General features: G+C 42.4%; 203 protein-coding genes, 2 tRNA genes and 6 pseudogenes (1 of these 211 cut by a window edge). 36 read left to right on the forward strand and 175 right to left on the reverse strand.

The window, feature by feature from the left end:
- Positions 1–121 precede the first annotated feature (121 nt).
- From DW904_RS00005 to DW904_RS00040, 8 genes are all read right to left on the reverse strand, one after another.
- Positions 122–1072 carry a GTP-binding protein gene (locus DW904_RS00005; protein ID WP_118577543.1) on the reverse strand — a complete coding sequence of 317 codons (951 nt, stop codon included), beginning with the start codon at positions 1070–1072 and terminating at the stop codon, positions 122–124.
- A gap of 115 nt (positions 1073–1187) precedes the next feature.
- Entirely contained in the window at positions 1188–2282 is a 1095-nt protein-coding gene (locus DW904_RS00010; protein WP_118577544.1) for a CobW family GTP-binding protein, read from the reverse strand.
- A 93-nt stretch (positions 2283–2375) separates the two neighbouring features.
- Positions 2376–2609 (reverse strand): polya polymerase, encoded by a 234-nt coding sequence (locus DW904_RS00015; RefSeq protein ID WP_118577545.1) that lies wholly within the window; start codon positions 2607–2609, stop codon positions 2376–2378.
- 232 nt (positions 2610–2841) lie between these two features.
- Positions 2842–4725: a 1,4-alpha-glucan branching protein GlgB gene (gene glgB, locus DW904_RS00020; RefSeq protein WP_118577546.1), complete on the reverse strand. Its 1884-nt coding sequence runs from the start codon at positions 4723–4725 to the stop codon at positions 2842–2844.
- A gap of 265 nt (positions 4726–4990) precedes the next feature.
- On the reverse strand, positions 4991–6307 hold the full coding sequence (locus tag DW904_RS00025) for a polysaccharide deacetylase family protein (protein ID WP_118577547.1): 1317 nt from the start codon (positions 6305–6307) through the stop codon (positions 4991–4993).
- Positions 6308–6367: 60 nt separating this feature from the next.
- Complete coding sequence (gene nagA, locus DW904_RS00030; RefSeq protein ID WP_118577548.1) at positions 6368–7471, reverse strand: N-acetylglucosamine-6-phosphate deacetylase; 1104 nt, start codon at positions 7469–7471, stop codon at positions 6368–6370.
- A 56-nt stretch (positions 7472–7527) separates the two neighbouring features.
- Complete coding sequence (tig, locus tag DW904_RS00035; RefSeq protein WP_118577549.1) at positions 7528–8883, reverse strand: trigger factor; 1356 nt, start codon at positions 8881–8883, stop codon at positions 7528–7530.
- Between the two features lie 212 nt (positions 8884–9095).
- Positions 9096–11015, reverse strand: a complete 1920-nt coding sequence (locus tag DW904_RS00040) for a polysaccharide deacetylase family protein (protein ID WP_347561962.1) — start codon at positions 11013–11015, stop codon at positions 9096–9098.
- 335 nt (positions 11016–11350) lie between these two features.
- Between DW904_RS00040 and DW904_RS00045 the strand changes: the two genes are divergently transcribed.
- Both DW904_RS00045 and DW904_RS00050 read left to right on the forward strand, forming a co-directional pair.
- Positions 11351–11755, forward strand: coding sequence for a hypothetical protein (locus DW904_RS00045; RefSeq protein WP_118577550.1), 405 nt, complete (start codon positions 11351–11353; stop codon positions 11753–11755).
- A gap of 125 nt (positions 11756–11880) precedes the next feature.
- On the forward strand, positions 11881–12384 hold the full coding sequence (locus DW904_RS00050; protein ID WP_118577551.1) for a hypothetical protein: 504 nt from the start codon (positions 11881–11883) through the stop codon (positions 12382–12384).
- Positions 12385–12541: 157 nt separating this feature from the next.
- Here the strand turns inward: DW904_RS00050 and DW904_RS00055 are convergent, their stop codons facing one another.
- The 8 genes from DW904_RS00055 to DW904_RS22660 all read right to left on the reverse strand — a co-directional run bounded on the left by DW904_RS00055 (position 12542) and on the right by DW904_RS22660 (position 19905).
- The gene (locus DW904_RS00055; protein WP_118577552.1) at positions 12542–14125 is read right to left on the reverse strand and encodes a family 78 glycoside hydrolase catalytic domain; all 1584 of its coding nucleotides are present in this window, start codon (positions 14123–14125) and stop codon (positions 12542–12544) included.
- 22 nt (positions 14126–14147) lie between these two features.
- Positions 14148–15476 (reverse strand): ATP-binding protein, encoded by a 1329-nt coding sequence (locus tag DW904_RS00060; protein ID WP_118577553.1) that lies wholly within the window; start codon positions 15474–15476, stop codon positions 14148–14150.
- Positions 15473–15670: a LytTR family DNA-binding domain-containing protein gene (locus tag DW904_RS24740; RefSeq protein WP_347561963.1), complete on the reverse strand. Its 198-nt coding sequence runs from the start codon at positions 15668–15670 to the stop codon at positions 15473–15475. The genes DW904_RS00060 and DW904_RS24740 overlap by 4 nt, the downstream gene beginning before the upstream one ends.
- Positions 15667–16182: a response regulator gene (locus DW904_RS00065; protein ID WP_347561964.1), complete on the reverse strand. Its 516-nt coding sequence runs from the start codon at positions 16180–16182 to the stop codon at positions 15667–15669. Before DW904_RS00065 ends, DW904_RS24740 begins: the two co-directional genes overlap by 4 nt.
- Before the next feature lie 190 nt (positions 16183–16372).
- Entirely contained in the window at positions 16373–17944 is a 1572-nt protein-coding gene (locus tag DW904_RS00070; RefSeq protein ID WP_243110219.1) for an MFS transporter, read from the reverse strand.
- A gap of 110 nt (positions 17945–18054) precedes the next feature.
- Entirely contained in the window at positions 18055–19506 is a 1452-nt protein-coding gene (locus tag DW904_RS00075; protein ID WP_118577554.1) for a family 43 glycosylhydrolase, read from the reverse strand.
- Positions 19507–19742: 236 nt separating this feature from the next.
- Positions 19743–19816 (reverse strand) — tRNA-Arg (locus DW904_RS00080).
- Positions 19817–19820: 4 nt separating this feature from the next.
- Positions 19821–19905, reverse strand: a tRNA-Tyr gene (locus DW904_RS22660).
- Between the two features lie 316 nt (positions 19906–20221).
- Here DW904_RS22660 and DW904_RS00085 point away from each other — a divergent pair.
- Complete coding sequence (locus DW904_RS00085) at positions 20222–20689, forward strand: DUF2798 domain-containing protein (RefSeq protein WP_118577555.1); 468 nt, start codon at positions 20222–20224, stop codon at positions 20687–20689.
- 177 nt (positions 20690–20866) lie between these two features.
- Here the strand turns inward: DW904_RS00085 and DW904_RS00090 are convergent, their stop codons facing one another.
- The 8 genes from DW904_RS00090 to DW904_RS00125 all read right to left on the reverse strand — a co-directional run bounded on the left by DW904_RS00090 (position 20867) and on the right by DW904_RS00125 (position 30658).
- On the reverse strand, positions 20867–21985 hold the full coding sequence (locus DW904_RS00090; protein WP_118577556.1) for a hypothetical protein: 1119 nt from the start codon (positions 21983–21985) through the stop codon (positions 20867–20869).
- Between the two features lie 398 nt (positions 21986–22383).
- The gene (locus DW904_RS00095) at positions 22384–23394 is read right to left on the reverse strand and encodes an alpha/beta fold hydrolase (RefSeq protein ID WP_118577557.1); all 1011 of its coding nucleotides are present in this window, start codon (positions 23392–23394) and stop codon (positions 22384–22386) included.
- Between the two features lie 25 nt (positions 23395–23419).
- Positions 23420–24409 carry a guanosine polyphosphate pyrophosphohydrolase gene (locus tag DW904_RS00100; protein ID WP_118577558.1) on the reverse strand — a complete coding sequence of 330 codons (990 nt, stop codon included), beginning with the start codon at positions 24407–24409 and terminating at the stop codon, positions 23420–23422.
- Between the two features lie 160 nt (positions 24410–24569).
- Positions 24570–25523, reverse strand: coding sequence for a carbohydrate kinase (locus tag DW904_RS00105; RefSeq protein ID WP_118577559.1), 954 nt, complete (start codon positions 25521–25523; stop codon positions 24570–24572).
- A gap of 59 nt (positions 25524–25582) precedes the next feature.
- Entirely contained in the window at positions 25583–27067 is a 1485-nt protein-coding gene (locus DW904_RS00110; RefSeq protein ID WP_118577560.1) for a glycoside hydrolase family 32 protein, read from the reverse strand.
- A gap of 45 nt (positions 27068–27112) precedes the next feature.
- Positions 27113–28792, reverse strand: a complete 1680-nt coding sequence (locus tag DW904_RS00115; RefSeq protein WP_118577561.1) for an ABC transporter substrate-binding protein — start codon at positions 28790–28792, stop codon at positions 27113–27115.
- Between the two features lie 21 nt (positions 28793–28813).
- Positions 28814–29707 carry a carbohydrate ABC transporter permease gene (locus tag DW904_RS00120; protein WP_118577562.1) on the reverse strand — a complete coding sequence of 298 codons (894 nt, stop codon included), beginning with the start codon at positions 29705–29707 and terminating at the stop codon, positions 28814–28816.
- A 12-nt stretch (positions 29708–29719) separates the two neighbouring features.
- Positions 29720–30658, reverse strand: coding sequence for an ABC transporter permease subunit (locus tag DW904_RS00125; protein WP_118577563.1), 939 nt, complete (start codon positions 30656–30658; stop codon positions 29720–29722).
- Positions 30659–30911: 253 nt separating this feature from the next.
- On the opposite strand from DW904_RS00125, the gene DW904_RS00130 reads away from it, so the two are divergent.
- Positions 30912–31937 carry a substrate-binding domain-containing protein gene (locus DW904_RS00130; RefSeq protein WP_118577564.1) on the forward strand — a complete coding sequence of 342 codons (1026 nt, stop codon included), beginning with the start codon at positions 30912–30914 and terminating at the stop codon, positions 31935–31937.
- Positions 31938–32151: 214 nt separating this feature from the next.
- Here DW904_RS00130 and DW904_RS00135 read toward each other — a convergent pair whose 3' ends face one another.
- The 6 genes from DW904_RS00135 to DW904_RS24745 all read right to left on the reverse strand — a co-directional run bounded on the left by DW904_RS00135 (position 32152) and on the right by DW904_RS24745 (position 40815).
- The gene (locus tag DW904_RS00135) at positions 32152–33432 is read right to left on the reverse strand and encodes an ATP-binding protein (RefSeq protein ID WP_118577565.1); all 1281 of its coding nucleotides are present in this window, start codon (positions 33430–33432) and stop codon (positions 32152–32154) included.
- 1 nt (position 33433) lies between these two features.
- Positions 33434–34144: a LytTR family DNA-binding domain-containing protein gene (locus DW904_RS00140; RefSeq protein WP_118577566.1), complete on the reverse strand. Its 711-nt coding sequence runs from the start codon at positions 34142–34144 to the stop codon at positions 33434–33436.
- 107 nt (positions 34145–34251) lie between these two features.
- Complete coding sequence (locus DW904_RS00145; protein WP_118577567.1) at positions 34252–34674, reverse strand: hypothetical protein; 423 nt, start codon at positions 34672–34674, stop codon at positions 34252–34254.
- A gap of 1 nt (position 34675) precedes the next feature.
- Positions 34676–37804 (reverse strand): glycoside hydrolase family 3 C-terminal domain-containing protein, encoded by a 3129-nt coding sequence (locus DW904_RS00150; protein ID WP_118577568.1) that lies wholly within the window; start codon positions 37802–37804, stop codon positions 34676–34678.
- A 182-nt stretch (positions 37805–37986) separates the two neighbouring features.
- The gene (locus DW904_RS00155; protein WP_207664901.1) at positions 37987–40482 is read right to left on the reverse strand and encodes a glycoside hydrolase family 2 TIM barrel-domain containing protein; all 2496 of its coding nucleotides are present in this window, start codon (positions 40480–40482) and stop codon (positions 37987–37989) included.
- Positions 40483–40575: 93 nt separating this feature from the next.
- The gene (locus DW904_RS24745) at positions 40576–40815 is read right to left on the reverse strand and encodes a DUF6783 domain-containing protein (RefSeq protein ID WP_334285683.1); all 240 of its coding nucleotides are present in this window, start codon (positions 40813–40815) and stop codon (positions 40576–40578) included.
- Between DW904_RS24745 and DW904_RS24750 the strand changes: the two genes are divergently transcribed.
- Positions 40747–40908, forward strand: a complete 162-nt coding sequence (locus DW904_RS24750; RefSeq protein WP_334285684.1) for a DUF6783 domain-containing protein — start codon at positions 40747–40749, stop codon at positions 40906–40908. The genes DW904_RS24745 and DW904_RS24750 overlap by 69 nt on opposite strands.
- Here DW904_RS24750 and DW904_RS00165 read toward each other — a convergent pair.
- The 6 genes from DW904_RS00165 to DW904_RS00190 form a co-directional block, all read right to left on the reverse strand.
- Entirely contained in the window at positions 40856–41563 is a 708-nt protein-coding gene (locus DW904_RS00165; RefSeq protein WP_202187640.1) for an alpha/beta hydrolase-fold protein, read from the reverse strand. The two genes, DW904_RS24750 and DW904_RS00165, sit on opposite strands and share 53 nt — an antisense overlap.
- Positions 41560–41787, reverse strand: coding sequence for a hypothetical protein (locus DW904_RS00170; RefSeq protein ID WP_118577571.1), 228 nt, complete (start codon positions 41785–41787; stop codon positions 41560–41562). Before DW904_RS00170 ends, DW904_RS00165 begins: the two co-directional genes overlap by 4 nt.
- 52 nt (positions 41788–41839) lie before the next feature.
- Positions 41840–42151, reverse strand: coding sequence for a hypothetical protein (locus DW904_RS00175; RefSeq protein WP_118577572.1), 312 nt, complete (start codon positions 42149–42151; stop codon positions 41840–41842).
- 285 nt (positions 42152–42436) lie between these two features.
- Positions 42437–43258, reverse strand: coding sequence for a carbohydrate ABC transporter permease (locus DW904_RS00180; RefSeq protein ID WP_118577573.1), 822 nt, complete (start codon positions 43256–43258; stop codon positions 42437–42439).
- The gene (locus tag DW904_RS00185) at positions 43255–44136 is read right to left on the reverse strand and encodes a sugar ABC transporter permease (protein WP_226854495.1); all 882 of its coding nucleotides are present in this window, start codon (positions 44134–44136) and stop codon (positions 43255–43257) included. The genes DW904_RS00180 and DW904_RS00185 overlap by 4 nt, the downstream gene beginning before the upstream one ends.
- A 120-nt stretch (positions 44137–44256) precedes the next feature.
- The gene (locus DW904_RS00190; RefSeq protein WP_118577574.1) at positions 44257–45573 is read right to left on the reverse strand and encodes an ABC transporter substrate-binding protein; all 1317 of its coding nucleotides are present in this window, start codon (positions 45571–45573) and stop codon (positions 44257–44259) included.
- A 260-nt stretch (positions 45574–45833) separates the two neighbouring features.
- Here DW904_RS00190 and DW904_RS00195 point away from each other — a divergent pair, with 260 nt between their 5' ends.
- From DW904_RS00195 to DW904_RS00210, 4 genes are read left to right on the forward strand one after another with little or no spacing between them, the layout of a single operon-like run.
- On the forward strand, positions 45834–46928 hold the full coding sequence (locus tag DW904_RS00195; RefSeq protein WP_118577575.1) for a cache domain-containing protein: 1095 nt from the start codon (positions 45834–45836) through the stop codon (positions 46926–46928).
- Positions 46928–47095, forward strand: coding sequence for a histidine kinase (locus tag DW904_RS24425; RefSeq protein WP_118577576.1), 168 nt, complete (start codon positions 46928–46930; stop codon positions 47093–47095). The genes DW904_RS00195 and DW904_RS24425 overlap by 1 nt, the downstream gene beginning before the upstream one ends.
- A gap of 2 nt (positions 47096–47097) precedes the next feature.
- A complete protein-coding gene (locus DW904_RS00205; protein WP_118577577.1) occupies positions 47098–47643 on the forward strand; it encodes a histidine kinase in 546 nt (181 codons plus the stop codon).
- Positions 47640–48383 carry a response regulator gene (locus DW904_RS00210; RefSeq protein ID WP_118577578.1) on the forward strand — a complete coding sequence of 248 codons (744 nt, stop codon included), beginning with the start codon at positions 47640–47642 and terminating at the stop codon, positions 48381–48383. Before DW904_RS00205 ends, DW904_RS00210 begins: the two co-directional genes overlap by 4 nt.
- A 354-nt stretch (positions 48384–48737) precedes the next feature.
- Here the strand turns inward: DW904_RS00210 and DW904_RS00220 are convergent, their stop codons facing one another.
- From DW904_RS00220 to DW904_RS00305, 19 genes and pseudogenes are all read right to left on the reverse strand, one after another.
- Complete coding sequence (locus DW904_RS00220) at positions 48738–50957, reverse strand: hypothetical protein (protein WP_118577580.1); 2220 nt, start codon at positions 50955–50957, stop codon at positions 48738–48740.
- A gap of 18 nt (positions 50958–50975) precedes the next feature.
- Entirely contained in the window at positions 50976–53342 is a 2367-nt protein-coding gene (locus tag DW904_RS00225) for a TIM-barrel domain-containing protein (RefSeq protein WP_118577581.1), read from the reverse strand.
- Between the two features lie 115 nt (positions 53343–53457).
- A complete protein-coding gene (locus DW904_RS00230; protein WP_118577582.1) occupies positions 53458–54327 on the reverse strand; it encodes an AraC family transcriptional regulator in 870 nt (289 codons plus the stop codon).
- A gap of 77 nt (positions 54328–54404) precedes the next feature.
- Positions 54405–54683 (reverse strand): hypothetical protein, encoded by a 279-nt coding sequence (locus tag DW904_RS00235; RefSeq protein WP_118577797.1) that lies wholly within the window; start codon positions 54681–54683, stop codon positions 54405–54407.
- Positions 54684–54736: 53 nt separating this feature from the next.
- Positions 54737–55903, reverse strand: coding sequence for an aminotransferase class V-fold PLP-dependent enzyme (locus DW904_RS00240; RefSeq protein WP_118577583.1), 1167 nt, complete (start codon positions 55901–55903; stop codon positions 54737–54739).
- 5 nt (positions 55904–55908) lie between these two features.
- A complete protein-coding gene (locus DW904_RS00245) occupies positions 55909–57276 on the reverse strand; it encodes a hypothetical protein (protein WP_118577584.1) in 1368 nt (455 codons plus the stop codon).
- A 319-nt stretch (positions 57277–57595) separates the two neighbouring features.
- Positions 57596–58837: a trimethylamine corrinoid protein 2 gene (locus DW904_RS00250; protein WP_243110220.1), complete on the reverse strand. Its 1242-nt coding sequence runs from the start codon at positions 58835–58837 to the stop codon at positions 57596–57598.
- Positions 58834–59481, reverse strand: coding sequence for a cobalamin-dependent protein (locus tag DW904_RS24755; RefSeq protein WP_347561966.1), 648 nt, complete (start codon positions 59479–59481; stop codon positions 58834–58836). The genes DW904_RS00250 and DW904_RS24755 overlap by 4 nt, the downstream gene beginning before the upstream one ends.
- Positions 59469–59687 carry a B12-binding domain-containing protein gene (locus tag DW904_RS24760; protein ID WP_347561983.1) on the reverse strand — a complete coding sequence of 73 codons (219 nt, stop codon included), beginning with the start codon at positions 59685–59687 and terminating at the stop codon, positions 59469–59471. The genes DW904_RS24755 and DW904_RS24760 overlap by 13 nt, the downstream gene beginning before the upstream one ends.
- A 54-nt stretch (positions 59688–59741) precedes the next feature.
- A pseudogene (locus tag DW904_RS00260) lies at positions 59742–60521 on the reverse strand (methyltetrahydrofolate cobalamin methyltransferase); the annotation flags it as partial.
- A 379-nt stretch (positions 60522–60900) separates the two neighbouring features.
- Complete coding sequence (locus tag DW904_RS00265) at positions 60901–61437, reverse strand: DUF2284 domain-containing protein (RefSeq protein ID WP_118577585.1); 537 nt, start codon at positions 61435–61437, stop codon at positions 60901–60903.
- A 163-nt stretch (positions 61438–61600) separates the two neighbouring features.
- On the reverse strand, positions 61601–63571 hold the full coding sequence (locus tag DW904_RS00270; RefSeq protein WP_118577586.1) for an ASKHA domain-containing protein: 1971 nt from the start codon (positions 63569–63571) through the stop codon (positions 61601–61603).
- Between the two features lie 49 nt (positions 63572–63620).
- On the reverse strand, positions 63621–64025 hold the full coding sequence (locus DW904_RS00275; RefSeq protein WP_118577587.1) for an HI0074 family nucleotidyltransferase substrate-binding subunit: 405 nt from the start codon (positions 64023–64025) through the stop codon (positions 63621–63623).
- Positions 63997–64305, reverse strand: coding sequence for a nucleotidyltransferase domain-containing protein (locus DW904_RS00280; protein WP_226814871.1), 309 nt, complete (start codon positions 64303–64305; stop codon positions 63997–63999). The genes DW904_RS00275 and DW904_RS00280 overlap by 29 nt, the downstream gene beginning before the upstream one ends.
- A 287-nt stretch (positions 64306–64592) precedes the next feature.
- Positions 64593–67970: an EAL domain-containing protein gene (locus DW904_RS00285; protein WP_118577589.1), complete on the reverse strand. Its 3378-nt coding sequence runs from the start codon at positions 67968–67970 to the stop codon at positions 64593–64595.
- Positions 67971–68297: 327 nt separating this feature from the next.
- A complete protein-coding gene (locus DW904_RS00290; RefSeq protein ID WP_118577590.1) occupies positions 68298–69338 on the reverse strand; it encodes an alpha/beta hydrolase in 1041 nt (346 codons plus the stop codon).
- 42 nt (positions 69339–69380) lie between these two features.
- Positions 69381–71708 carry a glycoside hydrolase family 2 TIM barrel-domain containing protein gene (locus tag DW904_RS00295; RefSeq protein ID WP_243110221.1) on the reverse strand — a complete coding sequence of 776 codons (2328 nt, stop codon included), beginning with the start codon at positions 71706–71708 and terminating at the stop codon, positions 69381–69383.
- Positions 71633–71890 (reverse strand): hypothetical protein, encoded by a 258-nt coding sequence (locus DW904_RS23345; protein WP_243110222.1) that lies wholly within the window; start codon positions 71888–71890, stop codon positions 71633–71635. The genes DW904_RS00295 and DW904_RS23345 overlap by 76 nt, the downstream gene beginning before the upstream one ends.
- 153 nt (positions 71891–72043) lie before the next feature.
- Complete coding sequence (locus tag DW904_RS00305; protein WP_118577591.1) at positions 72044–73984, reverse strand: amylo-alpha-1,6-glucosidase; 1941 nt, start codon at positions 73982–73984, stop codon at positions 72044–72046.
- Positions 73985–74274: 290 nt separating this feature from the next.
- On the opposite strand from DW904_RS00305, the gene DW904_RS00310 reads away from it, so the two are divergent.
- Complete coding sequence (locus tag DW904_RS00310) at positions 74275–75273, forward strand: Fic family protein (RefSeq protein ID WP_347561967.1); 999 nt, start codon at positions 74275–74277, stop codon at positions 75271–75273.
- Positions 75274–75685: 412 nt separating this feature from the next.
- Here DW904_RS00310 and DW904_RS00315 read toward each other — a convergent pair whose 3' ends face one another.
- From DW904_RS00315 to DW904_RS00355, 10 genes are all read right to left on the reverse strand, one after another.
- Positions 75686–76132, reverse strand: a complete 447-nt coding sequence (locus DW904_RS00315; protein ID WP_118577592.1) for a DUF1934 domain-containing protein — start codon at positions 76130–76132, stop codon at positions 75686–75688.
- A gap of 24 nt (positions 76133–76156) precedes the next feature.
- Positions 76157–76978 (reverse strand): glutamate racemase, encoded by an 822-nt coding sequence (murI, locus tag DW904_RS00320; RefSeq protein ID WP_118577593.1) that lies wholly within the window; start codon positions 76976–76978, stop codon positions 76157–76159.
- 87 nt (positions 76979–77065) lie between these two features.
- Positions 77066–77293: a hypothetical protein gene (locus DW904_RS00325; protein WP_118577594.1), complete on the reverse strand. Its 228-nt coding sequence runs from the start codon at positions 77291–77293 to the stop codon at positions 77066–77068.
- 162 nt (positions 77294–77455) lie between these two features.
- Positions 77456–79120 (reverse strand): GerAB/ArcD/ProY family transporter, encoded by a 1665-nt coding sequence (locus DW904_RS00330; protein ID WP_118577595.1) that lies wholly within the window; start codon positions 79118–79120, stop codon positions 77456–77458.
- A 9-nt stretch (positions 79121–79129) separates the two neighbouring features.
- Complete coding sequence (locus DW904_RS00335) at positions 79130–80395, reverse strand: spore germination protein (protein WP_347561968.1); 1266 nt, start codon at positions 80393–80395, stop codon at positions 79130–79132.
- On the reverse strand, positions 80362–80643 hold the full coding sequence (locus tag DW904_RS24765; RefSeq protein ID WP_347561969.1) for a hypothetical protein: 282 nt from the start codon (positions 80641–80643) through the stop codon (positions 80362–80364). The genes DW904_RS00335 and DW904_RS24765 overlap by 34 nt, the downstream gene beginning before the upstream one ends.
- Positions 80644–80800: 157 nt before the next feature.
- Positions 80801–81475, reverse strand: a complete 675-nt coding sequence (locus DW904_RS00340; protein ID WP_118577596.1) for a GntR family transcriptional regulator — start codon at positions 81473–81475, stop codon at positions 80801–80803.
- 15 nt (positions 81476–81490) lie between these two features.
- The gene (gene ispE / locus DW904_RS00345; RefSeq protein ID WP_118577597.1) at positions 81491–82345 is read right to left on the reverse strand and encodes a 4-(cytidine 5'-diphospho)-2-C-methyl-D-erythritol kinase; all 855 of its coding nucleotides are present in this window, start codon (positions 82343–82345) and stop codon (positions 81491–81493) included.
- A gap of 241 nt (positions 82346–82586) precedes the next feature.
- Positions 82587–84143, reverse strand: a complete 1557-nt coding sequence (locus tag DW904_RS00350) for an SPOCS domain-containing protein (protein WP_118577598.1) — start codon at positions 84141–84143, stop codon at positions 82587–82589.
- 29 nt (positions 84144–84172) lie between these two features.
- Positions 84173–84619, reverse strand: a complete 447-nt coding sequence (locus tag DW904_RS00355; RefSeq protein ID WP_118577599.1) for a protease complex subunit PrcB family protein — start codon at positions 84617–84619, stop codon at positions 84173–84175.
- A gap of 202 nt (positions 84620–84821) precedes the next feature.
- On the opposite strand from DW904_RS00355, the gene DW904_RS00360 reads away from it, so the two are divergent.
- Positions 84822–85562 (forward strand): lysophospholipid acyltransferase family protein, encoded by a 741-nt coding sequence (locus tag DW904_RS00360; RefSeq protein WP_118577600.1) that lies wholly within the window; start codon positions 84822–84824, stop codon positions 85560–85562.
- On the opposite strand, the gene DW904_RS24770 is transcribed toward DW904_RS00360, so the two are convergent.
- Positions 85526–85711, reverse strand: a complete 186-nt coding sequence (locus DW904_RS24770) for a DUF6783 domain-containing protein (protein WP_334298310.1) — start codon at positions 85709–85711, stop codon at positions 85526–85528. The two genes, DW904_RS00360 and DW904_RS24770, sit on opposite strands and share 37 nt — an antisense overlap.
- On the opposite strand from DW904_RS24770, the gene DW904_RS24775 reads away from it, so the two are divergent.
- Positions 85622–85855, forward strand: coding sequence for a DUF6783 domain-containing protein (locus DW904_RS24775; protein WP_308768458.1), 234 nt, complete (start codon positions 85622–85624; stop codon positions 85853–85855). The genes DW904_RS24770 and DW904_RS24775 overlap by 90 nt on opposite strands.
- Here the strand turns inward: DW904_RS24775 and DW904_RS00370 are convergent.
- Positions 85798–86736, reverse strand: a complete 939-nt coding sequence (locus DW904_RS00370) for an AraC family transcriptional regulator (protein WP_118577601.1) — start codon at positions 86734–86736, stop codon at positions 85798–85800. The genes DW904_RS24775 and DW904_RS00370 overlap by 58 nt on opposite strands.
- Before the next feature lie 296 nt (positions 86737–87032).
- Between DW904_RS00370 and DW904_RS00375 the strand changes: the two genes are divergently transcribed.
- On the forward strand, positions 87033–89444 hold the full coding sequence (locus DW904_RS00375; RefSeq protein WP_118577602.1) for a glycoside hydrolase family 3 protein: 2412 nt from the start codon (positions 87033–87035) through the stop codon (positions 89442–89444).
- 243 nt (positions 89445–89687) lie between these two features.
- Here DW904_RS00375 and DW904_RS00380 read toward each other — a convergent pair whose 3' ends face one another.
- The 13 genes from DW904_RS00380 to DW904_RS00435 form a co-directional block, all read right to left on the reverse strand.
- On the reverse strand, positions 89688–90839 hold the full coding sequence (locus DW904_RS00380; RefSeq protein WP_118577603.1) for a sugar ABC transporter ATP-binding protein: 1152 nt from the start codon (positions 90837–90839) through the stop codon (positions 89688–89690).
- Complete coding sequence (locus tag DW904_RS00385) at positions 90836–91171, reverse strand: ATP-binding cassette domain-containing protein (protein ID WP_118577604.1); 336 nt, start codon at positions 91169–91171, stop codon at positions 90836–90838. Before DW904_RS00385 ends, DW904_RS00380 begins: the two co-directional genes overlap by 4 nt.
- Positions 91168–91680, reverse strand: a complete 513-nt coding sequence (locus DW904_RS24780) for an ATP-binding protein (protein ID WP_347561970.1) — start codon at positions 91678–91680, stop codon at positions 91168–91170. Before DW904_RS24780 ends, DW904_RS00385 begins: the two co-directional genes overlap by 4 nt.
- The gene (locus tag DW904_RS24785) at positions 91566–92216 is read right to left on the reverse strand and encodes a histidine kinase (RefSeq protein ID WP_347561971.1); all 651 of its coding nucleotides are present in this window, start codon (positions 92214–92216) and stop codon (positions 91566–91568) included. The genes DW904_RS24780 and DW904_RS24785 overlap by 115 nt, the downstream gene beginning before the upstream one ends.
- A gap of 7 nt (positions 92217–92223) precedes the next feature.
- The gene (locus DW904_RS00395) at positions 92224–93870 is read right to left on the reverse strand and encodes a response regulator (protein WP_187565234.1); all 1647 of its coding nucleotides are present in this window, start codon (positions 93868–93870) and stop codon (positions 92224–92226) included.
- A 214-nt stretch (positions 93871–94084) separates the two neighbouring features.
- Positions 94085–95017 (reverse strand): ABC transporter substrate-binding protein, encoded by a 933-nt coding sequence (locus DW904_RS00400; protein ID WP_118577606.1) that lies wholly within the window; start codon positions 95015–95017, stop codon positions 94085–94087.
- 138 nt (positions 95018–95155) lie between these two features.
- Positions 95156–96172 (reverse strand): ABC transporter permease, encoded by a 1017-nt coding sequence (locus DW904_RS00405; RefSeq protein ID WP_118577607.1) that lies wholly within the window; start codon positions 96170–96172, stop codon positions 95156–95158.
- Positions 96165–97697, reverse strand: coding sequence for a sugar ABC transporter ATP-binding protein (locus tag DW904_RS00410; protein WP_118577608.1), 1533 nt, complete (start codon positions 97695–97697; stop codon positions 96165–96167). Before DW904_RS00410 ends, DW904_RS00405 begins: the two co-directional genes overlap by 8 nt.
- A 201-nt stretch (positions 97698–97898) precedes the next feature.
- Positions 97899–98537 (reverse strand): bifunctional 4-hydroxy-2-oxoglutarate aldolase/2-dehydro-3-deoxy-phosphogluconate aldolase, encoded by a 639-nt coding sequence (locus DW904_RS00415; RefSeq protein WP_118577609.1) that lies wholly within the window; start codon positions 98535–98537, stop codon positions 97899–97901.
- A 15-nt stretch (positions 98538–98552) separates the two neighbouring features.
- Positions 98553–99605 carry a sugar kinase gene (locus DW904_RS00420; RefSeq protein WP_118577610.1) on the reverse strand — a complete coding sequence of 351 codons (1053 nt, stop codon included), beginning with the start codon at positions 99603–99605 and terminating at the stop codon, positions 98553–98555.
- 2 nt (positions 99606–99607) lie between these two features.
- Positions 99608–101374 carry a dihydroxy-acid dehydratase gene (gene ilvD, locus DW904_RS00425; protein WP_118577611.1) on the reverse strand — a complete coding sequence of 589 codons (1767 nt, stop codon included), beginning with the start codon at positions 101372–101374 and terminating at the stop codon, positions 99608–99610.
- Complete coding sequence (locus tag DW904_RS00430) at positions 101371–101607, reverse strand: HPr family phosphocarrier protein (protein ID WP_118577612.1); 237 nt, start codon at positions 101605–101607, stop codon at positions 101371–101373. Before DW904_RS00430 ends, ilvD begins: the two co-directional genes overlap by 4 nt.
- A gap of 13 nt (positions 101608–101620) precedes the next feature.
- Positions 101621–102976: a gluconate:H+ symporter gene (locus tag DW904_RS00435; RefSeq protein ID WP_118577613.1), complete on the reverse strand. Its 1356-nt coding sequence runs from the start codon at positions 102974–102976 to the stop codon at positions 101621–101623.
- Positions 102977–103256: 280 nt separating this feature from the next.
- Here DW904_RS00435 and DW904_RS00440 point away from each other — a divergent pair, with 280 nt between their 5' ends.
- Positions 103257–103946: a FadR/GntR family transcriptional regulator gene (locus tag DW904_RS00440; RefSeq protein ID WP_118577614.1), complete on the forward strand. Its 690-nt coding sequence runs from the start codon at positions 103257–103259 to the stop codon at positions 103944–103946.
- Positions 103947–104065: 119 nt separating this feature from the next.
- Here DW904_RS00440 and DW904_RS00445 read toward each other — a convergent pair whose 3' ends face one another.
- The 10 genes and pseudogenes from DW904_RS00445 to DW904_RS00490 all read right to left on the reverse strand — a co-directional run bounded on the left by DW904_RS00445 (position 104066) and on the right by DW904_RS00490 (position 113067).
- The gene (locus DW904_RS00445; protein ID WP_118577615.1) at positions 104066–104197 is read right to left on the reverse strand and encodes an HAD hydrolase family protein; all 132 of its coding nucleotides are present in this window, start codon (positions 104195–104197) and stop codon (positions 104066–104068) included.
- Positions 104198–104208: 11 nt separating this feature from the next.
- Positions 104209–105019, reverse strand: a pseudogene (locus DW904_RS00450) (IS256 family transposase); the annotation flags it as partial.
- A 175-nt stretch (positions 105020–105194) separates the two neighbouring features.
- Positions 105195–106067: a YitT family protein gene (locus tag DW904_RS00455; RefSeq protein WP_118577616.1), complete on the reverse strand. Its 873-nt coding sequence runs from the start codon at positions 106065–106067 to the stop codon at positions 105195–105197.
- A 61-nt stretch (positions 106068–106128) separates the two neighbouring features.
- Entirely contained in the window at positions 106129–106881 is a 753-nt protein-coding gene (locus DW904_RS00460) for a GntR family transcriptional regulator (protein ID WP_173681746.1), read from the reverse strand.
- A 179-nt stretch (positions 106882–107060) separates the two neighbouring features.
- Positions 107061–108041 (reverse strand): SIS domain-containing protein, encoded by a 981-nt coding sequence (locus tag DW904_RS00465; protein ID WP_118577618.1) that lies wholly within the window; start codon positions 108039–108041, stop codon positions 107061–107063.
- A 38-nt stretch (positions 108042–108079) separates the two neighbouring features.
- Positions 108080–109072, reverse strand: coding sequence for an SIS domain-containing protein (locus tag DW904_RS00470; RefSeq protein ID WP_118577619.1), 993 nt, complete (start codon positions 109070–109072; stop codon positions 108080–108082).
- Positions 109073–109102: 30 nt separating this feature from the next.
- Entirely contained in the window at positions 109103–109942 is an 840-nt protein-coding gene (locus DW904_RS00475) for a PfkB family carbohydrate kinase (RefSeq protein WP_202187642.1), read from the reverse strand.
- Positions 109943–109976: 34 nt separating this feature from the next.
- Complete coding sequence (locus DW904_RS00480) at positions 109977–110624, reverse strand: carbohydrate ABC transporter permease (RefSeq protein WP_202187643.1); 648 nt, start codon at positions 110622–110624, stop codon at positions 109977–109979.
- A gap of 185 nt (positions 110625–110809) precedes the next feature.
- A complete protein-coding gene (locus DW904_RS00485) occupies positions 110810–111700 on the reverse strand; it encodes a sugar ABC transporter permease (RefSeq protein ID WP_118577622.1) in 891 nt (296 codons plus the stop codon).
- 59 nt (positions 111701–111759) lie between these two features.
- On the reverse strand, positions 111760–113067 hold the full coding sequence (locus DW904_RS00490; RefSeq protein WP_118577623.1) for an extracellular solute-binding protein: 1308 nt from the start codon (positions 113065–113067) through the stop codon (positions 111760–111762).
- 306 nt (positions 113068–113373) lie between these two features.
- Between DW904_RS00490 and DW904_RS00495 the strand changes: the two genes are divergently transcribed.
- Both DW904_RS00495 and DW904_RS22665 read left to right on the forward strand, forming a co-directional pair.
- Positions 113374–114531 carry an IS91 family transposase gene (locus DW904_RS00495; protein WP_029471594.1) on the forward strand — a complete coding sequence of 386 codons (1158 nt, stop codon included), beginning with the start codon at positions 113374–113376 and terminating at the stop codon, positions 114529–114531.
- A gap of 46 nt (positions 114532–114577) precedes the next feature.
- Complete coding sequence (locus DW904_RS22665; protein ID WP_003864616.1) at positions 114578–114751, forward strand: hypothetical protein; 174 nt, start codon at positions 114578–114580, stop codon at positions 114749–114751.
- Between the two features lie 162 nt (positions 114752–114913).
- On the opposite strand, the gene DW904_RS00500 is transcribed toward DW904_RS22665, so the two are convergent.
- The 11 genes from DW904_RS00500 to DW904_RS00550 all read right to left on the reverse strand — a co-directional run bounded on the left by DW904_RS00500 (position 114914) and on the right by DW904_RS00550 (position 126290).
- Positions 114914–116302, reverse strand: a complete 1389-nt coding sequence (locus DW904_RS00500; RefSeq protein WP_118577624.1) for a glycoside hydrolase family 32 protein — start codon at positions 116300–116302, stop codon at positions 114914–114916.
- Between the two features lie 67 nt (positions 116303–116369).
- On the reverse strand, positions 116370–117209 hold the full coding sequence (locus DW904_RS00505; protein WP_118577625.1) for a carbohydrate ABC transporter permease: 840 nt from the start codon (positions 117207–117209) through the stop codon (positions 116370–116372).
- Positions 117206–118090, reverse strand: coding sequence for a sugar ABC transporter permease (locus tag DW904_RS00510; RefSeq protein WP_118577626.1), 885 nt, complete (start codon positions 118088–118090; stop codon positions 117206–117208). Before DW904_RS00510 ends, DW904_RS00505 begins: the two co-directional genes overlap by 4 nt.
- A gap of 77 nt (positions 118091–118167) precedes the next feature.
- Positions 118168–119451: an ABC transporter substrate-binding protein gene (locus DW904_RS00515; protein ID WP_118577627.1), complete on the reverse strand. Its 1284-nt coding sequence runs from the start codon at positions 119449–119451 to the stop codon at positions 118168–118170.
- Positions 119452–119595: 144 nt separating this feature from the next.
- Positions 119596–121209, reverse strand: coding sequence for a response regulator (locus DW904_RS00520; RefSeq protein WP_118577628.1), 1614 nt, complete (start codon positions 121207–121209; stop codon positions 119596–119598).
- A complete protein-coding gene (locus tag DW904_RS00525; protein WP_118577629.1) occupies positions 121181–122986 on the reverse strand; it encodes a sensor histidine kinase in 1806 nt (601 codons plus the stop codon). Before DW904_RS00525 ends, DW904_RS00520 begins: the two co-directional genes overlap by 29 nt.
- Positions 122987–123057: 71 nt before the next feature.
- Complete coding sequence (locus DW904_RS00530) at positions 123058–123450, reverse strand: VOC family protein (protein ID WP_118577630.1); 393 nt, start codon at positions 123448–123450, stop codon at positions 123058–123060.
- A gap of 100 nt (positions 123451–123550) precedes the next feature.
- Complete coding sequence (locus tag DW904_RS00535) at positions 123551–124087, reverse strand: DUF3877 family protein (protein ID WP_118577631.1); 537 nt, start codon at positions 124085–124087, stop codon at positions 123551–123553.
- A gap of 195 nt (positions 124088–124282) precedes the next feature.
- Positions 124283–125077 (reverse strand): GNAT family N-acetyltransferase, encoded by a 795-nt coding sequence (locus DW904_RS00540; RefSeq protein ID WP_118577632.1) that lies wholly within the window; start codon positions 125075–125077, stop codon positions 124283–124285.
- A gap of 162 nt (positions 125078–125239) precedes the next feature.
- Positions 125240–125740, reverse strand: coding sequence for a hypothetical protein (locus tag DW904_RS00545; protein WP_226814881.1), 501 nt, complete (start codon positions 125738–125740; stop codon positions 125240–125242).
- A 64-nt stretch (positions 125741–125804) separates the two neighbouring features.
- Positions 125805–126290: a sigma-70 family RNA polymerase sigma factor gene (locus DW904_RS00550; RefSeq protein ID WP_118577634.1), complete on the reverse strand. Its 486-nt coding sequence runs from the start codon at positions 126288–126290 to the stop codon at positions 125805–125807.
- 177 nt (positions 126291–126467) lie between these two features.
- On the opposite strand from DW904_RS00550, the gene DW904_RS00555 reads away from it, so the two are divergent.
- Entirely contained in the window at positions 126468–127007 is a 540-nt protein-coding gene (locus DW904_RS00555; RefSeq protein ID WP_118577635.1) for a nitroreductase family protein, read from the forward strand.
- Positions 127008–127154: 147 nt separating this feature from the next.
- Positions 127155–128276 carry a DUF362 domain-containing protein gene (locus tag DW904_RS00560; protein WP_118577636.1) on the forward strand — a complete coding sequence of 374 codons (1122 nt, stop codon included), beginning with the start codon at positions 127155–127157 and terminating at the stop codon, positions 128274–128276.
- A gap of 58 nt (positions 128277–128334) precedes the next feature.
- On the opposite strand, the gene DW904_RS00565 is transcribed toward DW904_RS00560, so the two are convergent.
- Both DW904_RS00565 and DW904_RS23355 read right to left on the reverse strand, forming a co-directional pair.
- The gene (locus DW904_RS00565; RefSeq protein ID WP_243110225.1) at positions 128335–129351 is read right to left on the reverse strand and encodes a DUF4143 domain-containing protein; all 1017 of its coding nucleotides are present in this window, start codon (positions 129349–129351) and stop codon (positions 128335–128337) included.
- Positions 129338–129562, reverse strand: coding sequence for a hypothetical protein (locus tag DW904_RS23355; protein ID WP_243110226.1), 225 nt, complete (start codon positions 129560–129562; stop codon positions 129338–129340). Before DW904_RS23355 ends, DW904_RS00565 begins: the two co-directional genes overlap by 14 nt.
- A 413-nt stretch (positions 129563–129975) precedes the next feature.
- Here DW904_RS23355 and DW904_RS00570 point away from each other — a divergent pair, with 413 nt between their 5' ends.
- Positions 129976–130731, forward strand: coding sequence for a PIG-L family deacetylase (locus DW904_RS00570; RefSeq protein WP_118577637.1), 756 nt, complete (start codon positions 129976–129978; stop codon positions 130729–130731).
- Between the two features lie 104 nt (positions 130732–130835).
- Here DW904_RS00570 and DW904_RS00575 read toward each other — a convergent pair whose 3' ends face one another.
- Together DW904_RS00575 and ileS are read right to left on the reverse strand one after the other, a co-directional pair.
- Positions 130836–133310 (reverse strand): glycogen/starch/alpha-glucan phosphorylase, encoded by a 2475-nt coding sequence (locus DW904_RS00575; protein ID WP_347561984.1) that lies wholly within the window; start codon positions 133308–133310, stop codon positions 130836–130838.
- A 28-nt stretch (positions 133311–133338) separates the two neighbouring features.
- Positions 133339–136490: pseudogene (gene ileS, locus DW904_RS00580) on the reverse strand (isoleucine--tRNA ligase).
- Between the two features lie 617 nt (positions 136491–137107).
- Between ileS and DW904_RS00585 the strand changes: the two are divergent.
- A complete protein-coding gene (locus DW904_RS00585; protein ID WP_243110227.1) occupies positions 137108–138340 on the forward strand; it encodes a D-alanyl-D-alanine carboxypeptidase family protein in 1233 nt (410 codons plus the stop codon).
- Between the two features lie 131 nt (positions 138341–138471).
- Here the strand turns inward: DW904_RS00585 and DW904_RS00590 are convergent, their stop codons facing one another.
- The 4 genes from DW904_RS00590 to DW904_RS22670 all read right to left on the reverse strand — a co-directional run bounded on the left by DW904_RS00590 (position 138472) and on the right by DW904_RS22670 (position 142197).
- A complete protein-coding gene (locus DW904_RS00590) occupies positions 138472–139755 on the reverse strand; it encodes a hypothetical protein (RefSeq protein ID WP_118577639.1) in 1284 nt (427 codons plus the stop codon).
- A 123-nt stretch (positions 139756–139878) separates the two neighbouring features.
- Complete coding sequence (locus tag DW904_RS00595) at positions 139879–140829, reverse strand: 3'-5' exonuclease (RefSeq protein WP_118577640.1); 951 nt, start codon at positions 140827–140829, stop codon at positions 139879–139881.
- Between the two features lie 635 nt (positions 140830–141464).
- Positions 141465–141899 (reverse strand): Hsp20/alpha crystallin family protein, encoded by a 435-nt coding sequence (locus tag DW904_RS00600; protein WP_118577641.1) that lies wholly within the window; start codon positions 141897–141899, stop codon positions 141465–141467.
- A gap of 160 nt (positions 141900–142059) precedes the next feature.
- The gene (locus DW904_RS22670; RefSeq protein WP_202187644.1) at positions 142060–142197 is read right to left on the reverse strand and encodes a hypothetical protein; all 138 of its coding nucleotides are present in this window, start codon (positions 142195–142197) and stop codon (positions 142060–142062) included.
- Between DW904_RS22670 and DW904_RS00605 the strand changes: the two genes are divergently transcribed.
- Positions 142196–143293, forward strand: a complete 1098-nt coding sequence (locus DW904_RS00605) for a hypothetical protein (protein WP_147422275.1) — start codon at positions 142196–142198, stop codon at positions 143291–143293. The genes DW904_RS22670 and DW904_RS00605 overlap by 2 nt on opposite strands.
- Before the next feature lie 174 nt (positions 143294–143467).
- Here DW904_RS00605 and DW904_RS00610 read toward each other — a convergent pair whose 3' ends face one another.
- A complete protein-coding gene (locus DW904_RS00610) occupies positions 143468–144391 on the reverse strand; it encodes a SufD family Fe-S cluster assembly protein (protein ID WP_118577643.1) in 924 nt (307 codons plus the stop codon).
- Positions 144391–145122: an ATP-binding cassette domain-containing protein gene (locus DW904_RS00615; RefSeq protein WP_118577644.1), complete on the reverse strand. Its 732-nt coding sequence runs from the start codon at positions 145120–145122 to the stop codon at positions 144391–144393. Before DW904_RS00615 ends, DW904_RS00610 begins: the two co-directional genes overlap by 1 nt.
- A gap of 402 nt (positions 145123–145524) precedes the next feature.
- On the opposite strand from DW904_RS00615, the gene DW904_RS00620 reads away from it, so the two are divergent.
- From DW904_RS00620 to DW904_RS00630, 4 genes are all read left to right on the forward strand, one after another.
- Positions 145525–146367, forward strand: a complete 843-nt coding sequence (locus tag DW904_RS00620; RefSeq protein WP_118577645.1) for a NifB/NifX family molybdenum-iron cluster-binding protein — start codon at positions 145525–145527, stop codon at positions 146365–146367.
- A gap of 478 nt (positions 146368–146845) precedes the next feature.
- On the forward strand, positions 146846–147064 hold the full coding sequence (locus tag DW904_RS00625) for a FeoA family protein (protein WP_118577646.1): 219 nt from the start codon (positions 146846–146848) through the stop codon (positions 147062–147064).
- Between the two features lie 111 nt (positions 147065–147175).
- On the forward strand, positions 147176–147763 hold the full coding sequence (locus tag DW904_RS23360; protein ID WP_243110228.1) for a GGDEF domain-containing protein: 588 nt from the start codon (positions 147176–147178) through the stop codon (positions 147761–147763).
- Entirely contained in the window at positions 147676–149118 is a 1443-nt protein-coding gene (locus DW904_RS00630) for a GGDEF domain-containing phosphodiesterase (RefSeq protein ID WP_243110229.1), read from the forward strand. Before DW904_RS23360 ends, DW904_RS00630 begins: the two co-directional genes overlap by 88 nt.
- A 138-nt stretch (positions 149119–149256) precedes the next feature.
- Here DW904_RS00630 and DW904_RS00635 read toward each other — a convergent pair whose 3' ends face one another.
- From DW904_RS00635 to DW904_RS00670, 8 genes and pseudogenes are all read right to left on the reverse strand, one after another.
- A complete protein-coding gene (locus DW904_RS00635) occupies positions 149257–150627 on the reverse strand; it encodes an MATE family efflux transporter (protein ID WP_118577647.1) in 1371 nt (456 codons plus the stop codon).
- A gap of 150 nt (positions 150628–150777) precedes the next feature.
- Positions 150778–152280, reverse strand: a complete 1503-nt coding sequence (locus tag DW904_RS00640; protein ID WP_118577648.1) for a DUF5605 domain-containing protein — start codon at positions 152278–152280, stop codon at positions 150778–150780.
- A gap of 183 nt (positions 152281–152463) precedes the next feature.
- Complete coding sequence (locus tag DW904_RS00645) at positions 152464–153507, reverse strand: nucleoside hydrolase (RefSeq protein WP_118577649.1); 1044 nt, start codon at positions 153505–153507, stop codon at positions 152464–152466.
- A gap of 21 nt (positions 153508–153528) precedes the next feature.
- Positions 153529–155790, reverse strand: coding sequence for a glycoside hydrolase family 95 protein (locus DW904_RS00650; protein ID WP_118577650.1), 2262 nt, complete (start codon positions 155788–155790; stop codon positions 153529–153531).
- 92 nt (positions 155791–155882) lie between these two features.
- Positions 155883–157312, reverse strand: a pseudogene (locus tag DW904_RS00655) (family 43 glycosylhydrolase).
- A 19-nt stretch (positions 157313–157331) separates the two neighbouring features.
- The gene (locus tag DW904_RS00660; RefSeq protein WP_118577651.1) at positions 157332–158846 is read right to left on the reverse strand and encodes a sugar ABC transporter ATP-binding protein; all 1515 of its coding nucleotides are present in this window, start codon (positions 158844–158846) and stop codon (positions 157332–157334) included.
- A 13-nt stretch (positions 158847–158859) separates the two neighbouring features.
- Positions 158860–159828 carry an ABC transporter permease gene (locus DW904_RS00665; protein WP_118577652.1) on the reverse strand — a complete coding sequence of 323 codons (969 nt, stop codon included), beginning with the start codon at positions 159826–159828 and terminating at the stop codon, positions 158860–158862.
- 121 nt (positions 159829–159949) lie between these two features.
- Positions 159950–160924 (reverse strand): substrate-binding domain-containing protein, encoded by a 975-nt coding sequence (locus tag DW904_RS00670; protein WP_118577653.1) that lies wholly within the window; start codon positions 160922–160924, stop codon positions 159950–159952.
- Between the two features lie 462 nt (positions 160925–161386).
- Between DW904_RS00670 and DW904_RS00675 the strand changes: the two genes are divergently transcribed.
- From DW904_RS00675 to DW904_RS00690, 4 genes are all read left to right on the forward strand, one after another.
- Entirely contained in the window at positions 161387–162442 is a 1056-nt protein-coding gene (locus DW904_RS00675; protein WP_118577654.1) for a LacI family DNA-binding transcriptional regulator, read from the forward strand.
- An 11-nt stretch (positions 162443–162453) separates the two neighbouring features.
- Positions 162454–163098 (forward strand): DUF6198 family protein, encoded by a 645-nt coding sequence (locus DW904_RS00680; RefSeq protein ID WP_118577655.1) that lies wholly within the window; start codon positions 162454–162456, stop codon positions 163096–163098.
- Positions 163099–163165: 67 nt separating this feature from the next.
- Complete coding sequence (locus DW904_RS00685; protein ID WP_279254376.1) at positions 163166–163579, forward strand: hypothetical protein; 414 nt, start codon at positions 163166–163168, stop codon at positions 163577–163579.
- Between the two features lie 31 nt (positions 163580–163610).
- Complete coding sequence (locus DW904_RS00690; RefSeq protein WP_118577657.1) at positions 163611–163880, forward strand: alpha-L-rhamnosidase C-terminal domain-containing protein; 270 nt, start codon at positions 163611–163613, stop codon at positions 163878–163880.
- Positions 163881–163990: 110 nt separating this feature from the next.
- Here DW904_RS00690 and DW904_RS00695 read toward each other — a convergent pair whose 3' ends face one another.
- From DW904_RS00695 to DW904_RS00735, 9 genes are all read right to left on the reverse strand, one after another.
- Positions 163991–165703 carry a glycoside hydrolase family 43 protein gene (locus tag DW904_RS00695; protein ID WP_118577658.1) on the reverse strand — a complete coding sequence of 571 codons (1713 nt, stop codon included), beginning with the start codon at positions 165701–165703 and terminating at the stop codon, positions 163991–163993.
- A gap of 1009 nt (positions 165704–166712) precedes the next feature.
- On the reverse strand, positions 166713–167552 hold the full coding sequence (locus tag DW904_RS00700) for an EamA family transporter (RefSeq protein ID WP_202187645.1): 840 nt from the start codon (positions 167550–167552) through the stop codon (positions 166713–166715).
- Between the two features lie 5 nt (positions 167553–167557).
- Positions 167558–168532, reverse strand: a complete 975-nt coding sequence (locus DW904_RS00705) for a nucleoside hydrolase (protein WP_118577660.1) — start codon at positions 168530–168532, stop codon at positions 167558–167560.
- A 16-nt stretch (positions 168533–168548) separates the two neighbouring features.
- A complete protein-coding gene (locus DW904_RS00710; protein WP_279254374.1) occupies positions 168549–169421 on the reverse strand; it encodes a ribokinase in 873 nt (290 codons plus the stop codon).
- Entirely contained in the window at positions 169418–170335 is a 918-nt protein-coding gene (locus DW904_RS00715; protein WP_347561973.1) for an ABC transporter permease, read from the reverse strand. The genes DW904_RS00710 and DW904_RS00715 overlap by 4 nt, the downstream gene beginning before the upstream one ends.
- Positions 170332–171405 carry an ABC transporter permease gene (locus DW904_RS00720; protein ID WP_118577662.1) on the reverse strand — a complete coding sequence of 358 codons (1074 nt, stop codon included), beginning with the start codon at positions 171403–171405 and terminating at the stop codon, positions 170332–170334. The genes DW904_RS00715 and DW904_RS00720 overlap by 4 nt, the downstream gene beginning before the upstream one ends.
- Before the next feature lie 5 nt (positions 171406–171410).
- Entirely contained in the window at positions 171411–172949 is a 1539-nt protein-coding gene (locus DW904_RS00725) for an ABC transporter ATP-binding protein (RefSeq protein ID WP_118577663.1), read from the reverse strand.
- Positions 172950–173023: 74 nt separating this feature from the next.
- Entirely contained in the window at positions 173024–174070 is a 1047-nt protein-coding gene (locus DW904_RS00730; protein WP_118577664.1) for a BMP family ABC transporter substrate-binding protein, read from the reverse strand.
- 21 nt (positions 174071–174091) lie between these two features.
- Positions 174092–175051 (reverse strand): nucleoside hydrolase, encoded by a 960-nt coding sequence (locus DW904_RS00735; protein ID WP_118577665.1) that lies wholly within the window; start codon positions 175049–175051, stop codon positions 174092–174094.
- Positions 175052–175325: 274 nt separating this feature from the next.
- Here DW904_RS00735 and DW904_RS00740 point away from each other — a divergent pair, with 274 nt between their 5' ends.
- The gene (locus DW904_RS00740) at positions 175326–176342 is read left to right on the forward strand and encodes a LacI family DNA-binding transcriptional regulator (RefSeq protein WP_118577666.1); all 1017 of its coding nucleotides are present in this window, start codon (positions 175326–175328) and stop codon (positions 176340–176342) included.
- Positions 176343–176465: 123 nt separating this feature from the next.
- Here the strand turns inward: DW904_RS00740 and DW904_RS23365 are convergent, their stop codons facing one another.
- The 17 genes from DW904_RS23365 to DW904_RS00815 form a co-directional block, all read right to left on the reverse strand.
- Entirely contained in the window at positions 176466–177230 is a 765-nt protein-coding gene (locus tag DW904_RS23365) for a trehalase family glycosidase (protein ID WP_243110230.1), read from the reverse strand.
- The gene (locus DW904_RS23370; RefSeq protein WP_243110231.1) at positions 177227–177757 is read right to left on the reverse strand and encodes a hypothetical protein; all 531 of its coding nucleotides are present in this window, start codon (positions 177755–177757) and stop codon (positions 177227–177229) included. Before DW904_RS23370 ends, DW904_RS23365 begins: the two co-directional genes overlap by 4 nt.
- Before the next feature lie 4 nt (positions 177758–177761).
- A complete protein-coding gene (locus DW904_RS00750) occupies positions 177762–178589 on the reverse strand; it encodes a carbohydrate ABC transporter permease (RefSeq protein ID WP_118577667.1) in 828 nt (275 codons plus the stop codon).
- Positions 178590–178603: 14 nt separating this feature from the next.
- Positions 178604–179482, reverse strand: coding sequence for a sugar ABC transporter permease (locus DW904_RS00755; protein WP_118577668.1), 879 nt, complete (start codon positions 179480–179482; stop codon positions 178604–178606).
- Between the two features lie 122 nt (positions 179483–179604).
- Complete coding sequence (locus DW904_RS00760; RefSeq protein WP_118577669.1) at positions 179605–180909, reverse strand: extracellular solute-binding protein; 1305 nt, start codon at positions 180907–180909, stop codon at positions 179605–179607.
- Between the two features lie 298 nt (positions 180910–181207).
- Entirely contained in the window at positions 181208–182278 is a 1071-nt protein-coding gene (locus tag DW904_RS00765) for a response regulator (RefSeq protein WP_118577670.1), read from the reverse strand.
- Between the two features lie 34 nt (positions 182279–182312).
- Positions 182313–184046 carry a histidine kinase gene (locus tag DW904_RS00770; protein WP_173734801.1) on the reverse strand — a complete coding sequence of 578 codons (1734 nt, stop codon included), beginning with the start codon at positions 184044–184046 and terminating at the stop codon, positions 182313–182315.
- Between the two features lie 33 nt (positions 184047–184079).
- Positions 184080–186725: an alpha-L-rhamnosidase gene (locus DW904_RS00775; protein WP_243110232.1), complete on the reverse strand. Its 2646-nt coding sequence runs from the start codon at positions 186723–186725 to the stop codon at positions 184080–184082.
- 160 nt (positions 186726–186885) lie between these two features.
- Positions 186886–187686 carry a 3-keto-5-aminohexanoate cleavage protein gene (locus tag DW904_RS00780; RefSeq protein ID WP_118577673.1) on the reverse strand — a complete coding sequence of 267 codons (801 nt, stop codon included), beginning with the start codon at positions 187684–187686 and terminating at the stop codon, positions 186886–186888.
- Between the two features lie 172 nt (positions 187687–187858).
- Positions 187859–189334 (reverse strand): four-carbon acid sugar kinase family protein, encoded by a 1476-nt coding sequence (locus DW904_RS00785; protein ID WP_118577674.1) that lies wholly within the window; start codon positions 189332–189334, stop codon positions 187859–187861.
- Between the two features lie 310 nt (positions 189335–189644).
- A complete protein-coding gene (locus tag DW904_RS23375; protein ID WP_243110253.1) occupies positions 189645–190625 on the reverse strand; it encodes a beta-L-arabinofuranosidase domain-containing protein in 981 nt (326 codons plus the stop codon).
- Positions 190517–191605 (reverse strand): beta-L-arabinofuranosidase domain-containing protein, encoded by a 1089-nt coding sequence (locus tag DW904_RS23380; protein WP_243110233.1) that lies wholly within the window; start codon positions 191603–191605, stop codon positions 190517–190519. Before DW904_RS23380 ends, DW904_RS23375 begins: the two co-directional genes overlap by 109 nt.
- A gap of 110 nt (positions 191606–191715) precedes the next feature.
- Positions 191716–192381 (reverse strand): aspartate/glutamate racemase family protein, encoded by a 666-nt coding sequence (locus tag DW904_RS00795; protein WP_118577675.1) that lies wholly within the window; start codon positions 192379–192381, stop codon positions 191716–191718.
- A 308-nt stretch (positions 192382–192689) separates the two neighbouring features.
- Positions 192690–194165, reverse strand: coding sequence for a glycerol kinase (locus tag DW904_RS00800; protein WP_118577676.1), 1476 nt, complete (start codon positions 194163–194165; stop codon positions 192690–192692).
- A 147-nt stretch (positions 194166–194312) separates the two neighbouring features.
- On the reverse strand, positions 194313–195245 hold the full coding sequence (locus DW904_RS00805; protein ID WP_118577677.1) for a transketolase C-terminal domain-containing protein: 933 nt from the start codon (positions 195243–195245) through the stop codon (positions 194313–194315).
- On the reverse strand, positions 195238–196071 hold the full coding sequence (locus tag DW904_RS00810) for a transketolase (protein WP_118577678.1): 834 nt from the start codon (positions 196069–196071) through the stop codon (positions 195238–195240). The genes DW904_RS00805 and DW904_RS00810 overlap by 8 nt, the downstream gene beginning before the upstream one ends.
- Before the next feature lie 2 nt (positions 196072–196073).
- Complete coding sequence (locus DW904_RS00815) at positions 196074–197474, reverse strand: L-fucose/L-arabinose isomerase family protein (RefSeq protein ID WP_118577679.1); 1401 nt, start codon at positions 197472–197474, stop codon at positions 196074–196076.
- 336 nt (positions 197475–197810) lie between these two features.
- Here DW904_RS00815 and DW904_RS00820 point away from each other — a divergent pair, with 336 nt between their 5' ends.
- The 3 genes from DW904_RS00820 to DW904_RS00835 all read left to right on the forward strand — a co-directional run bounded on the left by DW904_RS00820 (position 197811) and on the right by DW904_RS00835 (position 200611).
- Complete coding sequence (locus tag DW904_RS00820; protein ID WP_118577680.1) at positions 197811–198818, forward strand: LacI family DNA-binding transcriptional regulator; 1008 nt, start codon at positions 197811–197813, stop codon at positions 198816–198818.
- 411 nt (positions 198819–199229) lie between these two features.
- A complete protein-coding gene (locus DW904_RS00830) occupies positions 199230–199931 on the forward strand; it encodes a hypothetical protein (protein ID WP_118577682.1) in 702 nt (233 codons plus the stop codon).
- Positions 199932–200032: 101 nt separating this feature from the next.
- Positions 200033–200611, forward strand: coding sequence for a TetR/AcrR family transcriptional regulator (locus DW904_RS00835; RefSeq protein WP_118577683.1), 579 nt, complete (start codon positions 200033–200035; stop codon positions 200609–200611).
- Positions 200612–200719: 108 nt separating this feature from the next.
- On the opposite strand, the gene DW904_RS00840 is transcribed toward DW904_RS00835, so the two are convergent.
- From DW904_RS00840 to DW904_RS00970, 27 genes and pseudogenes are all read right to left on the reverse strand, one after another.
- A complete protein-coding gene (locus DW904_RS00840; RefSeq protein WP_118577684.1) occupies positions 200720–202264 on the reverse strand; it encodes an AMP-binding protein in 1545 nt (514 codons plus the stop codon).
- Between the two features lie 45 nt (positions 202265–202309).
- Positions 202310–202540 (reverse strand): acyl carrier protein, encoded by a 231-nt coding sequence (locus tag DW904_RS00845; RefSeq protein WP_118577685.1) that lies wholly within the window; start codon positions 202538–202540, stop codon positions 202310–202312.
- Positions 202541–202788: 248 nt separating this feature from the next.
- Positions 202789–204177, reverse strand: a complete 1389-nt coding sequence (locus DW904_RS00850; protein ID WP_118577803.1) for a condensation domain-containing protein — start codon at positions 204175–204177, stop codon at positions 202789–202791.
- Between the two features lie 236 nt (positions 204178–204413).
- Positions 204414–205385, reverse strand: coding sequence for an alpha/beta fold hydrolase (locus DW904_RS00855; protein ID WP_118577686.1), 972 nt, complete (start codon positions 205383–205385; stop codon positions 204414–204416).
- A 144-nt stretch (positions 205386–205529) separates the two neighbouring features.
- Entirely contained in the window at positions 205530–206153 is a 624-nt protein-coding gene (locus DW904_RS00860) for a DUF2318 domain-containing protein (RefSeq protein WP_118577687.1), read from the reverse strand.
- A gap of 19 nt (positions 206154–206172) precedes the next feature.
- Complete coding sequence (locus DW904_RS00865) at positions 206173–207309, reverse strand: Fic family protein (protein WP_118577688.1); 1137 nt, start codon at positions 207307–207309, stop codon at positions 206173–206175.
- 490 nt (positions 207310–207799) lie between these two features.
- A complete protein-coding gene (locus DW904_RS00875; protein WP_226814914.1) occupies positions 207800–207973 on the reverse strand; it encodes a hypothetical protein in 174 nt (57 codons plus the stop codon).
- A complete protein-coding gene (locus tag DW904_RS00880) occupies positions 207960–208301 on the reverse strand; it encodes a nucleotidyltransferase domain-containing protein (RefSeq protein WP_173718652.1) in 342 nt (113 codons plus the stop codon). The genes DW904_RS00875 and DW904_RS00880 overlap by 14 nt, the downstream gene beginning before the upstream one ends.
- Positions 208302–208658: 357 nt before the next feature.
- Positions 208659–208853, reverse strand: coding sequence for a hypothetical protein (locus tag DW904_RS00885; protein ID WP_118577689.1), 195 nt, complete (start codon positions 208851–208853; stop codon positions 208659–208661).
- Positions 208854–208954: 101 nt separating this feature from the next.
- Positions 208955–209842, reverse strand: a complete 888-nt coding sequence (locus DW904_RS00890) for a site-specific integrase (protein WP_347561974.1) — start codon at positions 209840–209842, stop codon at positions 208955–208957.
- A gap of 198 nt (positions 209843–210040) precedes the next feature.
- Positions 210041–210235, reverse strand: a complete 195-nt coding sequence (locus DW904_RS00900; RefSeq protein ID WP_118577692.1) for a zinc-ribbon domain-containing protein — start codon at positions 210233–210235, stop codon at positions 210041–210043.
- A gap of 144 nt (positions 210236–210379) precedes the next feature.
- Positions 210380–210982: a Type 1 glutamine amidotransferase-like domain-containing protein gene (locus DW904_RS00905; protein WP_055271744.1), complete on the reverse strand. Its 603-nt coding sequence runs from the start codon at positions 210980–210982 to the stop codon at positions 210380–210382.
- A gap of 212 nt (positions 210983–211194) precedes the next feature.
- On the reverse strand, positions 211195–213228 hold the full coding sequence (gene lysS, locus DW904_RS00910) for a lysine--tRNA ligase (protein ID WP_118577693.1): 2034 nt from the start codon (positions 213226–213228) through the stop codon (positions 211195–211197).
- Between the two features lie 12 nt (positions 213229–213240).
- A pseudogene (gene greA / locus DW904_RS00915) lies at positions 213241–213722 on the reverse strand (transcription elongation factor GreA).
- A 395-nt stretch (positions 213723–214117) separates the two neighbouring features.
- On the reverse strand, positions 214118–214585 hold the full coding sequence (locus tag DW904_RS00920) for an Hsp20/alpha crystallin family protein (RefSeq protein ID WP_118577694.1): 468 nt from the start codon (positions 214583–214585) through the stop codon (positions 214118–214120).
- A 345-nt stretch (positions 214586–214930) separates the two neighbouring features.
- Entirely contained in the window at positions 214931–216136 is a 1206-nt protein-coding gene (locus DW904_RS00925; RefSeq protein ID WP_118577695.1) for an ATP-binding protein, read from the reverse strand.
- Positions 216137–216303: 167 nt separating this feature from the next.
- Positions 216304–217386 (reverse strand): ATP-binding protein, encoded by a 1083-nt coding sequence (locus DW904_RS23390; protein ID WP_243110234.1) that lies wholly within the window; start codon positions 217384–217386, stop codon positions 216304–216306.
- Positions 217383–219449 carry a GGDEF domain-containing protein gene (locus DW904_RS00930; protein WP_243110235.1) on the reverse strand — a complete coding sequence of 689 codons (2067 nt, stop codon included), beginning with the start codon at positions 219447–219449 and terminating at the stop codon, positions 217383–217385. The genes DW904_RS23390 and DW904_RS00930 overlap by 4 nt, the downstream gene beginning before the upstream one ends.
- 38 nt (positions 219450–219487) lie before the next feature.
- The gene (locus tag DW904_RS00935) at positions 219488–219640 is read right to left on the reverse strand and encodes a phosphatase PAP2 family protein (protein WP_347561975.1); all 153 of its coding nucleotides are present in this window, start codon (positions 219638–219640) and stop codon (positions 219488–219490) included.
- 88 nt (positions 219641–219728) lie between these two features.
- The gene (locus DW904_RS00940; protein ID WP_243110236.1) at positions 219729–219902 is read right to left on the reverse strand and encodes a hypothetical protein; all 174 of its coding nucleotides are present in this window, start codon (positions 219900–219902) and stop codon (positions 219729–219731) included.
- Positions 219903–220073: 171 nt separating this feature from the next.
- Positions 220074–220220: pseudogene (locus DW904_RS00945) on the reverse strand (TnpV protein); the annotation flags it as partial.
- A 418-nt stretch (positions 220221–220638) separates the two neighbouring features.
- Positions 220639–221442, reverse strand: coding sequence for a hypothetical protein (locus DW904_RS00950; RefSeq protein ID WP_118577696.1), 804 nt, complete (start codon positions 221440–221442; stop codon positions 220639–220641).
- Between the two features lie 71 nt (positions 221443–221513).
- The gene (locus DW904_RS24430; protein WP_279254375.1) at positions 221514–221639 is read right to left on the reverse strand and encodes a hypothetical protein; all 126 of its coding nucleotides are present in this window, start codon (positions 221637–221639) and stop codon (positions 221514–221516) included.
- 437 nt (positions 221640–222076) lie between these two features.
- Positions 222077–222922 (reverse strand): metal ABC transporter permease, encoded by an 846-nt coding sequence (locus DW904_RS00955; protein ID WP_173772969.1) that lies wholly within the window; start codon positions 222920–222922, stop codon positions 222077–222079.
- Positions 222919–223632, reverse strand: coding sequence for a metal ABC transporter ATP-binding protein (locus DW904_RS00960; RefSeq protein WP_118577697.1), 714 nt, complete (start codon positions 223630–223632; stop codon positions 222919–222921). The genes DW904_RS00955 and DW904_RS00960 overlap by 4 nt, the downstream gene beginning before the upstream one ends.
- A complete protein-coding gene (locus DW904_RS00965; protein WP_118577698.1) occupies positions 223629–224702 on the reverse strand; it encodes a metal ABC transporter substrate-binding protein in 1074 nt (357 codons plus the stop codon). Before DW904_RS00965 ends, DW904_RS00960 begins: the two co-directional genes overlap by 4 nt.
- A gap of 11 nt (positions 224703–224713) precedes the next feature.
- Positions 224714–225133, reverse strand: a complete 420-nt coding sequence (locus tag DW904_RS00970) for a transcriptional repressor (protein ID WP_118577699.1) — start codon at positions 225131–225133, stop codon at positions 224714–224716.
- Positions 225134–225361: 228 nt separating this feature from the next.
- On the opposite strand from DW904_RS00970, the gene DW904_RS00975 reads away from it, so the two are divergent.
- Positions 225362–226318, forward strand: a complete 957-nt coding sequence (locus DW904_RS00975) for an L-lactate dehydrogenase (RefSeq protein WP_118577700.1) — start codon at positions 225362–225364, stop codon at positions 226316–226318.
- A gap of 128 nt (positions 226319–226446) precedes the next feature.
- Here the strand turns inward: DW904_RS00975 and DW904_RS00980 are convergent, their stop codons facing one another.
- From DW904_RS00980 to DW904_RS00990, 3 genes are all read right to left on the reverse strand, one after another.
- Positions 226447–227289 (reverse strand): 4Fe-4S binding protein, encoded by an 843-nt coding sequence (locus DW904_RS00980; RefSeq protein WP_118577806.1) that lies wholly within the window; start codon positions 227287–227289, stop codon positions 226447–226449.
- A gap of 7 nt (positions 227290–227296) precedes the next feature.
- A complete protein-coding gene (locus DW904_RS00985; RefSeq protein ID WP_118577701.1) occupies positions 227297–227458 on the reverse strand; it encodes a CD1871A family CXXC motif-containing protein in 162 nt (53 codons plus the stop codon).
- 128 nt (positions 227459–227586) lie between these two features.
- Positions 227587–228747 carry a TlpA disulfide reductase family protein gene (locus DW904_RS00990; protein ID WP_243110237.1) on the reverse strand — a complete coding sequence of 387 codons (1161 nt, stop codon included), beginning with the start codon at positions 228745–228747 and terminating at the stop codon, positions 227587–227589.
- A gap of 174 nt (positions 228748–228921) precedes the next feature.
- Here DW904_RS00990 and DW904_RS00995 point away from each other — a divergent pair, with 174 nt between their 5' ends.
- Complete coding sequence (locus DW904_RS00995; RefSeq protein WP_118577702.1) at positions 228922–229596, forward strand: response regulator transcription factor; 675 nt, start codon at positions 228922–228924, stop codon at positions 229594–229596.
- Positions 229593–230686: the 5' portion of an ATP-binding protein gene (locus DW904_RS01000; RefSeq protein WP_243110238.1), read on the forward strand. 79 nt of this gene lie beyond the right edge of the window; the window shows 1094 of its 1173 coding nt (coding positions 1–1094); the start codon lies at positions 229593–229595; the stop codon falls past the right edge of the window. The genes DW904_RS00995 and DW904_RS01000 overlap by 4 nt, the downstream gene beginning before the upstream one ends.

The raw sequence follows: 230686 nt of genomic DNA on the forward strand, positions 1-230686 counted from the left end.
CGAAATCCGCTGATTTACTGCGTAAATCGCTACTTTCTCATATTTGGCGTGTCCCAAGTTCAAAAGCCTTATCGTGCAAGCACGAACAGCTTTTTGACCTTTTGACACTGGTATCATCAAATTAGTTGAAATAAACCATCTCATCAGCCAGAGGTTCGCACGGGGTCACATTCTCTGCATAAAGAACAATTCCCTCGCCCTGGTACTCAGAACGGTTTTCAAAGGCAACCTTGGCAGTCACCTCAACCCACTCGCCGGGCTTCAGCTTCGGTGCATATGCACTCTTACAGATATATCCCAGGAATGAAGTATCATCTGCACAGCAGGTCATGGCAGTACGTCCCGGAATGAAGAACTTGCTGCCCATACCTCTCGGACGTCTTGCACGAGCCTTAAATCGAAGAGTTTTTCCCACATAGCGATCCGGATGATCCATAGCATCTACAAACCAGATTCCGTAATCTTCAGGCGGAATATCTACAATCTCTGCATCCAGGTCAAATGGCATCTGATCTGCGAAAATATCCGTCATCTCGCCTTCTTCGTCCTCAAAAATAACCTCTGCACTTGGGTTTACAACCTTAATGCTTCTGCGGAAGTTTGCAAGAGGATATTCTTTCTTGCTGCGGTTAAACACAACCATATCCGCATTACGAACCATATCCATAAAAATGGATTTCATATTCTGCATATATACCTGGAATGTGCTTGCATCTACACAGGTAATGTGCTGTTCAATTCCCCAGCCTGCCGGGAGCTTCATCTCCTCAAATTTGCTTACCAGCCACATTCCATTATATTCCATAACCACACGCTCCGGCTGATGGATAATATCCAGTGCCTGAAGGCGCTCCGGTGTAAAATCTTCTTCTTTCTCAATAACCTCAACTACAACATTATCTTTTGCAAGAGCCTCTTCATCGTACTCTTCCTCTCCCTCTTCGCAGAGAATGAGAAGTGTCTTTCCCCCTGTACGGAAGTAATCCTGCTGGAGGGTAAAGCTAAGGAAAGAGGTCTTGCCGCTTTCCAGGAAGCCGGTTATGAGATAAATCGGTACTGTAATTTCATCCATTTACAGAAACCTCCCTGTATTTTTCTTAATTAAAAGCAGTACGTTCGCATATATCGCTTATAAACAGCAACAAACAAGCTTACAAAAAGCCTTTTATCCGTTTATATGTCAAGCATTAAGCTACGCCGAACAGCTTGGCCAGTTTCTCTTCATTTAACTTGGAACCAATTACGCAAAGACGTCCGGTGTACTCCGGTGAACCTTCACGGATCTCAGTTTCTTCCGGAACCATATCGAAGTAGATCCATGTTCCGTCCTCTGCCGGAAGCATTCCCTTAGCACGAAGGATCACGCCATACTCTTCAGAAGCGGAAAGGCTCTCCAGCATTTTCTCAAGCCCTTCTCTTGTAAACTTCTTAATAGTCTCACGTCCCCAGCTGGTAAATACTTCGTCTGCGTGATGATGGTGATGATCATGATGATGTCCGCAGCCACATTCGTCATCATGGTCGTGATGATGATGCTCATGATCGTGGTCATGTCCGCAGCCGCACTCATCATCATGGTCGTGATGATGATGCTCGTGATCATGGTCATGTCCGCAACCGCACTCATCATCATGGGCATGATGATGATGCTCATGCTCCTCTTTCAGCAGCTCATCCGCCAGAGATACCGGATGCTCCATAACCTCCAGGATTTTCTTTCCATCCAGCTTCTCAATCGGAGTGGTAATAATAGCTGCCTTCTCATTGATAGAACGAAGAAGCTCCATAGACTCCATTGCTTTCTTCTCGTCTACAATATCGGTACGGCTCATGATAATCGCGCCTGCATACTGAACCTGATTGTCAAAGAACTCGCCGAAGTTTCTCATATACATTTTGCATTTCTTGGCATCAACAACTGTAGTGTAGCTGTTCAGCTGAATATCAACATCCTCTTCCACACCCTGTACAGCCTTGATAACGTCGGAAAGCTTACCAACACCTGATGGCTCGATCAGGATACGATCCGGATGATACTTCTCTACAACTTCCTTCAGGGAAGCACCAAAATCTCCAACCAGGGAACAGCAGATACATCCGGAGTTCATCTCACGGATCTCGATTCCGGCATCTTTCAGGAATCCCCCGTCAATACCAATCTCACCGAACTCATTCTCGATCAAAACTACCTGCTCACCTTCAAATGCTTCTTTCAGCAGTTTCTTAATAAGAGTTGTCTTACCAGCTCCAAGGAAACCGGAGATAATGTCAATCTTTACCATTTTGTATTCCCCTTTCTATTATGTCAGAAAAAGGGGACATGACCAAGTCACATCCCCTAATATATTTATCCCAATTTCACAGTTTTATGCAAATCAGCCGTTGATCATGAAGTGCATAAGCTTATCAATGTCTTCTTTCTCATATGCAACAATCTCAAGCTCCGGAATCTCACCGTTAGAGAAGATGTTTGCAAGAGATACATACTGTGATAATTTAGATTTCAGGTTCAGTCTGTCACCTTCGCCAGTTACAAGCTCTACTTTACCAGCGCAACTGTCTACTACATCAAAAAATTTCTGAATGTCTTTAATATTAGATACCTTCATGTCAATATTCTCCTTTCAACATGTACAACTTTTTCCATTTCTTTTTGTTCGGGCTCATTATATCTCAACTTTTTCCAAATAGCAACAGGTTTTTCGCCTTCTGAAAAAAAATCCCCAACAGTCACAAACAAAACCCGAATTTGCCCCATTCTTTGGGTATTTTTTATACTAAATTATCACAACAATCTGAAACTTGTCTGTGAGAATTGTTCCTTGCGGAATTTGGAAGCTTTTAATACTGGAACACAGCAACTCCGTAAGCTGGCAGCGGATAAGCAAAGGAGAACGGACGATTGTCACAATCCTGCTTTTCTGCCTTAAATACCTTTTTCGCCGTCTGTCCGTTTTCATCCAGAACCAGTGTGTATTGTTTCTTCTTCGGCACACCAACACGGTAATCTGGACGTTCTACAGGAGTGAAATTGCATACTACCAGAAGGTTATTTCTTTTTGTAGGGGATTTCCTTACGAAGCTGTAAATACTTCTGTCCCCGTCATCTGCATTGATCCACTCAAAGCCAGACGGATCCGTATCCGTTCCATAGAGCGCAGGATATTTGCGATACATCTTCAGCAATGCCTGCACAAAATCCTTCAGATCCCGATGCTTCTCTTCCCCAAGAAGGAACCAGTCAAGTTCTCTCTCCTCGCTCCACTCCCGAAGCTGACCGAATTCCTGCCCCATAAACAAAAGCTTCTTGCCCGGATGGCAGAACATAAATGTATAAGCAGCCTTCAGATTCTTAAACTTATCATCTAGCTCACCTGGCATTTTCTCCAGCATAGACTTCTTCAGATGAACCACCTCATCATGGGAGATTACCAGCACATATTTCTCACTGTAAGCATATGTCATGGAGAAAGTCATCTTATTATGGTTAAACTTACGGAAATATGGGTCCAGCTTCATGTATTCCAGGAAGTCATTCATCCAGCCCATGTTCCATTTTAGGGAAAATCCAAGGCCGTCATCCTCTGCCTTACCTGTAACCTTCGGCCATGCGGTAGACTCCTCTGCGATCATTACAGTACCATGGTTTCTTCCAAGAACCACTGTATTCAGATGCTTAAAAAACTCAATTGCTTCCAGATTCTGATTTCCGCCATATTTATTGGCTACCCACTGACCATCATTCTTTCCATAATCCAGATACAGCATGGATGCAACGGCATCCACACGAAGACCGTCCACATGACACTCCTCGATCCAGAACAGGGCATTTGCGATCAGGAAGTTCTTTACCTCCGGTCTGCCATAATTGTAGATCTTAGTTCCCCAGTCCGGATGCTCTCCCTGTCTGGGATCTGCATGCTCATAAACTGCAGTTCCGTCGAAATTCGCCAGTCCATGGGCATCCTTGGGAAAATGTGCCGGCACCCAGTCCAGAATAACCCCGATTTTCTGTCTGTGAAGATAATCTACCAGATATTTGAAATCCTGGGGTGTTCCATAGCGGGAAGTAGGTGCATAATAACCGGTGACCTGATATCCCCAGGAACCGTCATAGGGATGCTCTGCAATTCCCATCAGTTCCACATGTGTATAGCCCATATCCTTCACATACTGGGCAAGCTTCACCGCCAGTTCCCTGTAATTGAAAAAGCCTTTCTCATTCTCCTCTGTAGCCGGATGCTTCATCCAGGAGCCAGGATGTACCTCATAGATCGCCATGGCATCCTTAGTCTCGTCAAATTTCTGACGATTCTTCATCCAGGTGGTATCTTTCCATTTGTAATCCCCGATATCCGTGATTCTGGATGCCGTTCCCGGTCTTAATTCTGCCTCATTTGCATAAGGGTCAGCTTTATAAATATGCTCCCCGTTCATTCCTACAATAAAAAACTTATACAGCTGTCCAATTTTCGCTCCAGGGACAAATGTCTCAAATACACCGATCGGACCTGCCTTTTTCATTGGAGCAGCCTGTTCATTCCAGTCATTAAACTCTCCAATTACAGAAACAGCCTGCGCATTAGGTGCCCATACAGCAAAATAAACACCTTCTTTTTTCCCTTGTTTCACAGGATGTGCGCCAAGCTTTCTGTAAACATCATAATGGGTTCCCTGACCAAACAGATACTGGTCAAGCTCTGTAAACTGTAATTTCTCTCCCATCAGAAAGTTACCTCCCTAAACTTTCAAATTCTTATGCACATTATAACATACTCTTTTCCTCCATGCCACCAAAAACTTGTCTATTATTCATAAAAAATCTACATCAAAATTCATTTTTACTGTAAAAAATACGCCTGTACTTTGACATTTTTCTCATAAGTACAAGCGTATACTATCATTCACACTATACAGCATCTGCAATTTCCGGAAGTCCCGAAGCTTAACACATATGCCAGACAGACTCTAGAACCTCTTATTTTCTCCGTTATTCGCCTGAGTCGCTGCTAAAATCCCCTTCGCTATCCTCACTGCCGTCTGTGTATCCGTCACTTTCACTGCCGTCGCTTCCATCACCGGAACCATCACTGAAGTCGCTCTCATCTCCATTACTGCTGTCATCTGAACTGCCATCAGAAGTTCCATCTGTGGAAGAGTCCTCAGAAGAGCCATTTCCATTATATCCAGGCACATAACCTGCATCAAGGGCGCTCTGCCAGAACTCTGCATATTTTGCCGTCTGAAGGGTAACATTCTTCGCCGCTGCCATCTCACTTACCGTTACCAGTTTATATCCCTGTGCAATAAGATCTGGAATCAGTCTGAGTGCCGCATCAACAGAAGGACCATGAATATCATGCATCAGAATAACGGCTCCGTCTCCCAGATTGCTGTCATTCATAATGCCATTGTAATCCAGATCTGCATCCAGATATTTCCAGTCCAGACTGTCAATAGACCACAAAATAAAAGGTTTCCCAACTGCCGAAATAATTTCGTCATTGCAGTCTCCATAAGGCGGACGAATCACCGTGGACTCCTGTCCACAGGCATCGATCAATGCCTGATCGGTATCGCCGAATTCCTTTATAACATCATCAATACTCAGATTCAGCATATCCTGATGATCCCAGGAATGGTTTCCGATCTCACAGCCAAGTTCCACCATTCTCTTCACTTCGTCCGGATACTGTCCAACCAGCTGTCCCAACATAAAGAAGGTAGCATGTGCATTGTTCTCCTCCAGACAGTCCAAAAGCTTGTCTGTATACTGTCCCGGACCATCATCAAAGGTAAGTGCGATCAAAGGGCGTTTCTTCTCAGCATTGTAAGAACCATCCTCATTAAAATAATAATCGTTTACCCCCTTGGTCACCCAGCCGGTCTCCATGTATCCATTGGAATCAAATGCATATTTCACTCCGTCAATCTCTGCAAAACCATTGGTATAATATGTACCATCTGCATTCTGATACCAGCGTCCGCTGGAATCCTCATGCCAGCCTGGAGTCAGTGAAGAAACCTTGGTCACATCACTCTGTCCTTTCAGAGGCTGTCTCAGGGCATCTGTGGAATTGGAGTCTGCATTCGAAGCAGCTCCGTCACCTGCATCCGCCTGCACGCTCTGTGATTTCCCAGTACTCTTTCCTCCCACACGACTTACGATTGGAAAAATCACTCCTCTTATTACAAAAATCACAGCCAGCACCATTGCCACAACATAGGTGACCAGCTTAATGATCTTCCTTCGTCTTATCTGGCGCTGTTTCCTGCGCATTCTTTCGCGCAAAACCCTTCTATCCATTCATACTCCCTCTTTATCTCTCGTTACATAGTGGAAAAAATTTTCCGCAAAAAAGTTCTGTCATAGCACTTCTCTCAGCTCCAGATCATCTGTTACAAGAAGAATATCCGCTTTCTTTCCAACAGAAAGGGAACCAACTTCATCATAAATACCAATACTCTTTGCCGGATTTCGTGTTGCTGCAAAAATCGCTTCTTCAAGGGGAACACCAAAAGAAACAGCCTTGCGCATACAATCATACAGGTTCGTAGCAGAACCGGCAATCGTACCGTCCTTCAAAGTTGCCTTACAGTCCTTCATCGTTACTTCCTGTCCACCCAGCTGGTAGGTTCCGTTCTCCATTCCAGTAGCCATCATAGAGTCACTGATCAGTACAATCCTCTCTGGTCCAAACATCTTAAATGTAGCGCGGATCACAGCGGGATGAATGTGAATGCCATCACAGATCATCTCTGCCATACACTGCCCATCATCACAGGCAGCTCCGATCAGTCCTGGTTCTCTGTGCGCCAGTGGCTGCATGGCATTATAAAGATGTGTCACATGGTGTGCACCTCTTCTCATGGCCTCCGCTGCTGTATCGTAATCAGCTGCTGTATGACCAAGGGAAATGCACACCTCATTATGTACCTCATCAATGAATTCCATAGCACCATCCACATTCGGTGCCAGAGTTACCAGCTTCACCATATTTCCGGAATATTCATTCAGTTCACGGAAAAATCCGGCATCTGGTTTGCGGATATAGCCCTCCACATGGGCGCCTTTTTTCTTCGCATCCAGAAATGGGCCTTCCATATTGATTCCCCGGACAGCAGCTCCGTCTTTCATTTCTCCCACAGTCTTAATAGTAGCAAAAATTTCCTTCAGTTCTTCTGCCGGCAATGTCATGGAAGTAGGACAATAGGAAGTAATTCCGTGACTCTTTTCATATTTCAGAATAATCTTAAGTCCTTCCGGATCAGCATCGGAAAAATCATGTCCAAATGCACCGTGACTGTGAATATCCACCAGCCCCGGAAGCACCCTGAGCCCAGCCGCGTCTACAATCGTCTTGTCCGTAACCTCATCCTCTGAAGCCACGATTCTATGATTCTCCACATACAGATCCTGTAATCTGAAGCTTCCATCCTCCTGAAAAACTTCTCCATTTTTAATAATCATAACTCCATTCCCTCCTGAGATTCATTGGCTGCTGTTTCTGTTATAAGCGGCAACCGTCAATTCTCCGTACTGTCATCCTGTGTATCTGTTGAAGCATCCGCTGCTGTGCCTGTATCTGCGGTTGCACCAGCTTCCTGCTCTTCTGCTGTATCCCCGCCATCCGTGCTCTGTCCGTCAGTCGTACTGCCATCTGCATGATCTGCTGCTTCTGTTCCCTCAGCAGCCTGTGCATCCTCACCTTCAGCAGATGTATCCGCTGCTGTCTGATCATAATTAGCATTTGCAATAATGAAATCCTGAACTCTCATAAGTCCGATACTCTCATCCACTGCAACCTGACCGTAAGTATCGATAAGAACTGCAAGATCGCCAGAAGCATACTGCTCTACCAGCTGATTCTGGATTGCAAGACTTTCCTCATCCTCCAAAGTCATTCCCTCTGCGTCCATGATTCCCTGAATAAGCAGATTCTGTTTTACCTTGGCCTGGGCATACTGCTGGCACTGGGCTTCGAAATCATCCATGGAAACGCCCTGAGACTCTACGAAGTCTTCAAGCTCCATATTTCCCTGCTTCGCGTATGCTTCTGCCTGTTTCTTAAATGTCTTCACTGCCTCTTCTACGTCTTTCTCTGGATATTCCACAACCTCAGAATTGGTGTAAACAGTATTCCATGCAGTGCTGCGCAGACTGCTGTCGGCCTGATCCTGTGCTTCCTGCTCCAGCTGTGCGCGAACAGAAGCCTTATATTCATCAATTGTCTTGTAATCGGTATTCGCTGCAACCCAATCATCGGTCAGTTCCGGTGGTCTCTTAAAGCTCTGCACGGTAATCTGGAATACTGCATCCTGTCCAGCCAGTTCACTGTTGCGGTAGCTCTCCGGGAAGGTTACCGATACGTCTTTCGTCTCACCCTTCTTCATTCCCACGATTCCTTCTTCAAATCCAGGAATCATTGTGCCGCTTCCGATCACAAGGTCATAATTATTACCAGTTCCACCTTCAAAAGCTTCCCCGTCTTTTGTACCTACGAAATTAATAGTAGCGGTATCACCATTCTGGATGACAGCGTTCTCATCTGTCACTTCCACTGAATTGTCTTTCAAATTCTCTGCGATACGATTCTCAATATCCTCATCTGTCACTTCTGGTACAGAATTATCAAGAGTTATCCCCTTATAGTCTGCAATTGTAACATATTTCTCCACATTATCCACTGAAACCAGGCGTGTCGCACCGGTAGAATCTGTATAAGGTTCCTGTACCTCTTCTTCCTCTGCCGAATCCTCTGCCTGCTGCTCTGTGGCAGTGCTCTCACTCTCTGTACTGGTAGTTTCTTTATCACTTCCGCAGCCATTTACAGCAAGTGCCATACACATTACTAACGCTGCCAAATATACTTTTCTTTTCATTTCATACTCCCTTCAGTTACTCTTTTATAAAATTATCACATTTTCTATTAAAAAGGAAGCCCACTGAGGCAATCATTTTTATTTTATCTCCGCCGCGTTACTGTTCACTGGTAACGTTCCGCGAGGTGTTTTATGTGAACAAAGTTCACATAAAACCCGAGAATCTCAGCGCAAAATCATGCGAATCCATGCCCTCTTTGCAGCTGGTCTTATCAGCCCCCATTCATAGGCGGTACAGGAGTGGGTCTGGATGGGTCAAATACCTGGCTTACGTCAAACAGATCTGCCAGCATGTCCGGATTGTAATACATTCGGTATCCATCCACGTTTCTTCTTCCCATCCGGAAATATTCATCTGTCATCTGTACAAAATATTGATTAGAATCCACGTTGCAATAATAATCATATCCCTGGGATTTCAGATATTCAAATTTCTCATTGCCAGTATACTCTCCGCCGTTATTAATATCTGCTCCGAAAGCAAAGATAATAATATCTGTTCCGCCAATAAGAGGGTCAATGTTCTCTTTGAAATTCTGTGTATCTGTTTCAAGGCGTTCCATGGAAACTGTGGACATGTTTTTATGTCCCCATGTATGGCTGGCAAAAGTCCAGCCCTCCGCCTTCATAGCATCTGCAACCTTTTTCGCTTCTGCCCGCTCTATATCCAGATCAAAATCAGGATGCGCGTCAAGCCACGCCTTTTTATCATCATTCAGATCATCTGGTCTTGTCTGATAGCTGATATCTGTGCGGTAACCCAGGATTCCATTGTAGCCTGTAAGCGCTACAATTCCCTTATGTCCATGATATGCAAAATCAGGATGTTCCTCCACAAACCGGTCGATCAGCGGTACAACATCATAGTCACCTACAACTGTGCTTCCATCATCCTGTACATATTCGTTGCGAACCTTCCCCTCTTCGTCTATAACAAGCTTGGTGGCAATTCCATCTCCATCCTGGGAGTGATAATAACATACATCGTCCTGCGAAAGAACAAACGGTGTTTTTCCCTTAGGAAGATAAATCTGCTTTGCCTGCATTTTCCCATTTTCATCAACGTCTGCCAGATCATAAAGGTTTACCATTACATATCCCTCGTCATACATGATCTGGGTTATCTTATTAAACTCATCCATAGTGGTCATAACCTGATTATAACCATCTGTCTTGTAATCTCCATCAAACGCCTTGGAAGTATCCACGATCAGGGAATGGTAAAAAATGTGAGTTACCTGTTCTGGAGACCAGGCTACACATTTATCCTTTTTCTTCTGGAATTTCTCTGCAGCATTCTGAAAATGGACATTTCTCACATATGCATTGTCCTTCTGCAAAAGGCTGATTGCACCGTCATAATCATACTGGGCTGCTTTCTCCTTAGCTGTGGTCAGTACTTTCTTCTCGTGACGGATCTGCCTCCTGATGATACCTGTGCCGGCAGCTGCTGCCTGTGGCATAACCCCATTTAAATTTATGGCTGCTGTCTGGGCTGCTTCCTGCTCTGGCTGATTTGCAGAATCTGAAGAATTATCTTCTGTCTTCTCTTTATCGGACATATTCCCGGATTTATCCTGTGCAGTATCCTCTGAATTGTCATCTGTATTTCCAGTTGTCTCATCACTGTCATCTGCCGTGCCTTCACCAGATTCCGGTTGTATATCTGTACTGTCTGAGCTGTCAGCAGCTTCCTCTGTATTAATATCGGGGTTTTCGGTGCTTTCGGGGTTTTCGATGCTTTCGGTGCTTTGGTCAGCCTTTGCCAGTTCTTCTGCTGCCTTGCTCTCTTTACCGGAATTCTTATCAGGAACCAAATCCCTTACCTTGGCTACCAGCGTTTCCATGCCGTCTTTTAACCCTGTCTGCTCTCTATAAAAGTATCCCACACCGCCCAACACTGCCAGAGCAGTAATAATAAGAGCCAGATTACGATTCCGTATCTGCCTCTTCTTTCTCTTCAGATTGCGCTCATGTCTCTCGCGCCGTCGTTCTTCGTAATATATCTCTTCCTGGTGTTCCTTCTCTGCCAGTTCCTGTAATTCTCTGTCAAGCTCCCGCTTGGACTGGCTGTCGGGAACTTTATTCTCTTCCAGACCAGGCTGTTCCTGTTCTGTATCCGATTTCTTCATAATGTATAACTCCTAACTATACTGTAAGCCCCCCTCAAAACACCTTCTTCCCGCAAGACCAGTTAATAAAGAAAACCTACAAAGCTTCCTATTAATCCTGAACGGAATCTGTAATCTGGCATTTATTATAACCATACCAGATAAATCTATCCATTCTGTAACCAGTAGATTTCTATTATACATGATATTCAAAATAATTACCACCTCTTCTCAGTAAATATCCTTGCATTCTATTGCCATATATTGTTAAAATAAAAAACACATGATAAAATATGTTTTAACCTCAAATATCAAAAATATTAAGCTCTATATCAGTCACTCTAAAGGAGGAAAATATGAACAGATCAGATATTATGCGCATCAGCGCACTATTTGAAATAGCCCTGGGTTCTGCTTCTTTGATCGCAGCCCGCTTCTGGATCGGAACCACTAATATTGTGGGCAGACATGTAACCCATGGTGATACTACAGAGGCTTTTGCACTTACTTATGCATTTACACTTCTTCAGATTGCAATTGGAATTATAGGCGTGATGAATGCAGAAAAAGGAAGAATGAGCACCGTTATCTTTGGAATTCTAGCCTTTATTCCCCAGATTGCCCACTTCTTTCATATTAAGGGAAGTATTATACTGGTTCTTATGAATCTTGCAGCATTTGCGGTACCGGTTTTATATGCTTTCACAGCTTATAAGCTTTTTAAAGGAGATAACAAAACAATTGCCTTTTCCAAAAAATGATGTTAAAATGTAGTTTATGTGAAACAAGAATGTAACTGTTCAGTTTCTTCACGGTCACACGTTTTGCGGAACCGTACAGGCTGAATAGTTATTAAGAAACTTTATAATATAGTAGGAGGATAAGTATGCATCCAGTAACAATCGTCCTTCTGGTGATTCTCGTAATCCTCATCGGATTACTGGTTGGTTTATATTTCTTTGGCAAGAAGACCCAGAAGAAGCAGGAAGAACAGCAGGCACAGATCGAGGCAAGTAAACAGACCGTTTCCATGCTCGTTATTGATAAGAAGAGAATGCCACTTAAGGAATCAGGTCTCCCACAGATGGTCATCGACCAGACTCCGAAGCTTCTCCGCCGCTCCAAGATGCCGATCGTTAAGGCTAAAGTCGGACCGAAGATTTCCATTCTTATCGCAGACGAGAAAGTATTCGACCTTATCCCTGTGAAGAAAGAGATCAAAGCTGAAGTAAGTGGACTTTACATAGTAGGTGTAAAAGGCATCCGCGGTAACCTGGACGCTCCGGTTAAGAAGAAAAAAGGATTTTTCGCACGTTTTAAGAAATCTGCTGAGGAAGCTCAGGCAGCCCAGAATGAGACTAAGAAATCCAAAAAGAATAAAAAGAAATGATTATTTTAGCCCTGCCATTATGATGGCAGGGCTATTTTAATGCTCCTTTCCCCATATTGTAATGCCAGACATTATTTCCTGCGTGTTGCATTTTATCAAGAATCTTTCTCTATTTCAAAAAGGATCCTGCATTTCTGCAAGATCCTCATTCTCAATCTTATTTCTCATTATCCATATAAAATTTTCTAAGAAAATACGTCGGCGTACAGCTCCATGCGTGACAGTAGCTGTTAACCATGCTGGAGCCATAAGGGGATTCTTCCCGGTTGTATGGATTGTACAGTTCCCAGAAGGTGTCGGCGCCGTCGCGGATCATCTCGCCCCAGTAACGCTTCATTTCTTCCAGTGCAAGCTCTTTCTCATCACAGCGGATAAGCGCATCAATATAGTGATGATACATATATGGAGTTACCATGCGGATTCTTGGATTCACTTCCATTACATGATGGATCAATTTACAGTTTGTCTCTTTGTCAAAGACACGTGCCAGGATCATCCAGATCTGGGTTGCCCAGGAAGCCTGACGGTCCGGACCGCTTACGAACATTCCAAGCGCTTCATCCCAGAACTCTTTCACTGCTGCCTCTTTCAGCATGGCCTGCTTCTCTTCCAGCCAGCTGATATCCTCCTGTTTATCCAGAATCTTCGTAAGGCGGATTCCATAACGGATACAGTAAATCAGAACTGCTGTAGCTCCGGCCTGCTTATTCAGACCATCTCCCCAGTCCAGGAAGCACCAGAATGCATCACCTAAATCCTCCACAACATTTTTCTCATTTAACTGCGTCATAGCAATGCGGATCTGATCAATTGCCACATCATAAAGATCCCTGAGTGTTTCCAGATCACCGGTTGCCTCATAATAATCCAGAAGCACAGATGAGAAAAACAATGCATAGTCCAGAAGGTAAGTATCATCTGGCTCCATCTCCGGTTCTGTGAATACACAGGCGCTTAGCTTTCCCTCATTAAAAAGCAGTCCTGCAAAAATATACATACAGCGTTTGGCAAGATCATAATTCTTAAAGGTGTAATAATTGGCTCTCGCCTGAAGTCTCAGATCTCCCAGCCACATTCTGCGGTCACGCTTTGGTCCATCCTCAAAAACATCCTGCATACATTCTTTCAGGGTTTTTCGGCTTACCAGATCAATCTGATTCAGAAGCGGATCTCCGAAATCCACAGGCTTTACAGACTCCATATCTACAGCAGAAACCGTATCACAGGAAATACCATCGATTTTCAGCTGGAACTTGGCAGAAGTATCAATTACACGAAGCTCCATATAACGGAAAGAATATCTTCTTGGCAGCTTCACCTTCGCCGGAAGTACATCCACATGAATATACTCCTCCTGAATCCAGCCACGGCTGAGCCAGCCGTCATAATCAGCAGTTTTGTCCGTCATTTCCTCCAGACGCTCACCGAATTTCAGGTAAAAATAAACCGGTGCATCCTGATGGCTTCCTGTTTTACTAAGCTCCAGAGTCACATAACCTACAGCATGATCCCCGAAATCTACAAATACTGTATCATCTCTTTTTAAAGATTTTGCATACAGATTTTCAATTGGGTGCTCTTCTGTAATAACTGTTCTCATCTGGCGGTCTTTTCCCACCATAATTTCCTTTTCAGCCTTAATTTCTTTATGCAAAAGCTCCGGCTTCAGGGCCTCTGCAATTTCCAGAAAACGATTATTTTTATGTACTTCGAAATTCTCAATTATACTATATGATGGCATTATCTTTCCTCCTAAAAATCGTCTAATGTTTCATCGGAATCAGTATCTTCAGCTCAAACCAATTATTCGCCTTGCCCGCCATAACGGAACCGCCATACTTCTCTACAATTTTTTTCATACTCTTCATTCCATATCCATGGAACCGTTTATCTTTCTTGGTGGTGATCGGGATTCCATCCTGAAACTGAACGTTCTCCTCACAGTAATTCTCTGTGCGAATACGGATAAACTGTTTATCCTGAATCACGTGCAGGGAAATCAGACGTTTCTGACGGTCTTTGATCTTCACCACACTTTCAATGGCATTATCCAGCATATTTCCGAAAAGAGCACTGATATCCATATCCTCCATAAAATTCAGCAGCTGTCCCTCACCCATAAATTTCAGCTCAATACCATGTCTCTGACAATGCATGCTTTTACTGGTAAGAATGGTGTCAAGGACCTTATTTCCCGTTTTATTCTGTGTCTCGTAAATCTTGATCTCACGCTCCATCTGTTCCAGGTATTCCCCTGCTTTTTCAGAATCTGCGCCGCTTTTTAAAAGATTGATCTGATGCTTCAGATCATGGTATTTCTGATTTACAATATCAATACTCTCCTTGGAAAGCTTGTAATTTTTGTACTGCATATCCATAATATTCCGAAGCGTATCCTTCTCAAAACGCATCTGGATTTCTTTTACCTGAATGTGATAAGCATAAAGAACTGCCATACCGCTGAGATCTGCCAATGTGCGGATAATAAACACATCCATAGCTGTTCCCGCACTGAAAATACTTTTTACATCCACATAGCTTACATTGCTGATACAATACACCATAATCAGCACAAAATATACAACCAGTAATTCTCTGCGGGTGATCTGCAATTCTTCAATATCCTTTTTCAGATAACGTTCGATCAGATAAATCAGAATGTATAATACTGCATAAATAACTACCATATGCAGCACTCTCCATAACATCTGCTCTGGTGTCCCCTTCTCCTGACCGCTGAAATCACCTGTATAAAAATAATGAATCTGCCAGCACAAAGAGGCTGCAAATTCTGCGTTGATAAATGCCTTCGCACAGAAAAATCCGGTTTCACGCCATGGAAGCTCTCCTGCCATCCTGATGTACAAAAGCATCAGCAAAAACACACAAACCATAAGAGGCATGAAAAACATCTGCTTTATTCCATCTGTAAAAAACATAACGGTAAAAATACTGATAAAGCTCAACACCCCATACACATATTTCCACACATCTTTTTTCCCGCATCCATGCACAAGAATCATTACCAGTGCAGAAAGCCAGTAGGAAATGGCATAATAATATCCGGGAGTGTTGACTACTGTGCCTCTCATTTTTCCACCTCATTCATATATTCATTCAGGGCATCCAGGAAGGGCTTCCTCCTGCTTCTGCTCACTTGAATCGTGTCACCGTTTACCATGATATCACTGCCCTGATAAGTCTCTACAAATTCCAGATTTACCAGATAACAGCGGTTGCATCGGAAATATTTCTTGGGATCAAACTGATTATCTGTATCCCTCATAGTGCCCTTTGTCTCAAAATCCCCATCCAGAGTGTGTAGATCAGCACATGGTCCTGAACCTCCACGTAACAAATCCGCGCCACATCCAGCTTCTTTTTACCTCCCTTCAGAACAATGGTAATGTACTCCTTCTCCGGTGTCTTCACCTTTGCCAGAGCCCTTACCATACTCTCTGAAAATGAAAAATAGGAAATTGGCTTCAAAATATAATCCAGCACATTTACTTTATATCCCTGAATGGCATACTGAGGCATATTTGTAATAAAAATAATAATTACATTTGTATCAAGCTCGCGGATTTTTTCTGCTGCTTTCATTCCATTGAGAAAAGCCATCTCAATATCCAGAATAATAAGGTCATAGCTGGCTGTATAATCGGTTACAATGTCCTCTCCGTCCTGAAATTCTGTTACGGAAAATTTCATCTGGTTCTCTTTTTCATAACGATTCAGGCATTTCTTCAACGCCTCCCGGTCATGCCTGTCATCCTCTACAATTGCAATTCTTATCATAATTATTTCTCACCTATCCTATTCAATCAAACGGATACTCCAATCCGCTTTGCTGCCTTCTCATAATCGAATAGCTTCTTCGCAGCTTATTCGGCTAAAACGGCTCCCTGGCACAGTGACACTGCACCAGGGAGCCGGAATCACTTGTGTTAACTAAGAATAGTATAACAGGAAACAGGTTCTGAAACAATTAATTATTAGCTGCTTTCTTCTGATTTTCTTTTATCTTTTTCTGATCCTCTTCAATGTGTTTTTCCACATCCAGACGGCTCATGAGAATGATAACAACTGCATAGGTGATCACATCTGCCGCCAGGAATGCGAATGAAAGCACCTGCTCCACGCCGCCCATCTGACGGTAAACGATCTGCCCTGTATAGTTTGCCACATTTTCAATGATTTCCAGAGTCTGCGGATTGCAGGCAATGCCGGTATTGCTGTAGCCTGCAAAGGTAAGAAGACTGTTCAGCACACCGATACAGAGTCCGCTAAGACCTACCATAATGGAGCTATAAACAGACATTGTAAATCCATCGCTTCGGAAACCATTTTTCGCTTCCAGGTGATCCAGCACATCAGAAAGAAGCGCCATCGTCACATACATTGCCGGAATACTTCCGATTCCTTTCAGTACCATACTTGCAGCAACCATTCCGAAGCTGTGTACATTCAGGAAACAGACAAGGCCGCCTACAACGGAGAAGCAAAGTCCTGTAACAACAGCTCTCTTTTTGCCCAGCTTACGGGCAATTGGCCATGCCACTACCATACCAACGGCAGTAGGAATTCCACCAACCAAACCAAGTGTTGACATTAATGCACCGGAAGTCTGCTCCGGATTTGCAGAATTAATTACACTGTCAAACATCCATCTTACATAGAAGCTCATGGAACTGTTTTTGATCAGCTGGCCAAACTGGAAAATCAGGAAATAGAGAATGATGATCCACCAGTATTTGTTGTGCATACAGCCTTCCAGCTGTTTTTTCAGAGGAAGCTTCTCTTCCTTCACATTCAGATTGATGGTTTCCTCTGTAATACGCTCTCTGGTAAAATAATATTCCAGCATACAGCCAAATGCACTTACAAGGCAAAGAACTATGGAAATAATCCTCCAGTGTGAATAGCTTGCGTCCACATCGATTCCGCCGTCCTTTGTCACAAACAGAAAGCTCTGAAGAAGAATCGGCACTACAATGCTGGCTCCAACTCCTGCGGAAGCAACCATTGCTGCATTTGACAGTGTTGCAAGAAGCCCGCGGCTCTCAGAATTTCTGGTAGAAAGAGAAACCATGGAGCTATGTGCACAGTAAAAACATGGATATGCAAGTGCATAGTACAGGTTATAGGACACTGCGATCCAGATCATCTGCACTGCATTATTGCCCTTAGTTGGTGTCATAAACATAAGAATAATGGCTATGATCAGCATTGGTGCTGCAATGATCAGGTAAGGTCTTGCTTTTCCCTGTGTACTTCTGGTGTTGTCGATCCACTGCCCGATCATCAGATTTCCAAGAACTACGAAAATCACAGATACGATTGGCAGAAGTGTGGCAAATGCTCCGAATTTCGTCCAGCCAAGTACATCCACATAATAACGGTTCAGATAGGCACCGAAAATGGCATTGGCAAACATGGCGCAAAAGGGCGCCAGAAAATATCCGATAGCTATCTCCGGAAGCTTCACCTGATCGGATTTGATTCTTGTTTTAAAAACCGGCTTTTCTGCAAGTTTTTTTGCAAAATTAGTAATGTTCAAATATTTCGCCTCCTGGGTTTATTTGACTCTTAAGATAAACTCTTTTTCCCTTTATTTAAGCTCTGTCTTCCATTTGCAGGCAGAATATTTCCTGCACATTTAATGGAATCTTACTTCAGATCAAAAGACATAAAATTAAATGCGCCAGTTCCCTTGTAACTGAAGTACAGTGCCTCTTTCTCACCGAGTCCGTTTACATCAGCTGCAAAACCGTGCTGTTCCTTGCAAGGTTTTACCTGAATCTTTGCCACTGGCTTGCCGCCTTCCTCTGTGGATACATAAACAATTCCAGTTGCTTTTCCCTTAATATTAATACGAACCTTAGAGGTCTCACGCAGGTCAAAATATTTGAAGCCTGCAACTGCTCCGTCACACATATTGGCAATATACTGATCTGACCCCTGCTCACGATCCTTTCCTTCCTGAGTCAGATATGGATGACCGGACTTTGGATGTTTGATCATACTTAAGAAACGAGTTCCTTTTTTGCCATATACGTTGCAGGCAATGTAGGAAGGATAGTTTCCTTTTCCCTTAAGCGGTCCGTCATTCAGACCACAGGAGGTCATCTCTGCCTGATAGAATTTGCCATTCTCAAAGCGGATGCGCTCTGCACAGGCCTGACGGGAAGACTGCTTACGGTTACTGTGTCTGTGATAAAAAACATAATAGCTTCCATTGATCTCGATCAGACTTCCGTGAGTGTTTCCGGTGCAGTTTCTTGCATTTTTCACATCTGTAATTCCTGGAAGGCCAATGTCTCCGTTGCTGACCAGAACACCGCCAAATTCAAATCCACCAATAGGATTATTGCTGGTTGCATAGCAGAGCTCATGGCTGTTCAGGGAACTGTAGATGAAGTAATAGGTTCCATTGAATTTACGCATGGAGCTTGCCTCCAGGAAGGGATGTCCCTCATAAGAACTTCCCGGTGCTTCTTTCTCACTGGCAATTCCAATGTATTTCGGTCCCATTTTTACAGTAAGCATATCTGCCGGGTCCAGCTCGAAGCACATTGCACCGTGCTCAGTCGGCTTGGATCCATCAAGCAGAAGGGGATTTCCCTGAAGGGCAAAGCCTGTGTAAAGATACAGCTTTCCATCATCATCCATAAAAACGCCCGGGTCAAACTGCAGCGGCTCCTCTTTCTTTCCAATAGGAGTGCTGTCTGCATATTTTACATAACCATAGAATTCATATTTGCCCGCCGGCTTGTCACAGACAGCCACAGAGATCATCTTGGTGCCGCCCATGAAATAATAAAGATAAAATCTTCCGTCCGGTCCCTGGATCATATCCGGTGCTGCCAGACCATTTGTAAGACGGATCTTCGGTGCTGCCGGATCCTGCTCTCTTTTGAAAATAACACCCTCATAACGCCAGTTGCCCAGATCGTCTACCGGCGCTGACCAGCATACATAATCTCCCAGACAGAAATTCAAGCCGTTAAAAAGATCATGAGAACCATATATGTATACACGTCCATCTACAATATGCGGCTCCGCATCCGGCACGTATTCCCAGCTTGGCAGGTACGGATTTACAGCCTGCTTTGTTTTCATACCATTTATCCTCCATTGATTATTTTACATGTTTCATATCATGGATTTATTATAACACCCTGCAATTTCTGTACCTGTTTTTAACGTAAATTGTAACAAATTTATCGCAAATAGCACATCTTTAAAGTCCAGAGGTTGAAGCTCAATAAAAAAACTGTCCAGTCACAGACAGCTTTCTTCCTTTACACCATTTCCTTACCTGATTCACTTTACTCCAAGGCATCTGCCATTGGAAGCACTCCTGGAGAGATTCGAACTCTCGACACCGCGCTTCGTAGACGCGTGCTCTATCCAGCTGAGCTACAGGAGTATACTCGGTCATGAGGGAATCGAACCCACTCGTGTTATGATAACAGCGGATTTACAGTCCGCTCCGCCTCCTTAGCGGGATAATGACCGATATGATTTCTTGCATGTTTTATATTACCAGAAGAACTACATATTCTGCAATAAACCACTAGTTTAATATAACCAAGGAACTTAAGTAAAACTGCATTCTGACTTATAAAAAATCCCCATTATCATTTCTTAGTCCATCTTATATATCGTTTTTTTTATTGCATTTTCCCATTTATCTGGTATAATAATCATTCGGTAAACAATTCAATAACAAATTAGCTCTGGTATAAAATTGGAAACGACACAAGTGTACACTTGATAACGAACAACACATGTGTCTTTTTGTACCCATTTTTAGAAAAAGGAGAACAATTTTATGCCAAAAACTAAGTTTCAAAATGTTATTTTCACTCTGATGATGGCTTTCCTTATGGTCTACGCCATGATCTGCTACAACATTTCCCTGAACATCGGTGGAATGAGCAACCAGGTATTTCTCATGGCTTTCGGCGAAATGAAGATTATGTGGCCGGTTGCATTTGTACTGGAGTTCTTTATTGTTGATAACCTTGCCCATAAGCTTGCTTTTCGTATTGTCACACCTAAAGACAGACCTTTCGCCATCACAGTTGCAATTTCTGTTATGATCATCTGCATTATGTGCCCGATCATGAGCTTAATTGCCACAATCTTGTTTAAAAATGCGGGTTCCCAGTTCGTTGCCGTATGGCTCCAGACCACTTTCATGAACTTCCCGGTAGCCTTCTTCTGGCAGCTTATGTACTGTGGACCGCTGATCCGTTTTCTCTTCGGGAAAATGTTTCCGGAGAAACAAGATGCATAAGCGTACCTGTTAGCAGTTTTCATATAAATTTGAAGGATTTTAAAAGGCATTGCAGGATATAGCCTCTCCCTAACGTTTGACTCCAAAATCAAATCGTTTACAGACGCCATATAATTCCTTGCAATGCCTTTTCTCGTTAAACTTTCTCAGCTACTATTCTGTAATTTCTAATCCAAATCAAGAAGTATGTACTGCCATTGTTGTATTCTCGATAAACCCTTCACACATTTTCTGTACTTTTTTAAGCGGCAGCTCGGAAATTGCCGCAATTTCTTTCTGTGAATACCCCCGAGAAAACATGTTAAAAACGGTCCTGCGATCTTTTTCTCTGGCCTGTCTTCTCATTTCTTTTTTCATCTCTTTCTTCATTTCTTTCCGCGTTGCTGCTCTCGCTTCATCTGCATACATTTGCATTGCGCCATCCCATGCCTTACACATATCCTTCACCTCCACAACCTCTTCATCAACAAATTCATATTGCTCCAGTAATATCGCCAGAAGCCATCTGGTTTCTTGACTTAGCTTTCGTATTTCTTCGGTACTCTCTTCTACGTATTTTCTCAATTCGTCTTTTTTACGGCTGTGCTTCATAAGCTGGAAAATATCTTTCCATTCCGTGTGAAACAACTCAGGATTCTGTTCATGAATATCTATCATACAAATATCATAATCAGGAAGCCTGTCTGAAAAACTCATCACATTTTCCGGGATGTCCATCATTTCCTGTAATTTTAACTTACTCTTCCACCTTTTCTCTCCCAGGTATAATACCTGATGAAATACCGGAAGCAATGGACGACGGATTCGGCGCCGTTTTTTCCCACGTTTTCCTCTTCCCCAAAACATTTGCTGGGATTTTCTTTTCCACTCTTTTAGCTGATCTGTATATTCTATGCTGTCATATGTAAAACATCTCACAGGCATCTCATAATTTGCCCCAGATTCAACTTCACATGCCAACAAAAATCTACAGCCTGGCTTATCGTGGAGACGAAGGAAATCGCGCTCTCTTTCCAGATACATGAGCTTCGCGCTGTCATCCCCGAATTCTCCCTCTTCAAAAACACCTTTTTCCCTGGCAATTTCCTCTTCGCCGTATTTTTCAGAACTGTTTTTCTTTTGTATATTTTTTGCCATAATCGACTGTTTATATGATACTCTCTTCTTCCTTTGTACTTCCTTAAGATAACATGGATCCACAATCTGCTTTCCTGCAAATAAGGTACCATTCACAAAATCTGCAAAGCGTTCGTTATCTTTCAGATACTCCTGTAGTCCCTGGTCTTTTACACCCAAGTTTCACCACCTTCTTTATTACGCTTATTTCACAGGAATACTTCACCGAATGGCAATGAATAGACTGCTGTTCATGAGCTGAACCGCCTACGAATAGTACATAGAGTTCCTGAGATGTGAATTCAGCGTAACATAAAATATAATGTACTGCAAGGAGTTATATTTTTTTAAGAATCATTCCTCGTTAATATTATACCATTTGTATTTATTTTATACAATATTATTTTTATAAAATATATACTTAAATAAAAAAAGGCATTGTAGAACATACCGCCCAAAAGTCAGACATTAAAATCTAACTTTTAGTACGCGGTATAATATCCTTGCAATGCCTTTAATTCATAACGATCTATAAATACGCCCTACATGTTTTTTTCACTTTTTGGTTTCCTAAACCTTTATTCTTCCTCTTTCAAATGCACATCCAAAAATTCCAATCCAACTGTCTCCGCATAGTCTCTTCCCTCTTCAAAGTTCATCTCGAAACCATGGGTAGATTTTTTTCCATAAATGGGAATCAGAACAGAACCTTCCCCTGTATACGCTTCCTCAATTGCCTTTTCAGAATAGCTGTATGGCACCAGGCTGTCATTGATTCCGTGAATGATCATCACGTCTCCGTCATATGCGCTGATAGTGCCATAAACATCCAGATCATAAACTGTTTTCACATACTCAGAACCCACAGTTCCTACCGGCATCTCAGCTCTGTCTTCCGGAATATCATATGCGGAATCATACATTTCCCGGGCATTATCCGCAATACAAAACGCCGGATAAATCAGGATCATAGCAGCCACATCATCTTTTCTGTCTGCAGCAGTCAGAGCACTTACAAGTCCTCCCTGGCTCTGTCCCAGAAGGAAAAGATGATCCTGATCCACATAATCCTTTGTTTTCACAAAGTCCATAACAGCACTTAAATCTTCTTTCTCAGTCATCACTGTCATATCCATGAAATCTACGTCACTGTTTCCGTTAAGGGAACCGCCGCAGAAGTCAAATGTATAAACCACATATCCATCCTGAGCCGCCTTTTCCGGCCATTTTGCACGCTCTACCATCTGGGAAGTAGAACCGATTCCGTGGCTCATAATGATTACTGGATAAGTCTTTGTTTCGTCAAAATCTTCCGGATAATAGAACTGTCCGTAAATATTATTGTCTCCATTTTTGCACCAGGAAACCACCTTTGTGCAGCCTTCTAGTTCTGTAGTGTATCCCTCTTCAATCTCCGGATTGTCAGACTCTTCTAAATCAGCATCTTCCTCTCCTTCAGAATTAGAACTGTCCTCTGCTTCCTCTGTCTGCTCTTCTGCGTTTTCCTCAGCCCAGACAGTCACACTTACACAGCTCACACTCAATACTGCTGCCACCCCTAAAGCAATTAACATCTTTTTCTTTAACATCTTTATTGCTCCACTTACTTTTTTCTCAATCAATCACATCATTCTGAAATCTGGACAAATGCTCATAAGGCAGAATCAATCTGCCTCGGAACAATCCACAGCCATCGTTGATCAGACTGTTATTTACCGCAGAAAACATATTCACGTCAAGATCTGCTAATTCCAGGGAAAGCAGCTTCATCCCCCGCTCATAAGCCTCATCAAAGTAAACACATTCCCCTTCCGGGATCACATCTCTTCTGGCTCGCTCGTCCTGCTGGCGTTTCTCATAGCCCAGATGATTGGCCGGTCCGATTTCCGCAGTATCATCCATTTTCTGGGTGCGGAGCTGTACCTCCATGTAGGATCTGGAGCTGTTATCATAGAACGTAATATGTAAAGACTGATACCCATATTCACTGGTACCACAAATATAATCTCTGTAATAAGGCTTTACATCATCATTTAGTTGATCAGAAGTACTCAATTTCACTCCCTGAGCCGATTCTGCTGTAAAGCCTCTCTCTTCCAGAAATCCTGGCAGCACATTTGCAATCTCATAAAGATAGCGGATAGACGCCTGCTCCTGGTCTTCCCCTGGCTTCAAATGACATCTTGGCATACAGACCACGATCCTGTAAGCAATAAAATCACGGAAGCAGCTCAGCTTGTTTTTCAACTCTGCAACCGACGGATAGGTACCATTTTCCCTGTAATAATCATAAATATATTCCACTACATATCCATTAAATTTCTCTTCTGCCCGGATCAGGGACTTGATCCTGCCTTTAAATGTAAAGGCAAGAAACGGATATTCATGGGCCATATATTTATAAAATTCCCGGATCTTCTGGGACTGTGCCGTAAGGAAATCATTATGCTCCAGAAGTTCCGTGATCTGGATCAAAAAATTACTGTGCACCAGATCGATCTCGTTATGGTTCTTCTTCGCTTCCTTACGCAGATCCTCTGTATATTTCTGTAAAATTTTTAAAACCGTATCTCCGGAATATAAATAATCATTCAGTGTAATCATAGCGGTCACCTCGTTTGTGAACGTTCTTTCTGACTGTGTTTGTTACAACTATTCTAGCAAACTTTTACAATTTAGCAAGAAAAAGTTTTATTAACATTTTCCCATTTAAAAGGGACCTCCGAAGAAGTCCCTTTGTTGTATTCCTATTCTTTTGAATATTTTATATTAATAGCTTTATTTCTTTTTCTTCCGGCATTACTCTCAGTGCGCCTTTTCTTGTTGTGATAATTGAGGCAGCTGCATTGGCAAACGTTAACATTTCAGCCAGATTTTCCTCTTTTAGTCCATTAATTCCATGTTCACAGACATAGTGCAATACACAGCCGCAGAAGGTATCTCCTGCTCCGGTTGTCTCGATGGTATTATCCTGTAAAAACGGCTTTACTTCCACCATCATTTCATTATAATAAGCACGACTTCCTTCTCTTCCCATAGACACAAGGATCAGCGGAATCTGATAACGTTCTCTAATCCAGTTTACGCCATCACTATAATCTTCTTCTCCTGTCAGCCACTGAATTTCATTATCTGAAATTTTCAGTATCTGACAATGACCAAGACCATATAATACCTGCTTTCTCGCCTCTTCCATAGACTCCCAGAGCGGTGGACGTAAGTTGGGATCAAATGAAATAATAGCGCCAGCTTCTTCTGCAATATGAATTGCTTCTTTCGTTGCCTCCCGCACCCCTTCATGTGTCATAGACAATGTACCAAAATGAAAAATTTTCGTATTTTTGAGAATATCTTCACAAATTTCAGCTTTATTCAGCATCATGTCTGCACCTGGATTACGGTAAAAAGAGAAATCCCTGTCTCCATCGGGATATGTATGTACCATAGCAAGGGTTGTATGGATCTTTTCGTCTGTACATAATCCAGTGTCATCAATTCCAACTTCTTTTATTGCAGCCCTCAACTGTTCTCCGAAGAAATCATTTCCTACCTTTCCGATAAATGCCGTGTTATGCCCTAACTTTGCTAACATTGCAAGCACATTACAAGGTGCTCCTCCGGGATTTGCTTCAAAAAGTGGATTTCCCTGATTGCTTTTTCCGTTTTCAGTAAAATCAATCAATAATTCTCCCAGTGCCGTTACATCATATTTCTTCATACGTTGCTCCCAATTCTTGTATTTTTACCTTACTCATTCATGACAAGCTTCTGGAACTTTCATACCAAATCATATTTCACTACATCGATCTTAGCCGCACCGTCAACAAAGAAAGAAATTCCCTTTGCATTCTGTTCTGTAAGAATCACAGCAGACATAACCTGTTCTCCGTCATTGATAAATATTTCCGCGCTGAATCTGTCCAGAATTACTCGTAATTTCAATTCATTACAGTCACCATTTACCAGACATTCTCTCTGATGAACCACTGCACGTTCGCTTCCGGAGAAGCTTCTGTCGATTTTCAAAACTGATTCATCTGGACGGAATCGTAAAGTGGAATGATATTTTTCATTCTCTGCAAAACAGAGTTCGAATTTTTTATAAAGCTTATCTTTATCTACCGGTCGTATTACAAGCTCCAGATCTACGGTACGTCCTTCAATCTGGTCAAGTGTGATTCTGGTGTCTTTAATCACAACATCCCTGTACTCGACTTTATTTGCACGCATGGAATCCAGTTCTCTGACCGGAACCTGATACAATCTTCCGTTTTTCACAGACAATTCTCTCGGAAGGCTCATTTGTGCAAACCATTTAGATTCATTTCTGCGATAAGCAAGAGTATCCCAGTTCTGCATCCAGGCAATCATAATTTTTCTTCCATCTGGAGCAAGCAATGTCTGCATTGCATAACAGTCAATTCCATAATCCACACTCTGATAAGACTGTTCCTTCAAAGTATGTGTCTCAGAATCCAGATCTCCTATGATACATAATGTTCCATTTCCATTATGATATTCCATTCCTTCCGGAATCATGTCCTGTGGGCTTGTCAGAAGCACATATTTGCCGTCCAGTTCAAAGAAATCCGGACATTCCCACATCTTTCCATAGCGGTTTTTATTCTCTGCCAAAGTACTTACAAATTCCCATTCAAAACCATTTTTACTTCTGTAAAGAAGAATTTGTCCACTTCCATCAGCAGGACGGCTGCCTATGACACAATAAAAGTTTCCATCTTTTTCTTTCCAGATTTTTGGGTCACGGAAATCTACTCTGCTTGCACCTTCCGGCAGATTTTTAAAGGTCAGGACCGGATTTTTGTCATACTTCACGTAATCTTTTCCATCTCCCACAGCCACCGCCTGTGTCTGAACATCCCTTGCGGTTCCGTCCTCCAGTATTTCCCGGTCCACAGCTGTATACATAAGCAGCTGTCTGCCGTCCTCCAGCTCTATGGCACTTCCGGAAAAGCAGCCCACTTTATCGTAATCCTGGTCTGGTGCCAATGCTGCCGGGAGATAGTCCCAATGCAGCAGATCCTTACTTACCACATGCCCCCAGTGCATGCTGTCCCAATGTGTGTTATATGGATTGTACTGATAAAACAAATGGTATTCTCCCTTATAGCAGGAAAATCCATTGGGATCATTCATCCATCCAACATAAGGAGTTATATGAAAAGCCGGTCTGTCTTCCGCTTTAATCTGCTGTCCCTGTGTAAATTCATATTTTCTTGCCTTTTCTAACATTTCGCTCATGAAAAATCTCCTGTCAAAGTCGTTGTTCAGTTCTTACATCTTTTGTTACTTTTCCGCGCTTAAGGATTCCTGATACTGGTCAAAATATTTCTGCTTAATTGAAAGATAATCTGAAAGCCCGTACTTCTCCATCTTTTCCAGATAGGAATCCCACTCTTCCTCAATTCCTCCGTTCAGGATCCAGTCTGCCTTCTTTTGCTCTGCGTATTTCTTAATATCGGTATCATACTGTGATACTTTGTTTGTATCATCAATACTCATAAATACATTCGGATAAACATATTTGCTGTTCATATCCTGTAAATATGTCTCGTGCATATTATCCAGACGCCATTTTGCATCTTCCGGCTGTGTCACATATACATCATAATATTCATTCAGCACGGCCAGAGGGCCATTTACAGATTGCGCCTCACGCACTTCCACTGGAGACTGCTCTCCCAGATCCATATGTTTTAACATTTCGCCGCCGTCTTTGTTTGTAGACAGTTCAAAAATGTTAAAGGAATCCTCTTCGCCATAAGTACCCCAGTTATTCTGCGGAGACTGGAGGGGTGCATACATCTGATCAATCCATGCAGCAGCAAGTGCTGTATTACGACAACTGGATGTAAGAACACATCTTCCACGGTCAAATCCACTGGTTTCACTGTTGTTCTGTCTGGTAATATTTCTCATGCCATCCGGTCCGGTCAGTGCCGGAAGCATTACATAATCTGTATTGTTATCTATATTCGCGATATCCCATGTGAAGCAGAGTCCGTAACGGTGATTCTTTCCTTTTGCAACATAAGTAGACCACTCCTGTGTAAAGGCTTCCGGATCTACAAGGTCTTCTGTCACCAGTTTATGAAGCCATTCAATTCCTTCCTTGTAGCCTTCCTGAACAGTTGTATAAATTACTTTTCCTTCATCTGTTACCGCGAAATGATCTCCTGTGTCTCCGTAACCCTCTCCAAATCCGTTTATTAAAATCGCCGGATCCTGATCTCCATTATTGATAATAAAGGACATTGGAATTACATCACCTTCAATGGAAAATTCTTTCTCCAGTTCTTCTGCATGATCGCGGAACTGAATCAGTACCTGTTCCAGTTCGTCTGTTGTTGTAGGAATCTCAAGTCTAAGGTAGTCAAGCCATTTTTTATTAATATATGGAATATCTCCAATCGCCTGAATTGCTTCTTTTCCTGCACCAAGCTGTTCAATCCACGGGAAAGAATAGATATGTCCATCCGGTGCTGTGCACATAGTCCTGTACTCTGGGTATTTTTCAAACACAGCCTGAAGATTCGGCATATATTTGTCAATCAGATTTTCCAGTGGAATGATAATTCCCTGCTTGGCATAACGCAGCAGGTCATAATCACTCATACCTGCATTAAACAGACCATCCGGCAGATTTCCAAACTGAGCCAATGCCAGATTCTTTTTATCTGAAAACTGATCTGATACAAAACAGGTCCAGTCAATATGAACATTTGTCTGTTCTTCCAGTCGCTGGAAAATCACTCTTTCATTAGGATCCTGTGTGGAAGTAGCCGGTGCACTTGTAATAAAAGAAAGCTCCTCTGTTTCCTTTAATGGAAACTGTACCTCAGATACTGGTGTGTCCGGGTTGATCTCCGCATTAAGCTGCTGCTCTTTTCCACACCCTGCCGTACTTATCATCATCGTCAAAGAAAGTCCAAGTGCAAGTAAACCTTTTACTCTGTTTTTCTTCATATCTGTATCGTTCCTTTCTTATCAGCCTTTTACTGATCCGACCATAATTCCCTGATCAAAATACTTCTGGAAGAATGGGTACATTACTAAAAGCGGTAAGCTTGATACTACAATGGTTGCATATTTCAGCTGTTCCGCTACCTTTGCCATTTCAGCAGTACTCTGAATATCTGCAATCATACCTGGCTGCGGAGTATTCTGTACCAGAATGGAACGAAGTACTAACTGCAGAGGCTGAAGATTTGCATCATTCAGATAAATCATTGCATCAAAATAGCTGTTCCACATTCCTACGAATGACCACAGTGCAAGTACTGCAATGATCGGCTTACATACCGGCATCATGATTTTGAAGAAATGCTGGATCTCATTGGCTCCGTCAATTGCGGAAGCTTCTCTTAATTCTGCCGGGATTGACTGGTAGTATGTTCTTGCAAGGATCATATTCCATACATTAAATGCTCCAGGAATCAAAACTGCCCAGACTGTATTTACCATATGCAGCTGATTGATTAAAATAAAAGTCGGGATCATTCCACCGCCAAAGAACATTGTAATCAGGAAAATGAGATTGAAAAATTTTCTTCCCACAAATTCCTTCTTGGACAATGGATACGCTGCCAGCAATGTTATAAAAACAGAAATAGCTGTAAATGCAAGTGAATACAGAAAAGAATTCAGAAATCCACGCCAGATCATCTCATTTTCCAGTACTCTGCGATATGCATCCAAAGTCCAGTCCTTAATATGAAAACTCAGTCCCTGATTATTCAAAACTGTAGGATCCATAAAAGAGGCAAGCACTACATACACGATTGGAATTGCAATAGAAAGTACAAACAGTCCAAGAATCAGGAATCCAATTCCAAGGATAAGACAGTCTGTCTTCGAATATTTTTTCTTTATTTTCTCCATCTTCGCTTCCTCCTATAATCCTTCTCCGTCGTTCAGCTTCTTTACCACCCAGTTTACAAAAACTAACAGAATTACATTTACTACTGAATTAAACAGACCAACAGCCGTCGAATAACCATAATCGCCGTTCAAAAGACCAATACGGTATACATATGTTGATAAAATTTCTGATGCCGGCAGGTTCATATCTGTCTGTAATGCATAGGCTTTCTCGAATCCAATACTCATAATATTTCCAGCCTGCAGAATAAACTGAATTACAATAATATTCTTGATTGCAGGAAGCTCCACATACCAGATCTGCTGCAGAAGATTTGCGCCATCCATAATAGCTGCTTCTTCCAGTTCTTTGCTTGCATTGGATAAAGCAGCCGTGTACATAATAGAGGCCCAGCCTGCTGTCTGCCAGATTCCACTTGCTATGTAAATGGTGCGGAAAGCAGATGGCATTGTCATCCAGTTCGTACTGATTCCTAACAGTTTATTCAGAGGTCCGACTGGAGAAAGCAGCATTCGTACCATACCGCAAAGTACAATTACAGATATAAAGTTCGGCATATAGACCAAAAGCTGTACTTTCTTCTTAACTCCGGTTCTGCGGATACGATTTAAAAGCAATGCCAGAATGATCGGAACCGGAAAGCCCCACAACAGTCCATAAATACTCAGTTTTAACGTATTCAACAGGTAGTTCATAAAATCCGGTGAAGATAAAAACCGCCTGAAATATTCAAGTCCGACCCATGGACTTCCAAGCACTCCCTTGATTACGTTGTAATCCTCAAATGCAATCAGAAGTCCCCCCATAGGAAGATACTTAAAAATGATTGTCAGTAAAAGTCCTGGCATTAAGAAAAAAAGATATAACTGCCAGTTTTTCTTCACATATGTAGCCTTATCTCTCCACGTTTGCTTTTTCACGGGCATTGTTTGGTTCTGCATTCTTTTCATGCACTTCTCCTCCATTCCTTTCCCTTTTCGTTCTCGGAACCGGTTAAGTAACCGGTTACTTTATAGCTCGATGTTACTACATCCAAGTTCATATGTCAACACTTTTTCAAGCTAAAATAACCGGTTACGTAATCGGTTATTTTAGCATTGCCTTTTTTTTAAATAATTGCTATACTAAAAAAATAATATAATCCCAGTAATTAAAAGATTCCCCAATATTATTCTCATTTATTTATAAGGAGATTAAATTTTTATGGCAAAAAAACAGGTGACATTTGCAGATATTGCAGAATATACTCATTTTTCAAAAACTACAATATCACGGTATTTCAATCATCCCGATTCTCTTACGCTTGAAAATCAGGAAAAGATTTCACAGGCCCTTGATACCCTTGGCTATAAAAAAAATAAACTTGCAAAAGTTCTGGCAAATGGTAAAAGTGAGTTTATCGGAATTATTGTTCCAAATCTCTACTTGCATTACTACTCTGAAATGCTGACACAGCTTCTTTCAAGCTATAGTAACTACCATTACAAATTTCTTGTTTTTTCCAGTGAACACGGTGCCGAAGAGGAACAACAGTATATTGAAGAGCTTCTTTCCTATCAGATTGAGGGGCTTATTGTTTTAAGCCATACACTGTCATCCCAAAAACTGGCTTCCTATCAGATTCCTGTCATTGCCATTGAGCGAGAGGCAGAATATATCAGCAGCATTACCACTGACAATTATATGGGTTCCCTTCAGGCTACCTCCCTGTTAATTCGTGATAAATGTGATATATTGATTCATATCAATGTCAATGTTGAAAAAACAGTCCCGGCTTATGATCGTATACGTGCATTTGAGGAAACATGTAAAGAATATCAGGTTCCTTATGACATTGATCTAAGCGTAAGCGGCAATTCTTATCAAGAGATTTTAAATGTGATAAGACGTATCTTTACAAGAATTGAAGAAAAGTATCCGAATCAAAAAAAAGGTATCTTTCTTGCGAATGATACCTATGCCAATATGTTTCTCAATTTAATTTTCCAGAAATATGGTAAATTACCACCTACTTACGAAATTATAGGTTTTGATAATTCTCCAATTGCCAGTGAATCAATCCTTCCGATCACAACTGTCGGTCAGCAAATTGATGTTATTGCACAGACTGCCATGGAGCTTCTGGTGCAGCAGATGGAAGAGCAAAAAAAGCGAGCGCCTAAGCCACTGGAAAAGCCAATTCACAAACAGATCACTCCGGTGCTGATTCGCCGGAATACTACCAGTTAACTTATTGCTGTCGTATATTAGTAAAGCAGACATTCCAGGTCCGCTTCGCTACTTGCTCATGAACGCAGTCGCTTTGCGATCTGTCAGTAGGAGCTGAAGGCTCCCACTGACAGAAGCATCCCCCCTCACCTGCCGCTTAGTGCTCCGCGCACTTGAAGCGGGGGAATGCATATCTGCGTTCAAAAAAAGGCACCTCCCCAGTTTGAAAAAGGCTCTAATCTAGAACTGGAAAAATAATATCTACACTAAAAATCTTTTCTTCCAAATTCGCCACAAGATTTCCGCCATATTTTTCCACCACATATTGAATACTTTTCATGCCAAAGCCATGATAATTATCATCTCCTTTGGTACTCACCGGAAGCCCATTACGAAATTCCAGTTCATCCTCGCAATAATTCTCAATATGAATCCCCATCACATCTTGTCTCGCATATCCGATGAGGCTGATAATTCTTTTTTCAACTGGCAGCTCCGCTGCACATTCAATAGCGTTATCTAAAGCATTTCCAAATATGGCAGCGATATCTCCCGATTTAATACCAGTAAGCTTCTCTCCATCAATCATATATGAAAACTTAATTTGATATTTTTCACAAAGAAGATTCTTTTCTGAAAGAATAATATCCAATGGCTGGCAGCCTGTTTTCGCAAGCCCGTCATAAATATCTACTGCTTTACGTATTTCTTCCAGCTGGCCATGATCTGCATTTCCGGCTTGTTCCAATTCCAGAATCCGGTGCTTAAGATCATGACATTTCATGTTAATGATTTCAACTGTTTTCTTTGACAACTCATACTGTTTTGCATTTTCCTTTATTAACTGCTCAAGAGCCAGATTTTCTTCATTAAGCCGGGACTGTTCCAGAAGCCCAAACTGCATAAAAAGAGATAAAATACAGCAGAATACAAATGGAACACGGCACGCCATAACCATATCCAGCTTTTCACTGATCAGCCAGCTTTGAAGGAGCCAGCAGACACATAAGGAAATAATGGCTACCCAAAGTACACGGACTCTATTCTGGCTGATATTCGGAAAATTTTTTATTTTTGCTGCACAGGTAAGATAGCAAATAATATATACAATGGTAAATCCAATGACCATTTCCGTGGAAAGCATCTTGAAAGAAGTTTTGGTCACGATACAAAGCAGCACCTGAATATTGCTTCCAAGATTCTGTACAGTAAAAGCTCCAATTGTACAAAATAAAATATCCAAAAAAGAACGCCTGAAGCAAAACCACATGTAAAGCTGCATAAAAACAAGCACAATAAAGGTTCGAATTCCGCTTATATATTGACCAATTATAATTGGAAGGGTAACTCCCAAAAGCAGACAGGCAGTTCCCCCTACAAACAGGCGTAACCAGAAGCGTTTCCTTTTTTTTAGATGGAAAAAGAACATAGCTTCCGCTATAAAAAGCTGGATGATAAAACAGGTAATTCCCTGTATTTCACTTGTAGATGAAGCTAATATTTCATAAATTGCCACGTCAGTTTCCTCCCCGGTTAATGTACATTGTCATTTGATCTATAAAAGTTTTTTTATAAGAACGGGAAATCGATAATTCCTTTCCATTTACAAACACGCTGTTTCCCTGATAGCGGGAAATCCATTCCAGATTTACACAAAAGGATTTGCTGCAACAGGAGAAGCGACCTGTCGGAAGCTGTGCTATAAAATCTCCCATTGTGCTTCGCAGGCGAAAGGTCTCTTTCGAAGTATGAAGATAAAGATAATGCTTTGCACTTTCAATATAAATCAGATCTGCAATATCAATTTTAACAGTTCCCTGTTCAGAAGGAACATATATCTGATAACCATGAAGCTTTTTACAGATTCGGATCGCTTTGTCCAGTTTCAGCGAAAAGTTGAAATATTCAATAGGCTTTACCATAAAATCAAGAGCCTGCACTTCATATCCGTTAATGGCATATTGCGCCATATTGGTAATAAAAATAAGAGGAATCTGGCTATCAAATTCCCGCAGTTTTCTGGCGGTGTCAAGACCATTCATATGAGGCATTTCAATATCCATAAGAGCAATGTCGCAGCTGGCTTTATAATCGCTGATAAAATTTAATCCGTTTTCAAAGCATTCTACAGCTAACGGTTCCTGTTTTTCTTCTGAATAGCGTAATATATAGTCTTGAAGAATTTTTGCACTTTTCTTATCATCTTCCACAATAGCAATGGTAATCATAGTTATCCTCCATGGTATACGGCAAAAGCCGGAGTCCTTTTGGGCATTCCGGCTTTTTCATTATACCATGTAAATATTAATTTGTGCCATATTTTACAGCAGATAAATCAAGCTTTTGTCTCATCCTTACAAGTACATTTCTGAAATCCAGAATAAGAGGAAACAATATATGCAATCATGGAAAGTGCCATAAGTACGGCTGAAATTATGAATTTTTTTATGGTTGCAAACTCATAAAGTCCTGATACCACATATCCAATAAAATCAACTTGTGTATAAAAACTGTTAACAAGTGCTGCTGCAGTCAGAATTGCATTTGCAGTAAGCAGAAGGCTTGTCCACTTAAAATCAGGTGCCACCTTCAAAACGATCATCGCAAGAATCTGCAGAACCACTGTTACAAGCAGCAGAACCTCAATATAAGCTTCTGTATGTCCTGCCTGGCGGTACATTACAAAGCCGATCAGCGCAAGGATTGCAGCCACAAAACTTAAGTAAAAACCAAATGTTTTATTTTTCAGATATCCCATATTACTTGTCCTCCTTCACGTAAACTGTCTTTTTGCGAAGTGAATTTCGAAGGTACATAACTGCAAACAAAAGTGTCAGAAGTCCAAATACCACCTCTGCTGCCATAAAGGCAATCTGCCACCATGTAAGAACGTGAATATATTTAGTGGAGGTTGTAATTGTATTCATATCATTACTTGCAACTGTATTATATACGAAATATTTAATTGTTTCTTTCATCTTTTTCTGGAAAGCAGAGTCCTTTGCAATCAGCTTTAGGTTCTCGGTTGAAGTCATGGAACCAATATTAGCGCTTTCATATGCGGAAGTTGTAAGACATCCGCCACCGCCGCCAAATACAATATCTCTCCAGTTCATGTAATCAGCACCGTTGATCATATCTGTTACGATCCAGCCTTCAAATCCCCACTCGTTACGTGCAACCTGCACCTGTGAAGCTTCGGAAGCTCCTGAATATACAGTTCCAAGACGGTTGAAGCCTGTCATGATTCCCTGCGCATAGTTATTTTCCATAGCTCCCTGGAATGCACGGAGTTCATTTTCCCTTGCAGCCTGCTCTGTGAAAAATGTGGAAACACCGGAACGGTTTAACTCCTGATGATTCATGATATAGTGTTTCGGCATCATCATAAGACCTTTGGATTTTCCGCCTTTGCAGACAGCCTGTCCCAACAGGTTGGTAAGCATGGCATCTTCTGAATAATATTCATGATTTCTGGAGCAGTAAGGTGCACGGTGAATGTTAAGACCAGGTGCTGCAATGGAGTTGGCATTGGACCACAATCCATCTTCACCAAAGAGCTCTCCTTCTCTCTCTACAAGTTCTTTATTGAACGTTGCTGCAACTACAGGTTCTGTAGGCATGGAGCTCATAGAGTAGGAAGCATATTCGTTGTCTGAAGAAACATAAGTCGGCTCGGAAGAGTTGGATTCATTCCAGCGGGTTGCATATCCTGCAATCTGGTCGTAGCTGTAACCGATTGGTCCGTCATACCAGATTGCTTCTGGCAGGAAAATAGAATCCAGCTTCTCAAAGTTTTTATCTCCTGCTTTTTCAATAAAGTTGGCAGCCTCTTCCAAAGTCAGCTGATCCATAAGCTGATCCCATTTTTCATCAGACAGAGGAAGTGCACCTGCGAAAGTTCCATCCTCATTAAACTGGAGGAAATCAACGGTGCTTAATCCGTTGTCAGCTCCCCAGACAACTTCTTCGTCATTGTTCTCAGTAAGTTCATAAGTGGAGTTTGTAAGACCTTTCATCATTTCCTCTATTGGAGTAATGCTTTCCACTTCTTTCCAGCCCTTGCTCCAGTCAGAACGTGTAGTGTATTCAGCAGTATCCGGGATCAGATTGTTAATATCGCAATCCTGGAATGCATTCTCTACGTTTTCAGAATAAGTCTCTTTATCTTCACCAAGAGAAACTGTCACTACATTTTCCGGCTCAATTGTTTCATCGTCTGTAATTGTGATCAGATCGTCTGTGGAATCTGTTTTTACCGCCAAGACATTGTTTAATGCTTCATGCGCACCGTTTCCGATTGTGAAATAATAATCACCGGAATCCAGCACCCATGCGCCTTCTGTTCCATCTTCTTTTACAGCTTTTTCATCATAGCTTGCCATATATTCCGGAGCGAACTCAATTTCCAGAGTCTGTGATTCGCCAGGCTCAAGAACCTCTGTTTTTCCAAAATCAAGAAGCTGAATAGAAGCTTTCTCCAGTCCGCCCTCTATATATGGTGTCTGTACATAAAGCTGGACAACATCTTTTCCGGCAACGTCACCGGTATTGGTTACCTTCACTTTTGCAAGTCCCTTTTCCCCAGATATTACATCTATACTTTCCAGCTCCTGAGTAAAGGTTGTATAAGATAAACCATATCCAAACGGATAAGTTACTTCATCTACATAGTTCCATGCTTTGCCAGTAGAAGAGCCTTCTGTGGTGGCTGCATTTCCCTGATCCAGAACAGTATCCTCGTAACGAGTTTCATAATATTTATAACCAATATAGATACCTTCTGTTTCTACTACATACCAGTCACCCTTGTCTGCTTCTGTAAGTTCTGCACCAGATTCTGCATTGGAAGCATTAGTATAAGTATAAAGACCAAAGTTGGTCATTGCCGGAGCAGAAACAGAACTTGTGGCATAAGTATCAGAAATATGACCGGATGGATTCACATCGCCAGAAAGTACATCACATACTCCAAGGAATCCATTCATTCCCGGAAGTCCAGTCCAAAGAATTGCTCCAATCTCCGGATCATCCTTCAGTTTCTGGATTTCCATAGGAACGTCAGAGTTGATCAAAACGATCACCTTGCCATTGCTATTTTCCTTTGCAAGCTGGATCATCTCTTTTTCGTAAGCTGAGATAGACATCGGGGTGTCGAAGCTGTCCCCATTAGGATCCTTCATATTTTTGCTGTAGTCAGACGCCTCTGAACTGTCTCGGGAAAGAACAACAATTGCTGTTGTATCCTTAGCAGATTCCAGAATATCATCTGTGTAAAGTTCAGCAGGTGCCTCACCTACTGTATATGTATCTGCTTCATTATAAGAAGCGGAAAAAGCAGGTACAAGGCTATGGCCCGGAACTTCATTTCCAAAGAAAGAAGCTTTTCTGTAATATGGCGCGCAGGTTTCACTTGCATAAAAGCCTTTCATGGTTTCATTTACTGTGAAGCCTCTTTCATCCATAGCTTCTTCAATACCATAAGCGATCTGACCATCCTCTGAATCAGCCACAACAGAGGAACCAATTAATCCGCCGGTTCCCGGAAGATGGCTGTTTAAGCCCCAGAGGGTAACAGCTTCTTTGGATTTGTCAAGTGGAAGAGTCTGATCTGTATTTTTGAATAAAATGGAACCTTCTGAAGAAATTTCAGCAGCCAGCTGTTCTTTAGCCTTTACCAGATCCTCTACATTGTCAAATTCAGATTCATAATAAATGCCATCAGAGTCAGAATCTCCCTGCTCGATTTTGTAGCTTGAGGTTCCAAGTGTCGCATTAATGAAATCCACTCTTGCATTTGCAATTGAGCTTCCGCCCAGTGTGATTGTGAGAAGTGAGGCTGTAGTTGTTGCCAAACCACGCCAGATTTTCCCGGTATGCTTTTTCATATTTCCTTTCCTCCTAGTAAATTTCCTTTGACAGATAAACACATACTTTTCAGATAGTTACTCTGTCCTTTCAGTTCTGTTTGAACCGCTGGATTTACTATAGCAAAAGGAATGGGATTTGTGAAAAATTTGGCAAATTTGGAACCGTTTCTGGCAAAACTGGTAAGCATATGAAATTTAAATCAATCTAATATTTCAATCTCTGTCTCTGCATTTCCAAGCTCAGATTCAGCTTTCACAACTACTTTACCAGCTCCAGCCTGTGGACGGATAATCGCCAGTGCTTCTCCATAATAAGTATCTGTCTCATTGCTCTGGTAGCTTTCCGGATAGTATGGGCAGGCACTTCCAAATGCCAGAAGCTCGCCACCTTTTACAGCAAGCTTGATTCTGCCTCTTGCCAACGGTTTTGTCTGGCCGTTTTCGTCTGTGTAGCGCATTCTTACGTAGCAAAGATCGGTGTTTGCATTCACACAGGTAAGCTCTGGTTCTGCCTGGAGGATTGTTTCTTTTCCCGCGGTTGTCAAGGTTTTCTCTTCAATTATATTGTCATCTGCATCATAGGCAACAGCCTTGATTTCTCCATTCTGATAGGTTGTATCAAAGAATACCTTGCAGTCATTTTTCGGCTTCTTAGTGCCTACACACTTGCCGTTTATATACAACTTCACATGATCTGCACGAGTGTAAACTTCCACTTTTACTGCATTCCCATCACAGCCATTCCATGACCAGCTTTCCATTGCATTTGTCATTTTCCATGCAGAAGGAGAATGGGCATCCTTTGTATGATCAACCGGCATAACTGCAATTGCCAGATTCTCCAGTTCAAAGGCAACTCTGGTATATGCCATCTCACCAAGAGGCTTTCCTGTGAGATCAATTCGGCCTGAACCGGCACTTACCCAGCCACAGCCGCCATCAAAACGAGGTGCATAATCCTTATATTCCCATGCGCCGATTCCAACCTCACCCAGATAATCCTGAGCTGCCCAGACGAAGTCACCAATGATACGCTTATCACGTTTTGCTTCCTGCATAAATCTGTAAGCATCTGCACAGAAGGTTTCACTTCCAAGAATAATTCGCTTGGAATACTTCTTTAAGTCATGACGGTAACGCTTGATTCCATAGTTATATCCTGCTACATCCATATTGGCATATGCATCCCTTGTTTTCACATCACATGGATAAAGAGTTGCTCCTGTTTTCATAAATCCGGCACCAAAAATTCCGGCTACCGTGTTATAAAATTCACTTCCCACAGCCTTTTTCTTCTTGGCATTCTCAGCAGCTTCATCTGCTTTTTTATCGCTGTAAACACCAAATCCCATAGAGCTTAAGAAGTTAAAGAAGATGTTGATTCCGCAGCTTACAGGGCGAGTGGAATCCAGCTCATGAAGTCTGTCTGTAAGGGATTTTGTAAGGGCAATTCCCTTTTTCTGCGCAGTCTCAGACACTTCATTTCCTGTAGAATACATGATCACAGATGGATGATTATAGTCCTTATCCACCATATCTTTTAAGTCTTTTCTGTAATTTTCCAGAATCTCATCTGCATAGTCATACTTTGTTTTATGGATATACCAGCCATCAATATATTCGTCCATTACAAGCATTCCCATCTCGTCACAGGCGCGAAGAAGTGCTTTGGAGCATGGGTTATGTGCAGAACGGATTGCATTATAGCCAGCGTCCAGAAGGATGCGGATTTTACGGCGTTCTGCAAATTCATACGCACAGGCACCAAGAAGGCCGTTATCGTGATGGATACAGCCACCTTTTAACAGGACACGTTTTCCATTGATACAGAAGCCCTCTTCCGGAGTACAGCTTACTACACGGATTCCAAAGGTTTCTTCCTGAATATCCTCGCCGAAGGTTACGCGACAGGTGTAAAGATTCGGTGCTTCCGGACTCCAAAGGTTTGCTCCCGGAAGAGCAATTTCTCTAGAAAATTTACCATCTGCCTGGAGAATTTCCAAGGCGATGATCTTATCTGATGCTTTGTCAGAATTTTGAACGGTTGGTTGTACTGCATTTTCGTCAATACACTGCTCTATGGTCTCGTCTGTCTGGTCTGCACTTTCGCCAGCCACAGCTTTTCTGGTAACAATCTGTTTCTCCATAATTTCCACTTTCACCTCACCGGCAGCATTCGGCCATGCCTCCACGCGGATTTTCGGCTCCTTATAATCCAGTGTAGTGATCTTCACGCTGTCAAATCTTAAATGTTTCTTCGGCACGATATACAGCCACACCGGACGGTAAATTCCGGTACCGGAATACCAGCGGCTATTAGGCTGATCGTGATTGATCACTTCCACCCGGATCACATTTTCTTCCCCGGATTTTACATATTTTGTTGCATCTACATAGAAACCAAGATAGCCATAAGAATGATATGCAACTTTTTCGCCGTTGAGATATACAGTTGCCTTACGGTAAACGCCCTCAAATTCCAGGATCACTTTCTCGTCTTTCGCTTTCTCTGGAAGGATAAATGTTTTCTCGTAAGTGTAATCCTGTGCCTCATACCATCCTGTATTCACACCGCCGGCACTTGTCTCGCTTCTCTCATCCAGCTGCATGGCATCATGCGGAAGAGTTACTGCAAATGCATTTTCTTTATCTCCTGTTTTGTAGCAAATCCAGTTTTCGTTAAATGACTGCTTCATGATTTCCTCCTGAAATTTTCTATAATTTTCTTTTAATGTCAAGCGGATATTCCAGGTCCGCTTCGCTACTTACTCATAACCGAATGCTGCTTCTCAGCTTAATTCTACCAAATAAAAAGCAGGCTGCGCTATTCCAAACGCAACCTGCCAAAAAACACGCGCCAACTGTGCAAAAAGCGCATTGCTGTTCTCCTGTTCGCAGCAACAGGCTCTAAAGCCTGTTTGAAAAATCATTCCCGCAATCTGCACGCCCCACTTTGCGGTATATTTCACCCGAATTCGGTTGCCGTAGTCCGCTACGGTGCCCTCATCCGAGCGAAATCTCCCACAAATTGTGACGCACATCTTGCAGAAAGCCTTTTTCAAACACGCTCTAGAAAATCTTCTGTAAAAAATTATACAGCGCCAGATGCCAGTTTCCCATAGAATGATACCGCATTGGAAATACATCAAAACAGGTATTTACACCAGACCGCAATCTGGGTTCAATATCCAGCAGAGCCTGGTAATCCTGAATCTGTCCAGGCAGGGCGAAGTCGAAGTTGCCACTTGCCACATATAAATAATGAATTGGCAGTTCTGCAAAATCGCCTGTCTGAATGGTGTCTTCAAATGCAGTCTTGTCTGTCCTGCTTCCGCTGAAGGCCCCGAACCAGGAAAAATAATCCAGGCTCTGGCACAATACGGAATGATACATCGTTACCGCCCCTCTTGACAAACCTGCAAAGGCTCTGTGATCCCGGCTCCTGGAAAATCCCTTATCATCTGCCGATTTTGCATATGTAGAATAAGAGGATTCGATCTCAGGCATCAGATCATTTCGCAGCTCTTTTGCAAAAGAATAGGTCAGCTGATCCAGATCATCTGCACAGTCATCTTCCACATAAAAGGTTGGTGTCACCACGATCAGTGGCTCAATATCTCCATCTGCGATCATGTTATCCAGCATGGTTTTATTATATGGATTTGTTTTCAGCCAGTATTTTTCATCATCACCAGTTCCATGCATCAGATACAGAATATTATACTCTTTTTCCTTATTGTAACCATATGGAAGATATACATAAGCTGACTTTTTCACGCTTCTTCCATCAGTGGCATAAGCCTGGTATCGTATACAACTTCTTCCACGGTTCCAGCCTGTTCTGGTTCTTCCCCATCATATTTTGCAGGGACTGCCCACAGTTCATCTCTTGCCAGTCCCTGCGCTTCATGTCCTGCATCATACCTTACTTTCCAAAATCCCAGAAATCCTGCCAGTATCAGAACTGCTGCCGCAAGCGGTAAAACTGCCACACGCCCCATAGGGATTTTTTCCAGATCATCACCGTTGTCCCCAGGCTTCCTCCCAGCGTGGCTACAATAGCCTCTGCCAGAAATAACCAGTTAAAATAATATGTACTGGTAGAAAATTGGTATTAAAATACAGAATGAAAGCTGCCGCTGCAATCAGCAGATATAAAAATGGCATTCTGCTTTTCCATGCCATATACGCCACCAGCATAAAAACCACCGCGATCATACTGAATGTAATAAATGCTGTCTTATCTCCCAAAATTGCAAACCGGACAATATCAATTCCGGAAAGCAGCACCAGAACAACTGCGGGAATCTGGCTGATCCGGTTCCACATTTTTTCATCTGCTGTCATCTCAATTTTATGCCTCATTATTTTCCCACTCCTACATTTTCTCCAGATACTTTACCACATTTCATGGATCATTTCCTGAAAAATCCGCAATTTGCAGCTCAGAAACCGCAGACTACATACAATAAAATTCTTCACAGATAAAGATAACAGATTTCTTCTTATTTTTCAGCATTCTGGCAAATGTAGGCACCTTTTAGGCAAAAAAATACCGGAAACAGCTCTCCAAATCCTAACATTCAAAGAACCATTCCCGGTTTAGAAGGAATTTCAATTATAATTTGCAGCCTCGCTGCGCGCCCCAGATCATTCTTTCACCGCACCGGAAGTCATACCGCCCACAATATATTTCTGTCCGATCATATACACGATCACAACCGGAATACAGGTAAGTACAATATCAGCAAAAATGTAATTCCAGTAGCTTTTATTTTTTCCAAAGAACTGATAAACTGCCATAGTCATCGGAAACATTTTACTCTTGCTTGACAGATACAATGGAGTCAGGAAATCGCTCCACACACCCATGAACTGCAGGATAAAACAGGTCACCATAGTTGGCTTCAGAAGAGGCATGATAATCTTAAAAAACAGGCTGATAGGACCTGCACCGTCAATGACTGCTGCCTCGTCCAGCTCCACCGGAACGGAAACCACAAAGTTGCGGATAGTAAACACACAGAACGGAATCATGGCGCTTGTAAACACCATAATAATTCCCTGTCGCGTATCGTTCAGATGAAGAGTGCTTAATACTCTCACCAATGTTACATAGTTAACCGGGAAAAACAGTCCGCAAAGTACGAAATAATATAAAAATACATTTAATCTGGTACGCTTGCGGCACATTACAAAGGCAGCCATTGCACAGAGCACAACCCCAAAAGTGGTTGCAACCAGTGCATAAAGCAAACTGTTTGAAAATCCCTGAATCAGGTTTCCTTTGTCAATAACCTCGGTATAATTGGAAAACAGCCATTCCTTCGGCATGGCAAGACTCATTCGGGAAGCCTCGCCTTTACTCTTGAAAGAGTTTATAACTACCATATAAAAAGGCAGGATAACGGTCAGGCACAGCAGGATGCATACCAGATGTTTCAGCAGATTCTGAACTTTTTTCTTTGTCATTGCTGTACCTCCTGTTTTCCTAAAGTTTTAACAATTACAACACCAGCAATTGCTGTGATCAGAAGCAGAATACTGTTCAAAGCAGAAGACATACCATACTGACCTCTGGAATAAAGCTGGAATGCATAGGTGGTAAGAACCTCTGTTGCATGTCCAGGGCCACCGTTTGTGAGAACGTAAACAATATCAAATACCTTCAGGCCATAGGTAATACCAAATACCAGGTTGATCATAATGGCGCCGCTGAGCATTGGAAGTGTCACATAGCGAAGCCTCTGCCAGAAGTTTGCCCCATCGATCTCAGCTGCCTCATAGTAGGATCTCGGAATGGTATTAAGACCGGCAAGGAAAATCGTCATTACATAACCAATACCTCTCCATGCATCCACACCATAAATGGATTTCCACACAACGCCAAGATCCGAAAGCCATTTCTGTTTCAGGATTCCAAGATGCAGACCATCCAGAATTGCATTTAAAAGACCATTGTTATAGTTGAGAATGGACTTGAAAACAAGACCAATGATAACAAAAGGAAGGATAGACGGCAGATACAAAAGTGTTCTGTAAAGTCCCTTTCCTTTCAGTCCTTCCTGAAGCATGATGGCAATCAGAAGTGCCGGAATCAGCTTCACAATATTGGAAATAATGGTAAATTTCAATGTATTTCCAATACCGCTTAAGTAATCTTTGTTTGATGTGAAAATCTCTTTAAAATTGTCAAGTCCGACAAAATGAATACCATTTAATACACTTCTTGAATTCCAGTCAGTGAATGAATATGCAACACCCATTATACTGGGAAGCAGGAAAAAGATAATGTACAAAGCCAGCGGCAGTATCAGAAACCACTGTGGATAAATTTTCTTCTTATTCAAAGGCGATACCTCCCCTTTATCAAACAGTGCGAAGGAATCACTCCTTCGCACTGAAGATATACCCTTATTAAATATCTTATGCTTAAATAATTATGTCAATTTCTTACCGAAAAACTTTATTTAGTTCCAGTTTGCATCGCCAACTGTCTTGGCAGCCTCTGCACGGTTGGTGTCCATATTTGCAAGAACGTCATTTGCTTCCATTTCGCCCTGGCAGAACGCAACCATATCCTGACCGAACTGCATCCAGTAGTCGTTTGTATATTTGGTACCAGTCTGAAGAACAGATACGCTCTTCTTGCTGTCATCTACTGTTGCAAGGAACTCTTCTTCCTCTGGCAGCCAGTGCTGCTCAATTGCATCATCGTTCATATCAACGTTTGTGTATGCAGGAGAGTTGTCAAGGATTTCCTGAAGACTCTCTGTGGTTGTAACAAAATTGAAGAATTCTTTTACAAGATCCTCATGCTCTGTTCCCTTGTAACCAAACATGGTAGGTCCAGCCGGGTTGGTCGGATACCAGGTGTTATCGCCAAGTGGGATCAGGAACATACCAAACTCATCCTCTGTGCCTGTGTCATCTTTGATCTGCTGAATGTAACTGGAGTTTGCCATAGCCATTGCAATGTTTCTGTCGCCAAATTCATTTGTCAGGTTGGTGCTGTCAGTTCCAATCCAGTCCTCTCCGAAATATCCTGCATCGGAAAGCTCTTTGAACTCGTTCAGAACCTCAAGCATTTTCTCATTGTCAGCAAATGTAGCCTGATTTGTATTCAAAGCATCGTAAAGTCCTGGTGTAGCTTCTTCGTAAACACCACCGATCTGGAAGAATGCCAGCTGATGCTGCCATCCATCTGCACCTGGCATAAACCATGGAGTAATTCCCTGTTCTGCGATCTTAGCGCAAAGGTCTTTCAGCTCTGCATAAGTAGATGGTATCTCCCAACCATTCTCTTCGAACAATGTTTTGTTATAAACCATTACATATTCTGGTGAATTGTGCCAGATCTGAAGTCCGTATAATTTATCATTGTATACACAGGATGTTTTTCTTGCTTCCGGCATAAGATCTTCCCAGGAAGCTCCTGTGAAATCAATACAGTATTTCTCTGGATCAACGATTGTAGACTCGATTGCAAATGGGTTGGACTGAATCCAGAAAATATCTGCACAGGAATCAGTAGCTAATTTTGACTGAAGAAGATCAGAATACTGGTCAGCCGGAATAGTCTGAAGGTCAACTGTTACACCATAAGTATCTTCAAAACGCTCGATTGTTGCATCATATCTGTTATCCATCCAGCCTGCTGATACCAGAATACTCAGCTCCTCACCGGAAAAATCTGCAGTCTCCTCTGCAAATACGGTAAGTCCGCTTGTCATGGACGCGATCATTGCTGCTGCACAAGCCACTGCTACAAAACTCTTTCTCTTCATTTACATATCCTCCTTTTATAAAAATAACATTTTCATACAGGAATCTTCGCCGATTCCTCTGCTCTTTGATGATATTATTTTATCAGTTGGGATTTTTTTAATCCATGGATATTTTAACTTTCAATTTGTACTTTTTTTACTTTATGTTATACTATTTTCACACCATAAAAAATAATTTTCTTTTATCTATTTGTACTTTTTATACAAATATGATATACTAAAACCCATCATTTTTGATATTATAGAAGGAGGTGTGCCGGATGAAAAACAGAAGTCTGCAATCCAAGCTTTTTTTTGCCTATATCAGTCTGGCCTGCCTGATTCTTTTTTCTTTTGCTGTTTTTTTCTATGCTTTTGTTTCCAGACAGCTCAAGCAAAGTCAGATCAGTGCCATGAACACTCTCAATTCCAGCTTTCAGACTCAGGTAGATTCCGCGATCCGCAATCTGGATGCAGTATCTTTAAACATTAACTACAGCAATCAATCCAAAACCATTCTGGACAATTCCTTCAACTTAAACATTTCCAGCGATATGCTTTCTGCCATGTCAGATTTGTTTATTTCCCTTTCCGGAACCGAGCTGAAGGCAGATCAGGTAAATCTCTATGATTTTTCCGGATATGTTCTGGAAGCCGGCATCTCAACTATAGTCAAAAAGACGGATGGCTCAAAGGATGAGTGGATTGAGGCCGCCCGTGAACTGGAGGGAAAAAAAGTCCTTACTCCACCCTACTGTACCAGAGAATATACAAAAACAGCCACCTATGACCAGTGGTTTATTTCCCTGTACCGATCCTTTAATAATCAATATAAACGTGGCGTGGGTGTGATTGAAACAGCCAAGCAGTGCAAATCTGTTTTTAAAAGTATCATCACTTATAAAAAAAAGAACCATGAAGATGCTGCCAGCATCTATGTTTTTGACAGCAATGGCGATCTGATCTATCCCTACGATATTTCCCAGGAATACAAAGCAGCACTTCAGCCCTACTATGAACTTACCAAGGGAGATGATTCAGCCCTCACTTTTATTAGTCCTCTTACAGGAAAAACAGAATATGCAGCAGAGGCCGTGTCCTCTTATACCGGCTATACCTATCTTACAATTCAGCCGGAATCTGTAGTTCTGGCTCCGGTTTACAATCTGCTTCGTATTCTTGCAGCAATTGTTGCGCTGTTTCTGACAGTCTCCATCTTTATTTCCTACCGGCTTTCCCGTTCAGTCGTAAAACCGGTAAAGCACCTGAAGCATATTATTCAGCGCATGGAGCTGGATACACTTGGACAGGAAAAGGTGACTGCATATCCGGTTTCCGTTAATGAACTGGAAGAGCTCTACCAGCCTTTCAGCTGATGAGCGATAATCTGAAAGATTCCATGGAGCAGCTTACCCAGGCAAAAGAGCAGGAGCTGCGTGCCAGAAACATGGCCCTGCAGACACAGATCAACCCGCATTTTTACTATAATACCCTGTCCAGCATTATAGTGCTGGCTGAAACGGAGATTCGCAGACGGTTGTAAAAATGTGCCGGAACCTTTCCCAGATCATGCGGTATATTACCAGCACTGCCGAAACCACCGTTACTTTAAAGGATGAGCTTGATTACGTGCAGAAATACCTGTACTGCATGAAGGTGCGTTACCAGTCCAGCCTGAACTACTCCATTGATGTGGATAAAAGACTTCTTTCCCAGCCAGTTCCAAAACTGATCATCCAGCCCATAGTGGAAAATGCAATCCGTTATGGCTCTGACTGTGCACCACCCTGGAATATTTCTGTTACCAGTGTTGTCACACACGGAAGCTGGCAGATTGAAGTATCTGATACCGGCCCCGGATTTACAGAAGAAGCCAAAGAACGAATTACTGCAAACATTATGAAAGCCATTCAGAATCCTGGACTTCCCGAACTGAAGATAAATGGACTGGGAACTGTCAATGTATATCTCAGATGGAAAATCTTTTGCAAGGGAGACATTATTTTCAGATATGGGAACAATGCTGACGGACATGGAGTCGTATCTATCGGTCGATATTTTCAAAATAAGGAGGACACAGAAACCGTATGAAGTACACAGTCATCGTTGCGGAGGATGAAGAGCTTCTGCTCAATAATCTTGTCCAGAAAATCCAGAAGGCGGATCCGGATTTTCAGGTTGCAGGAACAGCACAGACAGGGGATCAGGCACTTGCACTGATAGAACAGCTCAGCCCTGACCTTGTAGTTACGGATATCCGTATGCCTGTTATGGACGGAATTACCCTGCTCTCCAGAGTACGGGAACAGTTTCCATTTACAAAATTTATTATTACAAGCGGATTTTCTGATTTCGAATATGCCAGAAAGGCTATTACCCTGAAGGTTTCTGATTATCTGCTGAAACCCGTTGATCCGGATGAGCTGAAAGAAACTTTGACAAAAATAAAAAAAGAATTTCAGATTGCCGGAAATGATTATGAAGAAATATTCAATGCACAGGCCGCTGCCCTGACACCTTCTCAGATTGCTGATCTGCTTAAGGATTTTATTGTAAATAATTACAGCGAGGATATTAATCTGAATCTGATCGCAGATAACCTGAACTACAGTCCCAGCTACCTGACCAAAATTTTCTGCCAGGTCTACGACTGTACACCTTCCAGGTATCTGATCAACCTGCGAATGAGTCACGCCCAGAGACTTCTGCTCCACGAACCGGGGCTGTCCATTAAACAGATCGGAGAAATGTGCGGCTACCATGACCAGGGATATTTCAGCAGAATTTTTAAAAAATACACAGGGAAAAGTCCTCTGGAATTCCGGGGATAAAACAGGCTGTCGGGATAAAAATCATAGTATCCCGACAGCCTGCTTATTACAATACGAACAGCAAAACCTGTTCCTCTTTCTGTAATTCAATACTCAGGTATTCCCCAAAACACACCTCTTCCCGTCCACTGTAACCGTATTTCACTATAACACTTTTTTCGGGCCAGGGGTTTTCCACGCGGCAGGTATTCCCTTTGTGGCTTAGCACAGTGACCTTTTCTATCTCCCCATCCTTAAGGGATGCACTTACCTCAAAGCCACCCCATGCGCGAAAATTCCTGAAAGAAGCATTTGGATGTTTTTTTCTTGGCCATACAGGAAAAATGCGGATGACGTCTTCATAGCTTTGAAGCATCATTCCTGAATTGCATCCGGAATAGTGTTCAACTGCTCAATTCCATGCGGATTTTCTTTCAGAAAGCCGTTTGGAATTCCACGATGAATAATCATATCCCTCATTTCATTCCAGATAATATCCGGGTCGTAGCCTGTACGGACAGCTGCAGTAAAAAACAGGCAGCTCAGATTAGACGCATTAAATGCCCCTGCTTTATAAAAATGGGCATGCTTTACAACTGTTGCTTTTTTCTCATCAGCAGCTCTCTCAAGAGCCTTTTTATACTCCAGCTCACCCAGTTTGTTCTCCACCAGGCTGTGAATATGCACTGTATTTCTCGCCACTTCCAGCTCTTTTTGATCACTTCCAAGCCCCACTGCATTCCCTGGATAAATATGCATTATATTTCCGGGAAAATGGAAGGACCACTTTCCGCCAACACCTTCATCATAATAAATTTCTTTATCCAGCATTTCCTGGGGAAGCAAATCCTCCAGCTTCACATCCACTTCTTTCCACAATGTAGGATTGTCCTGAATTTCCCGAATGGTTCCCTTTGGATATGGTGCCAGATTTTCGGCAATTTCCTGCCACTTCGTTCGTTTTTCTTCATCCAGTTCCAATGCCTCACTGATTTTGGGAAGCCTGGTAAAAAATGTTTTCAGATACCCCAGAGTATTTACAGGATCCTCCGGCACACCATTTTCCCTGATATTTCCATCTGTACGCTCATGCATGCCATCTCCAACCACATGGTAAACGCCATCCCGAAGAACCAGATCCTTTTCCCAGAACTCAGCCACTCCTCTGAGATATGGGTAAACCTTCCAGGCATACCTTGTATCCTGACTGATTTCATAGCGATAGATCATATTTAGTGCACCGTGAAGTGCCGGTGATTTCATATGCAGGAGCAATGCCTCACTGACCACCCCATCAGGACCAAGTCCAAGCGGATAATAAAGCCCTTCATGATGAAGAAGGCGCTTACACATCTCGTCTGAAATCTCCATTAATTTCAGATAAGGTGCATCATGTGGATCGGACTGTTCAAAGTGCCCGGAAACCATCAGGTTCAGGTAAGGTGACTGATGGTTATAATTGATCTTGTAATTTCCATTCCACGCAGGGCGGTCAAAAGTACTGATTCCAAGAATATTCGGCGGATAATCCGGATCCCGTGACAAACTTGCCAGCATATACTTTGACAGATAATATCTCTGCTCGATCACCGGATCGTCCAGAGAGATTTCCGACATGCTCCAGAATCTTTTCCACCATGCCAGATGACGGGTGCGGAGATTTTCCACATCTTCTGCAGTTATCCACCTTGTTCTTGAAAAAGCATATTCATAAGGTCTGCTGCATTTCGCCCAGGAACGCACTGCCAAAATAAAAGTTGCCCTCTCACCGGCTTTTATTCTTCTTCTGGTGCTTCTGTCACGTAAGTCATAAGCATTTCCGAATTCTCTGGATTTTTCAGCGGACACATTGTTTTCTGCCTTTTCTTTTTTCAGAAATCCCCCTGCGAATCCAACCTTCGTCGGCATGTCCACATGATCGGAAAACTGCCTGTAGCCACTTACAATACCACCTCCGGTTTTCTTCACCTGCAGCGGCCGTCCTGTCACAAGCCCTACAAACATTCCATTTTGAATTTTCTCTGACTCACCGCTTCCCCAGATATCAACTGCTTTATCACAGCCTTTCCCCGTTTCATCCGGAAAATAAAAATCAAATTCCAGATCCAGGTCTGTCTCCGTTTCAAACTCCACCACAAGAACATTCTCATCTGCTGCCATCCAGCTTTTCAGAGCACATTTCTCGCCTTTAGGATTTGTTAATATTGTTATAGTTTCTGCCGTTGCAAAATTCTGTTCCGTATACCACTTCGCATCCTCCATAGCTGGAATGTCAAACACCATACGGCCAACAGGTCTTGGACTGCCCCCACTTACAGCAGGATCACATTTGGCAGAATTGTTATCATGAAAAAACTCCCAGTTCGCTGCACTTTCCATCTGCCAGAAATCATTTGTAGTAAACCAGAACTGCGGATACCTTGCATTTCCTGCCACAGCAGCCAGCAAATCTCCATTTCCAAGAATGGGAGCATCAATCTTCGTTCCGGCATTCTGCCAGATTTTCCATCTTCCACCGCCGGATACATCCACATTGCCATCCGGCACTGATTCCGGAGGCTGGGTAAATACCGCTTTATTTCGTTCTGCTATCATATAATATAAACCCCCCGATTATTTTACAATCACAGTCTGGTACACTGCTTCCCTCATTCCCGGGAAACTTCCTTCTCTTTCTCCAATGTTCAGCCTGCCGGCGCTTTCATCCCATACAAGCTTTGTAATTGCATACGCGCCATTTTCAAAATTGTAATTATTTCCTTCATCCTCATACAGTACAAACTCACCATCTGCCCCAGGATAAACCATAAGCTGAATCGGCTTTTTGGGCTCCTGCTGAGCATAAACCAGCCCGTCTGCAACAGGGATTACCGCTCCTGCTTTTACAAAAACCGGAATCCTGTCGATAGGTGCTTCCACTGTTACATACTGGCCGCCCTTATATTTTTCATTTGTCCAGTAATCATACCAGCCGGTTCCTGCCGGAAGATAACACTTCCATGTTTTTTCACGGTCAACAGGCGTACTCTCAGGTCCATAATACATGGGCTCTGTGACTGCACAAACAAGCAGGGACGGACCAAACATAAACTCATTTTCCACCTTTCTGGCTTCCCTGTCTTCTGGAAAATCAAACAGCAGACTTCGCATAATGGTATAATCCTCAAAATGCACAGCCCCTGCAAGGGAATAAATATACGGCATCAGATGATACCTCAGCTTAATAAACTTCTCAATGGCGTCGTAGAACATGGTTCCCTTTTCCCCGAAATTCCAGATTTCCCTTGGTGTGTCTGTTCCATGAGAACGGAACATAGGGAGAAAAGTGCCCATCTGCAGCCATCTGGTGTAAAGCTCACAGTATCCCTTATCCTTCACTCCCTCATTATATTTCCCCTGCCAGAACCATTTAGGCTCAGGATCTGTATTACATCCGCAGCCGCGATTCTGCCATTTATCTGCCACAGTGAAAAATGCTCCGATATCCAGAGTCCAGTACGGATAACCACTCAGTCCCATATTCAGGCCTTCCACAATCTGGATCTTCAGGTTTTCCCAGTCAGCACAGGTATCCCCGGACCACAACATGGCTGCATATTTCTGTCCGGAAGCATAACCGGAACGTGTAAGATTTAATACACGCATATCCTCACGGTCTTTTCTCTGATTTTCGTAAATTCCCTTTGCATGCTCCAGCGCAAAAACATTTGCCACAGCCGGATCCAGATATTTCTTATGCTCGCCTCCAACCATCAAAAAGCGCTCCCAGGGCTCTCTTTTTACTGCGCCGCCCCAGTCAGGACCGGAAAAAGGTTCTGTGGAATCACACCACCAGGAATCAAAGCCCTGGTCAAACAATCCTTCTTTTGCCTGCTTCCAGTACATTTCCCTGGCCTTTTCATTAAATGCATCATAAGTTGCGTAATCATAAAGCAGATAACCTGCATCGAAAAATTCCTGGTGATTTTTACCGCCGGCATTCATATTTGGCCATACGGAAACCATGGTGTGTGCATGCATTTCATGGATCCGGTTCATACATTCCTTGTTATCCCCATAACGGGACTGATCCAGAATTTTCTCGCCCCAGTTTCCCGGATCCCAGGTGTTCCAGTCCTGGACCACACAGTCCAGCGGAACATTAAGTTCTCTGTAATGACGGACGATTTCCTCCAGCTCTTTCGCTGTATAATACTGCTCCTTTGACTGAATATATCCGTAAGCCCACTTCGGCAGCATCTGCGCTTTTCCCGTCAGATAACGATAATCGCGGATAATTCCATCCATAGAGCCGCCGCCCATAAAGTAATAATCAATCTGCTCCACTGTATCCAGGAACAGGTAGGACTCCCGCCCCTCATCGTTAAAGGTCATAAGAGAACAGCAGTCAAACAGGATTCCATATCCTTCTGTGGAAACAAAAAGAGGCATGGGAATTCTCATATTATGCTGGTAGAGATACTGATTATGACCGCGGTAATTATAAATTCCCTCCTCAGCCTGTCCAAGGCCGTGAATCTCTTCCTCCTCATTCCAGTCAAAGAAAACTCTGGCGCGATAGCCCTCGCGTACCTTTTCCGGCTTCAGATTTTGAATAAAATTACGCTCTCCATCTACAGTTTTCACGCGATTGATAATCGGCTTCTCTCCACCGGTCGTGTAACGTACCACATCAATTTTCGTCAGATCTGCCTTATTCTGGGTGCACCATTTGCTGCCATCCGCATGCTTCCATTCCACACATCCCTCAGACAGATTTAAAGAAACCAGAACCTTTTTTGTTCTTACATTCAGCCTGCCTTCTTTTTCTTCTGCTTCAAAAGCAACTTCAGGATAATCCTTTTTTTCAATTATAAGCGACTCCGGTTCTCTGATCTCTTCTTTTCCGATCACGCAGCGGATAATTTCCTCTGTCACTGGAATAAGACGATAAACCATTCCCCCGGCTGCTTCCTGCACATAGCTTTCCGTTTTTATCATTTTTTCTTTTCCTCCTTGATTCGGTTAAAAAGGCCGCCATATCAGGACAAACTTTCCTACTTTCATCCTAACATGCCAGCCTTTGATCGGTCTATGTCATATCCGCTCCTGAATTTTAATTATTTTTACTCTTCTCATCTCCAGGAGTTTTTCCCATATGTTTTTTGTACAATCTGTAAAAATTTGAAATATTATTAAAACCGCATTCCATGGCAATTTCCGTTACATTCGCCCCGTTTTCCCGAAGCATTTCACGCGCCCTGTTAACCCGCAGCCGTGTTACGTAATCGCTGAAGCTGATATTGGCCACCCTGCGAAAATAGGAGGAAAAATAATTGGAGCTCATATAAACAGAGGCTGCCACTTCCTCCAGGGTGATCTTCTCACAGTAATGATCATTTATGTATGTGAAAGCCTGCTCAAGGCGTTTCATTGCGTTTTTCTTTTCCTTAAGCATTTCCCCTGACTTGGTCTCATCCTGATATGCGCGGATCAGCATGGTAAGGATTCGAAGAACATTAGCCTTGATCATCAGCGGATAGCCCTCTTTACGCTCATTCCACTCCTGGTGGATTTCGCGGATACTGATCCGGATTTCCTCATTTACCTTCTCTTCCCGCCCAACTCTGTTCTTGAAATTACTTCCTCGCTCCACAAACGGCTTCAGATATTCTGCATCAAACACACTGATCTTCTCAGCTACAAATTCCGGAGAAAAAATCATTACCAGAAGCTTCATATTACCGCCAAGCAGCTTCCATCCATGAGGCTCCACATTGTTAAAAATGATAATATCATCCTTCTCCATTGTGTATTCCTGGCCGTTGACAAAATAATTCCCCTTGCCTTCCAGAACCCAGGTGATCTCAAAATAACTATGCCAGTGCCAGGTTCCCGGGCGGCTGTTAGCCTGATTTAATTCTACCTCTGATATCTGAAAAGGAAACTCCTTATCAAGAGGAATGCTGTCACGTTCCAGTTTCATCTTCTGCCTCCTGTAGCTGTGTCATATGCACAGTATAGCAGAATTCCTGCTGACCTGCAATCTCCCTTCCGGACTCCTTATCCCAGAAATCTTTCCAGTTTTTCCAGTTCTTCCTCATGCTTTCCGTGAACTGCGATTCTGAAATAATCCTTTCCCTGGACACCTTTTATCATATAATAATCACTTTCTATTTTGAAAAAAGGCTCTTTAAGCATATCCAGATATACAAAGCTTCCAAGAGGTTTCAGACTCAGTATAAACTCTCTGTCTATTGGCTGATCCAGCAGATAATCCGTTGCAAACCATCCGGATTCTGCGCATTTCTCCCTTGAAGGCTGTTTCCCAAGAATTTTCATTTTCACTTTTGTTCCCTTCAGATAATTTTTCCACACGATTTCATCAGATTCAGCTACCTTTTTAAGGAAGCTGCAATCTGTCCGGCAGCTGTCAGAAAAGCCTGAATATCTTTTTCCCCGGTAAACCAGGAGATGCTGACTCTCACAGTTCCACCGTTTTCTGTCCCCATTGCCTGATGGATCAGCGGCGAGCAGTGCAGTCCAGCGCGGACTGTGATCCCATATCCGCTTTCCAGTATATAAGCTGCATCAGAAGCCTTTAAGCCATCGAAATTCATACTCAAAACAGGCCCTCTGCGCCCTTTTGGACTGCCGTAAATTTGAATGCCATCTATTTTTTTCAGTCCCTCATACAATAGCTCCATAAGCATTTCTTCTTTTTTCTGTATCCAGTCCAGCCCTGTTTGGAGTATATACTCAGTCCCTGCAAGAAGCCCTGTAATTCCCGGAATATTCTGTGTTCCCACTTCATATTCGTAATCACCATTTTCATAGGTGAGCTGCTGACTGTTTCGCCCTGTACCTCCGTATTTTAATGGTTTCAGGGAAATGCCCTCTCTGATATAAAACCCGCCTGTTCCCTGGATTCCAAGAAGACTTTTGTGCCCTGTAAAAACAACGGCATCTGCATTCCAGCCATCTATATCCACAGGAATACATCCTGCACTCTGGGAAATGTCTGTAATTAAAAGCAGGTTGTTTTTTCTGGCAAAATCAGCTGCCATTTTCATATCCTGTATATATCCGGTCACATTGGAGCAATGATTGATGATCATGGCAGATGGCTTTTTTCCAGTTGTTTTTGTTGCTTTCTTCAATGTATTCTCAAGAGCCTGTTCTGTTATTGCCCCATCTTTCCCACAGGGAACGATCCATACAGGATGTGTGTCTTTCACTGTCTGATTCATCAGCGGCCGAAGTACACTGTTATGCTCTGTCTGTGTTGCAAGAACAGCCTGACCTTCTTCCCCGAAATTCAGGCCGCAAAGCAATGTATTCATACTCTCCGTTGCGCCTGAGGTAAAAAAAATCCGATGATAGTCACTGATATTTAAAAGCTTTCCAAGCTTCTCCCTGCACAGCTCTTCTGCATCTTTTTTTAATATATCGCTTCCTCCCCGGAATTGCGAAGCAGGCGTGTCCATAAGACACGCCTGTACAGCTTCACATACAGAGGAAGGCTTGGGCCAGGAAGTGGCCGCATTGTTCAGATAGATCATCTAACTCATCCTTCCAGGATATTGAAATCCATAACCTTTGCAATTTTTTTGATCAGCCTGGTATAATCACCAAAAATCAGAACCTGATGATGTCCAAAGCCAGCCAGATTGTGCATAAACTCCCTTGCATCATCCATCTGGATATAGTAATACGGGCTGCAATAGGTCTCGGCATATTCCGAACGGATTACTTTTCCTTTCTTAATGCACATGGTATCACCTGCCGGATTGAAACGACCAAGTGTAATATAATCGTCTTCGTTCTGTGTAAAATCAACCTGAAGCTTACCGCCGAAGCCCTGTCCGGTAAATGCCCACAGCTTGTATTCCAGCGGTTTTGTTCCGTATCCGTTCATACAAAGGGCCGGAACTGCATGATGGATCCTGAGCAGCTCATCTGTCTCATGATTTGGATTTCCCATAAAGGCCGGACGGTTTGCAGCGTATTGCATGATCAGCATTGCCATAAGTGCATTCAAGTCTTCCTCGCATCCACTTGGAATTCCCTCATCCTTCATAATTGAATGACACATGCATGGTGTAAATTTACGGTTCTGTGGAATTTCCGTCGTACAAAGCTCATGACAGGCTGTGGAAAATGCATTGCAGTCATAAATATCCATCATTTTCTTTGCTGCAAGATAATATTTAATGTCATTAATAAACCAGTCGGTATTTACCTGAGTATCTGTAGAACCAGCAATCAGCTTATCCGCAATTGGCTTTGCCTCTTCATCCGTAATCTCATCCATATATTTGAAAATAGATGTGAATGGAAGCTTGATCACTTCAAATCCATAACGCTGACGAAGAACCTCCGGATCACGGATAAGGCTCTGAATTCCAAATGTAGGCTGGGAACCTGCGGTCAGCACAAGTGCTCTTGTATTGCGAACTGCTTTTCTTACCCAGAGAATATGTGCGATTTCATTTACATCCTGAAGATCCATTGCCACGTATGCTTCCACACCAATTGAGCGGCAATATGCTGCAAAATCAATGCCCTCATTTCCATTCTGCCAGATAATGACCGGTTTTCTGTAGCGTTCCAGCTTCGGAATTCTCCATCCCATGCAAAGGAAGCAGTCAATTTCATCTACATCTTCACCGATCTTGTCGAACATTTCTTTTTCTACAACAAAGGATTCATTATATCTTACATCCAATGCCTCTTTAAATTCAACCTCGCTAATCACGTCCTTCAGGGCCTCTACAGAGCTTTTGAAGGTTTCATCAGCAACCTTTGTCTCTGCCTCTACAGTCATGTCTTCTTTTCGTCCGGCACGGCACGGTCCCTCCCAGAAATGAGTATGTGTCAGACAACCGATCAATGGTCTTACAACAAGTTTTACATCCATAGCTTTCTGTTTCATAGTTTGAAATACCTCTTTTCCCCATTCAATTTTTGTGTTTCCCCCGCGTATTAATTTCAATTATATCTTTTAAAAAAACTTTTTCTTCTATTTTCTTCCTGTTACTTTATACTTTCTTATTGTTTTTTGTACTAATTACACAAACATTATAATTATTCCTATTAGTTTTATATGAATTATTGCACGTTGTATATCTCATACAGACAACGCAAAGCGCCGACAGATTTACCTGCCGGCGCTTTTTGGTTTTTATTATGGAGTTAACAAAACAAACTTAATTTGAATATGGGTTACTTCCATCAATAAGACTGCATATGTTTCAGCGTCCCAGAGACTCTACAAAAGTTCCCTTCACATCGCTCCAGTTGCGGTCTGCATAATCAAGAAGATATGCAGCCTGCTCCATGGACATTTCCGGGAAAAGAAGGAAAAGGCTGTGGGAGCCGTATTTATTTACAATTCGGTCTACGTTGCGGATCCAGTCTTCAAACTCACCGGAATATACCTTTACCCAGATGGATTTGCCTGCTGCAATTGCTTTATCATAGATCACATCCCAATCCGGAAGGGTTCCGTCCGGACCGGCATCACCGCTGGTCCACTGAAGAGCATCAATTCCCTCAATTTCCATAAGCGCATCCATGTGCTTAATTGCAGCCGGACCATCCAGATGATAAAGTACATGATCCACATTTTCAGACTGACTGCGTAAGGACGGCTGGATATATTTACGGAAATCTTCCGGTGACATCATTGCTGAGAAATCGCACTGAAGCTTCACCGTTCTGCCTGGTCCCCAGATCTGGAATACGGTGTATGCATTTCCGCCTTCTTCATCTTTGATAACATCATAAAAACGGTCATAATATTCATAATAAATGTCCGTTACCTCCTGGATTCTTTCCCCGATCATTTCCGGCTCATCCAGAAGATCAAACAGAATATCCTGCGCTCCGCGAAGAGAGGCAAGAACATCAATGTTTTCCATAAGATCCGGCATATCCACATAGAAGTCATCTCCGGCAAGTGCCTGACAATCCTTTGCAAGCTGAAGATGTTTCTTAAACCATTTATTCTCCGGATCAAAGGTCAGCTTCGGCACACCGTCCCAGCCGTCCAGACATTTGTTAAACCATACTGTATCTTCTTTAAACCCAATTTCAGAACCAAGATAAGAAGCAAGTGAGCCTGGTCCAAAATCAATATTCAGATTCGGAAAGCTCTCTCCAAGGAATGCATGTGTCTGGCAGAAGTAACGATAGCGGTCAACAATTCTCTGAGGGTTCTGGTATTTGTCCTCCATATCTTTCCACTTCAGTTCTTCCGGCATATTATAGTATTTTCCCTGACAGATCTGATCCAGATAACCGCCCTCTACAGGTGTTCCGTCGGAGTACTGCTCCACCTCAGGTCTTCTTGCGATTACGCACATAAGCGGTCTTCCCGTGTTCTTATGCGCCCAGTAGTTGCGGAATTTCTCTTTGGCAGCTTCCATATTTACTTTGTAGCCTTCACCAGGTTTTGGAAGCTGAATTTTGCTCAGATCCACTTTATCCTTCACAAAATGAGGTGCCTCATGAAGCGGTCCGCGTACCCAGGTACCATTGGTTTCGGATGTTTCGTAGGAATCATCTTCCGGAGTTTCTTCTGCATCCGCTCTGACTTTGTCTGCGCATCAGTCATCGCAATATTTTTCTCTTTGTCTTCCGCACCTGCAGTTACGCTTTCCTCGCCCTTTACTGAAACCTGGTCAAATTCCCCGGCTGCTGCCTTTGCACAGAATCCGGATTCCGCATATTTTTTTGCACACTCTGCCGCAGAAGCTGCATCCTCTGTGTAAGCGTCTGCTCCGATCTCATCTGCAAATTCCTGGCTGATAGGCGCACCGCCAACCATAATCTTAATACGGCTTCTGAATGGCTGTGAAAGAAGTGCCGCTACTGTGTCACGAAGTGACGGCATTGTAGTGGTAAGAAGAGCGGAAAGTGCTACAATGCTTGCTTCTTTGTGCTTATTTACCTCATCAATAAAAGTCTGGATCGGCACATCAACACCAAGGTCAATTACTTCGAAGCCTGCACTTTCGAACATCATTCCAACCAGATTTTTACCAATGTCATGAAGATCTCCGGCAACCGTTCCAAGAATGATGGTTCCTGCGCTTCCGGCCTCTCCGGTTGCAAGATATGGCTTCAGTACTTCCACACCAGCCTCATGGCTCTGGCTGCAGCCAGCATCTGTGGTACAAAAATAATCTCTTTCTTAAAGTTATCGCCAACAACTGCCATGGCGCCGATCATGGCGTCGTTGAGGATTGCAGTTGGATCACATCCTGCATCAAGTGCCTCCTGGACAGCCTGTCCGATTTCTTTATTTTTTCCATCCTGGGTTAATTTGAAAACCTTCTGCATTTTCTCATCAAGCGGAGATGCAGGAGCCGGCTGAGCGGCTTCCTCGGATGCTTTGTTTCCGAATTTATCAATATACTGCAGGCAGTATTCATCACGCTCCAGAAGTGCGTTTGTTGCATAGATCATACCAATCATGTTTTTGTTGGTCGGATCTACGATGGCACTATCCATACCAGCATTCATAGCAAGAACCATAAATGCCTGGTTAATATTTTTTCTCACCGGAAGTCCGAAGGAAATGTTGGAAAGTCCACTGGTGATATGGATTTCCGGATATTCGTATTTGATTCTTCTGCAGCAGTCTGCAAATACAGTCAGCGCAGTCTGGTCTGTTCCCAGGGTTACAACCAGTGGGTCAATATGTAAACGGCTTGGTGCAATGCCGTACTGTTTCGCTTTTTCCATAATTCCGAAGAAAATTTTCATACGACGCTCTACGGAATCCGGAATTCCATCGTTATCGCAGAGAAGGGCTACGCACTCCCAGTCTGTGTCTGCGATCACTGGAAAAATCGTGTCAATTTTGTCTCCTTCAAGGGAAACAGAGTTAATAAGTCCCGGTCTTTTACAAAATGGAATGGCTGCCACACAGGATCTTGCACTTGGACTGTCCACACAGATTGGTGTATCTGTCACTTCCTGTACAAGGTCGATCATCCATTTCAAGGTTTCTACTTCTACAGCCTCTTCTACTGAGGCGCATACGTCCAGAAATGTGGCTCCCGCTTCTGCCTGCATTCTGGCTCTTTCTCTGATCAGGTCCGCATCCCTCTCAGCAATGGCTTTTGCAACTGACGGAATGGATCCGTTCAGCTTCTCACCAATAATAATCATGGCATTTTCCCTCCAATATGAAATTGTAATTGTTACCGTTCACTTCGTGACCAGTAACTTGTAATTTTCTGTCACAATCTTCTCCGCAAGCTGTAACAGTTTCGTTCTCTCCGCTGCAAGTCCTCCGCTAAAAGGACTTGCTTTTTACAAATTCATTTTATATCAATTGAGGGAAATTCCTCTTCTGTTATTTTCTCATTCGATTATACTATCTTACTGTGAATAATTTCACAGCTTAATGCATATGCAGGATTTCAGAGCAAAGCATCGTAAAATACTATATAAACTTTCATTTCTTTGTGCTTACACTCCTTCACTTGACACATATACAACTTTTCTTTGCGAAATATCTAACCACCTGCATTTCATCTTCTCAGTTTCACTTTAATAAATAACAGCTGGTATACGCAATCTTTCCAGGACCATAATAATAGTCAAGGTGGTTTGCCTGACAAACCTGCATGACCAGCATTCCATAGGCTTCCATTGAGGAAAAGGCCTGGTCAGGAAAGCGGCAGGGAGCGTCCGGACAGGTACAGGTTTTGCATTTTGTGCAGCAGCCTGCGCCCATTGGAAGCATATTCGGGTAAAATTTCCGCAGATCTTTTTCCAAGCTGTAAAAGGAGGCTTTGTGCATAGCTTCTGTGCGCATCATACCTTCCCCATCCATGGAATCCTCCAGCTGTCCCACTGTCTGTACCAAGATTCCAAGTTTATACTTTCTTACTCTTTGTTCGCATTCCTCCAGGGTTCCGCAGCCGGGCGGACAGCTCCAGCATTTGTTGTATTTGTGACAGGAATCGGAGGCGCACATCTGGCGTACTTCTGGCTTTAGTTCAATGGTATCGCAGGCCAGGGGTACCACGTTGGTGAAACCGTGGGACAGGCATAGTTGTTTTAAGTCTTTGAAATTCATGTCTCTAATCCTTTTTTAATCATTATTATCCACAGATAACAATATGCAAAAACATTTTATAATTCTCTGTCTTCTATTTTTATATCTTGTTTCTATTTTTTATCTTGCTTCTATTTTTATAAAATCAGCACTAAAATTTCCTGTAATAAACACGGAAATCTCTTTACCTTTCAAATCCCAGCTCATCTACGAAACAATCCTGAAATTCCGGGCAGGCCGCCAGTTCCAGAAATTCCATGTTTCGCACTGCATTTTCAATCTCGTGACGCTCATTCTTATTTAGCAATGCAATCTTAGCACCTTCCCCGGCGATATTTCCCACACATTGTACTTTCTTCACAAAGCTTTCCGGGATCAGCCCAATCCGGGCTGCGTTTTCTGCACTCATATAATTGCCGAATCCACCTGCCAGATACACGGTCTGGATCTGGGATTCTTCTATGCTTCTTTTCTTTAATAAAAGCTGGATTCCAGCGGCAATGGCTGCTTTGGCAAGTTGAACCTCGCCAATGTCTTTCTGGGTAAGATAGACTCCGCAATCATTCTCAAAACGCGACTGCCCACTCCCATTTTTTTCGTTTCTCTGTAGGCACTCCGTTTTCTCACTTTGCGCATCCTCTGACATATTCTGCTCACATTGGGCAAAAACAGTTTCTTGTGGTGGCACAAGCATAAACGTGTCTGATCTTTCCTGCCCACTGTGAAGAATTCCATTTTTCTCTAACAGACCTGCACGCAGAAGCTCTGCCACCAGATCAATCAGCCCGGAACCGCATAGGCCTACAGGCTTCTCACCGCCAATTGTGGTATACTGCCATTTTCCATCTTCATATTTTACATGATCAATAGCTCCCGGAAGCCCCCGCATTCCGCACTGGATCTTCGCCCCTTCAAAGGCTGGGCCAGATGCCGCGGAGCAGGCTGCCAGGCCATATTTATTTCCAAGGATCATCTCTGTGTTAGTTCCGATATCCAGCATTAAAGTTATTTCATCCTTCAAATCCTGTCGAAGAGCCAGAAGACAGCCACTGGTGTCTGCGCCTATGTATCCGGCGATATTCGGAAGAAGGAGCAACTGGCCTTTTGGGTGGATGTGAATACCATAATCAGCTGCGCGCAAAGTAAGGGACTGACTGATTGCAGGCGTATATGGCGCATGTGCCAAAGAAGCCGGGTAAATTCCAAGAAACAGGTGGTGCATACAGGTGTTTCCAACAAGACTTACCTGATAGATATCTTCCACTCCAGGCATCCATTCAGCGCTTTTCGTCTTGCCATTGACAGTTTGATCATTCACTTTTTTCCTTCCACTTGCTATTTTGGGAGCTTTTTGAGTTTTTACAATAAGACTTTCCAGTATTTTATTTATTGTCTTCTGCACGCACTTGCTCAGCGTTTCTGTGCCATGTTCCAGCGCATAATTGGCTCTTTGAATTACGTCTCCGCCATACTGCATCTGAGGATTCATTCTACTTTCTACTGCCAAGTTTTCCCCAGTTCTACCATCCAGAAGATACCCCACAATTGTAGTCGTTCCAAGGTCGATTGCCGCAGTAAAAATCCCATCACCTTTTTCACCACTACTATTCACTCCATGAACAGAATCTTCATGGACGCCAACAATTGGTCTTAAATCAAGGATTTCTTCATCTGTATAGGCTACTTGCCACTCTGGATTGAAGCTTCGTTTTTCATAGAGACTTCCGGCAAGTTTTACATCTGTTTTTATACACCCATAATCTACATCTGACGTTCTTTTATTGTCTGAGATTCCATATACGTCTTCCACCAGCCGCTCCCACTCTGACTTTTTTTCCCCAGTCTCCGGCTTCTCCAGCCACACTGTTTTCACCTGCAATTCTGGCTGGAAATTCACCTTTCTGGAAAATCCTTCGCTCAAAATTTTACCTCTATTTTTCTTCCCGGGAATCTCCACCTGACAGTCCTTTTCCACCTTCGTCTGACATGCCAACACAGGCTTTCCATCTACCTTCACCAGACATTTCCCACAGGTTCCCTGCCCTCCGCAAGGCACATCCGGCGCAAGCCCCGCCTGAATCTCCGCCTCCAGAACGCTGGTTCCAACCGGAATCTCTATACTAATCTCTTCCCTCACAAAATACACCTTAGCCATAACCCAAACTCCCTAAAAACAACCGACCGGGCATGCCCCGGTCGATGTATTATTCTTTCAGCAATTTTTCAACAGCCTTTTTGAAATCATATAATTTATCAATATACACATGAACAATTGTCCCGCAATGTTCTTTCACAATCACTCCATCATAGTCGTGTGCAAGCTGATTTCTTACTTTCAGCATATCCATCCACTCATCACCAGTAATCAGATTCGCCTGAAATGATTCTCTGAGAACTTCTCTTGGTGAGCCAGTGACAAATCCAGTTATTGCATAATACTGTACCAGAATATCTTTCATAACCTTCCACGCCAAGTCAAATGTAATACTGAATTTAGCACTGGTTCCACTAAGTACAAAAGAATCTGACAAATCACGCTGTTTCGCCTCCGCCAGAGAGTCCAGTGAATTTCTAAACGACTCAAATCTTCTTATAAATTTCTCGTCCATATTGTTTTATATCCTCCAACAACAGCTGATTCTGACAAGTATCAAGATCAACCAGATCAATTGTGTACAATGTTGGAATCTCTTCTAAATTCTCCTGCAAATCAAGAATTTCGTGTGAAGCGACTCCAGACACTGCAATATCAATATCGCTCCGCTCTGTCGCAGTTCCCTTTGCCCGGGATCCATACAGAATTATCTTCTGTGCCCCATACAATCTGCACCGTTGTATAATTTCTGTCATGACCTCATCAACGCGCATAGTTTCCCCCATTTCACTCATAAAACTAATTTCATTATAGGTTAAATCCCACGCAACGTCAATTTGCAAAATCTATCTAATTTATTGCCATCAACATCCAGTATCAAATTATCTCTATCATTTTTTCCATTTTCTCACTCATTTCCTGACTGCTATCACTGATATTTTTTCAAGTTTTTAAAATGTATTTAAAAAACGTTTGTATCTTACATTTTTTTAATTTTATGTGCTGTAGCAGATTATTTTATGCACACATAAAAAAAGAATCCGGCACAAAGCATTTTTATACACTTTGTACCGGATTTCTCTTATTTTTCTTGTACAAATTTTCTCACAAACTCTTCATACCCACAAGGCTTCCCCCAGAAATATCCCTGTGTGAATTCCGGGCACAGCTTTCGGATTTTGAGCCATTCCTGGGCACTTTCTATACCTTCGATACAAATCTTCATATCCAGATTATGAATCATGGTGCAAAACTGATTCAGAAGATAATATTCCTGCTCATCTGCAACTGCTTTCGCAGTGAAAGAACGGTCGATCTTAATGATCTCTGGTTTCAGCTCGCTGAGATAATGGAAGTTCGAGTAGCCGGTTCCAAAGTCATCCAGCGCCAGACTGATTCCCATTCGCTTCAGTTCTGTGAGAAAATGCTTCTCATTTATATTTTGTTCCAGAAGATCGCTCTCTGTCAATTCCACGATCACCGCTTCCAGCGGCAGCCCTGTCCTTTTCATTTCTGCACTGATATCCTGAATCACATCAGACTTAGAGGCCTGTACCTGGGAAATATTAATACTCATCCGGAACCCTGAAAGTATCTTCCTGATCTCACTGCATTTTCCCATAGCCTCTTTCATCATCCAGCGGCCAGCAGGAATAATCAGACCTGTTTCTTCCAGAATGGGAATAAACTCTGCCGGTGAAATCATTCCGAATTTTTCAGAGGTAAAACGCATTAAAGCTTCTGCTCCATAAGGCACTTTTTTATCTTCCGCAAATACAGGCTGGTAAAAAGCTGTAAAGCCCTGGAATCCATTGATCACAGCTTCCCGCAATTCCTGGGTGATCTCCCTTTTCCGAAGAAATTTTCTGTAGGTTTCCCCATTAAATATATAACAACGGTTTCTTCCCAGCTTCTTTGCCTCATTCAGGGCAAAATCTGTCAGCTTCAATGCTTCTGCATACTGATTTCCTTTTAATGCCGCAAATGGCACAATTCCTCCAGAAACCGTATACATGACTTTAAATTCATTGGTTTCAATAAATCTGTCTATTGCCTCTCTCACTTTATCATAAAGCTTATCCGCATCCTTCGCTTCGTCAGAAGAAACATCCAGGATCAGAAATTCATCTGCCACAAGCTTGTACACCTTCTGTCCTTCTGATATGCAGCCGGAAATACACTCCGCCGATTTCTTAAGTACAAAGTCACCGTACTCCTGTCCGAAGTTATCATTAATCTCCTTAAAATGATCAATTCCTATACGAAGCAGATATCCTGTTTCCAAAGGAGTATCCAGCTGGTTCATATACTCCCGGAAACCAGACTCTCCCAATAGTCCGCTTACATTATCTGCCTTCTGTCTCTTTCCAATTTCGTTCACACAACCAATCATGTAAAGAGGTTTCATGTTATCGTCACGGACCAGATACCCTTTGCAATGAATCCAGATCGGCTTTTTTTTCAGATCCAGCCAACGATATTCCATGCTATGGGTGCAGCGGTCTGTTTCCAGAAGATCATCAAATTCCGCTTTCAGTTTTTCATAATCCGGTGCATATACAAATTCCTTATGCTTCGAAATTACATTATGAAAACCATTTTTGGGAATACAGAAGCGTTCAAGAGCCTGATTTGCTATGTAATAAAAATCCGACCGAAAGTCAACCACATATGGGTAATTATCTGTAGTCGGACTAAGAAGATCGATCACACTGCAAAGCTCATCCACAGACATGCTCTGAAACTTTTTCTCCTGCAGGATCACCTCATCTGTGATCTCCTCTGTCGACAGCTTACTCATACGGGAGAGCAGATTGTCCAGACCTGCTGACCGTGCCACCTTCTTTCTGCGCTTCTGACGGTACAGCATGGTATCACTTCGTCTTACAATATCCTTAAAGTCAAAATCTATATCAGGCTGATAATAAGCATATCCGGCTGACATGCTGAGTGGATACTCCAGCTTGTTCGTTTCCGCTGTTTTTTTCAAAATCAGCTCCAGCGCCTTCAGCCGTTCCGGAATCATATCCTTCTCATCGCTATGATATACATATGCAAACTCATCGCCGCCAATCCGAAAACAGTTCTTTACATTCTGAAATGCCTGACTGATACACTGATAGCATAGCTTCAGCGCTTCGTCTCCCTTTTCATGCCCAAAATTGTCATTGATCACTTTCAGATTATCCAGATCAAACAGAACTACACCTGTTGTACGAAGTTTAATATCACTTTCCTCCAGATATTTCACCATGTCCTCGTAAGCGTTTCGGTTCATGGCCTCTGTGAGCATATCCATGTTGGCTATTTTCTGCAGATAGATCACCTTTTGTTTCTGGATGTATTGATCGTAATATTGGGAAACCTGGATCCAGATCAGCATAATGATAAACAGCAGGGTTCCTATGGGAAGCAAAATGGATGTCTGTTGAAATTTCCTCAAATAATAAAGGAACATTTCTGCCATTCCGAATACTATGAGCACACACATAGGATACTGGAATTTCTTGGCTTCATCGTTGCCTTCTTTTCTGGCCTCGTAAAGAATGAGGGCAACTGTGTAAACTGCATTGGCAACCATAATAACATGGGTTGCGGGAAGCAGCCGGAATATATCAATAATTCCCGTACACTGAAGCAGAACGTCAGCTGCCATATTCGCAAGATAAAGAATGGGAAAAATCAATGCACCTTTGTGGTATCTGCTTTTGCAGATATCATATAGCAGAAAATTAAAGGGTACCGGGAAAAGGAAGAATGAAAAATAATCTACAAAATACAAAGTTCTTCCATCCGGAATCAAAAACTGCAGGAATCCACATTGTGCCAGTGTCCATACTGCAATCAGCAATGAGAAAAATCCAAGGTTTAAAAAGACCTCTATCTTCGTTTCTGTCTTGTCTCTTCTTTTTCTTCGCACTGCTCCCAAATAAAGCAGCAGGCAGATGATACTTGCAAACAGAATCCCGCAGCTGAGTAACAGGGTTTTAAAGCTGTCCATTAAAATTTTCAGAACGCAATTGCCTCGTGTTCCGTATACAATGCTGACTTCATTTCCATAATAGTTGTCATATACTGGAATAATTCTGACCTCAAGACTTTTACCAGCGCTGTCTTCCGGAATATTCACAATGTGCCAGCAGCTTCCCGGTGACTTCATAAAGCTGGGAGCATCTTCTTCATTTCCGTATTCGTATATTTTTTCTCCGTCCAGCCACACTTCTGCAATGGTGTGTGTGGTTTTAAATAAGATTGATCTGGGATCATCGAAGTCTTCGGGCAGAGCAATATTCTCTGATTTGATTTCTCCATCTGTCAGTTTTTTTGTTTCAAACCTAATCGTATTATCCCAGAGCAATTTTTCCCTGGTTGTACTCTGACTGAATATCCAACCTGAAAAACCAATTGCAAACAATCCAAATACGAACAGAGTGATCCATAGTTTTTTTTCTATTTTCATAGTTTCTCCCTACTACATAAAATAGCACTGCTCACTAAGTGCACAATGATCACCTTGTGCTGCAATTCTGTGCAAAATTTACCCGCACAGAATATTACCTGTAAACAATGACTTACAACTCATCAAAAGATATACATAGACAGCATATCAAACCCATTTAGCTTTTTCAAGGTTTTGACAGATTTTGTTAAAACCTTTTTATTTGAGGGCAAAAAAATATCTGACGGGGCAATTCTGCCCTGTGCCAGATATTTTCTTCGTTTCTGTCAGCTTATGTGTCTGCCGATTCTCCGGTAATCACGCTCATATTAATGTATGCGACTTCCCTTATGCAAATTTCTCATCCAGATATTCTTTCAGGATTCCCAGATTTTCATCACTGTACAGCTGATCTGCCGCATGCTTATAATTATGAAAAAGCTTAAATTCCACCTTATCTGTCCCAACAATTCTTGTAAGCAGTGCATTCAGTCTCTCAGACTGCAGATACGGAACATCTAAATCCGCATCACCATGCCAGATTAATATATCCGGGCTGTTTTCCTTCGTAAGATTTTTCTCAATATAATATAATGGACTATAGTTGTTTTTCTCATCCTCAGTAAGAGCTTTTACATCCTTGCGCATCCAATAAGATTCCACATCCTCGTAGCCGGTATCTTTAATTGCCCCCTGAAGCCACAGGCTGGCCGCCCAGCGGACAATTTTGGGAATCCTCAGCTCCCTGTAATCATCTTCCATAGTTCCGAATTCCATACAGCCGTAATAGTCCAGAATCACCTGAACTTCACTGGAAACAGGATGGTTCTCATCTTCTCCGATAAATGGAACACTATTAAATTCCTCATCATTGGAAGCGCCACAGATCACTGATAAATACCCCCCAGCTGACTCTCCCCAGATTGCGAAACGCTCCGGATCGTATCCATATTTCTCTGCATTTGCACGAAGAAAACGGATCGCTGATTTCACATCTTCCACTCCTGCCGGAAAGGCTGCTTCCTGGGCAAGACGATAGTTAACGGATGCACATGCATATCCATGATCGCGGAAATAGCGGTACATCAGCTGCGCCTGACGGGACTGGCTGTCATTGTATACGAAGCCGCCCCCATGTACCAATATGATCAACGGCATAGGTTCTTCACTGTCCGGCACATACAGATCCAGATAATCATTTTCGGAAGTCTCAGAATATGGCAGCTTCTCATAAGCTTTTCCACCATTCCATTTGGAAGAATCATCCAATTTCACTGATGGAGAGTATACATTATGAAAAACCACACGAACAGCTTCATGATTGTAACCGAGAATACCAACTATAGCAGCAAGACAGATTCCACCTATGATAAAACCTTTTTTCTTCATTTGTTCAACCTCTTTTCCACCTTAAATCATAAGTCTTTCACTTCATTCACATGGAATTTCCACCACATAAAACCGTTCTTCATCTGCCACGGTAACCTTCACCGGTCCGTTTCCATCTGCCTGTACAACTGCCATTGCCTCACCATAATAAGTCGCCACAGTATGGTCAGTATAATTCCCTTTTACATAAGGAGCCGGGCTTCCGAGTCCCTTCAGGACACCATTTTCTACTGTTACTTTTATGTTATGTTTCTCCATTGGTTTCCAGATTCCCTTGCTATCTGTGTATTGCAGTTGAATAAATGCAAGGCCCTCCGGTTTCACGGTTTTCTCCTCTGGGCGCACCTGAAGAACCGTTTCTTTTCCTGCTGTATGTAATGAATAACGGTTGATTTCTCTTCCGTTTTCATCGTAAGAAACCGCCGTTATCTCCCCATTCTGATAGGTGATATTAAAGTTTGCACGGCATTTTTTCACTTTCTTTTTACCAGCACTTTTGCCATTGATAAACAGCTCAACCTGTGCAGCCCTTGCATAAACTTCTACCTTCGCCGGTTCTCCGTTACAGCCATCCCATGCCCAGCTTTCCAGAGCCTTTGTCAGCTGCCAGCCGGTAAGACGAAGCTTTTCTTTCTGGTAAACAGGATCAACTGCAATAAACGGACCTGTCTCTCTTTCAAAAGCAACTCGAGTATATGCAGCCTCTGCACGCGGCTTTCCATTCAGGTCAATTCGACCATTTCCACCTGTCATTCTCGTGGCTGGATCTTCAAATTTATAGTCAGAATACTCTGCTGCACCATCCCCGACTTCTCCGATATAATCCCATCCTGCCCACACAAAATCACCGATAATCCGTTTATTTTTCTTGGCAATTTCCCAGAAACTATACGCATCCTTACAGAAGGTTTCACTTCCCAGAATCAGACGGTTCGGATACTTTTTCAGGTCATGTTTGTAGCGGAAAATACCGTAATTATAACCTGCGATATCCATGTTTGCGTAGGCATCCTTCGTCCTTAAATCGCATGGATAAAGGGTGGCACCGCACTTCATAAAGTAGTCTCCGACCAGACAGGCAAGAGTATTATAGAACTCGCTTCCTACCGGCTTTTTCTTCTTTTCCGGCTTGGAAGCAGCTGTCTTTTCTGCCTTGTCATCACTGTAAACGCCAAGTCCTATGGAGCTTAAGAAATTGAAGAAAATATTGATTCCGCAGGTAACAGGACGGGTGGAATCCAGGCTGTGAAGATAGTTTGTCATATCACCGGTAAGGGCAATTCCCTTCTTCTGGGCAGTCTCTGCAACCTCATTTCCTGTGGAGTACATAATCACACTTGGATGGTTGTAATCCTTGTCAACCATGTCTTTTAAATCCTGTTTCCACCAGTCAGCAAGCTGTCCGGCATAATCATATTTAGTCTTATGAATGTACCATACATCTACATATTCATCCATCATCAGCATTCCCACACGGTCACAGGCATCCAGAAGTGCCTTAGAGCAAGGATAATGTGCAGAGCGGACTGCATTGTATCCATTTTCTTTGAGAATACGCATTTTACGTTCTTCTGCTTCCGGATACGTACATGCACCAAGCACGCCATTATCGTGATGAAAGCATGCACCGCGAAGAATCACACGCTCTCCGTTAATGGTCATTCCTACCTGAGGATTCCAGATCAATTCACGGATTCCGAAAGTTTCAGTTACTTCGTCTTCACCGAAAATTGCTTTACAGGTATAGAGATTCGGGTGCTCTGTATCCCAGAGCTTTGCGTTTGGAACATCCAGCTGGAAGATGGCCTGGTATGCTGCTTCCTGATTATTTTTTTCCGCTTCCACCTGCGCCAATTCACTCTTCTGACCATTTTTTCCAGTCTGTACTGATTCATTTGGCTGCATGTTTTTATTATCTGATGATATTATTTTGTCATTGTTTACATTTCCTATTTTTGTACTTTCACCAATTACTCTAAGTACTTTAGAGCCCTCAAACTCAATCTTCAGGGAAACCTCTCCCGGCGAAGAAGTTTTCACAACGACCTCAATTCTCGCCGGATCATAGCTTAAGGTACGGATTTTCACACCGTTTACCGGAATATGTTTTTCTTCCCCAACATACAGATAAGCCGGACGGTAAATACCGGTTCCTGAATACCAGCGGCTGTTTGGCTGGTCAGCATTGCGCGCAATGACTTTGATCTCATTCTCTTTTCCATACTGGAAAAAGCCCTCTGTATCCACATAAAAATTGGTATAACCATAAGGACGGTAAGCCGCCTTTTTCCCATTTATGTAAACTTCACCATTGTGGTAAATACCCTCAAATTCAATGAGGACTTTCTTACCTTTATACTCCTCTGGCACAAAGAAATTCTTGGTATATTCGTAATCTCCACCAATATACCATCCATATTTCCCTCGCCGGTACTCTCCTGAGTACGCGGCTCACTCAGCATTGCGTCATGTGGCAAAGTCACCGGATAAGCTTCCTCATCCCTGGTAAGACACCTGCATATCCAATCCTTGTTAAAATCAATTTTCTGCATACAGTAAACTGCTCCTTTCTGAAATCTCTGTCCTTAAACCAACTACCTTTTCGGCATTCTCGTTCTGTTGACAGTTTACTGCTTTTTCCTATCTCTGTGGAAGAATTAGCGTGAACAGTCCTTTTTTTAGCGCTAATAACAGCCCACAGAACTTTATAAATCAAGTCTGTGAGCTGTCTTCTCTACCTTCAGCTCGTTCCCATCCCACACAATATGTACCTGTCCCTCAGCAACAGGCAATGTACAATCAAAGCTGTCGAAAAACTCAGTATGCGGTTCTACCACAAATTCTTTTCCGCCGACTCCAGTAAATTTCAGCCCCATGAAATACTTCGCCAGGAAATAGATCGGGCTTGCAGCCCAGGCATGGCAGAGACTTTTTCCAAAGCGGTCGCCGTACATATCGTACTGAGTTTCTACTGGTGCCTCCGGGTCAAACTCTTCCCAGAAGGTAACTGCACCGCGGTCCAGCATACCGCCCCAGTAATTGCGAATCTTATTTAGTACAAATTCCAGATTTCCGGTCTGGCAGAGCATATCCAGTTCAAAGAAGTTGAAATACGGAGTTGTAATTGCCGGAATTGCATCATTCTTAATTACATTTGCCAGAATTTTCTCCTGCTCTTCTTGTGTTGCAATGTGAAAAAGAATTGCAAAAATATTGGCATGACGGGTCACATTTCTCTTACCGGATTCAAAGGAATCAATAAATGCGCCTTTCTCCTGATCCCAGTATAATTTACGGATCTGCCCGATCAGTTTCTCATATTTCTCCATGTATTCCGGATTTTCTTCTCCAAGAGCCGCACTCACTTTCGCCATGGTCTGCCAGCATGCTGCGAACAGCATCTGCTCTGCACAAAGGGCACCAGTCTTATCCATGTCAGCCCAGTCAATGTAGATCCAGTCATTTTCACGACCTACAAGAAATCCGTTTTCATCCAGCTGACCCTCACAGAACTCCATAAGGGAGCACATTTTCGGATAAACCTGGCGGACAAATTCCAGGTCACCATATGCCTCATAATGATAAAGCACGCCCAGGATCCAGAACAGGGAATAGTCCATGATGGTATTGATATGTCTTGTCATAGGATCATTTCCACGTAGTGCTAAAAGAGTTCTCTGGTCAATATCAGGATCTGCCAGCAGATACTGATTTACAAAAAAGCTCTGGTAGGCGTCTCCAGACCAGATCCATTTGTCACGTTTCACCCCATCCAGGAAAAAGATACCGCTGCAAAGACGGAAGGTATGCTCCGCCACCTCCCAGATTTTATTTAGTTTCTCATCATTACACTTAAAGGAAGCGCGTTTCGGGAAATCTACATACTGATAGAATGCTGTGATTTCCACATCTTCGGCTTTGCAATTCGGAATGAATGCAAAACGGACTGCACAGCATGGGCATCGATTTGTAACCGGATTCGGCTGCCAGCTGTAGTAGCAGTGCTCAAGGTCAAGAGCTTCGTCCTCAGATTCACCGCAAAAAACCTCTAAATCCTCATCTTCGCTTGTACTGTCAACACAATTACTGCGTTTACTTTTCACATAAACCGCCGCCGTCAGTTCCGTCTCAAACTCTGCCAGCACGCCACCGTTTATCTCGCTGATTTTCACCGGCTTGCACTCTTTTTCTGTATATTCCCACACAGTAGGATTCTGTCCCGGCTTGGTAAAATACTTACACACTCCAACCGGCACTAATGGCTGGGAATAATCCTCTGCCTTCCATGTTTTATCAGAATGGATCACCTCACCCTGCACATAAGCGCAAGGAAATGCCTCCACACAGCCTGCATGAATAGAGATCCGCACCTTTCCAGGTGCTACTGTAATCTTCTTTCCAAATGGATATTTCTTCTCCCCATTCTCCCTGGTTACAAGCACATGACCAATCGCATTGGAAAATACAGTAAAACTGGTCTCCTGCTCCAATTCATAAGTCCGGCGGAAAGCCACACGGTTGCGGAAGCCCTCACTCTTCCAAAATGCCGGCCATCCAAAACCTCTCTCCACACGGCTGAAATTCTGCTTCATGGCATGATATAATTCAAAATCTCCCGGATACCAGATCCAAAATGTATTTTCCATTTCCGTTTTCCTCCCGTAAATTATTGCTGTTCACAATCTTTGAACAATAACCAATTCTCATTTCTTGTAAATCTACTCATAATTTAACTATAGTATAAAATGAATTTTCCCAATAGTCCACAACATCCCACGTTTAAAAAGCTACAGATTACGCTTTCGTATCACTCAAAAAGCTTGTCTGAATATTATTCCCTTATTTGTGATATAATATTAAGGGAATTTTTCCTTATTTTATTGTTCTTTCCCTTATTTTATGGTATTATTTAAGGGAAAAAGATAGGAGGTGCGAAATGAGAATCTTTAATTACTCCTCACTCAAAGAGCAAAAATGGGATTCAGACATCCTCGGGCTCGTTGCTGCAATATATAAAGAAGCTGGTAAACAGGAATTATACCTGAAACAACGCCCCGAAGAACTTGAAAAGCTTGTAGAAATCGCTAAAGTTCAAAGCACAGAAGCATCAAATGCCATTGAAGGCATAGTCACTACAAATACACGAATCCGCCAACTCGTCGAAGAAAAGACAACCCCCAAAAATCGTGATGAGCAGGAAATAGCTGGATATCGTGACGTGTTAAATATTATACATGAAAGTTTTGATGCTATTCCGATCACCCAGAATTATATCCTGCAGCTTCACAAAATACTTTATAGTCACATGAACAATCCAATTGCCGGTCACACAAAAACTGTACAAAACTACATTAGTGCCACATACCCAGACGGTCATGTTGAAACATTGTTTACACCACTTTCCCCATATGAGACACCAGAAGCTCTGGATAAAATCTGTGAAGAGTATAACCGGATAATCGGAAATATGGAAGTAGAACCACTAATCGCAATTCCAGTCTTTATCCATGACTTCCTTTGTATCCATCCCTTCAACGATGGAAATGGAAGAATGAGCAGATTGCTGACCACGTTACTCTTGTATCGAAATGGATTCTATGTTGGCAAATATATTTCTCTTGAATCTAAGATTGCCCAAAATAAAGATCTCTACTATCATGCCCTTGCAGAATCACAAACCGGATGGCATGAAGGGACGGAAAATGTCTTGCCTTTTATCAAATATATTCTTGGAACAATCCTGGCAGCATATAAAGACTTTGAAGACCGTGTAGCGCTTGTGGAAACCAAACTTTCTTCCCTTGAATGGTACGGCGTGCCAGCAAAAATAAAATCGGACGTTTTACCAAACAGGATATTCGCGAATTCTGTCCTACACTCAGTGACAGTTCCATCGAAAGTGCCTTACGCAAGCTGGTTACGGCTGGTGAATTAAAAAAAGAAGGGCGCGGAAAAAGCACGTGCTATTTCAGGTTAAATTAATCTACCACGCGCAGAACGTTCTGATTTTTATACAAACAAAGAAGGCGCAGCTTAAAAACAAACTTTTAAGTCGCACCTTTTTTGTTTACATCATTACATAAAAAATGAAAACCATATATTGCCAGAAACATGGGATTACCATAACCAGCGTCATCGATGGAACCCTTTTCAAATTCATGAATGCCGTGCATGTCAGCGCCAGTGACCACTGGTTTCATCTGAAAATATTGATTCCAATACCAGATTCGTCCACTGCTACCGATTCAAATAACAATAAAAAAAACAGCAGGAGTTCATTCTAACAAACGAACGCCTGCTGTCTTCTTGTTAAAATTAATTTCTGTAATGCTTCTACCCAACAGTTCCTACAACACAAACCCAGTTGTATTCTTCCCCTGCGCCTGAATATCCAGACAGCAATCTGCCACATGCTCCTGATTCAGGTCTAGAGAATAATTCACTTTCATGGCAATTTGCCCGTCACTTTCTTCCAATTCCAGATTCGTCGCTGAAATTCCCATTTCAAGAGTTCCGAATGGGGTGGTATAAAATGCCATATTACGCTTTCCCTGCTCGAAAACCATATGTGTATTTACCTGTCCTTTTTTTCGGACTTCCATTCCCCTGGAGGATATCTTGATATAATTTACAGTAGGATCTCCCTGCTCATCCAGCATTTCTTCATAGCGAAGATAATGACTACCGTTGCGGAAATAATACTCTCCCGGAACCACAATCTCGATTGGCTCATCACCTTCTGGTGTGTCCATCATATGTAAACCTTTTACGTGAATTAAAACTTCTTTTTCCATTGTTTTTCCATTTCTTTCTCTTTTTCAATATTTCTCAATATCAATCTTCTGCGTTTTCTCCACATCAAATGGCAGAATCGAATTGGCAAAGCCCTTGAATTTCTCTGCCAGATCGCTCACATAGAAACGATATGGGAAATCAGACTGTCCCTGTCCGGTGCTCTGCATATCCTGCTCTTTCAGAAGTCTGCCAAGCTCCAGTGCCGTCTCGTACGCCGGGTTCACCAAAGTAACCCCCTCTCCCATGATCTGTCCGATGGTAGAACGGAGCAGTGGATAATGGGTACAGCCAAGGATCAGTGTATCAATATCTTTTTCCTGTAGTTCCCTCAGATATCTGCTTGCAACTTCCACTGTCACCGGATCATGAGTCCAGCCTTCCTCTACCAACGGTACAAATAAGGGACATGGCTTTCCAATCACTGTAATCTCCGGATCGATCTTTTTCAGAACCTCCGCGTGGATTCCACTTCCAACAGTACCTTCTGTACCGATGATTCCCACCCGTTTATTTCTGGTAACCTGCGCAGCTACCTTGGCACCGGCTTCAATCACTCCAAGAATGGGAATGTCAAATTCTTCCTGAACTGCCTCCAGGGCAAACGCACTGGCTGTATTACAGGCCACCACAATCGCCTTCACCTTCTGCTCTTTCAGGAAACGGATTATCTGACGGGAATATCCTATAATAGTCTCTCTGGATTTGCTGCCATATGGAACTCTGGCAGTATCGCCGAAATACACGATTTTCTCTGCTGGAAGATTCCGCATGATCTCCCTTGCCACAGTAAGTCCGCCAATACCGGAATCAAACACACCAACAGGCGCATCTCTGTCTATTTTCATTTATCTATCTCCAAATTCATAGTCAAGCGATATTTGCAATCTGTATTTCATTTTAACACCAAAGGAGCGGCGGTGCAAGTGCTTGTACTACATCAAAGCGTTAAGTGTATCCACAATCCAGAAATGAAATCTTGGCTCTGCTTTCTGACCGTTCTCCGTCCTCGGTGCTTCCATAAAACAGAACTGGGGATAAATAGTTCCCCACCATGCAAGAAGGTTGGAAGTTTTATTAAAATTTTCACTGCATGGGCAAAGTAATACAGCTGTCAGAAGTGCTGCCGCTATATGATATTTGTTTTTTCTCAGACAAAGCATAAAAGTACCTCCCATATTTTTCTTAACAAAAGTATTCCCTGTCCCAGCCTGGAATAATCACATTCATACCCACTAGTTGCTTATTGCTTTTCATAGCCGCTCTGGAGCCTGTTTGAAAAATCATTCCCGCAATCTGCACGCCCTGGTACTTACCTGATTCGGCTAAAATTTCACTTCCAATTCCTTTCCATAAATTTTCAGTTCTGGCAATTCAGACAAAGCACCACGTTCATAAAACTCATGATAAACCTCACGAAGCGTTACTGCCTGTCCCGGGCTTCCATTTGGATTATTTTCCAGCAGCCCAAGAAGATACTCTCCCAGAGAAACGTCCTGAGGGCTTACCCAGGCTACTGCTTCAGATGCCGCAGCACAGCGAAACACATAAACATTTTCACCTATAGTCGGCTCCTGCTTCAGATACTCAAGAACCTGCTCACAACGCCCTCCATCCAACAGACTCTCTCCAAGAACCAGAATTTCCAGATGTCCCATATCCAGATATTTTTCCTGTGTCCGGCTGTATATATTTTCAATCTCACGGAAAGTTTCTCCCTGAATCGACGGAGCAGCATTCCCCTGGTCTTCCCCGTCTTTTTCCTGTCCTGTAGATTTTGGAAGATCCGGAATTCCGTAAGTCAGCAGATATTTCCCCTCTGTAATATCGGCTCCAAGTGCAAGCGGATACATGCGTTTCTCCGGTTCCACACCACCACAGCCGGCTAACAGAAACAATGCACTGACACACGCTACGGCAAGCTTCTTTTTCCACTTCTTTTTGCCTGTCATAAAAAAAATAATCTGAAGCACCAGCATTCCGGGCACAAAAATATATTTCAAATATAATGGAAAACTATTCCGGATTCCCCATCTTTCAATATCCCACACAGCTCCGGCAAAAACCAGAGTGGATATCCACAGCTTTCCAGTTCCCATATCTGCTTTTTCCACAATTAAATGACCATAATGCAGAAAACTTCCAATAGAAAATAAAAGGCTGTATAAAAGAAATCCCATCCAGAGGACATCAAATCTTGCCAATACATTCCCTGGAAGCTCCGCACCTGACAGAAGCGGCAAAATCGGGCAGCTTTCATATTTCAGGCGCCCCCATCCAAATACGGAAGGAAGCAGCAATTCCGTCAGAATAAGCAACATTCCCAAGGTAAAAACGGCAAAACTTACAGTTTTCCCTGTATCTTTACTGTTTCCTACACTGTCCAATGCAAAGGGAAGCAGCCCCAATCCGGAAAATGCACATATCACATCATATCCACTTTCCATAATTTTTCTTCCTGAGAAAGAGGAATTCCATACCATTTCCTGAAAATACTCCCATTTTCCCTGTCCCACAGCCAGGACTAACATAAGCATAACCGCTGCAAGTACCACGCCTCCTGACACTTCTCCCATTCTGCCTCGTCTCTGAATCCCCTTTTGTGTGCCCAGACTGCAAACCAGCAATGTGATCAGACATAGCCATTTTTTTCCTATACCTGTTCCCAGACTAACTGCAACAATTTCTCCCAGAAGGTTCAAAAGAAATGCGGCTCCAAAAATACAGTATATAAGAAAAAACAACGCTGTCAGCCGTCCCCACACCACACCGGCTGTTTTGCAGGGTCTGGCAAAAGCATAACGAAGACGGATGAGAAAAATCACATAAAACAGCACAGCTGCAAGGGCTGCTGCAGTCCCTGCCAGCCCGCCAAGCCCCAGAGTTTTTCTGTTTCCGAAAAGGCACAATATTAATGGTGCAATAAACGCAATCACGATCTGCCTGTAGAGCTGCCGCTGGGAGATTCGATTATTTTCTGCAAATTTCATTTATTCCTGCTACCTATCCTTCCTGTTTTTATTGCGGATTTTTTGCAGTCTCACTCGCTCATTTTGTCTGACATATGAAGGACGCCTCCATCTCTTTTTAAATGGCACTCTCACAATTTTGTTTCCAGTCCCATTATCCATACTTTGTTTGACAAAGGGCGTCAGATATGGGACTCCAAAGCTGAGAAGTCCTGCCAGATGTGATACTGTCAGATATACTCCGATCACAATTCCAAAAATCCCCAGATATCCTCCCAAAAACAAAAAGAAGTATTTAAGCATCCGAAATGCTGAGGCAAATTCTTCATTTGGGATTGCCAGAGAACCAAGTGCAGTTATTGCCACAACCATGACCACGATCGGGCTAACAAGATTCGCTTCCACAGCAGCGGATCCCACGATCAGTCCTCCCACAATTCCCATAGCATTCCCCAGTGCTCCCGGAATCCGCACACCTGCCTCCCGAATCAGTTCAAAAGATAATTCCAGCAAAACAAGCTCCGCAATGCTGGAAAATGGTACACCTTCTCTTGCCTGGGCAAAGGACAGAAGCATGTTCGTGGGAAGAATCTGCGTATGAAACCGGATCACCGCAAGATAAAGCCCCGGCAGCAACGTAGCTGCTGCCATTGCCACATAGCGCAGTATTCGAAGAAACGATGCCATTTCAAATCGGTTATACCAGTCCTCACTACTTTCCATAAAACTGTGAAAAACACCTGGTAAAATAAGCGCTGACGGAGAATTATCACAAAGAAGCACTGCTTTTCCATTTAAAATTTCCTGCGCCGCCCGATCCGGTCTTTCCGTAGTCTGATACTGTGGAAATGGGGAAAACCAGGAATCCTCCGTCAGCTGTTCCAGCATTCCGCTGTCCAGAATTCCATCAATTCGAAACTCTCCAAGCCGCTCTTTCACCTGCTCCAGAAATTCCTCCTGCACCAGATCTTTCATGTACACCATCTGTACCAGTGTATGTGATCTCTCCCCAATATAAAATTCCACTACCTTTAATCTGGTATCCCGTAGCCGCTTCCGGATCAGTGCCGAATTTATTTTCACAGAATCAGAGAAGCCTTCCCTGGAACCTCGCAGAACCTTCTCCATCTCCACTTCTGTTACCCCCATGCTTGGATAACCGGCACTGGAAATTTTCATAGCCTGGTCAAATCCGTCCATAAAGAAAACCGCGTTTCCGGCAAGCAGCCCTGCAAACACCTGCTCCATGTCAGTCAGCTTCTTTACATCCGCAATTCCCAGACTGTTATACTCCACAAATTCCTGCATCTCCCCAGGCGAAATCTCCCAGAAATGCCCAACCATTTTCCAATGGCAGAGTCCTCCAGCATCATATTGGAAGTCGCTACCTCAATATAGACCATCAGACAGTCAACCTTCCGCTCATCCCCCAGCCGCATCTTCCGGATCTGAATATCTCCACAATCTGCCAGACGTTCTCTTATATACCGTTCATTTGCTCGAATATCCTTTGAAATCATAACAATATTATCATTTTTATCCAACGCTGCTCCTCTTTTCCATTTTCAGGCAACAAAAAAAGACACTGGTTATCTCTCCCAGTATCTCCCATAAAAACAATTATATTCATTTTCTCTCAACTTCCCAAAAAGAGGAACGCGGGCAGGATGTGCCCGCTCCGCTCCCAGAAAACCACTCAGTTTACTCTTCTGCCCGAATCGCCTGAATAATTCCCATCCGCTGATTTTCCAGATGTTCAAAAGACAGCTCCTGTGCCGCTTTCACGTCCCGTTCCTTAATCGCCCTGGTAATTTTCTCATGCTCTTTCACCAGACGGTTTCTGGACTCATCCTCTTTCAAATATTCTACACGATATCTGTAGATCTGCTCGCGAAGATTATTCAGAACCTGCATCAGTCTTTTATTATCAGCAGCTTCATAAATTACCTCATGGAAATTCACATCCGCCTCAGCCATCTTTACCAGGTCGCCTTCCGCCGTACTGGTCTGGAAAACCTCAGCCGCCTGCTCCAGCTTCCGGATATCCGCATCTGTCATATTAGCACAGGCCTTCTCAATGGCCATATTTTCCAGAGTGATCCTGACCTCCAGAACGTCATTCAGATCCTTCTCTGTAATATTGGCAACCTGGGCTCCACGTCTCGGGATCATCACAACCAGCCCTTCCAGTTCCAGCTTACGCATGGCCTCCCGGATAGGAGTTCTGCTCACCCCAAGCTTCTCCGCAAGGGCAATCTCCATAAGTCTTTCGCCCGGCTTCAGTTCTCCCTTCAGGATTGCCTGACGCAATGTGTTAAAAACGACCTCCCTAAGTGGAAGATACTCATCCATATGCACTGTAAAATCACTTGTCATTTGTATTTTCCTCCGCTAAAAAACATCTGTGGCAAAAACAGTCTTCGCAAGTCTGCTCTCCCTGAGAACAGCTGCTGCCCGATCCATTTTCTCCTTATCATCAAAAATGCCAAATACAGTAGGACCACTTCCGCTCATCATGGCCTTACGTGCTCCGTTGCTCTCCATCAGATCTTTGATTTCCTGGATCACAGGATATTTGCTGATAATTCCCGGTTCAAATACATTTCCCATTCTGGAAATCATTCCATCAAGATCACCATTTCTGACAGCTGTCACCATACCATCGATATCCGGATGAACCACAACAGGATCGTCCAGTTTCAGGTTCTCATAAGCAGTCTTGGTTGAAACATTTACTCCTGGTTTTCCCACCAGAACATAGCAGTAAGGTACTCTGGGAAGTCTGGTCAGCTTCTCCCCGATTCCCTCTGCAAGAGCAGTTCCGCGCATCACACAATAAGGAACATCCGCTCCAACCTTCACAGCACGCTTCATCAGCTCTTCCTCAGAAAGTCCCAGTCCAAACAGGCGGTTCACTCCAACAAAAGCAGCTGCCGCATCAGAGCTTCCACCAGCCATGCCGGCTGCTACCGGGATAAACTTCTCCAGATTCATGGTAAGCCCCTCTTTTATATCAAACTCATCCATTAACATTTTCGCCGCTTTATATACAAGATTCCGCTCGTCAGTAGGAACGTAAGGAATGTTCGTGGTAAGGACAATTCCCGGCTCCTTTTTTTTCTCAATTTCAAGCACGTCATACATCTGTATGGTCTGCATGATCATACGGACTTCGTGATATCCGTCATCACGTTTTCCAACCACGTCAAGTCCCAGATTTATCTTTGCAAGTGCACGTAAACGCATAATTTCCTCCGCTTGTAGCTGCCGCTCACATAAAACCTCTGGCAGGCTCTAAGAGCAGCAGTTTCTTTGTACTTTGTATACAATTTTATCAATGCTTTTATTGTAAAATATTTTTGTATTTTTTTCAATACATTTATGCGAGGAAATTTCTCATTCTATATATATCGTTACTGTCCACAACGTGACCAGAGCATGTTTGAAAAGGTTTTCTCCAAATATATGCAGTAAACAGAAAGCAACCTTACCCTTCCACCTTCTTCACCAACAGCAGCGGCATTCCAGGCACAACTCTGTCCTCTTCCAGTTCATTCAGCTCACAGATTTCCTCCACTGTAGTATAAAATCTTTTCGCAATATCCCACATAGAATCCCCATTTTTCACCACATACACCGTGATTCCCGGCATTGCCTGGATTTTCTCCATATCAAGGGGACGCTCCTCCACTTTGCTTATGATCATCCGGTTTTCACACTGAAGCACCAGCACATTGAGACTGATCACAGCCTTCACCTCAATCTCATTGCTGTCGATCATAGACGTTGACAGCTGTTCCAGATCTGCCTGCAGAAAAAAGATACTGTCCTCATTGACCCCGTTTGCCTCAATTATATGGGAAAAAGGGATCATCCCATCAACGGAATAGAATGGCATTTCATCATTTCCTGTAATATACAGGATTTTCATAAATACAATTCCATCGGCCTGGATTCCATTTTCTACAATTTTCGTTTTCTCAACCTTTACACGTCCCTGGCTGTGACAGATCTGCAGGATTTTCCCCTGGCTTTCCTTCAGTTCAATACGGTCAGATATGCGGCATTTGGAGTCATTCCGTACCAGGAGGCTTTCCAGACACATCTCTTTTCCCTGAGGAATGCATTCTTTCAAAGGCGAGTACACATCCAGAATCAGGTCATGCTCTTCTTCGCGGTAAAGCTTCATGTCCAGTTCCAGCACCGTGTCTACACTCATTACCCGTTCTTCCCCATCGGAATCCGGTTTTACTTCAATGCTCTGATGCATAACGGAAAAGCCAATATTTGGAATCATCTCTCCCATACAACCAGTACACTCCACTTCCGTATTAAACGGAAGCACATACTCTGCCCACTGAAGCGGATTTTCCTCATCTTCTCCCGAATACAGGACAAAAACTGACAGCTCCCCTCTTGCCTTCACCACATTATCCTCTGGACGCAGATCCATTCCACGGACATCGATGGTATACCACAAAAGCTGTTCAATGTTCGGTTTATTGGACACTAAAGTCACTTCATCCTTAATCCGCATAGTGTCCTTTTTATGTACCATAAGACTCATTAAACGGACTTTCTTCCTTTTTACTGAAATTCCCTCCTCACTGATTTCCACCGGAAGCTGAATCCCTGCCATTTCATCTACCACTGCATAAAAGGTGACAATTGCTTTTATGTTTAGTTTTCGGGAATGAATCATGTGCACGCTGAGATCCTCAATCTCCCACTTCAGGCACATTTTATCCCCACTTGCAATCCCTTCCAGGTTCAAAGTCTCATCAAAAGGCAGTTTTGCCCCCAGACTGCTCACTTTCTGGTTTTCTTCCCCCACATAGAGAATATCCACGTTCAGGTTTCCGCTGATAAATGCCTTTCCTTCGCTAAGACGCACTTCATCCATGGAAACGTCACCCTTGTTCTGGATCAGTCGGCCCACATCCGGCTTTGCATCTGGTACATTATAATCTGTATCAAACGTTACCTGGCTGGCTGCACGGCTTTTTATCTGAAGCATCTGCACACTTTCTTTTCTTAATTCCACGATTTTCCACTCCTTTTTTCACCAGACTGCTATATTGCATCATTTTCGCTTTTTTCAGTAAAGCGTTCAAAAATCACAGGTTCTTTTCGGTATTCCGTCTTCACCACGATGTAAGGATAGGAAGGCGGACTGATCGTTATTTTCTCGTCTGATGGCCCCAGCAGCATTGTCCGGAAAAAAACAGCCTGGGAAGTCCACCCCAGTTCTTCCACGGAAATACTGTAACCTCCGCTCATTTGCTCCCCGTATCCTTTTACAAGAAACAGGTCTTTTTCACATTGATAGGTCAGTTGAAATTCATTCTTCTTTTTCTCCTGTATCAGGGCAGCCAGTTCTGCCGGTATCTCTTCATTTTTTACAATGGAATACTCCAGAGGCTTCCGCGGCTCTTCCTCAATGCGGATAAAATTGCATCCACTGATCAAAAGCAGTGACCACAAAATTACTCCCAGAAGAACTGCTTTTGTTTTTTTCATTCTGCCACCTCAGATGTCTCGTTGCTGTTCATCTGATGCTCAGCCTTTAAACACAGCAAACAGCAATCTCCATTTATTTTATTGTATGAGGAATAAAAAAGATTTATTGCAAGAATTTTTCAAATTACATATAATAGACATAAACAATATGCCAAAACATGCTTCCTACGCATGAGGCACAGATCAAAGAAAGGAAAATCATATGATTCGTTTTATTTTATGCGTGATCGTAGTGGTTGGATTCCTGATTTTATCCATTCCCATTCTCTTTGTAGAATGGATCATCGGCAAATTCAATCCTATGGCAAAGGAAATCAGCTCTCTTCGGATCGTTCAGGCAGTATTTCGTTTTATCCTGTGGATATCCGGTGTGAAGCTGACTGTTATCGGAGAGGAAAATGTACCAACTGATGTGCCGGTTCTTTATATCGGAAATCACAGAAGCTTTTTTGATGTACCGATCACTTATCCACGCTGCCCCATCCGTACCGGCTATATCGCAAAAAAAGAGATGGAAAAGGTTCCTCTGCTTTCTACCTGGATGAAACGTCTTCACTGCCTGTTTCTTGACCGTAATGACCTGAAGCAGGGACTGAAAACCATTCTCACTGCTATTGAGAAAGTGAAATCCGGCATTTCCATCTGCATTTTCCCAGAGGGTACACGAAACAAAAATGAAGATGAACTGGACATGCTTCCATTCCATGAGGGCAGCTTCAAAATTGCCGCAAAGACAAACTGTCCGATCATCCCGATGGCGATCAGCGGCTCCGCTGATATCTGGGAAAACCATTTTCCAAGAGTTAAGAAAACCCACGTTATCCTGGAATATGGCAAACCAATCTACATAGACCAGCTGGAAAAAGAGGACAAAAAACATCTGGGTGCTTATACACAGAATATCATTCATGAAATGCTGGTAAAAAATAAAGCGCAGTTATAATGCGTCAGCTTCCAACTAGAGCGTGTTTGAAAAAGGCTTTCTGCAAGATGTGCGTCACAATTTGTGGGAGATTTTGTCCGGATGAGGGCGTCGTAGCGGGCTACGACAACCGAATCCGGGCAAAATATACCGCAAAGTGGGGCGTGCAGATTGCAGGAATGCTTTTTCAAACACGCTCTAGCAGAACAGACCTTCAGGCTGTCCTGCTTGTTATTTTCAGAACCCTCCGGAAAAATCATTCCTGCTTTTTTCCCAGCTGTTTTCTCCTTACTTCCTTCGGCGATTCCCCATAAGCCTCCTTGAATTTTCGCAAAAAACCTTTGTAATTGGTAATCCCGTTTTTATCCAGAAGAAATGTTATATTTTTATCTGTCTCCAGAAGATCTGTGTGGAAATGCTCCATGCGGATCTGATTTACATAAGCCAGGAAGGTCTGTCCTGTATATTTGCGAAAAAGACGACAGAAATGCTCTGGTGTAATGGACAAAAGCCCTGCAGCATCGGCAAGGGAAATTCTTTCCCCATAATGTTCCCGGACAAATTCCATGCATAACTTCATCCGCTCCAAGTCTCGCAGAGTGCCGTGAGCGGTTTCTGTATCTTCCTCACTCCTGATTCCTTCTGTATAAAGAAAATAAAGTAAACGGTAAACAGCAGAAAGCACCAGAAGATGATAGCCTTCTTTTTTTTCTTCATAAAAGCCTGCAATTTTCCGAAATACGTCTCTCAACTGATCATACAGATCATCAGCCCGATTTGTAAACTTTCGATTCTCCCTCATCTCCACAAGTCCCTTTCCCTGCACATTCTCCAGTTGTTCTCCCTGAACACATGCGTCAGCTGATTTCGACCTTATAAGCTCCTGAAATTTCAGTCCCTTCCACTTTGCAGAAATTCTTTCCAGATGAACCGGCGGGATCTGTAAAAGATAATACCTGGCATCCTCATGCGTGTAGGTATAATGGATATCATTGGAATTTACCAGAAAAATATCCCCTTTTTCCAACTCATAACTCACATCATTAATAGATGCTGTAATCTCGCCGCCAAGCACATAAATAATTTCCAAATGCTCATGCCAGTGCGCCGGTAACAATTCATCCCAGGTATTTACATATGTAAAATGAATTTTCCCCAAATGATCATCCAGCACGTTTTCATATTCTGCTCTCATAGTATGCCTCACCTTCTTTTTTCACTCAAATTTCCCGACTTCCATAATACGCAACACTTATGCTGCAGGTTTAAAATCAAAATACAACATTTATGCTACAGGTTCAAAATCAAAATATACCATTTATTCTTTATGATAATATATAATATTTCATCTATAATATCAAGAAAGACCTATAAAAGAAGCAATAAACCATCTAGTACACCACCGCTTTTTCCAGTACAATAGCAATATCAAGGCAACTACACGAAAAAAACTTTCTAATTATAAATTTATCTACAGGAGGACATCCCACAATGAACAAATGGACCAGAGTTAAATTCCAGCCAAACCTTCCCCTTAAGGAAAGCGGCCGTGTTACCGCAAGCAAAGAACATATCCTTCTTTCCAAAGAAGCCGCCAAGGAAGGTATGGTTCTTTTAAAAAATGAGAAAAATCTGCTTCCTCTTGTTGAGGGCACACGCATCGCCCTTTTCGGTAAGGGCAGCTTCGACTATGTAAAAGGCGGCGGCGGAAGCGGTGATGTTATGGTTTCTTATGTACACAACCTTTACGACGGGCTGAAAATGCAGGAAGGCGCCGTTCAGATCTATGAGCCATTATCCGCATTTTACCGCACCGATATCCAGCACCAGTATGAAAAGGGTGCCGCACCAGGAATGACGGTAGAGCCAGAGCTTTCCCCAGAACTTGCTGACGGCGCAAAAGCATTTGCTGACGTTGCTGTTGTTGTGATCAGCCGTTTCTCCGGCGAAGGCTGGGACCGTTCCAGTATTGAATGCAACAACGAATTTAATCCATGGGATACGGAAACCACCATGCCGAAAATTTCCGGCGAAATTTTCCCGGATGGCGACTTCTATCTCACTGCCCGTGAGAAAGAAATGCTTTCCATGGTAAAAGAACGCTTCGATGATATCGTGGTAGTTCTCAACATCGGCGGAATCATGGATCTTTCCTGGATAAAAAATGACGACCGGATTTCCTCCGCTCTTCTTGGATGGCAAGGAGGCATGGAAGGCGGACTTGCCATGGCGGAGCTTCTCACCGGCAAAGGAAATCCTTCCGGTAAGCTGGCTGACACTTTTGCCGCAGACGTAAATGATTATCCATCCACTGCCAACTTCCATGAGTCTTTTGATTATGTAAACTATACGGAAGATATTTATGTAGGCTACCGCTATTTTGAAACTCTTCCAGGGGCACAAAAAAAAGTAATCTATCCATTTGGATATGGACTTTCCTACACCACCTTTGGCCTGGACACCATCGCTATGTGGGAAACAGAGGATCAGATTTTCGCTGAGGTTCAGGTAACCAACACCGGTAACCTGGCTGGAAAAGAAGTTGTCCAGATTTATTTCGAAGCTCCACAGGGACTTCTGAAGAAACCAGCCCGCCAGCTTGCCGCTTTTGCAAAAACCCGTCTTCTTCAGCCAGGCGAGACACAGCAGATCCGCCTTTCCTTTGCAAAGGCTGACATGGCTTCCTACGATGACCTTGGAAAAATCAAGAAATCCGCATATATTCTGGAAAAAGGTACTTATAAGTTCTATATTGGAACTTCTGTGCGCGACACCAAGGAGAGCATCCTAACAATGGAACTGGCTGAAAATGTAATCACAAAGCAGCTGACAGCTCATCTTGTTCCAACCAGCCTGAAAGAGCGTATGCTCTCTGACGGCAGTTTTGAGGAGCTTCCACAGTCTGCATGCAATGACATGAACGAATGCGTATTTGAGAAAATGGAGCCGGGCACTGAGGAAGGTATTACCCCTGCAGTCCGCTGCTGTGCACGTGGCACACTTTTCGACAACTTTGGCAGAAAGCAGTTTATTGATGTAGCAGAAGGCAGGCTTTCCCTGGATGATTTTATGGCACAGTTAAGCGATGACGATCTGATTCATCTTCTTGGAGGACAGCCAAACGTAGGTGTTTCCAATACCTTCGGTTTTGGAAATCTTCCGGATTACGGCGTTCCATCCATTATGACAGCAGACGGTCCAGCCGGACTTCGTATCAGCGGGGAATGCAGCATGAACACAACAGCATGGCCTTGCGCGACACTTCTTGCATGCACCTGGAACCCGGCTCTTGTTCAGCAGGTTGGACAGGCTGGTGCCGAAGAAGTGAAGGAGAACAATCTTGCTGTATGGCTTACCCCAGCAGTAAATATCCACAGAAATCCTCTTTGCGGAAGAAACTTCGAGTACTATTCCGAGGATCCGCTGATTGCCGGAAAGATGGGCGCAGCTATGGTAAAAGGTATCCAGTCCCAGCACATTGCAGCTTCTGTGAAGCATTTCGCAGCAAATAACAAAGAGACCAACAGAAAGCACAGCGATTCCCGTGTTTCCGAGCGTGCACTTCGTGAGATCTATCTGAAAGGTTTCGAGATCATTGTAAAAGAGGCACAGCCATGGACCATCATGTCCTCCTACAATGCAATCAATGGTCACCGCGCTTCTGAGAATCGCGAGCTTCTGGAAGATGTTCTCCGCGGCGAGTGGGGCTTCAAGGGCATGGTTACAACTGACTGGTGGACAAGAGCTGAACATTACAAAGAAATCAAGGCCGGAAATGACGTAAAAATGGGAACCGGTTTCCCCGAGCGTGTAAAAAAGGCCATGGAAATGGGACAGCTTGGCCGCCCGGAATTAGAGCACTGTGCAGGACGGGTGCTGGAGCTGATTCTGAAGATTGACTAATAAAGTGTAATCTCATATTTCACAATAATAAATTTTTGCAACTTATAATTAATTGCAGTTGGCCAATTTGCAAGCGAAGGATACTTCTTATCCGCAGACAGGAAAGTGGACGCGAGCACAAGTAAAACAATTGAATTTTAGTTATAAAGAAACCCATGGCAATTTTATTTCTGTTGCCATGGGCTTCTTATTTAGGCTCTGGAGCGTGTTTGAAAATACAATCCGAATTATTAATATTATATTTTATTTTCTCTCTGACAGATACATGTGCAGCCAGGGCACCGGCGATGTAATCTTATGAAAATTTTCTCTTGCAATTTCCCTCTTTTCCCCATTCTCCCCAAGAATCAACAGGCGATCTGCCATTGCCAGAGAATCCGATAAATTCAAAGATAAGATCACCACCGAAATCCCCTTATCCAGGAACTTTTCCAACATACTCCAGATAAACATCCTGTGAGCAAGGTCAGCGCCGCAGAAAGGCTGAATACAAAACAGAATCTCCGGTTTCTGCAAAAGTACTCTTGTATACACCAGCTGATACTTCTGCTTTTCACTCAGTTCCTCCACCGGCATTTCAAAAACGTCTGACCCTAATATGGGACTGTATTCATTCCGAATACTTTTCTGAAGACGTTTGTTGTGCCAGATTGAAGGAACTTTCTCTGTCAGACAAATACAGAGATTATTCATATAATCCAGTTCGGGAAAAATCATGGTTTTTGTAGTACGTTCCTGGATTACTGCAATCCTGCAATTTCCCGGAATCTCTGTCTGCTTCCCATTCAACAGGAGTTCTCCACTTTCCGGTAAAATATCTCCGGTCAGAATCTTCCGCAGCTCCTCCATTCCCCTGGCATCCATAATCTGTACGGCCAGGCATTCTCCTTTATGCACATCAAAGGAAAAATTGCAGGCAGCATCCTCTCCGTAGCCCTTCCACTGAAAAACAACCGGTGCAGCCTGCTTCCCTTCCCTTTTTTCCGTATGATAACGGACCATGTCGTTATATTCCGTCATGTAAGTTACGGACGGATCATTGAACAGCTCCTCTCTTTCCAGAATCTTCTGGATTCTTCCATTGGTAAACAGCGCACATCTGTCACAGATACTGGAAATCTCCTCCAGATGAGAACAGATATAAAGAAAAGAAAACCCTTTTTCCACATAATGACGGATAATTCCATGAAGCTTTTTCAACTCATCATCACTGACAAGAGCTCCAACTTCATCCAGCACGATCAGATGATATCCCATAATCACAGCCCGGAGCAATTCTACAATGATCCGCTCAAAAGTGGAAAGCTTCTCCACATCTTTATTAAGTGGAATGTCCATTCCGATATCTTCAAAAAAGGGCTTCATCTGCCGGTTCAGGATCTTTGTGCGGATCACCCACTGGCGAAAGCCGGGCGCAGTACAAAAATATTATCTGCAATATTTAAATTCCCTGCCAAAGAACTTTTCTCCTGGATAATGCTGATCCGGTTTGCAGCCTTATAATGTTCTTTCCAGGTATTTACCTTTTCCCCACCGTAATAAATGTAACCGTCATAGAGGGGAAGATTCCGCTCCAGAAGTTTCAGAAGAGCTGTTTTCCCATGACTGTTAACAGGCAGAAATCCCATAACCTCCCCCTGAAAGATCTGAAGGTTGAAGTCCTTCAGCTTCACAACCTCATCCTCTTTATACGTCACACGCTCCATTCTGAGAACTTCATTTCTCATACCAGCACACTCCTGTTTTTCACCTGTCTGTCGTCAGTAAGTATAGGGATGGTGATCTCCACATCTGTCCCTTCTCCTGGTACAGAATAAACGTGCATTCCATATTCATCCCCAAAGATCAAATGGATTCTGTTATTCACATTCACCAGAGCGATTCCGCCTTGTTTTTCTTCATTGTCGTGAAAAGCCTTGGTTGACTTGCCCAGTTTCTGGTTCAGCTTTGCTAAGGTCAGCTCGTCCATTCCCACCCCATCGTCTGAAATACGGATGAGCAGGCGATTCTTTGTACACTGAAAACGGATATAGAGATTTCCACCTCCAACCTTCAGCTCCACGCCATGAATAATGCTGTTTTCCAGAATCGGCTGCAACGTCAGTTTGGGAATTCTGCAATTCATGATCTTTTCATACTCTGCAATATCATAATCAATATGAAGCTGCAGCCGGTCCCCGAAACGATATTTCTGAATTCCGAAATAAGTCTCACAGTTATCCAGTTCTTCCTCCACAGAAACCAGATTCTCCACCTTGGTAATGGTGTAACGGAAAAATCTTGCCAGGCTTCTGTCATATCTGCAATGCTGTCCAGACCTGCAATAATGGCTTCTCCACGGATGCTTTCCAGTGTATTGTAAAGGAAGTGGGGATTGATCTGATTCTGCAAAGCCAGGTACTGGGCCTGTCTTTTGTTCAGATCCATATATTGGGGAGAACGCACAATGCGGTCTACCATTTTCATCTGCTTCTGGATGCTTGGAGTCAGGTTCAAGAGCTCCATATCTTCTTTTTCTGAAAAAATATAACCCTCCAGAAAACGATCCATCATTTTTTCACAGCGCATGTAAGGACGGTGGATCCAGAGCCAGAATACAGTTGGAAACAAAATTGCAAATATTGTTATAATTATGGCTATCCACCAGGGTGTTTCTCCTTTATATGCCAATAACAGCTGAATTACCGCCAGAATAATAAAACTCCCGAAGACTACCGTTCCCAGGACAAGCGCACGGTTGGATATGTATTTCAGTTTTTCTTTATATTTCATATTTGATTTATCCATACAATTTTCTATATGTAGAGGGTTTCACCCCTGCCGCTTTCTCAAAGGTATGTGTGAAATGTTTCGGGTCGTTATATCCTACCCTCTTGCAGATTTCTGTTACTGGAAGATTGGATTCCCGAAGGAGTAGCTTGGCCTGTTCCATTCTCACGTTGATCAGATATTTTGCAAAACCTTCTCCTTCTGTCTTCTTGAATAAGACACTGAAATAAGCAGTGCTAAGTCCCACCATCTCGCTGACTTCCTCTAAGGTCAGAGGATCACTGAAATGGTTCTGGATATATTCCTTTGCCTTGCGAACCGGGCGAATGGTATCATTTTCATAGCGTTCAGCCTGCTCCTGGATATATTTTTGCTGGAAATCCCTAAGACATGAAAAAATTTCCTCTATTTTTCCACATTTATCACACTGTTTACGGAATTCCTCCACTGTAGCAGTGCGCTCTGGAATCCGAATACTTGCTGCAAAAATATCAGCTGCTGCATACACCAGTTCGAAAATCTCGCTGCCCCGGATTTCTTTCGCCTTATTTACCGTATCCTGCAAATCATCTACTGCTTCTGCTGCATTCTGAATGCTGGAGATTTCTACAGCATGAGTAATATCACGAAGATACTTTTTCAGCAGCTCACTCTCCTGAATTTCTGAAGCTTTTCCCATACAGTCGAGAACCCGTCCATCCCCTTTTACCAGTCTTTCCTGGATCAGTTTTCGGGCTTCCTGCATAGAGTCTGCCAAATGCTCTGCCTCTTTGTATACTGCTCCAACTGCCATGGAAAAGCTTACATGCTGAAACATATTTTTCTGGATTTCCATCTGGGTAAGGCTGCTCTTCATGCTCCGGCGGATGGATTCCTTCTCACTTTCCGGGTAGTTAAGAATGCCGTAGCAGTAATCATCACGAATCAGAAGAATTAATTCGCGGCTGTCTTTTTTCAGATTTCGTTCCAGGACCTCACGTACTTTTTCCATAAGGATCTCACTGGAAGTGGAGCTGATCTCTCGTGCGCCAGCCAGACCTGTTGTTCCATCCATCCTGCCGCCAGAAATAATCTTTCTTCCATAATCCACTTTTACGCAAAACGCCTGGTACACTCCCTGTCTTGCTTTCAGATGATAAATGCTCGTCAGTGTGTCCTGTGAAACCGGCATATCCGGCTGATCCAGCAGCCTGTCGATCAGATTTGCCCGTAAATGGTCATCATCCCTTTTCGCCTTATTTACAAGCTCCTGATGATTCAGTTCCGACTCCTTGCGCTCCCCGATCTTTTTCTGCAATTTCTGCAGGGTAGCAGTCAGTTCCCCCTTGTTTACCGGCTTCAGAAGATAATGTCCCACACCGTAACTGATAGCCTGCTGTGCATACTCGAAATGGGCGTAACCACTGATTATGATTACTTCCAAAGCGGAATCCAGCTCCTTCACCCTTTTTACCAGCTCCAGGCCACTGCAGCCTGGCATGCGGATATCTGTGATCAGAATATCTGGCTGTGTCTGCCGTACCATTTCGCAGGCTTCTTCTCCGTTGTGGGCGACTCCCACCACCTTCATTCCCATAGAATCCCAGTCGATCAGTGCCTGGATCAGCTGGCAGATCCGCACCTCATCATCTGCAATTACTACCTTTAAAATCTCCATGTTCTCCGTCCCCATTACATAATTACTGTGAAGAAATTTCCCCATTTTTTTTAGAAACTCTCTCCACTTTTTCTTACTTCTAATGATAATCCATTTCAGCATTTTAAGCAAGAAAACCGCCGGAAAAACCGACGGTTTCTTGCTCCTTATAATTACTGTCCCAGCCGTCATCATATCCATGACGTTCCATGAACAATATTCCTTTTATTTCAGATTATTTATCAGAATCCTTTGTGATCACAGATACACCTGTATCTGTAACTTCTCCGCCGAGCTCCTCGCCGTTGATTGCTTTTACAGCTGCTTTTACGCCTTCAGATCCCATAACATCCGGGTTCTGAGCCATTGTGCAAAGAAGATATCCGTCGTCGATCAGATTCAGGATCGCGTCAGATTTATCAAAACCAACACCGATGATGTCAGCGTTTCCAGCTGCTTTGATGGCATTTCCGGCACCAGTTGTGGAACCTTCGTTACATCCAAAGATACCAACAACGCCCTGTGTAATGTAGTTCTCTGCGATACTCTGGGATTTTGCAGCATCACCTTCGCCGTACTGGGTTTCCATGATTTCGAAGTCTGTGCCGTCAAATGCTGCGCGGAAGCCTTCCTCACGGTTTACGCAGGAATCAGTAGCTGCGTTTACATTAATGACACCGATTTTTCCGGATGTAATACCAGCATCCTCAAGAGCCTTCTTCATCTCTTCTCCTGCTGTTGTTCCAGCTGCTTTGTTGTCTGTGGAGAAAGTAGCTTCTGCCTCGACATTTGCAGGGGAGTCAACATATACGATCTTAATTCCCTGGTCTTTTGCTTCCTGAAGTGCGGAAGAAATAGCGTCTGGTCCATTTGCAGCAACCATGATCGCGTCATAGCCGCCTGCTACTGCGTTGTTTACACACTCGATCTGCTGGGCATCATCCTTTGTGTTCGGGGACATAAAGTCAACTGTTACACCAAGCTCTTTAGCCTCTTCCTGAGCACCTTCGTTCAGGGTGATCCAGTGCTGATCAATAGAATCCATTGTAATCAGCGCAATTTTCTCTTCGCCTGTAGCCTTAACATCATCTGATGCATAAACAGTAGCTGCTCCAAGGGAAGCGATCATAGATACTGCACATACCATAGCTAAAAGTTTTCTTTTCATTGTAAAAATCCTCCTAAAAATTATTTTTTATAACTACCCGCCTTCTCCATTTGCGGTTTAGTTTCATGAAATTATTTTGCATTTCCCATATTCAGTTGTCGATTTCATTTTCCTGTGAAAAATACTGTTTTCTTGCGGTTATTTTTTTCTGTGTTTGCCAAACTGTCCGTTTCTTACAACTACATCCAGCAATACGGCTGCAACTACGATCACGCCGATTACAACTCGCTGGATACCAACCTGTGCACCGATCATGTTCAGACCATTTTCCAGTGTCTGCCAGACAGCTGCACCTGCGAAGGTTCCAAGAAGGATTCCAGTTCCTCCAAGTGGGGAAACGCCACCGATTACGCCGGCTGCTACGCCGTACATCTCGTACATGTTTCCAGCTTCCATATTTCCCATACCAGCCTGTGCGCAAAGGATAAGTCCAACTACACAGGAGCATACGGAACTTACCAGATAAGTCTTTACTGTGGTGGAAACTACGTTTACACCAGAAAGCTTTGCTGCGTCCACATTAGAACCGATTGCGTAAATATGACGGCCTGTACGTGTCTTGGATAAGATAAAGAAAAATATAACAAAAATAACAAGTGCGATCCAGAATGTGTTATAAATGCCAAGTGTTTTACCGTAATAAAAACAATTTTGGAATGCATCAGCCGTTTCTTTTCCAACACCTGTTGCAATGGCATCTGTGTTTCTGTTTCCGTTTACCATGTAGGCAATTCCTCGTGCTACGAACATGGTTCCAAGCGTTGCAATAAATGGAGGAAGTTTAAACTTTCCAACCAGATATCCGTTTACTACACCAACTACCAGACAGGCAATAAGTGCGATCACAATTGCAAGGAATGGTGCCATTCCTGTTGTCATTAAGGTGGCTGCGATCATGGCGCTCATTCCGACCATGGATCCGATTGACAGGTCAATGTTTCCAGTGATCAGTACGTAACTTTGTGCAATACCGATCAGCAGGTACTTGGACATGGAACGCAGCAGGTTCAACATATTCTGTCCTGAAAAAACCGCCGGGTTAATGATACCAAATGCGATATAAATAATGATCAGCCCCACAAATGCGGTAAGTGCTGCCCCCATTCCCCTGATTCCCAATAATTTCTTTAAGGGGCGTTGCTGTTTACTATTCATTTTTACTTCCTCCCTCAGTTTCCTTAATACTCTTGTTTTCAAAGGATGTTGCCATTGTAAGGATCTCGTCCTGGGTGGCTTCCCTTGCTGAAACCTCACCGGTGATACGTCCGTCACACATTACGATGATACGGTCTGCAATTCCCATGACCTCCGGCATTTCAGAGGATACAAACATAACTGCAATTCCCTGTTTTTTCAGCTCATTCATCAGATTGTAAATTTCTACCTTTGCACCAACATCAATTCCTCTTGTTGGCTCATCGAAGATAACAACCCGTGAATCTCTTGCAAGCCATTTTCCAACAACTACTTTCTGCTGGTTTCCACCAGAAAGATTGCCAGAATCAATTTCTACGTTCGGTGTTTTGATCCGGAGATCCTTCACTGCTTTTTCGCAAAGAGCATCTTCTTTTCCTGAGTTTATCACACCTATCTTATTGCATACAAGGTCAAGATTTGGCAGTGCCAGGTTCTGGCGAATACTCAGTTTCGTACACAGACCGTCTTTTTTACGATCCTCAGGAGCAAGTACAACACCGTTTCGGATAGCATCCATTGGACAGTTGACTTCAATTTTTTTACCATCCACATAAAACTCTCCGCTGTCTTTCGGATCAACACCGAAGATGGCTCTTGTAGTCTCCGTTCTTCCGGCTCCCATCAGTCCCGCAAATCCTACAATCTCACCTTCATATAAAGAGAAGTTGATATCGCGGACCATTTTTCCGGCATTAAGATTTTTCACTTCAAAAACCTTCTTGCCTTTCCTGCATTCCACTCTCGGGAATTTTTCTTTGATTTCACGGCCTACCATATTTTTGATAATGTAGTCCATGTCCATATCTTTGAAATTACCGTCTGTTATGTATTGTCCATCTCGCATGATGGTAACTCTGTCCACGATATGGGACAGTTCTTCCAGTCTGTGTGAAATATATACAATTCCTCTTCCTTCGTCCCTCAGCTTTCGGATGATACGGAAAAGATCATCAATTTCTTTTGCTGTCAGAGAGGATGTAGGCTCGTCCATGATCAGGATCCTTGCATTGATGGAAAGTGCTTTTGCAATTTCAACCATCTGCTGTTTGGATACTGGCAGATCTCCTACGATCTGATCCGGACTGATGTCGATTCGAAGATCGTCCAGAACCTTCTTGGCTTCTTTCCGCATCTTCGCATTATTTAAGGATAAACCACCTTTTACTTCTCTTCCAAGGAACATGTTCTCCGTTACTGTTAAGTGCCTGCACATGTTCAATTCCTGATGGATAATGGCTACTCCTGCTTCCTGGGCCTGCTTTGGTGTCAGGTCGTCATAGGATTTTCCGAAGATTTCCATCGTTCCTTCATCTCTGGTATATACACCGCTGAGGATTTTCATCAGGGTTGATTTTCCGGCTCCATTTTCCCCAAGCAGCGCCATGACTTCTCCAGAACGCAACTCAAACTTTACATGATCCAGGGCCTTTACGCCCGGGAAGCTTTTGCTGATATTGTTCATGGAGACAATGACCTCATTCATTCCATTCCCTCCTCATTTATTTGTTTTTGCTTTCCTTTGTTGATATTATCTTAACTCATACGATGGGGTTGGGATAGAGGGGGAGAGTTTGGGTTTATGGGGGTTTTTTTAATGTATGAAGTGTATGTGTGTAAAAAACAGGATCCTGTTTTCATGCAGGATCCTGTTTTTTGTGAATATGAATATGTGTAATACCTCCGATTATTTTCGGATGGAATCAACCAGTTTTCGTGCTTCTGCTGTCAGGTCTCTGATCTTGTCAAATTCTCCGTTTTTTACAAGCTCTCCTTTTACCATCCAGCTTCCGCCGCAGCATATAATTTTGTCGAAAGAAAGATAATCTTCCAGATTTTTTGCATTGATACCGCCAGTGGGCATAAACTTAATTCCCACATAAGGTGCGGCCATAGCCTTGATCATGGCAACTCCGCCTGCCGGTTCTGCAGGGAAAAATTTTACAACTTTAAGGCCTCTTTTTACTGCCTGTGCGACCTCAGACGGTGTGATGCAGCCTGGAAAAACAGGAATTTCTTTTTCCAGACAGTAATCTACGATCTCCGGATCAAATCCAGGGCTTACAATAAACTTCGCACCGGCTGCAACAGCTGCATCTACCTGCTCTCTGGTAAGAACGGTTCCTGCTCCTACAAGCATCTCCGGAAACTGTTCTGTCATCAGACGGATAGATTCTTCTGCTGCCTCTGTACGGAAAGTTACCTCTGCACATGGAAGTCCACCTTCAACAAGTGCCTTTGCAAGGGGTACTGCATCTTTTGTATCTTCCAGCACAACTACCGGAACAACACCAAGCTTCTGAAACTTTTCTGCTATATCCATCATTTGAATTTCCTTTCGTTATCTTTTTATATCAAAATTCATTTCCATCACATGTCTGATCAAGGAAACATCATCTGTAATATTTCCGTCACCATGAATGGTATGCTTCACTGCACTGGCTGCAACACCAAAGTTCACAATATCCTCCGGTGTATATTCATTCATCAGTGCATAAATAATACCGCTTACAAATGCATCTCCACCTCCAACACGGTCAAGAATATGGAAGGTAAGCCGTTTGCTTTCATAAATCTTTCCGTTTAACCAGAGATAAGCCATAAGGCTGTTCTCACTGCAGCTGTGTGCAAAACGCACATGTCTTGCAATGCATTTGATATTCGGATATCTCTCTGCAAAGGCCCTGAAGACTTTTTTCTGCTGTTCACGGTCCGGCTGGAAGGGAACACCATCCTTTACATCACCTGCTGTATGATCTTCTTCATTTTTCCAGATATGGTAAGGCTCAATTCCAAAGAGAACATCTACGTATGGAAGGCAGAGGGTACAGAAATCTCTTGCTTCCTCCCAGTTCCACAATGTACTTCTGAAATTTCCGTCAAAGCTGACGGTCATGCCATTCTCCTTTGCTGTTTTCAGGCAGGTCAGGATCAGTTCACTGCAGCTTTTTCCAAGTGCCGGAGTGATTCCGCTCAGATGAAGCCAGGTGTATCCTTCCAGAAGTTTCTTCACATCTGTTTTGCTGAAATCATACTCTGAAAAAGCACTGTGTTTTCTGTCATAAACGACTTTACTCGGGCGGATTCCGTAACCCGTCTCCAGATAATAGGTTCCAAGCCGATGTGTCGGTGTCTCTTCTTCTGTTGAATAAACTACGCTGTCGCAATTTACGTCATTGCTTCGCAGCATACGTACAGCACTTTTTCCAAGACTGTTTCCCGGAACTACTGTAAAGAATGAGGCATCTACTCCAAGATTTGCAAGGGAGAGGGCCACATTGGCCTCACTTCCCCCATATCTTGCCTCAAAAGATGTTGCTGTTCTGATTTTTTCATAATCCGGCGGAGTCAGGCGAAGCATGATCTCGCCAATGGTAATAAATTTATGCTTCATAATCAATACTCCAGATAAGCTCCCTTCATTGGACTTGCAGCATGCTGGCTGAAAAGTCTCAGGACACCTTTTTTGTATTTCATTTCACGTGGTTTCCAGTTTTTACGTCTTTCTGCAAGAATCTGGTCAATTTCCTCCATAGACTTACGTTCTCCTGCAATTCCGATGATGTTTAGTTTTCTTTTCATAACATCGATTTCGATAAGATCGCCTTCTTCCACAAGTGCGATCGGGCCGCCATCAACAGCCTCCGGGCTGCAGTGTCCGATAACCGGACCGGTAGATGCACCGGAGAAACGTCCGTCTGTGATCAGGGCAATGCTCTTTCCAAGTTCCTTATCACTGCTGATTGCCTCAGAAGTATAGAACATTTCCGGCATTCCGCTTCCCTTTGGTCCCTCGTAACGGATGAAGACTGCATCACCCTTCTGAACCTTATGTTTCAGAACTGCATCCAGACATTCTTCTTCGCTGTCAAATGGTCTTGCGCGGAGAACAGATTTAAACATTTCCTTCGGGCATGCAGTGTGTTTGATCACGGCACCTTCCGGAGCAAGGTTTCCACGAAGGACTGCAATGCTTCCATCTGTTCCGATTGCTTTGTCATATGGACGGATGATGTCTTCCTTCGTAACATTTACATTGTAACGTTTGTTAAACTCCTGAAGCCATTTATCACATTTTTCATAGAATCCGTTGTTCTTCAGTTCTTCCAGGTTTTCTCCTAATGTCTTTCCTGTAACAGTCATGACATCCAGGTGAAGATGCTCTTTGATCTCTTCCATGATTGCCGGTACACCACCTGCATAATAGAAGCACTCTGCAGGCCAGCGACCTGCCGGACGTACATCCAGAAGATATCTTGCATTTCTGTGCAGCTTGTCAAATGTATCACCAGTGATCTCAATGCCAAATTCATGAGCGATTGCCGGAATATGAAGCAGGCAGTTGGTGCTTCCTGAAATTGCAGCATGGACAAGGATTGCATTCTCAAAGCTGTTCATAGTTACAATGTCAGAAGGACGCATGTTTTCCATCTGAGCAATTCTCACTGCCTGTCTTCCTGCCTCTCTTGCAAAGTCAAGAAGGTCAGGGCTGGTTGCAGGCATCAGGGCTGTGCCTGGAAGTGCAAGTCCTAGTGCCTCTGCCATAATCTGCATGGTAGATGCAGTTCCGATAAAGGAACATGCGCCACAGCTTGGACACGCATTGCATTTTGCCCAGTCAAGCTTCTCTTCATCAATTTCGCCACGCTCAAATTTTGCGCTGTACATTCCAAGCTGCTCCAGGGTCAGCATTTCCGGTCCGGCATTCATGGTTCCACCTGGAACAAATACGGAAGGAATGTTTACTCTGGCAAGTCCCATCAGATTTCCCGGAACACCTTTGTCACAGCTTGAAAGGTATACACCTGCGTCAAAAGGAGTAGCATTTGCATGGATCTCGATCATATTGGCGATCATCTCACGGCTGGCCAGACTGTAGTTGATTCCATCTGTTCCCTGGCTTTCACCGTCGCAGATATCGGTACAGTTATAACGTGCTCCGAAACCGCCTTCTTCTGCGATTCCTTTGCGGACTTCTTCTACAAGGATATTCAAATGTCCGCTTCCCGGATGGCTGTCACCATAGGTGCTTTCAACCATAACCTGGACTTTTCCAAGATCTTCTTTTGTCCAGCCTGTTCCAATGCGCAGCGGATCAAGCTCCGGTGCAAGTTTCTCATTTCCTGACTTTTTAACTGCATGATTTTTTCCTCCATTTTTTATTCTCTGATAAGCTTTAAACTTTCCAGTGTTTTCCTGAGTTTCTCTTCGTCCTCTTCTTCTGCTCCAAGTTCTACATCATCAAATGTGGGAAGACTGAACACCCCCAGCATTGATTTCGCATCTACAATATATCTTCCACAGATCAGATCTACATTTTTCTCACATCCTGATGCAGCCTGCACCAGATGCTTGGCATCACACATATCTCTTAAATAAACCGGTATCTTTATCATTGCGTCCTGCCTCCTATGCAAAGATTGAAACAATAAAGCTTACAATAAGTGCCGTAACACCGATCAGTGTCTCCATGATCGTCCAGGATTTCAGGGTTGTCTTTTCGTCGATCTCAAGGAATGAGGTTACCAGCCAGAAGCCTGCATCATTCACATGGCTCAGTGCAGTTGCGCCGCCACAGATTGCACAGCACATAGCAGCTCTGTAAAGCATGCTGGTATCCATTACAGCCGGCATGGTTGCCATAATTCCGGATGCCATTGTCATCGCTACAATTGAACTTCCTACAGAAGCTCTGACCAGAAGTGCAATGAGAAATGCGATCAGGATCAATGGAAGCCCACTCTTCTCCAGCACCGGTCCGATAATATTTCCAAGGCCGGAATCCTGAAGCATCCATCGGATCACTCCACCGCTGGCAATGACCAGAAGAATCATACCTACCGGTCTGAGTGAATGATCCAGGATTTTCTTTAACTGGGCTCCTGTAAATCCTCGTTTGATTCCAAGGAAGTACATAGATGCCAGCGTTGCAATGGTTAATGCAAGGAATGGTTTTCCTATGAATCCCAGAACATCCTTTACTCCTTCCGGAAGCGGCATATACTTGGATAACGTGCTGAGAAGAATCAGAACCAGTGGAATCAGTATCACCCCTAAGACCAGTCCAAAGGGCGGAAGGTCTTTTCCATCGTCTTTAATCTCTTCCACATTTGCCGGAAGCTCTGTGTAAATCTTATTGCCAACAAAGCTTCCCCAGAAAATTCCGGAAACCATCATACAGATCAGCGCTGTCGGAACTCCTACCATGATCATGGTTCCCAGATTCACGCCAAGTGCATTTGCCACAAGTACCGAGCCAGCAGACGGCGGAACAAAAGCATAGCCACTTGCCAGACCGGAAAGAAGGGGAATCGCATAATACAGGGTGGATTTTCTGGTCTGTTTCGCAACGCTGAACACCAATGGGATCAGCACCACAACACCAGCTTCAAAAAATACGGTGGTACCAATTACAAGTCCTGTAAGTCCAAGTGCCCAGCCGGCTTTTTTCTGACCGAATTTACCGATCAATGTCTCTGCGATTCTCTGAGCTCCTCCGCTTACCTCCAGGATTCCACCAAACATGGAACCCAGGCCTACCAGAAGCGCAATTCCCTGTAGTGTCTTTCCAACACCTTTTTCTACCGTGTCCGAGATCATCGTAAGCGGCATTCCTGCTCCCGCTCCAATGATGATTGCGGAAATCATCATTGACAGAACCGGATGAAGCTTAAATTTGATGATCAGTACCAGCAGAATCACAATTCCCACCGCCGCCGCGATCATCAGTCTCATTGGATCTGCCGCAAAAGTTGTTTCTTCCATTTTTCCTTTTACCTCCTTGATTCATCTGATGTCTTACAATCTTTCAATGAATTCATCTGACCTTTTCTGTGGCTTTTACGTAATTTTCCCTTTAGTTGCTGTCTTTTTCCTTTGAATTCATCTGATGTATTTATAGTATATTCTATTCTCCAAAAACGCAATACGGAATTTTATCTAAAATTTTGTATTTATTTTTGTGCAATTTAGCATTTTGACATTGATTTCAAAAAACATTATCATAAGATACAGGAATTATCACATCAGAAATGGAGCAAATCATATGATGAATTTGTTATCAGAAGAAAAAAGTCTTCCTCAAAAAATATCAGAGGACATTATTGCACTTATTTTAGAAGAACACTTACAGCCAGGAGATAAATTACCGAATGAAACTATTCTCTCAGAACGTCTGAATGCAGGAAGAAGTTCTGTCCGGGAAGCCATGAAGCTTCTCGCATCCCGAAATATTGTTACAATCCGACAGGGTTCTGGTACCTATATTGCTTCTTCCCCCGGAATGGTGGATGACCCACTAGGCTTTACCTTTATCGGCAATAAGCAAAAGCTGATCAATGACCTTCTGGAAGTGCGCTTCCTCCTTGAGCCCCCTATTGCTGCAATGGCAGCCACACGTGCCGATAAAAAAGACATAAAAAAAATCACCGCGCTTTGCGATGAAGTAGAAGACTTATTAAAAAAACATGAAGACCATACACAAAAGGATATAGATTTTCATGCAGCCATTGCTTTGAGCAGCAAAAACGTTGTGGTTCCAAGACTGGTTCCTGTGATTAACAGCTCAATCCCTCTGTTTGTAGAGACCACCAGAGGTACACTGCTGGAAGAAACCATCGAGACCCACCGTGAGATTGCGGATGCCATTGCCGCTCATGACCCGCTCCGCGCACAGGATGCCATGTATCTGCATCTGGTTTATAACCGTAAGAGAATTCAGATGATTGGAAAGTGAAACCAGAGAGCCAGAGCGTGTTTGAAAAAGGCTTTCTGCAAGATGTGCGTCACAATTTGTGGGCGATTCGCCCGGATGCAATTACACGTTTATATTGCCAGGTAGCCTTTATTACAAGGCTACCTGCAATATCTCTCTAAAAACACAGCTGCACCATCTTCATCGCAGTCTGATGTTATCTCATCTGCTGCACACTTTACACTTTCTTTCGCATTTCCCATTGCAACTGCCATATGAACCTGTTCGAACATTTCCAGATCGTTCTCAGATCATTATAATTTACATATTTGAAAGAATTGCGTAGCATATGGATCACACATCTCTGCCTGCGGATAAACTGCCTGAATAGCTTCTTTAAAACCCGGAAGACCATCCACGCAGAAGAAAAGGACATCTTTTACTCCGCGGTTCTTAAGATCATTAAGCATCCCAAGCCAGAACTTGCTGGTTTCATTTGCGCCTACTGTGATGCTGAGGATATCTTTGTATCCCTCCACTGTAACGCCAAGAACTACCTACGCAGCACGACTCAGGATCCTGCCATCCTCACGTACTTTATAATGAATACAGTCCATAAAGACAAACGGATAAACCGGGTTCAGAGGACGGGACTGCCATTCCTTAACCTGAGGAAGTATTTTGTCTGTGATCTTGCTGACCGTTTCAGCTGATAGCTCAATTCCATAAAGATCCTGGAGCTGGTCGTGGATGTCACGTGTACTCATACCACGGGCATATAAAGATATCACTTTTTCCTCAATCCTGGAAATATCTCTCTGGTATTTAGGGATGAGTTTTGGTTCAAACTCACCGTTACGGTATCTTGGTACGTCGATTTGAAATTCACCGTATTGACTCTTTAAGTTTTTTGTAGAATGACCATTTCTTTTATTGTCTGTCTGTAGATCTCCCTTATGGTTTTTCTCGTAGCCAAGAGTTGCATCCAGTTCTGCCTCCATCAGCTCCTGCAGGATATCCTTGAAACGGTCTTTCAGAAGCGTGTATATATCTGCAACGCTATTAATGTTGTTTTCTGAGATGATCTGTCGAATTTGTTCTTTTGCAACTGCCATAAAAAATACAAACTATTTTACACTACCTGAGACTTTGATTAGTGCGACAGCTCTTTTTTAAAATCATATTCCAACATCGCTTCTGAATTATCCATCATTTTATTCAGAGTTCCTCATTCTGGAAGCTTCACATTATTCTTTTCCTGACATAACATTGCCAAATAACACTGTATTCTTAATTAACAACACCAGGTTCAATAAACCCCTCCCCCAGTACCTCATTTGAATCCATAATGACAACAAAAGCTTCAGGATCTATCAACAATACATTTTTTCGAATAATATACAATTCTTTATTATTACAAGCACAAAGCACTATTTTCTTATGATTATGTGTATAACTGCCTTCCGCCCAAAGAAATGTTGCCCCTCTTCCTACTTTTTGTGCAATCATCTGAGCAATTTGCTCTGGATAATGCGAAATAATCATCGTCATTTTTCCTGCTGAAAATCCATTCATTACTTTATCTATAACTACCGATATTAAGAAAGTAATTAAAATTCCAAACAAAAGACTGTCTGCACTTTTTGACACTAGGCATACTCCCAAAATAATAACTGACGAATCAAGAATCAATGTTAATGAACCTAAAGAAAGATGGGGAAATTTTTTTCGCACAAGCATAATCATAAAATCAGTCCCACCGCTTGATGCATTTCTTGTATACATTAGAGCATAACCAATTCCTGATAAAGTCGCTGTACACAAAACTGCCAGAAGCGTTTCTCCAGTATATCTTGGAAACAATGGTGCAATATAATCTGTAAAAAAAGCAACACTTGCAATACACAGTATAGACTTTTCCAAAAATTCCCGTCCTAGTATTTTCCATGAAATAAGAGCCATCGGTATATTTAAGCAAACCACAGTCATACCTATAGGAATCCCAAATAAATGATAACCTATCAACCCTATCCCAGTAAACCCAACCATAGGAAAAGAAAATGCCGATGCAAAATTATATGTTGCAATACCAATCAGAAAACCAGAAAGTAAAAAAATCCCCAGATCCTCTAATTTTTTTTTAACCTTTTTCTCTAATTTCATTACAAGCCTCCACGTATTCTAAAAGAGCCGGAAACCACATTCAAGGCTTCCGGCTTTTTGTTTAATTACTGTTCACATGCTTTACCACATTCATTCGCGGACTGATATATTTAAATTTATCACCTCGCAGCACTGACTTGGTTCGATGGAAGGGCTTATCATATTGATCATACACAATTTCTTCCATCAATAAACAAGGTGTCCCTGTTTTTACTTTCAACTCCGCTGCTTCTTCTGGCGTAGCCTCGCACACACTAATTTCCATCACTGAGTTTCCAGACTGCAGTCCATACTTTTCAAGAAGGATCTGATACAAAGATGCATTATTCAAATCTTCCACAAGTATATTTTTCAAATGTCCTGGAAAATAAAGCTTTTCCAGCATAACAGGTACATCATCTGCTGTTCGCACACGCTCTACCAAAATAACCATTTCACCATTTTCTAATTTTAACTGCTGCCGATCTCTGTCTTTTGCCTCCTGAAGTGTGCATTTTAACGTCTTGCCTCCTGGAACTTTGCCATTACGTTTACAGAGATTGGTAAAACTATTTGGGCTTGAAAGATCCTCTGTCATCTTTTCTTCCTGCACAAATGTTCCTTTTCCCTGTTTTTTCGCCAGAACGCCCTCTTCCACCAGTTCAGCAAGTGCTTTCCGAACAGTCATTCGACTAATTTGATATTTTTCACTTAATTCCAATTCTGTCGGAATTTTCTGATTTGCTTTATAAATTCCCTCTTTAATTTCCTGAAGAAGCAAGTCCTTCAACTGTTTATATAGCGGAACAATACTCTGCGGATCTAATTCGTTCATAATGCACCTCATTCATCTGTATATGTCTCTAAACATATACGCTTTTATTTTATATTATATAATCTTTTTTCCGATCCAGCAAGCTTTCTAAGTATATTCCTCTAAAAGTTACCAGCGTTAGATATTTCAACTTCATCTAGGCTATCGTATTTCAAGCCAGTTCTATACCATTTTCCCAATCAATAAGGAACATGCCACATATATCGGCGTACATATACGGAATGATTACGAGCATCTGCAAGACGGTGGCTGTATCTGCTCAGTACTCCGGTAAATACCAGCGGGCTTAAATACTCTGCAACTGTTGGGCCGAGTATATCAATACCAAACTCTTTACCATCCAACACTGTGATGCGTTTTCCATATTTTTTCAAGAAATCAACAGCTCTTTCATCCATTTCTCTTTCTCTTCCTACCCCCACAAGTACAAGAAATGGAACTTCCTTATCTACAACTTCAAATGGTCCATGGAAGAACTCTCCACTGTGAATTGGATTTGAGTGAATCCACTGGCACTCCATTAAAATACATGTAGTTGTTGTATACGCTACGTTATAATTTGCGCCTGTGGCCATAACATGAAGCACTTTATCATCTTTATGTTCTTCTGCAAATCGGATAGCACCCGGCTCTGCATATTCGCGTGCTTTTTTAATCACATCATCCAGTATATCAAAACCATGCTGCATGTCATCATAGTGCTCATATCCTTCCGCCTGCTGCAAAAGTTCCACCGCAAAACGCAGAGCTACTGCCATAGAACATGTGGAGTACTGATACTTCGGCTCATCACCATTAAAGAATACATAGTCTCCCTGCTCTGCAAGTGGAGAATCCTTCTTACCTACAATTGTAATAGACACTGCTCCCTTTTCTTTTGCTGCTTTTGCAGCTGCAACAGCCTCTGGTGTAGTTCCGCTTGCAGACAAGGTAACTACAATACAATTTTCGTCAAAAGCCTTAGGTGGACAAAGTACAAACTCTTTTGCAGTATACACATGACTATCTATTGTTGCTGACTCACACTTTAAGAAAAAGTCAGCAGTTGTTAATCCTGCTTTAGAACCACCGCAGGCAGCGAAGTAAATCGCATGAATACCTCCATTTTCCTTTCTTGAATCCAGAATTTCTTTTACGACTGCTTTATAATCAATTTTCATAATATGACCTCCTCAGTTTTATTGTTTTATCTTTCACATCAATAATCCAGTTTGTGATAATATCTTCTGATTTCCATTGGATGTTTTCTTACATTTTCCAAATGGACATTAATACGCGCATAAATAGCAGCCATTACCATTGGTGTCAAAAGTTCTCTGAATGTGTCATCTATTCCAGGTGTATGATATTCTTTTGTATCAAATACTGTAATATTATCGCAGATTCTAGGTAAGAAACGTTCTACACGTTCTGCTTGAGCTCTGCCATGATCTTCCCCTTTAAACAGAGTTACATTCGTATCTTTTTCAATAATTTCAAGTGTACCATGGAAAAAGTCTGCACAGGAAATAGATTTTGTACGCATCCACAGCATCTCTTCCATGTAGCACATAGCGTAGCTATAAGCTGCACCTTTTAACATTCCTCCACCAACAACATAGTGCATACTGTCCTCACCATGTTTTTCTGCAAATTCTTCTGTTTTTTTATCCGCTTCTTTCTGCACATTAATTAATGCATCCCCTAATGATTCAGCCTGCTGATAAAAGAGATCATACAATTCGAACTCTCCCTTTTCTTTCATAAACGCCAGCATAATCACAAGTAGCTTCAGATAAGCTCCACCTTTGCATGAAAACAAAATTTCAGTTTCTTTTGCCAGAGGAGAGTCTTTTTCATCCACAAATCCAAAAATTGTGGCTCCTTTTTCCTTGCCATAGCGCACAGCATCTGTCATTTCCGGAGTATTTCCTGTAGCCGATGTGATCACCATAACAGACTTTTCTCCAAGCTTTGTATTTCCTTCAGCTGTCAGATCCGCTGCATTTTCAAGATATATTTCAATTTTGGAATGTCCTTTAAGGTAAGACATTAATTCTTCTGCAACTGCATATGTACCGCCAATACCTACGAGAAAAATATTGTCATAACCTTTCTCGCAAATTTTTTTCACAGCAACTTCCACATCTTTGCGCAGTGCAAGTGTCTCTTCTACATCTTTTTTGATTGCATCCTCATTAAACTTAAGCATTTTTTCCTCCTTTTATTTGCATTTCATTATTTACATTTCAATAGAAAGTCCCATACCAAAAGATCCTTCTCTTAAACAGTTACGTCCTGAAAAATCTGCTGCAGCTGCAAAAGCAACTTCTATCATAGATTCTGTAATGATACCATCTTTGGTCCATCCTTCTTTCAACAACGTTACCAAAAATGCTGCAAAGAAAGAATCTCCTGCACCCATAGTATCTACGGCTTCTATTAATTTTGCCTGTCCCTTATGGCATAGACCATCTTTTGTTACCAACAGCTGTCCACCTTTTCCCCTGGTCATCAACACATGTGCACCACCATACCCTTGTACTTTTTTGGCAAAGCTAATACACTCTTCATCCGACATATCTTCGCAGGAAAACAGTGCCATATCCACCATAGCGCTTACTTGTTTCAGATATTCATCTGTACGATATTTATCTTCAGATGAAAAATCAAAGCTGATAATCGGTCCTAATGCACGTACTCTTTCAATCTGATTTTCTACATGTGCATAGCAGGAACTGTGTACAAGCTGAAATGATTCTACATAGTTCAGATCCGCACTGCTCAACATAGGTGGGTACAAACTTCCAACACCATGTTTTTCTTCAAAATAACCACTAACAAATACTCTGTCACCATCAACAATGTTGACCGCAGCCCGTCCGGATACTCCATGCTTCACAGGACAATGTGAAATATCTACATGCTTTTCTCTGGCACATTTCAGGATATGTTCTCCTATGACATCATCACCTACTGTTCCTAAAAATCCTGCTTCAGCGCCATTCTCCGCTGCATACACCGCTACATTAAATGCATTTCCTCCTGGAAACGCCATCTTTTTGTGAATATAATAATCCACACAACAATCACCCAAACCTAGTATTCTCATTTTTTTATCCTTTCACGCCTCCCTGTGCAAGCCCTCTGACAAACTGTTTTTGAAATACCAGAAAAACAACAACTACTACAGCAGCCGATATTGTCAATCCTGCAATCAAAACAGGATAATCTGTTCTTAAAGCAGTCTGCAAAGAAACCAAACCGACAGGGACTGTTTTTAACTTATCACTTTCTACAAATACCGTAGCAAACATATATTCATTCCATGCATGCATTGTGGCAAACAACGCTCCTGAAAATAATATTGGTTTGCTCATTGGTAACACAATTTTTGTAAACATTTGTATTACAGAACAACCATCCAACATAGCAGCTTCTTCCACAGATTTTGGAAGAGACAGCATATAAGAACGAAACAGCAGCACTGTAAACGGAAACTGAAATACACTATAGGAAATAATTAATCCAAGATACGTATTATACAATTTTAGTTTCTGCATAAGTTTAAACAAGGAAACCAGATTTACTTCTGGTGAAATCATCATTCCTGCCACAATCATAATAAATATGAGATTTTTCCCTTTAAACTCAAACCTGCTTAATACATAGGAGGCCAGCGAACAACAGAGCACAGTCATAATTACAGTTCCAACTGTTACAATGATACTATTAAAAAAATACTGACCAACACCATATTTCACAGCATATGCATAATTTTCCCAATGTATTTTATCTGGAAGTGACCACGGTGAAGACAAAAACTCCGTATTGTTTTTCACACTAGAAATCAACATCCATACAAGTGGTAATATAATAGCAACTGCAAACAGACAAAAGAACAGAAACACCAGTATTTTACCAATGGAAGAATACCATCGATTATATTTCATTGTTCTGCCTCCTCTCCTGTTCTGGATAGCTTCATTTGTATCAAAGATAATACCAACGTAATCACAAATATTACTACCGCATACGCACTTGCCACACCCATCTCATCGTTATTAAAAGCTGCCCTATACATTGCAGTGGCAAGAACCTCAGTTGCTCTTCCCGGGCCACCACCTGTCAGTATCTGTATCTCTGTAAAAATCTTATAGCTTCCAATTGTTGTTATAAGTGCAGTTACCAACATCGACTCTTTACTCATAGGTAACGTTATGTACCAAAATTTTTTTACTGAACTGGCACCATCTATAAGTGCGGCATCATGAATTTCCTGCGGAATCTTCTGGATGCCAATCAGATCAAGCAGCATACAATATCCAACATTTTGCCACTGGGAAATAAAGATACAACAGAAAATTGCAAGGCCAGCATCACCCAGCCAGCTGGGTGGATTTTGAACGTGGAAAACCTGTACCAATAATTGGTTCAATGGTCCTGTATTAGGGTTAAAAATACATTTCCACAAAAGACCAATAACTGACATAGAAATTAATGACGGAATAAATAACACTGTCCTGAAAAATTTCTGAAACTTTCTCATAAATATTTCTTCCAGGCAAGCTGCCATTACCATCGCCAAACCCACCTGACACACGACAGAAAGGATTGCATATATAGTATTATTGAACAGTATTCTTAAGAATCCTTTTTTCTGAAATATGGCCAAATAATTTGCTATTCCTACCCACTTCCTATCCGGTGAATAGGATACCCATTTATACAAACTACCTATAATTGTCTGTATCAGAGGATAATACACAAAAACAAGCAATCCTATAGTGACCGGTGCCAGGAACAGTACTATGATTTTTTTATTTTTATAGATACTCATTCCCGAATCTCCTTTTACTGTCCATGAGAATTATCTATTCCCATGGACAGTTAGTTCTATTATTCTTCTGAATCACCCTGCACTTCTTCTGCAATTTCCTGCACCTCGAACATCAAGTCCTCTGGTGTCACAGTTCCTGCAATTACCTCTTGCAGCCCAGGTACATAAACATCTGCAATCTTACTGTGAATATCTGCATCAAGCCAATTTGCAAACCCTGAAGCCTTACTGTAAATGTCAACTGCCTGCAAAGTCAATGCATCTGAATTTTCTTCATTATGAATTCCCTGTACAGATGCCGGACTGGATAACTGTGTGATCATCCTCTCCTGCCATGGCTTACTGGTCATAAGCTTCAGAAATTCAATGGCAATTTCCGGATTCTTACAGGATTTTGAAATCATAAATCCATCTGGTGAACCAGTTACCAGTTCCGGATCTCCATCTTCTCCCTCTGGGAATGGAATCTTAAATGCACCTGCATTAAGATTATTTTCTGCACATCGTCTGAATTCAATAGACTGCATATACGTCATAGCTGCATTTCCTGTAAGGAAATCGTTTCTTGCCACCTCAAAGTCTATAGAGTTCGTATTTTCTGTAAAATACCCTTTATCATTCAAGTCTTTTAACATATTCAATGCCTGCACATATCCCTCATCTGTAAATGTACCAGTCTTATAATTATTATCTACTGCACGTACATCACTTGGTACACACATACTGTTAAATGTGGAAATATAATGGCAAGCTGTCCAGGGATCACTGTTTCCCATAGCCAATGGCGTTATTCCTGCATCTTTAAATGTCTGGCATACATTTAAGAATTCATCATATGTAGTCGGCACCTCTACATTATATTTTTCAAATAAATCTTTGTTATAAATCATCAGCTTTGCGTCAACTCGTACCGGTACTCCATAAATTCCTTCCTCATACTGAAATGGCTCAAGCGCAGCTTGAATAAAGCTATCTTTCCACTCGGGATCCGCTTCATAGTATTCCATCAGATCCAGCGCACTTCCCGCTCTTGCAAACTTATACGCAAATTCACCGCTCCATGAAAAGAAAATATCAGGAGCATTATCTGCACCAAGCATAACCTTAAGTTTAGACTTATAATCCGGATCTCCAACATTCTCAACAACAATGTCCACATTTGGATGTGTTGACTCAAACTCTTCAGCAATGTCTTCAAAATACGGTGCCTCATCTACATTGATCCAGTTATGGAAAAGTTTTAATGTAACCTTTTCTCCACTGTCTTCCGATTTTGATGTAGCTGCATTTACGCTCGTTCCAAAACTAGCCATTGTCCCCACTACCATACATGCTGCAATTACCGTGCTTATTACTTTTCGTTTCATAAATTACCTCCTTTTAACATTTGTTTTAATGTTGTCTCGTTTTGTATGCATACATTATATGACATCTTATCTTGTATGTCAATAAGTACAATATATATTTTTGTTTTTTGTGATGTTGTTGTAATTTAGTGTGTAAAATGTATTAAATAGCGCTCATAATTGTATATTTTGTATAAATTTTCATTCGAGTCACAACAATTCTCTAACGCCACATAAAAAAGTGTCTTCGACACTTCAACTCCCCTGCCCCTCAATCTTGAGGGGATAGGGGTTTCTTTTTTTCAACTTTTCATTCATAATAGGCTTATGAATATCTTACAAAGAATCTTTACTGACTACTATGAAGAAATTAAATATACACTTCATCCCAGATCTACTGAGATGGAAAATATCGATAAGATGATCAACTGTGGTGATCCATCTTTTGGCGGTGCCATGTACGGTTGTCCCCATTGCGGCAAGCTTAAATTTGTCCCATTCCGATGCCACAGCCGTTTCTGCCCTACCTGCGGAAACAAGTATTCCATGGAACGCACTACTTCCATGTCTTTTAAACTTGTTAATGTCCAGCACCGCCACTGTGTTTTTACTATTGATGAAAATCTTCGTGACTTTTTTCTTGAAGACCGTACTCTGCTCGACTGCCTCTTTCACTCTGTTACCAGTGTCGTCTCTCGTATGTTCTTCAAAATGAACAAGTCTAAAAATTATACACCTGGTTTTATTATGGTACTACATACTTTTGGCAGGGATTTAAAATGGAATCCCCACATCCACTGTCTTATATCGGAAGGTGGTTACAGTGATGATGGATTCTGGCGTCCGGTCCACCACTTCAATTATACTTATCTGCGTAATGCTTTCCGCACAGCACTGCTTGATGAAATGGGACGCAGACTCGGATCTTCTTTCAAAAAAATAAAATCCCAGTGCTACACGAATCATAAAGAAGGCTTTTACGTTTATGCAAAACCAAACAAGTGTGACCCTGAAACGGTCATAAAATACATTGGACGTTATCTTGGACGGCCAGTTATTGCCACATCCAGAATTGACAGCTATGATGAGGACTCGGAAACAGTCACATTTCATTACAACCGTCATGAAGATGACAAATATATTCAGGAAACAATCCCTGCATTAGATTTCATCAGGCGTTTGATCCGGCACATACCGGAGAAACACTTTAAAATGATCCGGTATGGCGGTCTTTATGCACGTCACCGCGAAATAGATAAAAATCTGCACCTAGCAATTTCAAAAGCGAAACGGCATACTCTGCGCGACTTTAACAAATGGCGCACAGCTATCCTTTCTTCTTTTGGATATGATCCATTAAAGTGTCCAGACTGTAAACATGAAATGCTCTTTCTGGAACTTTACTTTAACCACAAGCGCGTCTCCCTCGAAGAAATGTACAAGAAAATAATGTCCAAAGCTCGTAGAAGATGGTCTTCTGCATAATTTTTATGGATTCTGTGATATAATCCTCTCAAAGGAGGAAAACACCATGAAACCAGATATCGAGGAACTGCGCAAAAAATACATCGAAAATCCACCAGAAGGAATGACTTCCAGGGACATTCGCCACATGAGCGAAGAAGAACTTCTGGATATGGATTATTTTCTAAATGATGACGAACTTGATGACGATTTTGGAGAGGAAGGCTTTTATATCTTCTAATCCAAGAATCGTCTTGTCGTCGTGCCCGCCTCCGTGCGGGCATTTTTCAATTCAAGAGAGCGCCACAGGCGGTCTTTCCTATAAATCAAAAAAGGTATCATAAGATCAGCCCCGTCTTATGATACCTAAAAAATTATTTTTCAAACACACTCTAGTAAACTATCACTTTAAACCTATAGTAACCTTACAATTTGTAACCTTCAGGCTTCCCTCTGACGCAAATAAAGATAAGCTTTCCCCTGGTCTCTTGTATGCTCGTGCATTCAATGCCACACCGTCAACATAAATAGTAGCAATTGTATCATCCACGATCATACGAATGTTATATTTCTTTCCCGGAATCAGATCAAGCGGTCTTTCCAGTCCGATGTTCTGATTTGCAGGCCATGGCCAGTTCGGTTTTTTCTCGAATACATAACGGTTCTCTGTAGTATTAAATACAAACTGATAAGATTCTGCTTTATCCTCATCCTCATAAAATCTTACACCAAACGTCCTTGTACCATCAGAGAATTCCACATCTGCTTCGAACTTGAAAATGTCACCGGTATTTCTTCCAATAACTACTTCTGAGCTCTTAGTTGGTGTATCGATAACGAAATCATCCTTCTTTTCCTCTTTGTCAAAAGCATTCCATACTGTTTCCGGAATTCTTACACCAAGAGTACCATCCTCTTTCTGGTATACCTCATGCGCCATAAAGGTTCCTGCCCAGATGAAGTTTTCGTCATCATCATCTTTGTCTTTCGTTGCAACCCATCCAAACAGAATTCTTTGTCCATTCAGCTCAAAAGTACGTCCTGCATAATAAGCTCTGCCATCAAATGCATCATCCTTCGGTGCGATCCATGGACCATTCAGGCTCTTGCTCATACGGTAAACCATTTTGCTTCTGTCACTGTATTCAGTCACAATGTGATACCACCAGTCACCGATTTTAAACAGGTCTGGCATTTCATGCATGGTATAAAGATCCGGTGCCCAGAAATCGCCTTCAAACTTCCAGTTTTTCAGATCCTTGGATGTAAACTTAACAGTTCTTCCTGTCTGTCTTGTTTTCGGTCCCTGCAGTCTTGCTCCAAGAATCAGTAAGTACTGATCATTTTCTTCATCACGGATCACCCATGGATCTCTCCAGTCATCTGGATCATAGCCTTCCTGTGGGGTAAAGGTAAGAGCATCCTGAGTTTTGTGCCAGGTAACCAGATCATCACTATATGCATGCATCAGTACCTGAGACGGTTTTCCAAGAGCTGGATAATCACGGTTGTAACCAGTGTAGAAAATATGATACTGTCCTTCTGCTTCAAAAACGCTTCCTGCGAAAATAAACTGATCCTGCTCTTCGTCAGTTCCTCTTGGAATTGCCACACCACAGTCTTCGTAGTGAACAAAATCCGAGGTTGTTGCTAAATCCCAGCCAAATGGCTCTCCAAATGGTCCCGGTTTTCTGGTATCTCTCTGATGATATAAATAGAATTTATCCCCATGTCCGAATGGCATACAATCGCCGAACCAGGTTTCCGGAAACTGATAGTATAATTTCTGCATAATAATATATTCTCCTTTTCTTTACAGGCATATATCTGCCCTTAATCTGTAAATTTTATTTAAATACTCATCCCTTCACAGCACCGGCTGTCATACCTGCAAGCATCTTCTTGCTGCTGAAGAAATAGAAAATAAATACTGGAAGTACTGTAACTGTTATTGCCGCAAAGGTTGCGCCCCAGTCAGTCAGTCCCATACTTCCCACGAAGTCATTCAGACCCAGTGTAATTGTTTTCATATCTGTTGATCTTGTAAATGTATAAGCATTGATATATTCATTCCAGCAGAAAACAGCCTGCATGGTAGCTACGGTAATGATAGAGTTCAAGGACATTGGAACTACCATTTTGAAAAAGCAGCCCATTGGAGAACATCCGTCAATAATAGCTGCTTCCAGCATTTCCTCCGGGAAGAATTTGTTAAAGGAATAAAACAGCTGGATGGAATAGGACAATGAAAATGCAATCTGCGGTAAAATAATTGCCGGATATGTATTGATCAGTCCCATTTTATTAAAGATACTGAACAAGGGAATCAAGGCAACCTGCATAGGAAGCATTAATCCAAGCAGGAAATAGTTCAGGATTACTTTTCTTCCTTTGAATTTAATTTTACTAAGTGCAAATCCAGCCATCAGCGCAAATAAAAGTAATGGAACTAATACACCGATCAAAACGATAATACTGTTTTTAAAATAAGTCAGCATATGGCTCTTTGTAAAAACATTAATAAAGTTTGTTAATACCCACTTAGATGGAAGTGCATATGCCGGAAGCTTTCTGAAATCATCCAGGGATTTAAAGCTGGAGGTAAATACATAGAAGAAGGGGTACACCTGCATAATAACCAGGAGTAACGCAATGACCCATTTAATAATACCTGAAATGGAAACTTTTTTCTTTTTCATTCATCTTCCCCCTCTCCTGAAAATTTACGGAATAATAAACCAACTACCATACAAATGATTACGATCATAATGGCTACAGAACTTCCGTATCCATACTTCATACTGCTGAATGCCTGTTTATACATGTAAGTTGTCATAAGCTCAGAAGCATTTCCAGGTCCGCCATGTGTCAGCAGATATGAGAATTCAAAGGATCTTAAGGATCCATTTAATACCAGAAGACAGTTTGCAATGATAACCGGTTTGATGTATGGGATTTTTACATACAGATATTCCTGCCATACTGCTGCTCCGTCAATCAATGCTGCCTCACCCAGTTCATCCGGTACTCCGATCAGTGCTGCATAGAAAATAACCATATACAGACCGAGATATTTATAAGCCTCTACAAATGCTGTTACATACAAAGAAATCTGAGGATTTGATATCCACTCCATGAACTTAAATGAAGGATTCACAAATGATAAAATCTGATTTATGATTCCAATCGGTGTTACAGAAAACAGCTTTGTAAAAATCTGACAGATTGCAACAGATGAAATTACTACCGGAATGTAGTACAAGGTCTGTAAAGCAACTCTTCCTTTTTTGATTCTGGAAAGAAGGATTGCAAACAACAAACCTCCAAATACCTGAATTGCCACATTGATAATGGTATAAATAATCGTATGCCATACTGTAGAGCGGAACACCGTATCCTGGGTTAAAAGCTCCGCATAATTCTTAAATCCTACAAATACTTTCTCGCCTACACCACTCCAGTCAAAAAAGCTGTAATAGCCTGCCCATACAATGGACACAATAACAAATGCAGTATAGATAAGGAATGCAGGAAAAAGGAACATGAAAATTACTGATTTTTTTCCAAATGCTTTCTGCATAAGATTCCCTCCTCTTCTTTCTTTAAAAGAGACTGACGATTAATCCGCCAGTCTCATTCCTGCATGCTTAAAATTCTTTATTTAACAAAAGAATCACAGGTTTCAATAAATTCATCTGGTGTGGTAATTCCCTGTGCCAGTTTCTGCTGTTCATCAACGATTTTAGTCAGCACATCAGAATCAAGTTTATCATCCCAGGAAGTCCATGCTGTTTCTGCGTTCTCGAACATTGGCTGAGTGTCATAGTACAGCTGCGGAAGTCCTTCTGGAAGAGAATCTTCTTTAAATGGAGAGAATACATGTGCCTGAGTGTAGCAAGCGTCTGAGAAGTTCTCGCACATGTAGTCAAAGAATTCCTGCATTGTATCATCATATGTAGCCTTATTGAATCCTTCTGCAAATCCAGCATGAATCGGTACATTTGTAGACATATTGTCCATTCCTTCTGTATCCGGTACCGGGAAGAATCCAAGTTCTCCATTATCATACATTTCTTCTGCCAGGCTGATCTGTCCGGAACCAGTATAGAAGATTGCTCCTGTACCACCGAAGAACAGGTTGCATGCGGATGTGAAGTCTACACTTGCAAATCCAGGCTCAAAATATCCTTTTGTTCCAAGATCAGAAAGAAGATTTACTGCATATTTTGCAGACTCGTTCTCACTAAAGGAATCTGTTCCTGCCTGATATCCCTGGATAAATTCAGGACCTGTTACTCTCCATGGAGAGAAGGAAAGATATCTCATAAGCTGCCATGCATCAGAGCCACCTACGATTACCGGAATCTCACCCTGATCTGCGATTTTCTGGCAGTCCTCTTCAAACTCTTCCCAGGTTGTAGGAGCATCTGTGATTCCTGCTTTTTCAAAAATATCTTTTCTATACATAAAGTATTCGCAGTACAATCCCTGTGGGAACAAATATAAATTTCCATCATCTGCATCGGTAAGGAAATCACGAATTGCTCCGTTTAATTTATCTGCATATCCGTTTCTCTCTAACTCTGCACCTACATCAACCAGAGCATCAATATCCTTGCAGGCTGCAGAAAGTGTTCCATTCGGGCATCCAAAGATGTCTGGAAGTGTATCACTGTTGATGTACATCTGCAGCTTTGTGAAATAGTCCTGCATATCGTTTACAAGTTCAATTTCATAATCCAGGCCTTTCTCGTCACAGAAGTTTTTTAGAAGATAGTCAAAGGTCTGAAACTGCTCTGTTGATTCCGTTCCTTTTAACAGTGCAGTAATCTTGGTTCTCTCGCTGTCTGCTGAAGCTGTTAACGCCCCCATTCCTGTCATAAGACCAGCTGTCATAGCTGCTGTCAACGCCAGAGATACCATTTTTCTCATTTTTTTCATTTCATTTTCCTCCTTTTATTTTAGGTTTCCTCGCTTTTGATGATTTTATTTTACCTTCTGGTGCTTTTATAAACAATTGGAAATAAACGTAAAAATGGGAGATTTGTACACAGTTTCCTTTTGTGCACAAATCTCCCATTGCTTTTAGATATGTTTACGGAACTCATTAGGGGTAATGCCGTATCGCTTTTTAAACACCTTAATGTAATATCCGAAATCCTTATATCCTACCATTTCTGCTATTTCATATTGCTTATAGCGATCATCTGCTATCAGCTTCTCCACATGCTTAAAACGCACATCTGTCAGATATTCCAGAAAGCTTTTTCCTGCATATTTCTTCAGAAGCCGGCTGATATAGGTTCGGCTTACATGAAACTTTTCTGTAAGATCATCCATTGAAATATCTGTAGCAAAATTTTTCTCAATGTATGATAATATACTTTGAACCAGTTTCTGGTTTCGTTCATCTGAGCCTTCTGTATTCTGCTTGATCAAAGTCCCAAACAGATTAAACATACAGGTCAGAACTTCTTCTGTAGTTTCACATTGGGAAATACGCTTTACTCCATCCTGCAATACAGAAAAATTCCAGTTTTTATTGTGTATTTCACTGTCTACTGCACAGGTGTACGGAAACTTCATGCATCCGAACAGCAGATCCATTGCTGCAAATTTTACAGCCTCCCCATCCTCCGGTGCTTTGGCAAACAGCTGACGCAATTCATCTTCCGCTTTTTCGAAGCTCTCCTGAAACAGAGTCATCATAAAATGCATTCTTTCTCCCGGTGTAATTACAAAATCCTTCTGTTCTTCATATTGCAGGTCTTCATATTTCAGAATAATGTTCGCTCCAAGATAAATACACTGTCTGCAGGCCTTCTGGGCTTTTCGGTACTGGGCATTTGCCTGATACTCATCTTCTGAAATATCACTGATTCCAAAATTCATATATGCCTTCAGATACCGTTCCACTTCTTCCTGAATTTTTCCACAGGCCTGAAGTGCAAGATCCATACATTTCTGATTTTCTTCCTCTTTCGCAAACAAAAGTATGAAGTTATACTCAGCTGTAGCCGTATTATAATCACTCAACACCTGTATGTTGTAATTGTTGAAAATTTCCTCAAAAATATTAATACAGGCAAATTCTTCAATCCATTTGTCGCCTTCGTGAAGTTGTTTTTCCCCAACTACCTTTCTTCCAACACATACAATGTATTTTTCGATGGTCAGCTTAAGGGATTTCGCCTGCTCCTGCACCACACCTTTTCCCTGGATCCTTCCATAGAGAAGATTCCCTGCAAATTTAGATCTCAGCTCTGGTACAGACTGATTAAAATATTTCTGTAAATCCCGAACCTCCTGCTGTTCATCTTTTTTTGCATGTATCTCTTCTGCAAGCCGGGCTGCCATATTTTTTAATTCCTCATAGTCAATTGGCTTCAGCAGATATTCCTTCACGCCAATAGTGATTGCTTTTTGAGCATAGGCAAAGCTGTCGTAACCTGTCAGGATTACAATAACCGTATCCGGATACATCTCGTGAGCCCGCTCCGCAAAATCCAGACCATCCATTCCGGGCATCCGAACATCTGTAAGAATCAGATCCGGCTTTATATGCTCCAGCTTTTCCAGTCCCTCCAGACCATTTTTCGCAGTAGCTGCTACCTGATATCCATAATCAGACCAGGGAAAAGAACACAAGCCATCCAGAATAATATACTCATCATCCAATATCATTACCTGAAGTTCCATTTTCCATAATCTCCTTCGCTTTTTTCAAAGGAATTTCCAGCACTACCAGAGTTCCCTTCTCCTGTTCCGATGTGATCGTCATTTTTGCTTTTCCGTGATATACATATTCCAGACGTTTCTGCACTGCATAAATGCCCAGATTCGTATGTGTTCTTTCTGCCTTATGTTCCGGCTCTTCCTCCATGTTCATAAGGGTTTTCAGCTTTTCTGCAGATATTCCCACACCGTCATCCTTTACTTTGAATACTGCTATACCATCCTGAACTTCTCCTGAAATATAGAGGAAGCAGTCCCAGGTGGCATTTTCAACTCCATGAACGACCGCATTTTCAACCAGCGTCTGTATTACCATCTTAGGAATTTCCAGTTCGTTCAGTTCCTCGTCTACCTCAATATACGAAGTAAATTTATCTCCATATCTTGTTTCCTGAATAAAAAGATAGTCTTCAATGTATTTCAATTCTTCTTTCACACGTACCATGCTTCGTTTATTACTAATACTTGCCCGCATAAGATTGCTGATTGCAGTTACCATCCGGCAGATATTTTCTTCCCCTTTTTTTCTAGCCATCCAGTTAATGGTATCCAGTACATTGTAAAGAAAATGCGGATTGATCTGTGCCTGCAATGCTTGAAATTCTATATCTTTATTTACCATTTCCATCTCGACGATCTGCTTCAGCAGCTTTTCAATCTTCTCAATCGTCTGATTGAAAACAGAATTCATCGCTCCGATTTCATCTGTTCGTTCTTCCGGGAGGCGCACTGAGAAATCTCCTTTGGCAAATTTTTTCATGGCATTACTGGTTCGTTCAATAGGTCTTGTAATTCCACGCGCCATAATATTTGCAAGAAATACACATAGCAGAATGCTGATTCCGATTAACAACACAGTGGTTTTTTCCAGTTCCCTAGCCGTTTTCTGCAAAAAGCTGGTAGGAATCATTCCCACAACCGTAAGTCCTGTATCTGAGCTTGTCTGGTAAACGAGATTGTAAGCTTTCCCGTCCAGATTAAGCCGAAGGTTTCCGGAATTTCCATTAATCTGATCCACCCATTTCTGATCCTTCAAATCTTTATTTTCACCGACACTTTCCAGCAGAATGTTGTTATCCTGATCCAGTAAAAATATATGAGCAAACAGGGACTCCTGTGCTGTAAGCGTCATTTTCTTCAGATAGCTGATTTTTATAGAAGCCCGCAAAACTCCAAGAGGTTCCATAGTCAATACATCTTTTATCTGTTTAGCCATATAAATCAGATTTTCGTCCGCTGCATTATAGTAAACACAACGTCCATTTGCATTTTCTGCCATTGTGCAGGAAATTTCGGAGCTTTCTTCATTGATTCCTCTGTCATTGGAAAGAAGATGGTTTGCACCATTATATCCGTACAGCTGAATATCATTCATATATATGCTCGTATATCCCTGCAGCAGCAGACGTCTGATCTGACCTGCCCTTGAATAATAAGAATAAAGCTCGGAACCGTCAGATTTATATGGTTCATCTGATTCCAGTTCTGCCTGTACAATACTATTATTCGCGATATACTCAAATGAATTTTCCACCATATCGAAATAATGATCCAGATTAACAGACAGCTCATTAATCACTCCTGCCGATTGTTTCACAGTCTGCTCTGTTACAATTTCAGATGCAGACATAAACTGGAAAAAGCTGGTTGCCAAAAGCACAACCAACGTAATGCCTAGTGTACAATACAGATATTTTCTCTGAATTGAAAGATTCAGAAACCATTTTTTTAACTTTTTCATTTTTCCATCCACCTTATAAAAGCCGGTACATTGTTTCAGGCAATGTACCGGCTTCCTGTTATAAATATCCTTTATAAGTACTGACTGAATTCAACCTTCTCTTTGTTCGGTCCTTCAATAGTGAAAAACTTTACTCCATTTTCCCAGAATGGTAAAAAATGAATACTGTCCTGTGTGGTATTCAAACCAGCCTGGTTAATGTACTGATAAATTTCTTCTATATCCTTAACATCGAGTGCAACATGATCAATTGCACCAACCCGAAGGACTGCTGCATGATTCTCATATGTTTCTACAACCAGAGTTCCAAGCTTCAGAAATACAACCTTCTCGTCCGCCTCTTCATTAACTGTTTCAAAAGCTGTTTCAAAACCCAGTTTATGGTAAAAATCTACAGTTTTATCAATATCATTTGTTGGAATTCCAATATGCTGGACACCTGTTGAATAGTTTTTCAAATCCATTTTCGTTTCCCCCTTAAACTCTGTTAAAAAATATGTTTTGTCCAATAGCTTTTTAACAATATACGCACAAGTTTTCTTGTTTGTCAAGATTTACGCTTGTTCAAAATCCAAAATCCTCATAATCCTCTGGCAGAAATCTGTGATAAATGAAATGGAATCCCTCATCCTTAAAGCAGTAATAATAGGTATCATCTGCCTTATCCAGGAAACGGATATAGAAATCAAATTCTCCATTGTCCATTTCCTGACTTTCTGTTTTTTCCCAGTAAGAAGTAAACAGGTCAAGTAATTTCACCTTTGTGCAGTCATGCTTCTGAACCAGTTCGATGAGCACTTTGATAAATTCATTCTCTTTCATATTCTCATGCACATAAACGCTTCCAGGCTCCGGAATATAAAAACAGAATCTGTCCCCTTTATGAGACACCGCCACATTTCCCAGCTTGGAAGTCAGCTCTTCCGGCAGATTCTGCAGACGAGCCAACATTTCTTCTGCACTGTCCTGCACAGAAAAAAAATGATTTAGGGAAGATAGCGGATAATATAAGTGAATCTTCTCTTCCTTAAAGCCAAGCTTAGCCTGTTCTTCCTTTATTACATCTATTAAACTATTTTCCAGCTTCTTAAATCCAGTCATAAGTTCTCCTACTTCCACTAAAAAGCGGCCTTACATCCCATTCTTTCAGCTGAATGCTTCCGCTGCTTTTTCAATCAATTGACAATTTTCTTCTATTATGAGTGTTTTCTTTGCTTTTTTATAACAAAAATCACAATTATATAATGTTTCGTTTCAGTCTTTCATATTCTACCATACTTCCAGGTTCGCCGCAACTTACTTTTTCACTTTATAAACCACATACTCATGACTGAAATGATACCCCAGTTTCTCTGCCAGTCCTACTGACATTTTGTTGGCTGCATCCCAGTTTGGATAAAGCCCGCGTTTGTCACACTCCAGAAACAGCCGCGCCGCTCCGATATATGCAAGACCTTTTCTCCGGTAGTCCTCACGGGTTACTACCTCAATTTCAATTCCACCATGACATCCAAGATTCTCGTCACTTCTTCTGCCATAACCAGAATAAGAGGAAATTCCGGCGACTACTTCCCCGCCCGTTAAAATGCAAACACCAAGTCCATACTCTTTGTACTGACTATAGCTTTCGTAGTTTGCTGTCAAATCCTTACTCCACTGTGTATCTCTGCAAATTTCAAAAAGCTCCTGATCGATCAGTCTCATCTCATACTCTCCTGGCAAACTCTGTGCTACCTTCTGAAGCTGCTTTAAATCAAAGATTCCAGGTTCCTTTTTGATTGCATAACGGATCGCTTTCTCTGCCTTCTCCCCGTAACATTCCACAATCATCTGTGCCCAGTCATCATTTTGCGGAACCAGAATCACTTCCTCTGATGCACTGTTTGTCAAAGCTCCGGAAATGATCTCTGATTTTGGTTTTCCACTCAGGAAGCAGAAATCCCCAAGCATAACAACACCACTCTCCGGTTTTTCCAGAGAATCCACATAGATTTTTCCCATCACTCCCTGCAATGCGGACCAGACTACACTATCCTGCCAGCCTGCAAAAAGAGCAGTGGCTCTGCCCGTTTCTTTTAATTCATAAATCATATTCATCCCCCTTACGTAAATCAGGCGAGAGACCTTTGCCCCTCGCCATCCTTGCTTAATTCATTTATCCAAACAGACTTGTCGGTGACAGCACCATATATGAAAGTCAAAGTCAGCTGTTCCACGCCTGCGAAACGCTTTAGAACGTATTTGAAAAATGCTCTACGGTTCTATATATTTATCATTTGAAAAAGTGTACCCATTCTTATATTTCACCGTTAAATAGAATGTCTCTTTTCCATCTGTAACCTTTACAAAACAAACATTATTATCATCAAATTTGTCGGTAATGTCAATACTCTGATTGTGAAAATAAACCCATACGCTTCCATCATCTTTATATTCTACATCCGGGGAATTAATTTCTTCCATAAGTTCTTCCGCTGTAAGGGCGCGCTGAGTTCCGTCAGCATCAATAGATACTCCACCGCCACCGGTCTGCTGAAGTGTGCCATCCTCATTATAGTATTCCATGGTATAAGTACCGTCATTGGAAACATCTAAGGTCGCCTGCGTCTGATCGCCATGGAGCCATATCTGAACCGTGCGCTGGATACCTCCAACATTCGCTGCATATGCAGTACCTGTTCCTCCAAGGATAATACAGCCTGCAATCACTGCAGCTGCAGTTTTCATTTTTGTTCTTTTCTGTAATTTTGCCATATTTTCAACCTCCTGTAATGAGCCCTTTGAAGTCTGCAATACGGAAAAAGCTTTTTTATATTTTTCACCATTCGTCATTTTCCCATTCCTCCTTTAAAGAATCCTTAAGCAAGGCTCTTCCCCTGGAAAGCCGAACCTTTACATTGCTTTCTGAAAGCTTCAGGATTTCGGCTATTTCCCTGACGAGATAATCTTCGTAATAAAACAAGTGAATCACAATGCGGTACTTGTCCGGAAGCTTCATTACCTCTTCAAACAAATCTCTTGACTGGGAATCTGGAAAAGAAAGAGTTTCCATATAATCCTCCAGAGAGCATTTATTTTTCTTCCAGAAAGTCCTGTTTATATTTTTCGCCTTATTGATAACCACACGAAGGAGCCATGCCCGGATGTGCTGCTCATTTTCAAATTCTTTTCTACTGGTGTAATACTGAACAAACGTCTCCTGAACAGCATCCTCCGCATCCATCTGATTCTGACAGATATTAAACGCTGCGGTGAAAAGATTGTTCTGGTAGAGCTGGATCAGCTGTTGAACTGGTTGTCTCATGAGAACTCCTCTGGCTGCTGATCAGTATGAAAAGCATCGGTCTGTTATTTTCTTGTGTCGGGTACCTTCACTAATTATACAAATAAAGAGGGAGAAAGGTTACAAAAAATTTTAACTTTTCACATCCAATGAATTATGCTAAAATACAGCCAAAACATACTTTAAGGGGGCTTTTTCATGGAATTTCAGACACTTATTGAGAACAGAAGATCTGTGCGTAAGTACAGTTCCCATACAAACGTTACCAAAGAGCAGATCCAGCAGCTTGTACAGGCCGCTTTGGAAGCGCCATCATGGAAGAATACAGAAACAGGTCGTTATTACTGTGTTTTATCAGCGGACATGAGTCAGAAGCTTCGTAAGGAATGCCTGTGTTACGCTAATAACGATGTAAAAACTGAGCATGCAGCTTTAATCGTCACCACCTTCGTACATAACCGTGCCGGTTTCCAGACAGACGGCACTCCTGATAATGAGATTGGAAATGGATGGGGCTGTTACGACCTTGGTCTTCAGAACGAAAACCTGATTCTGAAAGCCACAGAGCTTGGTCTTTCCACTCTGATCATGGGACTTCGGGATGGGGATAAAATTCGCGAAATGCTTTCTATTCCGGAAAGTGAAACCATTGTTTCCGTTATTGCTGTGGGAAAAGCCGATGAAGAACCCAGCCGTCCGAGACGCAGAGAGTTGGAGGATGTTCTGAAGTTCTTTTAAAACGTGTTTGAAAAGGCTTTCTGCAAGATGTGTGTTACAATTTGTGGGAACGATTTTGAGGGCACGCTATAGTACAAAAATAACTTGACATTAAAGCAATCACAAGAATAATATGAAGATAAATAAAAATCAGAAATGAGGAATTTTATGGAAAAATCAACAGTATATTTCACCGACTTCCGCTGCAAAGTCGGCACAAGCCAGCTGGACAAGCTGAAAAAACTGTGCATTGCAGCCGGAATCAAAGACATTGATATGGATGGTAAATTCGTGGCCATCAAAATGCATTTCGGCGAACTTGGAAATCTTGCTTTCCTGCGCCCCAATTATGCAAAAGTAGTAGCCGATCTTTGTAAGGAGCTTGGCGGAATGCCGTTTCTTACTGACTGTAACACCCTTTATCCGGGAAGCCGCAAAAATGCCCTGGAGCACATGGATTGTGCGAATCTGAATGGTTTTAACACCATCACTACAGGCTGCCAGATCATTATCGGTGACGGACTTCGCGGTACAGATGATGTAGAAGTTCCTGTAGCGAATGCAGAGTATTGTCCAACTGCCAGAATCGGCCGTGCTGTAATGGACGCTGACGTATTCATCAGTCTTACTCATTTCAAGGGACATGAAGCCACCGGTTTCGGCGGCGCAATCAAGAATATTGGTATGGGCTGCGGAAGCCGTGCAGGAAAAATGGCTCAGCACAATAGTGGTAAACCAGTTATCGAAACAGACCTTTGCCGCGGATGCAAACGCTGCGCAAAGGAATGCGGAAGTGACGCTATTACATATCCTGAGAAAAAAGCGGTCATTGATTATGAGAAATGCAAGGGCTGCGGCCGTTGTATCGGTGCCTGCAGCTTTGATGCAATTCACAACCCGCACAGCAATTCCAATGAGCTTCTCTGCCGTAAGATGACAGAGTATGCACAGGCAGTCTGTCATGGACGCCCATGCTTCCACATTGCACTTGTTCAGGACATCAGCCCTAACTGTGACTGCCACGGCGAAAACGATGCTCCGATTCTTCCGGATATCGGAATGTTCGCAAGCTTCGACCCGATTGCTCTTGATCAGGCCTGCGTAGATGCATGTCTTGCTGCAGAACCAATCCGCAACAGCCAGCTTGGCGACAACCTTGCGAAACCGGAATGGCATTGCCACCACAACCACTTTATGGATTCCAATCCGAATGTAGAGTGGGAGGCAACTCTGGATCATGGTGAGAAGATTGGACTTGGAACAAGAAGCTATGAACTGAAAAGAATTTAATTAATAAACAGCTGCCGCATTATCAAAACACTTTGAACAATGCGGCAGCCGTTTAACTTTAGCCTCTTTTTGCCAGATACCTTTTAATCAAAAAGGAGCAGAAATATGGAAATGTATAAATGCTATTTTCTATTCCCACATTGCTGTCAGCCAGTTTTATTCCCCACTTAATATCGCTGTAACTTTCATTATCAATCAGTTTTCTTAAAGATTTTGAGCGATTTTTATTTGCCTTTACTTCAACCGGAACCAGTTCATCTTTTGTCCTGACAAAAAAATCTTCTTCCAAAGTTGCATTTTCTTTTTTGTAATAATATAATCTTAATCCTTGTTTCAGAAACGCCTCTGCAACGAAATTTTCATATAAAGCCCCCTTATAAACACCCATATTTTTATTTGCACGTAAATCTTCCTGCGCTTCTTCATCTAAAGAGGCAATTAGCAGGCCTGTGTCTGGATAGTACAGCTTAAACTTCAATTCATCATAATTTCCTTTTAACGGCAATTCCGGATATTCCAGACAGTAGCAGACAGAAACAACTCCCGCATCCTTAAGCCAGTCAATACAGCCCGAATACTCTCTGCTTCTTGCGTTTTTCTCAATTTTACTTAACTGGAATTTTTTATTCTCTTTTGCCAGCTGTACCGGAACGCTTCGATATACACTGGCAATCTTCGTTTGGTCTAACCCTTCTGCATATTTTCTGATATCTTCTTCATAATCTAATTGAATCTGATGCTGAATTTCCAAAGTATCAGAAAATGTATTCGTTTCTATATATTGTCTGATCACTGCTGGCATGCCCCCAAGCACGCAATATTCAAGAAACAGTTTTTTGTAAACAGACAGCTCCGTATCAGAAAATGCTTTCCCAGAACACATATGTTCCAGGATCTGTTCGATGTGTAAATCTGAGTAACCCTTTGCCCAGAGAAACTCCTCAAAATCCATGGAAAACATTTCGTAATCTGTTTTATAGCCAACGCTATTGCTGTGGATCTTTTTATAGTTAATTCCAAGCAGAGATCCGCTGCAAATTACATCAAATCTTCCATCCAGCTTAAAAGCCTTCAAAGAAGTGGCAATATCCGTCACTTAATATAGTTTTATACTGCCCCTCCAGCACAGAATTTATAAAAACTATATTCTCATAATTTTCACTTGCAAAATGAACAATAGATTCCGTTTTCCCAATCTGTCTTGCACCTTTAATGATTAGCGGAAGCCTGTTTTCTTTATCCTTCCACTGTCTTAAATAACTATCTACCTTTCTCCTAAAATACATAGCCTCACCCCTTCTAAAAAAGCCTTCACGTTTTATAAGCTTTTATTTGCAATTTTCTCACGTTTTTCATTACTATTTTAACACAAAAATCACGTTTTATGTGTATTAAATTATTTAGATCTATATCCTCTTTCCTTGCAACCGCAATCAGACCAGGCAAAAAGCCGCAGAGAAACGTTGCAATCTATCAACATTTCCCTTATTTTCCTGACGGCAGTCATTCCATCCATAAATTTCATCTGAATATCCATTAAAGTTAAAGGTTCCCAGATACCAGGCAAGAGGTACCGCAAGCATATAATATAAACCAACACACGGACCAAACACGCTCTGTCTTGTAACTTATGAGAAATATAGTATAATTAAGATAACCATTTCGTTTATACTAATAAACTCAGACTGGAGTACCTGATATGAAAAATAATTTTTCTCCCAGTTCCAACACTGCCAGCCTTTTTTCCTGGTTTGTGCGGCACTGGAAACAGTTACTGGCGGCAATTGTAATACTAAGCGCGATTGCCTTTGCCTGCCATAAGCTTTATCTTTTTTATCCTTACCTGAATCTGCCCCATGTAACTGCTGCTGATCTGGACGCCCTTGATCTGGATGGTTACGACAAGGTGATGTTTGTGGCGCACCCAGATGATGATTTGCTCTGGGGTGGACGGCACTTGATTGAAGACGATTATCTGGTAGTGTGTATGACCCGTGGAAATGATCCGGTTCGAAGCGCAGAATTTAAAGCTGTAATGGAAGCCACTGGCGATAAATATCTGATTCTTTCCTACCCGGACAAAATCGGAAAAGATCGCAGCAGCTGGAACTACTGGAAAAAAGATATGGAAGCAGATATTGCCACAGTCCTGAACTACAAAGACTGGAAACAGGTTGCCACTCACAATGCAGACGGTGAGTACGGCCATCATCACCACCAGATGACTCACCAGCTTGTAGCAGAAGCCTATAAAGAGACAGACTGCAATGCTGATTTCTATTCTTTTGGAACGTATTATGTAAACGACAAGGTTCCCTACGACCTTGAAGAAATGCCTAAAGATCTTTATATACAGAAGCGCAAGCTGGCAAAGCTCTATGTCAGTCAACGGACTACCGTAAGGAAAATGTATCATATGCTGCCCTATGAGTACTGGCAGAAAGAAGATTTCTGATCTTATATAAAAAGCTGTGTCTATGCCAGAATTTATTTATCCTGGCATGAACACAGCCTTTATTATTTCTTATAATTTTTTTCGCAAAATGAATCTGCCCTTATTTATTTCTCAGCAGCCTCGCTCTTGGTTACAACAACCTTATCCAGATGCCAGATATCATCTACATACTCCTGGATGGTTCTGTCAGAGGAGAATTTACCACTGCATGCAGTGTTCAGAAGTGCCATCTTCGCCCACTTCTTCTCATCCTTATAAGCTGCCTCCACTCTCTTCTGAGCCTCAGCATAGGATCTGAAGTCTCCGAGAATGAAATACTGGTCTGCTCTGGAGCAGTTCTTAGTGTTCAGAAGAGAATCATAGATATCTCTGAACAGCTCTGTATCGCTGGAGAAGGTTCCATTGATCAGCTGCATCAGTACCTGACGGATCTCAGCATCTGTGTTGTAGATAAAGTCTGGATCGTATCCGCCATGGTTCTCATAATTAATGATCTGGTCAGCGCTCATACCGAAGATGAATGCGTTCTCCTGACCAACTTCCTCAACGATCTCTACGTTTGCACCGTCCATGGTTCCAAGTGTAGGAGCACCGTTCAGCATGAACTTCATGTTACCTGTACCGGAAGCCTCTTTACTTGCAGTAGAAATCTGCTCGGAAACATCTGCTGCTGCAAAGATCATCTCAGCATTAGATACTCTGTAGTTCTCGATAAATACAACCTTGATCTTACCACCAATTGATAGATCGTTGTTTACAACATCCGCTACGCAGTTGATCAGTTTGATAATCTTTTTCGCACGCTCATATGCTGCAGAAGCTTTTGCACCAAAGATGAAGGTTCTTGGATAGAATTCCATCTCCGGATGTAATTTAATCTGGTTGTACAGATAAATTACATGAAGGATATTGAGAAGCTGTCTCTTATACTCATGAAGTCTCTTAACCTGTACATCGAAAATGGAATGAGGATCAACTTCAACACCATTGTGCTCCAGAATATATTTTGCAAGACGCTGTTTGTTCTGGAATTTAATATTCATAAACTCCTGAAGTGCTTTCTCATCATCAGCATATACCTTCAGCTTGCTGATCTGGGAAAGATCTGTGATCCAGTCTGGTCCAATATGGTCTGTGATCCATGCAGCAAGATTCTGGTTTCCGTGAAGAAGGAAACGTCTCTGAGTGATACCGTTGGTTTTGTTATTAAATTTCTCCGGCATCATCTCATAGAAATCTTTTAACTCCTGATTCTTCAGGATTTCTGTATGAAGTCTTGCAACACCATTTACAGAGAAGCCTGCAACGATTGCAAGGTGAGCCATCTTAACCTGTCCGTCATAGATGATTGCCATCTTTTTGATTTTCTCATAGTTTCCAGGATATCTGTTCTGTACTTCAATGATGAAACGACGGTTGATCTCTTCGATGATCTGATATACACGTGGAAGAAGTCTGGAGAACAGCTCGATCGGCCATTTCTCAAGAGCCTCAGCCATAATGGTATGGTTAGTGTAAGCAACACATTTGGTAGTTACAGCCCATGCATCATCCCAGCCAAGACCTTCCTGATCCATAAGAAGACGCATAAGCTCTGCAACAGCCATAGTCGGATGAGTATCGTTCATCTGGAATACGACTTTCTCGTGGAGCTTCTTAATATCATTATGTGTTTTCTTATATTTCTCGATTGCAGCCTGAACACTTGCAGATACGAAGAAGTACTGCTGTTTCAGACGAAGCTCTTTACCGGACATTTTATTATCGTTCGGATAAAGAACGTTTACGATATCCTTTGCGAGGTTCTCCTGCTCAACGGCTTTCTTGTAATCACCTTTGTCAAAGGAATCAAATCCAAACTCTTCGATAGCAGCAGCATCCCAGATACGAAGTGTATTTACTACATTGTTCTCATAACCAACGATCGGCATATCGTATGGGATTGCCTTTACTGCCTGATATCCTTCATGGACAAATTTGTTCTGGCCGGTTGCCTGGTCATATTCAACTCTTACATATCCCCCGAAATGTACCTCTTTTGCGTACTCCGGACGACGAAGCTCAAATGGATAGCCTTCTTCAAGCCATGCATCCGGAACCTCAACCTGGTATCCGTCTCTGATTTCCTGTTTGAACATACCATAACGGTAACGGATTCCGCAGCCATATGCACTGTATCCAAGTGTTGCAAGGGAATCAAGGAAGCATGCTGCAAGTCTTCCCAGACCACCGTTTCCAAGAGCCGGATCCGGCTCCTGATCCTCAAGTGCATTGATGTCGATTCCAAGCTCTTCAAGAGCTTCTTTCACTTCACCGTATGCACCAAGGTTTAAAAGGTTGTTTCCAAGGGCACGTCCCATAAGAAACTCCATGGACATATAATATACGATCTTCGGATCCTGCTTTTCATAAGCGTTCTGTGTATCAAGCCAGTTATCGATGATCACATCCTTCACTGTGTAGCTTACTGCCTGGAAAAGCTGCTCCTGAGTTGCCTCTTCAAGCTTTCTGCGGTAAAGAAACTTAACGTTGTCTTTTACACTTTTCTTGAAGGTTTCTTTGTCAAACTGTTTGTCAATCATTTTGATCCTCCTGTTGTATGTTAAATCAAAGCTTTGTAACACCAAGAGTTACATGCTCTTTATTAATATTCCACTCTTTTACATAACCATCTGTCTCGCCATAAACAACATCCTCAGCCAGAACTTCAGATTTGATCTCAGCCTCGTTTGCCTTCATGGTCTCGATAATCTTGTCATTATCTTTTACAGATACACGGATCTTATCCATAACCTCAAAGCCAGCCTCTTTACGCATGGTCTGTACTTTACTGATGATCTCGCGGACAAATCCCTCTTCGATCAGCTCAGGTGTCAGGTTGGTATCCAGAACAACTGCAGTCTCGCCTTCTGACTCTGTTACATAACCTTCTGTCTGTGCAGTCTCGATGAGCAGGTCTTCCTCTGTAAGCTCAACCTTGTTTCCATCGATATCAAGTACAAGTACACCGTTTGTTTTCAGCTCGTTCATAGCCTTGTTTCCGTTGATCTGGGCAAGTGCAGTGCGGATTCCGCCGAGAAGCTTGCCGTATTTCGGTCCCACTGTACGAAGCTGTGGCTTGAAGCTGTAGGAAATGAAGGATTCCACGTCATCTGCAAATTTCACTTCTTTTACATTCAGCTCGTCTGCAATAATGTCTGTGAAATATTTATCCATCACCTTCGGAGCTTTTACATACATGGTTCCGATTGGCTGACGGTTCTTGATATTTGCCGTATTACGGCATGCACGGCCAAGAACAACAACGTCCAGAACTTCTTCCATGTTTTCTTCCAGATCCTTGTTGATCCACTCTTCCTTTACTTCCGGGAAGTCGCAGAGATGGATACTCTCAGGAGCTGTTTTGTCCAGAGATCTTACAAGATTCTGGTAAATATCTTCTGTCATGAACGGGATCATCGGAGCTGCAGCCTTGGCAACTGTTACCAGTGCTGTGTAAAGAGTCATGTACGCATTGATCTTATCCTGCTCCATGCCTTTTGCCCAGAAACGCTCACGGCAGCGTCTTACATACCAGTTACTCATCTCGTCTACAAAGCCCTGAAGTGCTCTTGCAGTCTCCGGAATCTTATAGTCGTTCAGATCCTCGTCAACAGTCTTTACAAGTGTATTCAGCTTGCTGAGGAGCCATTTGTCCATAACCGGAAGCTTGTCATAGTCAAGTGTATATTTGGTAGCATCGAAGTTATCAATATTTGCATAAAGTACAAAGAATGCATAGGTATTCCACAGAGTACCCATAAATTTACGCTGACCTTCCTGAACAGCCTTGCCATGGAAACGGTTCGGCAGCCATGGTGCACTGTTGATGTAGAAGTACCAGCGGATGGCATCTGCACCGTATGTCTGAAGTGCATCAAACGGATCAACTGCATTTCCCTTGGACTTACTCATCTTCTGGCCATTCTCATCCTGAACATGTCCAAGAACGATAACGTTCTTATATGGAGCCTGATTAAACAGAAGAGTAGACTCAGCAAGAAGGGAATAGAACCATCCTCTTGTCTGGTCAACAGCCTCGGAAATAAAGTTTGCCGGGAACTGCTGTTTGAACAATTCCTGATTCTCAAATGGATAATGATGCTGTGCAAATGGCATTGCTCCTGAATCGAACCAGCAGTCAATAACCTCCGGTACACGGTGCATAGTGCCGCCGCACTCCGGACACTTCATGGTAAGCTCGTCAATGTATGGGCGGTGAAGCTCTACTGTCTTGGCGCGCTCGTCACCAGTTTTCTCATAGAGATCCTGACGGCTTCCAACAGATTCCATATGACCGCAGCTGCACTCCCAGATATTCAGTGGAGTTCCCCAGTAACGGTTACGCTGATTCCCCAGTCCTGAACGTTCTCAAGCCAGTCGCCGAAACGTCCTTTACCGATGCTCTCCGGGATCCAGTTAATGGTGTTGTTATTGCGGATCAGGTCATCTTTAACAGCTGTCATTTTAATAAACCAGGATTCTCTTGCGTAGTAGATCAGTGGTGTATCGCAACGCCAGCAGTGTGGGTAATCATGCTCAAATTTCGGAGCATCGAACAGCTTGCCTTCTTTTTCAAGATCAGCCAGTACCATTGGGTCTGCTTTCTTAACAAATACACCGGCATATGGTGTCTCAGCAGTAAGATCACCCTTGCCATCTACAAACTGTACAAACGGAAGGTCATATTCACGTCCTACACGGCTGTCGTCTTCACCAAATGCAGGAGCGATATGAACGATACCGGTACCATCACTCATGGTAACGTAGTTATCACATACGAGATAATGCGCTTTCTTGCCCTTGGATGCTACATAGTCACCTGTGCATTTAAACAGTGGCTCATATTCCTTGTATTCCAGGTCTTTTCCTTTATAGGTTTCCAGGACCTCATATGCAGGCTCTTCTTCCTTTGCAAGCTTGCCAAGTACTTTGTCAAGAAGTGCTTCTGCCATATAATAAGTGTATCTGTCTGCTGCTTTTACTTTACAGTAAGTCTCATCCGGATTTACGCAAAGTGCAACGTTAGAAGGCAGTGTCCACGGTGTTGTGGTCCATGCCAGGAAATATGCATCCTCTCCAACCACTTTGAAACGTGCGATTGCAGAACGCTCTTTTACTAATTTATAGCCCTGGGAAACCTCCTGGGATGAAAGCGGGGTTCCGCAGCGTGGACAGTAAGGAACGATCTTGAAGCCTTTGTATAAGAGGCCTTTGTTCCAGATTTCTTTCAGTGCCCACCACTCGGACTCAATATAATTGTCCTCGTAAGTTACATATGGATGCTCCATATCAGCCCAGAAACCAACTGTTGAGGAGAAATCCTCCCACATTCCTTTGTATTTCCAGACACTCTCTTTACACTGCTGGATGAACGGCTCCATACCGTATTCCTCGATCTGCTCTTTTCCATCCAGACCAAGCTTCTTCTCTACTTCAAGCTCTACCGGAAGACCATGGGTATCCCATCCAGCCTTACGCGGAACCATGTAACCCTTCATTGCACGGTATCTTGGGATCATATCCTTGATAACACGTGTCAGCACATGGCCGATATGCGGCTTGCCGTTTGCTGTTGGCGGTCCGTCATAGAATGTGTAAGTCGGGCCTTCTTTACGGTTTTCCATACTTTTTTCGAAAATATGGTTTTCTTTCCAGAATTCTTCTACTTTTTTCTCGCGATCTACGAAATTCAGATTCGTGTCTACTTTCTGGTACAAAGCTTTTTCCTCCTTTAAAATTATCAGTCGATTGCTGTTGGGATTTCCTGTTACATAAAGAATCCTGCCTGCAGGATTCTCCGTCTGCATAAAAAAAGCTCTCATCCTGCAAAAGGACGAAAGCTGTCAGCACTCGTTATACCACCTGTTACATTGTACAGGCTTGCACACGCAGCCGATACACGCTCCCTGTAACGGGGGAATTCCGTTATCTCCTACTTGTTCCTTCAGAGATAAAACTCCGGAGTGATCTTCGGCTGAATCTACTTGCGGCGGGCTTACACCATCCCCGTCTCGCTGAAAAGATTGCTGCTGTCTGTGTCCGCACAACCTTAAACGTTCAAAATCAGCTTACTGTCTCCATCACAGTCTTTAACTATTCTGTTTCCTGTCTATTATAAGGGTCTGAATTTCTATATGTCAAGTGTTTTTCCGCTGAAAAAATGGGGAGAATAGGGGAAAATAATGCTGAATTTGTGGATTTTCCGGGGTGTTGTGAACAATTCACACTCTTTTAATAGTTTTACATAAAGAAAAGTGGTATAATGCAATTACGTATTGGGAATTTTATGTACTATTTTAAGAAAGGATTTTATATGATCAGGAAAAATCTTCATATGAAAATAAAGCGGATTTTCTGTGGAATCCTGACAGCAGCAATGCTGCTTGGGCAGACGGGCGCTGTCTGGGCAGAAGCTACAGACACTGCCAGCGAATCTCCCACTCCTACTCCGGATCCGCATACCGAATATTATGCACAGGCAGCTGATAGCGATTCCATTGAGGGTTGGCCAGAGGGTCCTAAGATTGAGGCGCAGTCAGCAGTTCTCATGGACTTAAATACAGAAGCGGTCCTGTATTCCAAGAATGCCAATACTCAGCTTTACCCGGCCAGTATTACCAAGCTTCTCACCTGTCTTCTTGGATGTGAGAACCTGGACGTGAACGCACAGCTTACCCTTTCTCAGCAGGCGGCTTACGGAATTGAAGCGGGAAGTTCCACCATTTATGGTGACGCCGGAGAGGTTTTTACAGTTGAACAATGTCTTATGGCACTGATGCTGGAATCAGCCAATGAAATGGCACTTGGTATCGGGGAAGAGGTTTCCGGTTCTGTGAAGAAGTTTGTAGAGCTGATGAACACCAGAGCCCAGCAGCTTGGATGCAAAAACACCCATTTTAATAACCCTAACGGACTTCCTGATGAGACTCATGTAACCACCGCAGGCGACATGGCAAAAATAGCCAAGGCTGCATGGCAGAATCCACTTTGCAGGAAATTTTTCACCACAGATCTTTATGAAATTCCGCCTACCAATATTTTTACAGAAACCCGCTATCTGCTCAATCATCACAAAATGATGGCTGGCAGGGATTACGCCTATGATGGTGTTCTGGGTGGAAAAACAGGCTACACAGATGCTGCCGGTGCTACTCTGATCACCTATGCCAAGCGTGGAAATATGACCCTGGTTGCAGTTGTGATGAATTCCGTAAATGGTGCCTGGGCTGACACAAAAAGTCTCCTGGATTACGGTTTCGACAATTTCGAATGTAAAAAAATGAAAATCAGCAAGAATCCTGTTCCGAAGAAAAATCTTCCAAGTGAGCAGTATCTGCTGAATAATTGCGGAAATACTTATCCATTCTACTACACAAAAAATGTATACGTGACCGTCCCCACAGGGACAGGCCTCAGTGTTCTTACCAAGAAACAGGCCATTCTTTCCAACGCTGTGGGACCATTGAGATTAAAGAGCAAGTATTATTTCAATGGCCAGATGGTTGGATGGGGAATGCAGTATGAACGGTCGATCATGACCAGTCTGCTGACAACACCGACTTTATAGAATAAGGGCTAAGAATGAAAACTGCATTACGCATTTTCGTTCTTAGCCCTGTATTATTGTAGTTCCTCTACTTTACACAATATTCTTTTATCTCTTTATTCGAAATGCTCCTATTACTACAATTTCATTTCTCAACTCTTATACCAGAATTTCAGACATTTCACCGTAATATTTGAAGGATCTGCTATTAGTTTTCCTATATTCAGCTTCATGGTTTTTGTCTTTCCCGGTTTTATATTGACCTTAAAGGTTTTGGTGCGGGTCATTTCTTCATTAATGGTCATGGTAAATTTCAGCTTCACTTTTGTGATGGTGCTTTTGGATTTATTGGTGAAGCGGGTTGTGTAAATGGTTTTGCCGGAATCCGGATAATATTTATAGCCTTTCACTTTTACCTGAAGCTGTTTCAGTTTTGGCTTGGGGGCAGGCTTTTTGCCGACGATCACGGTTATGGTTCTCCGCTTGCCATTTACCAGGGCACTTACCTTGGCAGTGCCAGGCTTCTTTGCGATCAGGAATCCTCCGGCTGCATCAACGATCTTTTTATTGCTGGATTTCACTTTCTTGATGGTGATGCTTCCACCGCCGGTTTTGAAAACATAATTGGAAAACATGGTGGTATCCCCCACCTTCAGGGAGATGGAGCTGGAAACAGTTATGACTGTTTTCGCTACTGTGAAGGTCACCTTTTTCGTCTGATTTCCATATTTGAAAATGAAATCCGCTGAACCTGCTTTTGCAAAATATACGCTCACCTCAAAGCTGTCATTGGATTTTGGAGTAATGCCTGTAATCTGTGCCACCGATGAGTCCGAAATACTTACAGAATATTTGGACGAATCCTTATTTGAATAAAAAACATAAGGATCGTCAACCGTTACCAGGAACATTCCTGTGGTTTTGTCGTAATTGTTTTCCGGCGGATAAATGGCAATATCTGCGTTTTTGCGATTTTCCCGCACATTTACAGTGATGGAAAAATCTACGTTCTGCTCACTTGGAAAACTATCATAATTTACAAATATTTCCATCAATTCCATTTCATCAGATTTGGAGAACGTGGCTGAGCCCTGCAGCACCGTACCTCCGTTTGAATATAAGGGTATGCTGTCGTCATCCAGATACACGCTTGCCCTGCCTGGCGTCAGACTGGAGCTTTGAAAAGTCATAGTCACATCTACCTTGTAATCCATGGAGTCTTCATGAGGGATCTGATAACCGATATAATAGCGGAATTCGTCTCCATCCCACACATTCATGCTGCCCGTTCCGCTGAGTTTAAAACCATCCGAGGTAACTTCCTTGGTGATAGCAGCCTGCGCCCGCAGCGGACCAAAGAGAACCATCAGCAGTGTTACAAAGAAAAATGTCAGAATGTATTTCCCAAACCTGTAAAAATAATTTCTTAAACTCATAAAACCCCTCCTTTTTTATACGCTGTTGTTGTATTACTTATAATCAGCATATGTGATTGGAGGGGATTTTTCTATTAACCAAATGTTAGTTTTTCATTCGTTACAAGAAGTAGTTTCACGGATTTACTGCTCTTCTTTCTTCAGTCTCCGTTTGGCACGATGCGCATCACGTTTCTGGCGGATTTCATCGGCTTCTTCATCGGTTACATTGGTGAGCTTCTTAATTACATAGTACTTATTGTCTTCCGTTCGGCGAATCCTGATTTTTCCCAGTACAAAGCCATGCTCCTGACAGAGGGACACACTGTAGTAAACCTTGGAATTATTCATAAACCAACGGATCTTACGCTTGGCAGGATTATGGCACAATGGACATTTCGTGCTGGTTACTTCCCGGTCCTTCATGGCTTTTTCGCGGGAATAGAACTCCCGGGATACATATTTATCATAGGTTGGATAGGATATGTGAATCTCTTCACGCTTGCTCTTGGGATTCTGATACACGTCCAGGGATGAGTTTGGAAAAATGTATTTATCTTCTATTTTCTGGAGAATACATGCAGTATAATAAGCATCTCCCAGAGCGCGGTGAAAATCCATTTTCTTCTCCACGCCCATTTTATCAGCAGCAAATTCCAGAGCACGGCGCTCGTCATTTTCTTCATAACGAATAGCAAATAATTTCTGCACATCATAATAAGTCACCGGACCTTTGAGCAGGGAAAGTTTTCCATAATATTTCATGTTCCGCTGCAGTTCCATTACATCCTGATTTCCCCAGGTAAAGAAAATATATTCTTCGCCACACCATTCCAAAAATTCCGTGATGGCCTGTGGGAAAAGAGTTCCATTCTGCAGATCCTTATAATTCATGTGAATCACTTCATGAATGCTGTCATGAATCCAATTGTACACCTGGGGCTTGATCAGACGCTGAAAGCTATCCACAATTTCTTTCTCTTCATTTAGTTTTATGGCGCCGATTTCTATGATTTCAAAAGGCAGACGGCTATTAGACCACCTTTTTCCCCCCGGACTCTGATTCCATTCCAGGTCAAATACAATGTAATTCATGGGTAAATTCCTTCTCTGAAAATGTTTTTGTTACTGTGAACAGGTAAACAGTAACATATTTTTGCCATCCACGATTATTGCAGCAACATCTTGTTTTCACGCTCTGGAGCCTGTTTGAAAAGGCTTTCTGCAAGATGTACATCATAATTTGTGGGAGATTTTTGTTCTATCCTTTGCAGTTATCAACAATTCCAGACAAGTATAGCAGACAGGTGAAATGATGTAAAGACATAAGAAAAAACCTGCCGGTGGGTAGCCGGCAGGAAATGAGGGGGTATGAAACAAAATCTATGTAAATTAAGAAATCGTCTTAAAATGAAACACAATCTATATAAAAGAAGCTGTTTACCATTATTTCAATATTACTGAATAATCTATACACTGCAAGCACATCAAATAAAACATGCTCTGCCGCTTTCACTCGTTACTTATGTAAGTCGGCAATATCAGCCGCCGCTTCTGATTTACGGCTAATGCACACTCTATATTATCTAATTCAATTATCTATTTCAATCGTCTATTTCAATTATTTATTTCATCGGCACGAAGCAGGTGAACTGCTCCGCGCCAGTTATTATCTGTTATCAGTTTCCCACGGGAATTCTTATCTGTTAAAACAGCTCTTTCCCCGGAAATCAGCCTTCAATAGAAATAAACTTCTTCTCTTCCGGCACTTTTTTCTTCGCTTCCTTCGGGAAAGTAACAGTCAGAACACCATTGTCATATTTCGCATGGATGTCCTCATGCTCCAGTTCCTTACCTACGTAAAAGCTTCTGGAGCACTGTCCGGTGTAACGCTCTCTGTGAACGTATTTGCCGTTATTGTCTTTCTCATCTTTATTCTCGGTTCTGGAAGCCTGAATGTTCAGATAGCCATCCTTCAGCTGAATCTTCACATCCTCTTTATGGAAGCCTGGAAGATCAATGCTCAGCTCATAATTTCCATCCACATCCTTAATATCTGTCTTCATCAATTCAGCAGCTCTGTAACCTCTGCGATTCTCTCTTTCTGCTGGTAATCTCATCCAGTCATCAAATAAATCTTCTCCAAAAATACTAGGCATTAACATAATCCATTCCTCCTTATATTGTGAACACTTGCGTGTTTAATTAACATCATTGTTGAAACTGGAAGATTTCTTTTTCTCTCTTCCTTTGTTCTGCATGTAATATAACACGCATTGTTAGCACTGTCAAGAGGAGAGTGCTAATTTCACATTTTTTTCACATTTATCTTAAATAAAAAACTAAATTTGTGTCCCTTTTCACATTTTCCCTTGTGGAGTTCCAGAAATTCTGGTGCAGACGAACTGCATCGCCATTTTCCTCTACTGCATCTGCATTTCCAGTGATTGTATTGTAGATCATGGCAAATGCCAGATTCTCCATTGCCCCGGCATATTACACTGGTTCCGAGGTAACTCCTGAAGTGACAGTTACCCACAATGGTAAAACCCTGGTAAAAGACAGGGATTTCACTGTAACATACCACAACAACATTGAACCAAGCAGTTATTACAATTCTCCGTGGGTTGGAATTGATGGAATTGGAAATTACCAGGGGTATGTAACCAAATCGTTTACTATAAACAGAGCTGACATCAGCAGCTGCACGGTTACGCTTTCCAATGAAAGCCTTACCTACACAGGCTCCTCTTTACGCCCAAACGCCACAGTAAAAAGCGGGGACAAGGAATTAACCCTGAACCAGGATTATTACGTTTCCTACAGAAACAACTGGGATGCAGGTACTGCTTCTGTTATCGTAAACGGCAGTGGAAATTACACTGGTTCTGTTACGAAAGACTTTACCATTAAACCATTGGATATCAGCCGCTATTCCGCTTCCCTTTCCCAGTATTCCTACACCAGTGACGGAACAGAGAAATGCCCGGATGTTACCGTTACATACGGAGACAAGACGCTTGCAACAGGCACTGATTTCACAGTTTCTTATAAAGATAATGTGAAGGAAGGTACTGCTACTGTAACTATTACTGGAGCTGGAAATTACACCGGCATTATTAACACAACCTTTACGATCACAGCTGCTCCTGGCAAGGATGACTCGGACGCAGGAAAAGATAATCCTGGTAAAGATGATTCTGGTAAAGATGATTCTGGTAAAGACGATTCTGGTAAGGATGATTCTGGTAAAGATGACTCCGGTAAAGACGATTCCGGTAAAGATGATTCTGGTAAAGATAACTCTGGTAAAGACGATTCCGGTAAAGATAACTCCGGTAAAGATAACTCCGGTAAAGATGATTCCGATAAAGGCAACCAGAACAGCAGCATGAAAAAGGCGAAAACCCTTACCGTAAAAGACTCTGCTACACGCGCAACCTTAAAGGAACTGGTTTCAAAGAAAAAATATTATGTACGGATCCGCACCTACAAAGTTGTAAGCGGCAAAAAATATTATTCCAAATGGAGTTCCAAAAAATCCGTAAAAATTAGATAATGTCAAATGCCAGGCAGCGTCTTTGAACGACGCTGCCTGGCATTTTTTCATAAATCTTCCAAACTAACCTGAAGATTCTATATTCTCTGTATAACTATTCAGCATCTTCACAGTTACAACCTCCGCAAAATAGTACATACCTACTGAATAGTTATTTTTCTGTTTAAGTTTTTCTCAACTCAGGAAATTCTCAATGATCACATTTTCCGCCTCAGCTTCCGTCATTCCAAGAGTTCTTAGCTTCAGAAGCTGCTCATCGTTAATTCTTCCAATAGCGGCCTCATGAACAATTGCAGCATCCACATGCTTCGCCTGGATTTCCGGGATAGAACCCACCTCTGCATGATCCATAATAATGGAATCACACTGGATATGTGCGTGACATTTGTTCTTTCCAACAGCCTTCGGATGGAAAACCTGGGAAGAGTTTCCCTTTCCAACAGAACGGGAAATAATCTGTGCAGAAGATCCCGCTCCGTTCATACAGACTTCAATATCAGACTCCGCTTTCTGCTCCCCATCTGTCATCAGACGTTCCAGAACAAACAGCTTGGAATCTGCATCCATTGAAACATTTGTGGTACGGATTGTGGAGTCAACACCTTTGATCTGAACGGTATCCAGCGTAAATACGGAGTTCTCTCCAAGCTCAATATTAGTTACGGGATTCAGCACTCTGCTTCCGGTTCCATTCCCCTCTCCATAGTGTTTTTCCTCGTAATGTACATTAGCATTTTTACCCACATGGAAAGTATGAATACCATCGTGACGACTGTCATTACAGCCACTATTGTGGATTCCGCAGCCTGCAACAATGTCAACATCTGCACCGTCTGCCACATAAAAATCATTGTAAACCAGATCGGTCATTCCAGATACACTTACCACTACCGGGATGAAAACCTTCTCTCCCTTTGTCTCCCCGTCAATGAAAATATCGATTCCCGGCTTGTCCTCTTTTTTCTTTATTTTGATATGTTCGCTGTCACCGTGACAGATGGAAATACCATTCTGACGGAGATTAAAAGCACCTTTCTGCGCAAAGCCTTCGCTGATCTTATCAAGCACACCCTGGGTTGTTTCTTCTACTTTAACCATCAACATTTTCCTCCTTCATTCAGACATTTCTGACATTTTTCCTGCTGAAATAAGGTTGGGAAAACGTCTTCTTTCGTACCATATTTCTTTACTTCACCGTCTTCAATTACCATGATTTTATCTGCCATATTGATGATTTTTTCCTGATGGGAAATCAGGATCAGGCACTCCTTTTTCTCACGATGAATCTCCTCAAAGCGCTTGATCAGCATGGAAAAGCTCCACAGGTCGATTCCTGCTTCAGGTTCATCAAAAATGCTTACTTTATGAGACTTCGCTAAAACTGTGGCAATCTCAATTCGCTTCATTTCACCGCCGGAAAGGGTTCCATCCAGCTGACGGTTCAGGTAATCTTCGGAACAAAGTCCTACAGCTGAGAGAAGGTCACAGCTCTCTTTTTCCGTTAAATTCTTTCCTGCTGCAAGAGATAACATTCTTGCCACGGTCATGCCTTTAAAGCGGGGTGGCTGCTGAAATGCATAGCCAATTCCCGCATTTGCACGATGATCAATATCGTATCCTGTAATGTTCTCATCATCCAGATAAATTTCTCCGCTGTCTGCTTTCTCAATGCCAGCCAGTACCTTGGCCAGGGTGGATTTTCCACCTCCATTGGGTCCGGTGATTACCAGCATTTCCCCATCATGAACATCAAAACTGATGTGATTTACCAGACAGCGCTTTTTCCCTTCTTCATTCACTTCAAAAGTCAGGTTCTTTACTTTCAGCATATTCGTACCTCTTCTGTTAATTTTACATTACTGCTCCAATTGTGCCCGAAATTCCAGAAAAAAATTGCTTTTGAGCAATAACGATTTTATCTCTTCTTGGACTGTACTCCAAATAAAAAAAATTGTCAACCACGACCTTCACAGCAACGCGCTTCACGACGCACAGAAACACGAACCTTCTTGTGACAGGCACAAGAAGTAGCGTTTGCTACGCAAACTTAGTTCTCTGGTTTTCTGTAAACTTTATCCACCAAAAACACCTCGCAGAGCGTTACAAATGAACAGTAACAAAACTATATCATATTGGAGCAACATTGAATAGCGCTCAGAAAATAATAGTATTGAATTTTCTCTTCTTTTGGTTTATAATCGACATATGTCGAAAACAAGGAGGTGACATATATGCCCAGACCGCCCAGATGCCGCAGAATCTGCCAGGCACCCCAATATGAAACTTTTTCTCCTGAAGAATGTCCCAGAGAGTCGGAAGCTGTCACTCTGACTCTGGATGAATATGAAGTCATCCGTCTGGTAGATCTGGAGAAGAAAACTCACGAACAATGTGCTGCCCAGATGGACATTTCCCGGACAACTGTCACGGAAATTTATGAAACTGCCCGGGAAAAAATTGCCCGGTGCATCGTCCTTGGGCAGCGCCTTGTCATAGCCGGGGGAAATTACCGGCTCTGCGAAGGACGGGAGCATACGCGCTGCTGGAAATGCTGCTGCCGAAAGGAATCTAAACAGACTCCGCTTACCAGCCTGGACCTTTCACAGGAACTGCCAGCCGCTGACCGATCTAATAGTTCACTTTCTAAATCAAATTTACAAAATGAAGGAGATATCATTATGAAGATTGCAGTTACTTATGAAAATGGAGAAATTTTTCAGCACTTTGGACACACAGAAACATTCAAGATCTATGACATTGCAGATGGCAAGGTTGTAAGTGCCGAAGTAGTCGATACCAATGGAAGCGGTCACGGCGCACTGGCTGGATTCCTGGTTGCACATGGCGTAGATACCCTGATCTGCGGCGGTATTGGCGGCGGTGCCCAGAATGCACTTGCCCAGGCTGGAATCCGTCTTTTCGGCGGAGTTTCAGGAAATGCAGACGAAGCTGTAAACGCACTGCTTGCAGGAAATCTTGGCTATGATCCTGATGTGCATTGTAATCATCACGACCATCATGGAGAAGGACACAGCTGCGGCGATCATGGCTGCGGAAGCCATTCCTGCCATTAATATCTGCCACAGATTTGACCAGAGCGGTTAATTGACTGTATTCGTAAAAAAGACTGATATAATAACATACCAGACTCCAGCAACAACCTCCTGAAGTACCAGTATTGTTTATATCAGTCTTTTTTGTACGCTCTGTTCACTAAACGGCAATGTCGCCTGCCGGTGACATTGCCATATATGGAAGTCAGCAGTTCCTTGCCTGTGGTGCTCCCTCAGCCTGCATCTTCTCCTTCGTCTTCTTCAGTGAGACAACCAGTCCCGCAAAAATCAGAACAGAACCAATGATTGATGACTCACGTAAAATAAAAGTCTGATTTTCCTTACTTCTGAAAATACTTATTTCCGGTATTACTCACTCCTTTTTCTGTAGATATCAACTGAAAAAATTTCTCAAAAATGTATTTTCTATACCATCTGTATGAAATGCGTGTTATACTATGTTAGTCTTTGCTAACGTTATTTAAAGGAGGTCGTCACAATGCCTTTAAGTTTAACTGAGTTTAACCATTTTTATATCATTAATAAGGTGTGCGGACTGGAAAAACAGCGGCATTATCTGGAATCCCTGGGCTTTGTCCCAGGAACGCAGGTTACGATTTTATCAGAATTACACGGGTATTATGTAGTTATGGTAAAGGGCAGCAAAATCGGCCTGGATAAGGAGCTTGCAAAGAAAATTATTGTATACGCAGGCTGATTAAAAAACAGAAACTAACTATTCAGTATCTTCACAGTTACGCCCTCCGCAAAATGCTGTCTTCCGAATAGTTACAATTGAAATATCAGGCACTATATACTGGAGAAATGTATGGAAAGAAACAAAACAATTATGAAACTCTGCTACCTGCAGACAACATTTTACATTGTATTTTTGACTGCATTAATTACCCGTCACAGACGCGGAATAAGTCAGAAAACCTTTGCTTTTCTGATTATTTTATCCCTTGTGGGATGTGCGGTTTCCCTTACTTTAGGAGATTATCTCAGAAATATGATCCGAAGTTCTGGCTTTGACGTAGCAGGCGTCCACGATAAAAAATCACTGGAAAAGAAGCTGCAGCAGCTTCAGAATGCAGACGATACCTTGAATGTGGGTGTCATGATGTTCGACCTGAACAATCTGAAAAAAATCAACGATACATATGGTCACGAACAGGGGGATGTATTTATTCAGACCTTTGCTGCTTACCTGACACGGATACTCACTGAGGATAGTTTTCTTGCCAGATTCGGCGGTGATGAGTTTGTAATCGTGCAAAGTCACGCCACCTGGTCTCAGCTGGAGCAGATGAATATTCAGCTCAATCCATGCTGGATGTGTATAATCAAACAGCTGACCATCCTATCAGCTATGCAGTCGGATACGATATCAGCTGCAAAAATCACTACTACCTGATTATGGATCTTCTGGAAATTGCCGATCAGAAAATGTATCAGGACAAGCGTTATAAAAAGGAACAAATGGCAAAAAAGCCACAGGAGTTTTGCCGGAATCGACTGGCGGAAAGTATCTCTACAGAGTCTTTGAAAGAGAAACTTTTTACTATTTTAAATAATAGCAACGGTGAAAAAAAGTATGCTTTTCTAATGACAGATGTAAGCAATTTTCACCTTATTAATGACTATTGGGGGTATGAAACCGGGACTAATATTCTGAATTTTATTCTGAAAAAAATGGAACTTTTTCCACAAACCTTGTTTGTAAACAGGTATCATTCAGACATCTTTGTAGCTGTTATTGACATTACCGGAGCGGAGCATACAGCTGTTAAAAAACGAATTATTGAGTCTAACAAGCAGACTACAAAAGAAGTTCTGGCTGCTTATCCTGTAAATTATCTTTCCCTGAACACTGGTATTTATTATCTGGAAAACATGAAAATTCCAGGCGAAGAAATTATTTCGCACTCCAATATCGTCCGCATAAAGGCGAAAGATAAGCTTTGCGGTGTGTGCGAATATACAAGAGAAATTGCTCTTGCTGAACAGAAACGTGCAGACACTATTCACTCTTTTAAGGAAGCACTTGGGAAGAAAGAATTTCAGATTTATTTCCAACCAAAAATCAGCGGAAGGAAGCAGAAAATTGCCAGTGCAGAAATACTTGTCCGCTGGCAGAGAGCAAATGGAGATCTGTGGTTTCCAGACAGTTTTCTTCCTATTTTGGAAGAAACCGGGGAGATTGAAGCTCTGGATTATTATGTTTATGAAACAGCATTTCAGTGGCTGGCAGACAGACGGGAAAAAGGGCTTAAGCTGTTGCCTCTGTCCCTGAATGTATCTCCGGTTCATTTTCGGAAAATCCACACATTCACAGAAAAGGTTTCACATTTAATCCAGAAATATGAAATTCCCTCTCAATATTTAATTTTTGAGATTACGGAATCTACTTATATTCATAATATTGAGGCGGTTAATCACATGATCCGCTTCTTCCATGAGAAAAACATTCGGATCTCTATGGATGATTTCGGTTCTGGATATTCTTCCTTAAATACATTAAAGGATATCCTGTTTGACGAGGTAAAAATCGACAAGAAATTCCTGTCAGATAAGCTCACAGAGAATGGAAAAATCGTGCTACAGGAGATTTTCCATCTGTTGAAAAGGACTAATAAGTTTATTGTATGTGAAGGTGTGGAAACTAAAGAAATGGTAGACTTTCTGGTGGCAGAGGGATGCGATGAACTGCAGGGATATTATTATTATAAGCCCATGGAAATGGCAAAATTTGAACAATTAATTGGGTAAAATATACTGAAAAGTGGAGCGTGCAGTTTGCGGGAATGATTTTTCAAGCACGCTCAGCCCGGACCATATCCATAAATTTGCTCAGGCAAATATGGCTCATTCATGGCTGCTGTCCGGGACATTCATAGTAAAACAGCTTTATTTCTTCATAGCCCCAAGCTCTCTTCTTGCAAACAATATCGCCAATACAAACGCTGCTGCATCAGCGATCGGACCTGCATACATAACTCCGTCAATTCCCATTATTAATGAAAAAACAACGATCAATGGCAAAAGAAACAGCACCTGTCTGGTCAGGGACATGACAATTCCAAGCTTTGCTTTTCCGATAGATGTAAAAAATCCTGAGGACATTGGCTGAATTCCATTTGCAAAAGTCATAAACATAAATATCTTCAGATAGCGTTCTGCAAACTGGAAATAAAGGTCACTTCCAGTTCCGAAAATACTTACAATCTGGTGGGGAAATAACTGGAAACAAAGGAAAAATACAGTTGCAATCGCAGTACATGCAATCATGGAATAACGATATGCAAGTCTTACCCTGTCGTATTTTTTTGCCCCATAATTAAAGCCCCAGATTGGCTGACAGCCTTGAGAAATTCCAATACAAATTGCCATAAACACCTGATTTACTTTTGAAATAACTCCTACACAGGCGATTGGAATATCACTTCCATAGACAGATAAACCGCCGTAATAACGTAAAATATTGTTCAGCACAATCTGAACAATTGCCATAGCAATCTGATTAATACAGGACGCCATTCCGAGAGAAATAATGGCTTTTAGACACTCTGAAGAAGGCTTTAACATGCTCATCTCCAGATACATTTTACGAAATTTTCCAAAATAAATAATCACCAAAATTCCGGAAACAACCTGTCCGATCACCGTTGCCCAGGCAGCACCCTTGATTCCCCAACCAAACCCAAAGATGAAAAGGGGATCCAGAATTGTGTTGATGATGGCACCTGTAAGAACACAGGTCATAGAATATGTGGGGCTTCGGTCTGCGCGGACAATATGATTTCCTCCAATGGATAATGCATAAAACGGAAGTCCCACAGCTGTGATTCCAAGATAATCCACCGCATAGGGCATAACATCTGTCGTTGCACCAAATAAGCTTAGAAGCGGACGCAAAAACAGAAGTACTGCCACTGCCAGAATCACACCGGTAATCACCAGTGTGGAAAGTGCAGTTCCGGCTATGGAGCTTGCCTTCTTCTCTCTTCCGGCACCCATTTCCAGATTGTAATTGGAGGCGCCTCCAATTCCCAGAAGCAGTGCCAACGCCGTTGCAATAGTTGTTACAGGAAATGCAACATTAGTAGCAGCATTTCCCAGCATCCCAACGCCTTGGCCAATGAAAATCTGATCCACAATATTGTACATTGCACTGACCAGCATGCTGATAATTGCCGGAATTGCAAATTTCAATATCAGTCCTCCTACTGGAGCTGTTCCCAGGGGATTTTGCTCCTGACTGATGTTTGTTTCTTCCAAAAAAGTCTCCTCCCTTACGTTAAACTAATTCCGTTTATCTCACTTAAATCCTGCTATAAATCATAACAAATTCTGAAAAGCGATTCAAGAAATTTATGCTCAAAAAGCCCAGCTGCATACACAACTGAGCTTTTTGTATGAATATGGTTATTACTTCGCTACTCGCAATCTCACCGCCATATACTCTTTCCCCGGCAGCTTTACTCGGAACTTTCCTTTATGAACTCCACCATCGGTAATATTCATTTCCCAGGTATCGATTATTTCCACCTGATACTCTGTAGTATCATCAAAGTAGAAGTCCCGGAAGCCCGGCCGCATAAAGGAATAATAGTAAATAAAATAATCTTTCCTTGCCGGGAAACCGGTAGCACGGCAGGCAACCTCATCCCATTTGCAGGGCATAGGTTCCACACCAAGGCCTGGTGTTTCTTCCATGATTTTCGCCAGAAATTTAATACGTTCTGGTGAGGTTCCATGCAGAACTCCGCCGTGGGACCACCAGAGAATACGATCCGGACTGAGATAAGTTTCACCGTGTCCCGGATATCCTCCGCGGCAGAATGCCTCCCAGAATCTTCTTGTCATTTCCTCACCGCTGATATTTCCCCAGCCAAACTGAATGTTTCCCTCATAGCAGATTTCATCCAGAATTACAGGCTTATGATATTTCTCGCGCCACTCATTTACCAGCTCGGAGGAGCGGTATGTCTCTGTTCTCTGGATGCTGCAGTGGGTAATCCAGGGCAGGTTATAATCGTAATATGACTTACAGTTATGAATGGATCTGAGATGATGGTAAGGATCTTTCTCACAGATAATGCCGGCATATCTTTCCCAGTCAGAAAGAGTCTTTTCGTGCATCAGATCATACTCATTAGCCAGGGACCACCATACATTTCGGTATGCGGAAAAACGTGCCAGTACATACTTCCAGTAGCGGTCATCTTCCTCTGCTTTCATCATGGAGAATCCCCATCTGTCATACGGATGCATAACAATCAGATCTGCCTCGATTCCTAAATTCATAAGTGCCTGAATACACTTTTCAATATGTTGAAAATGGGCTGGATTGAATCTGGTAAAATCCCAGTCATTGCCCGGAGCACAGCCATTATATTCCGCGAAATTATTCTCATTTAATACCGAGCTATCGCAGGGTGTTCCCTCATAAGGATAGGTAATCGGCTCATGAAGATTGTAGTCATAGTGCTTGGGGAAAATACAGAAACGAATCTTATTAAACGCATTTTCTTCCAGAGTTTTCAGTGTCTGTTTCTGTAATTCTTCATTCTGCAGATTCCATACATAGCAGGTAGTTCCGATGCAGTGATAGGGTGTTCCATCCTCATAAGCCAGGTAGTATGTGCCGGCTACACGGACTGGGCCATGGTTGTCTGCGGATGGATGTGTGGCAGTAAAACTACCCGTAAACATATCGGTGTTTTCAAATGATGTTTCAATCTCAAAGTTATATGTATCTTCAAAAGAAGGCATAAATCTTACTTTATAAATCCCATCCCCATCATAAAAACCATCCACTGTTTTTTTCTCGTTTTTACACTCGAAGATTCCCCGGATCCACTGGTCGCAGAACGGATTTCCATCCTTCGGGCCGGTCACTGTCACTTCAAAAGTGCCCCATTTTTCCACTGTTTTTGCATAGCTATTCCCATAGTTTTTTTACTCCTTCGCAAAACTAATACCGTCTCAGATATGATCTGATATGTACTGTGTTTTTCTCGTTTTAAATAGAAAAGCCTATACTTTCTGGTATCATCATACTACAGAAAGCATAGGTCCTGCAATGCTACTTTATTATGAAAATGTTAGAATTTATTTTCTCCTATCTCCAAAATAAAACTGAAATTTCTCAAACATGTCCTGAATGATAAATCTGCTATCAATCGTATCATAAACACGGATTTCCCTGCCATCAGCTTTGGCTGATACATAAACGCCGCACTCATCAATATCATCTGGAGCCTTTTCCATATGGAACTTTCCCAGTGTATTATTCATCATAAGTCCCACGCACACCGAATCACCCAGCGACCATAATTCCCCGCCAAAAGAAGTAATTGCAGCTCCTTTTGACATATCACTTCCCCTACTTCCAATTACATTGTCTGAAATACCACCACTTACTTCCATAGTATGTTTCACCAGATATTCGCCAATTTTTCCGCACGAATAAACGTGATTCAGCATTTCAAAAAAGCTTACTTTCATCGTAGTATAGACATTAAAAGGAACCTGCCACACTTCCAAATCCGACTGAAAAAGTACTCTTGCAGCGTTCAAATCATTATTCTGATTAAACTCAAATCCGCCTTCCGGGTAAGGTCTTCCGCCAATCCAGATTACTACAACCTTCTCTGCAATTCGTGGTTCCATAAGATATGCCGAAGCTATATTTGTACATGCAGCCTGACCACAGATAAACAATGGTCTGGAATCATCTTTCATCGCTTCTTCTACGATAAAATGAGCGCCTTCACTTTCAATTGGTGTATGGATATCCCCCATGGCATTTTGAGCCCCATGTAGTACACGCACACGCTCATCTTTAGCATTCTCTATTTTTTCACTTGTTTGATCAGCAACATTTTCTATAAAATCACCCTCAATCTGATTGCTATCTGAGGTAACATGCTCTACCCCCATCAGTTTCATAATCCGCAAAATCTCTTCATAGCTTTCCTGTTCCGAATTCTTCTCCGCATAATGCTCCGCAACAATTCCACGAACATCAAACCGCGGTGTCATCAGCATATGTGCAATGCAAAACTGGTCATCGCATTCACAGTTACAATCTGTATCTGCAATTACTCTTATTGTTTTATCTGTTGGAAACGTCAACGGTCTCTTTTTTAACATAAACTCCCTCCACTTTATATATCAATTATTTTCTTTGTTAATCCGAATAAGATTTTTATCAAATATATACTCCCTGTCTTTTTCCAGCATATATTCTCTGGTCACATTATTATACTCAAGAATCACTTTTTCTTTATTCTTCATTTTTATTTTAAACAAAACAAGTTTTCCATTTTTCCATTCCAATGCTATCTGACCATTTCCTCTGACACACAGACCGGAGATTTTTCCCTCTGACAATGTATCTCCAAGCGCCGGAAGAATCACGATTTTTCCATTCTGACTCTGAACCAGCATTTCACAGATTGCTGCTATGGCACCAAAGTTTCCATCAATCTGGAACACCTTTCCTCTGCTGTTCCAATATGGGTGATTGTCCATCAGATTATCAAAGGTAGAATCCTGCAATAACTTTTTCAGGTTTTCATATGCAAGATTTCCTTTTCCAAACCGACACCACCAGGAAATGATCCAGGCCCTGCTCCATCCTGTATATCCACCGCCAAACGCCAATCTGTTTTCCAGTGTCTTCTGGGCAGCTTCCATCAATTCCGGAGTGTCATCCTGGCTAATTTCACTTCCCGGAAATACACCAAACAAATGGGAAATATGACGGTGTCCTGGCTCTGCTTCTTCATAATCCTCCATCCATTCCATAAGCTGTCCATTTTTTCCAATGCGAAGAGGCGGTATTTTTGTCTGCATTTCCCTTACTTTTTCCGTAAGATCATTTTCTATCTTTAAAATATCAGATGCCTCAAGGAAATCCCGGAACAGGTTATGAAGAATTTCGCAGTCCATAGCAGGAGCCACGCACATACGGCCTTTCGTACCATCTTTCATAATGTATGTATTTTCTGGGGAAACAGATGGAGATGTTACCAGATACCCATCCCTGTTTTCAATGAGAAAATCTTCAAAAAACAGCACTGCATCTTCAAGGATCCCATAATACTTTTTCACAAACTCCTGATCCTTCGTAAATCTGTAATGCTCCATAATATGCAGCGCAAGCCATGCCCCGCCCATAACCCAGTAAGTTGCCGGAATGTACTGGTCCTGCGGGGCTGTATCACCGTAAATATCTGTATTGTGATGCGCTACAAACCCTCTGCAGCCATACATTTCTTTCGCTGTCCTTTTTCCATTTTGACGCACTCTCTCCAAAAGGGAAAAGAACGGCTCATAGCACTCAGAAAGATTACACACATCCACCGGCCAGTAATTCATCTGAAGGTTAATGTTAATGGTATATTTTGAGTCCCAGGCCGGTTCTATTTCCCCATTCCAGATGCCCTGTAAGGTTGCCGGAAGTCCTCCCTGCCGGCTGCTGGAAATCATAAGATACCGTCCATAGTGGAAATAAAGCGCGATCAGCCCCATATCATCTTTTCCCTGGCGCATTTGCTCCAGTCTTTCATCCACAGGCAGTTTTTCCAGTTCTTCATCCTGAGGTAATTCCAGCCTCATTTTTCCATAAATAGGCTTGAAATCAGCCAGATGTCTTATTCTTAATTCTTCTAAGGTTCTGCCAGCGGCCTTATCCAGAATATCTGTTGTCATCTTATCCGGCGTTTTGCTTCTGAAAGTAGTCGCCGCACTAAAAAGTAATATAGCATTCGAGGCATCCGTAATGATCAGGTGCTCGCCAATAGTCTCAACTTTTCCATCACATTCCACACAGCGGAGTGCTCCATAGAATCCAAGCCCACTGTTATTCCCTTCAAATGCGATCTCATTCTGTCCGTTCGCATATGCCCGGTCATAATATCTTCCACGATCCAGCCTGCAATGAAAATCCAGCTTTTTCTTCCCCTTGCTGCTGATTGCTATCACAATGCAGTCATCTGGATATGAAGCAAAAACTTCCTGCCGGTACACGGTTTCATCTACGGTGAATTCTGTCAGCGCCAAAGCATTATCCAGCTGCAGTTCTCTTTTGTAAGACTCCGTCTCATCCTCTATTCCATGATGTGTGATCTTTATTTCTCCAAGAGTTTGGTATGTTCGCTGATACTGAGGGGTTCCTGACAAAGCATCTACTGCCAGCCTTTGTGCCCGGGAAACTTTCTCATCGTCAAGTAACTGGCGTATCTCGGAAAGTTTTTTCAAACTGTCTGGATTAATCCGATTTCTTTCATCTCCGCTCCAGACCGACTCTTCATTGATCTGAATGGTTTCTCTTCCTACTTTGCCATAAACCATTGCACCTATTCTTCCATTACCTACTGGCAGCGCCTCATCCCAGTATTTGGCACTTTTCTTATACCATAAACAATCCATCCTTTTCCGCTCCTGTCCATAAAGGTATTTCTCTTTATATCAAAAGCTGAACAGCCAGTCTGTCCACCAGCTATTCAGCTTCTTTTCTCTCGTTAAATCAGTTCAAATTTTTTGAAAGCAATATTTTCAGTTCCTTGATAAGTAAACCAAAGCCCAGTCTTTCCATCCGGAACCTGAATATCCTGATACTGCATATTCCACTCTTCACTGGGCAATATCTTCAGCTCCGCGATGCTCTCACCATCCAAAGATGTTTTCACCAGAATCTTTCCATTTCCGGTTCCACGCGTCTGCACACCGATTTTCCTCAGCTGTTCCATCCTGAAATACTTATACCCAGCAACTGCCCCATCCTGCATATTGGTAATATATTGCTCTTTCCCATCTTCACCATCCTGTGTGATATAAGGATGTTCCGAAGACACCTGGGTGTTCGCCACATAGGGAACCGCCCCGTTTTTACTCATCAGATTGCAGGCAATCCCGGCATTGTAACAGCCTTTTCCCAGAAGCGGGCCATTATTCAGGCCACAGGAAGTAATTTCCACCTGTGGAATGCTTCCATCTTCAAGAAGCTGTATTTTCTCTGCACATCCCTGTCTGGAATAGGGATTTCCATTGGTCTGTCTATGATAAAAAACATACCACTGATTACCGATTTTTTCAATCCCGCCATGATTGGTTCCCGTATAATTCAACTGACTGATTCTTCCATTTAAACCAATATCACCATTAGAAATCACCACTCCACGGTACCGGAATCCTCCACATGGGCTTGTAGATGTGGCATAACACAACTCATGTCCATTTTCGGAGGAGTACAGAAAATAATATACATTTCCCACCTTGCGAATAGACGCTGCCTCAAAAAATCCATGACCTCAAAATCTGTTCCAACCGCCTCCTCGCCAGCTGGAAGAAACACATTTGGTTCTTTGCGTACTGTCACCATATCCCGATCCAGAACTGTTACCATTCCTCCTGGTGCAGTGGGCTTCGCAAAGGAAAAGCGTTTCGCCATTTCCCCTTCCGGTCGGAAACCGGTATATAGATAAACTTTTCCGTCTGTATCTGTAAGTACACCCGGATCATACTGAAAATAATCATCCTCCCGGGTTCCCAGCACGGTTCCGTCCTCATAATGGACGTTTCCGTAATATTCATATTTTCCGGCCGGAGTATCGCAGACAGCCACTCCGATCACACCTGAGAAATCAAAGGCGTAATACAGATAATACCGTCCATCCGGTCCTCTTTGCACATCCGGAGCAAAAAGCCTGCGGTCTTTCGCATCCGGAAGATATCTGTCCTGATCTTTCCGGTAGATTTCACCTTCAAACTTCCAGTCTGTCAGATCATCCACCGGCGCGGACCAGCATACATAGTTTCTCACACAGAAAGCCTTTCCATTAAAACGGTCATGGCTTCCATAAACATACACTCTGCTGCCAAAGACATGAGGTTCTCCGTCCGGTACATATTCATAGCTGGGCAAATATGGATTAAAAACCTGTTTTTCCATGTTTATCCCTCATCTCTTTTTACTGATTAGCAATTGCTGCTTTCATAATTGAAGCCTGTGCAGCTTCTTCATGGCTGAATTCACCGGTGATCTTTCCATTACTAAGTACAATAATCCTGTCACTCATGGAAATCAGCTCCGGCATATCCGAAGATACCATAACAATGGATACCCCCGCATTTGCCAGCTCATCCATCATCTTGTAAAATTCTGCCTTGGCTCCCACATCAATACCTTTTGTGGGCTCATCAATAAACAGAATCTGTGGGTTCTTCATCAGCCATTTTCCAAGAACAACCTTCTGCTGGTTTCCTCCTGAAAGATTTACAACCATAGTATTCATAGATGGCGCTTTCACACGCATTCTGTCAAAAATCGCCTTGGCTTTTTCATTTTCCACCTTACGGTCAATGAAATATTTCTTTGGCAGATCATACAGGGAAATCAGACTGAGGTTCTGAAGAATGTTCATCGTCTGAATAAATCCGGTACGCTTTCTCTCCTCTGTTACAAATCCGATTCCCGCTTTGATGGCATCCTTCGGGCTATTGATGGTTACTTCTTTTCCATTAATCTTAACTTCTTTGTGAACACCCTGTACCAGTTCTCCAAAAATGGCTCCCAGTGCTTCACTTCGTCCTGCTCCCACCAGACCGCCGATGCCAAGGATTTCCCCTTTTCTTACAGTAAAACTGATGTCATCTACGATATTTCTGTTATCAATCGTCGGATGTGGAACAGAAAGATGCTTTACCTCAAGAGTCGGCTCTCCAATCTCATGTTTGCTCTTCACATACATGTTCTCAACTTTTCGTCCGATCATTCCCTGTACCAGTGTCTCCTGGTTAAATTCACTGATATCACCACTGGTGATTACATTTCCATCACGGATAATGGTAACCCGGTCACAAATACGGAAAATCTCTTCCAGCTTGTGGGAAATGTAGATACAGGACACACCGCTTTTTCTCAGATTCTCAAGAAAGTTCATAAGAATATCTACTTCAGAATCTGTTAAAGCAGTACTTGGCTCATCCAGCACCATGATTTTCGGATGTGCCGCCATAGCACGTACAATAGACATCAACTGCAGCTGGCCACTGTTCAGTGCACCTGCCGGAGTTTTCGGACTGATTTGCAGTCCAAGCTGATCCAGAAGATCCTGTGTATCTTTATATAACTTCTTATAGTCTACCCATCCTTTTCCAGGAAGGTTTCCTACGAAAATATTCTCAGCCACACTGGCTTCATACATGGCGTTTACTTCCTGGTAAACCATTTCGATTCCAACCTTTTTGGCATCGGAAACAGACCCGAAGCTCTGTTTCTCACCGTTCACCCAGATTTCGCCTTCATATTCCTTATTGGTATAGCTTCCGCTTAATACCTTCATCAGAGTAGATTTTCCGGCGCCGTTTTCTCCTACGATTCCCAGAATCTCTCCTTTTTTTACATCAATGGAAACATCATTCAGTGCAATGACACCAGGAAATTTCTTGGTCACATGCTTCATTTCCAGAATTGTATCACCCATTTGTTTCCTCCTATCACGCCTTGGACATCTTGGTACGTTTGAAAATATCAATCAGTAAAGCGATAATCAAAATTGCTCCATATACTACGTTCTGCCATGTAGTCGGTACCCCCATAACCAGAAGGGCATTGGTAATCGTTGCAAAAAGAATACATCCAAGTAAAGAACCAGTTACAGTACCTGTACCACCCCGAAGGCTTGTACCACCGATAATACAGGAAGCAAGAATGGTAAGCTCTGTACCACTTCCAGCTGTAAGCTGGGCACTTGCAAATCTGGAACAATGAAGACATCCTGCAACTGCTGCAAAAATACCAACCAAGATAAACAATTCTGAGTGTCTTTTCTTAACATCAATACCTGCAAGATTCGCTGTTTCCGGGTTACCTCCTACAGCCAGTGTGGAGCGGCCATATTTGGTTCTGTTCAGAATCAGCTGACCGGCAACGCCGATTACCAGAGCGTAAATAATGGTGATCCAGATGCTTCCACCAACACGGGTCTTGGCAATTGCCTGAAAGCTATCAGAAATACCACTTACCGGATTGTTGTTTGTAATAACAGAAGCAATACCTTTTACTACATAAGAGGTTGCCATTGTTGCGATAAAACCAAGCATTTCAAATTTCTCTACAAGAAGGCTGTTCAGCACACCAACTGCTGCACCAACTAACAACGCCAGCAGCAGAGAAATCACAAGCGGAGCACCATTTGTCTCTGCGATTGCTGCGATCAGACCGCCAAGGGTAGTTGTTGCTGCAATGGAAAGATCCATTCTTCCGGAAGCAAGCAGGAAAGTAAGCGGAACAGCGATCATAGCATTGAAGCTGGATGTTCTTAAGATATCAAGAATATTGCTCATTCTAAGGAATGATGGATTTACGATCATAGCTACCACCACCAGAACTACCAGTGGAAGAATTACACTGATCTCTTTAATCTGAAAAAGAGGTTTTAATATTGAAGGTTTCTTTTTTTCCATAATTTCTCCTTTTTGGGCCTTTTTTAAGCCAAATTTTGGTATAAGAAACCCCGCCGTAAGGCGGGGCATCATCTGCGAAACACCGTAAACGGTTCTAAGTAAAAACCTATGCTTTAATTTGTTAGTTTAATTCAATTCCATTCTCTGCACAATAGCTCTCTACATCATCCGGAAGTACCCAGATTTTCTCTGCTGGATTGCTGTAATCATAATTCTCGCCATTTAAAATCTTCTGTGCCACATAGCAGAAATTCTTACCAATACCAACAGAGTCTACAGAAGAGGTTGCCATCAGATCTCCGTCAAGTACACGGTTAAATGCATCTGCAGTAAGCTCAAGACCTGTTGCGATAAATTTGCCCTGAAGTCCATTTTCATCTACGAACTGGGCTGCGCCAAGTGCTGCATAAAGGTCTACACTTGCTACTGCATTCAGATCCGGGTTTGCAAGATAAAATGCACTTAATTTATCCTGAGCTGTTGCCGCATTACTGTCTGTTGCCGCAATGTCAATTTCATTAATCTCTCCATCAAAATTCTCAGACATTGCATCAGCAATACCCTGTCTGTTTTTCAACTGGGATGCATTGTCTGTAGTAGACATTAAAGTTACATAATTAATGGAATCATATCCAAGCTCTTTTGCAAACTCAGCGATTTTCTCGCCCTGTGAATATCCACTTGCATAAGAGTCAATTCCTACGAATGCATCACAGTTCTCTTCGCCTACATCTGTAAGGGAAATCAGCTTCACTCCATCCTCTTTGGCACGGCTGATTACATCACCGTACATATCAAGGTCATTGATCTCCATACAGATTACATCATACCCCTGTGTCAGTGCATTCTCAGCAAGTTGAACCATCTCAGAATCATTCCCTGCATTCTGTGGTGTCCAGTAGTCGCCTTCCCAGCCAAGCTCCTCACAGGCCTCTGTGAAACCTTTCTCAATATTGCCCCAGTAGGAGCCGCCACTCTGTACACCGATAGTTACAATCTTAACTGTATCATCTGCCTGAACTGCTACAGATGTCATTCCCATCATGGATACTGCCATAACTGCTGCCATTGCTGCTACTGCTACTCTTTTTTTCATTTTGAATTCCTCCCTGGATTTCTTTTGTTGTCATTTTTGTTTTTACGTGTTACACAATTTTGTGTTTCTCTACATATTGAGTTGCATCGTTCTATTGTTCTGGTGTTCTGTTTGCTCGTGCACGAAGCTGTGAGTATCCGCGGTTTATATCACTTTGTTTCGTGCCCGTTCACTTGATGGCTTGATAATAGCAAATCACTTCTTTTCTGTCAATAGTTTTATGTGAAACTGTGATTTTCAACATTATATTGACCTTTTTATTGTGCATAATTAACTATGTTTTCTCATTATTGAGTTATTTTCTCATATTTTTACATCGTGCATTGTGTGTTTTCGTGCTCGTACACATATTTTTTACATTTTCATTGACACCACAAAGAAAACTCATTATAATGAGCTTACAAACACAGCACTGATAATTATATTGTTAACACTAACACACAATGTATAGGGGTATATTTTATGGCTACGATCAAACAGATTGCAGAAATCACTAATGTTTCCCGGGGTACCATTGACCGGGTACTGAATAACAGAGGCGGCGTAAGTCCTGAGACTGAGAAGAAGGTGCGTGCCGCTATGGAAGCGTTGAATTACCTTCCCAACAAAGCCGCACAGAATCTTGCCGTGCGTAGAAAGAAACTGAAATTTGGTTTTATCCTTATTTCTCCGAACGATTATAATCCATTTTTTGCAGATGTGGAAAAAGGCATTCGTAAGAAAGCAGCAGAGCTTGAAGAATTCGGTGTAACCGTAGATATCCGTTTCACACCCATAAACGAAATCAACAAGCAGTTAGAGCTTCTGGATGATTTCGCGGCCAACGAATATAACGGAATTGTAATCACCGCCTATAATACGAATGATATTTCCCAGAAGATCCAGGAGATATCTGCCAGAGGAATTCCGGTTGTCACCTGTAATACGGATATTCCGGACTCTGGGCGCATCGCATATGTAGGAAGTAATTTTTACCAGTGCGGACAGGTTGCCGCCAATCTGATGGGCATGATCACAGGCGGGCAGGCACGCGTCGGTATCATCAGTGGTTCTGAGAATATTATGTGTATCACACAGCGTAATGCCGGATTCCAGAATTATCTCCGGGACAATTATCCAGATGCCCAGATTCTGGCTACTGTTTCCAACAACTGTTACGATGATGTAGAGAGTTATCTGATCACCCGTAAGGTTCTGAAAGAAAATCCGGAAATCAATGCCCTTTATCTCTCTGCAGCCGGCGTAAGCGCAGCCTGCCGTGCCGTTACAGAATGCGGACGTAAGATCACCGTAATTTCCAATGACTGTACTCCTGCTACCAAGCAGCTTCTGGAAGCCGGAGTGATTGCCGCGACCATTGACCAGGAACCAGGTTACCAGGGAAGTAAACCCCTGGATATTCTGTTTAATGCTGTTACAAATGGTCCAGACTCTGTACGCGAATATTACTACACCAATGCCATTATCAAAATCCGCAGCAATCTTTCCGTGCGGCCAGCTGAAAAGAACGAACTGTAAGGAGCGCACAAATGAAGAAGCCATGCAATTTTTACCGTATATTTTTCTATATCCTAGGCTGTATTTTTCTGGCTCTCGGCATAACCTTAAGCACTAAGACAGGGCTTGGCGTTTCTCCTATTATTTCCATGCCTTTTGCCATTGCTGCCATATGGGGACTGAATTTCGCTGCCATGACCTTTGTGGTCTATTCTATTCTTGTAGGAATTGAATTTATTTTAAGAAGACCGGATTATCACTTTGCTGATCTGCTCCAGATTCCCTTCAGTCTGGTATTCAGCCTGCTTTTGGATTTCTTCGGCAATATTCTTACCATGAGCTACTCCCGGCTCTGGCAGAATCTTCTCCTCCTCATCGTAGCAATTATTTTCACAGGCATTGGCGCTGCAATGATGGTAAATATGAATTTCGTCCCCAATCCTGCCGACGGACTTGCCCATACCATTGGTGAGGTTTCTAGAAAAGGTATGGGACTTGGGAAAAATATCATCGATTTCTCAAGTGTAGGTATCAGTTGTATCATCGGGCTGATCTTTGCCCACAAGCTTGCAGGAATTGGCATTGGAACCATAATCGCTATGGTTGGCGTGGGAAGGGTAATTGCTGTATTTAATCACTTTTTCAAAGCCCCGTTGCGTAAGCTTGCAGGATTTTAAAGGAGATTTCGCCCTATGAGAATTACCAGCCTTCAGACAAATCATTTTTCCCAGCCCCTTAGCTGGGATTTTTTCTACATTTCCTACAGATTGTCCCCAGCGTGACGAACGTCTGGGATGTACCGGTGATATCTGCGTTTTTGCGCAAACCGCCTGTTTTCATATGGATTCTGCAACATTTTTAAATCACTATCTTAATAATCTTTCTCTGGAGCAAAAAGCCTTACATGGATTAGTCCCTTTATACGCGCCGCTTCCCAAGCCGAACCTTCCAGCCAATAGTACTCTTCCAATGGGAAAAATCGGATTCTGCACGTGGGGGGATTCCATTGTTGTTCTGCCCTGGGAAATTTATTTAAGGACACATGACAGGCAGATGCTTGCCACACACTTTCCGGCTATGACTGACTGGAATGCATATGTAACTCATCGTACACAACTTGGGGGAAAAAGCTTTCTCTGGGAATATGAACAGCCTTAATCATTATGCAAATGGCTGCGTTGCAGGGTAGATGTACGAATATCTCTGTTGCTTTCAATTTGATGAAAATGGAGACCTTTTCCTTGCACCAGTTCCAGATTCACGTCTGAACTATGTCCAGGGAAAGATCTCCACTTATCGGGGGACTTATGAAGTTAAATGGGAATATCCGTCTCCTACTACTTTACAGTTTACGGTCACCGTACCATTCCAGGCAGAATTACCGGTGCGGCTTCCTGATGAAAGCTGTCATATTGCAAGTGCAGGAATAAGCCAGTTTTATGTTAGATTGCAAAAATAATATTAACCACGCATACTGTATTTTTCTCGTTTTAGCAAAAAACCTATGTTTTCTGGTATCCATGATCCAGAAACATAGGTTTCACACTGTTACTTTCTTGCAAATATTTTTTAACACAACTTCATTTCAAAATAATCAAAATCCGCATACCGTCTCAACCCGGTCATATCATGGCAGTACATTCCGAAATGTGCCCCTGTGAAGCCGTCACTCTGCTCATCTGTAAGGATTTTTGTCGGCAGTTCTGCCAGTTCTTTATATTCTTTTCCGTCCAGAGAGTAGAAAAATTTTGCATAGAGACCTTCCTGAGTTGTCACAACCCGCAGGAACAGTGGTGTTTCTTCTGGAATGGAGATTTCTTGAACCACGTCTGTGACGTCAAAATGATCGCTTTTTATCAGGCGAAGCTTGGCCGGACTTTTCAAGTCCAGAGTCTGATTTCCAAACTCTTCGTCTCTGGTTTTTACCAGAAGATAAAAATTACCGGTATCATACATGTAGGCAAGACCTGCCATCTGCTCCCGGCAGGTCGGGGTGAATTCAACGCATGTTTCCACCTGGACATGGCGCTCCATCTGTCGTCTTGCCACCAGGCTTACGTTATAGCAGGAGTTCAGGGATTCCTGTCCGTAAAGGCGCAGATAGCCAGGCCGCTCCGTCAGACTTGTGTAGCTGTCATAGGGCTGGCGCAGAGCGGTATAACGTACGTCCAAATAGTCAGATGCTACTAGTTTATCTTTTTCTAGTTTATCATCACCTTCTGCACTATTTAAACCTGATTCCACACATCTGTTTTTGCCTGTATTATCTTCAAAATCACCGCTGCATTTTCCATGCGCAACACTCTCAATATCAAACTCATCTCTGCCATAATCTTTCTCTGCTTCTTCTGGAAAAGTATACTCAGCAAGCCCTTCTGGCTCTTCCGTCTCCCACTGTCCGAAGTTACCACCACAGGCCATTCTCAGCCAACCCTCTTCGTTCCATACCATTTTCTGAATCGCAGTTTCACGGCCTAATACACACTGTCTGCTTCCCATAGGTGGTCTGCTGCAAAGATGAACCATATACCACTCACCATTCTGGGTGCACACAATATCTGCATGTCCACAACGCTGCAGCTCATCTGGATTCTCTATGTCTGAAGTCAGCACCGGGTTCCCCGGATCTTCCTCATAAGGTCCCCAGATGGATTTCGCACGGGCCATTGTTACCATATGATCATAACCAGTTCCACCTTCTGCCATTAACAGATAATAATATTCTCCAATATGATAAATATGAGGTCCCTCTGTATAGCCGCTTCCAGTTCCCGGAAAAACATTCTTCGCTTCTCCTACCAGGCACTCCTGTACCGGATCATATTCCTGTACCAGAATTCCCTTGAAATTATTGATCATATTCACAATGTACATTTTTCCATCTGTGTCATGGAAAACAGAGGGGTCAAAGCCTGAGCTGTTCAGATAAACCGGTTCAGACCAGCCACCACGGATATCTTTCGATTTCACCAGATAGTTATGTGTATTAAACAGTCCACCTGTACGGGTCTTTACATCTGTATAGATCAGCCAGAAATACTCTCCGTTCCAGGAGATATCCGGTGCCCAGACACCGCAGGAATCTCCCTCCCCTATCATATTCAGCTGACTCAATCTGTTCAGCGGAGATGGAAGCTGCTCATAGTGTTTCAGGTCTTTTGAATGGTAAATTTTCACTCCCGGCCACCATTCAAAGCTGGAATTCGCAATATAATAATCATTCCCTACGCGGATAATGCTTGGATCCGGACAAAAGCCTGGAAGAATGGGATTCTGGATCATTTTCGGTTTCCTCCTCGTGTTAATTTACAGTGTTATTGCTATATATTTTACCATAGTTTCCAGCTGCTGTAATCCATTTTGTAAAATCATTGATATTTGCCAATCATCGATATTTATTTTGCTATACATACCGCTGTATAGAGCCAGCCGTTTTGACAATTTTACTTGCCTCCAACTGCCAGATGTGCTATATTGAACTAAAGAAAGGGAAGTCAGCAACACACGGCCTACCTTCCGACAATGAATACTTAAATGCTTTTCAGCACCAGCCGTTCACTATGGCAGTAGTGGGCGGCTATTTTCTTTTCCCAAAGATCGTATAGCACAATCCTATGAGAGCTACAATGAAGATACCTATCTGGACCAGATCCGAATATGTAACGTACATTGGCATCCCTCCTTTCTTTCGTCCGGAGGGTTACCCCTCCGAAGAGGGTAGGCCGCCTTGGGGTGTTCTGATTTCCCGTAAAATCAGTATAACATTACACCCTAATTATAACAATCTGCGAGTTCACTTTCGTCAGTATCCATAAATTAAGAGTTACTGTTCACTCCGTTCACAGTAACACGCTTCGCGATGCACAGAAATCATGCTTTGCATGATTTCGCGCCGCAACTCTCGGGTTTTCTGTGAACTTTGTTCACAAAAAACGCCTCGCGGAATGTTACCAGTAAACAGTAACAATTAAGACATATTAAGAAAAAATCTTCTACAAAATACGCATTACAATTTGCAGGAAATTTCATATACCAGTTGGTTTTTGCAGCTGCAATAGCTATTCTGGCACTGTTCCTGGTAGCTGAGGGCGTACAGACCTTTAAGAAACAGAAAGCTTTGAAGAAATCCTAACAAAAAGGATCTCTGTCTCTCATCCCGAGATAACAGAGATCCTTTTATATATTTTTCGTATATCTTCTTACACAATAATTTTATAATTTCCTGCAACTACTCAGCGTCAACCTCCAAAATGTTCCCCATTAATTTAGTTGGCTCTGAGCCCTTATTTTTTTAAACATTCACCAATACCACACTCACAATTGCCAATATCAGCGCCGCCACCGTACTCCTGCTTATCTTCTCTTTAAACGCCAGCTTTCCTACCACCGCTGCAAATATCATATTTCCTGCCGCAGTAGTTGGCGCTACAATATTGGCAGTAACTGCCGTATAGCTTTTCAACATAAACAAAGTGGTTAAAATATTAGACAATCCGATAAATACTCCAATAAGAAAATCATCCTTCTTACATTTCCACGGCATTTTCCCTTTTTTTACCAGAATCACAGCTGCAAGTAAAGCCGCCATCAAAAACACAGTGGCTAAAAACAGGATTTCCGTTTTGCTTGAAAAATATCTGCCATAAACAATATTCAGAAACGAGACCATGCCATTGGTAAAAGTCAGCCCAAATAACATCCACAGATTTTCACGCTTTATCTGTTTCAGGTCTTTCATCATAAGCATCAGGCTTCCTACCAGGATTACCATTCCTATAATCTGCCATATGCCCGGAATATCCATCCAGATTATTGCCGACAGCAGAATGCAGGGAAGGAAACCGATCCTGTTAAAAAAGGTAGTGTTATTGATTCCATTTCTGTCTGTACTGGCATTATTTCCAACCAGATTTCCAAACATAAACAGCATCAGAAAAATCGCCAGCATAAGCATCGGCCCATTTTTTAATCCTGACACTTCTATATTTCCACTGGCCGCACAGTAAATTGCCATTCCCAGAAATGCAGTAAAATAATTCAGGAAAACAATATAGTCCTGATCGGTCTTTTTAATACTAGCCAGCTTAAATCCATAGGAAATAAAACAGCTTCCTATCAGCGTTAATGCCAAATAAATCATTTCCCCAGTATTTCCTTCATCAGTCCAAAAAATTTCTTTTGGTTCGCTTTCATGGCAAAACGTACCGGAAACTTTATTTCCTGGTTGTTTCGCTCATCCACGATCAGCGCGCCATCCCCGGAACCGCCATTAATATCAATATCAAAACCATTTGTTTTCCATTCCTCAATGACACTTTCATCCAACAAACTTGCTACTGCCAATGCATCGTGAATTGCATCTGAATACCCGTTTCCTGCATGCATTTTATCCAGAGCCTCTATTCTCTGACGAATCAGCTTTGCCGCAAATACTGCTGGCTCCTTTTCAGTTTCTTCTAATGTCTTTGCATTATCCAGAGAAATTTCAGCAGAATGAGTTGCGTTCAAAGGCACAACATCACATGGGATTCCGCTTTCCAGAACAATTTTAGCTGCTTCTGGATCATGATAAAAATTGGCTTCCGCACAAGGCGTGATATTCCCTTTATGTACGCCTCCTCCCATGAGCACTATTTTTTCAATATTTTCTTTCATTTCCGGACACATCCGCAATGCCATGCCAAGATTGGTCAAAGGACCTACCGCAACCAGAATCACTTTCTCTTTACTGCTTTTTACTGCATTCATTAAAAATGTACATGCATGTTCTTCCTGCGCTTTCGCTTTTGGCTCCGGCAATGGAAATTCTTTTGGATGGACCGTATATTCCTTTCCATCTATTGAAATACTGATTCCATCCTGATCCAGTGCTGCATTTCGCTGTCTGGTCAGATATCTCACCATAGCCTGTGGACATCCCTGATATACAGGAATATCTTTTTTTACCAACTCAAGCACTTTTAGTGTATTTTTCACACAGTCTTCTACCGGTCTGTTTCCCCACGTCACTGTAATTCCAATAACATCTAACTTTCCAGACAATACCGCCATCATAATTGCGATCGCATCATCTGACCCGGTATCTACATCAAGAATTACTTTTTTCACCATGATCTCCTTTCGTCTGTCAAAACTGCTTCCGATAGGGAATTGACGGAACTGCCCCCTGCCTGGTAACAGCCACTGCTGCCGCTTTTGTTGCCAGCTCCAGAGCTGCTTTCACGCTTTCCCCTTCACTGACCGCCGCTATATAATATCCTGTAAAGGTATCTCCAGCAGCCGTGGTATCTACCGCATTCACCTTCTTCGCCTCACAAAATACACAATTTTCCTTATCTGCGTATACAGAGCCTTTGCTTCCCAACGTCAGAATAATATGCATCTCCGGAAATTTATCCTTCAACGCTTCCAGCACCTGCTCTTTTTTCCCAGTGATCTGCTCACCTTCCACTTCGTTCAAAAGCAACGTGTCCACCAGTTCCAGCGGAAGCTCCATGATCTTTTCATCGCATGGTGAAGGGTTCAGGAAAATGCGCAGTCCTTTTTGATATGCCTTTTCCATAATGTATTTCAGCTCATTGATCTCATTTTGAAGCAGTATGATATCGCCCTTTTCAAAATACTTCAGAGTTTCGTCTACCTGCATTCCGGTAATACTTTGATTGGCTCCGCCATACAAAATAATACAATTCTGTCCTGTTTCATCTACCTGAATAATGGCATGTCCTGTTTCCAGCTCTTCTCTTATCTGTAAAAAAGAAGTGTCTGCCCCATCCTCTTCCAACTGTTTTTTTAATTGCAGTCCATCCATGCCAATTGCACCGGCATGATACACATTTGCTCCGGCTCTTGCAAGGGCTATGGACTGGTTCAGTCCTTTTCCCCCGCAAAAATGCTGTAATTTTGTAGAAGAGAGTGTTTCACCTGGCGAAACAAAATGCTGCACCTGATAGACATGATCCATATTTAAAGAACCAAAATTTAAAACCTTTGTTTTCACAATGCACTCTTCTTTCTCGCCTCACTGGCTGATTTTTTCCACATAGCAAGTACCAGAACGGTAATTGTAAAAATGTATGGAAGCATTAAAATAAATTGGGACGGAATACCATAAGACTGCAGTCTTGCTCCGATGTAATCTATGCATCCGAAGATTAACGTTCCGACCCACACCAAAATTGGATTCTGGGCACCGAAATTCATTGCTGCGATTCCCATAAATCCACGTCCGTTTGTAATATTTTCCGCAAACATTTTAGAATAGCCCAGGGACAAATGTGCACCAGCCAGCCCTCCCATAACACCAGATATAATCATTACCTGATATTTGAGCCTTCGCACATTAATTCCGGCAGTTTCAGCAGCCATTGGAAATCTGCCTACACATCTTACCCGAAGTCCCCAGGCTGTACGGAATAACAAGAACCACATGACAACTACCATGATGATGCCAAAAACCTCTGTCACACACCAATTATTCAACACTTCATTCAGGAAAATATTATTATCGAATGCTGCAATGTGGATTCTTGGGATTCCTATAATATCACTTCCGGAATAAGTTCCGGATGTTCCAAGAAAGCGTTTAATTCCAAATTTTGTGATTGCCAGTGCAAACATATTGATTGCCATGCCAATAGCACAGATATTGGCTGAATATTTGATATTGGCTACCGCCATGATCAACGCCATTACCACTCCACTGACAATCGCCATAAGAATTGCGATCAGCCAGCTTCCTGTCATAACGCTTGTGAGAACCGCTACGAAAGCCGAAGTCAGCATAATTCCTTCCGTACCGATATTCAGAATGTCTGCCTGTTGTGTAATCGTACAACAAAGAGCTGCAAACAGAATCGGTGTTGCAGATCGAATCGTTGCATAAATCAGCGTCAGATCAAATATCTTGCTCATACTGATTTTCCCCCTTCCGATTTACTGCTTTCCTGCTTCTTCTTTTTTCTCGCTGCAAATTTACCTTTCGAAAACTGAAATAAGGTTTCCATTGTTGCAAAAATGATAAACACTGCTGTGATCGTATCTACAACGGATCTTGGAACTCCTGCGAAACGTTCCATGGAAAGTGCACCTGCTTTCAGCGCCGCAACAAACAGGGACATAACAGGAACCAGTAAAATATCATTCCATACAATCAAGGAAGCAAGCATACCATCATTGGCAATGTTCAGTGAGAAGTTGTCCAGGAAATATCCATAAGATCCAAGGACCTCAATAGCACCTGCAATTCCTCCAAGAGCACCGGATACCATCATGCCCTGGATTACAACTTTTTTCACATTCACACCAAGATATTCCGCATTTTTCTTATTCAGACCTACCATCTGGAATTTCAAGCCAATTGTAGATTTGTAAATGAACCATCCAATATAAGCAATAATTGCAATACCGATAAATAAACCAAAGTTTGCCTGGCTTGGATCCAGAATCTTTGGAAGCAATGCATCATCTGTTACATTTGGTGTCTGTGGAATTCCGCTTCCTGCGGTCAACGGACCATTACATAACCAGGAACAGAAATACTTTGCCACGTAAGTTGACAAAATACATACACAGATTTCATTTACATTCCACTTCACCTTCAGAATAGCGGGAATTGCTGCCCATAATGCTCCGGCAACCATTGCCACCAGAAAACAAAACAGAATATGCAGGATTCCTGGTAAAAAGGTTACATAATGTCCAGCCCAGGCTGCTGCCATAGCGCCCAGATAAAGCTCACCTTCAATTCCAGCATTAAAGCAGTCTACCTTTGCGGCTACTGCGAAACCAAGTCCGGTAAGAAGAATCGGAACAAATTTCTGAAGTGTGGTTCCCAGATTTACTTTTCCTATAAACGCACCTTTAAAAAGCTGTACATATGCATCTAATGGATGGTAGCCTACCAGCCACATGAAAATGGCGCCTATCACCATAGACAAAAGCAATGTTAATAACAGCGTCACATAACGATTGGATTTTTTCATCCTCTCTACGCCTCCTCCCTGTTCTGTTCCGCCTGTCCCAGCATATACAGACCTACTTCTTCTTTGGTTGCAGTCTTTGCATCCAGTATTCCTGTGATTTTTCCTTCGTACATAACTACGATCCGGTCTGACATATCCATAACTTCGTCTAAATCAGCGGAAACCAGCAAAATGGCTTTTCCATCTTTTTTTACATTTTCCAGGATAGTGCGGATGGATTCAATTGCACCGATGTCAACACCTCTGGTTGGCTGTGCTGCGATCAGAAGCTCTCCACCTGCATCTACTTCACGGGCAATAACAATTTTCTGCGCATTTCCACCAGACAGAGACTGGGTAATAACTTCTGCTTTCTTAGGACGGATATCGAATTTTTCAATCAGGTCTTCTGCAAATTTCCTTACTTCTTTTTTATTCCTGTTATGATGACTGGAAAATGGTTTTTGTTCAAATTTCAATGCTGCCAGGTTATCTTCAATAGACATTGCACGATTCAAGCCACGGATGTTACGTTCTTCCGGAATATGGCTTAAGCCTGCTTCTCTGGCTTTCTTCGGTGAAAAATTGGTAATGTTTTTTCCATTTAAGATCACAGACCCTTTTTCCACTTTCCGTAAACCAGTGATTGCCTCAATCAGCTCACTCTGTCCGTTTCCGTCTACTCCGGCAATTCCGACCGTTTCTCCGGCACGCACATGGAAGGAAATTCCACGGATTTTTGAATTTTCTTTTTCACCGGAAGTCCAGAGATTCTCTACCTTTAATACGGTTTCTCCTGGTTTTACTGCGTTTTCCGACTTCACGTGGAGATTGACATTTCTTCCCACCATCAGCTTGGCAAGTTCTGTAGGATTTGTATCTTTTTTATCCACAGTTGTAATATATTTTCCGGCCCGCATGACACTGATCCTGTCTGAAATTTCCATTACCTCATTTAATTTATGAGAAATAAAAATAATAGATTTTCCATCTTTTTTCAGTTCCTGTAAAATTTCAAAAAACTTTACACATTCCTGGGGTGTCAGTACCGCAGTAGGCTCATCCATAATCAGTACATTTGCCCCACGGTACAGAGTTTTGATAATTTCAACCCTCTGTGCTTCTCCTACTGAGATCTGGTCGATACGCTTGTCCGGCTGAATTTCCATATGATAATTATCTATGTAAGTCTGGATTTTTTTCCTGGCTTCTTCGAAATTGATGGTTACACCTTTCTTCGGCTCAAATCCAAGAATCACGTTTTCCAGAACAGTCAGTTCATTTACCAACATAAACTCCTGGTGAACCATTCCAATTCCCTTTTCAATTGCTTTTCCCGGCGTCAGATTCTGCATTTTTTCTCCGCCAATTTTGATTTCACCAGCATCTGGCTGATACAGGCCATACAGCATCTTCATCATGGTCGATTTGCCAGCTCCGTTCTCTCCTATCAGGGAATGAATTTCTCCTTTTTTCAGATTAAAAAAACTATGATCTACCGCTTTTACGGCTGCAAAATTTTTTTCAATATCTGTCATTTCTACAACATAATTTTCTGCACTCATAGTAACCTTGCCCTCTTTCGCTTTTCCAGGGGACTTTCATCCCCCGAAAAAGTACCTGTCATTATTCTTTGTTTCTACTGCTCCGGTTTTCCATAGCCTTCGTAGGAATCTACTACAATCTCACCGCTGACGATTTTTTCCTTTAATTCCTCTACTTTATCAACAATATCCTGCGGGAATTCATCTCCCAGAGATTCCTTTATTACAGCGAAATCAGTAAGTCCCACACCGTCATGTGCCAGATCCATATAAGTAGAGGTTCCGCCTTCAAAGGTTCCGTCAACTACAGATTGAATGATCTGATAAGTACAGTTATCAACATTTTTGGTCATTGAGGTAAAAACAGAGCCTGGATACAGATCGTCCTGGTTTGTATCTACTCCGATTGCATATACCCCCTGCTCGCTTGCAGCTTCCAGCACACCCATACCAGTAATATTTGCTACATTCATAACAACATCTGCGCCCTGGTTGATCTGTGCATTTGCCAGTTCTTTTCCCTTTAATGCGTCTGTGAAGGTTCCTGCAAATGACTGGAGAATTTCGATATCCGGATCAATATATTTTGCCCCCTGCTCATATCCAACATAGAAATCATGCAGTACCGGAATATCCATTCCACCTACCCATCCGATTATTTTCTTATCGTTAATGCCAGGAATATCTGTTTTGGTAGTCAGCATGGCGGCTGCCGCACCAGCAAGGAAAGAGCCTTCATTCTGAGCAAACAACGTGGAAACAACATTATCACCTGCATCGCTGACTCCGTCGATCATGGCAAATTTTGTATCCGGATAATCCGGGCAGTGTTTTTTCATAATTTCTGAAAACTGTGTGGAAACACCGATTACCAGATCGTATCCTGCATCTGCCATAGCTACAAAGTTTGCCTCCCAGTCAGCTGCTTCTCCAGATTCCAGTTCCTGTACTTCTACACCAAAATCTTCAATTGCTTTCTGTGCGCCTTCATGTGCCAGGTCATTAAAGGATTTGTCCCCAAGGAATCCGGAATATACCAGTGCCACCTTCAGTGGTTCTTCCCCATCTGCATATACTGTCATTCCAGTTCCCATAATTCCCATAATCGCTGCCATTGCAGCTGCTAATACTCTTCTCTTCATTTATTTTTCCCCCTGTAAAATTTATAAGCTTTCGTATTCCAGACTGTCATAACGTTTCAGATTGTCTTCCACGATATCCCAGAATTTCTCCACATCCAGTTTCATTGCCACTTTGGAGTTCATTGGTTTGTCTGATAAATGGAATACATCACAATTGGTACGTCCATGGCTGCAGCCTCCGGAAATATCAATCTCCGTATACATCTCTTTCACTTCCATACAGCTTGGATCGATCAGATAAGCAATTGTAGTAGGATCATGAAGCGGGCCGCCTTCCCATCCGAAGGTTCTCTTCTGTGTCATGCAGAAGAATTTCATCAGATCTACAAATAATTTTCCTGCTGTTGTCTTTACATGAGACATTCTCTCTACAATTTCCGGATAGCAAAGAGCCTGTCTGGTCAGATCCAGTCCCATCATTACCACCGGTCTTCCGCAGTGGAATACTACATAAGCAGCTTCTGCATCAGCCATAATATTAAATTCTGCTGCCGGAGTTACATTTCCATGCTGGTAAGCGCCGCCCATCAACACGATTTCATCTATTTTCTCCAGGATGCGTGGCTCTTTCTTAATGGCCATTGCAATGTTGCTTAACGGTCCTGTTGGAACCAGTGTCACATTGTCTTCGGAATTCATCACAGTTTCAATGATAAAATCTACCGCATGTCTGGGATCCAGTTGCTTCGCCAATGGACCAAATACAGGACCATCAAGGCCGGAATCTCCGTGTACTCTCTCTTCTGTAGGAAGGGAAGGACGAACAATCGCATCTGCCAGTCCTTTACATACCGGAACATCAATGTTCAGAAACTGGCATACATTCAGGGCATTTTTTGTAACCTTTTCCAGTGTCTGATTTCCTCTTACTGTGGTAATACCAAGAAGCTCCAGCTTCGGGTTTCTTGCTGCCAGCATAATTGCTACAGCATCATCATGTCCTGGGTCGCAGTCAATAATAATTTTTCTTTTCTTATCCATTTTCTTTTTCCTCTCGCTTTCTTTGCTTTTACTTGATCTGTTCTACTGTCTCTGTTTTTGGTAAACTTTTGATAAAACGTTTTATCTCTTTCGTGTTTTCACAATACCATTGGTAAAATAAAAAGTCAAGTTTTATCATCTTTGTTTTGTGAGTTTTGTCGTATATTACAATTTTATTTATTTGTTTTTGTGTATATTTCACAGTGCTTTTGCATTGCAATTGCTGGTAATTTATGATAAACTTTTGATAAATCTTTAGTAGTGAGGTAAAGAAATGAAAATCACAATCAAAGATATTGCAGCTGCCGTGGGTGTTTCTCCCGCAACGGTATCCCTGGTTTTAAACAATCGCCCCTCCCGCATTGCAGAGGAAACCAAAGAACGGATCAAAAAAACAGCCGAAGAACTTGGTTATAAACCAAATTCTGCCGCTGTTCTTCTAAAAACCCAGAGAAGCTATACCCTGGGGCTGCTCATTCCCGAAATCTGTAACGATTACTATGGGAAATACGCAAAAGGAATGGAAGACGCCTGCCAGGCAAAAGGCTGGTCTACCTTCTTTTGCACCACCAATAACAATCCAGAGAAAGAGCGTCAATACATAGAAACTCTCCATGCAAAAAACGTAGATGGCCTTTCCATTGTTACAACGCCCTCCAACCAGTCCGGTCTTTTTTCCGGCAACCGTGACCTGATCCTGTCCTATGGCATCCCCATGGTACAGATGGATATGACCGACTACCACAAGCCTGCAAACGCAGTTATTTCCGACCATTTCAAGGGCGGTTATATGGCTACCAGGCATTTGCTTTCTCTTGGGCATACCAGGATTGCTTTTATAACCGGCCCGCAGTTTTTGGAAGGTTCTTCCAGCCGTCTGCGTGGCTGCCAGCAAGCTATGTCCGACGCAGGGATTCCCTGGAATCCTTCCCTTGTTTTTGAGGGAAATTACAGCTACGAATCTGGCTATGCAGCCATTGACAGCCTGATCAGCCAGAAATTTACTGCAGTTTTTGCCTTTAATGATCTTATGGCATACGGGGTTTATAACAGTCTGGAGAAATACAATTTACACATTCCGGATGATGTATCAGTAGTCGGTTATGATGATAATTTTACTTCTGCCATTATCAATCCGCCTTTGACAACTGTCTATCAGCCGATTTACGAAATGGGAAAAACAGCTGCGGAAATCTTAATCCATGCTGCGGAACAGCCTGATACCGAACCTGTGGTAAAAGAATTTGATCTTCAGCTGATCGTGAGAAAAAGTACCAGGGATATTCGTTGAAACGTAAAAACGAGGATACTGTAATCCGAAAATCAATTACAGTATCCTCGTTTTTTATAATTTCATTCATTTCACGTTTTTTATGATTTTATTCGTTTTACGTTTTTCAAAAATTACAATTTTCTAGAGCTTTCCATCCAGCTCCGGCAGACACATAGGTTTCTTCCCTTCCAGCTCATCTGCCATATTCAGCGCCAGTATGTTCCAGTTGATAAAACCTCCATTCATAATCGGTTCTCCATTAAATGGATTGTAATACTCATGAAGACATCCTGTTTTCTCCAGGTCCTCTCCCAGAAGGCGCATGGTGCGCTTATACATAATTTCCGCCTCCATGCGGTATCCGTAGTTCAAAAGTCCGCGGAATACCACATAGTTTGCAACCAGCCAGATCGGGCCAAGCCAGTTGGACGGGTTATTGGTAACAGACAGGTCAAACATTTTCTCATCCTTTGAAAGCGTGGTCAGACCGAAATCAGAACCAAAGGTATCCGGATCAAAAATATGTTTCACCATATCTGCAGCCTGCTCTTTGGTAGCAATTCCTGCATACATAGGAATAAAGCCAGACCATACACGTACCTTGATCGGCAGTGTTTTCCAGAAAACACCTAGTCCCTGGTGGAACCAGTCGTATTTCCTGGTCTTGATATCCACATCAACAGAATAGAAGAAGCGGTCACGTTTGTCCCAGCATTCCTGCTGGATTGCTCCGATCAGAGCTTCACGCTTGTCAAGAAGCTTCTTTGCCGCTTCCTCCTTGCCAAACTGTCTGTATAATCTGGCACCAGCTTCCAGTTCTACACACATAAAGCTGTTCAGATAAATATTGGCAGTGGAAAATGACGGACGGCCAAAAGTAGCCGGATCATTGTCCATGCCGATCATAATATCATCCTGCCATACATACAGTCCGCTGTTTTCATGAAATAATAGTGATCATAACATTCAAAATACTTCGCCACGCCTGAAAGAAATTCTTCCGTCCAGGCATAATCACCAGTATAATCACTGATCAGGCACATCTGACTGCAAAGAAAGGGCTTATGCATATTCATAATCTTGCCTTCCTTATGCCTCATATTCAGATAAGGCTCCGGCCAGTCTGCCACCTCGATCATCATGGGAATATATCCATCTTCCAGCTGATGGTCGAAAAAATTGCGGATATTTCCCTGTGCGTGCTCTATAATTCTTGGCTTCACAGACGGATCCTGGTAGGAATCCGCCAGATTCAGAAAGCCATATACGGACCAGTAGGTATCCCAGTCCCATACATTTCCATCGTAAACAGAGCCCGGATCAATAAACGGGTAACGGATAAAGCTTCGCGGATTCTTAAGCACATCCTCCGTATGAGACATTACAAATTCTTTTAATTCCTGTCTATACTGCTCTGTCCTTTTATCTTCCATAAAATCAACCCTTTACAGCTCCGGCTGTCATACCTTCCATCAGTTTCTTATTCAGTGCCATGTACAGAATCAGAAGTGGGAATACACTCATGGATACAGAAGCGAAAATTGCACCCCAGTTCTTGGATCCAAACTCATCAGAGAAGTACAGAAGTCCTGTCTGAACAGTCTTCAGCGCAGAATCACTAATGAATGTCATGGAAAACAGAAGGTCGTTCCATTTAAAGAAGAACTGAAGAACCAGTACGGTTACAATAGAGTTCTTCATAAGTGGTGTTACAATATGCCACATCAGTCTGTAAATACCACAGCCATCAATAACGGCTGCCTCCATAATATCATCCGGGAAGGAACGAAGATATCCCTGAACCAGATAAATGGATAACGACAGACCAAATGCTATGTACGTAATGATCAGACATGTTCTGGTATTTAACAGGTTTGATCTGCTGTAAATCTGGAACAGCGGGATCAAAGCAATTGCTACCGGAATCATGATACCGAAACGGAAATACTGTGCAACTGCATTTCTGAATTTCCATTTCATCTTTGTTACAGCAAATCCTACAGTTACTGAGAAAAATACAATAAATACAAGTGCTACTAATGTAGTGATCAAACTGTTCTTAAAGAAGGTGGACATATGTCCCCTTGTCCATGCATCAGAATAGTTCTGGAAATAAAATCCATCATTTAACGCATAAGCTGGCTTCTCACTCCACTCAGCCTGTTTCTTAAAGGATGCAGTAAGCATCCAGAATAACGGATAGATCTCAATTACGCAAAGAAGGAAAATTACAATTCCTCGAAAAGCTGCTTTTACTTTTTTCATAATATTTCCTCCTTTCAGTCTTTCACATCAAATCTGTTGATAACAAGAGATCCAACTACACAGATCAGGAAGATCACGATTGCGATAACACTGGCGTAACCAACCTTATTATAAGTAAATGCAACGTCATACATATACATGGACAGTGATTTTGTTGCACTTCCAGGTCCGCCCTTTGTAAGAGCCATAGCAGACTCGAACATTTTTACAGTTCCGGAGAAGCTGAATACAAGGCTGGTAATTACCATCGGACGAAGAAGCGGAAGAAGAATGTTTTTAAATAACTGCCATCCACCGCAGCCGTCGATTCTGGCTGCTTCCAGGATATCATCAGAGATATCAAGGAGTGCTCCATAGAAAATTACGGAATAGAATCCCATGGCTACCCAGATATCCATTACGCACAATGCCCAGAGAGCTGTGCTGGACTGGCCGATCCATGGCTGAACAAGGTTCGTAAAACCAAGAGAGTCAAGCAATGAGTTTAACAGACCATAATTTGGCTGAATCTCATAGATCTTTGCAAACAGCTGACCTACTGCAACAGTAGGAAGTACTACCGGGAAGAAAACCAGAGTTCTTACGATGGTTTTGCATCTTCTCAGCCAGAATTTAAACATCAGGGAAAGTAAAAGTCCCATTCCAACCTGGCCAACGGTTACTACCAATACATATTTACAGTTTACTGTCAATGCATTTAAGAAGTTCTTGTCTCTGAAAAGTCTTGCATAATTGTCAAATCCGGCAAATTCCCACTGAAGTCCCGGGCTGCCGCTGAAGAATGAATAATACAACGACCAGATAACCGGTACCATTACAATAATGGTGTAAATAATCAGTGCCGGAACTACGAAAAGGGATATCGCTTTCTTATTACCTAATACCTTGTTCATAAAATTCCTTCCTTTCTGTGTCAAAAACCATTAAAATTTCGAATTTTTTCAACAAAAACGGGAGTGTCTGCTGGCAAACACTCCCATTTGAAGTTCAAAGCTTATATTGCCAAAGCTGTTACTTACTGCATGTCATATACATCCTGGATGGACTGCATATATTCTTCGCCAGTCATTTCGCCGTTTAACAGAGGCTGTACATTTTCCTGAGCTGTCTTGGAGATTTCGCTAGGCATTTTTGCTTCCCACCATGCAAATCCTTCTGTGGATTTGTCAATCTCGTCAAGAACAAGCTTGGTGTAGTTATCCATATCATCTGCTGCAACATCATATGTGTAACCTTTAACAGTTCCCTGATCTTCCATAGCTACGTTTCCGATGTTCTCCATGAAGTATTTCAGGAACCAGCCAGTAGCCTCATCATATTTGTCATTGTCAAGTGCAAGAATGTTACCACAGTTCATAGAGTAAGAAGTAGCGGAGCTGATGGACTCATCTGCAACCGGAATGTTGAAGAATCCGATTCCGTCCTCGCCTGCCGGGTTCTGGGAATCATCAGTCAGGTTCTGTGTAAACCAGGAACCATTGTAGAAGATGGCTGCTTTTCCACTCATCAGCATGGAACCAGCTGTGTTCATATCAACTGTTGTGATACCTTCTCCGAAGTATCCTTTCTCTGCCCACTCTGCAATCTTATCAGCTGCTGCAACAAGTTTCTCATCTGTATAAGGAACTTCGCCGTCAGCTGCTTTTGTCATAATGTCGTTTCCTGCGGTTCTTACTGCGTATGCATTGATCAGACGGGTTGCACCCCATTTGTCAGATCCGCCGGTTGTAAGAGGCTGGATACCTGCATCGGAAAGTTTCTGAAGAACCTCTTCAAACTCATCCCATGTAGTAGGAACTTCGCATCCTGCCTGCTCGAACAGAGCTTTGTTGTACCAGAAGCCTTCTACGTTCAGTCCAAGAGGAAGATCATAAAGATCATCTGTTCCGGATAATCCTTTCAAAAGCTCAACAGCACCGCTGTTTAAATAATCTGCTGTTCCGATCTCGTCAACAGCTTCTGTAATATTTTTAACCTTTCCGGAATCGATGAGAACGCTGAGCGGAGCACCTGCTTCGTAAGCGAACAGATCCGGAAGATCATTGGATGCTGCAAGTGTAGCAATTTTCTGCTGAAGGTTGTCAGAAGCAACCATCTCATATTCCCATGTAAAATTCGGGTTTACATTTTTCTGATAGTCTTCGCAGATTTTGTTTAACAGCATACCATTGTCATTATCTTCTGCCCAGATGGTAAGGATTTTGATGTTTTTCTCAAGCTGCGGATCCTCTCCTGAGTAATCTGCTGCAAATGTAGGAACTGCAAACATGGTGCTTGCTGTTAATGCTGCCATTAAAATAGCTAATGCTCTCTTTTTCATTATAAATTCCTCCAGAATTTTCAAAATTATTGAACTTTGTTATAATTTACTCTTGATAGCCATTTACTTTTCGGTCACGTTTAATTTGTTTCTTTGTATCCCCGGGAAATATCTTATGGTTATATAATACCATTGTTCTGTTTTTTTACCAGTGCCTAATTTTTTTGGTAATGTACAGTTTTTTTAGACTGTTTTTTATAAAAAATTCTACCTATTCAGGCATTCAATTGTGCCAAATATATAAAATGCACATATTCAGTAAAGCGAATATGTGCATTTTTTGCAAATCCTGTTTTTATCATTCTGCTTTCCACACGTTTCCCTTATACTCATTGGGAGTCATGCCCTCGTGTTTTTTAAAAATATCACAGAAATATCTGTAATTATTATATCCCACCATTTCACTGACTTCATTAACCTTATATCCATCCTGCAACAGCTTCTTCGCCTTTTTTATGCGAAGGTCCGTCAGATATTTCACATAAGATGTGCCAACCTCTGTTTTAAAAAGAACACTTAAGTAAGCCGTGCTCATTCCGGCTCTGTCTGCAAGCTCACTAAGTCCGATATCCTGATCATAATGCTCATCCAGATAAGTAAGAAGCTCCAGGATAACTCTGTGTTTGCTTCCGGTCTGGTCTGCGGTCAGATGCTTGCTGATATCAGACAGAACGCTTTCCCCATAGGCCTGTACTGCTTCTATGCTCTGACATTTTGCCATCTCCTGAAAAGAGACAAGGGACCCTCGTTCCACCTGCTTCTGACTTTCGATCAGTACATCGCTGAGCACACAGAGATGCTTGTAAAATTCCCTGCGAAAATCCTGCAACTCCGGGTAAAGTTCCTGCAGGCATCTGATTGCCTGCCGGCATTCTTCCCGAAATGCTGCAGCATCACAGTCTGTAATACATTTTACACTTCTCTCAAAAGTTCTTTCCAATTCCTGAAATTTCTCGCGATTAGCCTGTGCCTTACGATTATCCTCATGACGAGTCTTCGCCCATTCATCTTCAATTCTGGTAAGGGCTTTTTTCAGTTTGTCTGCTGTAACCGGCTTATCAATATAATCTTTTACGCCAAGAGTAAGCGCCCTCTGCGCATACACAAATTCAGAATAGCCACTGATCACAATAAAATATGTATCCGGACATTCTTCCTTCGCCGCCTCGATCACAGACAGACCATCCAGCCCCGGAATTCGGATATCCGTAATTACTACATCCGGTTTCTCACTTCGGATCACTTCCAGTCCCTGGATTCCGTCATAAGCAGCCCCTACTACCTCATAATCCAGCTTCAGGCGGGAAATTAAAGCCTTAATTCCCTGCACAACTATATATTCATCATCAATTACCACTAAGCGATACATGAAAATCCTCCTTGTATCTGCATTTCCCTATCCCTTATCTTACCGGAACCACAATCGTTACCTTCGTTCCATTGCCTGGACTGCTTTCAAATGTTACGCCGTATTTTTCCCCGTAATTCAACTTTATACGCTCTATTACATTGCGCACTCCATAACCGTTCTCCAGTCTGGACATATCGTCAATTCCCACACCATCATCTTCAATAGTGAAAATCATATTATTCTGCTCCTGCCAGCCGCGAAGGGAAATCTTTCCTTTTCCAATCTTCGGCTCCAGACCGTGATACATGGCATTTTCAATAAATGGCTGAAAAATAAAGGTAATCGTTTCACGCTGAAGAATTTCCCTTCTGATATCCACGAACAGTTCAAAACGATTATTGTAGCGCATATTCTGAAGCTTCATATAGCCCTGCATCCATTTCACAGAATCCGCAACTTTAATATATTTGCTTCCATTATTCAGCGCCAGCTTAAAGTTATCAGAAAGTGCTTCTACCATTTCTGCCATCTGGTCATCCCCATGCATGATTGCAACAAAGTACAGAGAATCCAGTGTATTATAAAGAAAATGGGGATTGATCTGGGACTGAAGCAAAAGCAGCTCTGCTTCCCGTTCATTCAGCTTCACCGCCATAAGATGCTCGGAAAGCTCCAGGTTCGTATTGACCATTTCCTTGAATTTCCGTCCGATCCGGCCAACTTCACTGTAGTCAAACTCTTCTGTAATGTGACGCTCTCCTTCCCCAACCTGTGCAATGGTATTTTCCAGCTGCTTCAGAGGATGGCTGATGGTTCTGGAAATGATTCGTGCCATGAGAAAGCCCACTACAAGAACACAGCCGGCTACCAGAAACGAGGTCAGCCGGATATTTTTGCTCTCTTCACTGATCTCATTTTTCTCCACTACGTTTACAATATGCCAGCCTGTAGTAGAATTGGTGACAGAAGAAAACAGATACAGATGGTTCTCTCCCGGATTAGAATAGGATTGCATAATTGCATTCTCCCCTTCCTCATTTCCCACAAAATAAACCAGCTGATCATCCTCATCTACAACCATAAAGTTACTGGAATCAAAGCTTTCATTGCCCATAACAAAGGATTTTCCCAACAGCTTCTGGCTCAGTCCCACTACCATATAGCCCATTCCCTGTCCATCAGAGGGATTGATCATATATTTCGCATAAGAAAATCCTTTCTTTGTTCCTGCTTTTAAAATACTGTCACGGAAAAAAATTTCCTTTCCCTGCGCAGCCTTTGCCTGTTTCACCCAGCTTTCTTCCAGAATATCCTTATCACTATAATAATTATAGAAATCATAAGTACCCTGGTTCACATTGTTCAGCTGATACACATGCCCATAAAGATCCGTAAATACTATATAATTCACCCACACCTGCTGACTTGCCATTTCATTTGCAATCACACGAAGCTTCACACGGTCTGTGGATGTAAACTTGCTGCCTCCGTATTCATTGCCTTTTTCCAAAATCTGCTGAAGAGCTTCATCATTCAGAAAGCTTCGCCCTACGTCTACAATGTTCTTCAGATTCATATCCATAACGCGGCTGGAATTCTTCAGTGTAGACTGATAAGATGCCCTGTAATTCTGTTCAATCGCATCAATAGAGGTTTTGTATACAATATTCATCAAAACGCCCACACCCAAAAGGGTGATAAGAAACATGGATAAAAAAATCTGATTCTGAATACTCAGCTGTCTCCACGCTTTCTGTATTCCTGAAGGTTCCTTTTTCTTTTCCATATTCTCATCACCCTTTCGCATTTTGCGTTATGATTACTGTTCAAATGCGATATGGTATGTACCGCTTCCCGCTTCGGCAGCCATATAGTCTGCTTCCCTGGTAAATGTCAGTCCATCGCTTTCCAGAACAGCTTTCGCCTTATCCAGACGGATCTCTGCTGTTGTATTTACCGGAATCTGAACAGTTAAAGTAATCTGTTTTCCCTGGACTTCCCATTTTACACCAACATCACCATAAATGCTATGATATTTTCCTGCAGTGTACTTCAGATTTCCACCAATGCGCGGATAGAGTATCGCATGTTTAAAGCCCGGATGTTCCGGATCCGCTTCAATTCCGGCCATTGCACGGTACATCCACTCACCAATAGCCCCATAAGCATAATGGTTAAAGGAGTTCATATCTGCACTCCACATGCTTCCGTCATCCTTCATGCCATCCCAGTGCTCCCAGATCGTAGTGGCACCTTTTTTCACCTGATACAGCCAGGATGGGAAGTCTTCCTTCAGAAGCAGGTCATAGGCTTCCTTCAGAGCGTGGTTCTGACTTAGTGCATGGCAGAAATACGGAGTTCCCACAAATCCGGTAACCAGATGACCGTTTTCTTTGTCCAGAAGGCGTTTCAGACCTTCTACCGTTTTTGTGATATATTTCTCAGGAGTCAGCTGGAAATACAGTGCTACAATATGTGCGGTCTGTGTCTGTGCTGTCATATTTCCTTCTGCGTCGAAGAAGGTCTCCTGGAATTTCTTTACGATCTTATGATAAAGCTCCTCATACTCTGCTGCCACATCCTCTTTTCCAAGGGCTTTCGCCATCTGGACAAAAAGTCCGGTAGAGTATGCATAATAGGCAGTACAGGTCAGATCATTTGGTGTGGCTCCAAAGTAGCTGCCTTCTTCTGCATCAAGAGCTACCCAATCGCCAAACTGCAGCTTATAGTTCCAGATATAATCAACAGCATGGGCACGCATGAAGTCAATCCATCCCTTCATGCTGTTGTACTGTTTTTTCAGAATATCTTTATCCCCATACATCAGATACATGGTCCATGGATTGATGATGGCCGCATCAGCCCAGGCTGCTGCAGAGTGAGGTCCCTGGCGGAGAAGCCAGTTTCCATCTGTACGGCCTTCCTCAATATTCGGAACAACATGTGGTACACCGCCCTCTGGTGTCTGATCAACCTCCAGATCATGGAGCCATTTCTTATAGAACGTATAGGTATTCATCAGATAAGTGGCTGTACGGCAGAAAATCTGCGCATCACCAGTCCAGCCCAGGCGCTCATCACGCTGCGGGCAGTCTGTAGGTACATCAAGGAAATTACTCTTCAGTCCCCACAGGAAATTGTGATGCAGCTGGTTCAGCAGCGGATTCGAACACTCCAGACTTCCGTTTGAAGCCATGTTGGAGTGAAGGGTGCAGGCTGTGAAATTCTCAGCTTTCGGCTCACCTGGATAGGAAACAATCAGCGCATACTGAAATCCCATGTACGTAAAGGTCGGATGCCAGGTAACTGTCTCTTCCCTTGCAAAAGTATATTTCATCGTTGCCTTGGCTGCACGAAGATTGTCCAGATATACATTTCCATCTTTATCCAGAACCTCGAAGCAGTGAAGCTCGATCACATCGCCCGGTTTTCCTGCTGCAGTTACTTCAATTCGTCCTGCCATATTCTGGGCAAAATCAATAACCGTATCTCCTGCCGGTGTTTTGAAAATACGTTTTGCAGGAATACGATCCATTACACGAACCTTTGCAGCGTACTGCGCGCGCATAACCTGTGTATCAAAGAATACAAGCTGAACCGGCTTCCAGTCGCCTTTTGTGGTTTCTGCCTTTGACCAGTCCGGAATCTCAAGGGCTGCATCATAAGTCTCACCATCATAGATTTCTGCAAATACCACCGGTGAATCGCAGCCTTTCCAGGATGGATCCGTATAAACAGATTCTGTTGTTCCATCGGTGTAGCGAATCAGAAGTTCCATGGTGAAAGCAGTCTGGTCGCCATAGTTGTTGCGGGCCTTTGTCAGTCCCATAACGCCTTTGTACCAGCCTGGAGCCAGCATTGCTCCGGCACCGTTAATGCCCTTCTGCAGATATTCCGTTACATCATAGGTCTGATAGAGGAGATGTCTTCTATAGGAGGTCCAGCCCGGTGTCATCTCGTCCTCACCAACTTTTTTGCCATTCAGATAAAACTGATACAGGCCAAGGGCTGTGGTAAAGGCATAGGCTTCTTTTATATCTTTTTTGATTTCAAAGGTTCCTCTTACATAGGTTCCTTTGGAAACGTTCTTATAGGAATCGTCAGTTTCGGCGGATACAAAAGGCGCTTTCCATGCTGGTGCGCCTTCCTCCCACTCACCATTTTTTCCTGCAAGGGCAGTTACAAAGGATGCGGTTTCGCTCCAGTCCGTTTCTTCATGACCATCACTGGCTTTTGCACGGACAAAATAGCGCTTGCCGCTCTCCAGAGAAGCACCTTCTGCATAAACATGTGCAGATTCCTCAGACTCTGTTTTTCCGCTGTTATAGATCAGATCTGTAAAATCAGCGTCTTTTGCAATCTGAAGTTCGTAGGATTTCTGTTTTACATTTTTCTTATCGCTTACAAGTTCCCAGGCAAACTGGGGCATATGGGAAACACCAACCGGGGCTGTTTCATAATCCATATATATTTTCTTGATTGCCAACATTTGTTTTAACCCATCCTTTCTGACATATATTTCTTTGGTATATCGTAACTGTTCAGTACCTTCATGGTCACACACTTCGCAGAATAACATCTACTGAATAATTACGATCCAACACTTTATATTTTTAAATCGTATTTTAGCGTTTTCTCAGATTCAACATCTGTCTTGCCTCATCCGGAGTCGCTGGCTCCAGACCCATGGCGCGGATCAGATTTACCAGTTTCTCAACCACCTGCCAGTTGTACTCGGCATCTACACCTTCTGCCAGATAGTGGCTGTCTTCAAAACCAACTCGTACTACCGTTGCTCCCATAGCAATTGCAGCGGCCAGGAATGTCCAGTTATCACGTCCAAAGTGGGTAACGCCCCAAAGTGCATCAGATGGAACAAAGGAACGGAAAGCTGCCAGCATCTCCGGAGTAGGCTGCATGCCGCCTTTGTGACCAAATACCAGGTTAAACAGCATTGGATCCGCAAATGGCTGCTCAGATTTTACCACTGCCATGTTATGTAACATTCCAATATCAAAAACTTCTGTTTCCGGAAGGATTCCTCTCTTATAAACAGCGTCTGCGCAGTAGCGGATATCATCAAAAGAATTAACATAGACTGCTTCGCCAAGGTTTGTACTTCCGCCATTGAGAGATGCGCTCTCTACCTTGGGATAATCAAGCGGATTGCAGCGTTCCTGGATATTCATATCCGAAACACCGCCTGTAGACGCCTGAACTACCACATCTGTCCGTTTCAGAATCTCATCAAAACACTCAGACATATAAGAAATGTCAGGTGTAAGGCTTCCGTCTGGTTTACGGCAGTGAAGGTGACACATAGCAGCACCAAGTTTTTCGCTTTTCTCTACATCCTCTGCAAGCTTTACTGCATCCACACTGGTTCCTGCCTGTACAGGTGCCAGGGATATAATTACTTTTCTCATTATGTAAACCTCCTATTTAAGCGAACCTCTTTCTAATAGACATCTTCCTAACATACAGAGTCTCCGTAAGCTGTTCAAAACAGACTAAAAATTTACTTGTTATGTCATTAAAACTCTTACGTAATTGAAATTTGCCACTCGCGTAAACGAAGACCTGCAATCATGCTATTTTTCAGATCAATTCCTCTACAATTTCCTTCAACGTACTTACTTCACCCACATTTCCCGGGAAAATAATGTATGGCATTCCAGGGAATTTGCTTTCTTCGCCGGTCATCCATACCGGGATTCCCTTCTTCACCTGTCCCATAACACGGGCTTTCTTTACCCGAAGTGCTTTCGTTCCTACGTCAGATGAAGTGATTCCGCCTTTTGCAATGATAAATTTCGGCTTCACAGAAAGCTTTCCGATAATACTGGTCACTGCGTTGGAAATCTTTACAGAAATCTGCAGTTTCTCCTCCGGAGTCATATTCTCCGGCGCAAGAAGCTGTCTGCTTGTATAAATTACAACGGTTCTTCCAGACAGGATTTTCTCCTCTGCTGCCTTCACCGTTCTCTCTACCTCTTTCTCCAGACCATTTTCTTCGAATACGGTATTTACCTGAAATTCCATAAAATCAGCCTGTCCGTCCAGTTCTTTCAGACAGTTCAGCTGGTCTGTGGTCTTCTTTACATGGGAACCGATCAGAACGATTCCTCCGTTCTTCGTGTCACCCTCCAACTGCTCTCTTCCAAGAAGAGGCTGGTCAGAAATCCTTCCCATTACTTTGGTGAAAGCTGCTGCTGTTCTTGCCATGTAATGCTTTCCTTCTTTCATTGCAAGCACCAGTGCTGCGCAGAAAACTTTCAAATCTGCATAAGATACTGCATTGACGATAATTTTCGCCATATTCTGTGCGGACATCAGCTTCTCCTTGATTCCCTGCACATCCAGAGCATTCAGCTCGTCCAGGGAAATGGTGATACAGTCCTCTTTATGATACTTTCCTTCTGTTTTTTCCTCGACGTATTCCGTAAGATCCGAGGATTTGTAGCCGAAGGTTTTGTCCCTGGCAAATTCCGTCATACCGGCTGGAACCAGGTTGTCCTGCTCTTTTACATAATGGATATTGTCCATTGTGTAGCGGCCGCCTTCTGGAAAAAACGGGCAGATGATCTCACCGTCAACAGCTGTGCTCCCTGCAGAAGCTCCATTGTCTGCTGCCGTTTTCTCTGGTCCGGCTGTATTCCCGTCAGCCAGACCTTCCGCCAGAAGCTGTGTTTCCAACGGATAATGACCTCTTAAAGTGGAATCTCCACGGGAAATGATCATGAAATCCTGTCCCAGTTCCCCTGCCACCTTTGCAACACGTGCGGCAATATCCTGGTGTACCTTTGTGGTCTCTTCCACGGAAAAGCTGCGGGAATTGGTGAGGATAAAAAACATGGATTCTTTTTCCTCAAAGCCCTTGCGGATGGATTCTTCCTCCCAGTCCGTATAAACAGACACATCATGAACGGTCTGCACACCTGTAGGATCATCATCCAGCACTACTAATTTTTTATGAAAACCTTCCATTGCCTGGGAAAGAAGGGCTTCTGCTTTGTCGGCATCTGTTTTGCTTCTCTCCTCGACGGTATGGAAAGGAATTACTTTACATTCCATAATTTCTATAGCTCTCCATTCTATTCGTTCAAAGTATAATAAGAAATTGAGTGACATTTGCTATTCCACCGCCATCGGATTCTGCACGGCAGGATTTTTTACATTCATATCCCAGGTTGTGATAACTCAATTGTTACTGTTCACTCCGTTCACAGTAACACGCTTCGCGATGCACAGAAGGACGAACCTTCTTGTGACAAGCACAAGAAGTAGCGTTTGCTGCGCAAACTTAACTCTCGGGTTTTCTGTGAACTTTGTTCACAAAAAACACCTCGCGGAATGTTACCAGTGAACAGTAACACTCAATTTGTTATACGGTATATGCGACAGGGAACCAGATCCTCATTTCTCCATAATCACGGTTATCCCATGCATAATACGGAATCAGACGTACATGCTTTCTGCTCATGCCATGATATTTCAACGGCTGATAAAGCGCATTTCTGTCAAATTCAGAGCGGTCAATGGCATATTCCTCAGTTTCAAGAGCCATCATTCTTCTTCCCTGGATTTCAAACTCCACAGGAGTAAACTCTGCATTCAGATCCAGGTAAATATCATCCAGATCCGCCGCATGGGTATCCACACTCTCGCAGCAGTATACCAATGGGCCCCGCTCGATTGCAGCCTGTCCCACAGTTTCTTCCACCATATTGTTTGCAACAGTATAGCGAACCTTCATATCTAGGCTCAGCTGCACATCCATATTCTGAAGATCTTCCACCAGAATATCAAGGTAAGTTCCAGCATCGGCTTTCGTCAGTTCGCGGTCTGCACCAATGCCCTTAATGAAACCGCCTGCTGACCATCCCGGAACGCGCAGTCTTAAATGAACCGGAGCATTTACTTTCACATCTTTTGCTGTGAAACGGATTGTTCCGTCAAACGGATAATCTGTAGACTGCACAAGTGTAAATTCGCCACCGTTTTCCAGCTTCACCTGTGCCTCACTTGCACCGTACATACCAGTCCATACGCTGTTATCAGATGTCAGATATGCATATTCACTGGACTGTGCAATGGTTCTTGCCAGGTTTGGCGGACAGCAGTAGCTGAGAATATATTCGCTTCTGGTAAGAGGCCAGATCAGCTTATAGTCAAGCTCTTTGGCACGTCTTAACATATTTTCATAGAAGAATCTCTTACCATCCAGACTCAGTGCAGCCAGGTTGGTATTTAACATCATTCGTTCCAGAATATCAAAGTACTCTGCCTTTGGCTCCAGCTGGAACATGCGGTACGCCCAAAAAACACCGCCCAAAGATGCACAGGTCTCATTATATGCCGTGATATTCGGAAGCTGATATTCATAACCATAAGCCTGATGCACAAGCTGATGGTCAAAAAGTAACCATATGGAGAAGCACCATTATATAACGCTCCACATCCGCCTGTGATATAAAGCTTTTTATCCACAAGACTTCTCCATACCTTGTGGAGAACCTCCATATAATCCGGATCTTCCTCTTCCAGGCAAAGGTCAGCCACACCTGCATAGAGATAGTTTGCACGTACAGCATGTCCCAGAATCTTTTCGTGCTGCTTCAGCGGAATCTTATCCTGGTTATCATCCATACCATTTTTTACACTGTCGCGAAGAGCGATTGCCTGCTTCGCCAGCTTCAGATATCGTTTATCACCAGTAGTACGGTACATTTCCACAAGTCCCATATAATGAGACGGGCAGACGGCAGTCTGAACTTCTCCGGTGCGCTCTGCTTCTTCGTAAAGATGCTCCAGATAATCTGCGGTTTTTGCCGCTATTGTAAGGAAATTATTCTTTCCGGTAATTCTCTTGTGCACACACGCTGCTGTAAACATATGACCGAAGTTATAAACCTCAAAATCATTGATATCGCCCATTCTTGAGACTCCGTTCCCGGTTCTCTCACCGATAATCTGCTTTGTGGAAAGATAACCGTCAGGCTGCTGTGCTCTGCCGATCAGGTCTATATAATTCTCAATTTCTTCCTTCAGCAGCTGATTGTCTGTCTGGTAAGCAGTATAGATGGCAGACTCCATCCATTTATAGAAATCTCCGTCTCCAAAAACGGTTCCATCAAAATCTCCCTCTGCATCGCCAGCACAGATCTTAAAATTCTCTACTACATGACTGATATCTTTACTGTCAAACATATGTTTTAGCTGAGGCACCGTGCTATTGGCACAGGTGTCAAAGCGTTCCTTCCAAAGACCGCCTGTCCATTTTACTTTCATTCCATCCAGGGCATGGACCTTCGCGTATGGGGATCCGGTTGTATCTGTCAGCATGATTATTCTCCTTCTGTAATTTCATATTCTGTTTTAACGGACATGTCGCCCATCAGTGACATCACCATATAGGAAAGTCAGCAGTTCCGCAATATTCCATATAGTATTCTTTATAAGCCTTTCGCTTTCAATGCTGCAGCAAGTGCCTGCGCTCCAAAGCGCGGGCTGGAAAGTACCGGTTTGCCGATTTTCTCGTGGATTGCGTCCTCTGCATAAGCCATAGAGCCCTGTGCCAGAAGAATTACGTCTACCTGGTCTGCGATCTCAGCAGCTTTTCCGCAAAGAAGTGCCTTAAACTTATCTTGGTCTGCACCAAAAGCATCTACCAGGCCATCCACCAGTTCTACATGGCGATTCATCTCTCTTGCCACACGGGAAACTGTATTCTTAGTTGGTTCCAGGGTGGTAGGCAATGTAGCCAGAACGCCCACTCTCTTGCCAAGGCGGGCTGCCTCGCGGCACATCTCCTCATCAATACGGACAATCGGAATACCTGTATAACGGCCAATATCCTGAGCCGCATCTGCAACCTCGCCAACAGAAGAGCAGCAGTTCAAAACCGCATCTGCGCCGTCAGAAACAGCCTGCATATACATTCCTACAAGACGGGCTGCTGCGCCTGCTGTTACATATCCATGCTCTCTTACTTCTGCCAGAATAGACGGATCCTGATAATTCAGGATCTCCGGTGCATCGCCAAGATTTTTTTTGATTTCTTCATTTACACACTCAATCAGCTCTGGTGTGGTACTTGTATAAACAATTCCTAATTTCATTTCCTTGTTCTCCTTCTCTTAACCAATATAGAGCCTTTTCAAATACGCTCTGCGTTTTCACAAAGCTCCGGAAGCTTTCTCCCTGGCTCTGTATTTTCACTTGTGAATTTTGCCCTATTAAAGTATCAAAACCCACTCCATCCTTTTATAGTTTATACAAAAATTTTACGATTACAGGGCCTCCACCGTCAAGTCCAATTTCTTTATTTAGTGTCACATTTATTTAGCGAAGCAGCCACCATACAGACAAAAAGGGACGGCGTAGTTTCTAACCGCGCTGTCCCTCCTGCTTGTACCCTTAAATAAATTTATTTGTTTGTGATCACAGAAGCAACTGCTTTCTTCCATCCTGCATACTTCTGCTCACGTTTTTCCACTTCCATGTCCGGTTTATAGGACACGCGGTTTAATTTTCCAAAAATACTTTCATCCCAGACACCAAGCTGCAATCCTGCCGCATAGGCCGGTCCAATAGCGGAAAGCTCCTCGGAATCCGGAACCAGAACTCCGGCATCTGCAATATTGCTCTGGAACTGCATCAGATAGTCGTTTCGGGTCGGACCGCCATCTACGCGAAGCTCCTTCACCGGAACACCAGCATCCTCAGACATAGCCTGTACAACATCTGTAATCTGATAAGCAATACATTCAAGTGCCGCTCTTACAAACTCAGCCTTGCGGGTAGTACGGCTCATGCCTACAACAGAAGCTCTCGCCTCGCTGTCCCAGTAAGGAGCGCCAAGACCGCTGAATGCAGGAACCAGATACAGGCTGTCCTCCTGAATGGCTTCTTTCGCCAGTTTACCGGTTTCTCCAGGAGAAGAAATGATCTGAAGATCGTCCTTCAGCCAGGTAATCACAGCGCCTGTATAGTTCAGATTGCCTTCAAGCACATAGTTAACCTTGCCGCCGATTTTCCACGCAAGAGAAGTAACAACCCCATGAGTACTGAGAATCGGCTTCTCCCCAATATTCATCATAATAGAAGAACCGGTTCCATAAGTGGATTTGATCATACCAGGCTGCAAACATCCCTGTCCAAAAAGAGAGCCGTGGGAATCGCCCATTACGCCATGGATTGGAATCTTATGAGGAAGAAGTCCCTCGAAATCCGTTTCGCCGAAGCAGGCATCGGAATCCGTAACCTCTGCCATATTTGCCGGATCAATACCAAATAATCCGCAAATTTCTTCATCCCATTTCAGATCAAAAATATTGAAAAGCTGGGTTCTGGAAGCATTGGAATAATCTGTTCTGTATTCTTTGCCCCCTGTCAGCTTGTAAACCAGCCAGCTGTCAATAGTGCCATGGCAGATTTCATGACGCTCTGCCGCCGCTTTTGCGCCCTCTTCATTTTCCAGAAGCCATGCGATCTTGGAAGCCGGAAAATAAGGGGAAAGATTCATTCCTGTTTTTTGGCGGATCATCTCTGCTGCGCCAGCCTTTTCCACACGGGCACAGATATCCACGGCACGGGCGCACTGCCATACAACTGCATTTCCGTAAGGCTTACCGGTGACGCGGTTCCATGCAAGAGAAGTTTCACGCTGGTTACTGATTCCCAGCCCAACTACATATTCCTTCTCTACCCCCTCCAGAAGTTCTTTCACAACCTCCAGAACATTGCTGTAAATTTCCTCTGGGTCATGGGAAACCCAGCCCTTTTCATTGATGATCTGCCTGTGAGGGCGGTCAGTACGGCGCATAATGCTTCCTGTCTCATCGAAAAGGAGCGCCTTGGTACCCTGGGTACTCTGATCAATACTAATAATATATTTCGCCATGTTTACTATCCTCTTAAACTTTTATATTCTCTAAAATCAACATCGCTGTAGCTTAAATCTGTTTTGTAGCTAAATAATAAGCGTGCCTGACCGGATCTGCACTTTGCAGTCTGTCAGTCACGCTTAAATTTGTTTCTTATTTGATTTTTATTTCAGAGCTTCCACAGCCTTCTTCGCAATACCCTCTGCATTTAATCCATAGTAATCAAACACTTCCTGAGAGGTACCAGTGATAACCGGAGCATCCGGAAGAGCCATGTTCAGCACTTTCTTCGGGCAGTTAGCACCAACAACCTGTGCAACCATAGAACCCAGTCCACCAAATGGAGCGTGCTCTTCTACCGTGATCACTGCCTTTGCATTCTTGGCAGCTTTGATAACGCCTTCAGTGTCAAGAGGTTTCACGCAGTACATATCCAGTACAGTTGCGGAAATTCCCTGCTCCTCCAGTAACTTTGCTGCTGCAAATGCCGGACGAACCATCTCGCCGCAGGCAATGATTGCCACATCTGTTCCTTCTTTCAGAACAGTTGCCTTGTCCATTTCAAATGGGCAGTTATCTTCTGTATAAATATCCTCAACCGGATTTCTTCCAACACGGATATAAGATGGTTTCTCATCCTTCAACAGTGCCTCGATCAGATGCTTTGTCTGATGACGGTCACTTGGAAGGTAAACTCTCATATTCGGGATTGCGGACATAGCTGCGATATCCTGTGCAGAATGATGGCTCATTCCAAGTGCGCCGTAGCTGATGCCACCGCTGATACCGATAAGAGTAACATTTGTATTGGAGTATGCCACATCAACCTTGGCCTGCTCGTAGCTTCTTGTGGATAAGAAGCAGGCTGGTGAGCATGCAAATGGTTTCTTTCCACATTTTGCAAGACCTGCGGAAATACTTACCAGATTCTGCTCTGCAATACCGGTCTCAATAAACTGATCCGGGAAATTATCTGCAAATGGTGTCATGGAAGCGGATCCTCTGGAATCGCTGCAAAGCACCATAATATCTTTATCGTCTTTTGCCTTGTCCATCAGTACTTCACAGATGGCCTGTCTGTTTGGAATTTTATTCATGAAGAGCGGCCTCCTTTCTTGCTGCAAAATCCGCGATGATCTGATCATATTCTTCCTGAGTCGGAACCTTGTGATGCCAGTTTGCCTTGTTCTCCATTACGGAAGAGCCGCAGCCTTTTACAGTGTTGGCAATTACAGCTGTTGGTTTGCCTTTTACAGTTTTTGCTTCTTCAAAAGCAGCATTTAACTGGTCAATATCGTTTCCGTCTTTTACATCGATCACATGCCATCCGAAAGAACGGATACGCTCATGGAGATCGTCATGTCCCATAACGTCCTCTGTGTTTCCGGAAATCTGAAGACGGTTACGGTCGATTACTGCACAAAGGTTGTCCAATTTATACTGATGACCTGCCATGAAGCCCTCCCATACAGAACCCTCTGCCAGCTCACCGTCACCCATTACGGTGTAAACACGGTAATCTCTGTTGTCTTTTTTGCCTGCAAGAGCCATACCTACACATACCGGAAGTCCATGTCCCAGAGAACCGGAGTTCATCTCGATTCCAGGAAGCTTATTGTTCGGGTGTCCAATATATTTGGAGCCAAATTTTGAAAAGTGTGCCTTAATGTCTTCCAGATCCAGGAAGCCCTTTGCTGCAAGTACAGCGTAGTAAGCCTCTACAGAATGACCTTTGCTGAGTACGAAACGGTCGCGATCCGGATCATCCATGTTTTCCGGTGAAATGTTCATCTGACAGAAATACAGGCTCATCAGAGTATCGATCACACTCATGTCTCCGCCGATATGACCGCCCTTTCCGGCAACAATAATGTCTACAGTATCTTTTCTTAAATCAAAAGATTTTGCCTTTAAATTTTCCATTCTCATTCACCTCTTAAATATGCTTTCACATCTTCTTCAATAGGATCATATAAATCAGGAGTGATTCCCATGTATTTGCATGCCTCGTAAAGTACCGGAACTACATCTTTATGGATACCTACACAGTGATGGATGTATGGTCCTTCTACAATCTTGGCTTCCAGACGTTTGATGTTCTCAACCTCAACCCAGAGATAAGTTCCCATACCTTTCGGTCCGTCAACGCCTTTTGCTTTTCCAAGGAGCATGGAGTATTCTCCGTTATCACCGTCGAAACGTGCCAATGTCACTTCGCCATGCTTTGCTTCTGCTGTAATGCTTCCCGGATGGCTGAATGCCAGCGGATAAGTAAGCTTCGGTGTCTCTCTTGCAACAGAGATCGGCCATGGTCCACAGTGCTGAAGGAGCTCGCCGTTTTCAATGTCAGGATGGCGGATAGTCCAGTCTGCAAAGAAGCTTCTTGTGTCATCAAGTGCTGCTGCCTCAACAAGAAGAGCGGTAATTGCACCGTGAATATCTGTCTCACATACAACCGGAATTCCCTCTTCATTGAGAAGTGCGTTTGCTGCACATGGCATAATTCCGATTTCGCTCTGAAGCTGATTCCAGCACTGGATAGCAGCTGCCTGACAGCCGTATTTCTTAATAAGATTTCCCATAGCAACCTTCAGAGCTGCTACATTCTCAAGCTCGTTGTCTTTTACACAGATTTCCATGTTCTGTCGGCAGTACTCAACAACCTTTGCAACCTCTGTTCCTTCTGCTTTTGCTTTCTTCATCTCGTCTGTCAGCTCTGGCATTGGGATTGGGGTCAGCTGGATGTTGAATTTCTCAAGAAGTTCACCCTCGTTGCACATGGTGGACCAGAACTCATATGGTCTTGTGGAAATCTGAAGGATTCTCATGTTGCGGAAGGTTTTTACTACATTACAGACAGCCATGAAATCGCGAAGGCCACGCTCGAATACCGGATCATTCAGTCTGCAGTTTGTCATATATGTAAATGGAACGCGAAATCTTCTGAGGACTTTACCTGTTGCAAAAAGTCCGCACTGTGTATCACGAAGACGAACACCGTTCTCGTCTGGTCTCTCATCAAGAGGTCCCCACAGAAGAACCGGTACATTTAACTCTTTTGCAAGTCTTGCGCATTCAAACTCAGTTCCGAAATTGCAGTGTGGAAGGAAAAGTCCGTCGATTTTCTCTTTTTTGAATTTCTCTGCAATCTTAATGCGGCCAGCCTCGTCATAAAGAAGGCCCTCATCATTTACGTCTGTGATGTCTACAAAATCGATTCCTAATTCTTTTAATCTGTCTGCAGTAAGTCCACGATACTTAACTGCATCCGGTGCACTGAAAATACTTCGTCTGGTTGGCGCGTAGCCGATTTTGATCTTTGCCATTCTGGTATTCCTCCTTGTTTATATTTATTATTTTCTTTTGGTTTTTCTTAGCTGTAAAATCTTTTTCTTTATTACTTACCCAGATATTCTGTTTGCTTTTCTTTGTAGCTCTAGTATAGGTCTCTTTCAGCTTTATTCCAATAAAAAATAAAGTGTTTTTGACTTTATTTTCGCTTTATTTTTCGCAAATATATTGTTTATTTTTCAATTAAGAAGTACAATATATACAACAGAAAAAACTTCTGCCAAAGAAATATGAACAGTTTCCACAGAAAACCAACTTTCTGCCCTAAACAGCAGATACTTTACTAAATACCACTCCGGGAGGTGCCGCAAATGTCCATTACTGCTAAAGAACTGGCCAGAAAACTGAATCTTTCACAGACTGCCGTCTCCATGGCGCTGAATAATAAGCCCGGAGTCAGCACTGAAACCCGCCGGCTGGTGGTAGAAGCTGCGGAAAAATACGGCTACGACTTTACCAAACTTTCTCTAAAGAAAAATAAAGCCGGAAGCATTTACGCGGTAAGCTATCGTTCCCATAATGCCATCATGTCCTATTCTCCTATTTTTGATGCTATGGTGGAGGGTATGGAATCCGTAGTGCAAAAAGATAATTATAAACTGAAAGTAATCACATTTTATGAAAAGCGGGATAATCTGGAGCATTATCTGGGGGATTTAAGAACTACTGACTGCGTTGGAATTATTTTGTTTGGTACTGAAATGCGGGAAGAAATGGTCCGGCCTTTCCTGAAGCTTCCTTTTCCGGTGGTGATCCTAGACGCCTATTTTGAAAACCTTAACTGTAATTATGTTGTTCCCAATAACCGTCAGGGAGCTTATCTGGCTACCGATTATCTGATCAGCCGGAGAATGAAGCAGCCTGGATACCTGCAGTCTGCTTATCCTCTCCGCAACTTTTCAGAGCGCCTGGAGGGATTTTATCATGCTGTCCATGATAACGGAATGTCCCGTTCCCGCTGTATTATCCACCAGCTTTCTCCAACCATTGATGGAGCAATGGCAGATATGCTTGCAATTATTGACAGGGGAGATACTCTGGCAGACTGTTATTTTGCGGACAATGACCTGATTGCAATCGGAACCATCAAGGCCTTGCGTCTCAGAGGCTACAAGGTGCCGGAGCAGGTGGCAATTGTAGGCTTCGACAATATCTCTGAGGGACGCATTATCGACCCCTCCCTTACCAGTATCAGCATCCCTCGTCATTATATGGGACAGGTTGCCGCCAGAGAGCTTCTCTCTCAAATAAACGAACCCCGGCAGCATACCTGTAAAATTGAAGTTTCGGCAAATCTGGTGAAACGATTTTCAGTTTGACGTAAAAAAGGTATCGCAACCTTTCATTTCCGGTTGTGATACCTTTTTTATTACTTATTGCAGAAATATTTGATACTAAAATTCCTGTTTTTTCACTGTATTTATGATATATTTATCCACTTCGAAATTATTTTCGAAAATACCGTCTTTTATTGTGAAATTATCACAAATTTGCTTTTCAATTATAATATCCGTGCATTTTTTCATCTGAAAAAACCGGATTTTCTGCGCTCTTTTCGCCCAAAACAAATCACGATGCATACAGATCATGCAGCCTTATATTTTACCCAATTACACTGGTAAAATCTTTACGTTTATGGTATACTTATTTCATTATCTGCAGATAGCAATGTCAGAAATATAGTAACCTGACATCTTCTACCTTACACTAATAACCGGAGGGATATTTATATGGATGAAAAAATCATGAAATTTTTAAGGAAAAACAATATCCATATCAGTAATATCAAATATCTGCTCAGGCAGGAGAATAAGACCTGTATTTATATGACCGATGGACGAGTTGTGAAAACTTTTATCACAGTCAAAGATTTATATGAAATTCTTATACCTTATGATTATATTTCCATAAATAAGGGCACCGTGGTTTCCAGAGGACAGATTGATCATATTGAGAACTGCACCTATCATATGAAGGATGGCGTACGTCTGGAAGGACGTAAGCGTGGCGCGGCCACTCACAAATTTCTGAACAAATCTTTGCATCAGGATCCTGCCAAGACTTTATCTCCAAATATTCGTACGCGTTTTTCTGTATTAGATGATATGCCCATTGCTTTTTGTGTAATCGAACTGATTTTTAATAAAAACGGAACTGGAATTGACTTCGTTTTCCGCTATTGCAATAAAGAAATGCTTCTTCTGGAAGGCATGGATACTCTGGAAATACTTGACCAGTCTTTTTATCAGGCATTTCCCAACGGAGATAAGAAGCTCCTTGCCGCATATACAGATGTTGCCTTGAATGGCGGAAGCTGTCGTCTCAAGACTTACAGTGCCAGGATTCATCGTGAACTTATTATCAAATGTTTCCAGCCATTGGAAAACTTCTGCGCATGTATATTGATTCCTGCCTATGAAATAGAGAAATAAACATTTTCCAGATTTCCATATATACATGATATGAGAGTCAAAAGGTCTTTTGCCACTCATATTCTTATATTTATTGATAAAATATCGGGAGGGAAGCGACTATGCAAAATTCATTTCCTGACGAAAGATATTCTGTGGCGGATGAAGCCATCCTGGGTGCTTTTTTTAAACTTCTAAAGAAAAAAACTCCTGATCAGATCACAGTATCCGATATCACTAAGACAGCCGGTATCGCGAGAAGCACTTTTTATAATCATTATCAAGACATTCCCTCTCTTGTATCCGCTGTTGAGGAAAAGACGATCCAGGATGTTTTTTCTATAATGGAAAAATTTCATCCTGAAAATGACCGGGATATCTGTCAGTCCTATTTTCTGACACTTTGCCACTATACAATGGAAAATCCTTTCCTTTCCAGTCTTCTGAGCACCCCCCATGGGAATGATCTCTTTGAAAAAATGCTGACTATGCTTCATCACTATGTCACCGCTACTACCTCCAGTGCCAGACCCGGCAGACACACAAAAGAGGAAATATCTTATGTGATCACCTGTGCGATCGGCAGCACAATCGGTGTTCTTCACAAATGGACCCGGGATCATTTCGATCTTGCACCAGAAGTCATTGCAGAGATTCTGACTCAGGTTTTCCTGACTGGCATGCTGCCTCTTTTATCCTAACGTGTTTGAAAAAGCATTCCCGCAAAATGAGGCGTGCAGATTGCGGGAACACTCTTTCAAACAAGCATAAGAAAAACCCGTCTAAGCAATTCACTCAGACGGATTTTTTTATGCCTGTGGCTCATCAATCAGGACATCCTGTCTCCTGATTTTCTTTGTTGTACTACGTATAAACGGATTTTTCCGGATCACCAGGCCTGTAATACGACGATAGGTCGGCTGACTTTTATTGTATACATCCAGAAATGCCTGAAGCTGTAAACGAATCATCTCAGTATCCAGTGCTTTTGCCTCCACAACTGCCTGTTCCGGATAGATACGTGCTGTCAGACCATTCTCTTCACCTGTTACAATCACTTCCGCAACAAGTGGATTCAGCGCAAGCTTATTCTCGATTTCTTCCGGTGATACATTTTCCCCATTGGAGAGAATGATCAGATTTTTCACACGACCGTTAATAAAAAGGTATCCATCTTCATCCATATACCCCTTGTCTCCAGTATGCAGCCAGCCATCCTTCAGCGTTTCTGCTGTTTCATCCGGCATCTGATAGTACCCTTTCATAACACTTGTACCCTTTACCAGAATCTCCCCGTTTTCAAACTTTATCTCCACATTCTCAAGTGGTTTTCCGATAGAACCCGGTTTATGATTTTCCGGTGTATTATTACTGATAACAGGAGAACATTCCGACATGCCATATCCTTCCAGTATCTGAACGCCATATTCTGCAAAACGGTCAATATAGTACGGATCCAGATGTGCCCCGCCGGTAAAAATCGTCTGCAGTTTTCCGCCGAATACTTTTTCTGCAAGAACCGCCTTCGGGATTTCCGGATCAGCAGCCGCCAGTCTCTTATAAATTGTCTCAATCATCATCGGAACCATGAGCATGATATCTGGTTTAAAAATGCTCATATTTCTGACCATATGAAGCAGGGAGTCATTGATACAGATAGTTGCCCCCTGAGAAAATCCCTTCAGCCAGTCCATGATAAGGCAGAATGCATGATGGATTGGAAGTACACTGAGCATGGCAGTTCCAGGCTCTGCTGAAATCTTAACTGCCTCAACGTTGGATGCCAGATTATTCTGTGTCAGCATAACCCCTTTGCTCTTGCCTGTGGTTCCGGAAGTAAAGATAATAGTCGCAATAGCTTCTGCATCCGGACAGGAAGCATCTTCTGCTGCACTCTTTCCCATATCTCTCAGCTCATTGATACTGTACACTCCTGAAGGCAGATCCTCCACCTCTTTCTGGAGCATCCACACCTTCTGAAGCTTCGGACAGTTTGCAAGAAATGCTTCCAGATATGGTCTGTGTTTCGGACTTAAGAAGAGTGCTTCGGAATCGGAGCGATTTATCAGGTCGATCAGTTCTTCACACGGGAGTGCAGCATCCAGCGGCACCGCTGTAGCGCATCCTGTAATAATTCCCAGATAGCTTTCGATCCATTCTACAGAACTGGTTCCGATTAATGCAATATGTTTTCCCTCAAACCCTTCTGCAAGAAGTCCTTTTCTGGTAGAAATCACGTTTTTCATTATTTCGCTGTAACTTTTCTCCAGAACTTCTTTTCGGTTAAGCCATTTTACTGCTTTGACTTCGCCAAATTTCTGTACACTTTCTTCTAATATATTCCTGATCAGCATATTTTTTCTCCTTCACTGTTCTGTGAACTGACACTCTGTTGATTCTTACTGAAGCTCCTCAAGAAGCTTAAGCGCCTCCTCAAGAGTTGTAATTTTTGTCACTTCGTTTTCATCCAGTTCAATATCAAAGGTATCCTCGAGCTCACCCAGAAAAGACATAAAATCCAGGGAAGTAAATCCCAGATCTTCACGGAATCTCATCTCACCTGTCATCTCTTCCGGTTTCACTTTACTGTACTGTGCTACGATATTTTTAAATTCTATTTCCTGACTCATTCCATTTCCTCCTGATTTTTGATTTCGTAACTGTTCAGTACCCTCACAGTTACGAGTCAAAATGCATTCCAAATCACCTTCGGTGATGGCATTTTGCCTTGTATGGCTCGGGATTTTGGCAAAAAACATGCCAAAACGCCTCGCGGGATACTACCTTCTGAATAGTTACTTGATTTCTATAAAAACAATGCCGACAAGTTCTCTTTAACCGTTCTTACTCCTTCAAGCTTTTTGGAACCTGTTACGCTTTATACCTGTTCCATAATCTCTCCAATGCTCATATCCGGCTCTGCAATTCCTTTAAAAAGAATACGCATCATATAATAATACAACAATTCCATGTCATGCTCCTCCAGATGCGCAGTCTGATAATGATAGGAAAAGTTCATTCCCCCATCCTCGGTATGAGATACGGTCAGATACATTTTCTTGGTTGCAGCGCCGTTTGCAAACCATTTGGCATGCTGGCGGATAGTTCCAAGCATTTCATTCTCCACCCTCACCGGCATTGGCTGATAGGTCAGATAGCAGCTTTCATAGCTGGTATGCTCCGGTATATGATATCTTTTTCTCATCTCATCCACAATAAATGCCGGGTCATAATTGCTGTGCATATAAATTCGATTCTGCATATTCTGGATTTCATAAGCTGCCGAAAGAAAATCTGTCTCTGGTGAGATCACTGTTCTGCATGGAAACATAATGGTTCGGCTTCCTCCGGAAGTCCATTCGTCATGGGTAGAACGTCTGGATATAAAATTCTGAATTGTAATATCTTCCTGTCCATTATTTACTTTTGACAAATAAGTACGGATACCAAGCAGAAGCAAATTTGTCATAGAGAGCTGATGATTCATACAGAAATCCATCAGGTTCTGTGTCGCATACGGTTCCAGATGATAATCCTTTACTGCAACAAACAGCTCGTTCATCTCAATGTCAGAAGCACGAAGCTTCGGATTTCCATGGCGCTTTCTTGCTTCCTCCAATACGGATGGTCCCTGAATATCAGAATATAACGGCTCACCCAGTGCATCCAGCTGGTCATCCCAGAATTTTTTATCTTTTGCAAAACGCTTTTCATTGCCCGCCTTTGCCAGGTCTTTTTTCAGAACCGTTTCAAAATCTGCCAGTTCCTGAGGACAGGCTGTTCCATATCTGTAATGCGTATATAATTGGAACAAATCTTCGATCATAACTACAAGTCCACAGGAATCGATCAGTCTGTGATCCATATGTAAAAAGAAACCATTGTATCCTTCTGGAAGCTTCAGCATGGTAAATTCACACATCGGAATATTATTTCCGTCAAATGTTTCATATGCCCACTGCTGCATCAGCTCATCTGCCTTTGCCAGACTTTCCATTCCTGACAGATCCTTCAGCTCAATATCACGTGGGTCCTGTTTTTCAATATACTGTTTTACATTTCCATCTTTATCCGGCTTTGTAAAACGGACTCTGGTACAACCGGAACGCTCTGTTTCCATCTGAATACATTTTTTTAATAATCCAAAATCCAGTTCTGCCTGTACAGAAGCCACAACGCTTACACCCGATACCTGCTGTGTACCATAATCCAGAATCCAGTTGTGATGCATTTTCTGAGCTGCCGTCAAAGGATAATAATTTCTCATATAATAGATAACCTCCATTGTCCCGGGTTTCCTCTTTATCCGGGACAGAAAACATTGTATGTATGCTTCAAGTGAAAAAATATCATACCTTCTCAGGAAATTCCAGTACCCAGAAGACTTAATGAACACTTTATAAAAAATTGACCGAGACTTATCATACATTTAACATAACAATTCAAAGGTGTATTTCCTGCTATGTACTATGTCTGATAAATCCCGGTCAGGATTTTTTCCGTTTAATCGTATTTTTCAAAAAATTCCATCATCTTATGCTGATACAGTTCCGGATCTGCATAGGCACTGCACAGATGCCGAGCTCCTGGTATGATCACCAGTTCCTTCTCTGCCCTGCAGAGCATATAATTCTGAAAAGAGTTATTGGGATATACATAGGTGTCCTTCTCTCCATGGAAAAAGAGAACCGGTCTTTTATTTTTTTTCATGGCTTCTGTAGTGTCTGCATCTTTCATATGAAATCCAGCCAGAAGAGAACAGAACCAGTCCAGTTCCATCAGAAGCAACGGAATATGATGCAGATGGAACCAGTTAGCTGCCATATCACGCATCTGCCTTTCCATAGACTGAAAACCACAGTCCGCAATCAGGCCCTTTACTTCCGGTGGAAGAGTATGTCCTGATGCCATCAGCACAGATGCTGCACCCATGGACTGTCCGTACAGGTAAATGGGAAGCTTCTCTTTGTTTCGTTCAGCCATATATACTGCCCATTGCTGCACATCCCATTGTTCCTTTGCTCCAAAAGTAATATATTTTCCCTCGCTGTCACCGCAGCAGCGATGCTCTATAAACAGGACATCACACTGATGCTCATGCAGATATTTCGCCATAAAAGACAACGTGCCAAACCGGCTGCCACGATATCCATGACTTAATATGACGATCCGCTTCGCAGCTTCTGCAGGCAGATATAATGCATGCAGTTTTAATCCGTCAATACTTTTGATATAACAGTCCTGCATGTTCTGTTCAAAGCACCATGCCTTACTCTCATTATATTCTCTGGCATAACCATTCTGTGGATGATTTTCCCTGATATGAGACAGTTCAAACCATTTCTTTCTTTCCTTTTTCTGCTCTCCCCTTTTGCAGCAGACCACCATGTTAAAAAAGCGCCATCCCATCTCCAGAGATCCCAGAAAAACAGCCGCCAGTATTGCGAACAGCTTAATAATTTTTTTCTTCGTCATGACTTCCTCCGCAGTTCACATTTTGAATAAGAATCCTGCCCGTAAAACTTCAGTTATATCAGACAGCTTTAAGGTCTTTCACCATAGACTCAGGTGGCAGATAAGGTATCCACCTTTCAAGCTGATAGCTCTCCGATGAAGATACTATTTTACCGGACCATCCCACGAAGCAAATTGATCTGTATATGTATCCAGATCTGCCACACTTACCGTCAGTTTTCCGTCTGTATTCTTATAATCTATATACATAGGATTGCACCCGCCTGTAGTTTCACCTACACTGTCTGTCGTGAATACATTTCCACAATTCTGGCATACCAGTCTTCCGTTCTGTTCCTTAAAATACGCCCTTGGCGATGGATTGCATACCTGACATGTATTAAGTGATAAGCGCGGAGTTCCATCCGCTCCTTTTACAGCAATAAGCTGGATATTGGTTCCATTGGAATCGTAATTGATATACATTGGATTCGAAGTCAATGTATCTGCATTAATTGAAATTTCACCATTCTCTACGGCAGGAGTTTCATATACCACTGTTTCCTCTTTCTCCGCATCGGATTCCGTATTTTCAGCTTCTGACGTATCCAGACTTCCTGACGCATCCAAACTTTCTGACACATTCGTATTTCCGGATGCATCTGAGCTTCCGCAGCCAGACAATGCTGCTATCACAAGTGCTGTCCATATAATGGTATCATCGGTTTTAACAAAATTATCCATAAAACTATTTTGACCGATTTTTTCTAATTTATTCTCCCTAGCCATCGCTCCTTGGAATTTCTAATTACTTCTTGAATTTATATCTTCCTTTTCCGTGACCGGATACCGGTTCAATAATGTCTGCCTTTACCAAATTGGAAAGAAGTTTTGAAGCACCTGAACCTTTTAGCTCAAGAAGCTCCATAACTGCACTTCTTCCAAACACCTCATCAAAACCAAATCTTTCAAAAAGTCTATGAATATGAATCGTCGTTTTTACTGAGAAATCACTACCTTTTCCGGAAAGCACACTTTCAATAGCCACTTTTTTATCTTGAATGTCCACTTTTTCATTCTCAATATCCACTTTCGAATCCCCAATGTCCACTTTTTCTTCGTTCAAAAGTCCACTTATATGAAGATTTCTATTATGAAGCTCATTTTTCTCGTTCAAAAGCAGATTTCTGAGAAATACTTCCAGATACTCTGTTGTTTCGTGAATACCTTTTTGCAGGTTCGTATAATTTGCACGGACAAGTGCATTTCTAAAATACCACGCATTTTCCGCAAAAATATCATTGGTTGCAGAAAAGCCCAGTGTCCTTAAATATTTGATAAAGAACACTGCCGTTGTTCTCGTATTGCCTTCTCCGAAGATATGGATTTGCCATAACCTTGAAACAAACACCGCAAGATGATGGATAATCTCGTCCATTGAAAGTCCTTTATAACTAAAATCTTTCTCCTGCGAAAAATCATATTCCAGTGTGGCTCTCAGTTCTGAAGCACTACCGTACATTACAGTTGCTCCATCAAGCACCCATTCTTTCTTTGTGATGTTGTAATCTCGAATCTTTCCGGCGTGTTTATAAATACCCCGAAAGAGTTTGCGGTGGATAGAGATATACTCATTTGGAGAAAATGAGAACGCTGTTTCAGAAAGAATTTCAGCAATACGGGACGAAACCTTATCAGCTTCTTCGGTACGCTCATCATCGGACAAATGCACAGGTCTTTCCTCATAGTAACTATCAATAAGGCTCTGTGCTTCTTTCATTGTGATTTTGCCTTCAATATTCTGAATGGCAGTATCAATCAAATATTTAGATGGTTTGAGTCCGTCCACTGCCTGAAGTCCGATTGCCGTACTCCAAGCATATCCCTTATGAGCTTTATCCGGTTCAGACTCCCTCAAATATTCCTTAAACGGGTCTTTTTCCATATCCACTACCTCGCTTCATAGTCTTATAATTCAATCTAATTTGTGCAGACTGTCTGCGCAAATTCAAATCTGCACTATTCGCTTTTCTGCATATCCTCATCAGCTTTTGCAATCATCTGTCTGTACTGTTCTCTCACACTTTCCGGTGCAAGTATCTGTACCTTGCCATTCCCCCCCCAAGGGATACTGTTTCATTCTTATTTGATATTATACTATGAATAATCTATTTTTTTCAAGATATGAGGATTCGTTCGCAACTTCTATTCGTCAAGGTGTTACTGTTCACTCCGTTCACAGTAACGCGCTTCGCGATGCACAGAAATCATGCATTCGCATGATTTCGCGCCGCAATTCTCGGGTTTTCTGTGAACTTTGTTCACAAAAAACGCCTCGCGGAACGTTACCAGTGAACAGTAACGTCAAGGTGTCACTTTTTGATAACACCTGATACTACATTTTTGAGGATAAAAAAAAGAGAGGCCGAAGCACCTCAATTATGAATTGCAGACACAGCATGATAGATTCCGTAATATGCACGATTATTGGCACCACGAAACTCTTTCGCACCGAGAAGGATCTCTGCGGCTTTAATGTCACTTTGTGCCGTTTCAATTCTATACAGAACCAGATCCTTCTGTGTTCCTTTTTCATTAGGCTGCTTCAAATAGCTTTACCCCTTCTTTTTCCACGTTTGCATAAAATGGGTACACATCAACCCAATTTTGAAAATGCTGTTGACTTTTAGCTATGGGCTTTATATCAAGATCGTGATCCATATTAAAATCAAAGGTTTCACCAGATAATTCATGCCGATACTGTTTTATATCCATATCAGATAAATCCAGAAGAATCATAATATCTATATCTGAATCATCCCTGTAATCACCTCTTGCATAAGAACCATACAAAATCACCTTTTTTAAATGTTTTCCATATATTTTCTGCAAAATTTCTGTGTACTGGTCCAATAAATTTCGTGTTGTTATCGGCATAGTCCCACCTCCTGCTGCTCATTACCAGTTTCAATGCCTCTCACGGCACCTTCTGTTCAAATATAGTAGATACCTTACTTTATTATAAGCGTACCACACTCGGTTATGCAATAAGTATTTTTCTCCAAATTTAGACAAACATCTCCCACTTAATAAGGAATAAAAGCAGCCACCCTATTATTTATAGAATAGCTGCTCAGTTAAAATTCCATATTCAGTTTTATTCTACAAATCTGACAGTGAAATTCGGTCGTATGCACCATTTTCTTATCTTCTGAGTGTGTCTCCAAACCGATAATTGTAATATCTTTCTGATCTGGACCGTAAACCCAGTACATTCTCATTGCGCCACTGGTTTTATTTTCCAGATATGATTGCCACACTTTCATTCCTGTACCTGCTTTCTAATTCTGCAAAAAACTCTTTGTAATCTCTTCCTTTTCCTTTTTCAATATCATGGTAACTGTCCATTACCATCTTACGGACATCCTTCTGGTTCTCTTCCATTGCATCTATAAAATCTGATTTTCTCACTGTTGCTGTTGCTCCCATCGACAATTCCTCCTTTCAAATTATCCAATGTTTCATTCACTTGTTATAGTCTATAGCTCCATAGCTTATCTTTTGTTCCCTTTACATTTACTATAATCTTACTACCACTGCTTATGCAATAAGATTTTTTCGACAACGCCAGAAGAGAATCTCGCATCCTTTTCCTGTCTGTTTTTCCATTCCTGCTTCTTTTCTTTCAGTTTTTTCTGGAAATCATCAAACTCTGCCTGTTTTAATTCTTTTGTTACTGTCGTATATATATCAAGTGTCACATCACTTCTGCTATGACCACACAGGTTCTGTATCACTTTAATATTTACTCCTGCTTCTACCAAGCGTGTTGTAAACGTATGTCTGAGTGAGTGGCAGGAGAAGTTTGGAAGTAACACGGGATTATTTTTTTCTTTCAGGAGCTGTTTGTCATTACAGTCTCTTATAATACGCCGTAAAGCCCTATTTAGGGTTCCCTGGTTCTGCACATTACCAAAGCGGTTTACAAAAATAAAGTTGTGGTACCCGTCAATAGTTACTTTGGACTGTATTCCTGCCAGCTCCTGCATTTTTTTCTCTAACAGGAACGCATTCTTTACTTCCTCCGTCATAGGGATCTGACGCACTCCAGCTTTGGTCTTCGGAGAATGAATATCGAAATAACAGCCGTTCTCATCCCGATGTTTATAATAAACCAGCGTATGGTTCACGTCTATTATTCCAGACTTTAAGTCGATATCATTCCAACGTAACCCGGTAATTTCACCTACACGCATTCCAGTTCCCAGCATAACTGTAAAAATAGGAAGCCAATGATAATACTGTGAGTTCTCTTTGGACAAAAATTCCATAAACAGCTCCTGCTCTGGTAATGTCAAAGCGCGTCTATGTGAATCCTCATAATGATGAGAACTTTTTAATTCTTTCAGCAAATTATCTGAAATATTTCTTCTTATGTAATTGTCTTCAACAGCAAGCTGCAGAATCTGATGTATCACTGTATGAATATTATCTATTGTCGCAATCTTTAGGCCCCTTGCATTACTCTGGAGAGGGTTACGTACAAGAAAGCTGATTACTAAAGGCCTATGGATTTTTATAGATGAGTTCCAGAATCTTTCTTTGAAAGAGGATTCCGTTCTGTTAGAAATGCTGTGTGAAGCAAGAAAGTATCATGTGAATATTGTGCTGGCTACTCAGTCAATCGCTGGATACAGAAACGATATCAAAGCAGCACTGGATAAAACGGCAGTCCATTCGTGACCGCAAGCACCTTTCCACCATACTTTCTTATTCAAGCCGAAAGTTATACTGTCCGGTGTCAGTGGTAAATTCTTTTCTGACCACTCTGCAATCAATTCTGGATGTACTGCCGCTAAGCTGTTACTCATATCAAAACCTCCACTTCCTCTGTGATTAAAGTATATGAGGTTTCGGCTTTTTCTTGTAGTTTGCGAATATCCGTAAAATAGAAAAAGCCCTTTGAGAAAAGATTTCTCCTCTCTCAAAGGGCTTGATAAATGGGAATTTTCAAATTAGTCTTTGCAAATAACCTTTGAACCTTCACCATCAATTACAATTCCCTGACGGTTGTTAATCGGGCATAGATTCAAATCCGAAAACTCAGTCATTATTTTCTCGGTAACTTTCTTAAATGGTGCTGTAAGATAATGCGGAAGAACATAGAAATCAATCAAATCAAGCCCTGCATCATCTTCTTGTGAGTAGTCCTCTGGCTTTTCATCCATTTGCTCGATATATTGGATGCTTGGAGCGCATATAATTGCGCCTGCCGACTCGCCGATCATCAATTTTCCATTTGCCAATTCCTTTTTCAGTAGCCCATCAGTTCCCGTTTTACGGAGCTGGTCCATAAGAAAGAAAGAATTTCCGCCGGTAAAATATATCACATCTGCTTCTTCAAAAACAGACTGTATCGTTGAATAAGCCTCCGTTGAAATATCAATTTCAGTTACGATTGCTCCCAACTTTTTGAATAATTTTCGAGCCGAGCCGACATAACCGGTGTAGCCTTCACGCAGTGAAGCTGTTGGAATAAATGCGACTTTCTTATTTTCAATTTCTTCCTTTATCAGACTTCCCACACTTGAAAAGTGCGAACATAAAAATAGTTTCATCAATATTCTCCTTTATAAATACCGATTTATCTTTTTCTTTCTGAAAATGGGCAATTCCGCAATGGAACTGCCCATATATCTTTAAAATATGCGATTTTTAAGGCTCTGCACCGTTTCAAGCACCATTTGGTGTAAATTTGGTGTATTTGTGTATTTTCAGAGCTTTTTCACAAATGAAGTACATCCCGTTTTGTAAGGTAAAACGGTACTTCTTAATAGAGCTTTGCACCTGCCGGAATATGGTCATCTACCATAAGGAGATGAAGCTTTTCTTCGCCTTCTTCTTCGTGTACTGCACTGAGAAGCATACCACAAGAGTCAATGCCCATCATTGCTCTTGGAGGAAGATTTGTGATTGCGATAAGTGTCTTACCAACAAGTTCTTCCGGCTCGTAATATGCGTGAATACCGCTTAAAATGGTTCTATCTATGCCTGTTCCGTCATCAAGAGTGAACTGAAGGAGTTTCTTTGACTTCGGTACAGCAACGCATTCTTTAACCTTAACTGCTCTGAAATCTGACTTTGAGAATGTATCAAAATCAACATCTTCTTCAAACAAAGGCTCAACCTTTACCTTAGAAAAATCAATTTTTTCCGGCTCTGAATTTGGTGTAGAAACCTCTTTAGAACTTACACCATTTTCGGATTTTACACCACCGAGGGTCTTCATTGTCGGGAACAGCAACACATCACGAATGGCCTGGCTGTCTGTCAGAAGCATAACAAGACGGTCGATTCCGTATCCGATACCACCTGTCGGCGGCATACCGATTTCCAGCGCATTCAGGAAATCTTCATCTGTATGGTTTGCTTCTTCATCACCAGCATCTGCAAGTGCATCCTGCGCCTTGAAACGTTCGCGCTGATCAATCGGATCATTCAGCTCGGAATATGCGTTACACATTTCCCATGTATTAATGAAAAGCTCAAAACGCTCTACCTTGTTTGGATCAGAAGGTTTCTTCTTAGTCAACGGAGAAATCTCGATTGGGTGATCCATAATAAATGTAGGCTGAATCAGCTCTTTCTCACAATATTCTTCGAAGAAGAGATTGATAATATCGCCTTTCTTGTGACGCTCCTCATACTCGATATGATGTTCGGCAGCAAGCTTCTTGGCAGCTTCATCATCTGCAACCTGGTCAAAGTCAATTCCTGCATATTTCTTGATCGCATCATTCATGGTCAGACGCTCAAATGGCTTTCCAAGATCAATCTCGATACCATTGTAAGAAATCTTGGTGGAACCGCAGACCTTCTCCGCCAGATAGCGGAACATGGATTCCGTAAGTTCCATCATTCCTTCATAATCTGTATATGCCTGGTAAAGCTCCATCAGTGTAAATTCTGGATTGTGACGGGTATCAACACCCTCATTACGGAATACACGGCCAATCTCGTAGACTCTTTCAAGTCCGCCAACGATCAGTCGTTTCAGATAAAGTTCCAGTGAAATACGAAGCTTAACATCTTCATTCAGTGCATTGTAATGTGTCTCAAATGGTCTGGCAGCTGCACCACCAGCATTGGAAACCAGCATTGGAGTCTCTACTTCCATGAAGTCACGGCCAGCAAGGAAGTTTCGGATCTCTTTAATAACCTGAGAGCGCTTGATAAATACGTTCTTGCTGTCCTGGTTCATGATCAGGTCTACGTATCTCTGACGATAACGCATATCTGTGTCTGTCAATCCGTGGAATTTCTCCGGAAGGATCTGCAGGCTCTTTGATAAAAGAGTCATTTTCTCTGCATGAATAGAAATCTCACCGGTTCTGGTTCTGAATGCAAAACCTTCCAGGCCGAAGATATCGCCAATATCAGATTTCTTAAAGTCTGCATAAGAATCTGCTCCGATGGCGTCTCTTGCAACATATACCTGAATATTTCCCTGTAAATCCTGGATATTGCAGAAAGAAGCTTTTCCCATGACTCTCTTGAACATCATACGTCCAGCGATTGCCACATGGATCGGGCTGGCATCCATAATACTTCTTCTCTCTTCGTAGTCGTTCTTCTGAACTTCCTTTGCCTGCTCTTCATCAAGACCTGTTACGTCCGGCTCTGTGCGATCTTTCAGCAGCTCTGCTTCATGTACCTCATAAAGATTCTTTACTTCCAGTGAATGATGGGTCTGATTAAATTTTGTTATCTGAAATGGATCCTTGCCATTCGCCTGAAGCTCTGCCAGTTTATCACGGCGGATTTTCAGAAGCTGATTCAGATCCTGATTCTTCTGTTCTGCCACTTTTGTGCCTCCTTAAATATTACGCTGGATTTCCAGCACTTTGTACTTCATGATACCGGATGGCAGCTCTACTTCTACAATATCACCTTTGTGTGCGCCCATAAGAGCCTTTCCTACAGGAGATTCGTTAGAATCTTGCCTTCCAGGCTGTTTGCCTCTGTGGAGCCAACCAGCTTCAGTTCTATATCTTCCTCAAATTCGAAGTCATGTACTCTTACTTTACATCCTACGCTGATCTTGTCAAGATCTACTTCGTCCTCAACTACAACCTCAGCGTTCTTCAGGATTTTCTCAATTTCTTCAATACGCGCTTCGATATCTCTCTGCTCATCTTTAGCTGCATCGTACTCTGCATTCTCAGACAGGTCTCCCTGCTCTCTTGCCTCTTTGATCTTACCTGCTACTTCTTTTCTTTTTACTACCTTTAAATCATGCAGCTCTTCTTCCAGTTTTTTAAGTCCTGCATAGGTTAGTAAGTTCTTCTTTTCTTCCATTATAGCCTTACTCCCTTTCATTCCGGCGGCTTATCGCCCCGTATCATACATTTCTTATATGCTGTTTCTCCCGGAAAATTCCATTGCTATAAAAGTCCTGAACAAAAAGCTGCAGAAATATACCAACAACAGATAACATTCATGCGCCAGACAGTCCACTTTTATAATTGGTAATGCCTGCAAAAGCAGACATTTCATTACCCAAAAGGGTACAAATTCACTAGGATATTCACAGTTTCACCATTATAGCTAAATCAACAGGCATTGTCAAGACAGAAAAATAGCGAACAAATGTAAAAAAAGATGCCGCAGAACCACCATTTTTCCGTGATTCTGCGGCATCTTACTTCTTAATTATGCTATTCTCTCAGAATGTGCTTCTGAAAGGGGAAAAGTTATCCTTCGATGGCAATGTGTTTCTTCTCTTCCACTGCTGGTTTCGCTTCTTTCTTCGGAACAAACAGTTTCAGAATGCCATGTTTAAACTCAGCCTTAATATCCTCCTGCTGAACATCCTCGCCTACATAAAAGCTTCTGCTGCAGGCTCCTGCGTAACGCTCCCTGCGGATGTAACGACCAGATTCTTTCTCCTGCTCGTCTTTGTCCAGACCTTTCTCGGCGCTGATGGTCAGATAGCCATTCTCCAAGGAAGCCTTAATCTCATCTTTGGTAAATCCTGGAAGATCGACTACCAGCTGATAACCGTTATCCATTTCCTTAATATCAGTTTTCATAACGTGGCTGGCTCTCTTGCCATAAAGCTTCTTCTCGGTATCTTTCATTGCTTTATCATCATAATAGAATGGAAAATCATTAAAGAAATCATCAAATAAGTTCTCTCCAAAAATACTAGGCATTAACATAAGTCATCTCTCCTTTTTATATATGCTGTTTACCTTGTTTCTTGGAACTCGGGTGGTAGGGAATTCATAAAGCCTTTCGCTTTTGCTTTCTTTTTATCCCCTTCCTTTGTTCTAGTTGTAATATAGCACCTATTATTAGCACTGTCAAGTGGTGAGTGCTAATATTTTTGTGAAGAATTTGTGAACGCTACGGTCTGTGCTAGACGGATATCCACCGGACATCCAGCCCCCATCACATACTGCATAAAAAGGAACAACATATTTTTGCAACTTATCTTGCACTTTCACTGCTATCAACAAATGTATCTTCTGTTTATATATATTATTACCATGAATTTGCATTGCTCAGTCTACAATCCCCAATAACCAGTCTCTGGCATTAATACGTCGAATTCCCTCATATTGTTCTTCTGGTTCTTCATCCATTGTTAAGATAATCTTTGGATAATGATCTCGTATCGCCTGTAATGGCCTTAATTCTCTTAAAAGTGTATTTTCATCTCGTACAGTCAGTGCCACCTGGAAATATACTGTTCCCTTTTTATTCTGTGCCACAAAATCCACTTCATATGAATCGATTTTTCCAACATACACCTCATATCCTCGACGTAACAATTCCAGATAGACTATATTTTCCAGAACATGTCCTGCATCTGCCTGCCTCGAACCTAAAAGCATATACCTCATTCCAATATCAACTATATAATATTTTTCAAGAGTTTTTAAATATTGTTTTCCCTTTATATTATAACGTTTTGCCTGATATATAATATAACTCTCGCTAAAAGCCTCTAGATATTTTTCCACCGTTTTTGTATCAATTTTTCGCCCTTCTGAGGTCATCGTATCTGCAATTTTTTTTGATGACAATGGATTTCCTATATTATCAAACACAAATCTTAAGACACTCTTAAGCATCATAGTATCTGTAATTTTTTTTCTGTTTATAATATCCTTTACAACAATCGTATTATAGATTCCTTCCAGATAATCTCTGATCTCATCTGGCTGATTTTTTAATTCCAGTGTAAACGGAAATGAACTATTCTGCAAATACTCAGCATATTTGATTCCTCTGTCATTCATACTGCCAGTACTCTCCATATATTCCTTAAAAGACAACGGCAACATTTCAATCTGAATATATCTTCCTGAAATCATAGTTGCAATCTCACTGGACAACATATATGCATTGGAACCAGTCACATAAATATCTATGTTTTTTTTAATATAAAGACTGTCCAACACTTTCGGAAAATCTGTTACATTCTGAATTTCATCAAGGAAAATATATGTCATTTTTCCATCAATCAGACGTTCCTTTAAATATTTATATAATTTCCTGTAATCTGTCAGTTCTTCATAATCAAGATCTTCAAAATTAATAGAAATAATCTGTTCTTCCTCAATCCCATGCTCTTTTAAATAATTGCGATAAATTTCCAGAAGCATAGATTTTCCACAACGTCGTACACCTGTAACAATTTTAATCAACTGCTTATCTTTCCAGGCTATCAGTTTTTCTAAATATTCTTTTCTTTCTATAATCATAATAATGCTCCTTTCTTTACTAATTATATTCCAAAAGCAGCAAAAAAATCAATAGTTTTAGGATTGCAGTCCCAAAACTATTGATTTTTTTATTTTTATTGGAACAAAAATTAACTTACTAGCTGCTTCTGATAATTTACTGATGGCAATAGATCTTGCAGATGGCATTACTTTCCACAGCACTCCACAATGGCCTTTTCCACATCTTCTATCTGGAATGGTTTTGCCAGATGTGCGGTCATGCCGGCTGCGAGACATCTTTTTGCATCTTCCTCAAATGCATTTGCAGTCATTGCAATGATCGGAACTGTTTTTGCATCCGCCCTGTCCATAGCACGTATGGCTTTTGTTGCTGCGATACCATCCATAACAGGCATCATGACATCCATCAATATGGCATCAAAGGTTCCCGGAGAATTACTTTCGAAGTACTCCACCGCCTGTCTGCCGTTTTTTGCAACTGTAACCTTCGCACCGTCATCAGTCAGCAACATTTCTATGATTTCAGCATTAAGCTCATTATCCTCGGCTGCCAACAGATGCAATCCACGAATATTATATTTCTCTGCAATTTCCTCATCCTTTTTCTGTTTCTCTGCAATCTCAAAAGGAATGGTAATGACAAACACAGATCCAACTCCCACCTGACTTGTCACTTCAATACTTCCATGCATCTGCTCAATCAATCCCCTGGCAATCGCCATTCCCAGACCAGTTCCCTGATAAACACTACGGGCATCTGTTTTTTCCTGTGAGAACGGATCAAAAATGCGGCTCAGGAACTCTGCACTCATCCCTATACCTGTATCAGAAATTGTCCATCTGTATGTACAGATCCCATCATGTACATCTACAGCCTCCATTACCGTGGTAATCTTTCCTCCCGGCCGATTATACTTAATGCAGTTTCCATAGATATTCAGAAAAATCTGGCGAAGATGCAGTGAGCTTCCATAGACATAAGGATAGGGAATATCCTCCTTATTTTTCTCATAAATCCACTGAATATCCTCATCTGCTGCCCTGTGTGTGATAATGCTCTCAATCTCATAGACCAGATCTTTAAGACAGATATATTCATGAGTCAAAACAATATGACCTTCCTCTATTTTGCTCATCTGCAGAACATCATTAATAAGGGAAAGTAAATAATCCGCTGCTATCTTCATCTTTTTATGATTTTCCCGTATCAGTGCTTTATCCTCAAAATGAGTCTCATCAATCTTTAACAGACCAATAATACCATTCAAAGGTGTCCTGATATCATGCTCATACGGCTTAGGAAATTCGTTTTCGCCCTGCTCTCGGCACGCATTTCATTAAATGCAGCCTGAAGGCGTGCCTGTTCCTGCTCATCCCGTTCATGTCTCTGTGTGGTATCCTGCAACAGAATGATTGCATAAATCATAGGGATCTCAGCAAGAATTTCTGTATCAAACACCACCATTCTGGTCATAAGAACTGTTTTCTGTACCCAGCGGATACTTCCATCATCTTCGCGGGCACAATACTCCACAGACATATTTGTTTCTCCGTTCTCAAACCTCTTACGAAGCTTTTCACAATTATCTGTCATACAGTAACCGGCAATTGTTTCCTGGGTGATTTTTTTCTCATATTCCCAGCAGTAATCCTGATAAGAACATGGAAGTGAATAATCCATAAAAAGTTCCCGGCTCTTCTGTTCTTTTCCATTCAGTACAATCCTTCTTTCCAGAACATCTTTTGTCAGATTTACTGTATAGATCACATCTGACAATTCCAGAAGCGCATCCACATAGCTGTCATTTTCCAGGATAGACTGTTTCAGCTGTTCATAATAAAGCTGCAGCTGCTCTTTTGCCCCTGTCTGACCTTCTGAAGTCTTTCGGATGGTTTCAAATGCCAGGAGAAAATGATGCAGCTTTTTGTCCTCATCCCAGTCCACAGGAATCAGTGTCAGGCGGTTATATGCCCCCTGTTTCCCGATATTATACTCATATTCCAGCACATCTTTCTTCGTATGCATTTTCTTTTGAAGTTCCGAAATCTGCAGCCCTTCGCGAATATCTGCCTGACAGGACTTTTCAATCTGTTCCTCTATGATCTGTTCCACTGCACCGGAATATGCACCATCAGAGGCCAGGAAAAAATTTTCACTGGAACGAATCGCCCGATAGGTATCCATCCTGGCATCACAATACAGACAATCTGAGAAATTACTGCCGTGCTGATTAAGCAGCTTTAACAGCTGATATCCCTGATTCTTTTCTGCTGCAGCCTCTTCCCTTTTTACATGATTCTTATTGATATACATGTTTTTGTCTGCGCAGTTAAACAGCTCCCTCATTGTACTTCCGGGAAAATCACAGGCCAGTGCAAAACCTACCGCATAGCTTAGCTGAGTATCCGGATACACTCTGGATTCCTCTGCCATATCTCTGCGCACCTTTTCAAGGCACTGTGTCATCTGTTCCCTGTCCAGTCCATGGGTAACTACAAGAAACTCATCTCCACCTGCTCTTCCCACAAACTGCTCTGCTGGTATGGAAGCCCGCAGGCAGATAGCAAATCTACGGATATAGGCATCACCGGCTTCATGTCCTCTGCTGTCATTAATACGCCGGAGATTATTAAGGTCAAAACTGCAGACACCGGTATCTGCATCCGTTTCTTCCTCACTCAGTAATTCTTCACATTTATTTTTGTTCGGAAGTCCTGTCGCATCATCCAGATATACTTTTCGCTGCAACAGACGGTTCATTGCAGCATACTGTATTGCTTTTATAAACTCATATCCGATCAGCAGCATCAACACAACAATATCTGCTGTGATATATTTTTCAAGCAATGATAAGGATGTGGCTTTTTTCTGCGAATATTTTTCGGCCAGACCTGTTGCTTCATCACAGATTACAAAGAAATCCTCACTTCTGGATATAATATCTGTTTTTTCATATCCTTCAGATCGCCCCAAACAGATTTCTTTATACAGATCAGAAAATCCCTCGTCCAGTTCCTGCATTTTATTCTGAAAATCCGTATCATTCAGATATACCAGATTCAGTTTCGTATTTCCATTGCGCAGACCATCAATGAAAGACCTTACCTCCTGGATCATTGCATCGTCCTGTTCCCCGGCAACCTCCAGCTTGATGATCCTCTGTGTCTCTCCACGGACTAAACCAGTATAATTTACAATACGAGCCGTTCCCTGAATATCAGAAACAATTCCCATCATTATAATAATAAGAATAGCCAGAATAACTGCCAGAACACCAATACTGACCTGAATCATACTGGATTTCTTTTTCTTATTCTTTACTTCGGACATGGTCCTCCCCCTTCTTGTTTTATTCTGTAAAAAATGGCCTAGATGAACCGATATCCCAGATATCCTGATATAGCGCCTGCCAGGACTCCGCCAAGAACATCTGTGGGACAATGCACATACAAATACAATCTTGATATTCCTATCAGACAGGCAAGAACCAGAACCGGTTTCCACAGCTTCTTTTCTCCCATTCTTTCAGCATATACATTATTTTACCCTACTTTTTCCTGTATGCCTACTCAAATTTGAATGTATTTATTTATAAACAGGATTAGGGTGTCAAAAGGTCACTGACCTTTGATATATATTTCCTTTTGCATCAAATAAGTGAAACCGGCTCAGTTCCGGTTCTTCTTTTGGATCTCGCTCAAACCAAAGAATATACTGTTCCAGTAATTTCTCAACTTCTTTCTGGTTATCCAATTTGCCAAGATACTCCTTCTCTTTGAACAATTGCCAGCCTGCTTTTCCATCAAGACCAGCGTCTTTGAAAAATGTCAGTAACTTATCACTTCCTTTCAGGCAAAGAAAAAGACGCAAGCCACATTTCTATGACTCACGCCTTACTTCGCTCACAATATTCTATTTTCATTAGTTATCTGCTAGATTGTTTACTGGCAACATTTATACATAAATCAATTCCTTGAGAATAATCTCTTCCGCAATCGCTCTGTGCTGATTAGCAGCTCTTACCCAGGCAATCTGATTTTTCTCTTTATCCGGTAATGGTTCTTTTTCTTCCAACTGTTTCAGGATCACTTCTTCCCGTTCTCTGGCTGCCTGCGTTCATTTTATTAGCACTCTCCATTTCTCATCATTTTTTGACCACAAATTTACGACAAATCTGACACTGCTTTACAATACCAGACAAAATGACTGATGCCCCGGAAAGCCTGTAAAACAGGCACTTCTAGTATACACAAGCCAGGACAAAAATCGACTTCCATTATCAAGAGGCGAGTGCCAATTTCACATTTTCCAATTTTTCTATTTTCCTACAGCATTTCCCTCAGCTGATAATTTGTATACACCTGTTCATAATCATATTCCGAATCATACCTAGTACATCGAATATTAAGTAACTGCCATATTGACTTGTCTGATTTTTCATCTGCTGCGTTGTCGTCAGTCGCCGTAGCTACCGCTACGCCTCCTTCCTCCGCCTTGTATATGAGAAAATCATCCTACGTCAATATAGCAGATACTTAATTTTCGATGTACTAGTAAGTGTCACCATAGGATCTGCACCCGGAATGATCTGGTAGCTATAGGAAACTTCGTAATCCTCATCTATAAATTTCACAGCCCCCTGGTTTTCAGAGCCTTCTGTGATTTCCGTCCTGTAAGCTGTGAAAACACGTCCGCTGTTTATGTCGTTTGCCATGGCTGTCATAACTTCGGCCAGATTTCCAAGATCCTCATTTATCGTAAACTGGTTCCAGCGGTCTACCAGAACCGCACCATAGCATTTATCGCCATACTCACTGGTGGCCTCTCTCCAGCAAATGTTGATATAGTTATCATCCGTTATTCTGTAGCTTCCAACATAGTCCCTGGGATCATAATATTCATCTCCTGCCCAATGAGCTGTAAAGGTTCCATTGTCTTCATCCACGGAAACTTCATAACCTTTTTCCAAATTCGCAGCCCCAAGATAGCGGGCAATGATCTCCTCCGGATTGTCTGTTTCCGGATGATAAATGTAGGGATTCTCCTTTGGGATCTTAGCCTTTTCACTATCTTCCAGATTGTCCAGATGATCCAGGCTCTGAGCTTCTCCTGTCTGCACCAGTTCACGTCCAAAAATCACCTGGGTATCCTCATCTAAGCTCCCCACAAACTCTCCGTCCACTGTATCAAGATAAATGTCTCCTTCCTCCAGGGAAACAAGTATTTTCCCGCCCTCCAGCTTCCATGAGACCTTCAGAATTTCTGCCGAGTCTGACTTCTCACTATTGTAGGACATTTCCATGTAAGCACTTCCGTCTTCCATCAGCCTCATTTCCAAGTATTGGTTCAAATATTCCGCTACATTGTGGCGTTCGCTGCTTTCGTCGGAATATATTACATAATTGGCATACCAGATGCCATATAGTCCTCCGGATTTTCGATTTCTGCATGGGCAATAGCAGGAAACAATGCGGCGGTTAACATTCCGGTAAATATTGCAGCAATTATTTTTCTTTTCATAAGCACCCTCCCTGGATCATATAATTTTTCTGAAAAATATAGTTTTAACTTTGCAGCCAGATACAAAACAGTAACCAGAAATTTTTTCTACAACTGTATCATTCTGCTGTAACTATATTATAAGAAATTTACCCAGGAAAAAGCACTATACTCTGGTTAGTATTTTTCTCATTGCCCATATAAAAAGGATCCAGCTTGCAGGATTCTCTGCCTGCGGAGGGTCGCCTCGAGCGACAGCTACCCTTCCGCCGCAGTGCGTTCCTGCTCAGTAAGACTTTTGATGTAATAGGCAATTCCAACAGAATTTCCTATTACATAAAAAGGCGTCCCCTGCAAGCTGAACCACTTACAAGAACGCCCTATACATCGAATATTAAGTAACTGCCATATTAACTTGTCTGATTTTTCAGACACACTCTACCGCTCTATACCATATTCTATCTCTCTAAAAGCTTCCCAATCAGGCTTGTCACCAGAAACGCCGCAATATCTACAGCCACAATAGTAGACCCTACCGGCGTTCCGCCCAGGATGGAAACAATAATTCCAAGAAATGCACACAACACAGATAAAATCGCCGAACAGATAATTACTGCGCTGAATCGTTTATAGATTCTCATTGCCGACAGTGCCGGGAAAATGATCAAAGCTGAGATCAGCAGGGACCCCACCAGATTCATAGCCAGTACAATGATCACTGCTGTGATCACCGCAATCAGAAGATTGTACATATCTGTCCTGGTTCCAGTAGCTTTTGCAAAATTTTCATCAAAGGTAACCGCAAATATCTTATGATAAAATACTGTAAACAGTGCCACAACAATAACAGACACCACTACACACAGCCACACCTCAGATGTGGTCAGGGTCAGGATTGACGTAGAACCAAACAGGCTGCTGCACACATCTCCGGAAATATTAGCGCCTGTGGAAAAAACATTCATCAGCAGATAGCCAACTGCCAGGGCTCCAACCGAAATCATAGCGATTGCCGCATCTCCTTTGATCTTCGTACTCTGTCCTGTACGAAGAAGCAGCACCGCACAGATCACAGTTACCGGCATGACAAACAGCATATTGTTGCTGAAATTCAGCACCGATGCAATAGCCATAGCTCCGAATGCCACATGGGACAGTCCGTCCCCAATAAAGGAAAATCGCTTCAGCACCAGCGTTACCCCCAGAAGAGAGGAGCAAAGTGCAATAAGCACGCCTACGATCAAAGCATACCACACAAATGGATACTGGAAATAAAATACCAGTTTTTCAAAAATTCCGCTCATGCTTTTCCCTCCTCTCCAGCATCCACAAGCCTCTTTCCAATCTTGCTTTCCAGATATTCCTCTTTTGTTCCGAAGAAAACCTTCTGCCCAATATGCAGCACATGACTTGCATAAGTTGCTACTTCACTGATATCGTGAGAAATCATGATGATGGTTACTCGGTCTTCTTTATTTAATTCGTTGATAATCTGGTACATATCCGCAGTTGCAACCGGATCCAGGCCAGAAACAGGCTCATCCAGAAGGAGGATTTTCCTTGTGGCGCAGAGAGCTCTGGTCAGAAGCACTCTCTGCTGCTGCCCGCCGGACAATTGTCGATAACAACGGTCAGCCAGATCCGTAATCCTGGTTTTCTCCATCAATTCACGGGCTTCTTTTTTCTCTGCTTTATTGTAAAAAGGACGAAGTCCCATTCTTCCCAGGAAACCGGACATCACAATTTCGTCTACCGAAGCAGGGAAGTCTCTCTGAAGTGCAGTCTGCTGTGGCAGGTAGCCAATCTCGTTGATTTTTAAATCGTCTCCCAGAATGATACTGCCGCTCATAGGGCTCTGAAGATGAAGAAGGGTTTTCATCAGTGTGGATTTCCCAGAGCCGTTTTCTCCTACGATACAAAGGTAATCACCGGAATTTACGCTGAAATTCAGCCCGGACAAAATCGCTTTTCCTTCATATCCCAATGTAAGGTTCTCGCAAGTAATCAGACTCATAATGCCTCCTTCAGAATCTGGAGATTATTTTCCATGATGGAAAGGTATGTGGTTCCCTCTTCCACATCCTTTGTTGTTACGGACTGCATGGAATTTAATGTCAAAATCTTCTGATCCTTAGTGTTTGTATTTTCAATTACTGCTTTCGCTACTTTCTGATCGGAATTCTCGATGGTGAGAACAGCCGGAAGGTTCAGCTCATCCAGCTTGCCAGCCAGAAATGTGATGGTCTCGAAGCTGGCATCTGTTTCTGCGGAACAGCCGGCAAATGCAGCGTAGTAAGTAAGATTGTAGTCGTCAATTAAATAGCGGAACGGGAAACGATCTGCAAAAAGCAGGGTTTTTGACTGGGATTTCTCCACTGATGTCTGGTATTCCTGATCGAGAGCTGCCAGTTTTTCTTCGTAATCCTCGGCGTTCTGCTGATAAAGCCGGGAATGCTCCGGATCAGCATCAGCAAGACTACTGGCAATGGTGTCGCAGAACAGAGACGCATTTTTCAAAGACAGCCAGACATGCTCATCGTATTCCAGATCATCATCGTGGGTATGCTCTTCTTCGTGAGTGTGACCATCTTCATCCTGCATCCCCTCTACAAGCTCTTCCTCCTTCACCTGGTCTCCCAACACGTCCATCAGGTTGATTGCTTTTCGGTCTGGGTTTCCGGCGCCCTTCAATGCATCGGCAACCCAGGAATCAGACTCACCGCCTACATAAATAAACAGGTCACAGGTGGATACTTTCAAAATATCTTCCATGGTAGGCTGGAAACTATGCATGTCTGTTCCGTTACCCAAAAGCAGGGTAAGATCCACATTATCAGCCTGGTCACCCAGGATTTCCTTTACCCAGTCGTATTCTGGAAAAATAGTGGCTACAATCTGAAGCTTCTGACTATCTGAGCTGGCATTTTCCTGTTCGCTGCCATTTACCCCGCTCTGGCTTTCTGTTACACTGGAATTGTCAGTTCCTGCTGCCGCACCTGCACCGCAGCCTGCAAGAAGGCAGGCAGCACCTATTGTGGCAGCTGACATGAATAGCCTTTTGAATTTATTTTTTAATTTGTGCATGTTCAACCTCATTATTTTCCTCTACACTCCTCACAGATTCCATAAAACACCGTCCTGGTAAAATCCCACTGAAATCCATGGTCTGCCAGCATATGCTCGCCCAGATGTGCCATTTCCCCGCATTCCAGATGAATCACCTTTCCACACTTCTCGCATTTGCAATGAAAGCATATATGCTTATGACAATGCTCATCATGTCCCAGATACTCGAAGCATGCACTGCTGGTGCCGTCTACCACATATTTGGCAACCAGTCCCTGCTCCACCATCCGGTCAAGCTGGCGGTACACCGTTGTGGTTCCGATAGAAATCCCCTGACTTTTAAAGTATTTGCATATATCGCTGACTGTAACATGTTTTCCTTCCATAGAGCACAGATAATTCTCCAGCTCTGTAATCTGTCTGGTACGATATTGTGCTTTTTCGCTCATTTCCCGCGCCTCCAATTTGAAAATCATTTTCATATTATAGCAGATTCTTTTTCAAAGTCAATATGAAAATCGTTTTCATTTTTGTCACTCCGTATTTTTTACAGTGCAATCAAAAATTCTCTTGTTTCTGCAGCACACAAGTGCTATTCTTATTCACAAAACAGACATGTCGTCTATCGGTGACATCACTATATATGAAAGTTTACATTTCTAAAGGAGCCTGACATCATGGAAAATATAAGTTATGGAAAAATTGTTCTGATCGGCGCAGGTCATGTGGGATCTGCAATTCTGGACTCTCTTCTGCGAATGAATCTTGCAGATGAGATCGTTGTCATAAACAGAAATCAAAAAAAAGCATTGGGAGTCGTACTGGATGCCAGCCACACCACCGCCTTTGCATACAGTGCCAACGCAAACATCCGGGTGGGTACCTACGAGGACTGTAAAGACGCCCAAATTATCATCAACACCGCAGGTCCCAGCATTCAGCCAGGTAACTCCCGTGACCGCATGGTGCTACTGCAGACCAATGTACAGGTGATGAAGGAGATCATGACACAGATCACCACTTACACCCGTTCTGCCATTATTATCAATGTTTCAAATCCAATGGACATTCTTACTTATATTGCACAGAAGGAATTCAACTATCCCCGAAATCTTCTGATCGGTACCGGTACTCTTCTGGACACCGCCCGCTTCAATAAAATGCTTGCCGACCTGTGCGGTGTAGATGCAAAAAATGTCACCGGATTCGTTCTGGGCGAACACGGCGGCACAAGCTTTATTCCATGGAATGCGGTTAATATTGTAGGAATTCCTTTCCATGATTTTCAGAAACAGTTTGGTCTGAAAGAGCCTGTTGACTGTGAAAAGCTGCTTCACGAGGTGAAGGTCAGCGGTCTGGACATTGTAGAATTGAAGGGCTACACAAGCTCCGGCATCGCCCTCAGCGTCTGCCGTCTTGTAGGAGCCATTATGCGAAATGAACGTGCCGTTGTACCGGCTTCCGTTGTTCTGGAAGGGGAATACGGATTAGAAGGAATCGCAATGAGCCTTCCATGCGTTATTTCACGAAATGGCGTGGAACGCACACTGCAGATTCCGCTGGATAAAGAGGGTGAGAAAAATCTTAAGATCTGCTACGAGTATCTCCGTAATGTAATCGAGAGTATTTCCTGACACCATAAATAATAAAAGCTTACTACAACTTAGACATTTATTTTTTCAATGTCTAAATCGCAGTAAGCTTTTTTACTTATAAAGCATACATAAAGTTAATCCCCATAAAAATGGTAAAAACATTCCTGTTATCTCTTGCACCCACTTGCAATGGCGTGTACCGGACATGCCTGCTTACACCGTCCGCAACGGATACATTCCGGACTGTTGGGGTTTTCCACAGGGTTGACCACCATCTGGCAAGCCTTTGCACATTTTCCACAGTGAACGCATTTTTCCATATCTACACGGTAGCGATAAATGGAAACCTTATTGAATACGGAATAAAACGCACCAAGCGGACATATATAACGGCAAAATGGTCTGTAAATGATAATGGAAAGAACAATTGTCACGATCAGAATTGTATTTTTCCATATGTACAGCCATCCAATGGCACCGCGCATAGCCTTGTTCAAAAGTACCAGCGGCAGTCCGCCTTCCAAAGTTCCTGCCGGACAGATCAGCTTACAGAAATAGGGTGCTCCCTGGCCCATTATATCTGTGAGAAACAGGGGAAGCAGAATTACAAACACCAGAAAAATCACGTATTTCAGCTTTCGAAGAAGTTTGTCTCCTTTGAAAGTACGAATTTTCTTTGGAAAAGGAATCTTATTCAGCAGATCCTGGATCAGTCCAAACGGACAGAGAAATCCGCACACCAGTCTTCCCAGGATCGCTCCTACGAAAATCAGGAATCCGATTACGTAGTAGGCAAATTTAAAGTTCCAGCTTCCAACCACGGCCTGTAAGGATCCAATTGGACAGGCTCCTGCTGCCCCGGGACATGAATAGCAGTTCAGTCCCGGAACACAGGCATTTTTCAGCTTTCCTGTATATATTTTTCCAGTTACAAATCCGGATATATGGGAATTTGTAAGTGCCGCCCAGAGTGCCTGTATGGTATGTCTGGGCCAGTTTTTTATGTTCATTTTCTTATCATCCAATTCCAATACACTCCATACAGATATTTACAGCTTTTGTAAAAACAACTTCCATTTCACCCCGGTAAATACCAAAGGCCATCATCAGAATCCCCACCGCTGCAAGGGCGATTCCTGTCCATTTGCACTGAGTGATTTTATTTATATAATTTTTCATCCTACATTCCCTAACCACTTTTTATTTTCCGGAATTAATTTTTTCCAGTGCATCCTCTACAGCTGTTTTCCAGTCTTCCAGATTTCTGCTGCCCATGATCGGATCTCCTACAATGTTTCCATCTTTATCTACAAAGAAGGATTCCGGGAGCTGCTGAGACCGCTGATACGTCCATTCATGTTTCCTGCATCCGGAATCAGAAGAGGATAGGTAACTCCTGTTTTTTCCTTGAGAATCTGCGCTTTTTTCACAGTATCTTCATCTGTAGTTCCGTCCTCGCCTACAGAATCGATAACCATTCCAACTACGCCCACACCCTTTTCCTTCATCTCCTGATAAAGCTTGTCAAGGTCTGGCATTTCATTTACACACGGAGAGCACCAGGTTGTAAAGCAGTTTACAAGAGTCAGGTCATAGTCACTGAATACTTTTTCTGTATAGGCATTTCCATCAATATCCGTTGTCTCAAATGCGCCTACATTTCCTGCAGCCGGGTTGGCATTCTCTGCCGGCATATCAAATACAGATTTGTTTGGATCAAATGCTGTCATTTCAGTGATTGTAGTCTCAATTTTTTCAATCTCGTCTGTCAGATCAGACTCTGCATCTTTATTAATGCTGAGATAGTACTTATAATTTCCATCCTCGCTTGTTCCCAGCTCTTTGTGCTCGTTGCAGCCTGTGATGGAATCCAGATCATCGATCACATCCTTGCTGTAAACACCAAGTGTACCAACTCTTTCGATGCTCTTAAGCCAATCCTCATAGCCGGTTCCAAGAAGGTTTACATCTTCGTTTTTTTGGTCCTCAGTAAGCTTATTCCAGTGGAAAAAAGCATACTTGAAACCAGTCATATCATCATTCCATTCTTCCTCTGTGATCATAAGCATATCTGAGCTTTCTATCTGTTTCTTCAGTTCTTCCGGAAGGACTGCCTTTAATCCAAGGAATGGGAAATCGTAGGAATCCTGCACCTTCATATTAATATCTGCCGCTTTTACTGTTTTTTTCACAGGTGTACCATCTTCAGAGAAAACAGCTGTCTCAGAACCGTCACCTGCTACCACTGCGCCGGCTTCGTCTGCTGATACTGCCGCACCGGCCTCATCTGCAGAAACTGCTGCGCCAGCTGCATCCGCAGGTACGCTCATGCCTGCTGCATCTGCAGGAACTGCCATGCCAGCTTCTTCTGCTGATACGCTTTCAGCCTTGATCATAGCCGGATTGAAAGATGTTGCTGTCAGAACTCCTGCTGCCAGAATTGCCATAAGTCTTTTTTTATTCATCATTTTTAATTTTCCTTTCAGCGTTTTTTATTTATCTGAACGTATTTTAACATCTTTCCTATAAAATCTGTGTTAAGATTTCTATTTTTTTCAAAATATGATAATATTTAAATTATAAATACTCTCTTTTTTGCGAGTATCTGATCTGCGCAAAATCATATTACGAAAGGAGTAGCTATGCACATTTTAATTATAGAAGACGAAGAACAGCTCTGCCGCTCTGTTGCGGAGGGACTTCGCATAGATGGTTATGAAACAGATATCTGTTTCGATGGAGACGAAGGGCTTTGCCTGTGTATGACAGAAAATTATGACCTGATCCTGCTGGATCTAAATCTTCCCGGCACGGACGGTCTGGAAATCCTCCGCCAGTTCCGGGAGCACAATACCAATACCCCGGTTCTGATCCTGTCCGCCCGTGATCAGATTGAAGATAAAGTAAACGGTCTGGATCTGGGAGCCAATGATTATCTTACCAAACCCTTTCACTTTCAGGAGCTGGAAGCCAGAATCCGAAGCCTTACCCGGCGGAAATTTGTTCAGGAGGATGTATGCCTGAAATGGAATCAGCTTACCTTTGATACCAGAACAAGAGAAACCTCTGTAAATGGAGTGCCGATTTCCCTTACCAGAAAAGAAAGCAGCCTTCTGGAATATTTCCTGCTCCATCAGAACCGTGTAATTTCACCGGAAGAAATGATTGAACATATTTGGGACGGAAGCGTAAATACCTTCAGCAATTCCATCCGTGTGCACATTTCATCTCTTAGAAAAAAACTAAAGGCTGCAATTGGATTTGACCCTATTCAGAATAAAATAGGCCAGGGCTATATATTGGAGGAATACAGATGATAAAAAAACGTTTCCACACCTCACTTCAGCTGAAACTCACTTTATTGCTGTCCTTACTGATGATTGTCTCCTGTGTTCTTATGTACTTCTTCATCAGCCATTCTGCCGTATCGGGAATGGACGGATTGCAGAATTATATGATCAAGGTGGATCCACAGGATGGAGATTCACCCATTACCTTTAATGTAGATCCCAAAGCTCTTTTTCCTCAGTTTGAACAGGAAATTCAGGAAACCAAGGAGGATTTTCTTCTCCGAAGTGTTATTGCCACCACGATCATTATTCTTCTTTCCAGCGTGTGTACTTATTTTCTTACAAAAAAGACCCTTACGCCGCTGCAGAAGCTAACCAGTGAAGTCAGTCAGATCCAGGCGCAGAACCTTTCCACCCAGCTGGCAGTTCCCAATTCAAAGGATGAAATTGCACAGCTGACTAGCTCTTTCAATGAAATGCTGGCCAGGCTGGACAATGCCTTTAGTACACAGAAACAGTTTTCTGCAAATGCAGCTCATGAGCTGCGGACACCACTTGCAGTATTGCAGACCAACCTGGAAGTTTTTGAGAAAAAGCAGGAACCGGAAATGGTTGAATACCAACAACTTTTCACTATGATCAAGGAACAGACAGCAAGGCTTTCCCAGCTGGTGGGAACCCTTCTTGACATGACGAATCTGAAGTCTGTTCCACGAACAGATCAGGTTACACTGGAAGAGCTTGTTGATGAAGTTTTCTGCGACCTGGATCCAGTTGCAGAAAAAGCAGGGATTTCAATTCATTTTGATGACAGCGCCAGTCAGGATTCGCATACCGATGTTACCGGCAGCTATGTACTTCTTTATCGTGCAGTCTACAATCTTGTAGAAAATGCCATTAAATATAACCGTCCCAATGGCTCTGTCACAGTTTCAGTGAAGGAAAAAAACAGCCAGGTCATGATCCTGGTAAAGGACACCGGCATCGGCATTTCACCTGAAAATCAGAAAAAAATCTTTGATCCTTTTTTCCGTGTAGACAAGTCCCGCAGCCGGGCTATGGGCGGTGCCGGACTGGGACTGGCACTGGTTGACTCCATTGCGCGGGAACACGGTGG

Source organism: Ruminococcus sp. AM42-11, assembly GCF_003480145.1.
In the GTDB taxonomy this organism is placed as follows: domain Bacteria; phylum Bacillota; class Clostridia; order Lachnospirales; family Lachnospiraceae; genus Blautia_A; species Blautia_A faecis.

Coding starts and splice junctions, on each gene's coding strand:
- DW904_RS00005 (WP_118577543.1), bottom strand. CDS start 1,072: ATGGATGAAATTACAGTACCGATTTATCTCATAACCGGCTTCCTGGAA.
- DW904_RS00010 (WP_118577544.1), bottom strand. CDS start 2,282: ATGGTAAAGATTGACATTATCTCCGGTTTCCTTGGAGCTGGTAAGACA.
- DW904_RS00015 (WP_118577545.1), bottom strand. CDS start 2,609: ATGAAGGTATCTAATATTAAAGACATTCAGAAATTTTTTGATGTAGTA.
- glgB (WP_118577546.1), bottom strand. CDS start 4,725: ATGGGAGAGAAATTACAGTTTACAGAGCTTGACCAGTATCTGTTTGGT.
- DW904_RS00025 (WP_118577547.1), bottom strand. CDS start 6,307: ATGGATAGAAGGGTTTTGCGCGAAAGAATGCGCAGGAAACAGCGCCAG.
- nagA (WP_118577548.1), bottom strand. CDS start 7,471: ATGATTATTAAAAATGGAGAAGTTTTTCAGGAGGATGGAAGCTTCAGA.
- tig (WP_118577549.1), bottom strand. CDS start 8,883: ATGAAAAGAAAAGTATATTTGGCAGCGTTAGTAATGTGTATGGCACTT.
- DW904_RS00040 (WP_347561962.1), bottom strand. CDS start 11,015: ATGAAGAAATCGGATACAGAACAGGAACAGCCTGGTCTGGAAGAGAAT.
- DW904_RS00045 (WP_118577550.1), top strand. CDS start 11,351: ATGAACAGATCAGATATTATGCGCATCAGCGCACTATTTGAAATAGCC.
- DW904_RS00050 (WP_118577551.1), top strand. CDS start 11,881: ATGCATCCAGTAACAATCGTCCTTCTGGTGATTCTCGTAATCCTCATC.
- DW904_RS00055 (WP_118577552.1), bottom strand. CDS start 14,125: ATGCCATCATATAGTATAATTGAGAATTTCGAAGTACATAAAAATAAT.
- DW904_RS00060 (WP_118577553.1), bottom strand. CDS start 15,476: ATGAGAGGCACAGTAGTCAACACTCCCGGATATTATTATGCCATTTCC.
- DW904_RS24740 (WP_347561963.1), bottom strand. CDS start 15,670: ATGAGGGATACAGATAATCAGTTTGATCCCAAGAAATATTTCCGATGC.
- DW904_RS00065 (WP_347561964.1), bottom strand. CDS start 16,182: ATGATAAGAATTGCAATTGTAGAGGATGACAGGCATGACCGGGAGGCG.
- DW904_RS00075 (WP_118577554.1), bottom strand. CDS start 19,506: ATGAAAACAAAGCAGGCTGTAAATCCGTACCTGCCAAGCTGGGAATAC.
- DW904_RS00085 (WP_118577555.1), top strand. CDS start 20,222: ATGCCAAAAACTAAGTTTCAAAATGTTATTTTCACTCTGATGATGGCT.
- DW904_RS00095 (WP_118577557.1), bottom strand. CDS start 23,394: ATGTTAAAGAAAAAGATGTTAATTGCTTTAGGGGTGGCAGCAGTATTG.
- DW904_RS00100 (WP_118577558.1), bottom strand. CDS start 24,409: ATGATTACACTGAATGATTATTTATATTCCGGAGATACGGTTTTAAAA.
- DW904_RS00105 (WP_118577559.1), bottom strand. CDS start 25,523: ATGAAGAAATATGATGTAACGGCACTGGGAGAATTATTGATTGATTTT.
- DW904_RS00110 (WP_118577560.1), bottom strand. CDS start 27,067: ATGAGCGAAATGTTAGAAAAGGCAAGAAAATATGAATTTACACAGGGA.
- DW904_RS00115 (WP_118577561.1), bottom strand. CDS start 28,792: ATGAAGAAAAACAGAGTAAAAGGTTTACTTGCACTTGGACTTTCTTTG.
- DW904_RS00120 (WP_118577562.1), bottom strand. CDS start 29,707: ATGGAGAAAATAAAGAAAAAATATTCGAAGACAGACTGTCTTATCCTT.
- DW904_RS00125 (WP_118577563.1), bottom strand. CDS start 30,658: ATGAAAAGAATGCAGAACCAAACAATGCCCGTGAAAAAGCAAACGTGG.
- DW904_RS00130 (WP_118577564.1), top strand. CDS start 30,912: ATGGCAAAAAAACAGGTGACATTTGCAGATATTGCAGAATATACTCAT.
- DW904_RS00140 (WP_118577566.1), bottom strand. CDS start 34,144: ATGATTACCATTGCTATTGTGGAAGATGATAAGAAAAGTGCAAAAATT.
- DW904_RS00145 (WP_118577567.1), bottom strand. CDS start 34,674: ATGGGATATCTGAAAAATAAAACATTTGGTTTTTACTTAAGTTTTGTG.
- DW904_RS00150 (WP_118577568.1), bottom strand. CDS start 37,804: ATGAAAAAGCATACCGGGAAAATCTGGCGTGGTTTGGCAACAACTACA.
- DW904_RS00155 (WP_207664901.1), bottom strand. CDS start 40,482: ATGAAGCAGTCATTTAACGAAAACTGGATTTGCTACAAAACAGGAGAT.
- DW904_RS00170 (WP_118577571.1), bottom strand. CDS start 41,787: ATGGGGCGTGTGGCAGTTTTACCGCTTGCGGCAGCAGTTCTGATACTG.
- DW904_RS00175 (WP_118577572.1), bottom strand. CDS start 42,151: ATGAGGCATAAAATTGAGATGACAGCAGATGAAAAAATGTGGAACCGG.
- DW904_RS00180 (WP_118577573.1), bottom strand. CDS start 43,258: ATGACAAAGAAAAAAGTTCAGAATCTGCTGAAACATCTGGTATGCATC.
- DW904_RS00190 (WP_118577574.1), bottom strand. CDS start 45,573: ATGAAGAGAAAGAGTTTTGTAGCAGTGGCTTGTGCAGCAGCAATGATC.
- DW904_RS00195 (WP_118577575.1), top strand. CDS start 45,834: ATGAAAAACAGAAGTCTGCAATCCAAGCTTTTTTTTGCCTATATCAGT.
- DW904_RS24425 (WP_118577576.1), top strand. CDS start 46,928: ATGAGCGATAATCTGAAAGATTCCATGGAGCAGCTTACCCAGGCAAAA.
- DW904_RS00205 (WP_118577577.1), top strand. CDS start 47,098: ATGTGCCGGAACCTTTCCCAGATCATGCGGTATATTACCAGCACTGCC.
- DW904_RS00210 (WP_118577578.1), top strand. CDS start 47,640: ATGAAGTACACAGTCATCGTTGCGGAGGATGAAGAGCTTCTGCTCAAT.
- DW904_RS00220 (WP_118577580.1), bottom strand. CDS start 50,957: ATGATAGCAGAACGAAATAAAGCGGTATTTACCCAGCCTCCGGAATCA.
- DW904_RS00225 (WP_118577581.1), bottom strand. CDS start 53,342: ATGATAAAAACGGAAAGCTATGTGCAGGAAGCAGCCGGGGGAATGGTT.
- DW904_RS00230 (WP_118577582.1), bottom strand. CDS start 54,327: ATGAAACTGGAACGTGACAGCATTCCTCTTGATAAGGAGTTTCCTTTT.
- DW904_RS00235 (WP_118577797.1), bottom strand. CDS start 54,683: ATGAAAATTCTTGGGAAACAGCCTTCAAGGGAGAAATGCGCAGAATCC.
- DW904_RS00240 (WP_118577583.1), bottom strand. CDS start 55,903: ATGATCTATCTGAACAATGCGGCCACTTCCTGGCCCAAGCCTTCCTCT.
- DW904_RS00245 (WP_118577584.1), bottom strand. CDS start 57,276: ATGAAACAGAAAGCTATGGATGTAAAACTTGTTGTAAGACCATTGATC.
- DW904_RS24760 (WP_347561983.1), bottom strand. CDS start 59,687: ATGCAGAAGGTTTTCAAATTAACCCAGGATGGAAAAAATAAAGAAATC.
- DW904_RS00265 (WP_118577585.1), bottom strand. CDS start 61,437: ATGAATTTCAAAGACTTAAAACAACTATGCCTGTCCCACGGTTTCACC.
- DW904_RS00270 (WP_118577586.1), bottom strand. CDS start 63,571: ATGGCTAAGGTGTATTTTGTGAGGGAAGAGATTAGTATAGAGATTCCG.
- DW904_RS00275 (WP_118577587.1), bottom strand. CDS start 64,025: ATGGACGAGAAATTTATAAGAAGATTTGAGTCGTTTAGAAATTCACTG.
- DW904_RS00280 (WP_226814871.1), bottom strand. CDS start 64,305: ATGAGTGAAATGGGGGAAACTATGCGCGTTGATGAGGTCATGACAGAA.
- DW904_RS00285 (WP_118577589.1), bottom strand. CDS start 67,970: ATGAAAATAGAAAAAAAACTATGGATCACTCTGTTCGTATTTGGATTG.
- DW904_RS00290 (WP_118577590.1), bottom strand. CDS start 69,338: ATGAAGAAAAAAGGTTTTATCATAGGTGGAATCTGTCTTGCTGCTATA.
- DW904_RS23345 (WP_243110222.1), bottom strand. CDS start 71,890: ATGCAGAAAATTGATTTTAACAAGGATTGGATATGCAGGTGTCTTACC.
- DW904_RS00305 (WP_118577591.1), bottom strand. CDS start 73,984: ATGGAAAATACATTTTGGATCTGGTATCCGGGAGATTTTGAATTATAT.
- DW904_RS00310 (WP_347561967.1), top strand. CDS start 74,275: ATGAGAATCTTTAATTACTCCTCACTCAAAGAGCAAAAATGGGATTCA.
- DW904_RS00315 (WP_118577592.1), bottom strand. CDS start 76,132: ATGGAAAAAGAAGTTTTAATTCACGTAAAAGGTTTACATATGATGGAC.
- murI (WP_118577593.1), bottom strand. CDS start 76,978: ATGAAAATAGACAGAGATGCGCCTGTTGGTGTGTTTGATTCCGGTATT.
- DW904_RS00325 (WP_118577594.1), bottom strand. CDS start 77,293: ATGCTTTGTCTGAGAAAAAACAAATATCATATAGCGGCAGCACTTCTG.
- DW904_RS00330 (WP_118577595.1), bottom strand. CDS start 79,120: ATGAAATTTGCAGAAAATAATCGAATCTCCCAGCGGCAGCTCTACAGG.
- DW904_RS00340 (WP_118577596.1), bottom strand. CDS start 81,475: ATGACAAGTGATTTTACAGTGCATATGGATGAGTATCTTCCACTTAGG.
- ispE (WP_118577597.1), bottom strand. CDS start 82,345: ATGCGTTTACGTGCACTTGCAAAGATAAATCTGGGACTTGACGTGGTT.
- DW904_RS00355 (WP_118577599.1), bottom strand. CDS start 84,619: ATGAAAAAAACAAAAGCAGTTCTTCTGGGAGTAATTTTGTGGTCACTG.
- DW904_RS00360 (WP_118577600.1), top strand. CDS start 84,822: ATGATTCGTTTTATTTTATGCGTGATCGTAGTGGTTGGATTCCTGATT.
- DW904_RS00370 (WP_118577601.1), bottom strand. CDS start 86,736: ATGAGAGCAGAATATGAAAACGTGCTGGATGATCATTTGGGGAAAATT.
- DW904_RS00375 (WP_118577602.1), top strand. CDS start 87,033: ATGAACAAATGGACCAGAGTTAAATTCCAGCCAAACCTTCCCCTTAAG.
- DW904_RS00385 (WP_118577604.1), bottom strand. CDS start 91,171: ATGAGAAATGAAGTTCTCAGAATGGAGCGTGTGACGTATAAAGAGGAT.
- DW904_RS24785 (WP_347561971.1), bottom strand. CDS start 92,216: ATGAAATATAAAGAAAAACTGAAATACATATCCAACCGTGCGCTTGTC.
- DW904_RS00395 (WP_187565234.1), bottom strand. CDS start 93,870: ATGGAGATTTTAAAGGTAGTAATTGCAGATGATGAGGTGCGGATCTGC.
- DW904_RS00400 (WP_118577606.1), bottom strand. CDS start 95,017: ATGAAAAGAAAACTTTTAGCTATGGTATGTGCAGTATCTATGATCGCT.
- DW904_RS00405 (WP_118577607.1), bottom strand. CDS start 96,172: ATGAATAGTAAACAGCAACGCCCCTTAAAGAAATTATTGGGAATCAGG.
- DW904_RS00410 (WP_118577608.1), bottom strand. CDS start 97,697: ATGAATGAGGTCATTGTCTCCATGAACAATATCAGCAAAAGCTTCCCG.
- DW904_RS00415 (WP_118577609.1), bottom strand. CDS start 98,537: ATGATGGATATAGCAGAAAAGTTTCAGAAGCTTGGTGTTGTTCCGGTA.
- DW904_RS00420 (WP_118577610.1), bottom strand. CDS start 99,605: ATGAAGCATAAATTTATTACCATTGGCGAGATCATGCTTCGCCTGACT.
- DW904_RS00430 (WP_118577612.1), bottom strand. CDS start 101,607: ATGATAAAGATACCGGTTTATTTAAGAGATATGTGTGATGCCAAGCAT.
- DW904_RS00435 (WP_118577613.1), bottom strand. CDS start 102,976: ATGGAAGAAACAACTTTTGCGGCAGATCCAATGAGACTGATGATCGCG.
- DW904_RS00440 (WP_118577614.1), top strand. CDS start 103,257: ATGATGAATTTGTTATCAGAAGAAAAAAGTCTTCCTCAAAAAATATCA.
- DW904_RS00445 (WP_118577615.1), bottom strand. CDS start 104,197: ATGTTCGAACAGGTTCATATGGCAGTTGCAATGGGAAATGCGAAAGAA.
- DW904_RS00455 (WP_118577616.1), bottom strand. CDS start 106,067: ATGAAATTAGAGAAAAAGGTTAAAAAAAAATTAGAGGATCTGGGGATT.
- DW904_RS00460 (WP_173681746.1), bottom strand. CDS start 106,881: ATGAACGAATTAGATCCGCAGAGTATTGTTCCGCTATATAAACAGTTG.
- DW904_RS00465 (WP_118577618.1), bottom strand. CDS start 108,041: ATGAAAATTGATTATAAAGCAGTCGTAAAAGAAATTCTGGATTCAAGA.
- DW904_RS00470 (WP_118577619.1), bottom strand. CDS start 109,072: ATGCTTAAGTTTAATGAGGATGCAATCAAAAAAGATGTAGAAGAGACA.
- DW904_RS00485 (WP_118577622.1), bottom strand. CDS start 111,700: ATGAGTATCTATAAAAATAAAAAAATCATAGTACTGTTCCTGGCACCG.
- DW904_RS00490 (WP_118577623.1), bottom strand. CDS start 113,067: ATGAAACGAAAAGTAATAAGCACGGTAATTGCAGCATGTATGGTAGTG.
- DW904_RS00495 (WP_029471594.1), top strand. CDS start 113,374: ATGAATATCTTACAAAGAATCTTTACTGACTACTATGAAGAAATTAAA.
- DW904_RS22665 (WP_003864616.1), top strand. CDS start 114,578: ATGAAACCAGATATCGAGGAACTGCGCAAAAAATACATCGAAAATCCA.
- DW904_RS00500 (WP_118577624.1), bottom strand. CDS start 116,302: ATGCAGAAATTATACTATCAGTTTCCGGAAACCTGGTTCGGCGATTGT.
- DW904_RS00505 (WP_118577625.1), bottom strand. CDS start 117,209: ATGAAAAAGAAAAAAGTTTCCATTTCAGGTATTATTAAATGGGTCATT.
- DW904_RS00510 (WP_118577626.1), bottom strand. CDS start 118,090: ATGCAGAAAGCATTTGGAAAAAAATCAGTAATTTTCATGTTCCTTTTT.
- DW904_RS00515 (WP_118577627.1), bottom strand. CDS start 119,451: ATGAAAAAAATGAGAAAAATGGTATCTCTGGCGTTGACAGCAGCTATG.
- DW904_RS00520 (WP_118577628.1), bottom strand. CDS start 121,209: ATGGAACTTCAGGTAATGATATTGGATGATGAGTATATTATTCTGGAT.
- DW904_RS00525 (WP_118577629.1), bottom strand. CDS start 122,986: ATGAAAAAGTTAAAAAAATGGTTTCTGAATCTTTCAATTCAGAGAAAA.
- DW904_RS00530 (WP_118577630.1), bottom strand. CDS start 123,450: ATGGATTTGAAAAACTATTCAACAGGTGTCCAGCATATTGGAATTCCA.
- DW904_RS00535 (WP_118577631.1), bottom strand. CDS start 124,087: ATGACTGGATTTAAGAAGCTGGAAAATAGTTTAATAGATGTAATAAAG.
- DW904_RS00540 (WP_118577632.1), bottom strand. CDS start 125,077: ATGATTTATGAATTAAAAGAAACGGGCAGAGCCACTGCTCTTTTTGCA.
- DW904_RS00545 (WP_226814881.1), bottom strand. CDS start 125,740: ATGGCAAAATTACAGAAAAGAACAAAAATGAAAACTGCAGCTGCAGTG.
- DW904_RS00550 (WP_118577634.1), bottom strand. CDS start 126,290: ATGAGACAACCAGTTCAACAGCTGATCCAGCTCTACCAGAACAATCTT.
- DW904_RS00555 (WP_118577635.1), top strand. CDS start 126,468: ATGGAATTTCAGACACTTATTGAGAACAGAAGATCTGTGCGTAAGTAC.
- DW904_RS00560 (WP_118577636.1), top strand. CDS start 127,155: ATGGAAAAATCAACAGTATATTTCACCGACTTCCGCTGCAAAGTCGGC.
- DW904_RS23355 (WP_243110226.1), bottom strand. CDS start 129,562: ATGTATTTTAGGAGAAAGGTAGATAGTTATTTAAGACAGTGGAAGGAT.
- DW904_RS00570 (WP_118577637.1), top strand. CDS start 129,976: ATGAAAAATAATTTTTCTCCCAGTTCCAACACTGCCAGCCTTTTTTCC.
- DW904_RS00585 (WP_243110227.1), top strand. CDS start 137,108: ATGAAAATAAAGCGGATTTTCTGTGGAATCCTGACAGCAGCAATGCTG.
- DW904_RS00590 (WP_118577639.1), bottom strand. CDS start 139,755: ATGAGTTTAAGAAATTATTTTTACAGGTTTGGGAAATACATTCTGACA.
- DW904_RS00595 (WP_118577640.1), bottom strand. CDS start 140,829: ATGAATTACATTGTATTTGACCTGGAATGGAATCAGAGTCCGGGGGGA.
- DW904_RS00600 (WP_118577641.1), bottom strand. CDS start 141,899: ATGTTAATGCCTAGTATTTTTGGAGAAGATTTATTTGATGACTGGATG.
- DW904_RS00605 (WP_147422275.1), top strand. CDS start 142,196: ATGGCAAATGCCAGATTCTCCATTGCCCCGGCATATTACACTGGTTCC.
- DW904_RS22670 (WP_202187644.1), bottom strand. CDS start 142,197: ATGATCTACAATACAATCACTGGAAATGCAGATGCAGTAGAGGAAAAT.
- DW904_RS00610 (WP_118577643.1), bottom strand. CDS start 144,391: ATGGTTAAAGTAGAAGAAACAACCCAGGGTGTGCTTGATAAGATCAGC.
- DW904_RS00615 (WP_118577644.1), bottom strand. CDS start 145,122: ATGCTGAAAGTAAAGAACCTGACTTTTGAAGTGAATGAAGAAGGGAAA.
- DW904_RS00620 (WP_118577645.1), top strand. CDS start 145,525: ATGCCCAGACCGCCCAGATGCCGCAGAATCTGCCAGGCACCCCAATAT.
- DW904_RS00625 (WP_118577646.1), top strand. CDS start 146,846: ATGCCTTTAAGTTTAACTGAGTTTAACCATTTTTATATCATTAATAAG.
- DW904_RS23360 (WP_243110228.1), top strand. CDS start 147,176: ATGGAAAGAAACAAAACAATTATGAAACTCTGCTACCTGCAGACAACA.
- DW904_RS00630 (WP_243110229.1), top strand. CDS start 147,676: ATGCTGGATGTGTATAATCAAACAGCTGACCATCCTATCAGCTATGCA.
- DW904_RS00645 (WP_118577649.1), bottom strand. CDS start 153,507: ATGTTAAAAAAGAGACCGTTGACGTTTCCAACAGATAAAACAATAAGA.
- DW904_RS00650 (WP_118577650.1), bottom strand. CDS start 155,790: ATGGATTGTTTATGGTATAAGAAAAGTGCCAAATACTGGGATGAGGCG.
- DW904_RS00660 (WP_118577651.1), bottom strand. CDS start 158,846: ATGGGTGATACAATTCTGGAAATGAAGCATGTGACCAAGAAATTTCCT.
- DW904_RS00665 (WP_118577652.1), bottom strand. CDS start 159,828: ATGGAAAAAAAGAAACCTTCAATATTAAAACCTCTTTTTCAGATTAAA.
- DW904_RS00670 (WP_118577653.1), bottom strand. CDS start 160,924: ATGAAAAAAAGAGTAGCAGTAGCAGCAATGGCAGCAGTTATGGCAGTA.
- DW904_RS00675 (WP_118577654.1), top strand. CDS start 161,387: ATGGCTACGATCAAACAGATTGCAGAAATCACTAATGTTTCCCGGGGT.
- DW904_RS00680 (WP_118577655.1), top strand. CDS start 162,454: ATGAAGAAGCCATGCAATTTTTACCGTATATTTTTCTATATCCTAGGC.
- DW904_RS00690 (WP_118577657.1), top strand. CDS start 163,611: ATGTACGAATATCTCTGTTGCTTTCAATTTGATGAAAATGGAGACCTT.
- DW904_RS00695 (WP_118577658.1), bottom strand. CDS start 165,703: ATGATCCAGAATCCCATTCTTCCAGGCTTTTGTCCGGATCCAAGCATT.
- DW904_RS00705 (WP_118577660.1), bottom strand. CDS start 168,532: ATGGTGAAAAAAGTAATTCTTGATGTAGATACCGGGTCAGATGATGCG.
- DW904_RS00715 (WP_347561973.1), bottom strand. CDS start 170,335: ATGAGCAAGATATTTGATCTGACGCTGATTTATGCAACGATTCGATCT.
- DW904_RS00720 (WP_118577662.1), bottom strand. CDS start 171,405: ATGAAAAAATCCAATCGTTATGTGACGCTGTTATTAACATTGCTTTTG.
- DW904_RS00725 (WP_118577663.1), bottom strand. CDS start 172,949: ATGAGTGCAGAAAATTATGTTGTAGAAATGACAGATATTGAAAAAAAT.
- DW904_RS00730 (WP_118577664.1), bottom strand. CDS start 174,070: ATGAAGAGAAGAGTATTAGCAGCTGCAATGGCAGCGATTATGGGAATT.
- DW904_RS00735 (WP_118577665.1), bottom strand. CDS start 175,051: ATGGATAAGAAAAGAAAAATTATTATTGACTGCGACCCAGGACATGAT.
- DW904_RS00740 (WP_118577666.1), top strand. CDS start 175,326: ATGAAAATCACAATCAAAGATATTGCAGCTGCCGTGGGTGTTTCTCCC.
- DW904_RS23365 (WP_243110230.1), bottom strand. CDS start 177,230: ATGATCGGCATGGACAATGATCCGGCTACTTTTGGCCGTCCGTCATTT.
- DW904_RS23370 (WP_243110231.1), bottom strand. CDS start 177,757: ATGGAAGATAAAAGGACAGAGCAGTATAGACAGGAATTAAAAGAATTT.
- DW904_RS00750 (WP_118577667.1), bottom strand. CDS start 178,589: ATGAAAAAAGTAAAAGCAGCTTTTCGAGGAATTGTAATTTTCCTTCTT.
- DW904_RS00755 (WP_118577668.1), bottom strand. CDS start 179,482: ATGAACAAGGTATTAGGTAATAAGAAAGCGATATCCCTTTTCGTAGTT.
- DW904_RS00760 (WP_118577669.1), bottom strand. CDS start 180,909: ATGAAAAAGAGAGCATTAGCTATTTTAATGGCAGCATTAACAGCAAGC.
- DW904_RS00765 (WP_118577670.1), bottom strand. CDS start 182,278: ATGTATCGCTTAGTGGTAATTGATGATGAATATATAGTTGTGCAGGGA.
- DW904_RS00770 (WP_173734801.1), bottom strand. CDS start 184,046: ATGGAAAAGAAAAAGGAACCTTCAGGAATACAGAAAGCGTGGAGACAG.
- DW904_RS00775 (WP_243110232.1), bottom strand. CDS start 186,725: ATGGATTATGAAACAGCCCCGGTTGGTGTTTCCCATATGCCCCAGTTT.
- DW904_RS00780 (WP_118577673.1), bottom strand. CDS start 187,686: ATGAGAAAAGTAATTATATCCCTGGCACCTGTACAGGCAGGAACCAGT.
- DW904_RS00785 (WP_118577674.1), bottom strand. CDS start 189,334: ATGGAATGTAAAGTAATTCCTTTCCATACCGTCGAGGAGAGAAGCAAA.
- DW904_RS23380 (WP_243110233.1), bottom strand. CDS start 191,605: ATGCTGACAGATACAACCGGATCCCCATACGCGAAGGTCCATGCCCTG.
- DW904_RS00795 (WP_118577675.1), bottom strand. CDS start 192,381: ATGAAATTAGGAATTGTTTATACAAGTACCACACCAGAGCTGATTGAG.
- DW904_RS00800 (WP_118577676.1), bottom strand. CDS start 194,165: ATGGCGAAATATATTATTAGTATTGATCAGAGTACCCAGGGTACCAAG.
- DW904_RS00805 (WP_118577677.1), bottom strand. CDS start 195,245: ATGAATAAAATTCCAAACAGACAGGCCATCTGTGAAGTACTGATGGAC.
- DW904_RS00810 (WP_118577678.1), bottom strand. CDS start 196,071: ATGGAAAATTTAAAGGCAAAATCTTTTGATTTAAGAAAAGATACTGTA.
- DW904_RS00815 (WP_118577679.1), bottom strand. CDS start 197,474: ATGGCAAAGATCAAAATCGGCTACGCGCCAACCAGACGAAGTATTTTC.
- DW904_RS00820 (WP_118577680.1), top strand. CDS start 197,811: ATGTCCATTACTGCTAAAGAACTGGCCAGAAAACTGAATCTTTCACAG.
- DW904_RS00830 (WP_118577682.1), top strand. CDS start 199,230: ATGGATGAAAAAATCATGAAATTTTTAAGGAAAAACAATATCCATATC.
- DW904_RS00835 (WP_118577683.1), top strand. CDS start 200,033: ATGCAAAATTCATTTCCTGACGAAAGATATTCTGTGGCGGATGAAGCC.
- DW904_RS00840 (WP_118577684.1), bottom strand. CDS start 202,264: ATGCTGATCAGGAATATATTAGAAGAAAGTGTACAGAAATTTGGCGAA.
- DW904_RS00845 (WP_118577685.1), bottom strand. CDS start 202,540: ATGAGTCAGGAAATAGAATTTAAAAATATCGTAGCACAGTACAGTAAA.
- DW904_RS00850 (WP_118577803.1), bottom strand. CDS start 204,177: ATGAGAAATTATTATCCTTTGACGGCAGCTCAGAAAATGCATCACAAC.
- DW904_RS00855 (WP_118577686.1), bottom strand. CDS start 205,385: ATGACGAAGAAAAAAATTATTAAGCTGTTCGCAATACTGGCGGCTGTT.
- DW904_RS00860 (WP_118577687.1), bottom strand. CDS start 206,153: ATGGCTAGGGAGAATAAATTAGAAAAAATCGGTCAAAATAGTTTTATG.
- DW904_RS00865 (WP_118577688.1), bottom strand. CDS start 207,309: ATGGAAAAAGACCCGTTTAAGGAATATTTGAGGGAGTCTGAACCGGAT.
- DW904_RS00880 (WP_173718652.1), bottom strand. CDS start 208,301: ATGCCGATAACAACACGAAATTTATTGGACCAGTACACAGAAATTTTG.
- DW904_RS00885 (WP_118577689.1), bottom strand. CDS start 208,853: ATGGGAGCAACAGCAACAGTGAGAAAATCAGATTTTATAGATGCAATG.
- DW904_RS00900 (WP_118577692.1), bottom strand. CDS start 210,235: ATGAGTAACAGCTTAGCGGCAGTACATCCAGAATTGATTGCAGAGTGG.
- DW904_RS00905 (WP_055271744.1), bottom strand. CDS start 210,982: ATGAAACTATTTTTATGTTCGCACTTTTCAAGTGTGGGAAGTCTGATA.
- DW904_RS00920 (WP_118577694.1), bottom strand. CDS start 214,585: ATGTTAATGCCTAGTATTTTTGGAGAGAACTTATTTGATGATTTCTTT.
- DW904_RS00925 (WP_118577695.1), bottom strand. CDS start 216,136: ATGATTATAGAAAGAAAAGAATATTTAGAAAAACTGATAGCCTGGAAA.
- DW904_RS00930 (WP_243110235.1), bottom strand. CDS start 219,449: ATGTCCGAAGTAAAGAATAAGAAAAAGAAATCCAGTATGATTCAGGTC.
- DW904_RS00935 (WP_347561975.1), bottom strand. CDS start 219,640: ATGGGAGAAAAGAAGCTGTGGAAACCGGTTCTGGTTCTTGCCTGTCTG.
- DW904_RS00950 (WP_118577696.1), bottom strand. CDS start 221,442: ATGGAAGACGGAAGTGCTTACATGGAAATGTCCTACAATAGTGAGAAG.
- DW904_RS24430 (WP_279254375.1), bottom strand. CDS start 221,639: ATGAAAAGAAAAATAATTGCTGCAATATTTACCGGAATGTTAACCGCC.
- DW904_RS00955 (WP_173772969.1), bottom strand. CDS start 222,922: ATGAGCGGAATTTTTGAAAAACTGGTATTTTATTTCCAGTATCCATTT.
- DW904_RS00960 (WP_118577697.1), bottom strand. CDS start 223,632: ATGAGTCTGATTACTTGCGAGAACCTTACATTGGGATATGAAGGAAAA.
- DW904_RS00965 (WP_118577698.1), bottom strand. CDS start 224,702: ATGCACAAATTAAAAAATAAATTCAAAAGGCTATTCATGTCAGCTGCC.
- DW904_RS00970 (WP_118577699.1), bottom strand. CDS start 225,133: ATGAGCGAAAAAGCACAATATCGTACCAGACAGATTACAGAGCTGGAG.
- DW904_RS00975 (WP_118577700.1), top strand. CDS start 225,362: ATGGAAAATATAAGTTATGGAAAAATTGTTCTGATCGGCGCAGGTCAT.
- DW904_RS00980 (WP_118577806.1), bottom strand. CDS start 227,289: ATGAACATAAAAAACTGGCCCAGACATACCATACAGGCACTCTGGGCG.
- DW904_RS00985 (WP_118577701.1), bottom strand. CDS start 227,458: ATGAAAAATTATATAAATAAAATCACTCAGTGCAAATGGACAGGAATC.
- DW904_RS00990 (WP_243110237.1), bottom strand. CDS start 228,747: ATGATGAATAAAAAAAGACTTATGGCAATTCTGGCAGCAGGAGTTCTG.
- DW904_RS00995 (WP_118577702.1), top strand. CDS start 228,922: ATGCACATTTTAATTATAGAAGACGAAGAACAGCTCTGCCGCTCTGTT.